Annotated in this window: 221 protein-coding genes, 5 tRNA genes, 1 other RNA gene and 1 riboswitch (2 of these 228 running past the window's edge); of the genes, 132 read left to right on the top strand and 95 right to left on the bottom strand. The window is 62.1% G+C overall.

The genetic code is table 11. The features are described from left to right. The 7 genes from AC3WOY_RS06120 to AC3WOY_RS06090 all read left to right on the top strand — a co-directional run. Window positions 1-335: the 3' portion of a carbamoyltransferase family protein gene (locus AC3WOY_RS06120; protein ID WP_492421785.1), read on the top strand. Its footprint begins 1,384 nt before the window's first position; only the last 335 of its 1,719 coding nucleotides appear in the window; the start codon falls outside the window, past its left edge; it ends in the stop codon at window positions 333-335. Continuing rightward, complete coding sequence (locus AC3WOY_RS06115; RefSeq protein WP_492421783.1) at window positions 332-1,435, top strand: glycosyltransferase family 9 protein; 1,104 nt, start codon at window positions 332-334, stop codon at window positions 1,433-1,435. Before AC3WOY_RS06120 ends, AC3WOY_RS06115 begins: the two co-directional genes overlap by 4 nt. Next, a complete protein-coding gene (locus AC3WOY_RS06110; RefSeq protein ID WP_492421781.1) occupies window positions 1,432-2,418 on the top strand; it encodes a UDP-glucuronic acid decarboxylase family protein in 987 nt (328 codons plus the stop codon). Before AC3WOY_RS06115 ends, AC3WOY_RS06110 begins: the two co-directional genes overlap by 4 nt. 119 nt (window positions 2,419-2,537) lie before the next feature. Beyond that, window positions 2,538-2,687 carry a hypothetical protein gene (locus AC3WOY_RS06105; protein ID WP_492421779.1) on the top strand — a complete coding sequence of 50 codons (150 nt, stop codon included), beginning with the start codon at window positions 2,538-2,540 and terminating at the stop codon, window positions 2,685-2,687. Window positions 2,688-2,724: 37 nt separating this feature from the next. Beyond that, on the top strand, window positions 2,725-4,278 hold the full coding sequence (locus AC3WOY_RS06100) for an FAD-dependent oxidoreductase (protein ID WP_492421777.1): 1,554 nt from the start codon (window positions 2,725-2,727) through the stop codon (window positions 4,276-4,278). Between the two features lie 114 nt (window positions 4,279-4,392). Beyond that, window positions 4,393-5,046: a dienelactone hydrolase family protein gene (locus tag AC3WOY_RS06095; RefSeq protein WP_492421775.1), complete on the top strand. Its 654-nt coding sequence runs from the start codon at window positions 4,393-4,395 to the stop codon at window positions 5,044-5,046. Between the two features lie 178 nt (window positions 5,047-5,224). Then, window positions 5,225-5,548: a BON domain-containing protein gene (locus tag AC3WOY_RS06090; protein WP_492421773.1), complete on the top strand. Its 324-nt coding sequence runs from the start codon at window positions 5,225-5,227 to the stop codon at window positions 5,546-5,548. 58 nt (window positions 5,549-5,606) lie between these two features. On the opposite strand, the gene AC3WOY_RS06085 is transcribed toward AC3WOY_RS06090, so the two are convergent. The 7 genes from AC3WOY_RS06085 to AC3WOY_RS06055 all read right to left on the bottom strand — a co-directional run bounded on the left by AC3WOY_RS06085 (window position 5,607) and on the right by AC3WOY_RS06055 (window position 10,958). Continuing rightward, entirely contained in the window at window positions 5,607-5,984 is a 378-nt protein-coding gene (locus AC3WOY_RS06085; RefSeq protein ID WP_492421771.1) for an oxidoreductase, read from the bottom strand. A gap of 125 nt (window positions 5,985-6,109) precedes the next feature. Beyond that, window positions 6,110-6,418: a 2Fe-2S iron-sulfur cluster-binding protein gene (locus AC3WOY_RS06080; RefSeq protein ID WP_492421769.1), complete on the bottom strand. Its 309-nt coding sequence runs from the start codon at window positions 6,416-6,418 to the stop codon at window positions 6,110-6,112. 13 nt (window positions 6,419-6,431) lie between these two features. Further along, window positions 6,432-6,734: a YciI-like protein gene (locus AC3WOY_RS06075; RefSeq protein ID WP_492421767.1), complete on the bottom strand. Its 303-nt coding sequence runs from the start codon at window positions 6,732-6,734 to the stop codon at window positions 6,432-6,434. A 40-nt stretch (window positions 6,735-6,774) separates the two neighbouring features. After that, on the bottom strand, window positions 6,775-7,527 hold the full coding sequence (locus AC3WOY_RS06070) for an N-formylglutamate amidohydrolase (RefSeq protein WP_492421765.1): 753 nt from the start codon (window positions 7,525-7,527) through the stop codon (window positions 6,775-6,777). A gap of 7 nt (window positions 7,528-7,534) precedes the next feature. Beyond that, window positions 7,535-8,764 (bottom strand): carboxylate-amine ligase, encoded by a 1,230-nt coding sequence (locus tag AC3WOY_RS06065; RefSeq protein WP_492421763.1) that lies wholly within the window; start codon window positions 8,762-8,764, stop codon window positions 7,535-7,537. Then, complete coding sequence (locus AC3WOY_RS06060) at window positions 8,761-10,227, bottom strand: RimK family ATP-grasp domain-containing protein (RefSeq protein ID WP_492421761.1); 1,467 nt, start codon at window positions 10,225-10,227, stop codon at window positions 8,761-8,763. The genes AC3WOY_RS06065 and AC3WOY_RS06060 overlap by 4 nt, the downstream gene beginning before the upstream one ends. Further along, window positions 10,224-10,958, bottom strand: coding sequence for a C39 family peptidase (locus AC3WOY_RS06055; protein ID WP_492421759.1), 735 nt, complete (start codon window positions 10,956-10,958; stop codon window positions 10,224-10,226). The genes AC3WOY_RS06060 and AC3WOY_RS06055 overlap by 4 nt, the downstream gene beginning before the upstream one ends. Before the next feature lie 298 nt (window positions 10,959-11,256). Here AC3WOY_RS06055 and AC3WOY_RS06050 point away from each other — a divergent pair, with 298 nt between their 5' ends. Together AC3WOY_RS06050 and AC3WOY_RS06045 are read left to right on the top strand one after the other, a co-directional pair. Continuing rightward, window positions 11,257-11,892, top strand: coding sequence for a hypothetical protein (locus AC3WOY_RS06050; protein ID WP_492421757.1), 636 nt, complete (start codon window positions 11,257-11,259; stop codon window positions 11,890-11,892). 2 nt (window positions 11,893-11,894) lie between these two features. After that, window positions 11,895-13,076, top strand: coding sequence for an AI-2E family transporter (locus AC3WOY_RS06045; protein WP_492421755.1), 1,182 nt, complete (start codon window positions 11,895-11,897; stop codon window positions 13,074-13,076). A gap of 172 nt (window positions 13,077-13,248) precedes the next feature. Here the strand turns inward: AC3WOY_RS06045 and AC3WOY_RS06040 are convergent, their stop codons facing one another. The 4 genes from AC3WOY_RS06040 to AC3WOY_RS06025 all read right to left on the bottom strand — a co-directional run bounded on the left by AC3WOY_RS06040 (window position 13,249) and on the right by AC3WOY_RS06025 (window position 14,739). Next, on the bottom strand, window positions 13,249-13,356 hold the full coding sequence (locus tag AC3WOY_RS06040) for an entericidin A/B family lipoprotein (protein ID WP_492429207.1): 108 nt from the start codon (window positions 13,354-13,356) through the stop codon (window positions 13,249-13,251). A gap of 122 nt (window positions 13,357-13,478) precedes the next feature. Further along, on the bottom strand, window positions 13,479-13,901 hold the full coding sequence (locus tag AC3WOY_RS06035) for a hypothetical protein (RefSeq protein WP_492421753.1): 423 nt from the start codon (window positions 13,899-13,901) through the stop codon (window positions 13,479-13,481). Next, window positions 13,898-14,266: a phage holin family protein gene (locus AC3WOY_RS06030; RefSeq protein ID WP_492421751.1), complete on the bottom strand. Its 369-nt coding sequence runs from the start codon at window positions 14,264-14,266 to the stop codon at window positions 13,898-13,900. Before AC3WOY_RS06030 ends, AC3WOY_RS06035 begins: the two co-directional genes overlap by 4 nt. A 50-nt stretch (window positions 14,267-14,316) precedes the next feature. Beyond that, a complete protein-coding gene (locus AC3WOY_RS06025) occupies window positions 14,317-14,739 on the bottom strand; it encodes an ElaB/YgaM/YqjD family protein (RefSeq protein WP_492421749.1) in 423 nt (140 codons plus the stop codon). Between the two features lie 449 nt (window positions 14,740-15,188). Here AC3WOY_RS06025 and AC3WOY_RS06020 point away from each other — a divergent pair, with 449 nt between their 5' ends. From AC3WOY_RS06020 to AC3WOY_RS06010, 3 genes are all read left to right on the top strand, one after another. Continuing rightward, window positions 15,189-16,385, top strand: a complete 1,197-nt coding sequence (locus AC3WOY_RS06020) for a PilT/PilU family type 4a pilus ATPase (RefSeq protein ID WP_492421747.1) — start codon at window positions 15,189-15,191, stop codon at window positions 16,383-16,385. Window positions 16,386-16,561: 176 nt separating this feature from the next. Continuing rightward, complete coding sequence (locus AC3WOY_RS06015; RefSeq protein ID WP_492421745.1) at window positions 16,562-16,735, top strand: hypothetical protein; 174 nt, start codon at window positions 16,562-16,564, stop codon at window positions 16,733-16,735. Window positions 16,736-16,858: 123 nt separating this feature from the next. Then, entirely contained in the window at window positions 16,859-17,089 is a 231-nt protein-coding gene (locus AC3WOY_RS06010; RefSeq protein ID WP_492421743.1) for a hypothetical protein, read from the top strand. A 58-nt stretch (window positions 17,090-17,147) separates the two neighbouring features. Here the strand turns inward: AC3WOY_RS06010 and AC3WOY_RS06005 are convergent, their stop codons facing one another. Next, entirely contained in the window at window positions 17,148-17,951 is an 804-nt protein-coding gene (locus tag AC3WOY_RS06005) for a FadR/GntR family transcriptional regulator (protein WP_492421741.1), read from the bottom strand. Between the two features lie 221 nt (window positions 17,952-18,172). Here AC3WOY_RS06005 and AC3WOY_RS06000 point away from each other — a divergent pair, with 221 nt between their 5' ends. From AC3WOY_RS06000 to AC3WOY_RS05955, 10 genes are all read left to right on the top strand, one after another. Further along, on the top strand, window positions 18,173-19,498 hold the full coding sequence (locus AC3WOY_RS06000) for an MFS transporter (RefSeq protein ID WP_492421739.1): 1,326 nt from the start codon (window positions 18,173-18,175) through the stop codon (window positions 19,496-19,498). A gap of 45 nt (window positions 19,499-19,543) precedes the next feature. Continuing rightward, window positions 19,544-20,446: an L-threonate dehydrogenase gene (gene ltnD, locus AC3WOY_RS05995; protein WP_492421737.1), complete on the top strand. Its 903-nt coding sequence runs from the start codon at window positions 19,544-19,546 to the stop codon at window positions 20,444-20,446. A 12-nt stretch (window positions 20,447-20,458) separates the two neighbouring features. Next, window positions 20,459-21,733 (top strand): 3-oxo-tetronate kinase, encoded by a 1,275-nt coding sequence (otnK, locus tag AC3WOY_RS05990; RefSeq protein WP_492421735.1) that lies wholly within the window; start codon window positions 20,459-20,461, stop codon window positions 21,731-21,733. 5 nt (window positions 21,734-21,738) lie between these two features. Further along, window positions 21,739-22,392, top strand: a complete 654-nt coding sequence (gene otnC, locus AC3WOY_RS05985; RefSeq protein WP_492429205.1) for a 3-oxo-tetronate 4-phosphate decarboxylase — start codon at window positions 21,739-21,741, stop codon at window positions 22,390-22,392. A 14-nt stretch (window positions 22,393-22,406) separates the two neighbouring features. Then, a complete protein-coding gene (otnI, locus tag AC3WOY_RS05980; protein WP_492421733.1) occupies window positions 22,407-23,183 on the top strand; it encodes a 2-oxo-tetronate isomerase in 777 nt (258 codons plus the stop codon). Between the two features lie 13 nt (window positions 23,184-23,196). Then, a complete protein-coding gene (denD, locus tag AC3WOY_RS05975; protein ID WP_492421731.1) occupies window positions 23,197-24,180 on the top strand; it encodes a D-erythronate dehydrogenase in 984 nt (327 codons plus the stop codon). A gap of 1 nt (window position 24,181) precedes the next feature. After that, window positions 24,182-25,810 carry an NADP-dependent glyceraldehyde-3-phosphate dehydrogenase gene (locus AC3WOY_RS05970; RefSeq protein WP_492421729.1) on the top strand — a complete coding sequence of 543 codons (1,629 nt, stop codon included), beginning with the start codon at window positions 24,182-24,184 and terminating at the stop codon, window positions 25,808-25,810. Window positions 25,811-25,945: 135 nt separating this feature from the next. Beyond that, entirely contained in the window at window positions 25,946-26,926 is a 981-nt protein-coding gene (locus AC3WOY_RS05965; protein ID WP_492421727.1) for a TRAP transporter substrate-binding protein, read from the top strand. 68 nt (window positions 26,927-26,994) lie between these two features. After that, the gene (locus AC3WOY_RS05960) at window positions 26,995-27,507 is read left to right on the top strand and encodes a TRAP transporter small permease (protein WP_492421725.1); all 513 of its coding nucleotides are present in this window, start codon (window positions 26,995-26,997) and stop codon (window positions 27,505-27,507) included. Window positions 27,508-27,528: 21 nt separating this feature from the next. Then, window positions 27,529-28,815 carry a TRAP transporter large permease gene (locus AC3WOY_RS05955; protein ID WP_492429203.1) on the top strand — a complete coding sequence of 429 codons (1,287 nt, stop codon included), beginning with the start codon at window positions 27,529-27,531 and terminating at the stop codon, window positions 28,813-28,815. An 85-nt stretch (window positions 28,816-28,900) separates the two neighbouring features. On the opposite strand, the gene eno is transcribed toward AC3WOY_RS05955, so the two are convergent. Genes eno through ppc form a run of 4 tightly spaced genes read right to left on the bottom strand, consistent with a single transcriptional unit; the run spans window position 28,901 to window position 35,509 of the window. After that, window positions 28,901-30,184 (bottom strand): phosphopyruvate hydratase, encoded by a 1,284-nt coding sequence (gene eno / locus AC3WOY_RS05950; protein ID WP_492421723.1) that lies wholly within the window; start codon window positions 30,182-30,184, stop codon window positions 28,901-28,903. Between the two features lie 57 nt (window positions 30,185-30,241). Next, entirely contained in the window at window positions 30,242-31,687 is a 1,446-nt protein-coding gene (gene pyk, locus AC3WOY_RS05945) for a pyruvate kinase (protein ID WP_492421721.1), read from the bottom strand. 23 nt (window positions 31,688-31,710) lie between these two features. Next, the gene (gene gap, locus AC3WOY_RS05940) at window positions 31,711-32,721 is read right to left on the bottom strand and encodes a type I glyceraldehyde-3-phosphate dehydrogenase (protein WP_492421719.1); all 1,011 of its coding nucleotides are present in this window, start codon (window positions 32,719-32,721) and stop codon (window positions 31,711-31,713) included. Between the two features lie 46 nt (window positions 32,722-32,767). Then, entirely contained in the window at window positions 32,768-35,509 is a 2,742-nt protein-coding gene (gene ppc, locus AC3WOY_RS05935) for a phosphoenolpyruvate carboxylase (protein ID WP_492421717.1), read from the bottom strand. 228 nt (window positions 35,510-35,737) lie between these two features. Here ppc and AC3WOY_RS05930 point away from each other — a divergent pair, with 228 nt between their 5' ends. The 6 genes from AC3WOY_RS05930 to AC3WOY_RS05905 all read left to right on the top strand — a co-directional run bounded on the left by AC3WOY_RS05930 (window position 35,738) and on the right by AC3WOY_RS05905 (window position 41,535). Beyond that, window positions 35,738-36,214 (top strand): DM13 domain-containing protein, encoded by a 477-nt coding sequence (locus AC3WOY_RS05930; RefSeq protein ID WP_492421715.1) that lies wholly within the window; start codon window positions 35,738-35,740, stop codon window positions 36,212-36,214. Between the two features lie 99 nt (window positions 36,215-36,313). Beyond that, entirely contained in the window at window positions 36,314-36,709 is a 396-nt protein-coding gene (locus tag AC3WOY_RS05925; protein WP_492421713.1) for a response regulator transcription factor, read from the top strand. Next, window positions 36,706-37,440 (top strand): YaiO family outer membrane beta-barrel protein, encoded by a 735-nt coding sequence (locus AC3WOY_RS05920; protein WP_492421711.1) that lies wholly within the window; start codon window positions 36,706-36,708, stop codon window positions 37,438-37,440. Before AC3WOY_RS05925 ends, AC3WOY_RS05920 begins: the two co-directional genes overlap by 4 nt. Continuing rightward, window positions 37,418-38,470, top strand: coding sequence for a HEAT repeat domain-containing protein (locus AC3WOY_RS05915; RefSeq protein ID WP_492421709.1), 1,053 nt, complete (start codon window positions 37,418-37,420; stop codon window positions 38,468-38,470). The genes AC3WOY_RS05920 and AC3WOY_RS05915 overlap by 23 nt, the downstream gene beginning before the upstream one ends. After that, entirely contained in the window at window positions 38,467-39,879 is a 1,413-nt protein-coding gene (locus AC3WOY_RS05910) for a glycosyltransferase family 2 protein (RefSeq protein ID WP_492421707.1), read from the top strand. Before AC3WOY_RS05915 ends, AC3WOY_RS05910 begins: the two co-directional genes overlap by 4 nt. Window positions 39,880-39,882: 3 nt before the next feature. Beyond that, complete coding sequence (locus AC3WOY_RS05905; RefSeq protein WP_492421705.1) at window positions 39,883-41,535, top strand: hypothetical protein; 1,653 nt, start codon at window positions 39,883-39,885, stop codon at window positions 41,533-41,535. Window position 41,536: 1 nt separating this feature from the next. Here the strand turns inward: AC3WOY_RS05905 and AC3WOY_RS05900 are convergent, their stop codons facing one another. Continuing rightward, a complete protein-coding gene (locus AC3WOY_RS05900) occupies window positions 41,537-43,810 on the bottom strand; it encodes a sensor histidine kinase (protein ID WP_492421703.1) in 2,274 nt (757 codons plus the stop codon). Window positions 43,811-44,083: 273 nt separating this feature from the next. On the opposite strand from AC3WOY_RS05900, the gene AC3WOY_RS05895 reads away from it, so the two are divergent. Beyond that, window positions 44,084-44,539 carry a chemotaxis protein CheW gene (locus tag AC3WOY_RS05895; RefSeq protein WP_492421701.1) on the top strand — a complete coding sequence of 152 codons (456 nt, stop codon included), beginning with the start codon at window positions 44,084-44,086 and terminating at the stop codon, window positions 44,537-44,539. Between the two features lie 36 nt (window positions 44,540-44,575). Further along, window positions 44,576-47,437: an EAL domain-containing protein gene (locus tag AC3WOY_RS05890; RefSeq protein ID WP_492421699.1), complete on the top strand. Its 2,862-nt coding sequence runs from the start codon at window positions 44,576-44,578 to the stop codon at window positions 47,435-47,437. Window positions 47,438-47,457: 20 nt separating this feature from the next. Here AC3WOY_RS05890 and AC3WOY_RS05885 read toward each other — a convergent pair whose 3' ends face one another. The 4 genes from AC3WOY_RS05885 to AC3WOY_RS05870 form a co-directional block, all read right to left on the bottom strand. Next, window positions 47,458-47,919 carry a hypothetical protein gene (locus AC3WOY_RS05885; protein ID WP_492421697.1) on the bottom strand — a complete coding sequence of 154 codons (462 nt, stop codon included), beginning with the start codon at window positions 47,917-47,919 and terminating at the stop codon, window positions 47,458-47,460. Between the two features lies 1 nt (window position 47,920). Next, on the bottom strand, window positions 47,921-48,823 hold the full coding sequence (locus tag AC3WOY_RS05880) for a DUF6160 family protein (RefSeq protein ID WP_492421695.1): 903 nt from the start codon (window positions 48,821-48,823) through the stop codon (window positions 47,921-47,923). 1 nt (window position 48,824) lies between these two features. After that, on the bottom strand, window positions 48,825-49,601 hold the full coding sequence (locus tag AC3WOY_RS05875) for a hypothetical protein (RefSeq protein WP_492421693.1): 777 nt from the start codon (window positions 49,599-49,601) through the stop codon (window positions 48,825-48,827). 94 nt (window positions 49,602-49,695) lie between these two features. After that, window positions 49,696-50,199, bottom strand: coding sequence for a DUF6160 family protein (locus AC3WOY_RS05870; RefSeq protein ID WP_492421691.1), 504 nt, complete (start codon window positions 50,197-50,199; stop codon window positions 49,696-49,698). 564 nt (window positions 50,200-50,763) lie between these two features. On the opposite strand from AC3WOY_RS05870, the gene AC3WOY_RS05865 reads away from it, so the two are divergent. From AC3WOY_RS05865 to AC3WOY_RS05835, 7 genes are all read left to right on the top strand, one after another. Further along, on the top strand, window positions 50,764-53,565 hold the full coding sequence (locus AC3WOY_RS05865) for a winged helix-turn-helix domain-containing protein (RefSeq protein ID WP_492421689.1): 2,802 nt from the start codon (window positions 50,764-50,766) through the stop codon (window positions 53,563-53,565). 372 nt (window positions 53,566-53,937) lie between these two features. Further along, entirely contained in the window at window positions 53,938-54,702 is a 765-nt protein-coding gene (locus tag AC3WOY_RS05860; protein ID WP_492421687.1) for a C39 family peptidase, read from the top strand. Between the two features lie 47 nt (window positions 54,703-54,749). After that, window positions 54,750-55,745 (top strand): transporter, encoded by a 996-nt coding sequence (locus AC3WOY_RS05855; protein WP_492421685.1) that lies wholly within the window; start codon window positions 54,750-54,752, stop codon window positions 55,743-55,745. A 15-nt stretch (window positions 55,746-55,760) separates the two neighbouring features. Next, a complete protein-coding gene (locus tag AC3WOY_RS05850) occupies window positions 55,761-57,413 on the top strand; it encodes an OmpP1/FadL family transporter (protein ID WP_492421683.1) in 1,653 nt (550 codons plus the stop codon). Window positions 57,414-57,440: 27 nt separating this feature from the next. Beyond that, the gene (locus AC3WOY_RS05845; protein ID WP_492421681.1) at window positions 57,441-57,986 is read left to right on the top strand and encodes a DUF2059 domain-containing protein; all 546 of its coding nucleotides are present in this window, start codon (window positions 57,441-57,443) and stop codon (window positions 57,984-57,986) included. A 92-nt stretch (window positions 57,987-58,078) separates the two neighbouring features. Beyond that, window positions 58,079-59,230, top strand: coding sequence for an AraC family transcriptional regulator (locus AC3WOY_RS05840; RefSeq protein ID WP_492421679.1), 1,152 nt, complete (start codon window positions 58,079-58,081; stop codon window positions 59,228-59,230). 184 nt (window positions 59,231-59,414) lie between these two features. Continuing rightward, window positions 59,415-59,810 (top strand): hypothetical protein, encoded by a 396-nt coding sequence (locus AC3WOY_RS05835; RefSeq protein ID WP_492421677.1) that lies wholly within the window; start codon window positions 59,415-59,417, stop codon window positions 59,808-59,810. 6 nt (window positions 59,811-59,816) lie between these two features. On the opposite strand, the gene AC3WOY_RS05830 is transcribed toward AC3WOY_RS05835, so the two are convergent. The 4 genes from AC3WOY_RS05830 to AC3WOY_RS05815 all read right to left on the bottom strand — a co-directional run bounded on the left by AC3WOY_RS05830 (window position 59,817) and on the right by AC3WOY_RS05815 (window position 61,783). Beyond that, on the bottom strand, window positions 59,817-60,098 hold the full coding sequence (locus AC3WOY_RS05830) for a hypothetical protein (RefSeq protein WP_492421675.1): 282 nt from the start codon (window positions 60,096-60,098) through the stop codon (window positions 59,817-59,819). Between the two features lie 129 nt (window positions 60,099-60,227). Continuing rightward, window positions 60,228-60,932, bottom strand: coding sequence for a YceI family protein (locus tag AC3WOY_RS05825; protein WP_492421673.1), 705 nt, complete (start codon window positions 60,930-60,932; stop codon window positions 60,228-60,230). An 11-nt stretch (window positions 60,933-60,943) separates the two neighbouring features. Beyond that, window positions 60,944-61,513: a GTP cyclohydrolase I FolE gene (gene folE, locus AC3WOY_RS05820; protein ID WP_492421671.1), complete on the bottom strand. Its 570-nt coding sequence runs from the start codon at window positions 61,511-61,513 to the stop codon at window positions 60,944-60,946. A 48-nt stretch (window positions 61,514-61,561) separates the two neighbouring features. Beyond that, the gene (locus AC3WOY_RS05815) at window positions 61,562-61,783 is read right to left on the bottom strand and encodes a hypothetical protein (RefSeq protein ID WP_492421669.1); all 222 of its coding nucleotides are present in this window, start codon (window positions 61,781-61,783) and stop codon (window positions 61,562-61,564) included. A 165-nt stretch (window positions 61,784-61,948) separates the two neighbouring features. On the opposite strand from AC3WOY_RS05815, the gene AC3WOY_RS05810 reads away from it, so the two are divergent. Beyond that, window positions 61,949-64,171 carry a molybdopterin oxidoreductase family protein gene (locus AC3WOY_RS05810; protein ID WP_492421667.1) on the top strand — a complete coding sequence of 741 codons (2,223 nt, stop codon included), beginning with the start codon at window positions 61,949-61,951 and terminating at the stop codon, window positions 64,169-64,171. Window positions 64,172-64,252: 81 nt separating this feature from the next. Here AC3WOY_RS05810 and AC3WOY_RS05805 read toward each other — a convergent pair whose 3' ends face one another. After that, complete coding sequence (locus AC3WOY_RS05805; RefSeq protein ID WP_492421665.1) at window positions 64,253-64,546, bottom strand: hypothetical protein; 294 nt, start codon at window positions 64,544-64,546, stop codon at window positions 64,253-64,255. Between the two features lie 229 nt (window positions 64,547-64,775). On the opposite strand from AC3WOY_RS05805, the gene AC3WOY_RS05800 reads away from it, so the two are divergent. From AC3WOY_RS05800 to AC3WOY_RS05775, 6 genes are all read left to right on the top strand, one after another. Beyond that, entirely contained in the window at window positions 64,776-65,135 is a 360-nt protein-coding gene (locus tag AC3WOY_RS05800; RefSeq protein WP_492421663.1) for a hypothetical protein, read from the top strand. Window positions 65,136-65,231: 96 nt separating this feature from the next. Continuing rightward, window positions 65,232-66,377: an alpha-hydroxy acid oxidase gene (locus tag AC3WOY_RS05795; RefSeq protein ID WP_492421661.1), complete on the top strand. Its 1,146-nt coding sequence runs from the start codon at window positions 65,232-65,234 to the stop codon at window positions 66,375-66,377. Window positions 66,378-66,596: 219 nt separating this feature from the next. Then, the gene (locus AC3WOY_RS05790; RefSeq protein ID WP_492421659.1) at window positions 66,597-68,111 is read left to right on the top strand and encodes an SEL1-like repeat protein; all 1,515 of its coding nucleotides are present in this window, start codon (window positions 66,597-66,599) and stop codon (window positions 68,109-68,111) included. A gap of 413 nt (window positions 68,112-68,524) precedes the next feature. After that, window positions 68,525-69,385, top strand: a complete 861-nt coding sequence (locus AC3WOY_RS05785) for a hypothetical protein (protein ID WP_492421657.1) — start codon at window positions 68,525-68,527, stop codon at window positions 69,383-69,385. 10 nt (window positions 69,386-69,395) lie between these two features. Continuing rightward, window positions 69,396-70,157 (top strand): type IV pili methyl-accepting chemotaxis transducer N-terminal domain-containing protein, encoded by a 762-nt coding sequence (locus AC3WOY_RS05780; protein ID WP_492421655.1) that lies wholly within the window; start codon window positions 69,396-69,398, stop codon window positions 70,155-70,157. Window positions 70,158-70,177: 20 nt separating this feature from the next. Then, entirely contained in the window at window positions 70,178-71,623 is a 1,446-nt protein-coding gene (locus AC3WOY_RS05775) for a multicopper oxidase family protein (protein ID WP_492421653.1), read from the top strand. Between the two features lie 55 nt (window positions 71,624-71,678). Here AC3WOY_RS05775 and AC3WOY_RS05770 read toward each other — a convergent pair. Both AC3WOY_RS05770 and murI read right to left on the bottom strand, forming a co-directional pair. Next, a tRNA-His gene (locus AC3WOY_RS05770) sits at window positions 71,679-71,754 on the bottom strand. Window positions 71,755-71,835: 81 nt separating this feature from the next. Further along, on the bottom strand, window positions 71,836-72,651 hold the full coding sequence (murI, locus tag AC3WOY_RS05765; RefSeq protein ID WP_492421651.1) for a glutamate racemase: 816 nt from the start codon (window positions 72,649-72,651) through the stop codon (window positions 71,836-71,838). Between the two features lie 146 nt (window positions 72,652-72,797). Between murI and AC3WOY_RS05760 the strand changes: the two genes are divergently transcribed. After that, window positions 72,798-73,355 carry an NADPH-dependent FMN reductase gene (locus tag AC3WOY_RS05760; protein WP_492421649.1) on the top strand — a complete coding sequence of 186 codons (558 nt, stop codon included), beginning with the start codon at window positions 72,798-72,800 and terminating at the stop codon, window positions 73,353-73,355. 104 nt (window positions 73,356-73,459) lie between these two features. Here the strand turns inward: AC3WOY_RS05760 and AC3WOY_RS05755 are convergent, their stop codons facing one another. The 3 genes from AC3WOY_RS05755 to AC3WOY_RS05745 all read right to left on the bottom strand — a co-directional run bounded on the left by AC3WOY_RS05755 (window position 73,460) and on the right by AC3WOY_RS05745 (window position 77,191). Further along, complete coding sequence (locus AC3WOY_RS05755; RefSeq protein WP_492421647.1) at window positions 73,460-74,884, bottom strand: IS1182 family transposase; 1,425 nt, start codon at window positions 74,882-74,884, stop codon at window positions 73,460-73,462. Window positions 74,885-75,016: 132 nt separating this feature from the next. Then, window positions 75,017-76,555 (bottom strand): fumarate hydratase, encoded by a 1,539-nt coding sequence (locus AC3WOY_RS05750; protein WP_492421645.1) that lies wholly within the window; start codon window positions 76,553-76,555, stop codon window positions 75,017-75,019. Between the two features lie 18 nt (window positions 76,556-76,573). Next, the gene (locus AC3WOY_RS05745) at window positions 76,574-77,191 is read right to left on the bottom strand and encodes a YqhA family protein (RefSeq protein ID WP_492421643.1); all 618 of its coding nucleotides are present in this window, start codon (window positions 77,189-77,191) and stop codon (window positions 76,574-76,576) included. Window positions 77,192-77,452: 261 nt separating this feature from the next. Here AC3WOY_RS05745 and acs point away from each other — a divergent pair, with 261 nt between their 5' ends. The 3 genes from acs (at window position 77,453) to AC3WOY_RS05730 (ending at window position 80,188) form a co-directional block, all read left to right on the top strand. Beyond that, window positions 77,453-79,435, top strand: a complete 1,983-nt coding sequence (acs, locus tag AC3WOY_RS05740) for an acetate--CoA ligase (protein WP_492421641.1) — start codon at window positions 77,453-77,455, stop codon at window positions 79,433-79,435. Between the two features lie 154 nt (window positions 79,436-79,589). Further along, window positions 79,590-79,680, top strand: a tRNA-Ser gene (locus AC3WOY_RS05735). A gap of 151 nt (window positions 79,681-79,831) precedes the next feature. Further along, complete coding sequence (locus AC3WOY_RS05730; RefSeq protein ID WP_492421639.1) at window positions 79,832-80,188, top strand: CzcE family metal-binding protein; 357 nt, start codon at window positions 79,832-79,834, stop codon at window positions 80,186-80,188. Between the two features lie 18 nt (window positions 80,189-80,206). Here AC3WOY_RS05730 and AC3WOY_RS05725 read toward each other — a convergent pair whose 3' ends face one another. Continuing rightward, a complete protein-coding gene (locus AC3WOY_RS05725) occupies window positions 80,207-80,407 on the bottom strand; it encodes a hypothetical protein (RefSeq protein ID WP_492421637.1) in 201 nt (66 codons plus the stop codon). Between the two features lie 106 nt (window positions 80,408-80,513). Between AC3WOY_RS05725 and AC3WOY_RS05720 the strand changes: the two genes are divergently transcribed. Further along, complete coding sequence (locus AC3WOY_RS05720; RefSeq protein WP_492421635.1) at window positions 80,514-80,936, top strand: hypothetical protein; 423 nt, start codon at window positions 80,514-80,516, stop codon at window positions 80,934-80,936. Window positions 80,937-81,001: 65 nt separating this feature from the next. After that, the gene (locus AC3WOY_RS05715; protein WP_492421633.1) at window positions 81,002-82,690 is read left to right on the top strand and encodes a methyl-accepting chemotaxis protein; all 1,689 of its coding nucleotides are present in this window, start codon (window positions 81,002-81,004) and stop codon (window positions 82,688-82,690) included. 245 nt (window positions 82,691-82,935) lie between these two features. On the opposite strand, the gene AC3WOY_RS05710 is transcribed toward AC3WOY_RS05715, so the two are convergent. Beyond that, window positions 82,936-83,367, bottom strand: coding sequence for a hypothetical protein (locus AC3WOY_RS05710; protein WP_492421631.1), 432 nt, complete (start codon window positions 83,365-83,367; stop codon window positions 82,936-82,938). Then, window positions 83,348-83,950: a nucleotidyltransferase domain-containing protein gene (locus tag AC3WOY_RS05705; protein WP_492421629.1), complete on the bottom strand. Its 603-nt coding sequence runs from the start codon at window positions 83,948-83,950 to the stop codon at window positions 83,348-83,350. Before AC3WOY_RS05705 ends, AC3WOY_RS05710 begins: the two co-directional genes overlap by 20 nt. A gap of 191 nt (window positions 83,951-84,141) precedes the next feature. On the opposite strand from AC3WOY_RS05705, the gene AC3WOY_RS05700 reads away from it, so the two are divergent. Beyond that, the gene (locus AC3WOY_RS05700) at window positions 84,142-84,615 is read left to right on the top strand and encodes a site-specific integrase (RefSeq protein WP_492421627.1); all 474 of its coding nucleotides are present in this window, start codon (window positions 84,142-84,144) and stop codon (window positions 84,613-84,615) included. Window positions 84,616-84,652: 37 nt separating this feature from the next. Here AC3WOY_RS05700 and AC3WOY_RS05695 read toward each other — a convergent pair. The 3 genes from AC3WOY_RS05695 to AC3WOY_RS05685 all read right to left on the bottom strand — a co-directional run bounded on the left by AC3WOY_RS05695 (window position 84,653) and on the right by AC3WOY_RS05685 (window position 85,972). Beyond that, window positions 84,653-84,728, bottom strand: a tRNA-Asn gene (locus AC3WOY_RS05695). Between the two features lie 156 nt (window positions 84,729-84,884). Further along, the gene (locus AC3WOY_RS05690) at window positions 84,885-85,496 is read right to left on the bottom strand and encodes a hypothetical protein (protein ID WP_492421625.1); all 612 of its coding nucleotides are present in this window, start codon (window positions 85,494-85,496) and stop codon (window positions 84,885-84,887) included. A gap of 44 nt (window positions 85,497-85,540) precedes the next feature. After that, window positions 85,541-85,972 (bottom strand): cupin domain-containing protein, encoded by a 432-nt coding sequence (locus AC3WOY_RS05685; protein WP_492421623.1) that lies wholly within the window; start codon window positions 85,970-85,972, stop codon window positions 85,541-85,543. 242 nt (window positions 85,973-86,214) lie between these two features. On the opposite strand from AC3WOY_RS05685, the gene AC3WOY_RS05680 reads away from it, so the two are divergent. From AC3WOY_RS05680 to AC3WOY_RS05660, 5 genes are all read left to right on the top strand, one after another. Continuing rightward, complete coding sequence (locus tag AC3WOY_RS05680; protein ID WP_492421621.1) at window positions 86,215-86,541, top strand: hypothetical protein; 327 nt, start codon at window positions 86,215-86,217, stop codon at window positions 86,539-86,541. Between the two features lie 80 nt (window positions 86,542-86,621). Then, the gene (locus tag AC3WOY_RS05675) at window positions 86,622-87,038 is read left to right on the top strand and encodes a SpoIIAA family protein (protein ID WP_492421619.1); all 417 of its coding nucleotides are present in this window, start codon (window positions 86,622-86,624) and stop codon (window positions 87,036-87,038) included. Between the two features lie 62 nt (window positions 87,039-87,100). Next, entirely contained in the window at window positions 87,101-87,310 is a 210-nt protein-coding gene (locus AC3WOY_RS05670) for a hypothetical protein (RefSeq protein ID WP_492421617.1), read from the top strand. Between the two features lie 214 nt (window positions 87,311-87,524). Continuing rightward, window positions 87,525-87,695, top strand: coding sequence for a hypothetical protein (locus tag AC3WOY_RS05665; protein WP_492421615.1), 171 nt, complete (start codon window positions 87,525-87,527; stop codon window positions 87,693-87,695). Between the two features lie 131 nt (window positions 87,696-87,826). Next, window positions 87,827-87,967, top strand: a complete 141-nt coding sequence (locus AC3WOY_RS05660; protein ID WP_492421613.1) for a hypothetical protein — start codon at window positions 87,827-87,829, stop codon at window positions 87,965-87,967. 69 nt (window positions 87,968-88,036) lie between these two features. Here the strand turns inward: AC3WOY_RS05660 and AC3WOY_RS05655 are convergent, their stop codons facing one another. After that, a complete protein-coding gene (locus tag AC3WOY_RS05655; protein ID WP_492421611.1) occupies window positions 88,037-88,549 on the bottom strand; it encodes a surface-adhesin E family protein in 513 nt (170 codons plus the stop codon). Between the two features lie 258 nt (window positions 88,550-88,807). Beyond that, entirely contained in the window at window positions 88,808-89,077 is a 270-nt protein-coding gene (locus AC3WOY_RS05650) for a hypothetical protein (RefSeq protein ID WP_492421609.1), read from the bottom strand. Window positions 89,078-89,549: 472 nt separating this feature from the next. Between AC3WOY_RS05650 and AC3WOY_RS05645 the strand changes: the two genes are divergently transcribed. Next, a complete protein-coding gene (locus AC3WOY_RS05645; RefSeq protein ID WP_492421607.1) occupies window positions 89,550-91,175 on the top strand; it encodes a HupA family protein in 1,626 nt (541 codons plus the stop codon). 57 nt (window positions 91,176-91,232) lie between these two features. Here AC3WOY_RS05645 and AC3WOY_RS05640 read toward each other — a convergent pair whose 3' ends face one another. From AC3WOY_RS05640 to AC3WOY_RS05625, 4 genes are all read right to left on the bottom strand, one after another. After that, entirely contained in the window at window positions 91,233-91,610 is a 378-nt protein-coding gene (locus tag AC3WOY_RS05640) for a hypothetical protein (RefSeq protein WP_492421605.1), read from the bottom strand. Window positions 91,611-91,919: 309 nt separating this feature from the next. Then, window positions 91,920-92,351, bottom strand: a complete 432-nt coding sequence (locus tag AC3WOY_RS05635) for a J domain-containing protein (RefSeq protein ID WP_492421603.1) — start codon at window positions 92,349-92,351, stop codon at window positions 91,920-91,922. A 149-nt stretch (window positions 92,352-92,500) separates the two neighbouring features. Then, window positions 92,501-92,860 (bottom strand): hypothetical protein, encoded by a 360-nt coding sequence (locus AC3WOY_RS05630; RefSeq protein WP_492421601.1) that lies wholly within the window; start codon window positions 92,858-92,860, stop codon window positions 92,501-92,503. Window positions 92,861-93,062: 202 nt separating this feature from the next. Continuing rightward, the gene (locus AC3WOY_RS05625) at window positions 93,063-93,293 is read right to left on the bottom strand and encodes a hypothetical protein (RefSeq protein ID WP_492421599.1); all 231 of its coding nucleotides are present in this window, start codon (window positions 93,291-93,293) and stop codon (window positions 93,063-93,065) included. A gap of 162 nt (window positions 93,294-93,455) precedes the next feature. Here AC3WOY_RS05625 and AC3WOY_RS05620 point away from each other — a divergent pair, with 162 nt between their 5' ends. After that, window positions 93,456-93,644, top strand: coding sequence for a hypothetical protein (locus AC3WOY_RS05620; RefSeq protein ID WP_492421597.1), 189 nt, complete (start codon window positions 93,456-93,458; stop codon window positions 93,642-93,644). Here the strand turns inward: AC3WOY_RS05620 and AC3WOY_RS05615 are convergent. Then, entirely contained in the window at window positions 93,641-93,973 is a 333-nt protein-coding gene (locus AC3WOY_RS05615; RefSeq protein ID WP_492421595.1) for a hypothetical protein, read from the bottom strand. The genes AC3WOY_RS05620 and AC3WOY_RS05615 overlap by 4 nt on opposite strands. Window positions 93,974-94,267: 294 nt before the next feature. Between AC3WOY_RS05615 and AC3WOY_RS05610 the strand changes: the two genes are divergently transcribed. After that, window positions 94,268-94,546, top strand: a complete 279-nt coding sequence (locus AC3WOY_RS05610; RefSeq protein ID WP_492421593.1) for a hypothetical protein — start codon at window positions 94,268-94,270, stop codon at window positions 94,544-94,546. Here AC3WOY_RS05610 and AC3WOY_RS05605 read toward each other — a convergent pair. The 5 genes from AC3WOY_RS05605 to AC3WOY_RS05585 all read right to left on the bottom strand — a co-directional run bounded on the left by AC3WOY_RS05605 (window position 94,543) and on the right by AC3WOY_RS05585 (window position 97,105). Beyond that, complete coding sequence (locus AC3WOY_RS05605) at window positions 94,543-94,665, bottom strand: hypothetical protein (protein WP_492421591.1); 123 nt, start codon at window positions 94,663-94,665, stop codon at window positions 94,543-94,545. The genes AC3WOY_RS05610 and AC3WOY_RS05605 overlap by 4 nt on opposite strands. A gap of 103 nt (window positions 94,666-94,768) precedes the next feature. Further along, entirely contained in the window at window positions 94,769-95,869 is a 1,101-nt protein-coding gene (locus AC3WOY_RS05600) for a mechanosensitive ion channel family protein (RefSeq protein WP_492421589.1), read from the bottom strand. Between the two features lie 75 nt (window positions 95,870-95,944). Next, window positions 95,945-96,103 carry a hypothetical protein gene (locus tag AC3WOY_RS05595; protein WP_492421587.1) on the bottom strand — a complete coding sequence of 53 codons (159 nt, stop codon included), beginning with the start codon at window positions 96,101-96,103 and terminating at the stop codon, window positions 95,945-95,947. Window positions 96,104-96,315: 212 nt separating this feature from the next. After that, a complete protein-coding gene (locus AC3WOY_RS05590; RefSeq protein WP_492429201.1) occupies window positions 96,316-96,642 on the bottom strand; it encodes a hypothetical protein in 327 nt (108 codons plus the stop codon). A 208-nt stretch (window positions 96,643-96,850) separates the two neighbouring features. Further along, window positions 96,851-97,105 carry a hypothetical protein gene (locus tag AC3WOY_RS05585; RefSeq protein ID WP_420476277.1) on the bottom strand — a complete coding sequence of 85 codons (255 nt, stop codon included), beginning with the start codon at window positions 97,103-97,105 and terminating at the stop codon, window positions 96,851-96,853. A gap of 232 nt (window positions 97,106-97,337) precedes the next feature. Here AC3WOY_RS05585 and AC3WOY_RS05580 point away from each other — a divergent pair, with 232 nt between their 5' ends. Then, complete coding sequence (locus AC3WOY_RS05580) at window positions 97,338-97,628, top strand: hypothetical protein (protein WP_492421585.1); 291 nt, start codon at window positions 97,338-97,340, stop codon at window positions 97,626-97,628. A 117-nt stretch (window positions 97,629-97,745) separates the two neighbouring features. Here the strand turns inward: AC3WOY_RS05580 and AC3WOY_RS05575 are convergent, their stop codons facing one another. After that, window positions 97,746-98,156, bottom strand: coding sequence for a hypothetical protein (locus AC3WOY_RS05575; RefSeq protein ID WP_492421583.1), 411 nt, complete (start codon window positions 98,154-98,156; stop codon window positions 97,746-97,748). A gap of 493 nt (window positions 98,157-98,649) precedes the next feature. Between AC3WOY_RS05575 and AC3WOY_RS05570 the strand changes: the two genes are divergently transcribed. The 6 genes from AC3WOY_RS05570 to AC3WOY_RS05545 all read left to right on the top strand — a co-directional run bounded on the left by AC3WOY_RS05570 (window position 98,650) and on the right by AC3WOY_RS05545 (window position 104,844). Continuing rightward, window positions 98,650-98,856, top strand: a complete 207-nt coding sequence (locus AC3WOY_RS05570) for a hypothetical protein (protein ID WP_492421581.1) — start codon at window positions 98,650-98,652, stop codon at window positions 98,854-98,856. 164 nt (window positions 98,857-99,020) lie between these two features. Further along, on the top strand, window positions 99,021-99,248 hold the full coding sequence (locus AC3WOY_RS05565) for a hypothetical protein (protein ID WP_492421579.1): 228 nt from the start codon (window positions 99,021-99,023) through the stop codon (window positions 99,246-99,248). A 104-nt stretch (window positions 99,249-99,352) separates the two neighbouring features. Next, window positions 99,353-99,856 carry a glycine zipper 2TM domain-containing protein gene (locus tag AC3WOY_RS05560; RefSeq protein ID WP_492421577.1) on the top strand — a complete coding sequence of 168 codons (504 nt, stop codon included), beginning with the start codon at window positions 99,353-99,355 and terminating at the stop codon, window positions 99,854-99,856. Window positions 99,857-99,873: 17 nt separating this feature from the next. Next, window positions 99,874-100,494, top strand: a complete 621-nt coding sequence (locus AC3WOY_RS05555) for a DUF2799 domain-containing protein (RefSeq protein WP_492421575.1) — start codon at window positions 99,874-99,876, stop codon at window positions 100,492-100,494. A 303-nt stretch (window positions 100,495-100,797) separates the two neighbouring features. Then, window positions 100,798-102,966 carry a family 1 glycosylhydrolase gene (locus tag AC3WOY_RS05550; RefSeq protein ID WP_492421573.1) on the top strand — a complete coding sequence of 723 codons (2,169 nt, stop codon included), beginning with the start codon at window positions 100,798-100,800 and terminating at the stop codon, window positions 102,964-102,966. A gap of 90 nt (window positions 102,967-103,056) precedes the next feature. After that, a complete protein-coding gene (locus AC3WOY_RS05545) occupies window positions 103,057-104,844 on the top strand; it encodes a glycoside hydrolase family 2 protein (RefSeq protein WP_492421571.1) in 1,788 nt (595 codons plus the stop codon). A 3-nt stretch (window positions 104,845-104,847) separates the two neighbouring features. Here the strand turns inward: AC3WOY_RS05545 and AC3WOY_RS05540 are convergent, their stop codons facing one another. Continuing rightward, window positions 104,848-105,546 (bottom strand): UPF0149 family protein, encoded by a 699-nt coding sequence (locus AC3WOY_RS05540; RefSeq protein WP_492421569.1) that lies wholly within the window; start codon window positions 105,544-105,546, stop codon window positions 104,848-104,850. A 115-nt stretch (window positions 105,547-105,661) separates the two neighbouring features. On the opposite strand from AC3WOY_RS05540, the gene AC3WOY_RS05535 reads away from it, so the two are divergent. The 8 genes from AC3WOY_RS05535 to AC3WOY_RS05500 all read left to right on the top strand — a co-directional run bounded on the left by AC3WOY_RS05535 (window position 105,662) and on the right by AC3WOY_RS05500 (window position 114,376). After that, window positions 105,662-106,654, top strand: coding sequence for a serine/threonine protein kinase (locus tag AC3WOY_RS05535; RefSeq protein WP_492421567.1), 993 nt, complete (start codon window positions 105,662-105,664; stop codon window positions 106,652-106,654). 174 nt (window positions 106,655-106,828) lie between these two features. After that, on the top strand, window positions 106,829-107,266 hold the full coding sequence (locus AC3WOY_RS05530; RefSeq protein ID WP_492421565.1) for a type IV pilin protein: 438 nt from the start codon (window positions 106,829-106,831) through the stop codon (window positions 107,264-107,266). After that, window positions 107,260-107,844: a GspH/FimT family pseudopilin gene (locus AC3WOY_RS05525; protein ID WP_492421563.1), complete on the top strand. Its 585-nt coding sequence runs from the start codon at window positions 107,260-107,262 to the stop codon at window positions 107,842-107,844. Before AC3WOY_RS05530 ends, AC3WOY_RS05525 begins: the two co-directional genes overlap by 7 nt. 10 nt (window positions 107,845-107,854) lie before the next feature. Beyond that, window positions 107,855-108,223 (top strand): type IV pilus modification protein PilV, encoded by a 369-nt coding sequence (pilV, locus tag AC3WOY_RS05520; RefSeq protein WP_492421561.1) that lies wholly within the window; start codon window positions 107,855-107,857, stop codon window positions 108,221-108,223. Between the two features lie 17 nt (window positions 108,224-108,240). Next, window positions 108,241-109,344, top strand: coding sequence for a PilW family protein (locus AC3WOY_RS05515; protein ID WP_492421559.1), 1,104 nt, complete (start codon window positions 108,241-108,243; stop codon window positions 109,342-109,344). Next, a complete protein-coding gene (locus AC3WOY_RS05510) occupies window positions 109,341-110,012 on the top strand; it encodes a pilus assembly PilX family protein (protein WP_492421557.1) in 672 nt (223 codons plus the stop codon). Before AC3WOY_RS05515 ends, AC3WOY_RS05510 begins: the two co-directional genes overlap by 4 nt. Before the next feature lie 72 nt (window positions 110,013-110,084). Beyond that, window positions 110,085-113,735 carry a pilus assembly protein gene (locus AC3WOY_RS05505; RefSeq protein WP_492421555.1) on the top strand — a complete coding sequence of 1,217 codons (3,651 nt, stop codon included), beginning with the start codon at window positions 110,085-110,087 and terminating at the stop codon, window positions 113,733-113,735. 32 nt (window positions 113,736-113,767) lie between these two features. Further along, a complete protein-coding gene (locus AC3WOY_RS05500; protein ID WP_492421553.1) occupies window positions 113,768-114,376 on the top strand; it encodes a hypothetical protein in 609 nt (202 codons plus the stop codon). A gap of 41 nt (window positions 114,377-114,417) precedes the next feature. On the opposite strand, the gene AC3WOY_RS05495 is transcribed toward AC3WOY_RS05500, so the two are convergent. Together AC3WOY_RS05495 and AC3WOY_RS05490 are read right to left on the bottom strand one after the other, a co-directional pair. Next, a complete protein-coding gene (locus tag AC3WOY_RS05495) occupies window positions 114,418-114,756 on the bottom strand; it encodes a hypothetical protein (RefSeq protein ID WP_492421551.1) in 339 nt (112 codons plus the stop codon). A gap of 46 nt (window positions 114,757-114,802) precedes the next feature. Continuing rightward, a complete protein-coding gene (locus AC3WOY_RS05490) occupies window positions 114,803-115,249 on the bottom strand; it encodes an Lrp/AsnC family transcriptional regulator (RefSeq protein WP_492421549.1) in 447 nt (148 codons plus the stop codon). A 135-nt stretch (window positions 115,250-115,384) separates the two neighbouring features. Between AC3WOY_RS05490 and AC3WOY_RS05485 the strand changes: the two genes are divergently transcribed. From AC3WOY_RS05485 to AC3WOY_RS05410, 16 genes are all read left to right on the top strand, one after another. Then, window positions 115,385-116,476 carry a saccharopine dehydrogenase family protein gene (locus AC3WOY_RS05485; RefSeq protein ID WP_492421547.1) on the top strand — a complete coding sequence of 364 codons (1,092 nt, stop codon included), beginning with the start codon at window positions 115,385-115,387 and terminating at the stop codon, window positions 116,474-116,476. After that, window positions 116,466-117,998 carry an L-piperidine-6-carboxylate dehydrogenase gene (gene amaB, locus AC3WOY_RS05480; RefSeq protein WP_492421545.1) on the top strand — a complete coding sequence of 511 codons (1,533 nt, stop codon included), beginning with the start codon at window positions 116,466-116,468 and terminating at the stop codon, window positions 117,996-117,998. Before AC3WOY_RS05485 ends, amaB begins: the two co-directional genes overlap by 11 nt. Before the next feature lie 104 nt (window positions 117,999-118,102). Further along, window positions 118,103-119,122: a DUF1338 domain-containing protein gene (locus AC3WOY_RS05475; RefSeq protein ID WP_492421543.1), complete on the top strand. Its 1,020-nt coding sequence runs from the start codon at window positions 118,103-118,105 to the stop codon at window positions 119,120-119,122. 51 nt (window positions 119,123-119,173) lie between these two features. Next, on the top strand, window positions 119,174-120,046 hold the full coding sequence (locus AC3WOY_RS05470; protein WP_492421541.1) for a DMT family transporter: 873 nt from the start codon (window positions 119,174-119,176) through the stop codon (window positions 120,044-120,046). A 104-nt stretch (window positions 120,047-120,150) separates the two neighbouring features. Beyond that, window positions 120,151-121,125 carry a GlxA family transcriptional regulator gene (locus AC3WOY_RS05465; protein WP_492421539.1) on the top strand — a complete coding sequence of 325 codons (975 nt, stop codon included), beginning with the start codon at window positions 120,151-120,153 and terminating at the stop codon, window positions 121,123-121,125. A gap of 138 nt (window positions 121,126-121,263) precedes the next feature. Beyond that, a complete protein-coding gene (gene astC / locus AC3WOY_RS05460) occupies window positions 121,264-122,496 on the top strand; it encodes an acetylornithine/succinylornithine family transaminase (protein ID WP_492421537.1) in 1,233 nt (410 codons plus the stop codon). Window positions 122,497-122,520: 24 nt separating this feature from the next. Continuing rightward, window positions 122,521-123,546, top strand: a complete 1,026-nt coding sequence (locus tag AC3WOY_RS05455) for an arginine N-succinyltransferase (protein WP_492421535.1) — start codon at window positions 122,521-122,523, stop codon at window positions 123,544-123,546. A gap of 8 nt (window positions 123,547-123,554) precedes the next feature. Further along, on the top strand, window positions 123,555-124,592 hold the full coding sequence (gene astA, locus AC3WOY_RS05450) for an arginine N-succinyltransferase (RefSeq protein ID WP_492421533.1): 1,038 nt from the start codon (window positions 123,555-123,557) through the stop codon (window positions 124,590-124,592). Beyond that, on the top strand, window positions 124,585-126,048 hold the full coding sequence (astD, locus tag AC3WOY_RS05445; RefSeq protein ID WP_492421531.1) for a succinylglutamate-semialdehyde dehydrogenase: 1,464 nt from the start codon (window positions 124,585-124,587) through the stop codon (window positions 126,046-126,048). Before astA ends, astD begins: the two co-directional genes overlap by 8 nt. A gap of 19 nt (window positions 126,049-126,067) precedes the next feature. Beyond that, a complete protein-coding gene (gene astB / locus AC3WOY_RS05440; protein WP_492429199.1) occupies window positions 126,068-127,411 on the top strand; it encodes an N-succinylarginine dihydrolase in 1,344 nt (447 codons plus the stop codon). Between the two features lie 377 nt (window positions 127,412-127,788). Beyond that, complete coding sequence (locus AC3WOY_RS05435; protein WP_492421529.1) at window positions 127,789-128,556, top strand: ABC transporter substrate-binding protein; 768 nt, start codon at window positions 127,789-127,791, stop codon at window positions 128,554-128,556. Window positions 128,557-128,694: 138 nt separating this feature from the next. Continuing rightward, window positions 128,695-129,375 (top strand): amino acid ABC transporter permease, encoded by a 681-nt coding sequence (locus AC3WOY_RS05430; RefSeq protein WP_492429197.1) that lies wholly within the window; start codon window positions 128,695-128,697, stop codon window positions 129,373-129,375. 20 nt (window positions 129,376-129,395) lie between these two features. Continuing rightward, window positions 129,396-130,187 carry an amino acid ABC transporter ATP-binding protein gene (locus AC3WOY_RS05425; RefSeq protein ID WP_492421527.1) on the top strand — a complete coding sequence of 264 codons (792 nt, stop codon included), beginning with the start codon at window positions 129,396-129,398 and terminating at the stop codon, window positions 130,185-130,187. A 28-nt stretch (window positions 130,188-130,215) separates the two neighbouring features. Further along, the gene (locus AC3WOY_RS05420; RefSeq protein WP_492421525.1) at window positions 130,216-131,625 is read left to right on the top strand and encodes a DcaP family trimeric outer membrane transporter; all 1,410 of its coding nucleotides are present in this window, start codon (window positions 130,216-130,218) and stop codon (window positions 131,623-131,625) included. 345 nt (window positions 131,626-131,970) lie between these two features. Continuing rightward, a complete protein-coding gene (locus tag AC3WOY_RS05415; protein WP_492421523.1) occupies window positions 131,971-136,716 on the top strand; it encodes an NAD-glutamate dehydrogenase domain-containing protein in 4,746 nt (1,581 codons plus the stop codon). Window positions 136,717-136,727: 11 nt separating this feature from the next. Further along, window positions 136,728-137,714: a succinylglutamate desuccinylase gene (locus AC3WOY_RS05410; protein WP_492421521.1), complete on the top strand. Its 987-nt coding sequence runs from the start codon at window positions 136,728-136,730 to the stop codon at window positions 137,712-137,714. Here AC3WOY_RS05410 and AC3WOY_RS05405 read toward each other — a convergent pair. Both AC3WOY_RS05405 and AC3WOY_RS05400 read right to left on the bottom strand, forming a co-directional pair. Then, a complete protein-coding gene (locus tag AC3WOY_RS05405) occupies window positions 137,711-138,100 on the bottom strand; it encodes a response regulator transcription factor (protein WP_492421519.1) in 390 nt (129 codons plus the stop codon). The two genes, AC3WOY_RS05410 and AC3WOY_RS05405, sit on opposite strands and share 4 nt — an antisense overlap. Window positions 138,101-138,109: 9 nt before the next feature. Beyond that, the gene (locus AC3WOY_RS05400) at window positions 138,110-140,035 is read right to left on the bottom strand and encodes a response regulator (protein WP_492421517.1); all 1,926 of its coding nucleotides are present in this window, start codon (window positions 140,033-140,035) and stop codon (window positions 138,110-138,112) included. A 327-nt stretch (window positions 140,036-140,362) separates the two neighbouring features. Between AC3WOY_RS05400 and AC3WOY_RS05395 the strand changes: the two genes are divergently transcribed. From AC3WOY_RS05395 to AC3WOY_RS05360, 8 genes are all read left to right on the top strand, one after another. Continuing rightward, window positions 140,363-144,307: a coiled-coil domain-containing protein gene (locus AC3WOY_RS05395; protein ID WP_492421515.1), complete on the top strand. Its 3,945-nt coding sequence runs from the start codon at window positions 140,363-140,365 to the stop codon at window positions 144,305-144,307. A gap of 227 nt (window positions 144,308-144,534) precedes the next feature. Next, the gene (locus AC3WOY_RS05390; RefSeq protein ID WP_492421513.1) at window positions 144,535-145,668 is read left to right on the top strand and encodes a tetratricopeptide repeat protein; all 1,134 of its coding nucleotides are present in this window, start codon (window positions 144,535-144,537) and stop codon (window positions 145,666-145,668) included. Further along, window positions 145,668-146,942 (top strand): L,D-transpeptidase family protein, encoded by a 1,275-nt coding sequence (locus tag AC3WOY_RS05385; RefSeq protein WP_492421511.1) that lies wholly within the window; start codon window positions 145,668-145,670, stop codon window positions 146,940-146,942. Before AC3WOY_RS05390 ends, AC3WOY_RS05385 begins: the two co-directional genes overlap by 1 nt. 522 nt (window positions 146,943-147,464) lie before the next feature. After that, complete coding sequence (locus AC3WOY_RS05380) at window positions 147,465-148,460, top strand: hypothetical protein (RefSeq protein WP_492421509.1); 996 nt, start codon at window positions 147,465-147,467, stop codon at window positions 148,458-148,460. Between the two features lie 284 nt (window positions 148,461-148,744). Beyond that, window positions 148,745-148,999, top strand: a complete 255-nt coding sequence (locus AC3WOY_RS05375) for an AbrB/MazE/SpoVT family DNA-binding domain-containing protein (RefSeq protein ID WP_420476316.1) — start codon at window positions 148,745-148,747, stop codon at window positions 148,997-148,999. After that, window positions 148,993-149,313: a type II toxin-antitoxin system PemK/MazF family toxin gene (locus AC3WOY_RS05370; protein ID WP_492421506.1), complete on the top strand. Its 321-nt coding sequence runs from the start codon at window positions 148,993-148,995 to the stop codon at window positions 149,311-149,313. The genes AC3WOY_RS05375 and AC3WOY_RS05370 overlap by 7 nt, the downstream gene beginning before the upstream one ends. A gap of 17 nt (window positions 149,314-149,330) precedes the next feature. Continuing rightward, a complete protein-coding gene (gene flhD, locus AC3WOY_RS05365) occupies window positions 149,331-149,645 on the top strand; it encodes a flagellar transcriptional regulator FlhD (RefSeq protein WP_492421504.1) in 315 nt (104 codons plus the stop codon). Window positions 149,646-149,753: 108 nt separating this feature from the next. Next, the gene (locus tag AC3WOY_RS05360; protein WP_492421502.1) at window positions 149,754-150,770 is read left to right on the top strand and encodes a hypothetical protein; all 1,017 of its coding nucleotides are present in this window, start codon (window positions 149,754-149,756) and stop codon (window positions 150,768-150,770) included. Window positions 150,771-150,773: 3 nt separating this feature from the next. Here AC3WOY_RS05360 and hypE read toward each other — a convergent pair whose 3' ends face one another. Genes hypE through AC3WOY_RS05305 form a run of 11 tightly spaced genes read right to left on the bottom strand, consistent with a single transcriptional unit; the run spans window position 150,774 to window position 161,759 of the window. After that, window positions 150,774-151,823, bottom strand: coding sequence for a hydrogenase expression/formation protein HypE (hypE, locus tag AC3WOY_RS05355; protein ID WP_492421500.1), 1,050 nt, complete (start codon window positions 151,821-151,823; stop codon window positions 150,774-150,776). Further along, on the bottom strand, window positions 151,820-152,953 hold the full coding sequence (gene hypD, locus AC3WOY_RS05350; RefSeq protein ID WP_492421498.1) for a hydrogenase formation protein HypD: 1,134 nt from the start codon (window positions 152,951-152,953) through the stop codon (window positions 151,820-151,822). The genes hypE and hypD overlap by 4 nt, the downstream gene beginning before the upstream one ends. Then, window positions 152,950-153,183, bottom strand: a complete 234-nt coding sequence (locus AC3WOY_RS05345) for a HypC/HybG/HupF family hydrogenase formation chaperone (RefSeq protein ID WP_492421496.1) — start codon at window positions 153,181-153,183, stop codon at window positions 152,950-152,952. The genes hypD and AC3WOY_RS05345 overlap by 4 nt, the downstream gene beginning before the upstream one ends. Window positions 153,184-153,194: 11 nt before the next feature. Next, window positions 153,195-155,522: a carbamoyltransferase HypF gene (gene hypF / locus AC3WOY_RS05340; protein WP_492421494.1), complete on the bottom strand. Its 2,328-nt coding sequence runs from the start codon at window positions 155,520-155,522 to the stop codon at window positions 153,195-153,197. 5 nt (window positions 155,523-155,527) lie between these two features. Next, window positions 155,528-156,397, bottom strand: coding sequence for a hydrogenase nickel incorporation protein HypB (gene hypB, locus AC3WOY_RS05335; protein WP_492421492.1), 870 nt, complete (start codon window positions 156,395-156,397; stop codon window positions 155,528-155,530). Between the two features lie 14 nt (window positions 156,398-156,411). Further along, the gene (gene hypA, locus AC3WOY_RS05330; protein ID WP_492421490.1) at window positions 156,412-156,753 is read right to left on the bottom strand and encodes a hydrogenase maturation nickel metallochaperone HypA; all 342 of its coding nucleotides are present in this window, start codon (window positions 156,751-156,753) and stop codon (window positions 156,412-156,414) included. Beyond that, window positions 156,746-157,225: a hydrogenase maturation protease gene (locus AC3WOY_RS05325; RefSeq protein ID WP_492421488.1), complete on the bottom strand. Its 480-nt coding sequence runs from the start codon at window positions 157,223-157,225 to the stop codon at window positions 156,746-156,748. The genes hypA and AC3WOY_RS05325 overlap by 8 nt, the downstream gene beginning before the upstream one ends. A gap of 1 nt (window position 157,226) precedes the next feature. Continuing rightward, the gene (locus tag AC3WOY_RS05320) at window positions 157,227-158,687 is read right to left on the bottom strand and encodes a Ni/Fe hydrogenase subunit alpha (RefSeq protein ID WP_492421486.1); all 1,461 of its coding nucleotides are present in this window, start codon (window positions 158,685-158,687) and stop codon (window positions 157,227-157,229) included. 10 nt (window positions 158,688-158,697) lie between these two features. After that, window positions 158,698-159,249 (bottom strand): NADH-quinone oxidoreductase subunit B family protein, encoded by a 552-nt coding sequence (locus AC3WOY_RS05315; RefSeq protein ID WP_492421484.1) that lies wholly within the window; start codon window positions 159,247-159,249, stop codon window positions 158,698-158,700. A 1-nt stretch (window position 159,250) separates the two neighbouring features. After that, on the bottom strand, window positions 159,251-159,964 hold the full coding sequence (locus AC3WOY_RS05310; RefSeq protein WP_492421482.1) for a 2Fe-2S iron-sulfur cluster-binding protein: 714 nt from the start codon (window positions 159,962-159,964) through the stop codon (window positions 159,251-159,253). Further along, the gene (locus tag AC3WOY_RS05305; RefSeq protein WP_492421480.1) at window positions 159,957-161,759 is read right to left on the bottom strand and encodes an NAD(P)H-dependent oxidoreductase subunit E; all 1,803 of its coding nucleotides are present in this window, start codon (window positions 161,757-161,759) and stop codon (window positions 159,957-159,959) included. The genes AC3WOY_RS05310 and AC3WOY_RS05305 overlap by 8 nt, the downstream gene beginning before the upstream one ends. A 306-nt stretch (window positions 161,760-162,065) precedes the next feature. On the opposite strand from AC3WOY_RS05305, the gene AC3WOY_RS05300 reads away from it, so the two are divergent. Next, window positions 162,066-162,650 (top strand): HupE/UreJ family protein, encoded by a 585-nt coding sequence (locus AC3WOY_RS05300; RefSeq protein WP_492421478.1) that lies wholly within the window; start codon window positions 162,066-162,068, stop codon window positions 162,648-162,650. Window positions 162,651-162,750: 100 nt separating this feature from the next. Here AC3WOY_RS05300 and AC3WOY_RS05295 read toward each other — a convergent pair. The 9 genes from AC3WOY_RS05295 to AC3WOY_RS05255 form a co-directional block, all read right to left on the bottom strand. Then, a tRNA-Lys gene (locus AC3WOY_RS05295) sits at window positions 162,751-162,826 on the bottom strand. Between the two features lie 112 nt (window positions 162,827-162,938). Then, entirely contained in the window at window positions 162,939-163,688 is a 750-nt protein-coding gene (gene ybgF / locus AC3WOY_RS05290; RefSeq protein ID WP_492421476.1) for a tol-pal system protein YbgF, read from the bottom strand. 113 nt (window positions 163,689-163,801) lie between these two features. Continuing rightward, on the bottom strand, window positions 163,802-164,326 hold the full coding sequence (gene pal / locus AC3WOY_RS05285; RefSeq protein WP_492421474.1) for a peptidoglycan-associated lipoprotein Pal: 525 nt from the start codon (window positions 164,324-164,326) through the stop codon (window positions 163,802-163,804). A 37-nt stretch (window positions 164,327-164,363) separates the two neighbouring features. After that, window positions 164,364-165,635 (bottom strand): Tol-Pal system beta propeller repeat protein TolB, encoded by a 1,272-nt coding sequence (tolB, locus tag AC3WOY_RS05280; RefSeq protein ID WP_492421472.1) that lies wholly within the window; start codon window positions 165,633-165,635, stop codon window positions 164,364-164,366. A gap of 6 nt (window positions 165,636-165,641) precedes the next feature. Next, window positions 165,642-166,508: a cell envelope integrity protein TolA gene (gene tolA, locus AC3WOY_RS05275; protein ID WP_492421470.1), complete on the bottom strand. Its 867-nt coding sequence runs from the start codon at window positions 166,506-166,508 to the stop codon at window positions 165,642-165,644. Further along, window positions 166,505-166,942 (bottom strand): ExbD/TolR family protein, encoded by a 438-nt coding sequence (locus AC3WOY_RS05270; RefSeq protein WP_492421468.1) that lies wholly within the window; start codon window positions 166,940-166,942, stop codon window positions 166,505-166,507. Before AC3WOY_RS05270 ends, tolA begins: the two co-directional genes overlap by 4 nt. Next, entirely contained in the window at window positions 166,942-167,643 is a 702-nt protein-coding gene (tolQ, locus tag AC3WOY_RS05265; protein WP_492421466.1) for a protein TolQ, read from the bottom strand. Before tolQ ends, AC3WOY_RS05270 begins: the two co-directional genes overlap by 1 nt. Before the next feature lie 79 nt (window positions 167,644-167,722). After that, window positions 167,723-168,142: a tol-pal system-associated acyl-CoA thioesterase gene (ybgC, locus tag AC3WOY_RS05260; RefSeq protein WP_492421464.1), complete on the bottom strand. Its 420-nt coding sequence runs from the start codon at window positions 168,140-168,142 to the stop codon at window positions 167,723-167,725. A 46-nt stretch (window positions 168,143-168,188) separates the two neighbouring features. After that, entirely contained in the window at window positions 168,189-168,935 is a 747-nt protein-coding gene (locus AC3WOY_RS05255; protein WP_492421462.1) for an SDR family NAD(P)-dependent oxidoreductase, read from the bottom strand. Window positions 168,936-169,085: 150 nt separating this feature from the next. Beyond that, window positions 169,086-169,190, top strand: a riboswitch (ZMP/ZTP riboswitch). An 89-nt stretch (window positions 169,191-169,279) separates the two neighbouring features. On the opposite strand from AC3WOY_RS05255, the gene glyA reads away from it, so the two are divergent. The 13 genes from glyA (at window position 169,280) to AC3WOY_RS05190 (ending at window position 179,697) form a co-directional block, all read left to right on the top strand. Then, the gene (glyA, locus tag AC3WOY_RS05250) at window positions 169,280-170,524 is read left to right on the top strand and encodes a serine hydroxymethyltransferase (RefSeq protein ID WP_492421460.1); all 1,245 of its coding nucleotides are present in this window, start codon (window positions 169,280-169,282) and stop codon (window positions 170,522-170,524) included. Window positions 170,525-170,665: 141 nt separating this feature from the next. Continuing rightward, complete coding sequence (gene nrdR / locus AC3WOY_RS05245) at window positions 170,666-171,136, top strand: transcriptional regulator NrdR (protein WP_492421458.1); 471 nt, start codon at window positions 170,666-170,668, stop codon at window positions 171,134-171,136. Window positions 171,137-171,209: 73 nt separating this feature from the next. Next, complete coding sequence (gene pilV / locus AC3WOY_RS05240; protein WP_492421456.1) at window positions 171,210-171,779, top strand: type IV pilus modification protein PilV; 570 nt, start codon at window positions 171,210-171,212, stop codon at window positions 171,777-171,779. Window positions 171,780-171,794: 15 nt separating this feature from the next. After that, window positions 171,795-172,736 carry a PilW family protein gene (locus AC3WOY_RS05235; RefSeq protein WP_492421454.1) on the top strand — a complete coding sequence of 314 codons (942 nt, stop codon included), beginning with the start codon at window positions 171,795-171,797 and terminating at the stop codon, window positions 172,734-172,736. 2 nt (window positions 172,737-172,738) lie between these two features. Then, window positions 172,739-173,392 carry a pilus assembly PilX family protein gene (locus AC3WOY_RS05230; protein WP_492421452.1) on the top strand — a complete coding sequence of 218 codons (654 nt, stop codon included), beginning with the start codon at window positions 172,739-172,741 and terminating at the stop codon, window positions 173,390-173,392. After that, window positions 173,370-173,831 carry a type IV pilin protein gene (locus AC3WOY_RS05225; RefSeq protein WP_492421450.1) on the top strand — a complete coding sequence of 154 codons (462 nt, stop codon included), beginning with the start codon at window positions 173,370-173,372 and terminating at the stop codon, window positions 173,829-173,831. Before AC3WOY_RS05230 ends, AC3WOY_RS05225 begins: the two co-directional genes overlap by 23 nt. 6 nt (window positions 173,832-173,837) lie before the next feature. After that, the gene (locus tag AC3WOY_RS05220) at window positions 173,838-174,389 is read left to right on the top strand and encodes a GspH/FimT family pseudopilin (RefSeq protein WP_492421448.1); all 552 of its coding nucleotides are present in this window, start codon (window positions 173,838-173,840) and stop codon (window positions 174,387-174,389) included. A 72-nt stretch (window positions 174,390-174,461) separates the two neighbouring features. Beyond that, a complete protein-coding gene (gene ribD / locus AC3WOY_RS05215; RefSeq protein ID WP_492429195.1) occupies window positions 174,462-175,526 on the top strand; it encodes a bifunctional diaminohydroxyphosphoribosylaminopyrimidine deaminase/5-amino-6-(5-phosphoribosylamino)uracil reductase RibD in 1,065 nt (354 codons plus the stop codon). A gap of 12 nt (window positions 175,527-175,538) precedes the next feature. Then, the gene (locus AC3WOY_RS05210) at window positions 175,539-176,153 is read left to right on the top strand and encodes a riboflavin synthase (RefSeq protein WP_492421446.1); all 615 of its coding nucleotides are present in this window, start codon (window positions 175,539-175,541) and stop codon (window positions 176,151-176,153) included. 92 nt (window positions 176,154-176,245) lie between these two features. Beyond that, on the top strand, window positions 176,246-177,358 hold the full coding sequence (gene ribBA / locus AC3WOY_RS05205; RefSeq protein ID WP_492421444.1) for a bifunctional 3,4-dihydroxy-2-butanone-4-phosphate synthase/GTP cyclohydrolase II: 1,113 nt from the start codon (window positions 176,246-176,248) through the stop codon (window positions 177,356-177,358). A 133-nt stretch (window positions 177,359-177,491) separates the two neighbouring features. Next, entirely contained in the window at window positions 177,492-177,977 is a 486-nt protein-coding gene (ribH, locus tag AC3WOY_RS05200; RefSeq protein ID WP_088709994.1) for a 6,7-dimethyl-8-ribityllumazine synthase, read from the top strand. A 3-nt stretch (window positions 177,978-177,980) separates the two neighbouring features. After that, a complete protein-coding gene (gene nusB / locus AC3WOY_RS05195; RefSeq protein WP_492421442.1) occupies window positions 177,981-178,463 on the top strand; it encodes a transcription antitermination factor NusB in 483 nt (160 codons plus the stop codon). 64 nt (window positions 178,464-178,527) lie between these two features. After that, window positions 178,528-179,697 (top strand): pyridoxal phosphate-dependent aminotransferase, encoded by a 1,170-nt coding sequence (locus AC3WOY_RS05190; protein ID WP_492421440.1) that lies wholly within the window; start codon window positions 178,528-178,530, stop codon window positions 179,695-179,697. A 61-nt stretch (window positions 179,698-179,758) separates the two neighbouring features. Here AC3WOY_RS05190 and AC3WOY_RS05185 read toward each other — a convergent pair whose 3' ends face one another. Further along, window positions 179,759-180,703, bottom strand: a complete 945-nt coding sequence (locus AC3WOY_RS05185; protein ID WP_492421438.1) for a transglycosylase SLT domain-containing protein — start codon at window positions 180,701-180,703, stop codon at window positions 179,759-179,761. Between the two features lie 473 nt (window positions 180,704-181,176). Here AC3WOY_RS05185 and ubiD point away from each other — a divergent pair, with 473 nt between their 5' ends. The 7 genes from ubiD to AC3WOY_RS05150 all read left to right on the top strand — a co-directional run bounded on the left by ubiD (window position 181,177) and on the right by AC3WOY_RS05150 (window position 187,940). Further along, entirely contained in the window at window positions 181,177-182,661 is a 1,485-nt protein-coding gene (gene ubiD / locus AC3WOY_RS05180) for a 4-hydroxy-3-polyprenylbenzoate decarboxylase (protein ID WP_492421436.1), read from the top strand. Between the two features lie 60 nt (window positions 182,662-182,721). Further along, window positions 182,722-182,820: signal recognition particle sRNA small type (gene ffs / locus AC3WOY_RS05175), an RNA gene on the top strand. 144 nt (window positions 182,821-182,964) lie between these two features. Next, window positions 182,965-184,914 carry a DNA polymerase III subunit gamma/tau gene (locus tag AC3WOY_RS05170; protein ID WP_492421434.1) on the top strand — a complete coding sequence of 650 codons (1,950 nt, stop codon included), beginning with the start codon at window positions 182,965-182,967 and terminating at the stop codon, window positions 184,912-184,914. A 15-nt stretch (window positions 184,915-184,929) separates the two neighbouring features. Beyond that, the gene (locus AC3WOY_RS05165; RefSeq protein ID WP_420476371.1) at window positions 184,930-185,256 is read left to right on the top strand and encodes a YbaB/EbfC family nucleoid-associated protein; all 327 of its coding nucleotides are present in this window, start codon (window positions 184,930-184,932) and stop codon (window positions 185,254-185,256) included. Window positions 185,257-185,258: 2 nt separating this feature from the next. Next, complete coding sequence (gene recR, locus AC3WOY_RS05160) at window positions 185,259-185,855, top strand: recombination mediator RecR (RefSeq protein ID WP_492421432.1); 597 nt, start codon at window positions 185,259-185,261, stop codon at window positions 185,853-185,855. Window positions 185,856-185,870: 15 nt separating this feature from the next. After that, on the top strand, window positions 185,871-187,115 hold the full coding sequence (locus AC3WOY_RS05155; RefSeq protein WP_492421430.1) for a CaiB/BaiF CoA transferase family protein: 1,245 nt from the start codon (window positions 185,871-185,873) through the stop codon (window positions 187,113-187,115). 201 nt (window positions 187,116-187,316) lie between these two features. Then, window positions 187,317-187,940 carry a HupE/UreJ family protein gene (locus AC3WOY_RS05150; protein ID WP_492421428.1) on the top strand — a complete coding sequence of 208 codons (624 nt, stop codon included), beginning with the start codon at window positions 187,317-187,319 and terminating at the stop codon, window positions 187,938-187,940. A 3-nt stretch (window positions 187,941-187,943) separates the two neighbouring features. Here AC3WOY_RS05150 and pdxR read toward each other — a convergent pair whose 3' ends face one another. After that, a complete protein-coding gene (gene pdxR / locus AC3WOY_RS05145) occupies window positions 187,944-189,413 on the bottom strand; it encodes a MocR-like pyridoxine biosynthesis transcription factor PdxR (protein WP_492421426.1) in 1,470 nt (489 codons plus the stop codon). Between the two features lie 109 nt (window positions 189,414-189,522). Between pdxR and AC3WOY_RS05140 the strand changes: the two genes are divergently transcribed. Beyond that, the gene (locus tag AC3WOY_RS05140) at window positions 189,523-189,987 is read left to right on the top strand and encodes an OsmC family protein (RefSeq protein WP_492421424.1); all 465 of its coding nucleotides are present in this window, start codon (window positions 189,523-189,525) and stop codon (window positions 189,985-189,987) included. 9 nt (window positions 189,988-189,996) lie between these two features. Beyond that, a complete protein-coding gene (locus AC3WOY_RS05135) occupies window positions 189,997-190,626 on the top strand; it encodes an FMN-binding negative transcriptional regulator (RefSeq protein ID WP_492421422.1) in 630 nt (209 codons plus the stop codon). 41 nt (window positions 190,627-190,667) lie between these two features. Here the strand turns inward: AC3WOY_RS05135 and tal are convergent, their stop codons facing one another. From tal to pgi, 4 genes are all read right to left on the bottom strand, one after another. Then, window positions 190,668-191,603, bottom strand: coding sequence for a transaldolase (gene tal / locus AC3WOY_RS05130; protein ID WP_492421420.1), 936 nt, complete (start codon window positions 191,601-191,603; stop codon window positions 190,668-190,670). Between the two features lie 68 nt (window positions 191,604-191,671). Next, window positions 191,672-192,541, bottom strand: coding sequence for an SIS domain-containing protein (locus tag AC3WOY_RS05125; RefSeq protein WP_492421418.1), 870 nt, complete (start codon window positions 192,539-192,541; stop codon window positions 191,672-191,674). 24 nt (window positions 192,542-192,565) lie between these two features. Then, window positions 192,566-194,047 (bottom strand): glucose-6-phosphate dehydrogenase, encoded by a 1,482-nt coding sequence (gene zwf / locus AC3WOY_RS05120; protein ID WP_492421416.1) that lies wholly within the window; start codon window positions 194,045-194,047, stop codon window positions 192,566-192,568. 116 nt (window positions 194,048-194,163) lie between these two features. Beyond that, window positions 194,164-195,813, bottom strand: coding sequence for a glucose-6-phosphate isomerase (gene pgi / locus AC3WOY_RS05115; RefSeq protein WP_492421414.1), 1,650 nt, complete (start codon window positions 195,811-195,813; stop codon window positions 194,164-194,166). Between the two features lie 264 nt (window positions 195,814-196,077). Here pgi and edd point away from each other — a divergent pair, with 264 nt between their 5' ends. Continuing rightward, window positions 196,078-197,991, top strand: a complete 1,914-nt coding sequence (gene edd, locus AC3WOY_RS05110) for a phosphogluconate dehydratase (RefSeq protein ID WP_492421412.1) — start codon at window positions 196,078-196,080, stop codon at window positions 197,989-197,991. A gap of 14 nt (window positions 197,992-198,005) precedes the next feature. Then, the gene (locus AC3WOY_RS05105; protein ID WP_492421410.1) at window positions 198,006-198,632 is read left to right on the top strand and encodes a bifunctional 4-hydroxy-2-oxoglutarate aldolase/2-dehydro-3-deoxy-phosphogluconate aldolase; all 627 of its coding nucleotides are present in this window, start codon (window positions 198,006-198,008) and stop codon (window positions 198,630-198,632) included. Window positions 198,633-198,634: 2 nt separating this feature from the next. On the opposite strand, the gene AC3WOY_RS05100 is transcribed toward AC3WOY_RS05105, so the two are convergent. The 3 genes from AC3WOY_RS05100 to AC3WOY_RS05090 are packed head-to-tail and all read right to left on the bottom strand — an operon-like array spanning window position 198,635 to window position 200,576. After that, window positions 198,635-199,597 (bottom strand): sensor domain-containing diguanylate cyclase, encoded by a 963-nt coding sequence (locus AC3WOY_RS05100; protein WP_492421408.1) that lies wholly within the window; start codon window positions 199,595-199,597, stop codon window positions 198,635-198,637. A 2-nt stretch (window positions 199,598-199,599) separates the two neighbouring features. After that, the gene (locus AC3WOY_RS05095) at window positions 199,600-200,214 is read right to left on the bottom strand and encodes a chemotaxis protein CheX (protein ID WP_492421406.1); all 615 of its coding nucleotides are present in this window, start codon (window positions 200,212-200,214) and stop codon (window positions 199,600-199,602) included. Next, window positions 200,214-200,576: a response regulator transcription factor gene (locus AC3WOY_RS05090; protein WP_492421404.1), complete on the bottom strand. Its 363-nt coding sequence runs from the start codon at window positions 200,574-200,576 to the stop codon at window positions 200,214-200,216. The genes AC3WOY_RS05095 and AC3WOY_RS05090 overlap by 1 nt, the downstream gene beginning before the upstream one ends. 155 nt (window positions 200,577-200,731) lie before the next feature. Here AC3WOY_RS05090 and rpiA point away from each other — a divergent pair, with 155 nt between their 5' ends. Next, window positions 200,732-201,403, top strand: a complete 672-nt coding sequence (rpiA, locus tag AC3WOY_RS05085; RefSeq protein ID WP_492421402.1) for a ribose-5-phosphate isomerase RpiA — start codon at window positions 200,732-200,734, stop codon at window positions 201,401-201,403. Window positions 201,404-201,469: 66 nt separating this feature from the next. Here rpiA and AC3WOY_RS05080 read toward each other — a convergent pair whose 3' ends face one another. Together AC3WOY_RS05080 and argA are read right to left on the bottom strand one after the other, a co-directional pair. Further along, a complete protein-coding gene (locus AC3WOY_RS05080) occupies window positions 201,470-201,742 on the bottom strand; it encodes an oxidative damage protection protein (RefSeq protein ID WP_088706982.1) in 273 nt (90 codons plus the stop codon). 214 nt (window positions 201,743-201,956) lie between these two features. Continuing rightward, complete coding sequence (argA, locus tag AC3WOY_RS05075; RefSeq protein WP_492421400.1) at window positions 201,957-203,267, bottom strand: amino-acid N-acetyltransferase; 1,311 nt, start codon at window positions 203,265-203,267, stop codon at window positions 201,957-201,959. Between argA and hrpA the strand changes: the two genes are divergently transcribed. The 7 genes from hrpA to AC3WOY_RS05040 all read left to right on the top strand — a co-directional run bounded on the left by hrpA (window position 203,266) and on the right by AC3WOY_RS05040 (window position 212,246). Then, complete coding sequence (hrpA, locus tag AC3WOY_RS05070; RefSeq protein ID WP_492421398.1) at window positions 203,266-207,156, top strand: ATP-dependent RNA helicase HrpA; 3,891 nt, start codon at window positions 203,266-203,268, stop codon at window positions 207,154-207,156. The genes argA and hrpA overlap by 2 nt on opposite strands. Window positions 207,157-207,201: 45 nt before the next feature. Further along, window positions 207,202-208,182: an XdhC family protein gene (locus AC3WOY_RS05065; protein ID WP_492421396.1), complete on the top strand. Its 981-nt coding sequence runs from the start codon at window positions 207,202-207,204 to the stop codon at window positions 208,180-208,182. 156 nt (window positions 208,183-208,338) lie between these two features. Further along, window positions 208,339-209,664, top strand: coding sequence for an NAD(P)/FAD-dependent oxidoreductase (locus AC3WOY_RS05060; protein WP_492421394.1), 1,326 nt, complete (start codon window positions 208,339-208,341; stop codon window positions 209,662-209,664). A 173-nt stretch (window positions 209,665-209,837) separates the two neighbouring features. Beyond that, window positions 209,838-210,404 (top strand): dCTP deaminase, encoded by a 567-nt coding sequence (gene dcd / locus AC3WOY_RS05055; protein ID WP_420476391.1) that lies wholly within the window; start codon window positions 209,838-209,840, stop codon window positions 210,402-210,404. Window positions 210,405-210,511: 107 nt separating this feature from the next. Further along, complete coding sequence (locus tag AC3WOY_RS05050; protein WP_492421392.1) at window positions 210,512-211,432, top strand: glutaminase; 921 nt, start codon at window positions 210,512-210,514, stop codon at window positions 211,430-211,432. 347 nt (window positions 211,433-211,779) lie between these two features. Further along, window positions 211,780-212,085, top strand: coding sequence for a hypothetical protein (locus AC3WOY_RS05045; protein WP_492421390.1), 306 nt, complete (start codon window positions 211,780-211,782; stop codon window positions 212,083-212,085). 76 nt (window positions 212,086-212,161) lie between these two features. After that, window positions 212,162-212,246, top strand: a tRNA-Leu gene (locus AC3WOY_RS05040). A 119-nt stretch (window positions 212,247-212,365) separates the two neighbouring features. Here AC3WOY_RS05040 and AC3WOY_RS05035 read toward each other — a convergent pair. From AC3WOY_RS05035 to AC3WOY_RS04995, 9 genes are all read right to left on the bottom strand, one after another. After that, window positions 212,366-214,615: an Orn/Lys/Arg family decarboxylase gene (locus tag AC3WOY_RS05035; protein WP_492421388.1), complete on the bottom strand. Its 2,250-nt coding sequence runs from the start codon at window positions 214,613-214,615 to the stop codon at window positions 212,366-212,368. A gap of 190 nt (window positions 214,616-214,805) precedes the next feature. After that, window positions 214,806-215,981 carry an SRPBCC family protein gene (locus tag AC3WOY_RS05030; protein ID WP_492421386.1) on the bottom strand — a complete coding sequence of 392 codons (1,176 nt, stop codon included), beginning with the start codon at window positions 215,979-215,981 and terminating at the stop codon, window positions 214,806-214,808. Between the two features lie 125 nt (window positions 215,982-216,106). After that, a complete protein-coding gene (locus AC3WOY_RS05025) occupies window positions 216,107-216,676 on the bottom strand; it encodes a DUF4337 domain-containing protein (RefSeq protein WP_492421384.1) in 570 nt (189 codons plus the stop codon). After that, complete coding sequence (locus AC3WOY_RS05020) at window positions 216,677-217,165, bottom strand: dihydrofolate reductase (protein WP_492421382.1); 489 nt, start codon at window positions 217,163-217,165, stop codon at window positions 216,677-216,679. Then, window positions 217,165-217,959 carry a thymidylate synthase gene (locus AC3WOY_RS05015; protein WP_492421380.1) on the bottom strand — a complete coding sequence of 265 codons (795 nt, stop codon included), beginning with the start codon at window positions 217,957-217,959 and terminating at the stop codon, window positions 217,165-217,167. Before AC3WOY_RS05015 ends, AC3WOY_RS05020 begins: the two co-directional genes overlap by 1 nt. Window positions 217,960-218,020: 61 nt before the next feature. Further along, window positions 218,021-219,799 carry an ABC transporter transmembrane domain-containing protein gene (locus AC3WOY_RS05010; protein ID WP_492421378.1) on the bottom strand — a complete coding sequence of 593 codons (1,779 nt, stop codon included), beginning with the start codon at window positions 219,797-219,799 and terminating at the stop codon, window positions 218,021-218,023. Continuing rightward, the gene (locus AC3WOY_RS05005) at window positions 219,796-220,869 is read right to left on the bottom strand and encodes a lipocalin-like domain-containing protein (protein ID WP_492421376.1); all 1,074 of its coding nucleotides are present in this window, start codon (window positions 220,867-220,869) and stop codon (window positions 219,796-219,798) included. The genes AC3WOY_RS05010 and AC3WOY_RS05005 overlap by 4 nt, the downstream gene beginning before the upstream one ends. Next, window positions 220,869-223,412, bottom strand: coding sequence for an FtsX-like permease family protein (locus AC3WOY_RS05000; protein WP_492421374.1), 2,544 nt, complete (start codon window positions 223,410-223,412; stop codon window positions 220,869-220,871). Before AC3WOY_RS05000 ends, AC3WOY_RS05005 begins: the two co-directional genes overlap by 1 nt. Beyond that, window positions 223,409-224,056, bottom strand: coding sequence for an ABC transporter ATP-binding protein (locus AC3WOY_RS04995; protein WP_492421372.1), 648 nt, complete (start codon window positions 224,054-224,056; stop codon window positions 223,409-223,411). Before AC3WOY_RS04995 ends, AC3WOY_RS05000 begins: the two co-directional genes overlap by 4 nt. A gap of 207 nt (window positions 224,057-224,263) precedes the next feature. Here AC3WOY_RS04995 and egtD point away from each other — a divergent pair, with 207 nt between their 5' ends. After that, window positions 224,264-224,518 carry the 5' portion of an L-histidine N(alpha)-methyltransferase gene (gene egtD / locus AC3WOY_RS04990; protein ID WP_492421370.1) on the top strand. The gene runs 732 nt beyond the window's last position, so 255 of the gene's 987 nt are visible here — the first part of the coding sequence; the start codon lies at window positions 224,264-224,266; the stop codon falls past the right edge of the window.

The raw sequence follows: 224,518 nt of genomic DNA, 5'->3' as shown, positions 1-224,518 counted from the left end.
AGGAAGAGGCGGCCAACTGGTTTGTCGACGGCGCCGTTTCACCGTTCATGGTCTTTGTCTACGACGTCCGGCCGGACAAGGCGGACCGCATTCCGGCCGTGCGCCATGTGGACGGAACGGCGCGCATCCAGACCATCAACCGCGGCCAGAACGCCGCCTACTACGACCTGCTCAAGGCATTCGCCGAACGCAGCGGGGTGCCGGTGCTCATCAACACCTCCTTCAATACGCGGGGCGAACCCGTTGTCTGTTCGCCCCGCGACGCGGTCGAATCCTTCTGCTCCACGCCGCTCGATGTCCTGGCGATCGGTCCCTTCATTGTGGAGAAGCCATGATGCGCGAGCCTCTGGCCGACAGCCTCTTCGGCGGCGTGCAGCCGCCGCGCAAGATCGCCGTGTTCCGCGCACTGCAACTGGGCGACATGCTGTGCGCCGTGCCGGCCCTGCGCGCATTGCGCGCGGCGGCGCCGCAGTCGCACATCACGCTCATCGGCCTGCCGTGGGCGGCAACCTTCGTCAAGCGATTCGGCAAGTACCTGGACGACCTGCTCGTCTTTCCAGGATTCCCCGCTTTTCCCGAGCAGCCTGCCCACCTGAACGCCGTGCCGCACTTCCTCTCGGAGGCGCAGCGCCAGCGATTCGACCTGGCGATCCAGATGCACGGCAGCGGCCCGCTGAGCAATCCGCTGACGGTGCTGTTTGCCGCCGAACGCTGCGCGGGCTTCCATGTGCCGGGCCAGTATTGCCCCGATCCGCGCAGCTTCCTGCCATGGGAAGAGCGCGAGCATGAGGTGCTGCGCAACCTGCGCCTGCTGGAGCACCTCGGTGTGCGGCGGCAGGGCGAGTACCTTGAATTCCCGCTGGCCGATGCCGACTATCGCGCGCTCCAGCGCAGCCAGATCAACCTGCCGGCTCCAGGCACTTACGTGTGCATCCATCCCGGCGCGCGCCTGCCGTCGCGGCGCTGGCTGCCGCAGCGCTTTGCCGAGGTGGCCGACCGCCTTGCAGCCGGCGGGATGAAGATCGTCCTGACCGGCGCCCAGGACGAAGCCGAGGTGGTGCGCGCGGTGCGCGGCGCCATGCGCATGCCGGCGCTGGACCTCTGCGGCAAGACCGACCTCGGCGCGCTGGGCGCGCTGCTGGCGCAGGCACGCCTCGTGGTCACCAATGACACCGGCATTTCGCACATGGCCGCCGCCGTGGCGACGCCGAGCGTCGTGGTGTCATGCGGCAGCGATCCAGCACGCTGGGCGCCGCTCGATATGGAACGCCATTCCGTGATCAGCGCCGACGTCCCCTGCCGCCCCTGCATGCACCACACCTGTCCGACCGCGCATGAATGCGCGGATGACGTGGGTGCTGACGTGGTGGCCGTGATGGCGGTGCGGGTGATCCGGAACTGGGAGCACAGGATCGCCGTGCGGGAGGAGAAATGAAGGAATCCGGCAGGCGGATACTGGTCACCGGCGGCGCCGGCTTCCTGGGTTCCCACCTCTGCGAGCGACTCCTTGCGCAGGGACAGGAGGTGCTGTGCCTGGACAACTTCTTTACAGGCAGCAAACGGAATGTCGCACACCTCCTGTCCGACCCGCGCTTCGAACTGATCCGGCACGACATCACGCTGCCGTTGCAGGTGGAGGCGGACGAGATCTACAACCTCGCCTGTCCCGCATCGCCCGTCCACTACCAGCATGATCCGATGCAGACCACGCGGACCAGCGTGCTCGGCGCGCTCAATGTCCTTGCGCTGGCCAGGCGGCTCAATGCAAAGGTATTGCAGGCGTCGACCAGCGAAGTTTACGGCGACCCGCAGGTGCATCCGCAAGCGGAGCACTATTGGGGACACGTCAACCCCATCGGCGTGCGCGCCTGTTACGACGAAGGGAAGCGTTGCGCGGAAACCCTGTTCATGGATTGCCGCCGGCAATACGGCACGGACATCAAGATCGCGCGCATCTTCAATACCTATGGACCGCGCATGCACCCGGAAGACGGCAGGGTGGTGTCGAACTTCATCATGCAGGCGCTGGCCGGCCAGCCGCTGACGGTGTATGGCGACGGTACGCAGACGCGCTCGTTCTGCTATGTGGACGACATGATCGACGCGCTTGTTCGCTTGATGGACAGTCCGCGCGAATTCCGCGGTCCGGTCAACCTCGGCAATCCGGGGGAATACACGATGCTGGAACTCGCCGATCGCGTCATCGCCATGTGCGGATCGACATCGGACATCGCTTTCCGGCCCTTGCCAGACGACGATCCCGTGCGCCGCCGTCCCGATATCTCGCTTGCGCGCTCCGCCCTCGGATGGGAACCCAGAATTGGGCTGGACGAGGGATTGCAGCGCACCATCGACTGCTTCCGCCGTTGCCTTGACGACGATCAGCCGGTGCGGGAACGCAGTTTGCATGGGCGGTAGATGAACAACAGAGGATGCAGTCGCCACGCTTGACCGACAGAGGTGCGATCATGAATCGATGCCGCGGGAAGTTCCAGAGGATGCCGTCTTTGCTTCGGTGCCTGTCCTTTGCCGGAGCCGTGCTTGCACTTGCAGGCTGCGGCGAGGGGCCGGGCAATCCGCGTCCCCCGTATTCGCCGCCACGCCCGGTGACCGAAGCCGGGAAGGTTTCCCCCGCTCACCTCGTGCTGCCCGCGTTGCCGGTGCGGCCCGCGCCCGGCATGATGTGACCTTGCCGCCCTGTTGCCCGTCTGCACAACAAGGAGAATGATGGACACAAGCGACACAAACGCGGGCCGGGCGTCGGTCTGGACCGCGACGGCAGAGGCTGTCAGCTTTCCCCGGCTGTCGCGCGACATCGAGGTTGACGTCGCCATCATCGGCGGAGGAATCACCGGCATTTCCACTGCCGCCTTGCTTGCCGCCGAAGGGCTGCGCGTGGCCGTGCTCGAGGCGGGCAGGATCGGCATGGGCGCGACGGGCCATTCCACCGGCAACCTGTACGGCATGGTCGGCGAACCGCTGCACAAGCTGGCGGCGAAGTGGGGCGACGACCAGGTCTGGAGGATGGTCGCCTCGCGCATGGCCGCGATTGACCTGGTTGAAAAAAATACCCGCGCCTTCGGCATCCAATGTAATTTCTCGCGCCAGCCATGGGTGCTGTACAGCGTCGATTCCTCGGCGGCAAGCAATGCCGTGATTGACCGGGAGTACCAGTGCATGCGGGACGCCGGGCTGGAAGCGCGTGTTACCACCGATATCCCCTTGCCGGTTGAAATCCATCGTGCGCTGGTGGTGTCGGGACAGGCGCAGTTCCATCCCTTGCGCTACGTGCGCCAGCTGGCGGAATCCATCCGGTCCGGCCGCTGCATGATTTTCGAGGAAACGCCGGTGTCCGGTATCGACGAGGAAGCCGGCGTCGTTACCGCTGGCGCGTACTCGGTCAAGGCCGGGCGTATCGTGATGGCCACGCATACGCCCAAGGGATTCAATGCGATCCAGACCGAACTGGGGCCGTACCGCGAGTACGCCGTTGCCGCGCCGTTGCGCACCCACCGGATGGCGGGGGGAATCTTCTGGAGCGTCGGCGCCGAAGCGACATCGACACGCCTGTTCGAGATGGATGGCAAAGCCTGGGTGATGATGATCGGCTGCAAGCACAAGACGGGCCAGAAGAACGATCCCGAAGCGGCTTTCGCGAAGCTCGATGCCTTGCTGCAGTCGCGCTTCGACGCGGACCCGACGGAATTCCGCTGGTCGGCCCAGCAATACCGCGCGGCGGACCATCTTCCGTATATCGGACCGAGCATCGGTGCGGAGCGCCTGCTGCTTGCCACCGGGTTTGCCGGGGACGGACTCACCTTCGGCACGCTGGCGGCGATGATCATTGCCGACCATATCGCCGGCCGGCCGAATCCCTACGCCGACCTGTACACGCCGCGCCGGTTCACGCCACTCAAGTCCGCCGGCTCCTTCCTGAAGGAAAACCTCAACGTCGCCGGCTACTACGTGAAGGATTACATCAAGGGCGGTGAAGTGACGCAGTTGTCGGAGGTGCCGCGCGGGGAAGGGCGCATTGTCGATCTCGACGGCGACAAGCTGGCGGTGTATCGCGACGACGCCTACCAGTTGCATATCGTGTCGCCGGTATGCACCCATCTCAAGTGCATCGTCCACTGGAACCAGGCCGAGCGCAGCTGGGATTGTCCGTGCCACGGCAGCCGCTTCTCCACCGACGGTGCGGTGCTGGAAGGTCCGGCCCTCACGCCGCTGGAAAAACGGATGATGCCGCCGGCAACCAACGACACATGGCTGTCTTAGAGCGGTTTGCGGATCCCTTGAACTGCACCGCAGACCGCTCTAATGGCATGGACCTTGCGTCACTGCGGCGAAAGGATGACAGGCACATGCATGACACCCTTTTGGAGACGGACAATGGTTTTATCGACTCGCGTCGAGCAGGTATCGGTACCGAATGAAAATGGCGCCATCGATGGCGTGTTGTGGCTTCCGGATGATCCCGTCGGGGTCATCCTGCTCGCGGACGGCAGGAGCGGGTACCGCGTGAAGCCGCCCATCGATTATGTCGGCACGGTGCTGCGCAACGCGCGCCTGGGCACCTTCTGGCTCGACCTGACGCCGCAAGGCGAGGCCGAACCTGCCGGCGCCGATCCCGGCACACTTGCGCGGCAGCTCGAGTCGGCATGCGACTGGCTGAAGGAGCACCATGCGGTGCGGGACCTTCCGGTCGGATTGTTTGGCGCCGGCATCGGCGTTGCCGCCGTGTTGCAGCTGGCGGCACAGCTTGGCTCCAGGGTGTTTGCCGTCGTGCTGCGCGGCGGGCGGGCGGATCTTGCTTCGCAGGGTAACCTTCCCCGGGTCAACGCGCCGACGCTGCTGATTGCCGGCAGCCTCGACGAGCGCGTGGTCGGCATCAACAGGGTCATCTATGCGGCGTTGCGCTGCAAGAAGCGCCTTGAAATCATTCCCGGCGCCACCCATTCCTTCGAGGAGCCGGGCAGCCTCGAAGTCGTCGCCCGCCTGACGCGCGCCTGGTACCTGCAGAACGTGCGGGTAAGGCATGTGTGAAGCACGTAATTTCTTCTGGCAGCAGAAGGAATTACACGGGCTGACGGCGCGAATCGCGGCTTGGTGCATATCAAGTAAAATGCTTTTTTGTCATCGTTGCCGAAACCGCGCAAGATGGCGGAAGTCAAACCGGCTGCAACTCTCCACGACCCGCACACCCATCTCGAAGGGGACTGCCATGAACAAGAAATTCGCACTGCCTGTGATGTTTTTCGCCGCTGTCCTTGCCGCCGGATGCGGCAGCATGGGCGGCAGCAAGGATGCCTCGGACAAGTCCGCCGGCCAGGTCGTCGACGATGCGGTAATCACATCGAAGGTGAAGGCGGCACTGCTCGCCGATCCCGATATCGCCGGCCTGAAGATCAACGTCGATACCGCCAAGGGCAAGGTCACCCTGAAAGGGGAAGTGAAGTCGCTCGCGCTGTGGCGCAAGGCCGAATCTCTGGCGCGTGGCGTGGAAGGGGTGCAGGCGGTCAACAACCAGCTGGTGATCACGGGCTGATGCCGCAGGGATACCGGGGCCGCGCATGCCGATGCATGCGCGGCGCCCCGCTGATATCTCAGGCGTAATCCACCTGGTTGTGCTTGGTCGTGACCAGCTTGTTCTGGGACAGCGACATCATCAGCACGGCAATCATTTCATGCATGATGATGGTGTGGCCGTTTGCGGTAGCCTGCAGGTACTCGCGCAGCTTTTCGCGCACAGCCTGCACGCCGGTCACATCGATGATGATGTCGACCTTGAGGCCGAGCATCGCGATGTCCATGAAATCGTTGGTGGTCTTGATCCCGCGCGCGCGCGCCACGGCCATGCCCGGCATGTCGTCCTTCAGGTCGGCCACGCCGACGACTTCGACGAACGATGCGTCCAGCAGCTGCTTGATGAGCGGCGTGCCGGTTTCGCCTGCGCCGATGATGCCTACACGGATTTTCTGCATTCTCAACTCCCATTTCCTCAAGTCTGAACATGTCCGCCGCGGTGTCGCGCGGCAGGGCTGGTGCCAGTCTCTGCCTCCGGCCTGCAAATGCCAATGATCCAGGTCAAAGATTGCTTTCCTGCGGGTTATTCCTTTGGCAGCAGGCGGCGGGCCGCAGGCACGATCATGTCGACATCCGATTCCGGGTAGGCGACGCAGGGGAGGATGTAGCCTTCGGCCTTTTCCTCGCGGGTGAGGCCTGGCCATTCGATGCGGTAGCCGACCTGTCCGCTGGCGAGCCGGCACATGCATGTGCGGCAGGTGCCGTTGCGGCAGGAGGCGGCAAGTTCGATGCCGGCCCGTCGCGCGGCGGTAAGCAGGGGCTCCGAGGCCGGGGCGTCGAATGTGAGGCCGGAAGGCTGGATACGGGCGGAAAACCGGGACGGGCTTGTCACTCTGGAAACGCTTTCAGGCCGGATGAACGGGGGACGCAGCCCCTTCGCCGACAACCGTATTCCACGGCCGCACGCGCCATTTCGCCACCAGCCCGCCGGTGACATAGGGATCGGCCCTGGCGAATGCCTCGACCACATCCGCCGAATCGGCCTGGAAGAACAGGACCGCGCTGTCCACGGGATCGGCCGTTACGCCGCCGAGGATCAATTCGCCACGCCGGTGCGATTCCCACGCCAGCTTCAGGTGGTCGTTGCGGAATTGTTCGCGCCGCGCCATGTAGTCGGGCACATAGTCGTAGAAAAGCAGGAAGTGCATTGTTCTCTTCTGAACGCCGGAAAGAGCCAATGATAGCTGCTCAGGCGAAAACCTGCGGACTGGCGGGTGTAGCGGGAGCAGCCTTTTCCCTTGGCGCAGCGTCGTGGAATGCTTCGATCACTGCACGCCGCACGTTGCGCCAATGCTCGCCGCGCCCGCGCACATGCTTCTGGTTGATCTCCAGTTCGATGCCGAGGTAGGCATCGGGCGGAAAGCGCCGCCGCAGGTAGACGGTGAAACCGTCGGCGGTACCCAGGTAGGGATAGTTCAGCCGGGTTTTCAGCATCGAGGCATACACCTTCAATGCGGTCTGCCAGCGCCGGCACAACCCCGTTTCCGCCGGGCGGGAGGGATCGTACAGCAAGCCGAGGTCGGCGCTGCGCACCTTGCCGGCAAGTTCGGGCGTGAAGCTGTGGCAGGACACATGCACCACCCGCATGCCCGCCGCGATGGCCTGCTCGATCTGCGTCTCGACTTTCATGCGGTAGGGGATGTAATAGCGTTTGAAGATTTCCTCGCGGATGTCTTGCGGCGCGCGGCGCGTCGCCTCCGAGTAGAGCTTGGGGTGGCTGGGCGAACGGTTCAGGTCGATCAGCAGTCGGCTGACGGTCGACACCATTAGCGGCGCGGAAAGCGCAGCGGCGAACTCGCGCGCAACGCGCAATGCCCCCACGTCATAGGCGCGATGGGTCCGCAGCAGCGGCGCGTGGCCGAGGAAAAAGTCGTGGTAGCGCGAGGGCACGCGGTTGCCGCCGTGCTCGCAGGTGATCAGGTAAAAATCCTTGGCCGGCAACTTGTCCTCACGGCAGGAACAGTTGTCCGGCACGCAGGCAGTCGCATAGTGCCCGGTAGACCGACAGCAGTTGCGGACGTGACGGCTGGCTGCCGGCGGCATGCAGCAGACGCCGCGCCAGCGGGCCATGTTCAAGGATGGCCTGCAGCGGTTCCGCCCAGTACTGCCGGTGCCGCGGATCGTCCTCCAGCATGCGTTCCACCAGATGCCGCCACAGCGCGGAGGCGGTGCAGCGGTTGCCGGGGAAATCGAGCAGGCGCAGGTAGGTTGCATTGTCGATGTTCGCCTCGTCGGCATCGTGGATGCATTCCTGCAGGATAGCCGCCAGTGCGGCTGTGTTCATTTCCTGCTGCCCAACCAGATTGTCCGCGTGGTACAGCCGGCGCACGAGATTCACGACCGCCGCCGCGATCGCCAGGTCGGCACGCGGGCACTCCTGCGTGTCCAGCACGCGTATTTCGATCGCATTGCGGTCGAAGCGCGCAATCGCGCCGCGCGAATTCAGCCATTCGTGCCGCAGTACCTTCTCCGGGTCGTGGGGCGCGATGGCGCGGTACATTGGCGCAAGAATCCGTTCCTCGTAGGCGGCGCGGCTGGTGATGGTTTCCGGCACGACCATGCCGGTGATCGAGGGAAATCCGCTGGCATTGTTGCAGTAGGTCCGCATGCGGTAGTCCATCCAGCCGGCAGGCCGTCCTTCCACGAACGGCGAACTGGCGGCGAGTGCAGGCAGGATCGGCAGCACCAGGCGGATCGCCGCATGCAGGCGTGCGAACTCGTCGTCATCGCCGAAGGGCAGGTTGATGTGCATGCTCTGCAGGTTGGCCCAGCCGTGGCTGCGGCTGTCGAAGATGCGGTCGTAGGTGCGGTAGATCGCTTCGTTGCCATGCGGCCAGAGGCGGGTTTCGGTGCGCGGTTCCATCCACGGATGCATCCCGCCCGGCATGAGACGGGCGCCGAAGGATTGCAGCCGGCGGTCGATCTCGCGTACTTCTGCCTCGAAGGCGTCGGTCAGCAGGCCAAGCGAGGCGGTGGGCCGGACATTCTTGATCTCGATTACATGCAGGACGAGTTCGTTGGACCAGCCCATCCTGCCGCGCGCAGTGTCGCTGCCGCCCTCCAGCAGACGATCCGCCACTGGCATTACCGACAGGTGCTCGCTGTCGACGATCATGTATTCCAGTTCGATGCCGCAGCCCATGAAGGCGTGCAGCAGCGGGGGCTCATCCTCGCTCATATCGATGTGTTTCCTTTCCTGGCTTCGATGCGCTTGCGGAAGACGCCCATGACTTCGCGGTAGAGCGCATCGGACAGCACGTCGTCTTCGTTGCCGGCATCCACATTCGGGTTGTCGTTGATCTCGATCACGTAGTACTGGCAACCGACCTGTTTCAGGTCGACGCCGTAGAAGCCGTCGCCGATCAGGTTGGCCGCCTGCACGGCAATCTTCACCACCTCGTCCGGCACCTCGCCGACCGACAGCGCCTCGGTGCGGCCTTCGGACATGCGCTGGTGCTCATGCTTGATGATCTGCCAGTGCCCGGGAGCCATGAAGTACTTGCAGACGAAGAGCGGGCGCTGGTCGAGCACGCCGATGCGCCAGTCGAACTCGGTCGGCAGGTATTCCTGGGCCAGCACGAGTTCCGATTCCTGCAGCAGCTCGTTGACCTTGTCCAGCAGCGCTTCCTCCGATTCGATCCTGACCACGCCCTGCGAGAAGGCGCCGTCGGGCTGTTTCAAAATGCAGGGCAGGCCGAGCGTGGCGACGATCTGGTCGACATTTCCCTTGTGCACCACCATGGTTTTCGGCGTGGGGATGTGGTGGCGGTTCAGCAGTTCGTTCAGGTAGATCTTGTTCGTGCAGCGCAGGATCGATTCCGGATCGTCGATGACGACCATGCCGGCCTCCGCCGCTTGGCGCGACAGCTCATAGGTGTAGTGGTCGACATTGGTGGTGTCGCGGATGAAGAGGGCGTCGAATTCGGCAATGCGGCGCGTGTCTTTCGGCGTGATCAGTTCCGCGGTCATGCCGAGCAGCTCGGCTGCTTCGCGGAACTTCTGGATGGCATCGGGGTTGGAGGGGGATTCGTTTCTTTGCGGGTCGTGGAGGATGGCGAGCGAGGGTTTTCGGGAGGCGGGCGTGCTCGTTCGTATCTTCTGTTCCTGCAGGTAATCCATCGCCGCGCGGGCGGCGAAATCCTGGTGGTGCGCCGGAATGTCGCGGATGCTGCCGGGGTAAATGCTGCACAGGTGCCAGCTTCCGTTTGCCTGCTCGAAACGCGCATGCAGCACCGGCGTGCGCAGGAGCTTGAACAGCTGCTCGCTCAAATGCGGATGCCCGGCTTCCGCATCCCGGCCGAAATACATGTTCAGGTCGACGAAATCCTCCGCCGTCCGAGCAAAGGAGCAATCGATCAGGTTGCCGAGCTTGCCGGTAATGTCCTGCACCACGCTGCCGGCATACAAATCCTTCATCGCCTGCACGTCGGGCACAGGCAGGTGGCCGCGCGCCTCGGCCAGCAGGGAAACGTAATAACCCTGGCTTTGGTAACGGTAGGTCCTGCAGAGGTTGAAGACTTTGGTGGATCCGATATCCCCGTAGGCGGGGTCCATGAGGTAAGTCTGGGCGGGTATGACGGTGACACCGGGTATGTCGCTGGGCCAATCTTGCTGTTGACTGACGACGAAAAGGATATTCATGGTACTTCCTGTCGCGGCGGACACCGCGGGTGGATGATGAGCAGGTTGGCGTCATGGGTCACGATGCCCAGCAGCACCGCATTGACAACCCGGTCTACGCTCAGCCAGTACTCCTGGGTGCCGGCATAAGGATTCTGTTGATAGGGATCGACGACCAGCACCTTGCGGCGCTCGCGGTCGTATCCGGCAATGATGACGAAATGCCCGGACGGCAGTCCGCGTACGTCGTCGGGTTCGTCGTCCGGTCCGTGTTCGCGGGCCACCCGGTAGAGGTAGGTCGAACTTAGTCCGGTGATGATGGGCAGTTTCCGGCGCAGGATGGCGCGGATCAGGTAGCGCGACAGGTCCAGCAGGCGCAGCCGTCCGCCGAGGCCGAGAAAATCGAGGTAGCCCGTGGTCGCGTGCTGCAGGCGGTAATCCATCTTCGTCTCACGCTGCTTCTGCAGACGGTCAGCGATGTCTATGCCCGGCTCGGTGAACCAGGTCGGGTCGAACACATTGAGGTTGTAGGTATAGATCGTCGCGCTGTAACCGCGGCGCAAGGCATCGCAGGCGAGGAACACGGCGAAGGTGCCGCCATGCTCGAGCCGGCCGGTGCGCTGGATCACCCCGGTGAGCGACTCGTCTTCTCCCCAGTAGCGGTAGACGGCATGCAGGCAGGTCGGACCGCAGGTGGTTTCGTCCGGCTGCGGAAGAATCTTGACGGGCAACTGCAGGATGTCTTGGCTCACGGGAAAGTGTTCCGGTCCTTGCTGAGATCAAACACGCGCTGCGCTTCTTCAGCGGCAGCAACAAGCGCTTAGCATTTTCGGTGCCAGACGATGATGATGGTGTGGCCTGCTTGAAGACTTCATGGCCGTGTAAAAGTTTCCAATGCATGCAGCTATTTCCGGCCGATTCCCGCTTTCCCTTCCGCAATCCGCGACTGCTGCGCGTTTCTGTTACGGGCATGAATGCTGCATCGGTGAATGAATGTCCGGAACGCGAGTCTTGCGCTCCCCCGTGAATTCGTCCAAGGAGGTTCCAGCCATGAAAAAAATATCGAGTCTTTTGATTGCGCTCGGCATGCTTTCCACGCCTGTGCTCGCTCAGGTGCATACAGCGCCGCAGCCGATGCCGGGAGCAGAATCTGCCGGCGCATCCGGCGACAGTTCCTCTGGCGCTTCCGGCTCCGGACCGATGCGTTCGGAAGCAGGCGCTGACCTGCAGCCGCCTCCATCTCCCATTGCACGGCTGAAGCCTGTCACCCAGGATGACGTCACCTATCTCTGCGGCGGCGTGGGCGAGGAAGAGTCCAGTTACATGAAACAGCAAGCGACGGGCTACGACCTGATGCTGACCTTTGCCACGCGCAGCGGCGCCTATCTTGCGGATGTGGATGTCGATATCCGCGACGCGAGCGGCAATACGGTACTGCAGCTGGCCTGCGATTCGCCCATCCTGCTGGTGGACCTGCCGCAGGGCGGCACCTACAAGGTACGTGCGGAGGCAGCGGGCTATACGCTGAACAAGTCGGTCAGGGTGGCCGGAGGCCGCAAGCAGTCACCGAAAGTCGCCAGCTCCATCCTTTCCTGGCCGCAGCAAGTAGCAGAGGGCGGCGGGTCGCCCACTTCCACCGGCAGCGGCTCCAGCGGCGACCGTGCCGCAGGCAGCGGTGCACGCTGACCATGGCGTCCAGCGTCGATCCACGCGCCGGCGTACTCGCTTCCACCCTGGGACATCCCGCCGGAAAGGCGCCGGAAGCGTCCCGGGGCGACCGCCGTATCATCCCCGACCGCCGCGCCGGCTACCGCCTGCAGGCGGAGTCACAGGACTTCACCGATTCGCAGTTCGTCCGCCGCACCGCCCTGGTCGTCAGCCTCGTCATCTTCACCGGGCTGATGCTGACCGCGATCTGGTACGCGAGCGATGTGTTCCTGGTCCTGTTCGCCGGCATCCTCATCGCCGTGCTGCTGCGCGCGCCGACCAACTGGCTGGTGGAGCGCGCGAAGTTCAAGGAGAGCCTGGCGCTCACCCTGTCTATCGCGGCCCTGGCCCTGTTCATCTTCGTGCTGTTCTATGTGTTCGCCGTGCCCATGGCGGAACAGGTCGGGCAGCTCCTGGACGAACTCCCGCGATCCATGGCCCGCATGCGGCAGTGGATGCGCCAGCATGAATGGGCCAAGCCCTTGCAGCCCTTGATCGCCGAGCTGTCCCGCATGCGCTTCGACTTCCAGATGCTGGGCCGGGCCCAGGGGCTCATCAGCTCCACCTTTTCCGCTGTCGGCGGGGCGGCTGTCGCCCTGTTCATCGGCATCTACCTCGCGGCCCAGCCGCGCCTGTACCAGCGCGGCATGATGCACCTGCTGCCGCGCAAGGGGCGGCCGCGCGCCTATGAGGTCATGGATGAAATCGGCGCCGTCCTGCGCTGGTGGCTGGTGGGGCGCCTGGTGACGATGACCCTGGTCGGCATCGCTGCCGGCATCGGACTCTGGTGGCTGGGCGTGCCGCTCGCTTTCACGCTCGGCGTCCTGACCGGCGTGCTGGAATTCATCCCCTACATCGGCCCGATCCTGGCGGCGGCCGCGCCCCTGCTCATTTCCTTCAATATCGACACGCAGCTCGCCTTTTACGTGCTGTTGCTGTACATCGGCATCCAGACCGCGGAGAACTACCTGCTCACGCCGCTGGTGGAGCAGCGTGCGGTGGCCCTTCCGCCGGCGCTGGTCATCTTCGGCACGCTGCTGCTTGCGGCGCTTGCCGGACCATTGGGCGTGGTCCTCGCATCTCCGCTGATCGCCGCCGGCATGGTGGCCGTCAAGCTGCTGTACGTGGAGGATGTGGTGGAGCAGCCGAAGCCGAAGGTATAGGCAGATCCGGAAAAGGACGGGCGAGACGCTGCCCGTCCTGCGAAATAGGGGAACAGGGGGCAAGGGCCAGGACGCAAAAACAGCCCCCTTGCGCGCAACGTGCGCCGAATGTGGAAACGGCACAAGCCCCGGAAGGGGCTCGAAGAGAGACAGCAGAAAGAGAGAACGCCTGTTACTTGTTCTTTTCTGCCGCGCCCTGCACCTTTTCACCGCCGCGTTCGACATCCTTGCCGAAACCCTTCATCGTGTTGCAAGCGGACAGGCTGAAGGCGAACATCATTATGCTCAGTATGGAAATGATTTTTTTCATGATTTTTTCCTTTCAGGTTGACAAATAAAACCAGGTGTTCCCGAAAATACCGTGCCGGTAACGACATGCCGGCGCGCTCCGGTGCTTAGTTGCTATTCATTCGTGCGGCCTTGCACGTACGCTCCTGCCATGGTTAAGACCTTGCCAAGCAGATCGACGTTCGTCTGATTGTTTGCCGTCAAAGTCCCGATCGCGGTGGCGCTCGTGGCAACCGTCTTGATAATCCTGCGGGGACCGATTGCCACCAGTGCCGCCACCCCTACCGCACACAGGACCGGATGGTCCATGAGGACGCGCATCAGGGTGCTGCGGGGAAAACGCGTCGGGACAGGGCGATGTGTCGGATAAACGTGTTGCACGTGCCCCGAAGGCGGCAATGCCCGGGCAGCGGCCGGATCGGCAGGGATCTGGTCGAGATCGGGGCCGCCGTTGAGTGCGCGCCGATAGCTTTCTCTACGCATTTGCATTCGCTCCAGGATGGCCTTCCGTTCTTCTTCAAGTGATGGACCGCTCATAGGGCTTCCTTGATGACGTCGATATCGCGCTGGAACTCCGTACGCAATGTCGTGGCGAGCGACGGCGAACGGAAATGCTTCAGGCACATGTTCAGGCTGACGCCCGCAATCGCGCCATACAGGAAGACCACGAACCACGCCGCCAGCGCCCGGTATTCCGACGTCCAGAAGCTGACGATGATCGCGATGCCGAGGAATATCGTGGCCAGCAATGCAAACAGGCCGGCCACGGCGAATCCCGCGATGCGAAGCGCAAGGTTGTGCTCGCGGATCTTCATCTCGACACGCAGCAGGTCCATGTAATCGCCGACGCGCTCCAGCGTGATCAGGTAGAGCTGCCTGGACTTGTGTAGGGCTGAAAACATGAGGGTCTTCCTTATGCGAAATTCCGGGACATCGCGACTCGCTCAACTGTCTAGCGGCGCTTGAACAGCAGGCCTAACAGCAGGCCGGTGCCCACGGCGACGGCGACGGATTGCATCGGCTTGTCCTTCACGTAGCCGGTGGTGGTTTCCATGCCGCGGTTGAACTGGCGCGAGGCTTCGCTGGCAATGCCCTTGGCGGCATAGCGCACCGAACTGAATTTCGCCATCAGTTGCGCATGGGCCTGCGACAGTTCGTCGTCGGACATGCTGGCGGAACGGTTGACCAGCGCATCCAGGTCGTTCTTCAGGCCGGAAAGTTCGCTGCGCAGCGTGGCCGCCGAGCGCTGCGCGGTGCCCTTCATCTCATTCATCGTGCCCCGGGTTGCTTGCGCAGCGGCGGACATGGTGTCGCTGCCATTGCCCGGCTTGACGGTTGTGGTTGAGGTGGGGGTCGAAGTATTGGTTGTATCCATGAATCGCTCCTTGACTGGATTAGACGGAATCCGCGCCTGATGCCGCGCGGATGGAACAGTTAAAGAAGGACACGCCTCTGCCGCATATGGCAGGGTGCGCAGTTGCGTTCATGAAAAAACGCGGCGCGTTGCATCGAACCTCCTTTTCTATGGCTGCTTCAGCGTTCAGCAAACGCTATGCCATGCGATGTCGGCCTGATAACAGGCAAGGACAGGGCGGAGCGGGAGGGAGAAGGGAGAGGGGAAGGGCGGAATCGGCAACGCAGCGTGCGGCAGGTAAAAAAAACGCACAACATTTTGTACACGCCGGATGTAATTATTGCAACCTCGTGGTTTTCCGCGACAAACATCTTGCCCGTTCTGACTGCGCGGAAACATAATGGCTGCTACTGTGCGCAGGGCAGGGAGGCTTTGCGCGACCACACCCGACCAGTACAAGAAAGGCAGCCATGTCCTCTACCTTCGGTCTTGAAGAAGCCCGTGCATACATGCATCAACTGCTCAAGGTCATGCACCAGCAGGGCGGTTCCGACCTCTTCATCTCCGCCGACTTCCCGCCCAGCATGAAGCACCAGGGCGCGATGAAGCCGCTCAGCCAGCAGAAGCTCACGGGCGAAGTCACGAAGAAGCTTGCGAATTCGCTGATGAACGAGAAGCAGCTCGCCGAATTCGAAAAGGACTTCGAATGCAATTTCGCCATCTCGATTCCGCAGGTCTGCCGCTTCCGCGTGAACGTCTTCGTGCAGCAGCAACAGGTGGGCATGGTGATCCGTACCATTGCGGCGGAGATCCCCAGCTTTGAAAAGCTGCAGCTGCCAGAGATTCTCAAGGACGTGATCATGACCAAGCGCGGCCTCGTGCTGGTCGTCGGCGGCACCGGCTCGGGCAAGTCGACCACGCTCGCGGCGATGATCGACCACCGCAACGCCAGCTCATCCGGCCACATCATCACCGTCGAGGATCCGGTCGAGTACGTCCACAAGAACAAGTCCTGCCTGATCACGCACCGCGAAGTCGGCGTCGACACCCACACCTGGCACCATGCGCTGAAGAACACGTTGCGCCAGGCTCCCGACGTGATCCTGATCGGCGAAATCCGCGACACCGAGACCATGGAGCACGCGATCGCCTTCGCCGAAACCGGCCACCTCTGCCTCGGCACGCTGCACGCCAACAATGCCAACCAGACCATCGACCGCATCATCAACTTCTTCCCCGAAGAGCGGCGCAACCAGCTGCTGGGCGACCTGTCCTCCAACCTGCGCGCAATCATCTCGCAGCGCCTGGTGAGGACAGAGGACGGCAAGGGCCGCAAGGCGGCGATCGAAATCCTGCTCAACACGCCCACCATCGCGGAACAGATCCTCAAGGGCCAGTTCCACGCCATCAAGGAAACGATGGCGAAATCGAAGGAACTCGGCATGCGCACCTTCGACCAGGCGCTGTTCGATCTGTACAACGACGGCTTCATCAGCTACGACGAAGCGATCCGCAACGCCGATTCGGCCAACGAGCTGCGCCTGCAGATCAAGCTGCGCGCGAGCCGCGGCAAGGACGGCGGTGGTGGGGCGGATGCGGGATTCAACCTGGCAATCACCGAGGAGCCGGAAGAGGAAGAAGAGGGCGACGAGAAGGCGAAGAAGTAGTCACGTTCTTTAGCAGGTTGTTGAAAAACGTAGCGAGCGGGTCGAGATTGGTGCGGAGAAGCGCAAGCGTACGAGTAGTACGCGAAGATTGCTGCCTCATTGCGCAAGTCAGATCCACGTAAGCAACCCGGACTAACCTGTATTCATCCAACGACAGGATGAACGCGGGAGGAGCCATGAACCATCGGTTCGGCACGCACGGCAACGCAGCCAGCAAGTCAGCAAAGCAGGGCAGGGTACACCCGCTGCCCGCGCCCCACGCAATCGCGCGCCCCATCGAATGCAGCTCGTTCCCGTCCATCCTCAAGCGCCTGGCGAGAATGTCCTTCCTCCGATTCTTCACACTGTGAGCAGCAACCCATCATGGGAACGTATCAAGCACCAACCAAGGAACAAGTCCGGGAATACCTGAAACGCCGTTTCGGCAGTAACGGACCTGTACCGTCGATCAGTGAAATCCGGAGTGAACTGGGATGGGGGCAGCGCCCGGTCCCGGCGAGCGATCCGGGCTGTCATGGGCACACGGCGTCCGAGAAGGAAGACAACGCGGCGTAATCAATCTGGAGAACCGGTTTGCCGCACAGGTCGAGACCGCCGTCTTCGATCCCTGGAGTACGCTGATGGACCATCGGCCGCTGGGGAATGTGATGAGGGCGCGCAAGGTCGTGTACTACGCCAGCGGAAAGACGCGTGGCGCCTTGTAAGCCCGGCCAAGCCGGGAGATAGCCGCGGGGCAGGGCACCGCGACTCGGTTGTATCGCACTAAGCCTTCTCCCCATCCCCCACCAGCCGCCGCGCCAGCTCCCCGCCGGTCCCGCGCCAGAACTCCCTGTCTGCCAGCCGCACGCGATGCGCCGCTTGCTCCATGTGCTCCTTCGCCGCCGCGCGCGCCAATTCCGGATCGCTCGCCGCGATCGCATTCGCGATCTTTTCATGTTCGGCCTGCACCTGCCGCGCAAAGTCTTCCCGCCGCGCTTCATTCGCACGCGTGACCTTCACCGCCGAGCGGATCGGCTGTGAAAACATTTCCACGAAACGCACCCAGTAGGGGTTGCCGGTTGCCACAGCGATGCACTGGTGGAATTTGGCATCCTCTTCCACACCGTCCTCACCGGCAGTAACGGCTTCCTCGATGCGGCGCAGCGCATATTCGATATCGGCGAGCTGTCCGGGGCTGCGGCGCACGGCGGCCAGGGCGGCAATCTCGGCTTCGATGCCGCGGCGGACTTCGATCACGTTGAGCAGGGACTGGATCGATTGTTCGGTCATGCGGTCGGCGCGCAGCGTGTGTGCAGCGTCCATATTGCGCACGAATGCGCCGCTTCCCTTGCGGGTCTCCAGCAAGCCGTCTGCCTTGAGCAGGGCGATCGCCTCGCGGATCACCGTGCGGCTGACGCCGAAATGCTGCGCCATCGCCTGCTCGGAGGGCAGCCGCGAACCCGGCGCCAGGTCTTCGAGGCGGATCTTGTTCAGCAGTTGTTCCGCCACGCGCGAACCGAGCGTGCCGGTCGGGAAGCTCGCGTCGGCCACAGCGGCACGCGGGACGAAAGGATTGGTCTGGTCCATGGATTTTTCCTATAGGCAAGCAAGTCCGTCGCGCCTGGAAATAGTGCAAAAAGTTGTCTACTCACTATACAGCATACGGACAATTAAAACAGCTTGACATACAGGATAGTCGTTTCTATCATACAGCCATACAGCTTTCATACAACTTCCACCCGGTTAATAAAACAGCAAAAAGCGCCGGGCGGATGAGAAGAGCGGAATTCCAAACTTAGGAGACATGCATGACTTCCCCCATCTCACCGGTGGCCGGATCCGCCGGGTTCGTCACAAACGTACCCGCCGAGGAATCCGCCGTGTACCGAAAAGTGACGTGGCGCCTGATTCCGTTCCTGATGCTGTGCTACGTGGTCGCATATCTCGACCGCGTCAACGTCGGCTTCGCCAAGCTGCAGATGCTCAACGACCTGAAGTTCAGCGAAACCGTGTACGGCCTCGGCGCCGGGGTGTTCTTCATCGGTTATTTCCTGTTCGAGGTGCCGAGCAACGTGATCCTGCATCGCGTCGGCGCGCGCGTCTGGATCGCTCGCATCATGATTACCTGGGCGATCATCTCCGGCGCCTTCATGTTTGTCACCACGCCGGCCGCGTTCTATGTGATGCGCTTCCTGCTCGGCGTGGCCGAGGCCGGCTTTTTCCCCGGCATCATCCTGTATCTCACCTACTGGTATCCGGCGGAGCGCCGCGCGCGCATCGTTGCCACCTTCATGGCCGCGATCCCCTTGTCCGGCGTGTTCGGCGGCCCGCTGTCCGGCTGGATCATGGAATCCTTTGCCGGCGTCAACGGCTGGGCCGGCTGGCAATGGATGTTCCTGATCGAAGCGGTTCCCGCCGTGGTGATGGGCATCGCCGTGCTGCTGTACCTCGACAACGGCATCCGTTCCGCGAAGTGGCTGAGCGACGATGAAAAGCGCATCCTCGAAGCGCGCATTGCACAGGATTCCAGGGGCAAGGTCGAGCACCCGTCGCTGCGTGCCGTGTTCGCCGACCGCCGCATCTGGCTGATGTCCCTGATCTACTTCTGCTGCGTCATGGGCCAGTACGGATTGACGTTCTGGATGCCGACGCTGGTAAAGTCCGCCGGCATCACGGGCGTGTTCAACATCGGGCTGTTCACCGCCATTCCCTACACCTGTGCCGTGATTGCCATGCTGCTGTTCGGCCGCAGCGCTGACCGCATGGGCGAGCGCCGCTGGCACCTGGCCGTGCCGATGCTGCTGGGTGCGGCTGGCCTGGTCGGCAGTGCGCTTGCCGGAGGCAACACGACCGTCGCCGTCGCCTTCCTGGCCCTGGCTGCCGCCGGCGTCATTTCGTCCGCGCCGATGTTCTGGAGCTTGCCGACGGCCTTCCTCGGCGGCACGGCGGCAGCGGCCGGCATCGCCGCGATCAATTCCGTCGGCAATCTCGCTGGCTTTGCCAGCCCGTACCTGATCGGATGGCTGAAAGACATGACGCAAAGCACCAACGCCGGCATGTATCTGCTCGCCTGTGTGCTGGTGGCCGGCTGTTTCGCCGTGCTGTCCGTGCCTGCGCGGCTGGTCAACCGCTGATAGCGATTGCCGGCATCTCTTCCCCAATACAAGGAGCAAGTCAACATGAACAAGCAAGTCCGTCGAGTCGGTGTTATCGGCCTGGGCGCGATGGGAATGGGCATCGCCCAGTCCCTGTTGCGCGAAGGTTTCGAAGTGCATGCCTGCGATGTGCGCCCGGAAGCGGTCGGTCAATTGGTCGAGGCCGGGGCAAAGGCTGCCGCGTCCCCCGCAGCGATGGCCGAGGCCGTCGACGCGCTGCTGATCGTCGTCGTCAATGCGCAGCAGACCGAGCAGGTGCTGTTCGGCGAGAACGGCGCCGCCGCGCATCTCGCGCCGGGTTCCATCGTCATCGCCTGCGCCACCGTTTCGCCCGAATTTGCCGAAGCGCTCGGCGCACGCCTGCAGCAGATGGGGCTGCAGTTCATCGACGCGCCGATCTCCGGGGGCGCGGCCAAGGCCGCCGCAGGGCAGATGTCGGTGATGGCATCCGGCGCACCCGAAACCTTCGAGTGCTGCGAAGAGCTCTTCAATGCCATCGCCAGCCGCCTGTACCGCCTCGGCGACAAGCCGGGCCAGGGATCGAAGGTGAAGATGATCAATCAGTTGCTGGCCGGTGTACACATCGCCGCCGCCGCCGAAGCGGTCGCGCTTGGACTGCGCGCCGGATGCGAGCCGAATGCGCTGTATGAGGTGATCAGCAACAGCGCCGGCAGCTCCTGGATGTTCCAGAATCGCGTGCCGCACATCCTGACCGGCGACTATCGTCCGCTGTCGGCGGTGAACATCTTCGTGAAGGACCTGGGCATCGTGCTCGACTATGCGAAGAAGAGCGTGTTCCCGTTGCCGTTGTCGGCCGCGGCGCACCAGATGTTCATGCAGGCGTCCGCGGCCGGACACGGCGGCGAGGACGATTCCGCCGTGGTGAAGATTTTCCCCGGCATTGAATTGCCGGCCGCGCAGGCCTGACAGGGGACGACCATGCCAGCACTTTTGGGTTGCATCGCCGACGACTTCACCGGTGGCACCGACCTGGCCGGCATGCTGGTGAAAGCCGGCATGCGCACTGTCCAGCTGATCGGCGTGCCGGACGGTCCGCTGCCGGAAGGCGTCGACGCGGTGGTCGTGGCGCTGAAATCACGCACCAGTCCGGTCGACGACGCCGTCGCCGAGTCCCTGGCCGCGCTGAAATGGCTGCAGCAAGCCGGCTGCCGTCAGTTCTATTTCAAGTACTGTTCCACCTTCGATTCCACCCCGCGCGGCAACATCGGCCCGGTGGCGGAAGCGCTGATGAAGGCGCTGGGCACCTCGTTCACTATCGCCTGCCCGGCATTCCCCGCCAATGCGCGCACCATCTACAAGGGCTGCCTCTTCGTCGGCGACGTGCCGCTGAACGAGTCCGGCATGCGCAACCATCCGCTGACGCCGATGACCGATGCCAACCTGGTGCGCGTGCTGCAGCAGCAGGTGCAGGGCAAGGTCGGCCTGGTCGAGTACGCCACTGTCAGCCAGGGCGCTGACGCTGTCGGCCGGCGCTTTACCGCCTTGCGCGAGCAGGGCGTGGGCATGGCGATTGTCGATGCACTGTCGAACGCGGACCTTGAAGCCATCGGTACTGCATGCGCGAACATGCCGCTCATCACCGGCGGTTCGGGCATTGCCCTGGGGCTCCCGCAAAATTTCCGCCGGATCGGCCTGCTGTCGCAGTCCGTCGTTGCGGACGCGCTGCCCGGAACCGGCGGCCATCGCGCGGTTATTTCCGGAAGCTGCTCGGTGGCGACCAACAGGCAGGTGGCACTGATGCGAGAGCGCGCGCCGGCGTTCAACATTGACCCCATGCGCCTTGCATGCGGTGAAGACCTCGCGAGCGCCGCCCTCGACTGGGCCCGGTCGCGCGTCGGCAAGGAACCCATCCTTGTGTACGCCACCGCAACGCCGGAGACGGTCAGGCAGGCGCAAGCCAAACTCGGTGCGGTGCATGCCGGCGAGCTGGTCGAGAACGCGCTCGCCAGGGTCGCACGCGGCCTCGTCGATCTTGGCGTCGGCCAGTTGATCGTTGCCGGCGGCGAGACTTCCGGCGCGGTGGTGAAGGCGCTCGGCGTCACCGGCCTGCGCATCGGACCCGAAATCGACCCCGGTGTGCCCTGGACCACCTCGCTGAACAAGGTTTCAGGCGATCGCCCCATTGCACTCGCCCTCAAGTCCGGCAACTTCGGCAGCGACGATTTCTTCTTCAAGGCATGGGGCAAGCTGTGAGCGCGATGATCCAGACCGGCCGCGACGAGTCACGCCTGCGCGAGGAAATCGCCGATTTCGGACGTTCCCTGTTCGAGCGCGGGCTGACGGCGGGCAGCAGCGGCAACATCAGCGTGCGCCTCGACGACGGCTGGCTGCTGACGCCGACCAATGCCTGCCTCGGCCGTCTCGACCCTGCGCGGCTGGTCAAGCTCGACTGGGCCGGCAATCACATCGGCGGCGACGCGCCGTCGAAAGAAGCCTTCCTGCATCGCGCGATGTACGAAGAGCGCGCCGGCGCCGGCGCCATCGTGCACTTGCATTCGACGCATTCCGCCGCCGTCTCGTGCATGTGCGGCCTCAACCATGCGGATTGCATCCCGCCGCTGACCGCCTACTTCGTGATGAAAATCGGGCGCCTGCCGCTGATTCCGTATCACCGCCCGGGCGATCCCTGCCTCGGCGATGCGATTCGCGGACTGGCGCGCAAACATTGCGCCGTCCTGCTCGCCAACCACGGACCGGTGGTGTCCGGCACCAGCCTCGAAGCGGCCGTCTATGCGACCGAGGAGCTGGAAGAAACCGCCAAGCTGTTCCTGATGCTGCGCAACACACCCACCAGCCCGCTCACCGCAGGGCAGATCGAAGAACTCAAGTCGGCCTTCAAGCTCGACATTTGACTCGAAAGAAAGCCATGCCGAAATTTGCCGCCAACCTGACCATGATGTTCAACGAAGTCGCCTTTCACCAGCGGTTTGCCGCTGCGGCCAAGGCTGGTTTCGAGGCTGTCGAATTCCTCTTCCCGTATGACCACGCGCCGCAGGAAATTGCGCAGTGGCTCAAGGAACACAAGCTGACCAACGCCTTGTTCAACATGCCGCCGGGCGACTGGGCGGCGGGCGAGCGCGGCCTGGCATCGTTGCCGGGCCGCGAGCAGGAATTCCGTGACGGCGTGGCCCGTGCGCTCGAGTACGCGCAGGCATTGGGGACCACGCGCCTGCATGCCATGGCCGGCCTGCTGCCTGCGGGTGCCGATCGCAACCGTCATCGCGAAACCTTCATCGAGAACCTGCGCCATGCGGCGCGTGAAGTCGCTAAGCACGGCATCACGCTGCTGATCGAGCCGATCAATACCCGTGACATCCCCGGCTACTTCCTCAATTCCCAGGCTGAGGGGCACCGGATTCGCGAGTCCGTGGGCGAACCCAACCTCAAGGTGCAGATGGACTTCTATCACGCGCAGATCGTCGAGGGCGACCTGGCGAAAACCTTCCGCAAGTACTTCGACGGTATCGGACACATCCAGATCGCCAGCGTCCCGGACCGCAACGAGCCGGACGACGGCGAAGTGAACTACCGCTACCTGTTCCGCCTGCTCGACGAGATGGGCTACGACGGCTGGGTCGGTTGCGAATACCGTCCGCGCGGACGCACCGAGGATGGCCTCGGATGGATGAAGGCATTGAACTGAAAAGGACAGAGACATGAAAGTAGTGATTACCGGCGGCGCAGGCTTTCTCGGCCAGCGCCTGGCAAACAGGCTGCTGAAGGATGGGCGCGTTACCGGCGCCGACGGACGTGACAGCGCGATCGATGAAATCACGCTGGTCGATGTGGTGCCGGCGAACGACTTCGGCGACCCGCGCGTACGCATCGTGGCGGGCGATATTTCGGAGGCGCAGCTGCTGCGCGAGGTGATCCGCCCCGACACCGGCTCGATCTTCCATCTCGCCGCCGTGGTCAGCGGCCAGGCGGAAGCAGACTTCGACCTCGGCATGCGCATCAACCTGGATGCGTCGCGTGCCTTGCTCGATACCTGCCGCGTCAACGGCAACCGGCCCAAGGTGGTGTTCACGAGCTCGGTCGCCGTCTATGGCGGAAAGCTCCCCGATGTCGTGCAGGACGACACCGCGCTCAACCCCCGCTCGTCCTACGGCATGCAGAAAGCCATCGGCGAGCTGCTGGTGAACGATTACAGCCGCCGCGGCTTCATCGACGGCCGCGTGCTGCGCCTGCCGACGATCAGCGTGCGTCCGGGCAAGCCGAACAAGGCGGCGTCCTCGTTCGCGAGCGGAATCATTCGCGAACCGCTGAATGGTGAAGAGGCGATCTGCCCGGTGCCGCCGCATACCCGCCTGTGGCTGCTGTCGCCGCGCAAGGCCATCGACAACCTCGTCAAGGGGCACGATATGGCCGCACCGGCGCTCGGGGACAGCCGCATCGTCAACCTGCCAGGCATTTCGGTCAGCGTCGCCGACATGGTTGCCGCGCTGGAGCGTGTCGCCGGAAAAGACGTAGTCGAACGCATTCGCTGGGAGCGCGATCCGGCGGTCGAACGCATCGTCGGCAGCTGGCCCGGTGCATGGGACATTGCACGTGCCAGCGCGCTCGGGCTGTCCGCGGATACCGATTTCGACAGCATCGTGCGCGCCTACATGGAAGACGACTTCGTCCCTGAAGGGAAATGACATGAAGACCGCCACCGACCTGCTCCACCTGTTCCCCGGTGCCGATGCCATTCCGGCGGAACACCGTCTTGCGGAGCCCTTGCACCAGCGCGTCTATCTGGTCGGCGGAGAACTGCTTCCGTGGGAGGGCGATGTCCAGGCGGTGCTCTCGCCTGTTTGCACCCGCACCGCGGACGGCGTGCCCGAGCAGGTGGTCATCGGTTCCTATCCGCTGCATGACGGCGCCGCCAGCGATGCGGCACTGGAAGCGGCGGTCGCCGCCTACGACAACGGACGCGGCGAGTGGCCCACCATGTCGGTCGCCCGGCGCATCGCGTGCATCGAAGATTTCACCCGCAAGATGATCGCGCAGCGCGACCGGATCGTTCGCCTGATCATGTGGGAAATCGGCAAGAGCCTGGCCGATTCCGAAAAGGAGTTCGACCGCACGGTCGAGTACATCAAGGCCACGGTCGTCGCGTTGAAGGAGCTGGACAACGGCAACTCGCGCTTCACCGTCGTCGAGGGAACGATCGGACAGGTGCGTCGCACGCCGCTTGGCGTCGTACTGTGCATGGGCCCCTACAACTACCCGCTCAACGAAACATTCGCGACGATGATCCCGGCGCTCATCATGGGCAATACGATGGTGTTCAAGCCGCCGAAGTTCGGCGCGCTGTTGTTCCATCCGCTGTTGGAGGCATTCCGCACCGCCTTGCCGAAGGGCGTGATCAATACCGTGTACGGTCCCGGCGCCGCCATCGTCCCGCGCATGCTCGGTTCCGGCAAGATCAATGTGCTCACCCTGATCGGTTCGAGCAAGGTCGCCAACCACCTGAAGAAGGAACACCCGAAGGCGAACCGCCTGCGCGCGATCCTCGGCCTGGATGCAAAGAATGCCGCCATCGTGCTGCCGGATGCCGACATCGAGCTGGCCGTCAGGGAGTGCGTGCTGGGCGCCCTGTCCTTCAACGGCCAGCGCTGCACCGCGCTCAAGATGCTGATCGTGCATCGCTCCATTATCGAGCCTTTCCTGCTGCGCCTTGCCGAAGAGGTCGGAAAACTCAAGGTCGGCATGCCCTGGGAAAAGGGCGTGCAGATCACGCCGCTGCCGGAGGTGGCCAAGACCGCCTACCTGAAGGAATGCATCCGCGATGCGCAAGAGCAGGGCGCGCGTGTCGTCAACGAAGGTGGCGGCACGGTGAGCGGCACCTTGTTCTACCCGGCCGTGGTCTATCCGGTGCGCGAAGGCATGAAGCTGTACCGCGAGGAGCAGTTCGGGCCGGTTGTGCCCGTCATGCCCTTCGACGACGTGGAAACGGCACTCGATTATGTCGCCACCTCCGAGCACGGCCAGCAGGTCAGCATCTTCGGCCGCGATCCCGACCGCATCGGCGCACTGGTCGACCCGCTGGTCAACCAGGTGTGCCGCGTGAACATCAATTGCCAGTGCCAGCGCGGCCCCGATGTCTTTCCGTTCGCGGGGCGCAAGGATTCGGCGGAAGGCACGCTGTCGGTGACCGATGCGCTGCGCGCGTTCTCGATCCGCTCGATGGTGGCGACCAGGCAGACCGAGGACAGCAAGCAGTTACTGGATGCGATCGTGCTTGGAAACAAGTCCAACTTCATCAATACCCGTTTCATTCTGTAGAGAGCAACAGCAAGAGCAAAAGAAATTCCAGCGTCACGCAGGAACATCGACTGGATCGAAAGACATGGTCGAGACAAACCGCCTGCCCAGGCAGGCAAATTCAAAAACTTCCAATTCGGTAGTGAGGAGAACATCATGAAACTATTCAAACTGGCTGCAACCGTTTGCAGCGCCTTCGCACTTCTTGGCCTGTCGGCCGGCGCATCGGCGCAGGCGACATTGAAGCTCGGCTATGTGCTGAGCAAGGATTCGCACTATGCCGCCGGGGCAGCGGCCTTCGCCGATGAAGTCGCGAAGCGTACCAACGGACGCGTGAAGATCCAGCAATTTCCCTCCGGCGCACTGGGCGGCGAGCGCGAGATGGTCGAGGCGGTGCAACTGGGCACGCTCGACTTTGTCGTGACGTCGACGGGGCCGGTCGGCAACTTCGTGCCGGAAACGCTGATCACCGACCTGCCGTTCCTGTTCCGCGACTATGACCACGCACGCAAGGTGCTGGACGGCCCGATCGGCCAGGAACTGCTCGCCAAGTTCCCCGCCAAGGGATTGGTTGCGCTGGCGTGGGGCGAGAACGGTTTTCGCCATCTGACCAACAGCAAGCGCGCGATCAATGTTCCCGACGACATGAAGGGACTGAAGATCCGCACCATGGAAAACCCGATCCATATGGCGGCGTTCAAGACGCTCGGCGCGCAACCGACGCCGATGGCTTTCCCGGAACTGTTCGGCGCCCTGCAGCAAGGCACGGTGGACGGCCAGGAAAACCCGATCCCCGTCATCGTGTCGTCCAAGTTCAGCCAGGTACAGAAGCACCTCTCGCTGACGGCACACGTCTATTCGCCGGCGCTGATCATCACATCGCCGATCGTCCTCGACAAGCTGTCTGCCGCTGACAAGAAAGCCGTGCAGGAAGCCGCCGTCGTCGGCGCCCAGGCCATGCGCAAGCGCGTCAACGAAATTGAAACCAAAGGCATGGAAGAGCTCAAGGGACAGGGTGTGGCCATCGTCAACGGCGTCGACAAATCCTCCTTCCAGAAGGCACTGAGTGTCGCCTACACAGACTATGCGCGCCGCTTTGGTGTGGACGCGATCGATCGTATCAGGAGCGTGAAGTAATTTGTCTTCGGTTTGCCGGCCGGTGTGCCATGCATGCCGGCCGGCGCCGAAACAACCGGAGATGAATCATGAACAAGTTTGAGCAGATGTTCGTCGCGCTCAACCGGTGGGTACTGATTGTCCTGCTGGGAGCGATGTCCGTCATCGTGTTTTCCAACGTCGTCGTGCGCTACCTGACCAACGCATCCATTCCCTGGTCGGAAGAGGTATCGCGCCACATGATGATCTGGCTGACCTTCCTCGGCAGCGGCCTGGTGCTGCGCTGCGGCGGGCATATTGCCATCGACAATCTTCAGGATGCGCTTCCGGCAACGACGGCACGCCTGGTGCGCGGTGTCGTGCTGGCCCTGATCGTCGCCTTCCTCGGATTGCTGGCCTATTACGGATGGATCTATGTCGGCCGCACCATGCTGCAGACCACGGCCGCAACCGAAATCCCGTTCGGCTACGTCTACGCGGCCATGCCGATCGGCTGCGTGTTCATGCTGATCCATCTTGCGTTGATTGCCAAACCGTGGCTGGTGCACCGGGAGTTTGCGGCGGATGACGATTTCGATGCCGCCGCAAGCGCGTCGCTGTAAGGAAGGAACCGAAACATGACCATGAGCATCATTCTCATCCTTTCCGCCTGCGCGCTCCTCGCCATTGGCATGCCGGTTGCATTCGCGCTCGGGCTGTCCGCCTGCGCCGCCGTACTCGCGGTCGGGCAGTTTCCCATGATCGTGATCCTGAAGGAAACCTTCACCGGTATCGACAGCTTCCCGCTGATGGCAGTGCCGTTCTTCATACTGGCGGCGGAACTGATGAGCGGCGGCTCGCTAACGGCGGTGCTGCTCCGCTTTGCCGGGCAGTTCGTCGGCCACAAGCGGGGCGGGCTGGGTTACACCAACATCGTATCGCTGACCTTCTTCTCCGGCATCTCCGGCTCGGCGCTGGCCGACGCGGCGGGGCCGGGCTCCATGCTGATCAAGATGATGGACCAGGCAGGCTACGGGCGTGCTTACGCGGGTGCGCTGACCGCCTCCACCGCCATCGTCGGCCCAATCATCCCGCCATCGATCATCATGATCATTTATGCGCTGGCGGATGAGAGCGTTTCGGTCGGCGCGCTGTTCATGGCGGGCATCGTGCCGGGCATCCTGATCGCCATTGCGATGTCGGTCGTCAATTTCCATATTTCAAAGAAGCGGAATTACCGTGCAGTGGGCAGCTTTCCCCGGATGCGCATCATTCTTGCCAATACATGGAATGCACTGCCGGCATTGCTGCTGCCGTTGCTGATCCTAGGCGGCATGCGTGCCGGATGGTTTACTCCGACCGAAGCATCGGTGGTGGCGGTGTTCTACGCATTCGTCTGCGGCAAGTGGATCTATCGCACGCTGGAATGGGAAGCCGTGCCGCACATCCTGGTGCGCTCGGCGCTGCTCACCTCCTCGGTGCTGATCATCATCGGCTTCTCGGCAGCATTCGCCTGGGTGCTGACCATTGAACGCGTACCGCATGAGATGGCCGAACTGATCACCCAATGGAACCTGTCTCCCTGGCTGTTGCTCATCGCGATCAATATCTTCCTGCTGGTCTTCGGCATCTTCATCGAACCGCTGCCGGGCGTGATGGTGCTGGTGCCGATCCTGGCGCCGGTGGCGACCGCGGCGGGGATCGATCCGGTGCATTTCGCGATGGTCGTGATCTTCAACCTGACGCTGGGGATGATCACGCCTCCTGTGGGTGGCCTGCTGTTTGTGACATCGAATGTCGCCAAGATTCCGCTGGCCGACCTCACGCGCGAACTGAAGCCTTTCCTGCTTGCCCACGGCGTGGTGCTGATCCTGCTGACTTTCGTACCGGCGCTGTCAACCTGGCTGCCTCACGTCCTGGGATTTAAATGAACCCACTCTCCTGTCTTGCCGTGTTCGGCAAGAATCGGTAAAAAAAATCCCGGCACATGCCGGGATTTTTTTTGATTATCCTGCCTTACCTGATGCTGTAGAACGCGCCACGGCCCGGGTAGCTGGCAACATCGCCCAGGTCTTCCTCGATGCGCAGCAGCTGGTTGTACTTCGCCATGCGGTCCGAACGGGACATGGAACCGGTCTTGATCTGCAGCGCATTGGTGCCGACCGCGATATCGGCAATCGTCGAATCCTCGGTCTCGCCCGAACGGTGCGAAATCACGGCGGTGTAACCCGCGCGCTTGGCCATCTCGATCGCCGCAAACGTCTCTGTCAGCGTGCCGATCTGGTTGATCTTGATGAGGATGGAGTTGGCGATGTTCTTCTGGATGCCTTCACGCAGGATCTTGGTGTTGGTCACGAACAGGTCGTCGCCCACCAGCTGTGCCTTCTTGCCCAGCGCATTGGTCAGCGTCGCCCAGCCTTCCCAGTCGTTCTCGGCCATGCCGTCCTCGATGGAAATGATCGGGTACTTGTCGCACCAGGTCGCCAGCAGGTTGGTGAAATCGGCCGACGACAGCGACAGGCCTTCGCCCGACAGCTGGTACTTGCCGTCCTTGTAGAACTCGGAAGCGGCGCAGTCCAGGCCCAGCGCGATCTGCGTGCCCGGCTCGTAGCCGGCCTGCTCGATGGCTTGCAGGATCAGCTTGATCGCTTCTTCATGGTTGGCCACGGACGGAGCGAAGCCGCCTTCGTCGCCGACCGCGGTGGTCAGGCCCTTGTCATGCAGGATCTTCTTGAGGGTGTGGAACACTTCGGCGCCGTAGCGGATCGCTTCGCGGAAGGACGGAGCGCCCACCGGGATGATCATGAATTCCTGCAGGTCGAGGTTGTTGTCGGCGTGCGCGCCGCCGTTGATGACGTTCATCATCGGCACCGGCATCTGCATCGCGCCGGAGCCGCCGAAGTAGCGGTACAGCGGCAGGCCGGATTCCTCGGCGGCAGCCTTGGCGACCGCCATGGACACGGCCAGGGTGGCGTTGGCGCCGAGGCGCGACTTGTTCTCGGTGCCGTCCAGGTCGATCAGGATGCGATCGATCTGCGCCTGGTCATTGGCGTCCAGATCGACGATGGCCTCGGCGATCTCGGTGTTGATGTTCTGGCATGCGTTCAGCACGCCTTTTCCCATGTAGCGGCCCTTGTCGCCGTCGCGCAGCTCGATGGCTTCGCGCGAGCCGGTGGAGGCGCCGGACGGCACGGCGGCACGGCCCATGGCGCCGGATTCCAGCAGCACGTCGCATTCGACGGTGGGGTTGCCGCGGGAATCGATTACTTCGCGGGCGATGATGTCTATGATGGAGGTCATTGTTTGCTCCTGTTTTCTTGGATAGTGTAGAAAGAATCGATAGGGTGGATTGCAGAATTAAAGGGTCGCCCTGTCTTTCCCGATCTGCACGATCTTCATCGAATTCGTCCCGCCAACCTGTCCCATCGGCTCGCCCCAGGTCAGCACGATCAAATCGCCTTTCTTCACCACGCCCTTGTCCACGAGCAGGTTCTCGGCATCGCGCAACACGGCCTCGCGATCACCCGTTTGCGCCAGCTCGAAGGACGTGACGTTGCGGTACAGCGAAGCCTTGCGGCGCGTTTCGACCTTGGGAGTCAATGCATGGATCGGGATGTCGATGTTGTGCCGGCTCATCCAGAGCGCGGTCGAGCCGGAGTCGGTCAGGGCGACGATCGCTTTCACCCGCAGGTGATAGGCCGTGAAGAGTGCGCCATAAGCAATGGACTGGTCGATGCGGGTGAAGTGCACGTTGAGGAAGTCGGTGTCCAGCTTGACCACGTCCGCCTTTTCCGCTTCCACGCAGATCGCCGCCATCGCTTCGACCGTCTCGACCGGGTACTTGCCTGAGGCGGTTTCCGCCGATGTCATCACCGCATCGGTGCCGTCCAGTACCGCGTTGGCGACGTCGCTCACCTCGGCGCGCGTCGGCACGGCGTTGACGATCATCGATTCCATCATCTGCGTGGCAGTGATCGCCAGTTTGTTCGACGCGCGGGCCATCTTGATCATGCGCTTCTGCAGCGCCGGCACGGCGGGATTGCCGACTTCCACCGCCAGGTCGCCGCGGGCCACCATGATGCCGTCCGAGGCGTCGAGGATCTCCTGCAGCAGCGGGATCGCCTCGGCGCGCTCCACCTTGGCGATCATCAGCGGCTTGCGGCCGTAAGGCTCGCCGGCAATATTGGCGAGCTGGCGCGCCATGATCATGTCGGAGGCGTTCTTCGGGAAGGACACCGCAACGTAGTCGGCGCCAAGGCCAACCGCGGTCTTGATGTCTTCCATGTCCTTGGCCGTCAGTGCCGGCGCGGACAGGCCGCCGCCCTGGCGGTTGATGCCCTTGTTGTTGGACAGGTCGCCGCCGATCTTGACCGTGGTATGGATCTCGTTGCCGCGCACCGTGTCCACCTTCAGCACGATCAGGCCGTCGTTCAGCAGCAGCACGTCGCCCGCCTTCAGGTCGCGCGGCAGGTCCTTGTAGTCGAGGCCGACGCGTTCGTCGTTGCCGAGTTCGCAATCCGCATCGAGGATGAATTTCGCGCCGGCCTCGAGGAAGACCTTGCCATGTTCGAATTTGCCGACCCGGATTTTCGGGCCCTGCAGATCGGCCATGATCGCCACCTCGGTGCCGCAGATGGCCGCCGCTTCCCGCACGAGATGGGCGCGGTCGATATGGTCCTGCGCCTTCCCGTGCGAGAAATTCAGGCGCACCACGTTCACGCCGGCACGCACCATGCGTGTCAGGGTGTCGAGGTCGCTGGAAGCGGGGCCGATGGTGGAAACGATCTTGGTGGAGCGCGGCATGGATGTCTCTTTCTGTGGTGGGTTTATTTCGCGTTCATGAGGGCGACGGTGGTATCGAGCATGCGGCTGGAGAAGCCCCATTCGTTGTCGTACCAGGAGGACACTTTCACCAGGCGGCCGGAGACCTTGGTCAGCGTCGCATCGAAGTTGCTCGATGCCGGGTTGTGGTTGAAGTCCACGGAAACCAGCGGATCGGTGTTGCAGGTCAGGATGCCCTTCAGCGCGCCGTTGGCCGCATCCTTCATGATCTGGTTCACTTCATCGACCGTGGTATCGCGCGCGGCGACGAAGGACAGGTCGACGATGGACACGTTGATGGTCGGGACGCGGATCGCGTAGCCGTCCAGCTTGCCGTTCAGTTCCGGCAGCACCAGGCCGACTGCTGCTGCAGCGCCGGTCTTGGTCGGGATCATGGACTGGGTGGCGGAACGGGCGCGGCGCAGGTCTTCATGCATCACGTCGGTCAGCACCTGGTCGTTGGTGTAGGAATGCACGGTGGTCATCAGGCCGTTCACGACGCCGATTTTTTCATGCAGGGGTTTGACCAGCGGGGCCAGGCAGTTGGTGGTGCAGGAAGCATTGGAGATGACGGTGTCGGACGCCTTCAGCACGTTCTGGTTCACGCCGAATACGATGGTCGCGTCCACGTCCTTGCCGCCCGGTGCGGAGATGATGACCTTCTTGGCGCCGCCCTTCAGGTGCGCGGAAGCCTTTTCCTTGGTGGTGAAGAAGCCGGTGCACTCCAGCACGACGTCGACGTTCAGCTCGCCCCAGGGAATCTGGGCCGGATCGCGCTGCGCGAAGACCTTGATCTTGTCGCCGTTGACGATCATGAATTCGCCGTCGACTTCAACGGTACCCGGGAACTTGCCGTGGGCGGTGTCGTAGCGGGTCAGGTGGGCGTTCGATTGGGCATTGCCCAGGTCGTTGATGGCAACGATCTGGATGTCGTTCTTCTTGCCGCCTTCGTAGTGGGCACGAAGGATGTTGCGGCCGATGCGGCCATAGCCGTTGATGGCAACGCGGATAGTCATGTCTGCTCTCTCTGATGAATGTGAATGGGAAAATTATTCTTGTTGTTCATCCGCTGTTGCGCAGTCCGGCGGCGATCCCGTTGATCGAGAGATGGATGCCCAGCCGGATGCGTTCTTCCTGCTGCCCCTCGCGGAAATGACGCAGCAGTTCGACCTGTACATGGTTGAGCGGGTCGAGATAGGGGAAACGGTTGCGTATCGACCGCTTGAGCAGCGGATTGTTTTCCTGCAGTTCCTTCTGGCCGGTGATGGCCATCAATGCATCGATGGTGGCCTGGTGCTCGGCCTTGATGCGCGGGAAGATGGCGTCGCGCAATGAAGCGTCTTCCACCAGCGTGGCATAGCGGCTGGCAATTGCGATGTCGCTCTTGGCCAGCACCATGTCCATGTTGGAGAGCAGGGTGCTGAAGAACGGCCATTCCTTGTGCATGCGCTGCAGCAAGGCAAGGCCATCAGGATTCTTTTCAAGCCAGGCGTTCACCGCCGAGCCGAAGCCGAACCAGCCCGGCAGCATCAGCCGGCATTGCGCCCAGCTGAACACCCAGGGAATCGCGCGCAGATCCTCGATGGCGCGCGTCTTCTTGCGCGAGGCAGGACGGCTGCCGATGTTCAGGCCGGCGATTTCGGAAATGACGGTGGATTCCCAGAAATAGGTTTCGAAGCCTTCCGTTTCATAGACCAGGTTGCGGTAGGCGCGGAAGGCTTCCGCCGACAGGCTCTCCATTGCAACGAGGAAGGCGGGATCCGGCGCGGGTTCGCGCTGGGCGAGGAAGCTGGCTTCCACTGTGGCTGCCGCCAGCACTTCGAGGTTGCGGCGGCCCACTTCCGGATTGGCATACTTCGCGGTAATCACTTCGCCCTGCTCGGTCAGGCGCAACTGTCCCTGCACCGCGCCGGCCGGTTGCGCAAGGATGGCTTCGTAGCTCGGACCGCCGCCGCGTCCCACCGAGCCTCCACGGCCGTGGAACAGGCGCAGGCGGATGCCGTGCCTGCGGTACACCTCGATCAGATCGATTTCCGCTTTGTACAGTTCCCATCCGGATGTCAGGAAGCCGCCGTCCTTGTTGCTGTCGGAATAGCCGAGCATCACTTCCTGGGTATCGTCGCGCGACTGCAGCAGGCGCTTGTAGGCGGGCAAGGCGAGCAGGCGGTCCATGATCGCTGCGCTGTTGCGCAGGTCGGCGATGGTTTCGAAGAGCGGCACGATGTTGACGTCCATGCAGCCTTCGAGCGGGCGCAGCATGCCTGCTTCCTTCAGCAGCAGCGCGACTTCGAGGATGTCCGACACGCTGTTTGCCTTGGAAATGATGCAGTTCTGGATGGCGTCGGTGCCGTATCGCTGCTGCGCCTTGCGTGCGGCGGTGAAGATCGCCAGCTCGGACCGCGTCTCGTCGGAATACGTGAGGTGGGCCGACGCCAGCGGGCGCGGCGAGCCGATTTCCTGCAGCAGCAACCTGGTGCGCGATTCTTCGTCAAGCGCAAGGTAGTCGGTGCCGGGGCAGGCGGTCTGCAGGAGTTCGGCGACGACGCGTTCATGCACGTCGGAATTCTGGCGCAGGTCGATTGGCGCGAGGCTGAAGCCGAAGACGCTCACGGCGCGTCGCAAGCTGCGCAGCCTCCCGCGCGTCAGCGGGGCCGAGCCGTTCGCCGCGAGCGAGCGGTGGATGGCATTCAGGTCGTGCAACAGTTCTTCGGCACTGCGATACGGTTTCACCTGCGGATCGGAGCGGCCAGGAGCGCCGGTCATTACGCGCAGGCTCGCGCCAAGCCGGGCGTGGATGCCGGAGATCGCGCGGCGGTAAGGTTCGTCCGCGCGGTGCGGGGAATCGTCATGGGACGCCTCGGCAAGCGCCAGCAGTTCCTGCGAACAAGAGACGAGCCGGCTGGCAAGCGACAGCTGCGATTCGAGGGTGTGCAGTTCTGCAAGATAGTAGGACAGCGCGCGCTGGCATTGCATGCGCAACGCCTCCTCGAGCACCTCGGCGGTGACAAAGGGATTGCCGTCGCGGTCCCCGCCGATCCAGCTGCCGATCTTCATGAAGCCGGGGAGTTCCACGGATTCGCCGCTGCGCGCCGCGAGCAGGTCTTCCAGCCCGGCATACAGGTGCGGCAGTTCGCGCAGCATCGTGTAGTCGTAATAGGAGAGGCCGTTCTCCACTTCGTCCAGCACCGACAGCTTGGAACTGCGCAACATGCGCGTCTGCCACAAGGTCAGGATCGCGCGGCGCAGCGCTTCGTCGTTCTCCCCCGCTTCTTCTGCGGTCAATTGCATGCGCGTGCGCTCGTCGAGCAGGCGGGAAATCACCATCTGGCAGTTCAGCACGCTTTTGCGCTGGACTTCGGTCGGGTGTGCGGTGAGCACCGGGCTGACCACGGCATGGCGGAAGAATTCCGCGAGGTCCGATGCCGACACGCCGGCGTCGAACACGCTGTCGATGGCATGCGCAAGGCTTCCCTTGCGCGGCGGGGAACCGGCGATCAGATGGGCGCGGGTGCGGCGGATGTGGTGCTGGTCCTCGGCAATGTTGGCCAGCAGGGAAAAATAGCTGAAGGCGCGAATGACCTGGGTGGTGCGTTCCGGCGACAGGGAAGAGAGGGTTGCTTCCAGTTCCTTGCGCGCTACCGTGTCCTGGTTGCGGCGGAAGCGGATGGAGCACTGGCGAATGTTTTCGATCAGGTCGAATACTTCACCGCCGTGCTGGGCGCGGATGGTGTCGCCAAGGATGCGGCCCAGCTGGCGGATATCTTCCTGGAGAAAAACGTCCTTGTCTTGATCGGAAAGTTGCATGGCGTTCGTCGAATGGGGGAGGGCGGCAGGATTGGAGTAAAAATGTAGTAAAATTACATATAATCGCCATTAGATCATGCGATAACTACAATTTCAAGTGGGGGAAAGTAGCTAATTTACATATCGATGCCGATATACCTGACGCTGACCTTGGACTAATATGGTGGCAAAACGTGCGCCGCCCGCGTTGCCGGTTTCGTTCGCGGACAGCTTTCAGGAATCCCCGACATGAACAACAAAAAACGCCTCCTGCTCGTTGCCACCCATGCCGCAGCGGCATTTGCCGGCTTTGCCGGAGGCATCTATGTCCTGCCCATCCTGACCGCGCCACCGGCGCCGGGCGCTGCGGAGGTCGGAGCAGCCGCCGACGGCGCGGAATACAAAGGGCAGTTCCGCCGCGACCTCAAGGACAGCGATGCCTTGCACTGGGGTGAGGGGACGGTGTTCGTCGGGCGAAACAGGATCTCGCTGCAGGGACGCATCGCGCCCGGGCCCGACTACAAGCTGTATCTCTCGCCCGAGTTCATCGAGACGGAGGAAGATTTCCTGCGCCTGAAACCGAAGATGGTGCGCGTGGGGGATGTGAAGACCTTCGACAACTTCATTGTCCAGGTGCCCGCCCAAGTCGATCCGGGTACGTACAACACGGTTATCGTGTGGTGCGAATCGTTCAGCCAGTTCATCACGGCCGCAAAATACCGGTGAGGCGAGTAAATTGACGTGCAGCACGGCAGCCATGCTGACCGAACTTCTGTAAGATGTGCGTTCCAGCATTCCAGCATTCCAGCATTCATGCCTTCAACCATGAGCGCCCTACCGCCAAAACCACCTATTCTTGTCGTCGAAGACGACGACCACATTTCCCAGATCCTCAAGTTCATGCTCGAACGCCAGGGCTGGCGCACGCTGGTTGCCACGGACGGCATGACTGCGCGCAAGCTGGTGGAGGATGGGCAGGAAAGACCCGCGCTGATCCTCCTCGATGTGATGCTGCCCTACATCGACGGATTCGAATTGGTGCGGATCATGCGCGCGACGGCCGGATGGGAAACCATTCCCATTGTCATGCTCACCGCGAAGAACATGGAACGCGACATCGTGCGCGCACTGGATGCGGGCGCTAACGATTACATCGTCAAGCCGTTCCAGCCGAATGAACTGCTTGCACGGGTGCGGCGTTTCCTGAAGGACAAGGCATGAGGGCAGGATTTGCCGCCATCCTGATGGCTGCTGCCGCTGCGGCGAACGCCCAGTCGACCATCGGCCTGACACTGGGGGCCGAGCATATCGGCAACAACACGCCCGACTGGCGCGAGGCAAGTGTCCAGCTGCAGCATCAGTACGCGGCACGGCACAGCGCGGGCGTGGCCTTCGCCCGCACCGAGCGCTTCGGCCTGCAGGACCGGCAATTTTCGGTGAACCATGCGCGTCCGTTCAGCGAGAAACTGGTGGCGAGCTTCGATGCCAATGCCAGTTCCACCCATCGCGTGCTGGCGCGGCATGGCGCCGGGGCGGCGCTGCAGTTCGAATTCGCGCCCGCCTGGCTGGTGCATGCAGGCGCAAGGACGACGAAGTACGATGCCGAGCGGGTCAACCAGGGCCTGCTGATGCTGGAACATTATTTCTCCTCGTTCAGCGCTTCGATCGGATGGCGCCCGGCGCGGGCATTCGACAGCACCGCGCACAGCGGCGAGCTGCGCGGCGCTTATTACTACGGGGACCGGAATTCCGTGGGTGTGATCCTCGCCGGCGGCAAGGAAGCCGCCAGCATTGCCGGCGCGGTCACGCTGACCAGCCTGCGGTCGGCCGCCGTCGTCGGACGGCATTGGCTGAATCGCGATTGGGCGGTGAACTATAGTGCCGGCCACACTCGCCAGGGTGATTTTTACAGCCGCAACGGAATCAGCCTTGGTCTTCAGTTCGCTTTCTGATCCTTTCCTGCTGGCCGCCTTCTGGACAGGCATGGGCGCGCTTGCCCTGACCCTGCTGCTGGGCGCGCAGATCGTTTACCTGCGCATGGCGTTGCGGCGCCGGGAACGGCTCGAGAAGTCCGTCATTGCCAAATGGCGCCCGCTGCTGATGGCAGCACTCGCCGATGTGCCGCCCGACACGCTTCCGTCACTGCCGCACAGGGAGCGCCTCCCATTCCTCAGGCTGTGGCTGCACTTGCACCTGTCGGTACGCGGCGAGGCCAGCGAGGCGCTGAACGAGGTGGGGTACAGGCTCGGCTGCGACGGCATCGCACGAGAACTGCTGAGGGACGGCAACCGGGCCGAGCGCCTGCTCGGCGTGCTGGTGACCGGGCACTTGCGTGACAGGTCGGCCTGGGAGGACATCATGCAGCTGGCTGCCGAGCCGGATGGCGCCACGTCCTTGCAGGCGCTCTGGGCGCTGGTGCAGGCCGATGCGGACAAGGCGATGCGGGAAATGATGCCGGTGCTGCTGCGGCGGGAAGACTGGGCGCTGTCGCAGGTTGCGAACATCCTGCAGGATGCGCAGGACACTTGCACCCGCTACCTGTCCGACACCCTCATGCAACTGGAACCCGAGTACCTGGTGCGTGCGCTCCACCTCGCCGAAGCCTTGCGCGTGACCATCCCCGCCGCCCAGTTGGCGACGCTGCTCCATGGCGACGACACGGAGCTGGTGATCGCCGCCTTGCGGCTGGCACAGGCTCCCGTCCTGCTCGACGACGTGCGCCAGCGCCTTGCGCATCCCGAATGGCGCGTGCGCGTGCATGCATCCAAGGCGCTCGGCCGTATCGGCGACCGCTCCGACATCGCACGGCTGCAGGGCATGCTTGGCGATCCCCAGTGGTGGGTGCGTTACCGCGCCGCGCAGGCGCTGGTCGGCCTGCCTTTCATGCAGGCGGGCGAGGTCGAGACACTGGTTTCCGCTTCGGGCGACCGCTTTGCCGCCGACATGCTCAGGCATGTGCTGTCAGAAAGGGAGGCGGGATGAACCTGCACCAGGCTATCGTCGATTTCACCACATGGTTCATTCTGGTGTATTTCATCCTGCTGAACGGCGGTTACCTCGTACTCAACCTGCTGTCGATCGCCAGCCTGCGCCGCAGGGAGCAGGAACGCATCCTGGACGACCTGCCGCAGGCGTACTCCGGACTGGAGCCGCCCATCAGCCTGCTCGTTCCCGCGTACAACGAAGAGGCGACCATCGCCGCCTCGGTGCGCTCCATGCTGCAGCTGGCCTATTCCGAACTGGAGATCATCGTCATCAACGACGGCTCGAAGGACGGCACGCTTGAGGTGCTCAAGGAAGAGTTCGACCTGCAGCCCTTTCCCGAGGCATATCGCATCCAGCTGGAAACGAAACCGGTCAATGGAATTTTCCGTTCGACCCGCTATCCAAACCTGCGCGTGATCGACAAGGTGAACGGCGGCAAGGCCGACTCGCTCAATGCCGGCATCAATGCCTCGCGCTATCCGCTGTTCTGCGGCGTCGATGCCGATTCGATCCTGCAGCGCGACAGCCTGCAGCGCGTGGTCAAGCCCTTCCTCAATGATGCGACGGTCGTGGCCACCGGCGGCACGGTGCGCGTGGCCAACGGCTGCGAGGTGAGCGGCGGCTTCCTCACGCGGGTAGGCTTGCCTGGCAATATCTGGGCGCTGTTCCAGGTAGTCGAATACTTGCGCGCCTTCCTCTTCGGCCGGCTGGGTTGGTCGACGGTGAACGGCATGCTGATCATCTCCGGCGCCTTCGGCCTGTTCCGCAAGGAAGTCGTGATCGAGGCGGGCGGCTACCGCCCGAAGACCATCGGCGAGGACATGGAACTCGTCGTCCGCATGCACCGCCTGCTGCGCGCACGTCGACAGCCGTACCGCATCGAATTCGTGCCCGATCCGGTCTGCTGGACCGAAGCGCCGGAAGACCGCAAGACTCTGCGCAACCAGCGCATCCGCTGGCAGCGCGGCCTGTCGGAAAGCCTGTCGGCCAACTGGGGGCTCATGTTCAGCCGCAACGGCGGCACGCCCGGCTGGGCAGCCTTTCCGTTCATGCTGTTGTTCGAGTGGCTGGGACCGCTGGTGGAACTGGGGGGATACATCTTCATGGCATTCGCGTTCGCCTTCGGATGGATTTCGTTGCAGGCATTCGCCGTCTTCCTGTTTGTCGCCATCGGCCTCGGCATCCTGCTGTCCGCCTCCGGCCTGTTGCTGGAGGAAATGTCTTTCCACATCTACCCGGAGCCGCGCCACCTCGGGATGCTGGCCCTGATCGTCCTGCTGGAAAATTTCGGCTACCGCCAGATCAACAGCTGGTGGCGCCTCGTCGGACTGTATCGCTGGGCGACGGAGGGAGAAGCCAGCTGGGGTGCAATGACGCGCAAGGGAAACTGGCAGCGCAAGGTGTAGTCCATGCGCGCCGCACTCTTCGGATTCTGGTTCATGGTGACGGGCGTACAGGCGGCATCCCTCCAGCTTTGTCCCGAAGCGCAGGACACGCGCGGAACCGGTGCGGAGCTTGTGCGCCCGGACGGCTCGCGCATGCGCCTTGTCGTCAGCGCGGCGAAGCAACCAGGCTGTGATGCCATCGAGCTGCCGGTCGCGGCCGACACTGTCGCGGCAGTGCATCCGGTCGCCACGGCAGAATCCCTGGGAGAACGCATCCTGCTGCAGGGGCCTGAACGGGACGGGCGCTTCGTGATCGGCAGCGTCAGCCCGGCTGGCGGACAACCTGCACCCGAACGCCCGCAGCCGATGCCCATGCAGGAGAACCTGTTGCCCGCCATGAAGGTGCGCGTGTTCGGCGTGGAAGAGCGGGTGCAGGCACGCATCGAGGACGGCCGCCTGCGCCTGATCTGCCGCGCGGGCTCGCGGCCGGCCGGCGTGCTCCTGTCAGGCAGGTGGTATCTCCCGATGGCACGGGCAACGCTGCGGCTGCAGGGCAATGCCAGCGGCCGTTTCGACCTGTCCGTGGCGGATGCTGCGCAGGCGGGGAAAGAAAGCGCCCTCAGTCTCGGGACTGCCGAACCGGGCAGGGAAACATTCGAATTCACACTGCCGCGCGCCGGGTTCGACCGTGCCCGCTGGCATTCCTTTTCGATTGCCTGCCCGCGGCATGCCGCCGAACTCGACCTGGCCGACCTCAGCCTTGTCCCGCAGTCCTTGTCACCGGCGGCGCGCTCCGCATGGTTGTGGGATGTCCGGCAGTGGACGGAGCAACCCGGCGATGTCGTGGCGCGTGCGCAGGAACGGGGAGTGCGGGCATTCTTCGTTTCCGTGCCGGTATCCGGCGATGCAGTCATTGAGCCGCAACGGCTTTCCGCCTTCGTGCGTCTTGCAAGGACCGCCGGGATCGCGGTCTGGAGCGTCGATGGCGATCCCCGCATGGTTCTGCCGGGGGAGCACGCAAAGACCGTGATGCGGGCACGCGCCTATGCGGCGTACAACGCCGGCGTCGGCGCGGATGCGCGCCTCGCAGGCATGCAGTTCGACATCGAGCATTACCTGCTGCCGGGATACGAGCTCTCCGCGCGGGCGCTGGACAGGCACTACCTTTCCCTCGCCCGCGCCCTGCGTGGCGCTGCGCAAGGAATGCCGCTCGAGTTTGTCGTGCCGTTCTGGTGGGTCGAGAAAGCGGAACTGATGAAAGGACTCGCGGTAGCGGCAAGCGGACTGACCGTCATGAATTACCGCACAGATCCCGAACAGATCCGCCGCTTTGCGGTGCCTTTCCTCGATTGGGGCACGGCCCATCGCAAGACCGTGCGCATCGCGCTCGAAGCCGGGCCGGTGGAGGCGGAGCAGCAGCGCCGTTACGTGCGTGCGTCTGAAGGGGAGCTGTGGCTGGTCAATGTGGAACAGACGCCGGTATTTGTACTGCTGAAGGAGCCGCGCGGCAATCCGCATGGGCCGGCCTTCCGGCTGGAGTCGGCGGTGGTATTCGATGGCTCCGCAACCTCATTCCACCGCGACCCGGCGCGGCTCGTCGCGCTGCTGCCGGCGCTCGAATCCTATTTCTCTGCCTGGCCTTCGTTTGGAGGCGTCGCATTGCACGAGCTGAAGTAGGTCAGGCCGCCGGCAATTCCACCGTAAACGTCGCCCCCTGTCCCGGTTCGGAGATAAAGCCGATGCCGCCGCCGTGCTCCTCCACGATGCTCTTGCAGATGCTCAATCCAAGTCCGGTGCCGCCTTTCTGCCGCGAGTCGGTGGAGTCCGCCTGCGCGAACTTCTGGAAGATGCGATCCCTGAACTCAGCTGGAATCCCGGGGCCACGGTCGATGACCGACAGCCGTACCTTCTCCTGAACGGTTTCCACCCGCAGCGTCACCGTCGCGCCGGATGGCGAAAACTTGATCGCGTTGGACAGCAGGTTGACCAGGACCTGGATCATGCGGTCGTGGTCCGCGTTCACCAGCACCTCGCCCGCATCGCATTCCACCTCGATGCCGACGCCCATCTGGCCGGCGCTGCCGCGCACCGCATCGACCGCTTCCTCGACGAGCGGACCCAGCGCATGCGGCCGCATGTCGAACTCCATGTTGCCGGATTCGATCTTCTCGATATCCAGCACGTCGTTCACCAGCCGCACCAGGCGCTCGCAGCTCACATGCGCGATGTCGATCAGCTCGCGCGTATCGGGCGGAAGTTCGCCTGCAAATCCGTCCGCCAGCATGGCAAGCGAGGCGCGGATCGACGTCATCGGCGTGCGCAGCTCATGCGAGACGGTGGAGATGAACTCGTTCTTCATGCGCTCCACTTTCTTGCGTTCCGAAATGTCGTGCAGGAAGGCGCTGAAGAAATACGTGTCGCCGCTGCCGGCCAGGCCGATGGTCACTTCGACCTGGATTTCCTCGCCCTTGCGGTTGACGACGACGCGCTCCAGCCGGCGGTCGAGCAGTCCGATCACCCCGGTTTCATTGAACGCGAGCATTGCATTCGCAACGCTTTCCCGGAATCGCTCCGGGACCACCAGCTCGACCAGCGGGCGGCCGATGGCTTCGGCAGGCTGCCAGCCGAACATGCGAACGGCAGCCGCGTTCCAGTCCGTAATGCGGCCGTTCAGGTCGACGGCGATGAACGCATCCTGCGCACTGTCGATAATGGTCTGGATGCGCCGTTCATTGGCTTTGACCTGTGCGAGCGCCTGTTCGAGTTCGCGCGTGCGCTGCTCGACGCGCCGTTCGAGCGTCAGGTTCAACTCCTTCAGGTCGCTCTCCTTCTGCAGGAGGTTGGACAGCAAGGCATTGAGGGAACCGGTCAGCGTCCGCACTTCCGCATACGCTGCATGGGAAACGGGGATTTCCATCGACTCGCGGCGCTGGACGCGTTGCGCCGCTTCGGCCAGTTCCTGCATGGGCAGGCTGATGCGCCGGGCGGCAATCAGTCCAAGCAGGGAGAACAGCAGCGCCAGCCCCATGCCGCTTCCCAGCACGGTGCGCTGGATGCGGCGTACGGGCTCGTAGGCATCCTCCACGTTCTGCCGCACGAGTACCGTCCATCCCAGGCCAGGATAGGAACTGTAGCCCTTTCCCTTGCTGTATCCGACCAGGTACTTGCGGCCGTCGTGCCATTCTTCCACCACGAAGCCGTTGCCGCCATTGCGCGCAGCGAGGACGCTTTGCCGGTCCAGCTTTTTTCCCTGCAATCCGGACGGACCCAACAGGACGGTGCCATCCGTATTCACGATCATGGCCTCCACCTTGCGGCGGGCCGCGATCGGCTCCATGACCGATTGCTCGACTTCGCGTGCCCACTGCCACGAAAGATGCACGCCGAGCACACCCTGGATCTTGCCGTTCTTGTCCGCGTAGGGGAAGGCGACGTCGACAAAACGCTTCGGCTCGTTCGACGGATTCGGCAGCAGCTTCGCCAGCAGCACGGCCTCATGCACATCGCCGACGTTGACGCCGTTGAGCGCGTTGCGGAACCACGGACGCTGGGAAACGTCCGCACCTTCCAGCATCTTGCGTGTGGCAACCATGACCTTGCCGTTCGGATCGACCAGGCCGATCCAGGCGTAATAGTGGTACGTCTCCTGCCGTGCGTCGAGCACCATGCGCTTGTCTTCGGCACTGTTGTCCGGCGATGTCAGGTCCTGCCGCTGCGCCATCAACTGTACTTCGCGATAGCGTTCGTACATGCCGCGGTCCAGCTTGTCGGATGTTTGCAGGGCGAGTTCCGCCAGGCTGCCGCCGATGTTCGACTTGACCTGGGTGGTCGCCGTCAGGCCGATCACTTCGACGAGGATCACGGTGAGCAGGATCGACAGCGCCGAAAAGGCGACGGCGAGGTAGCCGCCGATACCGCGGCTGGGGAAATAGGCCTTGATATTCATTTGCATGGACATGTTGCAACGGAACGGTCTTCGAGTGCCGTCCACGGGTTGCACGAGGGTAGCATACCTCGCCACACGACAGCGGCAGATAATTGCCTTCCAGTCAACAAAACAGGCGCGTGGCGCAGGACGCTGTTCCCGCAAGCAGGAACGCCGATCTTCCCGTTCTCGGGAATGGCGTGCGGCACTATCGTGCGATCCCGCATCAAACCGGCAATTTTCTGTATGGCACGTAAGTTGCTGTCCTACGGAAAGCAACTTTGACATGGGTCAATTCTGATGAAGAAGACAACGACCGACAAGCGTCCCCCGCCGGACGAAGTGCTCGCCTTCATGCTGGGCAGCGACGAGTATGGGATCGACATGCAGCGCGTGCAGGAGATTCGCGGCTTCACTGCGTTCGCCCAGGAAGCGCATGAGCTTGATCTCGAAGGCGGCGTCGCCAACCTGCGTGGCATCAGGGTGCCCATCGTCGACATGCGCAAGCACTTCTCGCTTGGCGATGCGGTATTCGACGAATCGACCAGTGTCATCGTGCTCAACATAGATGGCCGCACCATGGGGGTCGTGGTGGACGGGATATCGGACGTTCATCGCATCGACCCGGGACGCGTCACGCCGGCGCCGCGCGCCAGGGGCGGGTTGAAGAGTCACTACCTGATCGGGCTCGGCACGTTCGGCCCGCATTCGGTGATGCTGCTTGCCATCGACGAAGTCCTCGCCGCCGCGGCGTAACGACGGCAAACAGATCAACGCAACCGGAAGCCATCCATGCTGACACGCACATCAAGCGAAGTACGAAAGGCAGTGGATGAGGCCACGGAAAGCGCACGCCGGCGCTTCGAGAAACTTGTCAACAGCATCGACGGCATCGTCTGGGAGGCCGACCCGCACACCTTCCGCTTTACCTTCGTGAGCGAACAGGCAGGCCGTATCCTCGGCTACGCACAGGAAGAATGGCTGGCCGACGGATTCTGGGAGTCGCATCTGCATCCCGACGACCGCGCGCTGGCTATCGAGCACTGCGTGTCCTGGACGACCCATGCCGCCAACCGCTGCTTCGAATACCGCATGCTCGCCAGCGACGGGCGCGTGGTCTGGCTCAAGGACCTGATCAGCGTCGAGATGCATGACGGTCGTCCTGTGAGCCTGCAGGGCATCATGGTCGACATCAGCGAACGCAAGCGACTGGGCAATGCACTGCAGACGGTCATGGACAACATCCCCTGCGGCATCTCGCTGATCGATGCCGACCTGAATATCGTGCTCGCCAACTCCCTCGCGCGCTCGATCCTCGACGTCCCGCCGGCGCTGTTCGAGGGCGAAAGCACGCCGCTGGAAAAGATATTCCGCTTCAATGCGCAGCGTGGCGAATACGGCCCGGGCGATCCTGAGGAACAGGTGCGCGAACGCCTGAGCCTGGTCAGGCGCGGCGAGCCACACGTCCTGCAGCGCACGCGTCCCGACGGCACCGTGGTCGAGATCCGGGGCCAGCCGCTGCCGGGCGGCGGATTCGTGACGGTGTACATTGACGTCACCAGCGAGAAGTCGGCAAGGACGGCGCTGGCGCGGGAATCCGCTTCGATCAGGGCCGTCCTCGAGCATCTGCCGCAAGGCATCAGCGTGTTCGACGAAACGCTGAGACTGCGCCACTGGAATGCCGGCATGGTCGATGTTCTCGGCCTGCCGAAAGAGATCGTGCACGACGGCGCGTTCTTCGATGACCTGGTCCGCGTTCCCGCACAGCGCGGCGAATACGGCGAGGGCGATCCGGAAACCCATGTTGCCCGTTTCCACGAACTGGCGATGCAGTTCCAGCCGCACCAGTTCGAACGCACGCGGCCCAACGGCAAGACGCATCTCGTCTCGGGGAAGCCGATGCTGGTCAACGGCGAACTGACCGGCTTCATCACCACCTATACCGACATCAGCGAACGCAAGCGCGCCGAAGACGAATTGCGCCTGTCGGCCAAGGTCTTCGAAAACAGTACGCAGGGCATCTCGATCACCGATCCCTCGGGCCGCATCCTCAAGGTCAACCAGGCGTTCTGCAGCATTACCGGCTACACCGAGTCGGAAGTCGTCGGCAAGACGCACGCCATCCTCCGTTCCGGACGGCAGGACCCGCAGTTCTACCGGACGATGTGGAAGACGATCGCCGAAGAAGGCTCCTGGAGCGGCGAGATGTGGAACAGGCGCAAATGCGGGGAACTGTACGTCGAACAGCTGACGATAACTCGCGTGCCCGATAGTGCCGGTGTGACAGCGAACTTCATCGGCATCTTCAGCGACGTCTCGCAGGCCAAGGCCGCACAGAACGAGATCGAACGCCTGTCGATGTACGACGTCATGACAGGACTGCCCAACCGCGCCTTCCTGTACGACCGTCTCGACCATGCCCTGAAGATGGCCGAACGTGACGGCAACCATGTCGCCCTGCTGGCCATCGACCTGGATCGCCTCGCGCACATCAACGAGGTGCTCGGGCATCACATCGGCGACCGGCTGCTCGTGGCGGTCGCGGAACGGTTGAATGGCGTCATGCGCGGCGCCGATACCGTGACGCGTCACATCGGCGACGAGTTCGTGATCATCATGGAAGAACTGTCCAACCCGCAGGATGCAGCCGTCCTGGCGGAGCGCGTGCTGGGCGAACTGTCGCGCCCCTTCGTCGTGGAAGGGCATGAGATCAATATCAGCGCCTGCATCGGCATCGGTATCTATCCGGAAGACGGCGCAACGACCCGGGTGCTCATCAAGCATACCGACGTCGCCTTGCACCATGCCAAGGAAACCGGCGAAAGCAATTTCCAATTCTTCTGCGAGGAAATGAACCAGTCGTCCGTCGAACGGCTGCAGATCGAAAGCAGCCTGCGCCTGGCATTGCGGCGGAACGAGTTCCATCTCGTGTACCAGCCGCAGGTTGACCTGGCGACGGGAAACATCACCGGCATGGAAGTCCTGGTGCGCTGGCTGCACCCGCAAATGGGGATGATCTCGCCGGCACGCTTCATTCCTGTGGCGGAAGAGACCGGCCACATCATCGAAATCGGCCTGTGGGTGCTGCGCGAAGCGTGCCGGCAGACGAAGTGCTGGCATGAGCAGGGTTTTGCGGGCCTGCAGGTGGCCGTCAACGTGTCGGCGCGCCAGTTCCGGCAGGACGACTTTGCCAATCAGGTACGCCAGGTGCTGGAAGAAACAGGACTGGCGCCGGACTGCCTCGAACTGGAACTGACGGAGAGCATGATCATGCAGCGGCCGGAGCGCGTGGTCGCGGTGATGGGTGAACTGCGCGCGCTCGGCGTAAAGTTCTCCATCGACGACTTCGGCACCGGCTATTCCAGCCTTTCGCAGCTGAAGCGATTCCCGATCGACAAGCTGAAGATCGACCAGTCCTTCACCCGCGATATCGGGACCGATGCCAACGGCACCGCGATTACCTGCGCCGTCATTGCGCTGGGCAACAGCCTGCGCCTGCGTGTCGTGGCGGAGGGTGTCGAGACCTGCGACCAGCAGCGATTCCTGATCGAAAATGGCTGCCATAGCATGCAGGGCTACCTGTTCAGCCGTCCGGTCGCCGCCAGCGAGTTCCACGGATTGCTGCTGTTGCAGCGTCTGCACGCTGCGGTCTGATTCTTTTTACGCGCCAGGCATCAGTGCGCCCACATCCGTAGCTGTCCCTGCATGTTGATCGTTCCATTGACAGACAGACGGCCCAGGCTTTCGGTCACAGGTGCGGCAGGATCGGTCTGCACGCTTAGCGATTCGAAGCCGAAATCGGTGTACTTGACGTGCGCGGGAAGACCGATGGCAAGGTAATCCGTCCCATCCGGTTTCTTCTCTACGTCGAGCGAGAGCCCGAAGACGTCGAGAGCACCGCGCAGGTTGCGCACCACAATGTGGGTGGTGCAGCCGTCGACATTGAATCCCATCGAGATCCTGCTGTCGACCGAGGGATTGGCCAGCGTCGGATCGTTGAGCGACAGGTGCATGGCAAAGTTGACGCCATCGGCGCCGCTCACATCCGACAGTGCAGCATCGTCCAGCGGCTGCTGTGCGAGCGCATGTCCGGAGATGACCAGCAATGACAGGATGAGGGAAAGTAATCTGCGCATGTCAGGGCTTGAATCTGATGTCGAGGTACTGGATCTGCATCGAGCCGATCCGGCTCGAACCGAGGTCCACGTTGCCGGTGGCGTCGCTGCGGAAGGACAGGTTGTCGACCTGCAGTCCGCCGAGCGCAGCGCCGTTCGCATCCGGCCAGTCGATGCCGATCCGCATGCGTGAATTGCCGGCATCATCGGTGACGGCATTGAAGATGCCCGGCTGCGACGTGACGTCGGCAATGCGCCAAGGCGCATTGAGGAAATTGCCGTTGCTGTCGACCGCCCCGATGCGCAGGCCGCGGAAATGCATCTGCTCCGTCACGCTGGCCGGTTCTGCTTGCGAAATGTCGTCGCGTCCGCGCGGGCGCAGCAGCATGTTGCCGACGTCGACACGCAGGCCGAGTCCGAAAGCGATGCCATCGTTGACGCGCGGCGTCGTCCACTGGAGGCCGCCGCCGTAAAAGGCGACGTCCTTGAGCACCATGCTGCCGCCGTCGAAGGCGATGCCGTCGGCATTCACACCCCAGTCATAGGCTGCCTGCCACTTTTTCGCGCCGTTGGCATTCTCCGGAAAGGCGAGGGTAATGATGTCCGCCATGCCGGGCGCGCCCTTGATGATGTCGAGCCGGTATGGATCGCCAAACGGATTGGCAGGGTCGTCGGAGCGGGTTGCGTAGAAGCTGCCTATGTAGGCACTCGCCGTGGACGGCGCGGGTGCGTGATAAGTGAGGCGGGCGTCGCCGGACATCGAGAAACCAGACAGGTCGAAGCTCACGCCATCCCGCCCTTGCACTGACGACAGCACATCGTCGGACAGCGGCTGCAATCCCTGCGCACCGGCAGGCACGGCGACGCACGCCATCGCGAATGCGCAGCAGGCAAGGCCAGAGAAGAACGACGTTTGTTTCAACATGTCAGCGCACCGGCGGCAGGTTGGGCGGTGGCATACCGGTGGTAGTCAATGCAGTCAGACGATCTCGCCAGTTGAGCCATACGCCGGCCTGCGCGAGGTCGGGCGCTTGCGCCATGCCTGCGGGCGCCTGGAACTGGACCGCGGACTTGAGCGCGGAAATCCAGAAATCGCGGCTCGCGCCGTTTGCGTCGCCGGCGCGCACGCCGCCCATCTGCGCAAAATTGAGGCAGGGTGCGGTGCACGAACCGTCCCAGCGTTTTCCGCCGCCGGCATCGGTGCGGGAGTCGAGCGTACCGGCGGCGCCGCCATCGACCAGCATCGATCCGCTCAGCGTGGACAGCGTCATGCCGATGTCGCCGGCAATGCTTTCAAAGCCGAAGCGCATGCCGACCACTTCGCGGGTCGCCGCATTGCCGGCGTTGCGATAGACGAATTCGAAATAGGGATTGGTAATCTGCACCAGGCGCTGCGCCTCGGTGCCGTCGCTGCGACCGAACTGGAGCGCCGGAATATCGAGGTCGGCGCCGCTGCCGTTGCGCGGTGCATAGTTGTATTCGCCAAGGCGGATATTACGGAAGTTGGCGTTCAGCGTCACGTCCGCGCCCAGCGCGATGCGCGTGAAATCGTAACCGCCGTAGCTGCTGTTGTTCAGCACCAGGAAGCCCTGCCCATGGTGGGTGGACAGTTCCTGCTCGGACAGCGCGCGCAACTGCGCATGCGCCGTTCCGGCATGCAAGGTGACTGCAGCGCCCAGCGCCGCAAGGCAGACACGGATCATGCTTGTTCTCGAACGAAGGAACAGGAGAGAAAACCCCCGGCGTGCGCCGGGGGTTGCCAGCCAAGCTAGGAAGGGGTTCCAGTAACTGCCTGGATTAGTGAGCCCACATCCAGACTTGCGTGCCGCGCAGGTCGATGTCGGTCATGGCGATCGAACCGAAGGACGGACCGGTCACGCCGGCAGCATGGCCACCCATGCGGATGGAACCGACGGTCACGTCAACCAGTGCCGCGGTCGGGACGGTGATGCCTGCCGGGACAGCCATCTGTACGACGTCGCCGCCGTTATAGAAGCTGGTCGGGAAGGTCACGCCGGAAGCGGTCAGGATGCCTTCGAAGGAAGCCTGGTTGATGATGTCCAGGGTGCCGGCGATCAGGCCGCGAACGCCGATGTTGTTGAAGCTGATCGAACCGCCTGCAGCGTCCGTATCGGTGTAGGTGAACGAACCGATGTTGATGTTCAGGCTGGCAGCGATGGACACACCGTCCTGGCCGGCGACCTGGCTCAGGCCTTCGTCAGCGATCGGGGTCATTGCAGAAGCAGCCATGGACAGGCCGGACAGAACAGCGGCGATTGCGGTCTTCTTGAACAGTTTCATATATAGTCTCCAAATAGATAACGTGGTGTAAAAAAGAGTTTTTCTTCCCCTGCCGCGAACGCCGGTTCCATGTTTCTTGTGGAAACACCGAGTACTGTTCGGTGTGCGCTTTGCCCGCACGCCGGACGCTGGAACCGTGTCGTACAGCTCTTAATATTTCAGCAATACTAAGAGCCTTCATATTAGGTCAGCCCCTGTTGACAACGGGGACCGCCGCTGTGACTGGACGAGCCAAATCGTTGGCCTCGAAAGCCATCACCAGGGAATGCATTTCCGGGTCGAAAGAATGTGCGGTGTGCACAGCGCCTTCATGCAACTACGCGAATGCGATGGTGTGGCGATGTCGTTGGCTGGAAAATTTTTTTCGAAAGCCAGTTTGATGCCGCTCGACGGAGCAGCATGCTGCTCCGCACAACCACTGTTCGACCGATCTTTTTAGAGTGTGCACTCTATTGTTCCAATGACAATCTTATGTAACCTCTTGATTCCCTTGAGGCACATGCACAGGGCTTCAATGCGGGCGTGCTGCATTTCCTGATGCTTTCACTTTTGCGGGTAACTTGATTGGCTGCTATTCCTTATCAGGTGCTGGAACGTCCGGCGGTCCTGCGTTCCCATCCAACCAAATTCCGGCCGCCGGCGACGGGCGACGCCTGCCTGGCGCGGGAGCGGGTGATGGAGCGCATCCGCCAGGCAGCCGGGGCGAAGCTGGTGCTCGTACAGGCGCCGGCGGGCTTCGGCATCACGACCTTGCTGAGGCGCATCCACGATGAGTGCCGGCAGGATGGCGGTGCCGCTGCCTGGCTGACGCTGGATGCCGGCGACAACGACCTCGAGCGCTTCATGTCATGCCTCGCGCAAGCGTTTGCACAGATGAACCGCGGATTCACGACGGTGCGCGGTCTCTTCGATTCGCGCCTGCGGCAGGACGGGGCCTTCGAGCTGGCCGACGCGCTGGCATCGACGCCATTGCCGTTCACCCTGATCTTCGACGAATTCGAACACCTCCAGAATCCCGCCGTTCTTGCCATCGTCCAGCAGCTGATCGACATGCTCGGACCGCAGCAACGGCTGGTGATCGGTTCTCGCGTGCAGACCGCGCTGTCCGTCGGCCGCTTGCGCGCGCGCCAGCATCTGCTGGAGATCGACGCGGCGCAATTGCGCTTCAGCCTGGAGGAGACAGCGATCTTCCTGCGTGACAAGCGAGGGCTGCGGCTGGACGATCACGAGGTAGAGAAGCTGCATGACATTACCGACGGCTGGGCCGCCGCCCTCTGGCTGGCCTCGCTTGCGCTGGAAGGCAGCGAGGACCCGCGCAGGATCATCCAGACCTTCTCGGGTTCGCACACTTCGATTGCCTCCTACCTTGCGGAGGATGTGCTGTCGAAGAAGCCGCGGCACCTGCAGGATTTCATCCTGCAGACCAGTGTGCTGCAGAAATTCTGCGCCGACAGCTGCAATGCAGTGACGGGACGCGAAGATGGCAGGGCGCTGCTGCAGGAAATCGAGCGTTCCAACATGTTCATGACGCCGCTCGACGAGCAGCACACCTGGTTCAGCTACCATCCGTTGTTCGCCGATTTCCTCCGCGCCCATCTCGAGCGCGAGTACCCCGGTCTCGCGGCCGTGCTGCACCGGCGCGCTGCCGCCTGGTATATCGGCCAGAACCGGCCGACGCATGCGATCGACCATGCCATCGCATCGGGAGACACCGGATATGTGCTGGAACTCCTCGACCGCCATGCGCAACCGCTGTTCCTGCAAGGACGCGTACGGTTGCTGGCACGCTGGTTCGACGCACTCGACCGGCGCGACCTCGTCGCCTATCCGCACCTGATTTCCGTCTATTGCTGGTCGCTGCTGCATATCAACAGGAGCGAGGAGGCGCTGAACCTGCTGGAAACGGTGACGGCCGACGACGGAAGCTCGCCCGTCTCCCATTCGACGTACCACGTGCTGCGCACATTCAGCCTGATGATGCTGGACCGCGCCGAAGAAACGGCGCCGATGTGGGACGACCCCGGCATCCTCGGCAGCGCCGCGCGGGAACCGCTGCTGCGCAGCATGCTCATGATCGGCTGCGCCTATTATTACGCGACCACCAGCCGTTACCGCGAGGCACGCGTGCTGCTCGACCAGGCGACGCAGGAACATCCTGCGGTGGGGCCCTTGTTCAGCATTGCTGTCGCCGGCTATGTGCGCGGCATGCTGGACCTGGTCCAGGGCAACCTGCGCGCAGCCTGTGCCCGCCTGCTGGCACTGATCGGCGACGAATCGCAGCGGCAGTTGCGGTGCAGCGCATCGCGCATGGGCGTGCTTCTTGGACTCGCCGCCGAGGACTTGCCGCCGCGCGACGGTGCGGACAGCGGGTTCGCCAGCCTGTACCTCGCCGAAGTGCTGTACGAGATGGATTCGCTGGTGGAGGCCAAACGCCTGCTCAAGCTCTTTCTGCCTTTGGTCAAGGATGCGGGAATCCCGGACCAGCTGATTGCCAGCCATGTCATCTATGCCCGCATCCTCCGGCTGGAAGGCAATGCCAACGATGCGCTGCAGGTCCTGCTGGAGCTGGAGCAGTCCGGCATGCAGCGACGCCTGCCGCGCGTGGTGGATGCCGCGCGGCTGGAGCTGGCTCGCGCCGCCATCCTGCAAGGCGACATCGAGGAAGCCCGATCGACGTTCGCGCTGGTGGGAGGGGCGCCGTCGTGGCAGCGCCGCGACATGCAGATGATCGCCACCGACATTGAAAGCCCGGCGCTGTGCGCTGCCCGCATCCAGATCCATACGGGGCAGGCCGCGGCGGTGCTTCCGCTGCTGAAGGAACACTTGCAGGAGGCCTATGCGCGCGGACGCATGCGGTATGCGCTGCGCGTGAAGGTGTTGTATGCACTGGCCCTGTCACTTGCCGGCCAGCGCAACCCCGCATTGCGCACCCTGCGCGAAACCATGCAGGATGCGATGGAAGAGGGTTTCGTGCGGGTCTTCAAGGACGAGGGTTCTGCCTTGCTTGCACTGGTGAAGGAGATGCTGGACGGCATGCAGGAGTCATCCGGACAGGACAACAATGCATTACGCAGTTTCGCTGAGCGCGTCCTGCATCGCGCCCGCATGCAAACGGTACGACCATCGGGGAGCAGCGCGCCGATCCCCGATTGCGCGGTGAATCCCGGAGGCAGCGAGCTGACGGAGCGCGAACTGGATGTCCTGCTGCTGCTTGCAAAAGGGTACGGCAACCAGGCGATCGCAGAAAAACTGTTCGTCTCCATCACCACCATCAAGACGCACCTGCGCAATATTAATATCAAGCTTGGCGCGCACAACCGGACGGAAGCGATCTCCATCGCACGCCGGCTGGGCGTCATTGCCTGACATTTCCCGGCTGCGGCGGATGTCTGCCGCAGCATCTTTCTCCGGCTTTCCCACCAATGCGCTGCAGCATGCAGCGGACCCGCCTTGTTGCTCGCCCGCAGGCAATTCGTTGAATCATGCGCGAGCAGAAATGCATCTCGGCAACATGAAAGTTCTTGTCTCAAGAGCGACAAACTTGATGCTGCGCAATCAAGAATCGTCCAATCGGACGACCTCTCCTCCACCTGTTCGCTCGTACATTTAAAGCCACTCGGCAAGCTGTCAAAAAAATAAGTTTTCAGATGCAGCGCCGGCGGGTTTTCGGCCGATCGCGAGGGACATCGCGACGCCAGCATCATCCATTCGAGGAGAAGACATGAAGGGGATCAACATATGTTCGTGATCTTGCTTGGCGCGGTCGCGTTCGGCATTGCCCAGGCAGGTGCCGCGGAACGGTTCGAGGTGAAGGACCGTCCGGAGGGACAGTTCGAACTGCCGCAGTCCATCGTCGGCGGTGCGCCGATCACCGAGCCGGTGAAGATCGAGCCGCACTCCCAGCTCAAGTTCCAGAACATCGTCAAGCAGGCCTACGACTACAGCTGCGGCTCGGCCGCACTGGTCACGCTGCTGGTCAACCACCTCGGCCTCGACGTCAACGAGCAGCAGGCGATGGAAGGCATGCTCGAACGCGGCGAGAAGGAAAAGATCATCGAACGCCGCGGTTTCTCCCTGCTCGACATGAAACGCTATGTCGCATCGCTCGGCATCGAAAGCGGCGGCTTCCGCGCCGAGGTCAAGGACCTCATGACGCTCGAGCATCCGGCCATCGTGCCGATCGATTACGCAGGCTTCAAGCATTTCGTGGTGTTCCGCGGAATCCGCGACGGGCTGGTGTACCTCGCCGATCCGTCCGCCGGAAACATCGTCCTCGAAGTCGACGAATTTGCGTCGCTCTGGGACCGCAACACCCTGTTCGTCCTTTACCCCCAGAAGAACCGGCCGGCGCTTGGAAAACTTGCGCTGTCCGACCGGGAACTCGGCGTATTCGACATGGATCGCGTCCGGGACCAGGCAAGCCTTCAACCGCTGGGCAATGCGTACCTGATGGAACGCGCGCTCAACTCAGGTGCCGGTGGCGTGTACCTGCGCAGGAACTGACCGCCGTTCCGCAACGCCGTCAATACAACTAAACAAAGGGAGTCGTCATGAGAATTCGTCCATTGCTGGGTTTCATTGCTGCTGCGCTGATGCTGCCTGCGTATGCGCAGCAAGGCGGGGCCGACAGCGCCGCCGCGCGCGATGCATTGAAAAAGCAGGAAGGGGATACCGACCAGTCCACACTGCTCAAGCAGACGCTCACCGCCGTCGACAAGCAGTATTCGCTGATCAAGCGCGGCAAGATCGCCGCCAACTATGAATTGAACTATTCCTATGTCGGCCAGGAGCGCATCAACGCCGACATCAGCTCCGGCCAGCTCACGCTGTTCGAGATCAACAACGACAGCGCCCACCAGATCACCAACACTATTTCGGTGGACTACGGCGTGCGCGACAACCTGACCGCCAGCGTGAGCCTGCCGCTGGTGAGCAAGTATTCCGAGAACCCCTCCTTCGACGGCTTCTCGCACTCGCTGGGCGACATCGGCGTCGGCGCACGTTTCCAGCCGTTCGAGGCCAAGCGCGGCCGTCCGAACCTCACCCTCACCAGCAACCTGCGCCTGCCCACGGGCAAGAGCCCGTTCAAGGTCGATGCGAACCAGGACCTCGCCACCGGATCTGGCGTGCCTTCGCTGAGTGCGGGCGTGAACGTCAACCACATCGTCGATCCGGTTGCACTGTTCGGTTCGCTTAACTTCACCTACAGCGGCGCGGCCAAGGACCTTGCGCAGATCCGCGGTTCGCGCGTATTGACCCGCGTCGAGCCCGGACCGAGCATCGGCTTCGGTCTTGGCTTCGCCTATGCGCTGTCGTACGGCATCTCGACGTCGATCTCGATCCAGGAATCGATCTCGCGCGGCACCAAGCTTTACTTCCGCGACGGCACCAGCGCCAAGACCAAGACGCAGACTTCGGGCATGCTGAACCTGGGCATCGGCTACCGTGTATCGCCGAAGACCACGCTCAACATCACCGCCGGCATCGGCCTGACGAACGACTCGCCCGACTTCACCCTTGGCATCAGCATGCCGCTGTCGTTCTGATAGGGCGGACACGCGATGATGACCTGTCCGAGCAAACACAGGCGATACCGGACGCGGCTGCTGCAGAACCGGACGAAGTTGCTTCCGCTGGCCGGCCTGCTGCTGTCGAGCGCGCTGCCGCCGGCCCATGCGGCGCTGACGGATAACCTGCTGACCAGCCCCACCGCCATGTCGCTCGGCAATGCGGTGACGGCCGACCCGCCGGGGACCGATTCGATCCATTTCAATCCTGCAGGATTGACGCGGATCACGGGCGAGGTGCACTCCCACTCGTTCGGTGCGGTATCGTTGCGCGCACCGGCGTCGTTCCGGCAGGGAGCCGACTTCAGCATCGGCGGCTTCCGCGACGATCCGCTCAACGGCACCTCGACCGGGGAGATGAACCAGCGGGTCTACATCCCGGGTATCGGCCTTCCCGGCTGGCGCTTGCCGGGCGTGGTCCTTCCCGGGCTGGGGATTGCCTACAACAAGGAAGGATCGCCGTTCACCTTCGCCATCGGCAATTACATCAGCCAGGCAATGAGCTCGGATCGCACCAAGGATCCGGACGATCCCGGCCGCTTCTCCGGCAAGGTGATGCACCTGCAACGCCTTGTCTTTGCGGCGCCCGCCGTCGGCTACAAGGTGTCGGACACGCTCAGCATCGGCGCTTCCGTCCCGCTGGCGCACCAGGCCTTCATCCTCAACACCGACATGCGCATGCCGAACGAACTGCTGGGCATCGTCGGCAAGGTGCAGGAGGGCTGGTGTCCGGAGAACGGCGGCAACATCGTCGATACCTTTACCTTCGGCCTGTGTGGCGGCGGCGAGGAGGGGCGCATCAATCCGTTCAAGAAGGCGGCCAGCATCGACCTGAACATGACGGCGCACGTCGATCCGACGATCAACATCGGGCTGCTGTGGGAACCGCTGGACTGGTTCGGCCTCGGCGTGGTGTACCAGGGGGGATCGAAGACCAAGGTGTCCGGCCAGTACACCTTCCGCGCCGAGCCGATGCTGCGCCGCTTCGTGGAAGGCATGCACTCGAGCCTGCTGGGCCCGATCGCGGCCGGCGTCCTCGGCTTGCCGCAGACCATCCCGGAGGAGCAGAAAGGCAACGTCAGCGCGACGATTCCTTTCCCGCACCGCCTGCAGCTCGGTTTCAAGTTCAAGCCCACGCCGCGCCTGCAGTTCAACGTCGACGCCAACTACGCCAACTGGAAGAGCTGGGATGCGCTGACCCTGGAGTTCGACCAGAGCATCAAGCTGCTCGAAATGGCGCGCCTGTTCGGCGTGCCGGACTCGACCCGGCTCGCACTGCCGCGCGGCTACAAGAACACGCTGCACTTCGGCTACGGCATGCAGGCGAAAGTGAGCGAAAAGCTGACGCTGCGCCTCGGTTATGAACCGCGCAAGAGTTCGATCCCGAAAGACAAGATTGACCTGGTGGCGCCGCTGCCGGACACCAAGCTCTACAGCATCGGCGCCAACTACAAGGTCAACAAGGAGATGGATATCAGCGTCGCCGCAAGCTACATGACCGGCGATTACCACGTGCCGGCAAACGGCAGCTGCAACATGAACTGCGACAAGTTCTTCAACATCGTCTACAACCCGTACGCCGGGCTGGACGTGACGGGCGGGATACGGGTCCGCTATTTCGGCGTCACCATCACCAAACGCTTCTAGAACACTCTTACTGACAGGAGACACACCATGATCAAATCCGCGATTGCCATCACCCTCATCGTTGCCGCCAGTGCCGCAAACGCCGCCGGGGCGCACAAGCCGATTCCTCCGGCGAAGCAGGAACTGGTGCAGCGCGTGCTGCAGCTCTGGCAGGTCGACATCCTGGCGCAGTCGATGCTGCAGGAACCGGTCACCGACGCGGTGGGCCAGGCGCGCGCCGTGATCCAGGGACGCGTGCCGACCGAGCGCCGCGATGCGACGATGCGCGAAGTCGCGACGGAAGCGAAGAAGTTCCTCGACGAGAACGGCCCGGTCGTGCGCGCCAGCGCGCAGAAACTGATCCCAAGTACGGTGGTGCCGATGCTGGCCGAAAAATTCACCGAAGACGAACTGCGCCAGATCATTGCCATCCTCGAGTCGCCGGTCAAGAAGCGTTTTGAGGAACTGGTGCCGGAAATGCAAAAGGCGCTCGGCGAAAAAGTCGCCGCCGAATCGCGCCCGGTCATCGATCCCAAGCTGGACGACTTCCGCCAGCGCATCAGCGCGCGCTTGCGCACCGCCATCACGCCCTGAGGCATGGGCGATGCACCAAGCAGGGGAAGCGGCCCCGGCGTCGCGCGCAGCCGGGCCGGCAGAGTGAACGAGACAAGAACAAGGGGAGCAACATGACATATTCGTCGGCGATCGATCTGGTACGGGGTATCAAGGCACGCCTGGCAGCGCGTGGTCTCGATGTGGACGCATTCTTTCGGCAGGCGGGGCTCGAGGAGTCGGAGTGCATGGCGGACGACGCGCTCACGCTCTCGGACAAGCTGAGCCATCTGTGGGAAATGGCGACGCAGGCCTGCGGCGACCCGCTGCTCGGCGTGAAGGCGGCGCTGCCGCAGCCGCTGGACCGCTCCGGCCTGATGGGGCACATCATGCGCGCGTCGCCGGATGTGAAGACGGCCATCGAAAACCTGGTGCGGTACACGCCGCTGGTGTCGCCCACGGTGCACAGCACGATCGAGCAGGGCGGCGGCAGCACGCGCGTCAGCCTGCATCTTCCGGGCGGACAGCGTCGCGTGCCGCAGCAGCATTACGACTTCGTGTGGTGCCTGGTGCTGCGCACCTTGCGTGCGGCGGCGGGGCGCGACGATCTGAAGCCGGTGCAGGTCAGCTACGCCTTCCCGCAGCCGGCGGATGTGCTGCCCTATGTGGATGCCTTCGGCTGCGCGGTGCAATTCGGCATGCAGACCAACACCATGCAGTTCGACGACGCCGACCTGTCCGTGCCGATCAGCACCGAAAACCCGATGGCGGCCGACTGGGCGCTGCGCATGCTGGCGGACCTGGCACAGGCGCAGCGCAACTGGACGCTGCGCATGCTGGCCAAGCTGGAGAAGGCGCCGCAGGCGGACAACACGTTCAGCACGCGTGTGCAGGGCCTGCTCGCCGGCATGCTGGCGCATGGCGAGCCCCTGCGGGAGGAAGTGGCGAAGCGGCTGATGATGAGCGAGCGCACATTGCAGCGCAGGCTGGCGGAGGAGGGCACCAATTTCACGCAGCTGGTGGACGACACGCGGCGTGAGATGGCCTATCAATACCTCCGGAAGGGCGACCTGTCGCTCAAGAAGCTCAGCTTCCAGCTCGGCTTCTCCGATCCCAGCGCGTTCTGCCGTGCATGCCGGCGCTGGTTCGGGCGTTCGCCGAAGGAAGTGCAGCAGCGGTCCGCCGCTCCGGAGTTCGTCTTGCCGCACGCAGGATCGCTCGCGCCGGTGATGCCATTCCGGCGGACGGACAGCTTCGAGCCGTTCGCTCAATTCAAACCGAACTGATTTACCCCAGGCGTTGTGGCTATTTGCGCCTCCGCAGCACCAAGCTTGCGGAGGTGTTTTTTTTCATTGAAAGATTGTTATCTGCGAGGGCGTTACCCTTGCTTACAGATATTTTTTCAATGCCGTACTAAGGTGGAGGATGTAATGCGACTCGTCGCTTCACCGGAAGCCCCGGCGTACGGCCATGAAACCAGCCATCCTGTTGTTCTCCCTTCTCGCGACGTCCGCCATTGCAGCCTCTCCCGCAGTGGTCATCTTCGACGAGCGCGTGGCGCTTGCGAAGGCTGCGGAAGAAGACGAACGTTTCCATCCCTATCCGGCGCAGATGATGCGCGAGGCGGGCAGTCATTTCGCGCGCACGATGCGCAAATGCCGGCCGCTATCGAAGCAGGATTCGAAACCGTTTGTCCTGGTTGCTGAAATTGATCCGGAAGGCGTCGCTCGGGACGTCGTGGTGCGCCCCGCCCATGCGGCGGCGCGCTGTTTCGCGGCCGGGTTTTCGTCCTTCCGCTATCTGCCGCCTCCTGACTATCCCGACAGGGGAAGCTTTCCCGTCATGGTGCGCATCGGCAGGCAGTAGCGCCTGTCAGAGCGTCAGGTACCAGGCGGCCAGCGCGAGGAAAACGGAGGTCGGCGCGCACATGCCGATGAGGCACATCTTGCGGCGGAAGGAATCGCGCAGTTCCGCGTTCACGCGGGCGGTGCGTTCGGGGAAGACGGTGAAGATGCGTGTTTCGATGCGAGGCAGGATGTCGCGATGGACGAGCACGTCACCGTACTCTTCCTGCGGTGCGGTGCTTGCATCGGCCGGACTTGCATTGCGGAGCACTGCTCCGTGGGCGGTCCTGAAATCCGCAGTGAGGGTCATGCCTGAACTCCGTTCCTGAATAGCAACGGAGCGGAGTATAGGACTTCAGCGGCGCGATGAAATCAAATGCCGGCAACGGCGTTGGATTTCCTTGACTCGAATCAGAATAGTCCCTGCAGGAAACAGAATTCAGGGGTGTGCGGCGACGATCCGGTAGCGCAGCGCCAGCTTGTCCTGCACTTGCAAGGCTCCGCCAAGCACGGCGAATGGCGAGATGCCGAAATCGCTTTGTGCAATCGTCATCTCGCCGCTGACCGTCATTCGCCCAGGTGCATCCTCGATGCGCGCGGGCGAGGTGAATTCATGGGTGCGTCCATGCAGCGTGATCGCCACGCGCAATGTGTCAGCGCTGTTCCGGCCGATGCGGACCAGCGCGAAAGGAAAGCGCCCCGCCTCCAGTACCTTGTCCAGCATGTTGCGGCGCGTGCCCTCCACCGCCTCCGCAGATGGCGGCTTGCCCATGCCGGATTCTTCACGCAGGGCGGCTTCGTCCACCGTCAATTGCAGGAGGGGGATGAAGAGGTCGGCACGGGCAGCGGAGGGCAGCACGTAGCCTTGCACGTTCCTCGCGGCGACGACGTGGTCATGTCCGAGACCGACGAGCGGTCCGCCGCGGCGGACTTCGACGGCGACATGGGACTGCCCGGGATCGACCTGCAATACCGCTTGCCCGCGGGCCTGGGCGTCTCGGTAAAAGTCGAGCGGGAATTCCGCAGGCGCCTGCAGGACCGCAGGCGCGACAGGAGCGGGAGCGCGCGCCACGCATGCCGCCAGCATTGCGCAGGGAAGGATCGCGAGGATCCGCCTTGATGCAGCTGGCCGCGTGGAATGCATGGCGCGAAGGGTCAGTCCTTCTCGCGTGCCAGCGAAAGGAACTCGGTGCGCAGGCCGAGGTTGGTGCGCATTTCGCCCAGCAGGGCCGAGGTAACGGTTTCTTCGCCGGGCGTGCGGATGCCGCGGCTTTCCATGCACATGTGGCGGCAGCGGATGACCACGCCCACGGACAGCGGCTGCAGATGTTCCATCAGCGAATCCGCGATCTGCACGGTGAGGCGTTCCTGGACCTGCAGCCGCTTCGAGAAGCAGTCCACCAGGCGGGTCAGTTTCGACAGCCCCACGATCCGGCCGTTCGGCGTATAGCCGACCGTTGCCGAACCGAAGAAGGGCGCGAGGTGGTGTTCGCAGTGGCTGTACACGGGGATGCCGCGCACCACGATCAGTTCGTTGTACTTTTCCGCGCCATCCTCGAAGACCTTCAGGATGTCGGCCGGGTTCTGTTCATAGCCGGACGTCCAGTGTTTCCACGCCTTGTCCACGCGCGCCGGCGTGTCGTGCAATCCCTGGCGGCCCGGGTCTTCGCCCAGGTGACGAAGCAGGCGCCGCCAGTCTTCCGTTGAAAAATCATTGTCGTTCATGTTGCTTTCCTCCTGATGGTGCACCTCCGGGCTCTGCGGCCCGGGCGATTAATGGTGATGGTGGTGCGACCAGTTCACGCCGCCGGATGCGAGATAGGACTCGACGGCGTCTTTCTGGCCGATGGCGTGCAGCTTGACCTCGCCGCAGGAGCAGATGCCCTGGTACGGCTGGATGTGCGAACAGGCAGACACCTTTTGCAGGTAGACGGTGACCGGTTTCGCGCATTTTGCGCACTTGAAGGTCAGCGTGCGGGCTGGTTTGTTGGCCATTGTTTCCTCGTCAATTTTCTGATGCGACATTATCCCCTGAAACGAGGCCTGGTGCCGCCTCGCCCTTACTCAATGCAAGGGCAATGACCTGCAAGGTAATCGCACATCGCGCATAATGGGTTAATGCTGTTCATTGAAGAAATGGCAATCACCAGGAGACAAGCAATGCCCACCGAAACCGCCGAAAAAACCGTCCATCGCATCTGCCCCCTGTGCGAAGCCTGCTGCGGCCTCGAACTCAAGGTCAGCGGCAACAAGGTCATCAGCATCCGCGGCCATGACGAGGACGTCTTCAGCCGCGGCTACATCTGCCCGAAGGGTGTGTCGCTGAAAGACCTGCACGAAGACCCGGACCGCCTGCGCAAGCCGCTGGTCAAGCGCAACGGGCAATTTGTGGAAACGAGCTGGGAAGAGGCATTCGCCGAGATCGAGCGCCGCCTTCCGCCCATCCTGGCCCAATACGGCCCGGACGCACTGGGCGCGCTGGCCGGCAACCCCTCCGTGCACAAGATCGGCCTGATCATGTATTTCGCCCGGCTGGCGCGCGCCCTGGGAACGCGCAATATCTTTTCGGCATCGACGCTGGACCAGATGCCCAAGCAATTGTCAGTGGGCCTCATGTTCGGGCACTGGCTGTCCTTCCCGGTGCCGGATATCGAGCGCAGCGACTTCCTGCTGATCATCGGCGCCAATCCGATGGTGTCCAACGGCAGCCTGTGGACCGTACCGGACTACCGCGGCAAGGCCAAGGCCATGCGGGCGCGCGGCGGCCGTATCGTCGTCGTCGATCCCCGTCGTACCGAGACGGCGGAAGCGGCCGATGCGCACCACTTCATCCGTCCGGGCAGCGATGTCTATTTCCTGCTCGGCATGGTGCATACCTTGTTCGATGAGAAGCTCGTGCGTCTCGGGCGCCTGGCCGAGCATGTGACCGGGGTGGAAGAGGTGGGACAGGCGGTGAAGGATTTTTCACCGGAGAAGATGGCCGCGCGCTGCGGCATCGACGCCGGCACCATCCGTGCGCTGGCGCGCGACCTGGCAAGGGCAGGGCACGCTGCCGTGTATGGTCGCATGGGCACCACGGTGCAGGAATACGGCACCTTGTGCAGCTGGCTGATCGACGTGCTCAACGTCCTCACCGGCCATCTCGACCGGGAGGGCGGCGCAATGTTTGCCAAGGCGCCTGCCTTTGCCGCCAACACGGCCGGCAAGCCGGGTATCGGCAAGGGCGTCGGCACCGGCCGTAGAAAGAGCCGCGTCTCCGGAGCACCGGAAGTGATGGGCGAATTCCCGATGGTCTGCCTGGCGGAGGAAATCGACACGCCTGGCGAAGGACAGGTGCGCGCACTGCTGACCGTCGCAGGCAACCCGGTCCTCTCTGCGCCGAACGGCAGCCGGCTCTCGGCCGCACTGGACAAGCTCGATTTCATGGTCAGCGTCGACATTTACCTCAATGAGACCACGCGCCATGCCGACGTGATCCTGCCCGGATTGTCGCCGCTGGAAGACATCCACTACGACACGGCCTTCCCGCAGTTCGCCTACCGCAACTATGCACGCTTCAGCGATCCGGTCCTGCCGCGTCCGGAAGGGCAGCCGCCGGAGTGGCAGATCCTGCTGCGATTGGCGGCCATCATCCAGGGCAAGGGCGCCGGGGTGAACGTGGAGAAAATCGACGACGAACTGTTTGCCGAAGACGCGCGGCGCGCAGTCGGCGAACATGCGGATGCCGTCATCGCCGCGCTCGGCCATCTCAAGGGACCGGAGCGCCAGGTCGACTTCGCACTGAGGATGGGCCCATACGGCGACATGTTCGGACGCAAGCCGGACGGCATCAACCTTGCCAAAGTCAAGGCGGCATCGGGCGGCATCGACCTCGGTCCATTGCAGCCGCGCATTCCTGAGGTTCTGCGCACGCCTTCGGGGAAGATCGAGCTCGCGCCTGCCATGCTGCTCGCCGACCTGCAGCGTCCGACGGCAGAACTGGCGCAGCCGGTTCCCGACCTTGTCGTCATCGGCCGCCGCCATGTCCGCTCGGGCAACAGCTGGATGCACAACCTGCCGACGCTGGCCAAGGGACCGTTCCGCTGTACGGCGCTCGTCAATCCTTCCGATGCGAAGCGATTCGGATTGCAGGACGGCGGCAAGGCACGCATCAGCGGCAAGGGCGGGGTCATCGAAGCGCTGGTGGAAGTGAGCGAGGAAATGATGCCGGGCGTCGTCAGCCTGCCGCACGGCTGGGGGCACGACATGCCGGGAACGCGCATGTCGCTCGCAGCCGAACGTCCGGGCGCAAACCTGAACGCAGTGCTCGACGAAAGCATGCGCGATCCCCTGTCCGGCAACGCTGTCCTGAACGGCATCCCGGTCGAGATGCGGCCCGCCTGAATGCCGGCGATCGAACAGGCTGCATGACGCCGATGAAAAAAGAGGCAGGGCGAACCTGCCTCCTTGCGTGCTGATCGCGGATTACTTCTTCGCAGCGTCTGCCTTTTCCTGGGCCGCTTCCTTCTTGGCCTCGGCGACTTTCTTGTCAGCCTTCTTCGTTTCCTTGGCGGCCTTCTTTTCCGCCTTGGCATCTGCCTTCGCGGTTTCTTCCTTTGCTTCGGCGGTGGCCTTCGTCGCCTTCTCTTCCGCCTTTGCATCGGCCTTGGCGGCCTTGGCTTCAGCCTTCGGCGTGGCGGCGGCAGGAGCAGGTGCGGTTTGCGCGAAAGCGGATGTTGCGAACAGGCCGGCGATCAGGGTTGCAATCAGAGTCTTCATTGATTTCCTCATTACTCGTTGTGATTGAAATGGATACTGCAAGGATGAAAACGCAGCTTGCGGAGTTGCAGTTGACGATGAAGTTGTAAGCGTTTGTTATCGAGGTTGAAACAAATCATCTTCGAGCGGACGGGTGCGATTGAGAAATGTCAATCATCGGAACGGTTTCTGAGCGCGCTGCGGTTGCGGCACTGCAAAATCACGCAACAGTTTCCAAGCGAGGAGAGACATGCGAAAAAATACTGCCATCGTTTACCGTGCGGGTTACACGCCCAACCATCTGCTCGACTCACTGATGGTGAGGCTGCGCGTCAAGAGCGACGCCGCGCTTGCCCGCGCACTCTGCATTCCTGCATCCACCATCAGCAAGGTGAGGAACCGCCAGATGGCGGTCAATTCGACACTACTGCTGGCGGCGCACGAAGCCACCGAAATGAGCATCCGTGAATTGCGCAACCTGCTTGGCGACACCGAGACGAGGTATTGGCTCGGTGACCTCGACCTCGGTCGCACTCGTGAACGCATTCCAGCATTCACGGAACGTCCTCGCGTCCCGCACGCGCTGACGCCAATGCAGGCACACGCTTGATCCACGTGAATTAATTTCAATCACCCACCTTCGCAGCGTTTCCCCTCTTCAATTACACTAGGCCCTGCCTGTAATCAATGAGGAGGAAACGCTCGCATGCCTATCATCACCAACATTGAAGACCTGCGCGTCCTGGCACAGAAGCGCGTGCCGCGCATGTTCTACGATTACGCGGATTCCGGTTCCTGGACCGAGTCGACCTACCGTGCCAACAGCACTGACTTCGAACGGATCAAGTTCCGCCAGCGCGTCGCGGTGAACATGGACAACCGCACCCTGAAGACCACGATGGCGGGCCAGGAAGTCTTCATGCCGGTTGCGATTGCACCCACCGGCCTCACGGGTATGCAGCATGCCGACGGCGAAATCCTCGCCGCGAAGGCTGCGGAAAAATTCGGCATCCCGTTCACGCTCTCCACGATGAGCATCTGCTCCATCGAGGACATCGCGGCCCATACCAGCGCGCCATTCTGGTTCCAGCTCTACGTGATGCGCGACCGCGATTTCATTCGTCGCCTTATTGACCGCGCCAAGGCAGCGAAGTGTTCGGCGCTGGTGCTCACGCTCGATCTGCAGGTGCTGGGCCAGCGTCACAAGGACATCAAGAACGGACTCTCGGCGCCGCCGAAGCTCACCATCGCCAACATCCTCAACATGATGACCAAGCCGCGCTGGTGCCTCGGCATGCTCGGCACTTCGCGGCGCACCTTCGGCAACATCGTCGGCCACGCGAGCAGCGTGTCGGACATGTCGTCGCTGTCGTCGTGGACCGCGCAGCAGTTCGACCCGACCCTGTCGTGGGACGACGTCGAATGGATCAAGAAGCACTGGGGAGGCAAGCTGATCATCAAGGGCATCCTCGATGTCGAGGATGCGAAGCTGGCTGCGCAGAGCGGGGCCGATGCGCTCATCGTGTCCAACCACGGCGGCCGTCAGCTCGACGGCGCGCCGTCGTCGATTGCCGCGCTGCCGGCGATCGTCGATGCGGTCGGCGACAAGATCGAAGTGCACATCGACGGCGGCATCCGTTCCGGCCAGGACGTGATCAAGTCGCTCGCCCTCGGCGCGAAGGGCGCATACATCGGCCGTGCCTTCCTCTACGGCCTCGGCGCGATGGGCGAGGCCGGCGTGACGAAGTGCCTGGAGATCATCCACAAGGAGCTGGACCTCACGATGGCATTCTGCGGCGTCACGGATGTGAAGAAGGTCGACAAGAACATCCTGCTGCCCGGCACCTACTGATCCTGAACGCAGTGCCGCGTCAGGCACTGCAAATTGTTTGCGATTTATCAGAAGTTTCAACGCTCGCCAAGCCCTTGGCGCACCCGTACGGTGCACAAGTTCCTTTCTGTCTCCCAAGGGCAATCGTTTGGCTTCGTGGATCACTCCACGGCGCTGTTTCCCCCGTTCATGTCAATTTAATATCGTTTCACGATTCGTTGACATTAACCGTGGAAGATCATGCGCCAACACACCATCCCCCTTCTTTCCGTCCTCCTGGTTTCCTTCTCGGCACATGCCGGTTACATCGAAGGACTCGCCGCCTACAACAAGAACGACCACGCGTCGGCGCTGACCGAGTGGCGTCCGCTTGCAGACCAGGGCGACGCGCGTGCGCAGTATCACGTCGGCTGGATGTACGAACGCGGCGAAGGCGTGAAGCAGGACCATGCGCAGGCGGTCGCGTGGTACCGCAAGGCCGCCGAGCAGGGATTCCCGCTCGCGCAGATCAACCTCGGCAACATGTACACGCTGGGCCATGGCGTGCCGCAGAACCACAAGCAGGCGGTGCTGTGGTACCGCAAGGCGGCGGACCAGGGGTACACCAGCGCGCCGGTCAACGCGGGCGTGCGCTTCGAGAACGGCGACGTCGCCGAGTCCGAACACGACCTGCCGAGGTACCGCAAGCCGGTCGAATCGGATCGCGTCGTGGTGCAGTTCAACCTCGCCAGCATCCTCTACAACAACGGCCAGGGCGTGTCGCAGGATTATGACCAGGCGGTTGCCTGGTACCGCCGCGCTGCGGAGCAAGGCCATGCGCTGGCGCAGATCAACCTCGGCAACATGTACAACAATGGCCAAGGCGTGCAGCAGAACCACAGGATGGCGATGTACTGGTATCGCCGCGCGGCGGAGCAGGGCAACACCTTCGCGCTGAACAACATGGGCAACATGTACCGCAAGGGCCTCGGCGTGAAGCAGGATTACGCACAGGCGCTGCACTGGTACCGCAAGGCGGCCGAACTCGGCGATGGCGGCGCGCAGGTCAACCTCGGTCTCATGTACTACACCGGCGAGGGCGTGCGCCAGGATTTCAGCGAAGCCTTCCAGTGGTACAGCCGGGCCGCGCAGCAGGGCGATGCCGGCGCACAGTACAACCTCGGCCTGATGTTTTTCCATGGCGAGGGCGTCGCACAGGATTATCTCGAGGCGTCCGAGTGGTACCGCAAGGCGGCGGAGCAGGGCCACGCGCTGGCGCAGCACAACCTCGGCAACATGTACATGAAGGGCCTCGGCGTCGAGCAGGACTTCACGATGGCCGTGCAATGGCACCGCAAGTCCGGCTTCCAGGGCGATGCGCATGCGCAGAACAAGCTGGGCGACCTGCTGTTCGCCAACGGCCACGGCGCACCGCAGGATTACGAGGAAGCGGCGCAGTGGTACCTGAAGGCCGCGGAACAGGGATACGCACCCGCCCAGTTCAACCTCGCGAACATGTACCGGCGCGGCATCGGCGTGAAGCAGGATTTTGCGCAGGCGGCACAGTGGTACCGCAAGGCGGCGGAGCAGGGCGACGTCAACTCGCAGTACCTGCTGGGCATCATCTACGCCAACGGCGAAGGCGTGAAACAGGACATGACACAGGCCATCGACTGGTATCGCCGCGCCGCCGAGCAGGGGCACGCGGGCGCGCAGTACAACCTCGGCATCATGTATGCGAAAGGACGTGGCACGATCAGCATGTTGAGTCGATAGATGGATCGTGGGGCGCCGCCGCGCCCCGCGCATGCCTTGATTTTGCGCAAAGGAAAAATTTCCTTTCAGATCATGGACATGCGGAAGCTTATACCCGGTTATCCACAGAATTGACCACAGCAATTGTGGGCAAGTCGCACGCGGAAAACCGGAACAATGTCGAGCGTCATCCTTCGTCTGTCGGCGCGTGTCGGGTGCGCGCCGCAGACGCTTTTTCTCCTCTTCCCAGTGCTTCATTACCTTCGCCGGAATCTCTTGATTCCGGACAGCGTTTTTGCCGTTTTTAGCCCTTTCGCGTCTCTTCCCTTCAGTTAAGATATTGCTTGGCCGAAAGCGGATTTCACCTGTGTCCGCACCTCCTTCGCGCCGATCGTGCGTCAACCTCCACTCTCATCGACGCAGGGGAACAACCAATGAAACACCGAGTCATTGCGGGACTGGTCCTGGCAGCGGCCGTGCACGGCGCAGCGGCACAGACGGCGCCCGATGCCGAACAGCAGCGCCGCCTCGCGGAACAAAAGCTCAAGCTCGTCGAAATGCTGCTCAACTCACCGAAGGCGCAGGCCAGCGGCGCAAGCGGCGACAGCGAAACCGTCGCTCTCGTCGAGCGTGGCAAGACGTTGCTCGCGCAGGCACGCGAAGCGCTCGCCGCGCAGCGACACGCGGATGCCGCAAAAGCCCTCGATGAAGCGCTGCAAAGCGTTTCCAAAGCCAACAACCGCAATGCCGGTGGCCTGTCCGACAGCGTGCAGAAGCAGCGCCTGCAGGAAATGACCGAGCAGGTCGCGACCTATCGCTCGTCGCTCGCCGCACTCGTGAAGGAAAAGGCCGCGCCTTCGGCCAAGCAGACGCTGGACCGCGTCGATGCGCTCACCGAAGAAAGCCGCAAGCTCGCCGCCGCCGGCCATCTAGGTGAGGCGAACAAGAAGATGGCGGAAGCCTACAAGCTCGAAGTCGAAGAGGTCTCGCGCCTGCGTGCCGGACAGGAAGTGGTGCTGTCGCTGAAGTTCGACACGCCTGCCGACGAATACGCCTACGAGCAGAAACGCTACCAGTCGAACGAAATCCTGGTCGGCATGATGATCGGCGAAGGCCGCGCGGAAGGCGATCGCCGCCGTCTCGTCGACGGCTTCCTGAAGGAGGCCGCGACGCTCAAGGAAGACGCGGTATCGCTCGCCGGCGCCAACCGCCACAAGGAAGCCGTCGCCGTCATGGAAAAGGCCACCGTCCAGCTCAATCGCGCGCTGCAGTCCATGGGCGTGCCGGTGTTCTAGGAGAATCACGATGAAATCATTTACTCGCCTTTGGCTGGCGCTCGCGCTTGCGCTCGCGGTGCAGGGCGCCCATGCCGTCGATGCCGCCGCGGTCAATCTCGCCGGCGAGCAGCGCATGCTCTCGCAACGAATCGTCAAGGCATGGTGCCAGTTCAGCCTGAACGTACAAAAAGACGTGTCGCGCGCACAGCTCGCGGAGTCGGTGCGCCGCTTTGACGGCAACCTTGCCATGCTGGAGAAATCGGCGGACTCGCCAGAGGTGACGACCGCACTTGCAGGACTGCGTGCCGCATGGACGCCGCTTCGTGCGGCGCTGCAGGGCGAGGCACGTGTACCTGATGCCGCACAGCTCGACGCCCGTGCCGAAGACGTGCTCATGGCCGCCGAACGCCTCACGCGCGTCATGCAGGACAAGACCTCCGCGCCTGTCAGCCGCTGGACCAACCTCGCCAGCCGCCAGCGCATGCTGTCGCAGCGCCTGGTCAAGATCTACATGCTGCGCCAGATGGGGGTGGAAAGTCCCGCCCTGCGCGAGGAGAGCGAGCATGTCCAGAACGAATTCGCCGGCGCGCTGGCCGCTATGCGGGTGAACGCGTCCACGCCGGCCCTGAAGGCTGAACTCGACAAGCTGGCGCTGCAGTGGGAATGGCTGCAAGCCGTGCTCGCCACGGAAGGCGCCGAATCCTTCCGCCTCATCATGGCCGAGGGCGGCGAAGCCGTGCTGCAGCTTGCCGACCAGGTCACGCGGATCTACGAACAGTCCGCACGCTAAACCGATTACCAGGAGATTCCATGTCCATCGACCGTCGCCGCTTCCTGCTGGCCGCTTCCGCGCTCGGCGCATCTTCGGCGCTTCCCGGTACGCTCCTGGCAGCGCCTGCCCGCAACGAAAAGCGGGTGGACCTGACCGCATCCGCCTTCGCCGCCGCGCTCGACCCGACGAATCCGACGCGCACCGGCGTGTGGGGCTTCAATGAACAATTACCCGGCCCCGTGCTGCGTTTCCGCCGTGGCGACAAGGTGCACTTTGCCTTCACCAACGACCTGCAGCAGGACAGCGCCGTGCACTGGCATGGCATCCGCGTGCCGAATGCGATGGACGGCGTCCCCCACGTCACCCAGGATCCGGTCGCGCCGGGAGGCGAGTTCGACTACCGCTTCGAGCTCCGCGATTCCGGCACCTTCTGGTACCACCCGCATCAATCCAGCTTCGAGCAGGTGCCGCGCGGATTGTACGGCGCGCTGATCGTCGAGGAAGACAAACCTCCTGTCGTCGACCGCGACGAGGTGTGGGTGCTCTCGGACATCAAGCTCGATGAACAGCGCCAGCAGGTGGAGGATTTCGGACGTATTCTCGACATCGCCAACGATGGACGCCTCGGCAACCAGGTGCTGGTCAACGGGCAGATCGCAGGGGCGGGCAGGAAGATCGCGGTGCGTGCCGGCGAACGCCTGCGCCTGCGTCTCGTCAATACCGCTTCCGCACGCTTTTTCCGTCTTGCATTCGAAGGGCATCAGGCCCGCGTCATCGCCTACGACGGCCAGGGTACAAGTCCGCATGCCGTGCCGGCGGAGGGGCTGCCACTCGGTCCCGGCATGCGCGCCGACCTGATCATCGACTGCATGGGCAAGCCGGGCCAGAAATTCACCATTCGCGACCTCGGGCGTCCGCCCGTCGCACCGGCATACGACATCGGCACGCTGGCCTATAGCGACGAGCGCCCGGTGCGCAACAAGCCGCTATCCTCGCCGGTCGCGTTGGCGCCAAACCGCATCGCCGAGCCCAACCTGCGCAAGGCCTCGCAGCACGTGATCCTGTTCCAGGGCGGCATGCGCGGCCAGCCGGTGATCGGCATGGTGGACGGCAAGCCTTCGCGCATCCAGGAAATCATGGCCAGGCAGGGCCTGGCGTGGACCATGAACTACAACGCACAGCACGAGCATGCGCTGATGCACGAACCCTTCCTGCACCTGAAGAAGGGCGAAAGCGTGATCCTGCGCATGATCAACGACACCGGCTTCGACCATCCGATGCACCTGCACGGGCATTTCTTCCGCGTGCTGTCGGTCAACGGCAAGGCGAATCCGCGCCGCGAATGGCGCGATACGGTCATCATGGGGCCGCGCCAGACCGTTGACGTGGCCTTCGTCGCCGACAATCCGGGCGAGTGGATGTACCACTGCCATATCCTCGACCACGCGGCCGGGGGGATGATGGGGACGATTGCGGTGGAGTAGGGCGTGCCGGAAAGCAAAAAGCCCAGTCCGAGGACTGGGCTTTTTGCTTGAATCTTGGGGTGGCCGATGGGACTCGAACCCACGACGACAGGAATCACAATCCTGGACTCTACCAACTGAGCTACGGCCACCACTGAAGTCTTTGCCGGACTGCATGTCAGGCAAGCCCGTCATTATACAAACTTCGGGGCAAAGTGGCAAATACTGCTTTTTCAGCCCGTCGCGCCGAGCGCGGAGACCGGCGGCGCGAGCTGGAGCAGGCGTGAAAACGCCGTCTTCAGGGCGGTTTCGCTGCCGGTCGTGAACGCGGCGATCTTGCCCGGACCTTCCTGCCGCAGGAGCCCCCGTTCGGTAAGCAACCGGACCAGCTGCCGCGCTATCGGCTCTCCCGTGTCCACGATGGCGACCGGCCTGGAGGTGAGATGGCCGACAATGTCTTCGATCAGCGGCAGCACGAACGGATAATGCGTGCACCCGAGCACGAGCGTATCCGCGCCTTGCTCGATCAGGGGCTCGATGTAGCGGCGCAGGAGCAGGGCGGTGTCCGCCGATTGCAGTTCACCTTTCTCCACCTGATCGGCCAGCCCGATACAGGCTTGCGGGATGAACTGCACATGGGTCGCTGCGCTGATCTGCTCGCGCAGGAGCCTGAATTTCTCGCTGGTCAGGGTCCCCTTGGTGGCCAGCACGCCCACGGTGCCGGTCTTCGACAATGCCGCCGCCGGCTTGAGTCCAGGCTCGACGCCAACCAGCGGGATGTCCGGGTAGTGCGCACGCAGCGCCTTGATCGCGGCTGCCGTCGCCGTATTGCAGGCCACCACCAGGGCTTTTGCCTCGTACTGCATCAGGAATTCCGCAATCGCGAGCGAACGTTCGACGATCTCGTCTTCCGTCCGCCCGCCATAGGGGGCGTAGCCGGAATCGGCAAAGTACAGCAACTGCTCGTTGGGCAGGCTGGCGTGGATGTACTTCAGCACCGACAGACCGCCGATGCCCGAGTCGAAGATGCCGATGGGCTTGTCTGACATGGGAGTGGGAATTGCGAAGACGAACAATTTTACACCGGGCAACCCACGTGCATTGCTGCTGTTGAACCGGTATTCGCCACCGCACTCCTAGGATCAAGGCCACTTGGCCTTTTGTCATTGTCGATGGACAACCTAGGAGAATAAATATGATCAGACTGGCTATCATTGTCGGCAGCACCCGCCCCGGACGGAAGGCCGAAGACGTGGCGCGATGGGTGTACGAAATCGCCAGGCAGCGCAACGATGCCCAGGTGGAACTGGTGGATGTCCAGGATTTCAACCTGCCCCTGCTCGACGAGCCGGTGCCGCCGGCGATGGGGCAGTACCGCAATGAGCACACGAAGGTCTGGGCGGCGAAGATCGCTTCCTTCGACGCGTTTGTGTTCGTGACGCCGGAGTACAACCACGGCACCTCGGGCGCGCTGAAGAACGCGATCGACTACCTGTACGCGGAATGGAATAACAAGGCCGCTGGCTTCGTCGGGTATGGCAGTGCTGGCGGTGCCCGCGCGGTCGAGCACCTGCGGCTGGTGATGGGCGAACTGCAGGTGGCGGACGTGCGGGGGCAGGTGATGTTGTCGCTGTTCACGGATTTCGAGAACTTCGCCACGTTCAAGCCGGCGCAGCATCATGAAAAATCGGTGACGGCGATGCTGGATCAGGTGATCAGTTGGGGGGCAGCGTTGCGGAATGTGAGGAAATAAAAAAACGGGCCGCATCGACAGGCTGTGTAAAAAGTCTGACGTTGGCACTCAACAAATTGCCCCGCTTTGGCGGGGCAATTTGTTTTTTGAAGTAGAAATCGGGCTCAGGCCCGCAGTGTCTTCGTGAGTGTTTGACTTCCGATCATGTGCACCACGCGCTTGAGGTTATAAGCCATTACAGCCAGGCTCAATTCGGCGCGAGCTCCCTTTAACCCGCGCAGTAACAACCGGGCATTGCGCAGAATTTGCTGCTTGATGGTCCCAAATGGGTGTTCGACGGTCTGGCGTCGCAGGGCCATCATGTGCGGCGCCGCTGCCACGCGTACCGCATTGGCCTGTACAGCCTCTTCGTGCCAGTGACGGCTGACCAGGCGCCGGCTGCTGACGGTGCATTTCCCCTTGTGCGGACAATTGGCGCAGTCATCCGGGGAGGCCGCATAGATCACCGACTTGTCCTGGCGGCACACCTGTTTGCGCCTGAGGATCTTGTTGGCCGGGCAAGTAAAACAGTCCCTACTGGCGTCGTAGCGAAACATCGCCTTGTCGTACAGCGTGCCATCACCTTGATTGTTCGGCGTGTGGGATGGCGCCACATAGCCGGTCATCCCCATGTCCTGCAGCGCCTGCAAATGCTCGCCATTGGCGTAACCAGCGTCGGCGACTACTTCAGGCTGGGTCTGGAGCACCTGGGCGACGCCTTGCGCCATCGGCATCAGTTGCCCCACATCCGACGTGTCATTGCACACTTCATGATGCACGATCAGATGGCTGTCGGTGTCGACTGCTGTTTGCAGGTTGTAGCCCGGTGCCCCATGCAGCGATTTCATCGCGCGCGCCTGCGGCTCCGTCAGCACGCTCGATGTGGCCTTGCCTTTGGCTAGCCGGGCCACTTCTGCGCCCACTTCATCCTGACGCTCGCGTAAGCGCTTGAGCGCCCGCCTGAACGCGCCGGCGCCGGGGCTGCCTTGCTCCTCTTGCCGGTCTGCGGCTTCCAGCTGCTCCAGATAGTGCGCTACTTCGCTCGCCAGTCGCTGCTGTTGGCGCTCCAGATCGGCCGCCTTGCCAACCGCCTTGCGCGAGGCGACGGCTTGAACCTTGCTGCCGTCAATGGCCACCACTGTGCCGCCCACCAGCCCGGCGCGCCTCACAAACTGCACAAACGCAGCGCAGCTTGCCACCAACGCCTCGCTGTTGTGTCGCCGGAAATCGGCAATCGTCTTGTGGTCCGGCACCAGTCGTCCCAGCAGCCACATGCATTCGACATTGCGCCGGCATTCCCGCTCGAGCGCGCGCGATGACCGGATGCCATTCAGATAGCCGCACAGATACAGCTTGAGCAAATCGCCCGGGTCATACGGCGGCCGCCCCAGTATGCCCGCATGGGCTTTGCCAAAACCCAGTGTTCGCAGATCGAGCGCGTTCACCCAGGCGTCAATGACCCGAGCCATCGCGTCCTCCTCGATCAGCTCGTCCAACTTCACTGGAAACAACACTGCCTGATCCCGGCTCTCTCCGCCACGATGTCCCATGCCTGACTCCCAAAAACAAAATCCCCGTCCAATTCACATTGGACGGGGATTGATTGCTTTGGTTTACCGGCTACAAGGACTTTTTACACAGCCTGATCGAGCGGCCCGTAGTGCATTGCTTGCTGCGCAGCCTTACTTCACCGCGACCGGAATCCCGCCGAGGTTGCCCGAAGCAATCCGCTCCGCCCATTCCTTCGGCCCGGTGTTATGCACCGAAATACCGTTGGAATCGACCGCTACCGTCACAGGCATGTCCTTCACGTCAAACTCGTAGATCGCTTCCATGCCGAGGTCTTCGAAGCCCAGCACCTTGGCCGACTTGATCGCCTTGGACACGAGGTAGGCCGAACCGCCGACCGCCATCAGGTAAGCCGACTTGTGCTTCTTGATCGACTCGATCGCCACCGGGCCGCGCTCGGCCTTGCCGATCATGGAGATCAGGCCGGTCTTCTCGAGCATCATGTCGGTGAACTTGTCCATGCGGGTCGCGGTGGTCGGTCCTGCCGGACCGACGACTTCGTCACGCACCGGATCGACCGGGCCGACGTAGTAGATCACGCGGTTGGTGAAGTCCACCGGCAGCTTCTCGCCCTTTGCCAGCATGTCCTGGATACGCTTGTGCGCGGCGTCGCGGCCGGTCAGCATCTTGCCGTTCAGGAGCAGGGTCTGGCCCGGCTTCCAGGAAGCGACTTCTTCCTTGGTCAGCGTGTTCAGGTCGACGCGCTTGGACTTCTCGGTATCGGGCGCCCAGCTCACGTCCGGCCATTCGGACAGTGACGGCGGCTCGATATAGGCCGGGCCGGAACCGTCGAGCACGAAGTGCGCATGGCGGGTTGCCGCGCAGTTCGGGATCATCGCGACCGGCTTGGAGGCAGCGTGCGTCGGGTACATCTTGATCTTGACGTCGAGCACGGTGGTCAGGCCGCCGAGGCCCTGTGCGCCGATGCCGAGCGCGTTGATCTTCTCGCACAGTTCAAGACGCAGTTCTTCGGTCTTGTTCTGCGGGCCGCGCTTCTTCAGCTCGTACATGTCGATGTCTTCCATCAACGATTCCTTCGCCATCAGCATCGCCTTCTCGGCGGTGCCGCCGATGCCGATGCCGAGCATGCCCGGCGGACACCAGCCGGCGCCCATCAGCGGCACGGTCTTGAGCACCCAGTCGACCAGCGAGTCGGACGGGTTGAGCATGACGAACTTGGTCTTGTTCTCGGAGCCGCCGCCCTTGGCCGCGACCTGGACGTCGACGGTGTTGCCCGGCACCAGTTCCATGTGCACGACGGCCGGCGTGTTGTCCTTGGTGTTCTTGCGGTCGAACTGCGGATCGGCTACGACGGATGCGCGCAGCACGTTGTCCGGATGCAGGTAGCCGCGGCGCACGCCTTCATTGACCGCGTCCACGATCGAACCCTTGAAGCCCTCGAAGCGCACGTCCATGCCGATCTTCAGGAACACGTTGACGATGCCGGTGTCCTGGCAGATCGGACGCTTGCCCTCGGCGCACATGCGCGAGTTGGTCAGGATCTGCGCGATCGCGTCCTTCGCCGCCGGGTTTTGCTCGACTGCGTAGGCGCGGGCGAGGTGCTGGATGTAATCCACCGGATGGTAGTAGCTGATGTACTGCAGCGCGGCGGCGACCGATTCGATGAGGTCTTCTTGCTTGATGATGGTCATGATGATGTCAACAGAGGGTCAATGGGATTGCTTGGAGTGGGAATCGGGGCCGCTCATCAGGCGGTCGCAGTAGGCGATGGCCATCGCCGACAGCAGGAACGTGATGTGAATACCGGTCTGCGCGATCAGCGTCTTGGCGTCGTACGCGGCGGCATTGATGAAGGTCTTCAGCAGGTGGATCGACGAGATGCCGATGATCGCGGTGGCGAGTTTCACCTTCAGCACGGAAGCATTTACATGCGACAGCCATTCCGGCTGGTCGGGGTGGTGCTCGAGGTGCATGCGCGAGACGAAGGTCTCATAGCCGCCGACGATGACCATGATCAGCAGGTTGGATATCATCACCACGTCGATTAGGCCGAGCACGACCAGCATGATGATGGTTTCGGTCAGCTTGGTCGGACGGGTGGCGCCTTCGATGGCGACCGCGCTGATGATGTGTTCCAGCGCAGCCTTGTTGCCCATTGCCGCACCCACCAGGTCGACCAGTTCGACCCAGAAATGGTAGACGTACACGCCTTGTGCCAGGATCAGGCCGATGTACAGCGGAAGCTGCAACCAGCGACTCATGAAGATCAGGTTGGGCAGGGGGCGGATCGGTCGTTCGGCGGTGGTGATCTTGTCGTTTGAACTCATGTCTTGTGGGAAAAACAGGCAGGAATGAAACCCCAGCATTTTACACGGGCTGGCGTTTTCGCTCCGGCGTTTCTTGTGGCACCGCAGCATGCTTCCGGCGTGCAGTTGTCAATGCCAGAGTGATAATTTTTCCGGAATTGAAACGGCTCCTCCGCCATGCCCGGGAAGGCCCGGATGAGCATGTTCAATCGTCATGTAAGGCTTCAGTAAGAGTAAAAGCTTAACTTCGCTTCAATTCATCATGAGCGCGGGAGACACAATATGTCCGACATCGAAACCCTGAAGCAGGAAAATCGCATCTTCAACCCGCCGGCAGACTTCGTCAAAAACGCGAACATCTCCGGTATGGAAACCTACAAGGCGATGTGCGCCGCAGCAGAGCGCGATTACGAGGGTTTCTGGGCGCAGCTTGCACGCGAGAACATCGCATGGCAAAAGCCCTTCACCAAGACCCTGAACGAGTCTGAGGCTCCGTTCTATCGCTGGTTCGAAGACGGGCAGCTCAATGTTTCCTACAACTGCCTGGACCGCAACCTGCAGAACGGTAACGCCGGCAAGACCGCGATCATCTTTGAAGCGGACGGCGGTCAGGTGACCAAGGTCACCTACAAGGAACTGCACGACAAGGTTTGCCAGTTCGCCAACGGCCTGAAAGCCCTCGGCATCAAGAAGGGCGACCGCGTCGTCGTCTACATGCCGATGTCGGTGGAAGGCGTTGCCGCCATGCAGGCCTGTGCCCGTATCGGTGCGACCCACTCCGTGGTGTTCGGCGGCTTCTCCGCCAAGTCCCTGCAGGAACGCATCATCGATGCCGGCGCTGTCGCCGTCATCACCGCCGACGAGCAGGTCCGCGGCGGCAAGCACCTGCCGCTGAAGTCCATCGTCGACGAAGCGCTCGCCATGGGCGGTTGCGACACGATCAAGAACGTCGTCGTCTACAAGCGCACCGGCGCCAACATCAACTTCGTCGCCGGCCGCGACAAGTGGCTCGACGAAGTGCTCGCCGGCCAGGCCGCAACTTGCGAACCGGAATGGGTCGATGCCGAACACCCGCTGTTCGTGCTCTACACCTCCGGCTCCACCGGCAAGCCCAAGGGCGTGCAGCATGCTTCCGGCGGCTACCTGCTGTGGGCGATGCTGACGATGAAGTGGACCTTCGACATCAAGCCGTCCGACGTTTTCTGGTGTACCGCCGACATCGGCTGGGTCACCGGCCACACCTACATCGCCTACGGCCCGCTGGCTGTCGGCGCGACGCAGATCGTGTTCGAAGGCGTCCCGACCTATCCGAACGCCGGCCGTTTCTGGGACATGATCCAGAAGCACAAGGCAACCATCTTCTACACCGCACCGACCGCGATCCGCTCGCTGATCAAGGCATCCGACGCCGATGCCGACGTGCATCCGAAGAAGTACGACCTGTCCAGCCTGCGCCTGCTCGGTTCCGTCGGCGAGCCGATCAATCCGGAAGCCTGGATGTGGTACTACAAGAACGTCGGCAACGAAAAGTGCCCGATCGCCGATACCTTCTGGCAGACCGAGACCGGCGGCCACATGATCAGCCCGCTGCCGGGCGTCACGCCGATGGTTCCGGGTTCCTGCACGCTGCCGCTGCCGGGCATCATGGCCGCCGTCGTGGACGAAACCGGCAATGACATGCCGAACGGGCAGGGCGGCATCCTGGTCGTCAAGCGTCCGTGGCCGTCGATGATCCGCACCATCTGGGGCGATCCGGAGCGCTTCAAGAAGAGCTACTTCCCGGAAGAACTGGGCGGCAAGCTCTACCTGGCAGGCGACGGCGCGGTACGTAACGAAAAGACCGGCAACTTCACCATCACCGGCCGTATCGACGACGTGCTGAACGTCTCGGGCCACCGCATGGGCACGATGGAAATCGAATCCGCGCTGGTCGCCAACCCGCTGGTGGCCGAAGCCGCCGTGGTCGGCAAGCCGGACGAAACCACCGGCGAAGCAATCTGCGCCTTCGTGGTGCTCAAGCGCGCACGTCCGACCGGCGATGAAGCCAAGGCAATTGCGAAAGAACTGCGTGACTGGGTGGCCAAGGAAATCGGCCCGATCGCCAAGCCGAAGGAAATCCGCTTCGGCGACAACCTGCCGAAGACACGTTCCGGCAAGATCATGCGTCGCCTGCTGCGCGTGCTCGCCAAGGGCGACCAGATCACCCAGGACGTATCCACACTCGAAAATCCGGCAATCCTGGAGCAACTGAAACAGGCGCAATAAGCAGAGCCGACAACGCGAGGAGACTGAAAGGACCGGTGCGGCCACAAGCCGCGCCGGTTTTTTTATGGCTTTTCCGGCATGAAACAGAAAATGTGCAACAAACGGGAAAGTCTTTGCTATAATCTTGGGCTTCGCGCTTGCGAACCCGAATCCAGGAGAGGTGGATGAGTGGTTTAAGTCGCACGCCTGGAAAGCGTGTATAGGTTCATAGCCTATCGGGGGTTCGAATCCCCCCCTCTCCGCCAAGCAGTAAAGAAAACCCGCATCGAGCTGTCAGCTGATGCGGGTTTTTTGTTTTCCGGCACTACTGAGTTTATTCCTGCGACAGCACTTCCGATCAGCGAACGGCGCGGCGGTGTCGGTGTCCAAATACTTAAAAACCTGTGCAGGTCACTCATGAATTGGCATCGAGTTCCCTTCTGCGCCGTTGTTGTCCTGTCCGCATGCGCGCACTTCAACGCTGCGCCGCCGGTCAAATTGCTTGGCGATCCAGCCCCGGACGCCGCGGCAACCCAGAGCATCGAAATCCGGCCCGACACAAAATGGGTCAACGTCACCGGCGGCGATATCGTGAAGTTCGTTGTCGGCGGCCAATCCTTCGCCTGGGCATTCAATGTCGGCACTGGCGTCAGCCATTTCGATCTCAGCCGGGTTGCGCCGCCCGGCGTGCTCGGCCGCCCAGTATTCGTCTATCTTGCACCGGACCCGCGATACATTGGCGGAGGGGATGGTGATCGCGGGCTTGGACAATAATCGTATTGGCCGGCCGGCTTAATGGCCCGCGACACAGTCGTCCAGGAATTGCTCCCTGTACGCCCTGCAGATCGCCCGCACTTCCGCGATCTCGGTTTCAAGGATATCCCGGCTGCGTGCCGAAGTGCCCGGTTGGGCGTATTCGGCGCGCTTTACCTTGATCCGCTCTTCGAGGTATTCCAGGAACCTGTCGGTTCGCGCTGCGTCTGTCCGAAGCATAGGGCATCCTCCACAAGTAATCGCTAAGTCTTGTCGCACCTCGGCATCATCCGCCTGAAGCTGTCAGGCGAGACCGTTCCGTTCCCTGCTTGAGCTCCGCCACCGCTTGCACGAGCTGCCGGGCCTGCGTGCGCAGGCTTTCGGCTGCGGCGGCGCTTTCTTCGACCAGTGCCGCGTTCTGCTGCATGTCGCGGCTTTGTTCTGCGCTGGCTTCACTGATTTCGCCGACGATGGAAAACTCTTGCCTATTTGCAATATAAGCGGATATGGACGCTTTTCGCCTGCCATATCCATGGGATTTTTTGCGGATAACGGCGGCCTGCGAATAGGCGGCTGCATTTCCAGCTGCAATTGGCTGCACATCGGCACAAGGCTTCCTGTTCGGGATGCCTATCGCGGCGGAGGCCTTTTCCCGGCTGCTGTGAGCATCGGGAAAAGGCGGCGCATTGCCAAAATTTTAATGCGCGGCCGCCACGCAAATCTCATCTTTCATCACATCCGGCTTGAATCGGGCAAGCGCTTCCTATAATCAAAAACATAGACAAACACGCCGGCGGGCAAGACCCGGCGGCACTTATCCGGGAGGAGAACGCCATGTTCCATCGACTTCAATCCATGAGCATCGCCAGGAAACTCGGCGTGCTGACAGTGAGCGCCGTGCTCGGCATCATCGTTCTTGCTGCACTATTCCTGTATTCCGAGCGCAGCCTGATCCTCGACGAGCGCAAGGCGAGCGTCCGCCAGTCGGTCGAAACCGCGTACGGGCTCCTCGCGCACTACGAACAGTTGGCGGCCAAGGGCGTGCTGGGCCAGGACGAGGCGAAGAAGCAGGCGATGAATGCGGTCAAGTCGCTGCGCTACGGCGGCAACGAATATTTCTGGATCAACGACATGCACCCGAAGATGGTGATGCATCCGATCAAGCCCGAGCTGGACGGCAAGGACCTGTCGGAAAACAAGGACCCAACCGGCAAACGGCTGTTTGTCGAGTTCGTGGATACGGTCAAGGCGGGTAGTGCGGGCTTCGTGTTCTACCTGTGGCCGATGCCCGGCAAGGAAGAGCCGGTGCAGAAAGTCTCGTATGTGAAAGGGTTCGCCCCATGGGGCTGGGTGATCGGGTCCGGTGTGTATGTGGACACCGTGGACGCAGCCGTCATCGAGCGCGTGCAGAAATTCTCGGTCGGCACGGTGGTCCTGGCGACATTGCTGGCCGCGATCTGCCTGCTGATTTCGCGCGGCCTGTTGCGACAGTTGGGCGGCGAACCGGAATATGCGGTGGAAGTTACGCGCCGTATCGAGCAGGGCGACCTGACGGTCGATATCACCCTCAAGGAAGGTGACCACAATAGCCTGCTGCATGCGATCAAGGGCATGCGTGACAGCATCGCCTCCATCGTCGCCCAGGTCCGTACCGGCACCGACACCATTGCCAACGCATCGAGCGAGATTGCTGCCGGCAACCATGACCTGTCCGCACGCACCGACCAGCAGGCCAGCTCTCTGGAAGAAACGGCCTCGTCGATGGAAGAATTGACCTCGACGGTGAAACAGAACGCGGACAACGCGGCGCAGGCCAACGGTATGGCGCGTTCGGCGGCGGAGATCGCGCTGAAGGGCGGCATGGTGGTATCGCAGGTCGTCGACACCATGTCCTCGATCAACGAGTCGTCGAAGAAGATCGTGGACATCATTGCCGTGATCGACGGTATCGCATTCCAGACCAACATCCTTGCATTGAATGCGGCTGTCGAAGCAGCACGGGCAGGCGAGCAGGGCCGCGGCTTCGCCGTGGTGGCGGCCGAAGTGCGCAACCTCGCGCAGCGTTCGGCCACCGCAGCCAAGGAAATCAAGGGTCTCATCGGCGACTCGGTGGAGAAGGTCAATGCCGGCACGCGCTATGTGAACGACGCCGGCGACACGATGCAGGAGATCGTCGATAGCGTGAAGCGCGTCACCGACATCATGGGCGAGATCACCTCGGCCAGCCGCGAGCAGAGCGCCGGCATCGAGCAGGTGGGCCTGGCGATCAACCAGATGGACGAGGCGACCCAGCAGAACGCGGCGCTGGTGGAGCAGGCCGCCGCCGCCGCCGCTTCGCTGCAGGACCAGGCGCATTCATTGAAAGAGATCGTGCGCCTGTTCAGGATCGACGTGTCGGACGATATGGCTGCGGCAGGACAGGAGTCGGCGTTGCCGGGACTTGCCGCACCTGCCGGCCGCACCGGCCTTGCACCGGCCTCGTCCGGCCGGGTGGTCAGCTTGGGAAGCTGGAGAGCGGCATGAGTGCCTGACGCAGGCGATGCGCAAAAGAAAAAGGGCTGCAGCGATGCAGCCCTTTTTGAATTTTGGCTCCCCGACCTGGACTCGGACCAGGGACCTGCGGATTAACAGTCGTAAATATTTTTTAAATTTCTTTAATAATCAGTTGCTTACAACGCTTGCCACGTTTTGTTTTCGATGCCGCCCAAGGGCGTCAAAGGGTGATTCCTCTACGTCACGTCACAATGACGGCACAGTGCATTTTTTGATTATACGGCTGGCTTGATCGGCGCGAGCGCTTCGACCTTCTTCAGCAATAAATCAGCGGCAGCAATCAGTTCGGCGAGCAATTGATCATCGACTTCAAGATGTCCTTCATACTCGGCAAGGTTTCGCCGTTGATGGCATTGCGCCAGTACACGCCAGATTTCAGGCTTCACTTCCAGCGTGTGTTGCAGGCATTGGAAAACGATATAGCGATTATCCGAGCGGTAGCCATGCCACCGCAGTGCGGCCAACGCCAACGCATGGGATGCGTTGTAAGCCAGATCGAATCGGCTTTCGATGGCAAGGCCAGCATTGCGAGCATCGGTCAGCCGCGCCTTTGCGGAACGCAGCAAACCGTTGAATTCGCCCTGGCTTGGTGGCTCGGCTTTCAGACTGCCGGTCTTGACCAGATTGTCAAGGTTGGGGGAGGTCATCCGCAGAGCCTATCAGAAAAATCTTGGGTTGTTTCAGCACACGTGACACGAAAGCATTATCGTCGGCCAGCTTGCGCTGCAATTCCTGCATTGAATAAATCGAGGGATTCACGGGGCGTCCAAGTTGGGCTTCGCTCGGGCTTAGTGAGCCGTACACATCAGCATATGCCAGCTCTTTACCGATGATCAGCACGTCAATATCGCTGTGTATGGTATCGCTGCCTTTGGCGATGGAACCGTAAATGAATGCCACCTGAATCCTATCGGCGAGAGGCAATAAAGCCAGGCGCAGGATATCGGCCAAGCCCACTGTTTTGAGCATGATGACGCGCAGTTCATCGAAGATCGGCGCATCACGATTGGCCTGATAGTGCTTTTGATTTCCGATTTTTGTGACGGACACCAGTCCTGAAGCGGACAGTTTTTCCAGCTCGCGTTGTACGACGCCGATTCCTGAATCGACGAAGCGAACGATTTCATTCGTGTAAAAACTGCGGTCTACGTTGACGAACAGAAGTCCGAGTACACGTTGTTGTACTTTGGAGAAAAGTGCGTCAGCTAGTCCAATAGAATTAATACCCATAAAAGGTATGATAATTCCCTTTTAGGGTATTATCAAGCGTTCTATTGTTTTAGCATTGTCAATTAGAAATAGATGACTGGTATGAAATTTTGCTCTTAATTAGTTATTTAGACGGAGAGCAGACATTTAATTTCGCAGGTGTTTGACTCAACTCGGTCAATAGCGATCCAGCGTATTACAATGACGCAAAGTTGAACGTCATCAAACTCACGTGGGAGCAAGTGGATTTGCCGCGTAGCACGGCGTGGATTCCGGGCGACAAGGCGAAGGGCAAGGAAGATATCCACGTGTCGCTCAGTCAGTTGTCGGTCGAGTTGTTGCAACGCCAGTTAGGCAAGCACAAGGATTACGTGTTTACCTATGCCGGGAAACCGATCCACCAGGTCAATAACAAGGCTTGGTGTAGCGCGTTAAAACGGGCGGGAATCGAGAATTTCCGCTGGCACGATCTTGCGGCATACTGGGCAAGCTGGCTGGTCCAAAATGGCACGCCGATGTACGACTTGCAGGAAATGGGCGGTTGGAAATCGGTGGAAATGGTGCGGCGGTATGCGCATCTGGCTCCGGCGCACATGGCAAAACATGCCGAGGTGGTGGGCAATCTGCTTAATGTGGCAAATGAGGTGGCCAATGAGGTCACAAATACGACACAGGACCAGAAATGAAAAAGGCTTACGATTTCTCGTAAGCCTTTGAATTCTTTGGCTCCCCGACCTGGACTCGAACCAGGGACCTGCGGATTAACAGTCCGTCGCTCTACCGGCTGAGCTATCGGGGAAGAGAGGCGAGATTGTAGTAGCGCACCGCCAAAAAGTCTAGTGCCCTCGCACAATGAATGCGGGCTCCTTGGTTTCGGCACCAATCCCGCTTTCAGTGTAGACCGGCACCGCCGAAAAGCGAGCCGCGATTGGCCCGCACGGAGTTCCATTTCCTGTCAGCCATAGGGGACGTGGCTGCTTTCCACGATGATTTCCACCGGGCTCAGGTAGCCTTCCACCGGATTGACGGCGCGGCGGCGCACGCCGGTCTGGTGCTGGCTGACCAGTTCCGGCGCGATGCGCTCAAGCAGGTCGGATGGCATCGATTCCGCGCATGCGGCCACCACCAGTGCCGTCTCCGGCGCAATCCGGCTTTTTGTCGCAGCTTCTTCTGCTGCCGCAGCGAAGCGTTCTCGTGCGATCTCCATCAGGGCGGCGCGCATGCGGGCCGATGAAGGATTCATGTCCGCAGCCTCGCAAAGACTTGCATGGTCGATGACAGAGATCGGGGCGACACCCGTGCCGGGCCGGGCGAGCCGGAAAGGATCGAAGCCGGCTTTGAGAAGGAAGCCAAGGAAACGCTCGTGGAATGCGCTGTGCTCGACACCGTCCAGCGCGAGCGCATGGAAGGATGGTCCTGCACCTTCGTTGTATGCCTGTGCGCCATCCTGCGCCAGGGCTTCCAACCGTGCCCAGTCGAAATGTGCGGGATCCTTTTCCCAGGCTTCCTGCTGGTCAGTGAATTCGCCGATGAGGCGATTGATGTCGTGCGTGGTGGTTCGGCCCATGCGCAGCCTCCAAACCGGGTTTGTCGCCGGATCGCGGGAATCGTTCACGCCGCTGGCGAATCGCCGGGGCGGGCTCCCTGCAAGTCGTACGGCACGACGCGCTCCTGTTCGTTCGCGTCATCGCGGGCGACAACGGCGCGCGCCGGTTCTGTTTCGCTCAGGTTGATGGCTTCGTGCGGGACGCCTGGCGGAATGAACAGGAAATCGCCGGCGACGGACACCACGGATTGTTCCAATGCCTTGCCGTACCGCGTCTCCACCCGGCCCTCGAGTACGTATATCGCGGTTTCGTATCCCTCATGCACGTGTGGAGCGGCACGCGCCCCGGGTGGAATCACCACGAGATGCATCGACAGCCCGCGTGCTCCTGCGGTTTCTTCGGATACGCCGATGAAATAGGGTAGGCGCTGACGTGTCAGGATTTCCTTGTCCGGCCTTACGGCAGTGACGCGCTGCTCTGTTGTCTGTTCGCGCATGAAGATTCCTTGGGTAGAGTAAAACCGGTCGCTGCACCAGTATAAGTCTGTATCGAAGGTGAGGATTTTTCTGACCGTGAAAGCGGCGGGCGGTGCAGCGGTCTTAACTTGCGTCAACGAATCCGTAATCGGTCATTCTTGCCACTCGGAAATCCCATATCCATGTCTTGAGACCAACATTGGCTGTCCATACAATTAGTCGCGTAGTTGTATCTTCAACAGTTGGCGGCAAGGAGCGGGAATTGAAAAAAGGAGCAGGCCTCTTCAGGGCTGGCGTGAGTTGCGTGGTGATGGCGCTGGTCGCCGGATGCGCGTCGAGCAAAACGGAAAACGGAACGGTAAAGCGCGCCGGCGGCGAGCGTCAACTGAATCTCGTATGGGCAGGCAAACCGTACAAGGACCTGCTCGAAACCTATGGCGAGCCGAGCAGCGTCATGGAATACCCGAACTCGCGCAACACCACTGTCGTGGTCTATCGCGACCATGCAAAGCTTCCCGCAAGCTGCGCGCATGCCTTCACCATCAATCACGCGGGCGTTCCCACCGTAGTCAATTACTTCTGCCGCTGAGGCAAGGGGCGGGCGCGCCGCTCGTCTGCCAAGGTGTACTGCATGTGCTACTATCGACCGGCCCGTTTACCCGGGCCTTCATGCATATTCAGGACGCCATGCTCGAGCTGTACAGCGACTCTTCCATCGATATTTTCCTCGACTCAGACACTCGGATCCTTCATGCCTGCTGGAAGGGTTACCAGAGCATGAATACCGGCACGCATGGATGCGAGCATCTCCTGGACATGATGGTCAGGCACGAGGCGTTCCGCATCCTTAACGACAATACCGAGGTGCGCGGCTTGTGGATGGGCGCGGCGGAATGGGCGGCGAAGGAGTGGTTTCCTCGCATGAAGGAACTGGGCATGCAGCGTTTTGCCTGGGTCTACAGCCCGGCGAAGTTTTCTCAGATATCGGCCGACACCGCCATGGCCCTGATCGACCCCGATGCACTCGGCGTGAAGGTATTCCACGAGAAGGCGGAAGCACTCGCCTGGCTGGTCCAGCCTGCCTGACACCGTCGAACCGCCCCTTCCGGACACACTCTAACTTCATCGAACGAGTTTCCGGAGGCATCATGAAATCCCGACTTCTTGCGCTGCTGGCGCTGGCTTGCCTTGCCGGCTGCGCGTCCGCGCCCAACGGGCACGACGCTACGGCAGCAAACGATCCCAACAGCGTGCACAACGACCCGACCTACCCGGGCGCGGGTGTCCGCATCGGCATCGGCGCCGGCTCATGGGGCGGGCGCAGTGGCGGCGGCGTCGGCATTGGACTGGGCTGGTGACGGATCATGCGGCAGTTTGTGGTCTCCGTGGCCGTTGCGGCGTGCGTTAGCGCTGCATGATTACCGCGCATGGCAGCAGTCGATTGCAGTCCTGTCAATCTTCACTGTCAACATGGCCACGAAACGAGCCGGAATCGTCCTTTTTCGCCGCTTGGGTTGAACCGCGGAAACGATTTGAGGTCTAGGACGGTCTCCGCAGTGAAGAAGGTAGACCATGCCCCCACGCCCCGCCCAAGAGCGCCTTGCCATTCTTGTACTGATCGTTGTCTCGGTTGTCGCCGCATGCGACCGCAGGCAAGACGATGGAGCCAAGGCGAAAACTGCGACGCCTCGACCGGGAGGTACGTTGCCCCCGGTGGTGCCGGCACTTGGCATCCGTGGCTGACAGGATGGAATGAGCGCAGCTGTTGTTTTTGCGGCTGCGCAATTGCGATTGTGCTTGGTGTCACATTCCTGTAAGGACCTGCTTCCTATAATTTCTGTAACTGGAAGTTTCCAGTGATCGGAGGAGGCGACATGGGAAGGTCATTGCACAACAGGATACGTTTGAAGGGAAGCCGTCTTGCGCTTCTGAATACCGACAGGCTGCGCTCGGTGGCGGTGAAAGCATCGGCATCGATCGGACTGCTCATCCTCGCAGTCAAGTCGTTCAAGTAAGGTTCTCGTTGCCCGCTACGGTGAAGTGAACGGTGTGCCGCTTCCACATGCAAGGTGGAAGCGGATCGGCTATTCCTTCGCCGGCGGTGCAACCGTCTTCGCTTTCTGCGGCGCCTTCACTGGTTTTGGCGCGCATACCACCTTCAGCAGCAGTTCCTCGATCGAGTCGGGGACGACATCGGCGAGTTCTCCCTTCTTCCGCGCCGTGCCTACCACCATGCCGAATCCGAACCGCTCCGAGTAATAGGCGATATCCGTCGTACCCGTGCGTCCTCCCTTGCAATCGACGAGCATCCGGTCACGGGTGGACAGATAGGGCTTCTCCTTGTCGATGTATCCCGGCGCAGGCAACTCATGGTGGGTCCACACCGACAGCATTCCGTTGTCGGCCTTCCTGACTTCCTGGTGGATGAATACAGCCGACTCATGGGTCTTCCCGAGGCCGCGCCAGTTCGGCGCCATTTCCCGCTGGCCCCGCTCGTAGAGGGAATCGAGGGGCTTGTCTCCGTTTGCCTGGGCGAAGGATGGCGATGCAGTCATCGTCATCGCTGCGGCGATGCATGTCGCCAGGAACCTGTTCATTGCGCTCACTCCCCGATGTTATTGTTTTCCGTCAACCCTGGAATAGTAGCGGCTTCACGGAGACATTTCTATTGCTTTACGGAGAAGGTGCGATGCAAGTGCGCGGAGAGCGCGATGCGGATTGCCGCTGGAGAGAGGAGCGGGAATACCGGCGGCGCGCAAATTATTCCATTGCGCTTCCGGGATGTTGTAGTATTCGATATCCCCAAGCCCTACAAGGGTCTTTCACAAGCCGGCCACGAGCCGGTTTTTTATCGGCTATTCGAAACGCTTCATCGAAGGGTTTCTCCCGAGCCAGGGGCGTGACGGCAGGCAGAGTTCGCCCGACTCCGCGGCATCATCCGCATCGAGGTACATGCTTGCCCAGATGTTGATGCACCGCGAAATGTCTTCCCGGCTCAACTTGCCCTGCGGCGGTTCTCGCTTGGCGGACGCACCGCGCTGACGGACTACCACATTGAGGTTGAACGCATCTTTGCTGGCGGGCGGCACACGCTTGGTCAATGGCCGCGAATGTGATTTATCCATGATCGCCTCACAGGTCACTGCATCGCACAATTTTCAGTATAAATCTCGATCTCCGGCTCGTATCGCGCGACGTCCTGTTTTAGAGTTTTTCTTCTGTCCGTGTCGATAATTCGACACACACTTTCCAGTAGTCACGTTCATTTCTCTTCGCTCGCGAAATCGTCTTAGCCATGCCAATGCAGGTCGTTCCGTGCGGCACTTCATGCGCACTGTTTCGAGCCTTGGTAACAGTGTGTTGCAGGCGATGCGCAAATGCACTCGCCTTAATAGTTCTCAAAAAGCGATTTTCCGAAGCAATAGATGATGAGCTTCAGCCGGGAAAGCAACAAATATTGCGCCGCCTCTCCGGCATGCATATCAGTGTATTGGAATGGTGGCGCACCGATCAGGTTCCAGCCGGCAGAGAGAAATCAACACGGATCCTCGATCTCATCCGGGGAAACGTCAATGCGACAAACATGAAAGGTTCGGGATGGAAAAGCTCATCGATAAAGATAAAAAAGAGGCGGTGCAGAAGCTCTCGGGAAGGCACCGCGATAACGCCAGCGCCGGGGAGCGTGACATGGAGCGGCAAGGCTTCAATATCAAGCCGCTTTGCGCCGCGCTCATCGCCGCCGCAGTCCTGACGGCATGCGGGGGAGGCGGCGGCGGTTCGTCGCCTGCGGTTCAGCCGGATACCTCGAGCGGCGGCACGCCGTCCACTGGCACGCCGTCTACCGGTACCCCATCGACCGGCACACCGTCGACTGGAACACCGTCGACTGGAACACCGTCGACTGGAACAACGCCAACTGCACCCGGTGCCGTAGCCGGCGCGACAACCATGAGTTGCGCCGATGGTGCGGGATTCCAGTGTAGCGGCGGCGGCATCATCCGGACGGACAACGGCATTGGTTTGTCGAGCTCCGGCGTACAAGTGTATGGCAAGTCAACCAGCGACCTTGCTGCAAACAACACGATGAAGACGAGTGCATCGGGCTTCGCGCTCGAGGACGGCAACGGCGTGGCCGAAGTGCGCGTCGCCAAGAATGCGGCTGGAAACCTGACGACGGCGGCCCTGCTGTTGAGCAACCTCGGCCTCTCGTGGGATGGCCGCACCGAGCGTCCGCCAATCATCGAAACTTTCCGCACGGTGATGAGTCGCACGCAACTGAATTCAGCCGGCGCACTCGCTTTCGGCACATTACCCGATCCATCCGACCTGACTTTCTACGACTTCGCCACGCGCGGAACCAGCGGCACGCAGGCGAACTATGCCAACAACGCTTATTTCCCGCGTACGGGCAATCCATCGCGTTGCCCGGCGGATGTCACGCCATGCCCGACCGTCGAATCGACGGGGCTGCAGAACCAGGCTGGCGATTGGCGCACCGGTGGAACGATCCCCGACTGGGCAAGCGTAGCCAGGTTGCATGAGGATGGCGACATCCATGCTGGCAATGGTATTCCCGGCCCGGGCGGCACGGTGACGATCCTTTCCGGTGGTACCGGTGTGGGTGTGCCGTTCCCGGGTTCGAAGGGGTATCGCAACTTCTCGAACTGGGGCCTGCAGTATGCCAACCTGGGCACTTGGGTATCGCAGGACACTGTCCTGATCGAAGAGTGGGCCAATGTCGGCAACGAGCACAACAAGAACCGCCGCGGCATCGTTGCCTTCGGCGATGTCACGGTGCCGACGGCTGTCCCCACAACCGGTACGGCAACCTATTCCGGCATTGCGTATGGCTGGTATGGCAGCGGCACATTGACGGAGCCGCCGGTGTTCCGCGGCACGGCAACCGTGACCGTGAACTTCGCCACGCGCGAGGCCGTTATCACCGTGCAGAACACGTCAACATTTGACGCGGCAGGAACACCGGTCCCGGCAACGTTCACCACAACGACCGCGCTTGGCGCCGCCAGCGCCAATGTCGCCAACTACCTGACAGGAACGGTAACCAACGGCACACTGAGCGGTGGTGTCGGCGGCCGGTTGTTCGGTCCGGTTGTCGCGACGGGGTCCAGCGGTGCCGGCCCTGCCGAAATCGCCGGTGCCTTCCGCATGTCCGCAGCCAGCGGCGCAGCAATCATCGGCGGCTTCATCGGCCGCAAGCAGTAGCACCTTGCCCGGAGTTGCCACGGCCGATCAGCGGCCGTGGCATACCGATGCCCGGGTCTATTTCTTCACACAGCTGAGGAATACGTAGCTGCTCGTCAGCAGCGCAATCACGATGCAGGAAAACGCAAAACCGATGCCGGCACTCACGCAAAACAGCGTGGCATAGAGATGGTTCGCGCTTTCGACTGCGGTGGCGGCCATGAGGCCGGATAGCAGGCGCATGATCTGGAACATGCAGATTGCAATGCCAATCCATTTCCAGAGATAAAAGGGAAGGATGTCGCGTTGCGAACGGTTATGCCGGTAGTTCGCCATGCGTTGTTCGAGCGTCCCTTTCCCGGCGTCGCGGAAGCGCCAGAATGGAATCGCCAGGCGCCAGATGTATTGCAGCTTGAAGGCCATTTTTTGCCATAGTGACCGATCGTTGCATTCCATTCGTCGGTACCTCCTCCTGCTTAGTCACGCCGAGATGACACGCGTTCACTATTGTAGCCGTGAAACCAGAGGGGAGGAGCATGCCCTTCAGCGGGCATTGTCGATATCCTCGAGCTGCAGAAGGACGTTGATGCACGCACCGGCTACGAGTCCGGCCGTGATGAGTCCTGCGAGCGAGATCACTGCATACAGCATGGAAGTCTCCTGGATGTGGTGTTGTTTTTCCTGATTACAGCATCCGTGGGAGGGCAGGGAATTGCGTCTCGTCATCTGCATGGCATGCAGCCGATGCGCGCGCTCAAATGACTATCAGGTCTTCCGGAAGAGCTTGCGCGAGTACCGGTCCAGCATCATGCGCAGCTTGTGGGCAGCACGCTGGAGCGACATTTCATAACGCAGGTAATAGTAGGCAAAGGAATGCCGGCGATGAGAGCGCCGCGAAGAATGGCTGCGGATCGGGCCGTGCGTGACGTTGCATTCCCTGAATTCGGGTTCGCCGATGTTGCGTGCCGATGCTTCATTGCGGAATATCCAGTCATCATGCTCGCGGCGCTTTGCCGGATCGGACAGCACGGCATAGGCTGTGTTGATGATCTGGATGATGCGGATAGCCTCGGCACTATTTCCGTGACGGTCAGGATGATATTTCTGCGACAGTGTCTTGTAGGCGGCGCGGATCACTTCAGGTGGAGCATCGCGGGCGACCTTCAGGTTGTCGTAATGCGTGTGGATCCGTGCCATGGCGGCAGCTCGAAAAGAAGTTTTCTTATTGATGGATTCGGCGCGCGGCGCAACGTTCACGCAGCAGAGCCTTGTGCCATGGTAGACGCTTGGGAATGCATCTCATTGCACTTTATCAAGAGGGAACGCTGTTGCCTGGATGCGCTGGTTCAGCGGCAAAAATAATCCGTGACCGTTACCTCGTCATCCGAGCCGGGACGGATGACGGTAAAGGCATCGATGCAATTGGATACTTTGTCCGTGGCGCCATAGACGATGACATCGGTTCGGATGGGGCGGTAGCCCGGCACAGTCATCACCATGCGCGGCGTGCCGAAAGCATCCAGAAGGGACTGATAAGGACGCCCGCGCCAGGCGGCGCGCAATGCGGATTCGCGTTTGACCCGCAAGCCGGATTCGCCCCATTGGCGCCCTTGTCCTTCGCTGGGCATCGTCATGCATCCGTGCAGGAAAGGCGCAAGGCCGAGAAGCAGCACATATCTTCTGCCCCCGTGTGGCCAATCTTTCATAAGCCCTTCCTTGAAATGAAAACGCATCCGAAGCCAAGGCCCGGATGTCCGTTAGCATGCAGGGCGATCGCATTGCAAGGATGACCGATGGGACTTGCATGCGCAGTTCGCCACAAGACCATTATGCTGGCATGGGTAAAAAATGACATTATCCCAAGTCAACGAAATCTTGTTCCGATGACAGCGGGACATATGGGCCAAGTCAGAGTTGACCGGACTGGATGATCGATGTGCCAGCGCGGCGAGCGACGTCAATCGCGTCTTCGTAACTGGCGCAGGGATGATCGCCAGCGCGCTGCTTTTCGAGGACGCAGCGGAAATCCTGCTGTTCGTCATCGAAGCGCAGGATGGTGATGAAAGGATCCCACTCCCCCTTGGGGAGTTCATGCGCGATGAGATGAAGCTGGTATTTGCCGATAGTCTCGATCTGCATTGCCTTTCCTTTTTCTTCATCCTATCAAGGGAGCTTGTGGGGCGCTTGACGGGGATCAGGCCGGTTGAAGTGCGAGGGAAAAGGGGCAGGCTTGCCGGTCCGGAACAAAGTGTCCGGGAAAAGGTCTAGGGAGTTCGGATCTTTTTTCGCGGAAACAAAAGCATGTCAACGCAACTACCTTCAGGCGAACTCGCCGCATTGCGCAAACTTGAGCAGGCTGTGCGGGCCTGCGGCCTTCCGACCATGATGGTGTCGGGCCAGATGCAACTCGACATGCTTGCAGAGGCGCTGCGGGAGGTATTGCAAGCGCGCAGCGATGCGCAGGAAGCCGGAACGGAAGTTGCGGTTTAATCCCCGCTGTTCCACCAAGCGCCCATGAGGCCGCTGAGATAGGTTGCTCCGCCAATGGTAAGGGCAACGGTGGCAGCGATCGGCGACTCTGCGAAGGCTGCAAAGACTCCGGCAACAAATACGACTGCGCCGAGCAACTGTACCAGCTTGTATTCCAGGTCGGCGTTGCCGGCCTCTTCATGCAAACTGTTCTGGTGCATATGGGCAGTGACCGGATAACCGCATTCAGAACAGGCCTCTGCTTGCGCAGGCAGGCGTGACTGACATTCGGAACAGTGAACCGTCGGGGTGTTCTTTTTTCTCCGCATGATGTTGAAATCGGCGTGCATTGAGTCGGTTTTCAAATGTGCATTTAATCACCGCCCACTCTTGGCGTCCTAGCCATATATATGGGAGAGCAGCCGCTTTTTCGCTCTTTTTGCCCGATTTTGGCGCGGCATGTATTTTGCTCCAGGCAACATTGCATATTCCCGAGAGTCAGGTGCCTGCCGGGATTCGTAAAGCGGATGCAACAGCGGTGAGGCAGCGGGAAATCAAAGGGAATGCCTGCGGTTCATTGTCGCGTCATAAAGCGCGTTCACACTGTGCATGAGTCAACGTGCATCATTCATGAGAGGTTCAACATGAACACACTGGTTACCGAGGAAATGCTTGATGCGGCCTTGAAAAAGGCCGTGGAAGCCGGGCTTCTTCCTCGCAATGCATGCCGGGAAGACAGGCAGGAATATCAGGAACTGGTGCGCTATGTGGTCCAGGCTGCGCTCGAGGTTGCCCCATCATCGGCCAGGATGAACCGGCAAGGTGCGCAGCCGGCGAGAAACGCAATCCGCGAGCGTCTCGCCGAGGTGCGCGACATGACGCACTGGCTGCATGGATATGCAGGGAACCAGGGGGCGCGTTAGAGGTACCTGGCGTAATACAGCGCCGGATACGACATGGCGCGCCAGTACTCCATCGCCGCATTGACGAGGTATGCGTTGAATGTCACTGCTGCGTTCAGGCTGTCCTTGTAGTTTTGCATTGCAATCTCCTCCCTCATTGAGTGAGAAATGTAACAGGCAGTTACTCCGTACGGCTTGAGCGTTGTCAAGCAGAATGCGGATGATTGCGGGGAAGGCGGTGCCTCACTGCCGCTCGGGCAAACTGGAATGCACGTCAGCGCGCATGCGCGGCAGGTGCCCGGGAAACTCCTTCTGGATGAAATCGACCAGGCCTTCACGGATACGGCAGCGCAGATCCCATGCCCGCCCGGCATCGCCTGCACTGACCAGCACGCGGACATGCATTGCGCGCTCGTTCGTATCGACCACTTGCGTCAGGCAGAGCCGGCCGTCCCATTCCGGCGCATCGCGGCAGATGCGTTCCGCCTCCGCGCGCAACGGCGGGACGGGCATGCTGTAATCCACCCAGATGCTGACCGTCCCGAGAATCTCCGAGCTCATCCTGGTCCAGTTCTGGAACGGATTCTCGATGAACCATTGCAGGGGCACCACCATGCGACGCTGATCCCATATCCGCACTACGACATAGGTGCCGGTGATTTCCTCGACATGCCCCCATTCGTTCTGGACGATGACAACGTCCTGCAGCCGTATCGGTTGTGTCAGGGCGATCTGCATGCCCGCCAGGAGGTTGCCAAGCACCGGTTTTGCCGCGAAGCCAACGACCAGGCCGGCGACGCCCGCAGAGGCCAGCAGGCTGGTGCCAACCTGGCGCAAGCCGGGCAAGGTCATCAGCGCCGATCCGCCTCCGACCAGAACGATAAGCACGATCATGCTGCGTGCCAGGACTTTGGTCTGCGTCTGGATGCGCCGCGCCTGAAGGTTGTCCGGTGCGTCTGCAGGATTCATCTCCACGATCGTCATCGCCACCGCCTTCACGCATCGCACACCGAGCCAGGTCAATGCGGTGATCAGGATCAGCGTATTCGCATGCCGCGCGAGGTCGAGGCCCGGCAGGGATTGTGGTGCATTGCGCAGGATGACCTGCGACGAGAGAAAGAAGACCACGACGCCGCCGGCGCGGTGTCCATAGTCCACCAGCTTCCTGGAAAACGGCAGTGCCGCCGTTACGCGCGCGAGGAAGCTGGTGCCCACGCGATGGAAGAGCATCACGGCAAACAGCGCCACCAGCAACTGCACGATGATGCCAGCCCAGGGAATGCGATGCAGGAGGAAAGCCCATGGCATGACCGCATAGGACAAGGTCTCGAGCCAGTCGGGCATGCGCTCTGTCATGCGATGGGGAGATGCAGGGATTTCGGAAAGGCGGAGGGCAGGCCATCGCGCCCTCGCCGTGGCTTATGCGCGCACGCCTTCGGCAGGTGTGCGCCGGACAGGTTTTGCAACGGGGTTGTGGTCGGGAACCGGATCATCGCCGGGAGAGGGGAGTTTTTCCGGCACAGGGTCGTCAGCTGGTACAGGTTCCGGCGGGACCTGGTGCTCATCGTGTATTGACATCTCTCGCTCCAGTTGATGGTGTGATCGTACGCCGTGCGCGATCTGCCTTCTTGAGCAATGTCATGCATGCGCAGGCACGCAGCCCGGGCATCACGGTATCAGGAGCAAGGGCGCAACGACGGACGGAACCGCAGCTGCGCCGGTCTGCAGGATCGACATTGCCGTCTGCATGGACGCGGACGGCAATGAATGCAGGTTGTCTGTGCAGCTGTTCAGGCGGCTGTATTGACCGCGTTGGATGCGCCGGCCTTGGGCTTGAACTGCTTGTCGCTGATGCGGAACTTGGTGCGACGATCGCCCATCAGGTGACGCAGGTCGCGAATGCTCAGTTGCGATACTTCGTGCATGCGGATCAGAAGCGACGCGCCAACCGGAAGGCGGCGATGGCGAATCTTGCTGATCAGCGGCGGAGCGACCTCAAGCGCACGCGAGAGAGCAGCATCGTTTTTCAGATTCAGCTTTTCAATCAGCGACTCCAGCAGGTTGTTGGGGTCGTATTGATACAGCTCTTGGGCGTTTGACTCTTTAGTTTCGTTCATCTGGCTTTTCCCCGTTTCTGGTTCAATCTGGATCTTATTCTGACCAATCGTGCGGATGCATTTTTGATAATTGTCAGAGATGCTTATTTCTCTGCCGTCAGCCGTGATAGTGTGCGCTTGCGTTTGATCCAATTGGGCTGATGTACGCGACGCATATCAAACAAATACTCTGCACGCAGGTCATGTACGCGTGACACGCGATGCGATGTCACACGAAATAGGCTGCGCCAAGCACCAGCGGCGATCCGCTCACGCCGGCGACGACGAGACGCCTTGCGACGCTGTGGATCTGGTCTTCGAATGCGCGATACGTCTCCATGAAGTCCATCTGGCCGCCTTTCATGCGGCGCAAATGCGCAAGCGCGTTTTTGGATACCAGGCACTCGCGGTCGGCGAAGCCGACTTCAACAGTGAAGGTCACGCCTTCCTCTGCAACGCGCGGTTCTGCTGCGGTTCTGATCATGCGGTGTCTCCGATGTTGGAATGAAGGGAAAGAATTGTGCTTGTGTTCTCGATGGTAATGAGTCAACCCTGCAAGGTGTTGAGAGTTGTCAATTTCGAGAGAGGTCACCATCATGAGTGGTGCCTGTACAGGTTCGCTTCCATCCATGCTTTGCTTCTTCACGCCGGAGGTGCGCAGTTGCACCGGAACCAATACAATGTGCGCATGCGCAGCAACCAAGGAGACTACCGCGATGTATCTGGACCATCCGAAAATCAGTGCTACCAACAGCGGGACAGAGCCTGACCGCATCGAGCGGCTGAACCGTGTTTACGGCTATGCAGTTGCCTTATCCGACGTTGCGGGAGACAAGGAATTCCTCGGCAAGCTTTCGCACCTGCACGACCACAAGGGAACGTTGATCGTGGTCTGGTTTGAAGAACCGAATGAGGCCCAGAAGAACTTCTTTATCTCGGCGTGGAAAAGCAAGGTGGGAGATGAAAGCGCCAATGTCGAGCACGAGATCAAGGCGCCGGGCAACTGAGCTGCCGCGAAACCGGTGCGGGTTGCATGAGGTGCAACTCGCATTGGCTGAATGAGGCCCGCCAGCGGTTTGCGCAGGCGGGCTTTTTTTTGTCTGGGGCCGAGGTGCAACCGCAGCTTATTTGGTGGCGGGCACCAGTGTAATGACGTTGTTGCTCGAGATCTGGTCCTGGATCTGTTCGATTTCTGCCAGCAGGTTCATCAGCGCGCGCAGCCAGGGATAGCGGCTGTAGCGGATCGTCCGGTTGCTGACCTCAAGGTCGTTGATGAACTGGACCGTCATGATGTGCGGGTGGCGCGTGCTGCAGACGCCGCCATGCAGCTGGGCGCGTTTGCCGAGATAGGCCATGGCACAGGCGCGCTTGTATTCGGCCACGCTCCCGTAACGCTCGAGGACGCCCTTGTCGTCCTTGCAGCGCGTAATGCACTGGAGATAAGTCTTCCAGTCTCCCTCGCGTATTTCAATGGCCGCCGACCTGACGGCGCTGACGCTCGAAACCGAATTTTCTGAATCTGGAACTGCTGACACACTACCTCCCGGGCGTCGCGATGTTGTGGGTATTGCTTGATGGCCTTCTTTGACGCAGTGCGGAGGAGAAAAGTTCACCGTGGAAACAGGGCGAAAACAGGCTGGCCCGCATTCGGCGGCGCATGCATGGAGGGTAAGCATTCACGTGCCGGGAAACTCCTGAATTGAGCATCAAACACCTGTCTGATCGCAAGCTCGTTCGATGCATGGAGTGGTCAAATACAAGAGGCGCGAATGCTTCTCGCGCCGGTGTTCCTTCCAAGGTTGAGAGATTCGCCCGCCGCCGCAAGGCCGGCGGGCTTTTTTCTTTTGGCTGCAGAGAACAATGCAGCCAGTCAAATTTTTTGCCATACTTTTCAACTCATCCGGGCTTCGGACTATACTTCTCGCATTGCAGCCCTAGTGGTGCAGTCGAGCAGGCACTCCCGGCCGGCCCGTCCGGCATCTGAGCAGTGTCAGGTGCACTCCAGTACTTTTTGATGGCGGCTGAATCATGAATGATGCAGACCAGATTGACGATCGTACTGAGCCTGCACGGCAAACCAAAGCCGCGCAGCCTGTCAGCTTCGCCGACCTGAAGCCCAAGGGTGCATGCTGGTATTGCAACCAGCCGCTGGACAATGTGCGCCGGTTTTGCAGCAAGACCTGCGCCGACGATTACCGTATCGAAGAAGAAGCGTTCAACAATCCCTCCAGGTAAGGAACGAGATCGGAACAGGTCGCTCAAGAAGCTTGAGCCATGACAATGGATCCGGCTCTCTGATCGCGGTTACCGCAGGATGACGGTCAAAATCTGAAGATATCTTTGCGGGGAAGCTGTCCAATCGCATACCGCCCGGATCGGGCGGGGCCAGGAGCAGGAAAATGACCCCCGACGAAATAGTAACCGACATCAATGCAATGAACCGCGAAGCACTTTACGGGCGCGCGGACTATCACAATCTGACACATGAGGAAGTGCTGGCGTTGATGGACGCCGCTGCCATGCAGGGCTTCCGCATGGGCAGCAATCTCGCCCTGTCGATGGTAAAAGGGGCGCTCCTCGTGCAGCTCACACGCGCCGCCGGCGCGCCGCGCGACACCGAGGTGTAGCTTCCCGATTCCGGTGTTGCCGGGATACATATCGTTACAAACTTCCTGTATCGCCTTTTCCCGCTTCCTGCGTTAACCCTATGGTTGATATCGGGAGGCTAATCATGAACAAGACGCGAGCGGGGTTGCTGGTTTCCCTCGTATGTGTCGGCACACTGTCCACTGCCTTTGCAGCGGATTATGAGGATTTCGCGCGCGTCGTGAGCGTGACGCCGCAGGTTGAACAGGTCAATTATCCGCAGCAGGAATGCCGTACCGAGTATGTCCCTGTGCAGCGCCAGCAACAGCGTGGCATGGGCGGCTCGATCATTGGCGGATTGGCCGGCGGTATCATCGGCAACCAGGTGGGCGGTGGCAGCGGACGCACGGCTGCGACGGCGGCCGGGGCCATTGCCGGCGCCATTGTCGGCGACCGCCTGGAAAACAACGAAGGCACTGCCATGACCGAGCACCAGCCGGTGCGCCAATGCCGTACCGTGGACAACTGGCAAAGCCGCACCAACGGCTATGCCGTGACCTATGAATACCATGGGCGCATGTATACGACGGTGATGCCCTACGATCCAGGCGAACGCATGCGCGTGCGCGTATCGGTCATGCCTCGCTGATCTTCTCACGCAAGGAAATGCGTCGCTTCCTGTTGCTGCTGCCGGCTGTGCTGATGGCCGGCTGCGCCACCCTCTCGCCAGAACAGTGCAGGCATGCCGACTGGCGGCAGATCGGATTTGCCGATGGCGCGGGCGGCGCCTCCGCTGCACGCATCAATGACCATGCAAAGGCTTGCGCCGAAATCGGCGTGAAACCCGATCTCGACGGCTACCTGCGCGGCCGGGAGCAAGGACTGGTCAGCTATTGTCGTGCAGAAAACGGATTCTCGATCGGGCGGGGAGGAAGCGTCGCCAATGCCGCCGATTGCCCGGAAAGCATGAAGTTCGCGTTCATGGATCAGTACCGTCGAGGCCAGCAGATTCACTTCCTGGAAAGCGACCTTGCGCAACGCCGTTCCCGCATTGTCGAGAACAATAACCGGATGCGCCGGGATAATGAACGCATTGCGCGAATTCGCGAGGAATTGCGCAAGAAAGACCTGCCGGACGAGCAACGCAAGGCGCTTCTCGAAGACTTCGAGCGCCTGGTTGAACGCAAGAATGCCGCAGGACGCGAAAATGCCTTTCTCATCCCTGAAGTGGACCGCCTTCAATTCCACCTGCAAATGAAGCTGCGCGAGGCCGGGTACTGGCAGTAGCCTTGTTTCATGACGCGGGTCAGGGACGGATGCTTGTCAAGGGAACAATTGCCTCTCCGTGGGGTCTGCACGGTACGTTCAACCGACAAGCCAATCCCAAGAATCAACGATACGAACAGGTTGAAGCAGTCCTTGTTCATCCCGCATTGACCGGATCTGGCAGGCGCACGCGGCGTTCCTGATTGCGCAAGGGATTCCTGCAGGCAGTCCGCAGGGCGCGTGGCGGCTTCATTCCGATTCCCTTTCGATATCCCTTCGCGCATGAATCCTTCCCGCTCCCTATCTTCGCCACACATACCGGTCATGCCTCCCCTTGAGCTATGGGGCGGGATCGAATGCACCGTCGCCCGCATCGGCGACCGCTTCCGCGACCAGAGCGAGGAAACCGGGCACAAGGACAGGGACGGGGACATCGATGCGATTGCCGCCCTCGGCATCCGGACGTTGCGCTATCCCATCCTGTGGGAAACCGTGTCGCCGGCGGGACCGGACCAGGCGGACTGGCAGTGGCACGACATGCGCCTGCACCGTCTGCGGGACTTGGGTATCTCGCCCATCGCCGGCCTGGTGCACCACGGAAGCGGGCCGGCATACACAAACCTGCTCGACCCGGATTTCCCCGCCATGCTCGCCCGCCATGCGGAACGCGTCGCGTGCCGCTACCCGTGGATCTCGATGTACACCCCCGTCAATGAGCCGTTGACCACGGCACGTTTCAGCGGCCTCTACGGGCACTGGTATCCGCATGGACGCGATGTGCCGACGATGCTGCGTGCCCTCTACAACGAATGCCTCGGTGTCGCATTGTCGATGCAGGCTATCCGCCGCATCGTGCCCGGCGCAAAACTGGTCCAGACAGAGGACCTGGGCAAGACGTTTTCGCTTCCCGACCTGCAGGAGCAGGCCGACTACGAGAACGAACGGCGCTGGTTGTGTTTCGACCTGCTGTGCGGACGCATCGATCCGGCGCATGCGTGGTACGAGGAATTCCTGAAGGCGGGCTTTACCGCACGCGACATAGCCGTCTTTGTCGAGACGCCGTGCGTCCCGGATGTGATCGGCATCAACCACTACGTCACCAGCGAGCGCTTCCTCGACCGGCGCAAGCGCGACTATCCGCCTGCCTTCCAGGTGGAGGGCGTGCCGTATGTGGATGTTCATGCCACGCGTGCTTACCATGCCGACGGATTGACGGGGCCGGCTGCTCGCCTGCGCGAGGTGTGGGAGCGTTACCGCCTGCCGATTGCCGTCACCGAGGCACATCTCGGCGGTTCGCGCGACGATCAACTGCGTTGGCTGCAGCAGATGTGGCAGGCCGCGCATACCCTGCGAAACGAAGGCGTCGATCTCCGTGCCGTCACCGTATGGTCGCTGTTCGGTTGTGTCGACTGGAATTCGCTTCTCACGCAGGACAATGGGTTCTATGAAAGCGGCGTCTTCGATGCGCGCGGAAAGACGGTCCGGTCGACGGCGCTCGCGGATGCCGTTGCGTCCCTGGCTGCGACAGGGAACTTCGACCATCCGGTGCTGGACGGGGCCGGATGGTGGCAGCGCAAGGACCGGTTCTTCTCCACGCCATCCAAGGTGACATCCGTACCCGAAATCATGAAATCGACCCAACGCAAACTGATCATCACCGGTGGCACAGGCACGCTGGGACGCGCGCTGTCCCGCGTCTGTGGACAGCGCAGCCTCGCCCACGAACTCTTGAGCCGTGCCGACATGGATATTGCCGACGAGGCGTCGGTGGAAAGGGCGCTCGGCAGAAGGCGCCCTTGGGCAGTGATCAACGCGGCCGGCTATGTAAGGGTGGCAGACGCGGCGCGCGAATCGGAACGCTGTTTCCGCGAAAATGCAGCCGGCGCAGAAGTGCTCGCCAAGGCATGCGCGAAGCTTGGCATTCCCTACGTGACGTTTTCGTCCGACCTGGTCTTCGACGGCAGCCTTGGACGCGCTTATGTGGAAAGCGACCGCGTGTCCCCGCTGTGCGTCTACGGTTCCAGCAAGGCGGAGGCGGAGCGGCGCGTGATGCAGGTCTTCCCCGATGCCCTGGTGGTCCGCACGAGTGCTTTCTTCGGGCCGTGGGACCGGTACAACTTCGTGCACATGGTCTTGCGCGAGCTCGCCGCCGGCCGGACCATCGAAGCGCATGGAGACGTCCATGTATCGCCAACCTACGTGCCCGACCTTGCACACGCGGCGCTCGACCTGCTGATCGATCGCGCGAATGGTATCTGGCATTTGACGAACCAGGGCGTGACCTCTTGGTACGAGTTTGCCGAGCGGGTGGCGCGCGAGGCGGGAATGGACAGCTCCGCCATCGTCAGGACGCATGACGGCGGGCGCGGCATGACGGCACTGACCAGCGAGCGCGGATTGATCCTGCCGAGCTTTACGAGCGCGGTGGAACGTTACGTGCGGGAAAACACGATTGCGTGGAACGATGAGGTGTCCGGGCGTGCGGCGGCGTAACTGGCCGGACTGCAAATCTCCTGACTGGGGCGGGAACAGCATTGCGTTGAAATACTCCAACCCGGATATTGTCCGCACAGAGGAGCCGGCATGGCTGAGAACGCATACCCGCGCCCGCAACTGGTACGCGAGCACTGGCAGTCCCTGAATGGCCAGTGGAAATTCACCTTCGATGACGAGAAGAAATACCGGCGGCCGAGCGACCCGATCCAGTGGGCGCATGAGATCACGGTTCCGTATCCACCCGAATCGAAGGCGAGCGGGATCGGGGACCGCGGCTTCCACCGGGCCTGCTGGTACCAGCGCGAGTTCGATATCGCAGCCGAAGGGCAGCGGGTGCTGATCCATTTCGGCGCCGTCGACTACCGGGCGCGGGTGTGGGTCAACGGACACCGCGTGGCCGACCATGAAGGCGGGCACAGCTCGTTCTCCGCCGACGTCACCGACTACCTCAAGGACAGCACCCGGCACACGGTGACGGTCTATGTGGAAGACGACCCGCACGACCTGGCCAAGCCGCGCGGCAAGCAGGACTGGCAACTGGAGCCGCATTCCATCTGGTATCCGCGTACCACCGGCATCTGGCAGCAGGTATGGCTAGAGCGCGTGCCGCGTACCTATCTCCAGAAGCTGCGCTGGACGCCGCACTTCGAAGGTTTCGAGATCGGCTGCGATACGTACGTGGCCGGCGACGACACGGAAGAGGACCTGTACGTCGAAGTGAAGATCCGGCACGGCAGCAAGATGCTGGCCGACGACTACTACAAGGTCATCGGCGGCGAGGCCAGCCGCAAGATCGCGCTCTCCGATCCGGGTATCGACGATTCGCGCAACGAATTGCTGTGGAGCCCCGAGCATCCGCGCCTGCTCGACGTGGATATTACGCTTCGGCACAAGGACAAGGTGCTCGACAAGGTGAAGTCGTACACGGCCTTGCGCTCGGTCGCCATCAACCGCGACCGCTTCATGCTCAACGGCCGTCCCTACCACCTTAAGCTGGTACTCGACCAGGGCTACTGGCCGGACACCATGCTCGCCGCACCGGACGACGATGCCCTGCGCAAGGATGTCGAACTGGCCAAGGCCATGGGATTCAACGGCGTGCGCAAGCACCAGAAGGTCGAGGACCCGCGTTACCTGTACTGGGCCGACCGGCTGGGGCTCCTTGTCTGGGAAGAGATGCCGTCCACCTACCGCTTCACGCCGCAGTCGATCAACCGGTTGGTGCGCGAGTGGAGCGAAGTCATTGAACGCGATTACAGCCACCCCTGCATCATCGTATGGGTGCCGTTCAATGAATCCTGGGGCGTGCCGAACCTGACTTCGACGCAGGCGCACCGCAACGCGGTCGAAGCCTTGTACCACCTCACACGCACCTTCGATTCGACGCGGCCCGTGATTGGCAATGACGGGTGGGAAGCATCGGCCACCGACCTGCTGGGCATCCACGATTACGATGGAGACCCTGAACGTCTCGCCGCGCGTTATTCGGTCAATCCGCAGGAACTGTTCGACCGTCGGCGACCCGGCGGACGCATCCTGACCCTCGATGGCTACCCGCATCGCGGCCAGCCTATCATCCTGACGGAGTTCGGCGGCATCACCTATGCCAAGACCCCGGAGGCCGGTGTGAAGGATGTATGGGGATATTCGATGGCCGGTAGTGACCAGGACTTCCACCAGGTTTACCGCCGGCTGCTGGAAGTGGTAAGCGAGACGCCGCTGTTCAGCGGCTTTTGCTATACGCAGTTCGCGGATACCTTCCAGGAGGCGAATGGACTGCTGACGGCGGACCGCACGCCGAAGCTGCCGATCGAGCAGATCTACGCCGCCACGCGCAACATCAAGCCGAACGCGAAGGCGCAGTACGGCGTGTGACGCTTATGCCGGTTCCTGCTGCGCGCCGCAGCATTTCTTGAACTTCTTCCCGCTGCCGCAGGGGCAGGGATCATTGCGGCCTGTTTTCGGCGTTTCGTTCTTTACCTGCTGCACCGCCGACTTGCGGTGCGGCTGCCAGAACTTGTGGATATGGGGAATCGCCGCCTCCATTTCCACCGCCAGCTTGTGGCGCTTTACGGGATCGTCGACCAGCGCCATTTCCTCTTCTTCGATTTCCTCGGCGCCGAGCAGATAGACCGGCTTCACCATGTCGGCGAGGTTCGATTCCCAGATCGGCTCCCAGGCGTCCGCGCGCAGGTTCATCCCTTCCCAGAAGCCCCACGCCCAGGCGTCGCCGTCGAGCAGGGTGCGGCCGTCGACCTCGTGCTCGCAGAACAGCGGCTCGAATTCTTTCGGCGCGACCTCGAAGGTGATCGCGATCTCGTTCATGAAGCGCGCGATCAGCATGGCGGTGCGCTCGGCTTCCTTCGGTGTCTTGAACTTCGGGCCATCCTTGCCCGCCGATCCCCATACCTTGGGCAGCCACTCGGCCATCAGCACTTCCTCGGGGCCGATCGCCAGCGCGGTCAGGTAGCCGTGCAGCGAGTCCATCGTCATGCCGTCGTCGGCGCAGCGGTCGGAGAGCAGGAACTGGTCGAGTTCGTTGAATTCCTTGTCGGAGAGAGGTTCGTCGAGGTGCATGGGATGACAGGTGGAAAATGGTGTCCGGTGGCTCACTTGCGTGACGGACAGGGAATGAGGACCAAAGACCGCATCATACACTGTCGCCGCCCGGTCTCGACGGTACAATCCGGGCATGAACCGAATCTTTTCCCATGCGTTCTCCGGACTAAGCCCGGAGGTTGTCCTCGATGCCATTGAAAGCATCGGTATGCGGTCCGATGGCCGGCTGCTTGCATTGAACAGTTACGAGAACCGTGTCTACCGCATCGGGATGGAGGAGGGGCCGCCGCTCGTGGCGAAGTTTTATCGGCCGCAGCGTTGGAGCGACGAGGCGATCCTGGAGGAGCATGCCTTTGTCGCGGAGCTTGCGGAACAGGAAATCCCGGTGGTGCCGCCTTTGAAACCGGTTGATGGAAGGACATTGCACGCGCACGAGGGCTTCCGTTTTGCCTTGTTTCCGATGCAAGGCGGCCGTGCCCCGGAACTCGACGATCGAGGAACTTTGGAGTGGCTGGGACGCTTCATCGGCCGTATTCACGCCGTCGGCGCTACGGCGCCTTTCCGGGCGAGGCCGGAGATTTCGCTGCCCACCTTCGGCACGGATTCCGTGGAGTACCTGCTTGCGCACGATTTCATCCCGGAGGACTTGCGCGAGGCTTACCGCAGCGTCAGCGCCCAGGCGCTCGAGGGCGTGCGCCATTGCTACGAGCGTGCCGGCGACGTACGCATGCTGCGCTTGCACGGGGACTGCCATGTCGGCAATGTCCTGTGGACGGACAAGGGGCCGCACTTCGTCGACTTTGACGACAGCCGGATGGGGCCGGCCATACAAGACCTGTGGATGCTGTTGTCCGGAGAGCGCGGGGAGATGGTCCGCCAGTTGTCCGACCTGCTGGCCGGCTACGAAGATTTTTCTGAATTTGACGAGCGCGAGCTGCATCTCGTCGAAGCACTGCGTACCTTGCGCCTGGTGCACTATTCAGCCTGGCTGGCTCGCCGCTGGGACGATCCGGCGTTTCAGTCCGCATTCCCCTGGTTCAACACGCAACGCTACTGGCAGGACCGTATCCTGGAACTGCGCGAACAGGTGGCCCTCATGGACGAACAGCCCCTTTGGGGCGCTTAGGCGAAGGCAAGCAGTTCCCCGCTTTTGCCTCTGCTCGCACACGCATGCGAGCCTTTTCTGTGTCAATTTGACAACCATTTGTCTCAAGAAATATACCGCTTGTCAGAAAGGCAATGCAAAATATTTCTTTTTTGATAATCTTGCTTGTCAAAATAACCACAGGAAAGAATGTCCATGTCACGTGCTGCCAGCTCCGGATTCACGCTGATCGAACTCATGGTCGCGGTGGCCATCGTCGCCATTCTTGCGGCCGTCGCCATGCCTGCTTATCGCGACCATGTGATGCGCGGACGAATTTCCCAGGCGACGAGCAACCTGGCCGGCATGCGGGTAAAGCTCGAGCAGTTTTACCAGGACAACCGGACCTACGAAGGCGCTTGCGCAGCGGGGGCACTGGCAGAGCCGCCGCCCGCCGATGACTTCACATACAGCTGCGAAGAACTGTCAGCGACGACATATACCGCCAAGGCGACAGGTGTCGCCGGCGGGCAGATGGCAGACTTTGCTTACACCATCGACCAGGCAAACGCCATGAAAACGACTTCCCTTCCAGGTGGATGGGGCGTTGTGCCCGCGACCTGCTGGATCATCAAGAAAGGCGGGACATGCTGATGCGACACGCGCGCGGCGTCAGCCTTGTCGAGCTGATGATCGGCCTGGCGATTTCCGGGATGCTGCTCGCGGCGGGGGCACCTGCATTCATACGATGGATACAGAACGCACAGAACCGCGCCGCAGCCGAATCCATCCTCAATGGGCTGCAGTTGGCCCGTGCTGAAGCCGTCACTCGCAATACGCTTGTCCGTTTCCAGTTGACCGACGGCAGCGGTATGGTCGACTGGAATGTCGGCTGCGTTGCAGTTACTCCAGAATGTCCGGTATCCATACAGCGTCGCAGCACAGGTGAGGGCGCCAGGAATGCACGAGTTGGCGTGAGCACTGCGGACATCCCCAATCCGGTTCCGCCCGGTTATTTTTCGACCCCTATCGAGGCAGGTACGGGACTTGTCGCAGACGCGAGTTTCGATGGAATGGGGCGCCCCCTGGTTGCCGGCGTCACACGAATCGATATCACCAATGCAGCGTCTTCCGAAGCGCGCCGGTACGTCGTGACAATCGGCTCCGGCGGGCAAATACGCATGTGCGACCCGGCACTCGCCTTTTCCACCAACCCGCAAGGATGCAGTTAAGGACGGTTCCATGAAAAGCATGATCCCAGCCGACAGGCAACACGGTATTGCCTTGGTCGAGGCGCTGATCGCCATCCTGATTTTTTCCCTCGGCATCCTCGCGATTGTCGGGTTGCAGGCAGCTACCATCAAACGTACAACCGATGCCAAGTACCGTGTAGATGCGAGCTTCCTCGCCAACCAGGTTCTCGGCGAGATGTGGGCGAAGAGAAAGAGCATCGCTTCATTCACCGTGAAAGACGAAGCAATCCCGACGCTGCCCGGAGGGAAGCGGACCGTTACCGTGGACGGCGACAGGGTAACAGTCACGATCACCTGGCAACTGCCGGGACAGCCGACGCCACACCGCCACGTCGTCACTGCACTGATCAACGGGTAACTGAAATGGAAAAAGCCATGACGCAGCGTCGCGCGGGATTCAGCCTGGTGGAAATCATGGTTGGACTAGGGATCGGCATGATTTCAATGATCGTCATCATGCAGGTCTTTTCCGTCTTCGAAGGCGGCAAGCGAACCGCTACCGGAGCTGCGGATGCCCAGGGAAACGGCGCGATTGCCCTGTACATGATCGAACGCGACGCGAGGATGGCAGGATGGGGACTCGATGCCTCCCTGTATGCAAGCTGCAATACCACCTATACCTACTGCGACGGCAGCGCCAGTTGCGGAGGCGTCGCAGGGCCGCTCGGTGACATGACCTTTGCCTCCGTCCGCATTGTCGACGGCGGCGGCAATCCCGATACGATCAGCGCGCAGTTTTATGCGAATCCCGCGCTCTCTTCGTTCAGGCTTCCCGCCAACACCACGCTGCGGGGGACGATGCCCCAGCCTTCCTCGGAACTCAACGTCAACAGCGTATCGGGCTGCAAGGACGGCGACATGGTCCTGGTACAGCAGGCCGGCAACTGCACGCTGATGCAGATCACCCACATACAGGACACCGCACTCAAGATCCAGCACAATCCCGGCGCGAGCGGCCCGCTCAACCCACCTGCAAGCTACCAGAACGACAACGGCTGGCCCGCATACCGCGAAGGTGCCAGGCTGTCGTGTTTCAAGCATCCCGAGACCAGCGCCTTCTACAAGCGGGTTTATACCGTCAATACCGTTTCACGGCAGTTGGAGGTCACCGATGACACCGTCACCAACGGACAGGTCGCCACCGACATCATCGACCTCCAGGCCCAGTACGGTGTCGCGCCTGCCGGAAGCCAGGAGGTCAACGAGTGGGTCGATGCAACAGGGGTGGTTTGGGCCAACCCAGGCGCGGCGAATGCGACGAGGATCAAGGCCATTCGCATCGCGGTCGTTGCACGCAGTACCCAATATGAAAAGCCCGAATCCGGTACATGCAGGGCAACGACTGCCGATACGGTGAAGGCCTGGCCGAGCTGGGCCAGCTTCGATACGTCGCGCTATCCGGCCGACTGGCAATGCTATCGCTACAAGGTATTCGAGACAGTTGTGCCGCTGCGCAACGCGATATGGGGAAATGCATGATGAGCACCGGAATCGGCTTTGGTGCGAGCGCGCCTTCGAACCTGGCTATTGCAATGCGACCCGGGCGGCAGCGCGGCGTAGTCCTGATCATTGCGCTGATCGTCCTGGTCGCAATGACTCTGGCCAGCGTAGCGATGGTGCGGTCGATCGATACGTCGACCATCGTCGCCGGCAACCTCGCATTCCGGCAGAGCGGTGTCGCCGGCGGCGACGCAGGCGTGGAAGCGGCGATTACCTGGCTGGACAAGAATTCAACACTCCTTACTGAAGACAGCCCTCCGAACGGCTATTACGCGACAAGCCAGCATTGCCTGGACCTGACCGGCGCCGGGCGCTTGCCGATCGAATGCACGCCTCCCCATGCCGTACTCGACTGGAACAGTCCAGGCAACGTGAAGACGGTGGGCGAGGATAGCGCGGGCAACAGGATCTCCTACGTCATTCACCGCATGTGCGATAGCACGGGTGCTGTCGACGGTGCGACTTGCGCGACAGACCAGAGCAGCCTGAACGAAGGCCGGAGCAAGGGCAGCGCGACGGAACAGAAAATCTACGGCCACATCAAGATGGCCGCCATCAACCGCGTGTATTACCGCATCACCGTGCGGGTTGCCGGGCCGAGAAACGCCACCAGCATGGTCCAGGCTGTCATATCGCTGCCTGTATAGGTTGCATGTCCGGACAAGATGCCATCCCGCGATTCCGGACGATCCTGCGCGGGCTTCAATAGGGGAATCAATATGAACCGTCGGCTTAACCTGCCCAAATCGCTGCACCTTGCATGGGTGTCGGCGCTCCTGCTGTCCCTTCCGGGCGTGGCGTCTTCCGCCGTCACTGACCTGGCGAACGTTCCACTGAACGATGCGACGACAACACACATCCTCCCCAACATCATGCTGGACCTGGACGATTCCGGCAGCATGGCGTGGGATTACATGCCGGATTATGTCCGGCTGCTGTCGAAGGATGATTCCTTCACACAGATGTGCCGCGGCGCCGACAAACCGATCGTCTGCGAACCTGGCGATCCGCCGTATTTCGCCAATGGCTTCAACTCCATGTATTACAACCCGGCCGTGCGATATCGCTGGCCGGTGAATCACGACGGAACGTTGAAAAGCGACCCGCTGGGAAGAACCGCCTACGGATCATCCTGGACCACGGTGTCCAGCGATGGATACGGCGTCCAGCAAGTCGACAAGTCCAGCACCCTTCCGCCGGGAACGGCCTCGTGCAAATCCTGGGCGTCGTCGGGGGCATCCTGCCCGACCTATGCTGCCGACGCGACAGTCAATCTGACCAGCGAGCACCCGGAACGTGTCTGGTGCAAGAGTTCATTGGACGATCCTTACAGCGCCAACTGCAAGCCGGGGATAGAAGGCACTGCCTACGCCTATCCCAACGCAACGTACAACAATCTTAAAGTCCGCTATGGTGCGCCGTATTACTACAAGGTCAGCGTGGAATGGTGCAAGCTCGACAATGCAAGCGGACCCGAAAAATACTTCGGCAAGGCAGGCCATTGCCAGCCGCGGCCGGACAGCACCTACAAGTACGTCCGTTACTACAACTGGTCACGCGTGGACATCAAGCCGGGATCGGTTTTTCCCAAGGCTGCCGACCGTCGGGACTGCGAAGCGGCCGAAACGTGCACGTACGCGGAGGAGATGGCGAACTTTGCCGCATGGTTTGCGTGGTACCGGACCCGGACGCAGATGATGAAGTCATCCATCGGGCTGACGTTCGACGACGTGCGAGGCACCCCGCTGAAGGGAGCGGCTCTCCTCTCCGATCCAGACGATGCGAACTTCCTGCATGCCCGCGTCGGTCTCACGACTATCAACAGCTACAGCAGTTCAAAGGTGAAGCTGGACATCGCGAACTTCGATGCGGCCCAGAAAAAGGCGTTCTATTCGACGCTCTACGGCATCGTGCCGAAAGGCGGCACACCGTTGCGCGAATCCCTGAATGCAGTCGGGAAAATGTATCAGGGAAAAAGTTCTGTTTATGCCGACCCGCTGCAGTACTCCTGCCAGCGAAACTACACCATCCTGGCATCCGACGGCTACTGGAAGGATGCCGGCTTCTCCGGTCTCGGCGATGTCGACGGCGTCGCGGGCGTGAGCAGGCCTTCCTACGATGCGCTCCATGCGCCCAACACGCTCGCAGATATTGCCTACCACTACTATCACACCGACCTGCGCCCGGACTCATGCACAGTGTGCACGAACAATGTCCGCCGGTCGGGAACGGACTCTGCGGTCGACGATATCGCGCGGCATCAGCACATGACGACGTTCACGATCGGCATGGGCGTGGATGGCGTGCTGGCCTATCAGGATGAATACAAGACCAGCACCTCCGGAGATTATTTCAATATCAAGCAGGGTACCAAGGCCTGGCCGGCACCATCGGCGGGCAACCCCGAGACGGTGGACGATTTGTGGCACGCAGCCGTCAATGGGCGTGGCACCTATTTCAGCGCGCGAAATCCGACCGCGCTGGAAGCAGGGCTGAAAAAGGCGCTGACGAGCATTGCGGGTTCCATCGGCGCCGGTGCTGCGGCTGCGACCAGCAACCTGCAACCTGTATCGGGAGATGCCTTCATTTATGTCGCCGGCTATCGTACGGAGATCTGGGATGGCGAAGTCAGCGCGCACACGATCAGCCTGGCAGACGGAAGCATTTCACCCATGCCGGTCTGGCAGGCAGCATCGCTGCTGAAGGAAAAGATCATCGCCAGCGACAAGGATGAGCGCACGATCTACACCGCGAACGGCACGACGCGCATCATGTTCACTGCCGATACGGGGGGGCTGGCAAAGGAACAGTTGACGTACTTCGACAATACCAGGCTGACGCAGTATGCAAGCTGGAGCGAGAAGCAGCTTGCCGAAGCCACAGCCGCGCGGCTGGTGAATTACCTCAGAGGACATCATCGTTACGAGGACCAGGCCGGCAATGCCGACGCCGAGCGCCTGTACCGCGACCGGGACAAGATCCTCGGCGATATCGTCCATGCGCAACCGGTCTATGTGAAAGCGCCGCCATTCGATTTCTTTACGGATGAAGCCTACCTGGATTTCAAGAAGGCCAACGAGGGGCGGCAGGGCATCGTCTACGTGGCGGCCAACGACGGCATGCTGCATGCGTTCGATGCGGCGACCGGCAAGGAGCAATGGGCCTACATTCCCCCCATGGTTCTGCCGGAACTCTGGCGCCTCGCCGATGCGAATTATTCCAGCAACCACCGCTATTTCCTCGACGGGACGCTTGTTGTGACGGATGCGAAGATCGGTGGCGCGTGGCGAACAGTTCTCATCGGCGCACTCGGGAAAGGCGGCAGGGGATACTACGCACTCGACGTCACGAACCCGTTGAACCCGACGCCGCTGTGGAACTTCACGGCGGAGAATGATCCCAACGTCGGCTACACCTACGGCATTCCTCTCGTTACCAGGCTAAAGGACGACAAGTGGGTTGCCGTACTCACTTCCGGCTACAACAATGTTCCCGAAGCGGGCAAGTATTCAGGCGCCGATGGCAAAGGGTATGTATTCATCCGTGATCTGGCCAACGGTGCAGAAGTCCGGACCATTCCCACGTCGGCCGGTTCGATTGACAACCCCAGCGGCCTCTCCAGGCTGAATATCAAGACCATCGATCAGTTCGCCAGCGACAACAAGGCGGATGTCGCCTATGGAGGCGATTTGCTGGGCAATCTGTGGCGATTCGACCTGGATGCCGGCACCGCATCCAAGGTGGTCGATTTCGGCCCCGGCAAGCCGATCATGACCGCGCCGGATATCGGCGAGATCGAAGGGCATCGCGTCGTCTACTTCGGCACCGGACGCTATCTCGGCACAGGCGACCTCACCGATACCAGTGTCCAGTCCGTCTATGGTATCAAGGACGACGGAAAGACCACGGTGACGAACACATCCAATCTTGTGGCGCAGACGATATCCGGTGGCAGTGAGACGCGCGGCGTGTCGAGCAATACCGTGGACTGGTCGTCGAAGGCGGGCTGGTATGCTGATCTTCCGGGCAGCGGAGAACGGGTGACGGTCGACCCGCAGCTTTTCTTTGGAACGCTTCTTGTTGCCACGACCGTGCCGACCGCGACCGAGTGCGAGCCAGGCGGTACCGGTTGGCTGTACCAGTTCGACTTCATGTCGGGCGGAAGCCCGTCCAGTACCGGCATTGTCGCAACCAGCACCTCGTCGCCGATCGTCGGCGTCACCGTATCCGTGGTCAATGGAAAGCCGATGGCGACCGCGGTCGAAGGCAATGGCAGCGTGACGTCCATCCCCGTGCAGTTGCCGAAGGGGGCGGGAGGCAGCGGCGTCAGTGCCGTCAAACGCGTGCTATGGCGCGAACTGGCCGACTGAGCGGCCGGTTCCCCCGGCCGGGTCTGTGTGCCATGCTGATATCGCTGGCGGTGCACGCGGGCGCGCTCATTCTTGCAGGAACGGGTGGGAAAGGGTATGCATCGGGTGAGCAAGCAAGGCAACCGGTCATGTCGGCATATCTTGCCGCGACGTCCGCATTGCAGCCATCGTCTTCTGCATCCGCAGTCCCTGTCGAGGTACAGGAAGCCGGGAAATTGCCGCCGGAGACCGGGCCGGCGAGCGGCAGCGCCTCACCCGAGGATGGTGCAGTGCTGGCGCTCACGACACCGACGGGACCCTATTATTTTCGTTCGAGTGAACTGACGCGGCGGCCCATCCTGCTGGGGGACGCCATTTCAAGGCTTGTCGTGGAACTGCCTGGCTTCCCGCCCGTGCCGGTCATCCTGCGCCTGTTGATCAGCGAGGAGGGCGTTGTCGACAGGGTAGTGGTGGAAGACTCCTTCCTGCCCGAGAGCGTCGAATCGCAGATTGTCGACGCGTTCGCCAATGTCCGGTTCTTGCCGGGCAAGATCGAGGATGCGGCAGTCAGAAGTCAGTTGAAGATTGAGGTCCGGCTGGAAAATGCGGCAGATATCGCCGCCCTGCCGGACGTGAAGGGCCGTATGCAGCGGGTCGAATAGGATCGGCGTATTGCCCGCATGCCGTACCGCGCCAGCCTCCGTCAAACCTTCTGTGCCGCGGCTGCCAGTTTGTCCAGATGCTCGAGCACTTTTTCGGCAGACTCGCCGCTGTTCGAAATCAGCACCGCGCGCTCGATTGCGTCGTCGCGGCTGGATTTTGAATAGAAGTTCAGCAGGTAATCCGCATTCTCCGTTCCCGGCACGCCAAGGCCGCCATCCTTCGACAGCTTGCGCACATACCACACCGCATAGCCGTTCGACTCTTCGCAGCAATACACTTCGGCCGAATGATAGGGGCCGAGCGGATGTTCGTCCGGATCGGTGTGCCAGATCACCTTTCGCCACAAGTGATTCTTTTTGGTCTCTGCAATCGTATGCATTCAATACTCCTTGCTATTCCGTTGAGTCTAGCCAATCCGGCATTCGCTAGATTGGACTGCGGTCAATTCTCTTCGTCAGGATGATCGACGTCGACGTCTGCCGGACGCCGTCGGTCGCGCCGATCTGGTCCAGCATGCGGTCGAGTTCGCCGGTCGACTGGCAGCGCAGCGTCAGCATGTAATCCACCGGGCCGCTGACGGCACAGAGCGTTTCCACCTGCGGCATTTTTTCCAGCACCTTGACCAGCGCCGACGCCTTGCGCGGGTCGACGGCGATGCCGACGTAGGCGCGTACTGCCGGCTGGTAGAGCTCCTGGTTCAGGCGCACGCCGTAACCGGCGATGATGCCGCGCTTCTCGAGGTTGCCGATGCGGGCGATCGCCGTCGTGCGTGCAATGTCCACCCGCTTGGCGATGGTGGCGACCGGCATGCGCGCGTCGTCCATCAGCAAGGCGAGGATCTGGTTGTCGACTTCATCCAGCGCGGGCTTCATTTCGTGCGATATGTCCTGTTGTTTCGACGATTTGTAGCGTAATCATACACTGTGACGACGCTTTGCTCTCTATTTTCTGACACCGGACGGACTTAGACTTTTTGCATCGTTACACCACAACAAGAGAGCAAGAAAATGAAGACCAAACTGATCCTCCTCGGCGCCGGCAAGATCGGCGACGCCATCCTGAACCTGCTGTCCCATACCGGCGACTTCAAGATCACGGTTGCCGACCGCGACGCGCACCGCCTGGCCCATGTAGCGTCCATGCAGTTCCCGGATGTGGCGACGGTGCATGCGGATATCTCCGACGAGAAGACGGTCGTCGATCTCATCGATGGCCACGACGTCACGCTGTCCGCCTGCCCGTACTTCCTCACGCCGGTCATTGCCGGGGCGGCAAAGAAAGCGGGATCGCATTACTTCGACCTGACCGAAGACGTGGAAAGTACCCGCGTCGTCAAGCAGCTCGCGGAAGATGCGGGCACGGCCTTTGTTCCGCAATGCGGGCTGGCGCCCGGTTTCATTTCCATTGTCGCGAACGACCTGGCAGGACGTTTCGACAAGCTGCGCGACGTCCACATGCGCGTCGGGGCCTTGCCGACCTTCCCGAGCAATGCTCTCAAGTACAACCTGACCTGGAGTACCGACGGCCTGATCAACGAATACTGCAATCCCTGCGAAGCCATTGTCGACGGGCAGTTGCGCGAAGTGTCGCCGCTGGAGGAAGTGGAGCATTTCTCGCTCGACGGCGTCGACTATGAGGCTTTCAATACGTCCGGCGGCCTCGGCACGCTGTGCGAAAGCCTTGCCGGCAAGGTGCAGAACCTGAACTACAAGACCGTGCGCTATCCAGGCCACAGGGATATCATCAAGATGCTGGTGCGCGACCTGCAGCTCGGCCTGCTCGACCGCCGTCCGATCCTGAAGGAAGTGCTGGAATCCTCGATTCCCATCACCAAGCAGGACGTGGTGCTCGTATTTTCCAGCGTGTGCGGCATGCGGGAAGGGCGGCTGGAGCAGGAGACCTACGCGAAGAAGATTTACAGCCAGCACGTCAATGGCCACTTGCTGTCGGCCATCCAGGTGACGACCGCGGCAGGCATCTGCACGATGGTGGATCTGGTGATGCAGGGCAAGTTGCCGAAAAAGGGATTGATCAGGCAGGAACAGGCGAGGCTGGATGAATTCCTGTCCAACCGCTTCGGCCGCTTCTATGCCGCTTGAAAAAAGGAAAACAAGGATGGAGACCGTACAGAACCTGTTGGCCGCGATGGGCGTCGACCTGTCGCACTACCACGGCAACGATATTCACAGCAGGACGCCGATCACCGGCGACACCCTGGCCGGCCTGCGCGCGGACACGCCGCATGCGGTATCGGAAAAGATCGGCCGCGCCGATGCGGCGTTCCGTCAGTGGCGCACGGTTCCTGCGCCGCGCCGGGGCGAGCTGATCCGCCTGTTCGGGGAAGAATTGCGGACACACAAGGATGCGCTGGGCCGGCTGGTGACCCTGGAGGCCGGCAAGATCCTGCAGGAAGGTCTCGGCGAAGTGCAGGAAATGATCGATATCTGCGATTTTGCGGTCGGCCTGTCGCGCCAGCTGTATGGCCTGACCATCGCGTCGGAACGCCCGGGTCATCGCATGATGGAAACCTGGCATCCGCTTGGCGTGGTCGGTGTCATCTCCGCGTTCAACTTCCCGGTCGCGGTGTGGTCGTGGAATGCGGCGCTGGCTTTCGTCTGTGGGAACAGCGTTGTCTGGAAGCCGTCGGAGAAAACGCCGCTGACCGCGATTGCCGTGCAGTCCCTGTTCGAGAAGGCGGTGGCGCGCTTCGGCAACGATGCGCCGGCCGGCCTGTCGGAACTGATCATCGGCGGCCATGAGCGCGGCCAGATCCTGGTCGACGATCCACGCGTGCCGCTGGTCAGCGCAACGGGCAGCACCCGCATGGGCCGTGCCGTCGCACAAGCCTGCGCGCAACGCCTCGCGCGCACCATCCTCGAACTGGGCGGGAACAATGCGATGATCGTCGCGCCCAGCGCCGACCTCGAACTGGCAACGCGCGCCATCGTATTTTCCGCAGTGGGAACGGCGGGACAGCGTTGCACCACGCTGCGCCGCTTGTTCGTGCACGACAGCGTACATGACGCGCTGCTGGCACGGCTGAAGAAAGTGTATTCCTCGCTGCCGGTCGGCAATCCGCTGGAGAAGGGAACGCTCGTCGGTCCGCTGGTCGACGGCGGCGCGTTCGACGCGATGCAGAATGCGCTGGCGAAGGCGCGCGCGGAGGGGGGCAAGGTCTCCGGCGGCGAGCGGGTCCACCCGGAGGGCGGAGGCAACGGATTCTACGTGCATCCCGCACTGGTCGAGATGCCGGCGCAGACGGCAATCATGCACCACGAGACCTTTGCGCCCATTCTGTATGTTGTCCGCTACCAGACGCTGGAACAGGCCATTGCGTGGAACAATGCGGTGCCGCAGGGCCTGTCGTCCAGCATCTTCACCACGGACATTCGCGAGGCCGAGCTGTTCATGTCCGCCGGCGGCAGCGACTGCGGCATTGCCAACGTGAACATCGGCCCAAGCGGCGCCGAGATTGGCGGCGCATTCGGCGGCGAGAAAGAGACCGGTGGCGGTCGCGAATCGGGCTCCGATGCATGGAAGGCTTACATGCGCCGGGCAACCAATACGGTCAACTACAGCCACGCGCTGCCGCTCGCCCAGGGCATCAGCTTCGATCTCTGACACCGCCCGGGCGGCAATCCTGCAGTAACCATCCCTGCACGCGCCTGCAATACAGGCGCGGCGAGGGCGCTTGCCGCCCTCACCATCATCGAAAGGATCCATCCATGGCATCACACAACAGCAATCTCACCAATCTCGTCGAACAAGCCATCGGCGCGGACAACGCGGCGCGCGTCATGCAGTTGATGGCGATTCCTTCCGGATTCAGCGTCTGGGAGTGCGGCTGGGTGTCGCGCAAGGAGCTGGCGCAGGCGCTGAACATGGTTCTGTTCTTCGATCTGCTCGCACGCGTCCCTAGTGGACGGCTGTACACGGAGGAGGTGGCCGCGCATGGCGGAAAGGTCTTCCACGATCACGGCGCGCTGCGCACCGTGCGCTGGATGCAGCATGGCGCGCTGCCTCCGGGAGAGGCGGCATTTACCCGCATCCTGGAACCGCTTGGTTATCGCCTGAACGGCGTATTTCCCCTGGACCGGATCGGAATGACCGGCCGCTCCTACTCGCATGCGGACAATCCGGAAGAGATTGCGCAGTTCTTCGTCAGCGAGCTGCATCCGGAACGGTTTTCTCCGAGCTTCCGGATGGCGGTCACGCGTGTCCTTTCAACGTCGAAAGATCCGCTCTTGCCGGCGGCGCACTTCCAGTTGCATGAACTGTCACGTGATGGCCGGCTGCCGTTCTCGGAAGCAGTCGAACTGTTGCCGCAGCTGGCGGCGTGCTTCGGCCGGCAGCACGACATCCCGGCGCTGGACGACTACGAGACGCTACTTGCCGAATCGGACGAAATGGCATGGATCGCCACCGAGGGCAATGCATTCAACCATGTGACCGACCGCGTGGACGACCTGGAACGCCTGACGCGCGAACAGGCGGCACTGGGCCGCCCGATGAAGAAGGCCGTCGAGGTGTCGCAGAGCGGACGCATCCGCCAGACGGCGTTCAAGGCCGATCCCGTCATACGGCAATTCCGCGACGGACGCGACGGCATCGTGCAACGCGCAGTGCCGGGCAGCTTCTACGAATTCATCAGCCGCGACCGCATCGACGCAGGCGCTGCGCTCGACCTCGGTTTCGACGCCGGCAATGCGCAGGCGATCTTCAGGATGACGGCCGCAGCAAGATGAGCGTTTTGCGCCGATAATAGGCGCCCTTCAAATCAGTTGGGCCATGAAACGATGCCGAAGCATATCCAGGGCGTGATCGCATTATTGATCGTGACTGTCGTCTGGGGAACGACCTTCCCGGCAATGAAAGACCTGTCCGCGCATTTCTCCGCGGTCTGGATCGCCTTCCTGCGCTTTGCGGCTGCGGGCGTGCTGCTTGCGCCCTTTTTGTTGCGCGGCAAGAGAGAGGACTACGTCGCGGGAACCATCCTGGGTTTGCTGCTGTTCGCGGCGTTCATGTTCCAGGTCGAAGCCCTGGGCCGCATGAGCGCCAGCCGCAATGCCTTCATCACCGGACTGAATGTACTGATCGTGCCGCTGCTCGGCGTGATGGCCGGACGCATGCCGGAAAACCGCATCATCATCGCGGTGGCGCTGTCCATGGCCGGGCTGTTTGCGATGTGCTGGGATGGCGGCGCATGGAGCGAGGGCGATACACTCGCCCTGGCAGGCGCGCTCTGCTTCGGCGTGTACGTCAAGCTGATGGAGGTGCTGACGCGCCGCGCGAGCAACATGATGGCGCTGACCGCCGTGCAGATCATTGTTGTCGCCCTGTGCGCGGCGGGGTGGATCGGCGTGACCGAGCAGCAGGCAATCGATTGGCAAAGCGTTGAGGACAGGGTAAGGAACAACCTCGCCAATCTGCTGTATCTCGGCGTGTTTGCCACGGCGGCCATCATCTCGCTGCAGACCTGGGGGCAACGCCATGCGAGCGCGAACGAGGCGGCCATCGTGTATGCGTTCGAGCCTGCGTGCGCGGCAATTGCCGCCTATTTCTGGCTGTCGGAAACCATGACGGCAAGGAGCATGGCAGGCGGCGTGCTGCTGATCCTGGGGATGATCGTCAGCCAGTGGCGGCCGGCGGCGCGAACGGCACACGGCTGAATTGCCAAAAAGCGACGGACTCTTTTGAATTTCCGGCAAGGGGCTTGGTGCCGCTTCGATGTTGGATGACAATGCGAGTGATGTAAATCAATCCACCTTCCTTCATGCCATTTTCCAGCCTGGCCCGCCTTGGACAAGAAGCGCCGTTGCGCATTCTCCTGATCGATGCAGGGAAGAGCTTGTCGATTGCCGCCGCGGGTGTCGTGCAGCCCTGGCGCACGGCGGCGCGATTGCTGGGGCCGGGACGCTTGCAGGTCGAGGTCTTGCCCTTGCAGGCCATTCTCGATGGAACAGCCCCCCAAGGGCAATGCCGGCACATTGTGCTGGTCATCGGGGATGAAGACTACGCGCCGCTCGCTCCCGCACAGTTGCGCATGCTGACGGAATACTGCCGGCAATCGAAAGTCTGGGGAGCGGTCGGATCGGCCGTGCTGTGGCTTGTGCGCGGCGGTGCGATGGATGGATTGCGCACCGCGCTGCCGTGGCCGCTGTATGCGGAAACCGATGAGGCTGCGGACCGGGCAATCCTGACGCCCAACCTCTTTGAGCTCGATGGCGAACGGCTGTCCTGTTGCGGCGGCATGGCAAGCATCGATTTCACCCTGACGCTGATCGAGGCGCTGTACGGCTCGGATCTGCAGGCGCAGATCAAGGAAGCCTTGTGCATCGATCGTGTGCGCCCGCACTCGGATCGTCAGCGCGTCGCCTTGCAGGCCCGCTTCGGCGCCTTGCAGCCCAAGCTGTCCGAAGCGGTGGCGCTGATGGAAGCGAACATCGAAGAGCCGCTCGCCACCGACGACATCGCCAACCTCGTCGGCATCTCGCGCCGGCAGCTCGAACGGCAATTCAAGCAATACCTCGGCAGCGTACCGTCGCGCTACTACCTCGAGCTGCGCCTGCAGCGCGCGCGCCAGTTGCTGCTGGAGTCCAACCACTCCATCGTCCAGGTCGGACTCATGTGCGGCTTTTCGTCGGGGTCGCATTTCTCCACTGCCTACGGGGCGCTGTTCGGCATTACGCCGCGTGAAGAGCGTCAGCGCAAGCTGCGGCCGGCGCAGGGAACATCGTCGGCGATTTGATGCTGTTTTGATAACTTCACCTCGCGATTTTCTGAAATTCCGCGTCGCAGTTTGAAAAGAGTTTTAACGCCGCGCTTCCTATAATTCCAACATCCCCGATAGATGGAGTTTGGAATGAATTCGATTCAGCGAGCTGATATGACGGCAATTTCCCAGGTGGAACCGGTCACCCGCCAGACCTTCGATGAAGTGATGGTGCCCACTTACGCACCAAGTTCCATGGTGCCGGTGCGCGCGCAGGGGTTGAACCTGTGGGACCAGGCCGGCAAGCAGTACCTCGATTTCACTGCCGGCATCGGCGTCACCAGCCTCGGCCATGCCCATCCTGCAATTGTCCAGGCACTGCGCACGCAAGCGGAAACGTTGTGGCATGTCGGCAATGGTTACACCAACGAGCCGGTGCTGAAACTGGCCCGGGAAATGACATCCGCCACCTTCGCGGATCGCGCCTTCTTCTGCAATTCGGGCGCCGAGGCGAACGAGGCCGCATTCAAGCTGGCGCGCAAGTATGCGCACGGCAAGTTCGGCGCGCACAAGTCGCGTATCGTTTCCTGCGTCAACTCCTTCCATGGACGCACGCTGTTCACCGTATCGGTCGGCGGCCAGCCGAAATACACGGAAGGCTTCGAGCCGCTGCCGCCGGAACTCCAGCACATCCCCTTCAACGACATCGATGCCGCCTGCCTCGCGGTCACCGATGATGTGTGCGCGGTGGTGGTCGAGCCGGTGCAGGGCGAAGGCGGCGTGCTGCCGGCCGATGTCGAGTACCTGAAAGCCTTGCGTACGCTCTGCAATGCGAAGGGAGCGTTGCTGATCTTCGACGAAGTGCAATGCGGCATGGGACGCACCGGCAAGCTGTTCGCTTACATGGGCTACGGCGTGACGCCGGACATCCTTACTTCGGCCAAGGCACTGGGCAACGGCTATCCGGTCGGCGCGATGCTGACGACGGATGCGATTGCCAGCGCCTTCACCGTCGGCGCGCATGGCACGACCTATGGCGGCAATCCCCTCGCGGCGGCCGTGGCGCTGGAAGTGCTGCGCACGATCAATACGCCTGCCTTCCTCGCCCGCGTGACCGAAGCGTCGCAAATCCTGGTCGGCAAGCTGGAAGGCATCGTGCGCGATTATCCGCAAGTGTTCGCTTCGGTGCGCGGCAGCGGCCTGATGCTGGGCATGGTGTTGGCCGATGCCTGGCGCGGCAAGGCCAAGGACATCACGAAGGCGGCCGAAGCGCAGGGCCTGATGCTGCTGATCGCCGGTCCCGACGTCGTACGCCTGCTGCCCGCGCTGGTAGTGTCGAATGCGCAGATCGATGAAGCCGTGACGCGGTTGCGCAGCGCCCTCGATACGGTGCTGGCGGCACAATAGTCAACAACAGGATTGGAGCAAGCTATGTACCTCGTCCGGCCTGTAGAGGCATCGGATATCCCGGCCCTGGAATCGCTGGCGACCGTCGTGACGCCGGGCGTGCACACCTTGCCGCGGACGCGCGCGACCATCGAGCGGGCGGTGGAGCGATCCATCGCCTCGTTCAAGGCGCAGCCCGATGTGCCGACGGAGGAGTCCTATTTCTTCGTCCTGGAGGCGACGGCGGACAAGTCGATCGCGGGCACGGCGGCGATTTCCGCCACTGCCGGGTCCAGCGGCACGTTCTTCGCGTTCCGCAACGATGTCCTGAACCAGGTTTCGCGCGACCTCAACATCAGCCACAACGTGCATGCGCTGTCGCTGTGCTCCGACCTCACCAGTTGCTCGCAATTGTCCAGCTTCTACCTGCGGGACCGTAGTGGCGCCGGGAATGAGGCAGCATTGCTGTCGCGCGCGCGCCTGCTGTTCGCGGCCATTGCGCCGCAACGCTTCAGCGAAAAATTTTTCGCATCCATGTCGGGCATCACCGACGGCAACGGCCGCTCTCCCTTCTGGGAGGCGCTGGGCCGCAAGTTCTTCCAGATGGACTTCCTCGAAGCAGAGCGCATGATCGAAGGCGCGCGCAACCGTACGCTGATCGTCGAACTGATGCCGCACTATCCGGTCTATGTGCCGCTGTTGCCGGGCGAGGCGCAAGCGGCGATGGGACAGGTGCATGCCGAGGGCGAGCTCCCGTTCCAGATCCTGACCGACGAAGGTTTCGAACCGGACGAGTACATCGATATCTTCGACGGCGGACCTATCCTTCAGGCGCACAAGAATGCGCTGCGCTCGTTCTCCCGCTCGACGGTTCGTACTGTCGCCGCCAGCGCAAATGATGATGCTCCGGCCGACACCTTCCTGATCGCTGCCGCCCGCGAAGACAGGTTTCGCGCCATCGTGACGGATTGCATCGTCTCCGATCTGTCGGACGTCGCCGTACTCGACGCGACCGCCATGCGCCATCTGGATGTGACGGCGGGCGATTCCATCGTATGTGTGAAATTGTGAGGCCGCCGATGCTAGTCGTACGCGCAATCAGGGAACAGGATCTCGACGGGCTGGTGTCCCTGGCCGAGAAGGTGGGGTCCGGCATGACCACACTCAAGCCGGACCGCAAGGCGCTGGGGCAACGGGTGGAAATCGCCTGCGCCTCCTTTGCCGAACAGATCGCGCCGCCGCAGCGCGACTATGTGTTCGTGATGGAAGATACCGCCGCCCACAAGGTGGTCGGCGTCTGCGCCATCAAGAGCGCGGTTGGCCTGGACGAACCGTTCTACAACTACCGCATCGGTACGCTGGTGCACTCCAGCAAGGAACTCAAGGTCTTTTCGCGCATGGACACGCTTTACCTGTCCAATGACCTGACCGGTTGCGCCGAGCTGTGCTCGCTGTTCCTGCATCCGGACTACCGCCACGGCACCAACGGCAAGCTGCTGTCGAAGAGCCGCTTCATGTTCATCGCGCAGTTCCCGCACCTGTTCTCCGAGAAGCTGATCGCGGAAATGCGCGGCTACCAGCGCGCCGACGGTCGCTCGCCGTTCTGGGACAGCCTGGGCCGGCATTTCTTCAAGATGGAATTCGACCGCGCGGACGACCTCACGGCCCTCGGCAAAAAATCCTTCATCGCCGAACTGATGCCGCGCCATCCGCTCTACGTCTCCTACCTGCCGCAGGAAGCGCAGGAAGTGATCGGCCGCGTCCACGTCGATACCGCGCCGGCGCGCCGCCTGCTGGAACAGGAAGGCATGTATTACGAAGGTTACGTCGATATCTTCGACGCCGGCCCCGTCCTGCAGGCGCGCGTGAGCGAGCTGCGCGCGCTGCGCGAGAGCGACCTCGCGATTGTCGATACCGGACTGACGCTGGAACGCGACGAACCGCCGGCACTGGTGGCGACGACGCGCATGCAGGATTTCCGCGTCGTCACCGCGCCGACCCATGCCCATCGCAGCCGCATTGCGCTGTCGGCGGAACAACAGGAATTACTGGCCTGCCGCACCGGCGATGCCGTGCGCGCCATGCCACTCAACCCGAAAAAGACACATCATGCATAGCCATTACCTGAATGGCCAGTGGATTGCGGGCGATGGCCCGCAACTGGCCGCTTTCGATCCTTCCACCGGAGAGCAGACCTGGAGCGGACGCGCTGCGACCGCAGCGGAAGTCGACGCCGCCTGCAAGGCCGCGCGCGCGGCATTCGAAGCCTGGGCGACCAAGCCGTTCGAGGTCCGTGCCGGCATCTGCAACCGTTTCCGCGACCTGCTCAAGGAGCACAGCGAAGAGCTGGCGACGCTGATCTCGATCGAGGTCGGCAAGCCGCTGTGGGAAGCGCGCACGGAAGTCACGACGATGGCGAACAAGGTTGACATCTCCGTGCAGTCCTACCATGCGCGGACCGGCGAGTCCCTGACCAAGGTGGCCGACGGCGACGCCGTCCTGCGTCATCGTCCGCACGGTGTCTTCGCCGTCTTCGGTCCGTACAACTTTCCGGGACACCTGCCTAACGGCCACATCGTGCCGGCGCTGCTCGCGGGCAATACGATCGTGTTCAAGCCCAGCGAATATGCGCCGCAGACCGCGATCAGGACGATCGAACTGTGGGTGAAGGCAGGGCTGCCGGAGGGCGTGATCAACCTCGTCACCGGTGCCCGCGATACAGGGGCGGCACTGGCTGCCAACCCGGAAATCGACGGCATTCTCTTCACCGGCAGCTACAACACCGGTGCCATCCTGCACCGGCAGTTCGCGGGGCAACCGGGCAAGATGCTCGCGCTGGAGATGGGCGGCAACAATGCGCTCGTCGCCTGGGATGCAGGCAATGTCGATGTGGCGGTACACCATACGATCTTCTCCGCCTTCGTGAGTGCGGGGCAGCGTTGCACCTGCGCGCGCCGGCTCATCGTCGAAGATTCGGAAAAGGGCAGGGCCTTCATCGACCGGCTGGTGGACGTGGCGTCGAAAATCGCTGTCGGCAGGTATGACCAGTCTCCGGCTCCCTTCATGGGGCCGGTCGTTTCGGCCCAGGTGGCGCAGAAGCTGGCGCAGGCGCACGACGATCTCGTGGCGCGCGGCGGCAAGAGTCTGCTGGCGATGCGGCAGCTCAAGGAAGGAACCGGTTTCGTCTCGCCGGGCATCGTGGACGTTACCGGCGTGAACGGCATTCCTGACGAAGAATGGTTCGGCCCCTTGCTGCAGGTGATCCGTGTCGGCAGTTTCGAGGAGGCGGTGCGCGTTGCCAACGCGACCGAGTACGGACTGGCCGCAGGCTTGCTCAGCGACGACCAGAGCCTGTGGCAGAAATTCCTGCTCCGCGCGCGCGCCGGCATCGTCAACTGGAACCGCCCGACGACGGGCGCCGCCAGCACCGCGCCGTTCGGCGGCATCGGCAAGTCGGGCAACCATCGCCCGAGCGCCTACTATGCCGCCGACTATTGCGCCTATCCGGTTGCATCCATCGAAAACAGCATGCTGGAAATGCCGAAGCAGCTTTCGCCGGGCCTCGTCTTCTGAAGGGAATAAAAGCACCATGATCACCGCACGGGAATTCAACTTCGACGGCCTGGTCGGCCCGTCGCACAACTATGCCGGCCTGTCCTTCGGCAATGTGGCTTCGTTCAACAACGTCAACAGCGTCGCCAACCCGAAGGAGGCGGCGCTGCAGGGGCTGGCGAAGATGCGGGCACTGGCCTCGCGCGGTTTCGCGCAGGCGCTCCTGCCGCCGCAGGACCGGCCCAATTTCCGCCTGCTGCGCAGCATCGGCTTTACCGGCAGTGATGCCGACGTCATCGCGCGCGCCTACAAGGAAGCGCCGGCAATCCTGTCCTGCGCCTATTCAGCATCGCCCATGTGGACGGCGAATGCGGCCACGGTCAGCCCCTCGGCCGACACGGCGGATGGCCGCACCCACCTCACGGTGGCCAACCTCAACAACAAGCTGCACCGCTCCTACGAGCACACGCAGACAGCGCGTGCACTGCGTGCGCTGTTCAGCGACGAGCGGCATTTCGCGGTACACGACGCGTTGCCGCCGACACCGGCTTTCGGCGACGAGGGCGCCGCCAACCATACCCGCCTGTGCGCCTCGCACGGCGCGCCGGGCGTCGAAATGTTCGTCTACGGCCGGGTCGAATTCGATCCGGAAGCAGCAGCGCCGAAGCGATTCCCCGCACGCCAGACGCTGGAAGCCAGCCAGGCGGTCGCCCGCCTGCACGGCCTCGACGCGCAACGTGCCGTATTCATCCAGCAGGATCCGGACACCATCGACCAGGGCGTGTTCCACAATGACGTGATCGCGGTGGGCAACGGCAACGTCCTGTTCTACCACGAGCAGGCATTCGTCAATGAATCGGCCTCGCTCGATATGCTGCGGCAGGCCATGGCGGCTGTGCGCGCCGAGCTGCGCCCGGTACGCGTCCCGGCGAAGGAGGTGTCGGTGTCCGACGCCGTCAACAGCTACCTGTTCAACAGCCAGCTGCTGACCAAGGCGAATGGAAAGATGGCGCTGGTCGTTCCGCAGGAATGCCAGGAAAACCCGGCCGTGGACAGCTACCTGCAAGGCCTGGTCGCAAGCGGCGGACCGATCGACGAACTGATCAGCTTCGACTTGCGCCAGAGCATGCGCAACGGCGGCGGGCCGGCATGCCTGCGCTTGCGTGTGGCGCTGACCGAGGTCGAAGCAGCAGCCATGCACCAGGGCGTGGTGATGAGCGATGCGCTGTACCAGGAACTCACCGCCTGGGTAGGCAAGCACTACCGCGACCGCCTCGCGCCCGCCGACCTGGCCGACCCGGCATTGGCGGTCGAAGTGCAGACGGCGCTGGATGAATTGACAACGATTCTCGGCCTTCCCGGCCTGTACGCGTTCCAGAAGTAGCCAATTTCGATGCGCCGGGCATCTGCCCGGCGTTGCCGCCCGTTTCGATCGAAAATCCCCCGTAAACCCGCACCAGTACTTGCTTTCGCTGTTTTTTTCACAGCGGAATGTCCGCGCCTTTACGTAAAAATAGGTCGTTTGACCGAATTTTCTTTTTTTTCCTCCCCTTACTTCCGATCTTTCTTCAAGCCAACGCGCGGTAAGATCGCGCGCCTTTTAGATATCGGACAGTCACCGCTTCCGATGTCGCATTTTTTCAAGAACCCGTCGCGATGCTGGTTTGACCATGTTGCCTTAACTGGTCCAATAGCCACTCGACGGAAACTCGTCTTGAAAAGAAAAAGCAAATAACCCAATCAACCGGAGGAACACATCCTATGAAGAGCATCAAGCACCTGCTGGTCGTGGTCGCGGGTCTGGTCGTCGGCATGACGGCGCAGGCCCGAACGTTCGAAGAAATCAAGGCGAGCGGCAAGATCATCGTCGCCACCGAAGGCGCCTACCCCCCGTTCAACTTCTTCCAGGGCTCGAAGCTGACCGGCTTCGAAGTCGAACTGGCCGAAGCCATGGTCAAGAAGATGGGCCTGGCCATCGAGTGGAAGGCACTGTCCTTCGACGCGCTGCTGGCCGGCCTGCGCCAGGACCGCTGGGACATGGTGATCGCTTCCTTCGGCATCACCGAAGAGCGCGCCAAGGCCGTGACCTTCACCAACCCGCATTACTGCAGTGGCGGCGTGATCGTGTCGCGCGACGGCTCCATCCGCACGCCGGACATGCTGGCAGGGAAGACGGTCGCCGTGCAGACCGGTTCCACCTACATGGAAAACGTCAAGAAGCTGCCCAGTGTGAAGGAAGTGAAGAACTTCCCGCAGGACACCGACGCCCGCGCCGCCCTGATGAACGGCCGTGTCGACGCCTGGGTCAGCGACCGCTTCGTGGTCAAGAACGCGATCGAAAACAATCCGAACGCACCGCTGAAGACCGGCGGCTACCTGTTCGTCGAGAAGGTCGCCACCGCAGTGAAGAAGGGCAACACCTCGCTTGCCGCCGCCGTTGACAAGGCGCTGGCGGAAGTCATGACGGACGGCACCTACAAGACGCTCTCCGAAAAGTACATGAAAGAAGATATCCGCTGCCAGCAGTAATACAGCGCATCGATATCGAGTGAGGAGAAAGCGGTGAGATCAGCAATCAGTTTGTTACCGGCGGAGTGGTCGCGCGAGAAGCGCAGCGCAGTGTCCATCGCCATTTCCGTGGCGGGCCTGTTCGCCTTCCTGTGGCTGATGGCCATCCCCCTGAGCTGGATGCCGGAACCGATCGGCTCCAATGCGGAACAGTTCGCGGAAGGGGCCAAGACCACGATCATGCTGACGGTGGTGTCGGGCGTCATGGGCATCGTTTTCGGCATGCTGGCCGCGCTGGCCAAACTGTCCAAGGTCATCCCGCTGCGCCTGGCTGCTGACTTCTACGTCTGGGTCATTCGCGGTACGCCGCTGCTGGTGCAGGTGCTGTTCGTGTTCCTGGCGCTGCCCGCGCTGGTGCCGGGCCTGCAGCTGTCGGACTTCAATTCGGCGGTCGTCGCGCTGGCGTTCAACGTCGGTGCCTACAACGCCGAGGCGATCCGCGCCGGCATCCTGGCCGTGCACAAGGGACAGACCGAGGCTGCACGCTCGCTCGGGCTGACGCCCTTCATGACCTTCCGCGATGTGATCTTCCCGCAGGCGTTCCGCATTTCGCTGCCGCCGCTGGTGAACAACATCGTGTCGCTGCTCAAGGATTCGAGCCTGGCGTATGTGATCGGCGTGGTCGAGTTGTCGAACATCGGCAACCGCATCCAGTCGGCCACGTTCCAGCCGATCCCGGTATTCATTACGACCGCAACCATCTACCTGCTCCTGACCACCGTGCTGACACAGATTTCCGGTGCGATCGAGCGGCAGCTGGATGTGGAACGACACCATTGAGCGGGGAAGAGGGGATGAACATGGCAGAAGTACCGGCAGGCGCAACGATCTCGCCGCAGCCTGAAACGAAGGAACCGCTGATCATCGCGGAAAACATCAACAAGCACTTTGGTCAGTTCCACGTGATCAGGGATGTGTCGACGAAGTTCTACCAGGGCGAAGTGACCGTCATCATCGGCGCGTCCGGCTCTGGGAAGTCGACCTTCCTGCGCATGCTGAACCGGCTGGAGACGCACGATTCCGGCCGTATCGTGATCGACGGCATCGTCCTCGACGATGACCTGAAACACATCGATGCGGTACGGGCCGAAGTGGGGATGGTGTTCCAGAGTTTCAACCTCTTCCCGCACCTGACGGTGATGGACAACGTCACGCTGGCGCCCCGCCGCCTGCGCGGCATGTCCCGCGCCCAGGCGGAAGAGGCGGCCAAGGCGCTCCTCGCGAAAGTGGGCATGGCGGCCCACGCGCACAAGTATCCGCACCAGCTTTCCGGCGGCCAGCAGCAGCGGGTGGCGATCGCGCGTTCGCTCGCGATGCAGCCCAAGGTGATGCTGTTCGACGAGCCGACCTCGGCGCTCGATCCGGAAATGATCAAGGAAGTGCTCGACGTGATGAAGGACCTCGCGCGCGGCGGCATGACCATGATCGTGGTGACGCATGAAATGGGTTTTGCGCGCGAAGTGGCGGACCGCGTGATCTTCTTCGAGAAGGGGCAGATCCTCGAGGAAGCGCCGCCTGCCGAATTTTTCAGCAACGCCCGCAACGAGCGCATCCGCTCGTTCCTGGGCCAGATTGCCTATACAGCACGATAAACAAACAATCCAATTGGGAGAAACAAGAATGCAATTCAAACTGACGACGTTGACCGCTTCCATCGCACTGATGTTCGCCGCCGCCATGCCGGCACAGGCGCAGACCGCGAAGGAGTTCGAAGAACTGCGCGCCGAAATGCGCAAGCTGCGCGCCGAACTCGAAGCCCTCAAGGGCCAGAAGCCGGAAGCCTCGAACGCGGCGCTGGCCGATCGTGTGGAACAGGTGGAACTGCGCTCCAAGGACGCCGTTGTCCTCGGTGACATCCCCAATTCCTTCCGCCTGCCGAACTCCGATACGTCGGTCCGTGTGTACGGCTTTGCCGAGCTGAACGCGGTGCACGAATTCAAGGGTGACAACAGCGACCAGGACTACTCCACCTTCCTGCCGTACGCGCCGCTGAAGGGCACGGCCCAAGGCAACCGCAAGGGACGCACCTACCTGACCGGCCGCACCTCGCGCTTCGGTATCGAAGCCGCGACGCCGTCGCCCTACGGCCCGATCTCGATGAAGATCGAAGGCGACTTCAACAACGATCCGCGCACCGGCAATTCCGCCGTCTACGGCACCGCGGGCAACATCTTCACCCAGCAGGCGACCAACAGCTACAACTTCCGCCTGCGCCATGCCTATGGCCAGTTCGGTGGCCTGCTGGCCGGCCAGACCTGGTCGACCTTCATGGACCTCGACAGCCTGCCGGAAACCGTGGACTTCAACGGCCCGATCGCCGCCACCTTCATCCGCCAGCCGCAGATCCGCTACACCTATCCGATGGCCGGCGTGGGCAACTTCACGGTGGCGCTGGAAAACTCGGTCAGCTACGTGCTGGACAATACCGCGACCGTGACGCCGGCCGGCTTCTCCCGCGTGCCTGACCTGGTCGGCCGCTTCGACAAGGGCTTCGACTGGGGCACCCTCAGCCTGCGCGCGCTCAGCCACGAGCACCGCATCGACGACGGCGCCGGCGTGAACCTGTCGCGCCGCGGCTGGGGCCTGGCCGCGAGCGGCATGGTCAAGACGGTCGGCAACGACTTCCTGACGTGGACCGTCACCGGCGGTAACGGCATCGGCCGCTACCTCAACTATGTCGAAGGCGCGTTCCACGATGCCGCCAACAACCGCATCTTGATGGAAAAGGCGGCCGGCGTTGTGCTCGGTTACCAGCACAAGCCGTCGGACACGCTGCGCTACAACTTCGCGCTCGGCTACCAGAAGAACTTCAAGAACGAGTACACCGACTTCGCCGTCGCTAACGGCCTCGACAGCGGTCGCTTCGGCATCAACCGCAAGCTGTGGCAGGCTCACCTCGGCTTCATCTGGAATCCGGTCAAGGGCGTGGACCTCGGCACCGAGTACATCTTCGGTCGCCGTACCACCCTGGCTGGCGAGGACGGCGACATGAGCCGCATCAACCTGTCGGCGAAGTACAACTTCAACTGATCGACCCGACCTGTCGCTGCATGGAAAGCCCCGGAAACGGGGCTTTCTTTTTTCCGATTCATCCGCATCAATTCCGCGTCGCGAAATCACCGGCAGGCACGGCATTTCGCGACTATATTGGAGAAAGAATTTCCCTCGTCCAATCGATGCACTGCAGCATCGTGAATAAGCTTCTGCAAACGCGGGAATTAAAGAATTTCACACGGCAAATCCATCGCTACTATTCGACGTACTGGTCCCCACAAGGGAAGCATGTGTGCCGTGCCGATGTAAATCGGTGTCGCGCAGCTGCAAGACAGCATGCCTGAGACGGCGCACACTAACACCATATTCTTGGAGAAGCGCATGACCCAGCAACCACAAGACCTCCGCACCCGCACCCTCGAACGTGTCCTCGCCGGCGTGAACAGCCCGGCCCCCGCCACCGAATCCCTGATCCGCGCCTGGCTCAATTCCCTGGAAGAAGAAGATCTTACCGGCATCACCTTCGATTGCCTGGCGTCCTCGCTGTGGGAGGGATTCTCCCGGCTGGCGAAGTGGACGCCGCAGGAAGGCTGCCGGATCGAATCGCTCGCCTATGCGGACGATCGCGGCGGCAGGGCGACGGCGTTGCTGATCCTGAATCCGGACATGCCTTTCCTCGTGGATTCGATGGTCATGGCGATGCGCCGCATGCGCATGCCGTCGCGCGCGGTGCTCAACGCGGTCCTCTCTGTCGAGCGCGCGCCGGAGGGCACCATCGTCAGCGCCGGCAAGGTCGGCAATGGCAAAGGTGCTCCCGAATCCTACGTCCTGTGCCTGATGGCCGAGGAAATCGGCGGACAGGACCTGGACGCCTTGCTGTCGAACATCCGCATGGCGGCAGGCGATGCCGCCACCGTGCGCCAGGACGCCGCGACACTGAAAGCGAAAATGTCCGAGGTCGGCTCGGCCGCCGCGGCGAAGGATGCCACGGGGCAGGAGGTCGCCGCTTTCCTCGACTGGGCAAGGATCGAGGGCTTTGAAGTCTTCGGCTATGCCCGATACCACATCGTGGCCGGCCAGCGCGAACTCGTGCGCGAACCGGGCAGCGCGCTCGGCGTGCTGAAGGACAAGAGTCATCCGGTGTACGGCAACTGCCTGGCCGGCATTCCCGGCGACTTCGACACGCTTGCCGCGCGCAAGGAAACGCTGTCGGTGGTGAAGGCCGACGTGCAGTCCACGCTGCACCGCGATCAGCAGCTCGATTTCGTCGGCGTGCGCGACAGCGACAGCCAGGGCACGATCCTCGGCGAGCACTGCTTTGTCGGATTGTTCTCCCGTGCAGCGACCGCAAGCACGCTGCCGCAGCAGCCGTTCGCGCGCGTGCGCATCAAGCAGGTGCTCACCCTGGCCGGTGTGCGCTCCGAAGGTTTCCGCGCCGAGAAATTCCTGGAAATCCTGGAATCCCTGCCGCGCCCCGAAGTGATGGAGGCCGAACCCTCATGGCTGGCCGCCGTATGCGGTGCCGTGGTGGCGCTGTACAAGCAGCCGCGCGTCAAGGTGTTCGCGCGCCGCGACGTCTATGGCCGCCACCTGAACGTGCTGGTCTACATGCCGCGCGAGCGTTACGGCGCCCATTCACAGGAAGTGCTGGCCCAGACGCTGCGCAGCATTTCCGGTGCCCGCGATGTGCGCGTGCAGGCCCTGCTGGCGGATGGTCCGCTGGCGCGCGTGTACATGATCGCCAACGGCGCGAACATGGGACTCGACCTGGAGTCCGATGTCCAGCAGCCCTTGCTCGGCGTGCTGGAAGGTTGGCACAACACCTTCGACAGCCTGGTCGACGCGACCGAGGATGCCGGCATGCGCACTTCGCTGCGCAAGCTGCGCGCCAGCTTGCCGACGGATTACATCAACGGCGCATCGCCGCAGGTCGGCTACCGCGACCTCTGCACCTTGCTCGGCAATCCGCAGCCGTCGCGCGTGAAGGTGCGCATCGAGATCGGCGCCGGCGATGCGGTGACCATCCGCCTGCACTCCGTCAACACCGTGCCGCCGCTGTCGTCCATCCTGCCGGCGCTGCAGAATGCGGGCGTGTCCATCCTGCGCGAGCGCACACATGCGATTCCCTCGCTCGACGGCTCGCGCTACTTTGTCTCGAGCCTGTCGGTGGATGCGCAAAGTGCGGTCAGGCTGGCGAAACCGCATGTGGCCCAGGCCGCGCAGGAACTGTTCGAATCCCTGTTCAACGACGAGGCGGAAGACGGCCGCATGAACGCGCTGGTGGTGGAAGCCGGCCTGCGCATGCGCGAGGTACAGCTGATCCGCGCCTATACGAGTTACTGGCGCCAGGCCGGGTGCCGCTTCAGCTTGCGCTACATGGCGGAGCGTCTCAAGACGCAGCCTGCCCATGTGCGCACCCTGGTCGAGGGATTCCTTGCACGCTTTGATCCTTCGCTCTCCGCCGAGCAGCGCGCATTCGGCACGACGACATTGTCGACCTTCAAGCAGCGTCTGACGGACGTGAACCACGCGGATACGGAAAACATCCTGCGCGCCATCGCCGACCTGATGCTGGCCACGCTGCGCACGTCCTACTTCCAGAACGGCCAGGCGGGAGACACGATCATCTTCAAGTTCGACAGCAGCCAGCTCGCGCTCTTGCCGCAACCGCGCCCGTACCGCGAGATCTTCGTCTTCGCGCGACGCTTCGAAGGCGTGCACCTGCGCGGTGGCCCGGTGGCGCGCGGCGGACTGCGTTGGTCCGACCGCATGGAAGACTATCGCACCGAAGTGCTCGGCCTGGTCAAGGCGCAGATGGTCAAGAATGCCGTGATCGTGCCGGCAGGCGCGAAGGGCGGTTTCGTGTGCAAGATGATGCCCAAGGATGCCACGCGCGAAGTTACTGCGGTGGAAGGCGAGGCCGTGTACCGCCTGTTCATCGCCGGCCTGCTGGACGTCACGGACAACCGGGTGCGCGGCGGCGTGGTGCAGCCGCCGGATACGGTGTGCTACGACGATCCCGATCCTTACCTGGTTGTTGCGGCCGACAAGGGCACAGCGACCTTCTCAGACATTGCCAACGGCATCGCGGTCAAGCGCGGTTTCTGGCTGGGCGACGCGTTTGCGTCCGGCGGCTCCAACGGCTACGACCACAAGAAACTGGGCATCACCGCCAAGGGCGCGTGGGAAGCGGTCAAGCGGCATTTCTATGAAATGGGCCATGACCTCAATACCTCGCCGATTACCGCGGTCGGCATCGGCGATATGTCCGGCGACGTGTTCGGCAACGGCGTGCTGCTGTCGCGCCAGCTCAAGCTGGTGGCGGCATTCGACCACCGCCACGTCTTCATCGACCCCAATCCGGACGTGGAGAAGTCTTTCCAGGAACGCCAGCGCATGTTCGCGCTGCCGCGCTCTTCCTGGGACGATTACGACAAGGCCCTGATCTCGGAAGGCGGTGGCGTCTGGCCGCGCACCGCGCGCAGCATCGAACTGTCGCCGCAGGCACGCGCCGCGCTTGGGATAGAAACGACCAGCATGGCGCCGGAGGAATTGCTGCACGCCATCCTCATGGCGCCGGTGGACCTTTTCTACAACGGCGGTATCGGCACCTACATCAAGGCCTCGACCGAATCCCACGAGCAGGTCAAGGACCGCGCGAACGACGCCATCCGGGTGGACGGCAAGGAACTGCGCTGCAAGGTAGTGGCGGAGGGCGGCAACCTTGGCGCGACGCAGGCAGGCCGCATCGAGTTCGCGATGAAGGGCGGGCACATCTTTACCGATGCGATCGACAATTCGGCCGGCGTCGATTGCTCCGACCATGAAGTCAACGTCAAGATCTGGCTCGATACCGAAGTCAATGCCGGCAAGCTGGATGCGGAAGAACGCAACCGCCTGCTGAACGACATCACGCCGGACATCGTGCGCCTGGTGCTGCGGGACAACACGCTGCAGACGCACCTGCTGGTGCGAGAGGCGCAGGCCCAGTCCGAGCATGCTGCACTCGACAGCTACGCCTCCCTGATAGCAAAGCTCGAAGCGGAAGGCGTGATTTCACGCAAGCTGGAGCAACTGCCGATGGCTGCTGAACTGGTGACGCGCAAGAACGAGGGCCGCGGGCTGACCACGCCGGAGCTGGCGGTGGTCGTCGCGCATGTGAAGAACCGCTACAAGCAGTTGCTGTCCGAGCTGAACCTGACCCAGTTCAGCTGGGCGCGCACCATGCTCACACCGTATTTCCCGCATGCACTCGTCTCGACGCGCGATCCGCTCGAGCATCCGTTGGCGAATGCCATTCTCGCCACTGTGCTTGCCAACGAAGCGGTCAATCGCTGCGGTCCGGTCATGCTTGCCGAGCTTGCAGAAGCGCGCGGCGTGAAGGAGACGGACGTCATCTGCGCCTGGACGCAGGCATGGGCAGCGTTGAGCCTCGCACCCGTCTTCAGCACCCTCGATGCCCACGCGCTGCAGGTGCCGCGCGAGGTGTCGCTCGCGGTCGACCAGCGCACCCGCGCGTTGCAGAAGGTCGTGATCCAGGGCGTGCTGTCGGTGCCGGAACAGCAGTTGCGTGAATCGAGTGCGCTTGCGGAACTGACCATGCTCTTCAGCAAGCCGGAAGCCGTGCAGGAACTGGCGCCCGCCGTGCCTTCTTCCTTGCCGCTGCAAGGCATGCCTGCAGCCTTCGTGCAGTCTTGCGAGACGGTGGAAGCGATCGAAGGCATTGCCGACTTCCTGTTCGCCGGCCTGTCGGTGCCGCGCCCGGAGGGCATGAGCCTGACGCAGTTCCTCCAGCTCGGCATGGCGTTGCGGCGCCAGGCCGGTATCGACGGGCTGGAGCGGGTGCTGATGCATGCACCGGCCAGCGCGACGCAGGAGCCCTTGCGCGACCACGCATTGCAGGCGCTTCGTCGCGCCCAGCAGCGCCTGTTGATGCGGGTGCTGCAACAGGCGCCTCTCGGAGCCAGGCCTGCGGACGATCCGGCATCGGTGGTCGCCGCCCTCATCGACAAGCTCAAGGTGGGCGCACGGATGGCAAGTGCCGGCGGCCAGCAGAATCTCGAGTTGGCGGTGCTGGATGTCTGGGCATTGTCCGAGGCGGCATCCTCGGCATCGGACGCGGCGTGATGCAGGCGGCGATGGAAAACGGCATCCACGACAGCGTGCGCCTGCTGGCGGATGGCGACTTCACGCATGCCGCCGACAATTTCGCCAACGCCGGCTTCAAGGTGCGCCTGCCGGCGCGGGGAATCATGCAGGTGGTGTCGTCGAGCCATATGCTGCGCCGGCCGCGTCTTCTGCTATCGGTCGGTATCCATGGCGACGAAACAGCGCCGATCGAAATGCTGGCGCAACTGCTTGCCGTGCTGGAACGCGAGCCGCATGCGCTGGCGGTGGACCTCATGGTCGCAGTCGGCAACATGGCGGCCATCGAGGAAGGGAAGCGTTTCATCGACGCCGATCTCAACCGCATGTTCCGCAGCGACCGCGGTGACCTGGAATCCGCAGCGGAGGCGTCGCGCGCCGATGTCCTCATGCGCGCAACCGCTCAGTTCTTCGCCGGGCCGGATGCCGACAAGTGGCATCTCGACCTGCACACCGCCATCCGGCCTTCCGTATACCCGACCTTTGCGGTCGTGCCCGCCGTCATCGCCGGAACACGCAGGGATGCCTTGCTCGGCCTGCTCGGACGCGCCGGGATCGAGGCTGCCATCCTCAATACGAAGCCGGCCGGCACGTACAGCGCCTATTCGGCTGCCGGTTTTGGCGCGGCAAGTGCGACCGTGGAACTCGGCCAGGTCGGCATCCTCGGCAGCAATGACCTCGGCGTTGCCGCCGCCATGGCTGGCACGCTTGACCGCTTCATGCGGACGGGACGGCTGGAGCAGGAAGAGTCGCGGCCGAGGGTGTTCCGCGTGGCGCAGGAGCTGGTCAAGCATTCCGATGCCTTCCGCATGGCATTCGGCAAGGAGACGCAGAACTTCACCGCCCTGCCGCCGGGCAGCGTGATCGCCGAGGATGGCGACATGGTGTACCGCGTCGGCGGCGAGACGGAGTATGTGGTATTCCCGAATCCCGACGTGCGCGCCGGGTTGCGGGCGGGGCTGATGGTCGTGGAAGATTAACAGCGTTTCTGCTTCATGCAGTGGGCGATGGCCTCGACGACCTTCACGGCGTTGAAGGGTTTCACGACAAAGCCGCTGATGCCGATCTGCAGGGCCTTTTGCACGTTGTCCAGCGTCGGCAGATTGGTCACCATGATCATGCCCACGCCGGGCGCCGCTTGCTTGATCCGTTCTGCGGCCGAGTGGCCGTCCATTTTCGGCATGTCGATATCGAGGAAGGCGATGTCCGGCTTGTGCACGCCGCACAGTTCGACCGCCTTTTCGCCGTCATGCGCTTCCGCCACGACCTGGTGTCCGTGCTCGCGCAGCAGCAGGCGCAGGACATGGCGGGTGGTCCTGTCGTCGTCGGCAATCAGGATGTTGAGTTCTTTTTGGAAGACCGGCATCTCGTTCCCTCAGGGCGTGAGCAAGGATTGCAGCTTGCCGCAGACGCGGCGGTATTCGTTTTCGATCGCGGCCATCTTCTGGTCGAAGCCTTCAAGCGAACCGGCCTTGGCGGCAGTCTCCACCGTTTTGCTCAGGGCCGACAGACCGGTCGCGCCGATGGATGCGCAACTGCCGCCGAAGGCATGGGCGACTTTCGCGACCTTCGCGCAGTCGCCGGCGGCGGCAGCTTCGCGCATCGCAGCCAGCCTCGGCGTACCGTCGTTCTGGTAAAGCGATGCCAGTTCGGCAAAATCGGCGCCGAACATTTCTTTCACCTCATCGAGCTCGTCCTCGCAGAACGCGTCGGCATCCACGGCGGACGCCGACGGGCGCGGCAGCCAGCGGGCGAGAACGTCGCCAAGCATTTGCGGGCGGATGGGCTTCGACAGGAAATCGTCCATGCCGGCCGCGAGGCAGCGCTCCTGTTCGCCCTGGCCGGTGCATGCAGTGAGGGCGATGATGGGAGTCTTCCGCTCCGGGCCTTCTGCAGCCCGGATGCGCTGCGTGGCCTCGAATCCGTCGAGCACCGGCATTTCGCAATCCATCAGGATCAGGTCGAAGCGTTTCCAGGTGTGCATCTCGATTGCCTGCATGCCGTCTGCGGCAACGGCGGCTTTGCAACCGAGCTTTTCCAGCATGCGGGTGGCAACCTGCTGGTTGACGGAATTGTCGTCGGCGACGAGGACGGTGCAGCCGGAATATGACGGGGCGGTCGCTCCATCGCGCTGCGTGTCCGCGGACCCGGACGAGGCGGCTGGCTCGCCATTGCCCGCAATGCACAGCCATGCCAGCGTCGCTTCCATGTCGGCAGGACTTGCCGACGTGCTCAAACGGGCGGAAAAGCCGTCGTCTGGCTGGAGCAGGCGTTCGTTCGCATGGTCCAGCAGGACAACGAACGCATTGCGATGGGCCGGATTGGTCCTGATCGCGCTGCCCAGCACGTTTGCGTCCATGCCTTGCAGGTGGGGTTCAAGCAGGACCAGCCGGTACGGCACGCCATTGCGGGCGGCCGCGTCGATGGCCGCGAGGCCTTCGAAGGCGGATTCAAAGAAATCGCACTGCATGCCGAGACGTGCCAGCGCTGCCGTCGCGGCATCCAGCTGCCCCGGATGCTCCGCGAGGATAAGTGCCCGCGTGCCGGCCATGGCGTCAGTTGCAAGGGGCAGGTCGATGGAAATGCGTAATGCGGTGGCTGGCGGGTTTGCCCGGTCGATGGTGATCGTTCCCTTCATCATGTGCACAAGCCGGATACAGACCGCCATGCCGAGCAAGTCCCGCGATCCCACATCCCCCGGCGCAGGATCGGTGCCGCCCATCGCCGATGCAAGGTTTGCGCTGTCTTCCGACGATTGCGGAATCCGCGCTTCCAGCACGATCCTGCACATTCCCCCCGGCAGGTAGCTTGCCCTGCATGCGAGCGACATGACCTCGCCGCCAGCACACTGGAGTGCGACGTCGCCCAGCGCCGAGAATGCCTCGCGCAGGCGCGCCGCATCGCCGTGCAGGCGCAGCGACGGCGGATAGGCAATCGACACATCCAGGCCCCTGCTGCGGCCGCTCGCCGGTTTGCCGGCCAGTGCCGCATGGGCTTCCTGCAGCAGGTCGAAGGGGGCCTGGTTGAAACGGAAGCTGTTGGTTTCGATCAGTGACATGTCGACAATCCGTTCCAGCGACTCCAGCAGGGTGTCGACGTTGTGCTGCGCGGTCCTTGCATATTCCTGTTGCGACGGCGTCAGGCCGGTATCGAGCAACAGTTCGAGCATTCCCCGCACACCGTTCATCGATGTGCGGATGTCGTGGTTCATCTCCGCCAGCAGCGAACCCATGGCCAGCGTGGTGTTTTTTTCATGTCCGCCGGCAGCCGGTGCCGCGGCGATCTCATCGTGTATGTGCATGGCTCTCCCAAAAACATTCAATGCTGTCGCTGCCGATGACAATCATATACGTCCGGCCGCCGGAAAGTGTCGCGCATTTGATGCAGGCAAGCGGGAAAATGTCGGCAGGCGTACTGATATTGAAACGCCAATTCTCCCTGCATCACCACCCCATAAACATGGGAAATCGCGCAATTCGCCCCTCATTTCGCGGAAATGGCTCGCAATTCCCCTTCTTTTCAGGGGGCTGTTTTGCCCGGCCGGTCCTGATAATGCACGTTAAGAAATTCCGGCCCAGCGCGCATACATAACAACCGCCGGAATCGCTCATCCAGCGGGAGCAGAGATATGGACACCAAACAGGCGATGCACAACAACCCCGGACTACAAGGAACAGCCCTTGAGGACGAGGACATGGGCGATGTGGGAACGCAGGCAGGTTCGCCGCAGTCTCGCATCGGGGGCGTCGACCTGAAAGCCATCCGCGAGGCAATCGCCCGCGTCGAAGCCGAGGCCAAGGCAACGGTCGCCGCGGAAAACCGCGCCCACGCCGAAGCACGAGCCCGCTCGCTGGCCGAAGACCGCGCACGGCTGGATGCCGCTGCCGCCGCCGAGGCCTACCAGAGCGCACGCGCCGCAGAAGAGGCCATCGAAGCCAGCCGCGCCCGCTTCGAAGCAGAACGCCAGGCACGCGAAGCTGCTGAAGCGCGCGCAGCCGCCGTCAAGAAGGAAATCACCGAACTCCGTGCCCGCGCCGAAGCCGAGGCCGAAGCCAAGCGGCTTGCCGAAGAGCGCGCCCGCGCCGAGTCAGAAGCACGCCAGCGCGCCGCAGAACAGATCGCCGCGGAAACGCAACTCGCCGCCCGCGCCGCCGCCGCCGTGGAAGAGCTGGCCCAGGAAACCGAGCTGGCCCGCTGGCAGGCTGCGCAGCGCGTGGCCGCCGCGGAAGCCGCCAAGCAGGAAGCAGAAGCACGCGCCCGCGCCGATGCCCGCATTGCCGAACTGGCCCGCGAGCAGGAGCGCCGCGAAAAGGAAGCACGCGTGTCGGCAGAAATGCTGGCCAGGGCACGCAGCGAAGCCCTCGAGATCGCACGCGAACGTGAGCGCGCCGAAGAGATGGCCTTGCAGGCCGCGCTGAGCCGCGCACCGGCCGAAGTCCGCGCTCGCGAAGAGGCGCGCGCCCGCGCCATCACCGAGCAGGAACAGGAAGCGATCGCCCAGGCGCGCATCGACATGGAGCGCAAGACTGCGCAGGCACTTACGGTACGCCTGAATGCCGAATCCGAGATGCGTGAAGCCGCTGCACGCCGCCAGCATGCCGAATCCGTTGCAGCCGCAGCAGCAGAGGCCCGCCGCGAAGCAGAAGAGAGCATCCGCCTCGCCACCGAAGCCCGCATCCGCATTGAGCGCGAACTGCAGGAAAAGGCCCTGTCCCGCATCGAGGCTGAACACAAGGCCGATGTGCAGGCGCGCGCACGTGTCGCCGCGGAAGAGCGTGCCATCCAGGAAGCCCGTGAGCGCGCCGTAGCCGAACAGAAGATCGTTGAAGCAGTCAGGGCGCGCGAAGAAGAAGAGCAGCGCGCACGCAAGATCGTCGAGAAGCGCGTCGAAATCGAACGCGCCGCGGCAAGGATGGCTGCCGACCAGGTCGCCGCCGAGCAGGCCGCATTTGCACGTGCCGCCGAGCACGCGGAGCTCCAGCGCCAGAACGCAGAGATTGCCTCGGTGAAGGCACGCGAGGCAATGGAGGCGGCCCGCGCCGAACGCAAGCGCGCCGACGCCGAACAGAAAGCGATTGTCGCATTGCAGGAAAAAGTGCTTGCCGAGGAAGCCGCCGTTGCGGAAGCGAATGCGCGCGCAGACGCGGAAAAGCTGCACGCGAGCCTGCTGCGCGATCAGGAGCAGGCAGAGCATGCCGCCCGCGTTGCCAAGGAACAGGAATGCGAAGCGGCAAAGCTCGCACTGGCCAAGGCCATCGAGCGCGGCGATGCGCAGCGCGAAGCCGCGCAGGCTGCCTTGCTGAAGGCGCGTGAAGCGGTGGAACTGGCGCGCGTCGAGCGCCAGCGTGCCAAGGATGAGCAGGAGGCGCTGCAAACCCTGCAGCAAAAGGTCCGGATCGAGCGCCAGCGTGCGGAAGCCGCCCAGAAGGCACTCCGGGCCGCGCAGCAAAAGCTGGCTGCCGAACAGGCCGCCCATGCTGAAGCCGAAGCGCGCCTGCACGCCGAACAGGAACAAACCGCAGCCCTGCGCGAACGCGAGGAAGCAGACCGCGCCCTGCGAGCAGCACGTCTGGCCGAAGCCACCGCCGAGAAGCACACGGCGGAACAGACGCGCGCAGCCGCCGAACTGCAGCGCAAGGCCGCGCAGGCTGCGCTGCTGAAGGCGCGTGAAGCGACTGAACTGGCCCGTGTCCAGCGCGAACGCGCCGAAGCCGAACAGCACGCACTGCAGGCGGAGCAGGATCGCCGCCAGGCGGAAGAGGCCGCGCGCAGCGAAGCCGAGGCACGCGCCCGTGGCGAGGAAGGCCACACCGAACTGCTGCGCGCCCGCCAGCAGGCAGAACTGGAAGCGCGCAGCGCCATTGAAGCCAAATGCGCCGCTGAAAAGCTCGAACTCGAACAGGCCGCGCAGCGCGCCGACCTCGAGCGCCAGGCCGCCGAGGCCGCCGAAGCGAGGGCGCACGAAGCGGTGGAACTGGCCCGCGCAGAGCAGCAGCGTGCCGAAGCGGAACAGAAGGCGCTGGAAGCCGTGCGACAGCATCTTGCCGCCGAGCAGGCACTGATGACGGAAGCAGAAACCCGTGCCCGCGTCGAGCGCGAGCATGCCGAGACGATCGCTGCCCGCGAACAGGCCGAGCATCTCGTCCGCAAGGCGGTCGAAGCGCAGCTGATGGCCGAAAAGCAGCAAATGCAAAAGGTCGCCGAGCGCGCCGAATCGGAGCGTCGCGCCGCCCAACTGTCATTGAAGAAAGTCCGCGAAGCCATCGAGCTGGCCAAGGTCGAGCAGGCACGCGTCGTCGCCGAGCAGCAAGCCCTCGTCGCCATCCAGAACAAGCTGGAAGCAGAGAAAAAGCTGCGCATCGAAGCGGATGCCCGCACCAAGGCCGAGGAAGAGCAAGCCGCGCACATGATGGCCCGAGAGCAGGCCGAGCGCACGGTGCGCGAAGCCATCCAGGCGCAGGCCGAAGCCGAAAAGCAACTGGTGGAAAAAGCGGTCGAGCAGGCAGAGTTCCAGCGCAAGACGGCCGAAGTCGCCATCGCCAGGGCACGCGAGGCTATCGAACTGGCAACCGCCGAACGCCAGCGCGCCAATGCAGAACAGAAAGCCTACGCCGCACTGCAGGAAAAGATGCGCGCCGAGCGTGAACGCACTGCCGCCGCCGAAAAGGCGATGGTGGCAACCGAACTCAGGCTGGCAGCCGAAAAGAGTGCTTGCGAGGATGAAAAGGCTCGCGAGCGGATCGAAACCGAACTGGTATCCATCACCCGCGCCCGCGAGGGAGCTGCCCGCACGGCACGTCTTGCCATCGAGGCAAGGGCAGCCGCCGAAAAGCAATTCCTCGAAAAGGCCGCCGAGCAGGCGCAATCGCAGCGTATTGCGGCCGAGGCGGCCGAAGCCAAGGCGCGCGAAGCCATCGAACTTGCTCGTCTGGAAAGCGCCCGCGCCAAGGCCGAGCAAGAGGCGCTGGCATCGATCAGGGAGCAGGTCCGCGCGGAAGAACTTGCGCACGCCGAGGCGGAAAAGCGCGCCGCGCTGGAACGCGAAGCCGCCGAACTGGCCACCCGCCGCATGGCCGCCGAAACCGAAGCGCGCGCCGCCGAGGAAATGCGTGCCGACGCAGAGCGCCGCGCCCTGGAAGCCGCCCGCCGTCAGAAGGAATACGCCACATCGAGCACCGAACAGGCCGACGCGCTGCGCGAGCAATGCGAGCGCGAGCAGGAAGAAGCGCAGGCGCTCGCCACGGACCTGCTGGAGCGGATGAAGGGCAAGAGCGAAGCGGTCGGCCAGTGGCGCGTCCGCGCGGAAGCAGTGCTTGCCGAGTCGCCGGTTCCCGCCTCCAAATCCAGGACGGTGCGCCGTCCGCTGGTCGCGATGCTGGGCGGCGCCGCCTTCGTTGCGGGCGTTGCCGTCGCCGCGACCTTTACCATGCAGGGAAGCCAGTCCGTCCAGGCACAGGTTTCGCCGTCACCGGCGATGGTTTCGGCCGGAGCCATTGTCCCGGCCAAGTTGCAAATGTCGTATCAGCTCGGTACTGCCCCAATGTCTGCGCAGTCCGGCGGCGACGGCGAATGATGTTCCTTTGATATGCCCTGTGAGCCATGTCAACTCCATGGTTCGCAGGCGGTTTTCCCTCTTGTTCCCCGGTTGTCCCATTGGTACGCAAGGTGTTCCAAAATGGCGTATTTAAGCCAGTGAGGTTAGAATGCACTGGTTTCAAAATGCCGCCCGCCGCGCTTTCCGCCCCCGCCGGATGCCGGGTTGCATGAGGGCAGTTGCCGCACCATACACAACAATCACCCATGACTTTCTCGACGCGCCGCATGATCAATCTTCGTTTGCGCCCTGTACTGAACAACACCATTGCCATCTCCGGTCTTGTCGCCGCACTGTTCACGGCTCCCGCATTTGCGGATGACTACGCCGATGTCACCAAGTTCATGCGCGGCGGCCAGTACACCGAGGCGCTGTCGCGCGCCGATGCGTTCCTCGCACGGAATCCGCGCGATGCGCAGATGCGGTTCCTGAAGGGCGTCATCCTGACCGAGCAGAACAAGTCGTCGGAAGCGATCGCCGTCTTCACCAAGCTGACCGAGGATTTCCCGGGCCTGCCCGAGCCGTACAACAATCTCGCCGTGCTGTACGCAGCCGCTGGCCAATATGAAAAGGCGCGCCTCGCACTCGACTCGGCCATCCGCACCAATCCGAGCTATGCGACCGCCTACGAGAACCTGGGCGACGTGCATGCGAAGCTGGCCAGCCAGGCCTATGACAAGGCGCTGCAGCTCGATTCCGGCAATTCCGCCGCCAAGTCCAAGCTGACCCTGGTGCGTTCTCTCGTGGGCAACATGGGCGGTGCCAATGCCAGCGCCAAGGCGCCTGCGGCAACGCCAGCGCCGACCGTGGTGGCGAAGGCGCCTGAGCCGGCCCCGGTACCCGCCGCCAAGCCCGCGCCTGCGCCCGTGGCTCCCCCGGCGGCGGCACCGGCACCGGCTCCCGTGGCCAAAACCCCGGCTCCTGCGGCAGTGCCGCCGGTTGCGAAGGCAGAACCGAAGCCCGAGCACAAGGCTGAACCGAAACAGGCCCGCGACGATGACGACCGCGACGACGTGCTCAAGGCCGTCAACGGCTGGGCGCGTGCGTGGAGCGCACAGGACGTGAAGTCCTATCTCAACTACTACGGCAACGAATTCCAGACCCCGAACGGTGTCGCACGCAAGGCGTGGGAAGACGACCGCCGCGCGCGTATCGCCGGCAAGGGCAGCATCAGCGTCAAGGTCGAGGCGCCGCAGGTCTCTATCAACGGCAATACGGCGACGGTGAAATTCCGCCAGGTCTATATTTCCGATCGCCTGACCGCAAACACCCGCAAGACGCTCGTGCTGACCAGGCAGGGCGGCAAGTGGCAGATCAAGCAGGAGACGACGGGTAGCTGATGTTCCGCTTCCAATTGACAAACGGTGGCCCGGGAGCGCGTCCTTCAAAGGCATTGCTCCTGACGATGACATGGCTGATGGCCGCCAGCGTGAGTGCCTCGCCCGCGATGGCGGTGTCGAAGAAGTCTGCGCGCGCGCAAGCGCAGCCGCAGGCATCCGCGCCGGCGCCCGAGAGTGAGGATCCCGAGGTCCTGCTGATCGAGGTGTACAAGGCCCTCGGTACGAACAACCTGCGCAAGGCGCTGGCACGCGCGGACAAGCTGGTGGATGCGTATCCCACCTTCCGCCTGGGGCACCTGATCCGCGGTGACCTGCTGCTGATGCAGACCCAGCCGGTCAAGACGCTCGGTGCCGTCGACGGTCCCGAAGACAAGCTCAAGAACCTGCGCGAAGAAGCGATGGTGCGTCTGAAGTCACTGCGCGAGCGCCCCGACCCCGACCTGATTCCGCGCCTCGTGCTGAAGCTGCGCGAGGACCAGAAACATGTGCTGGTCGTGGATGCACGCCGTTCGCGGCTCTATGTGTATGCCAACCGTGGCGGCCAGCTCAAGTTCGTTACCGACTATTACGTCAGCCAAGGCAAGTTCGGCGTCAACAAGCTCAAAGAAGGCGACCAGCGCACGCCGGTCGGTGTGTACTACATCACCAGCCATCTTCCGGGCGCGAAGCTGCCTGACTTCTATGGATCCGGTGCGCTGCCGATCAACTACCCCAACGAGTGGGACAAGATCAACGGACGCAGCGGCTCCGGCATCTGGCTGCACGGCACGCCGTCCGACAGTTTCAGCCGTCCGCCGCTGTCTTCCGACGGCTGCGTGGTGCTCACCAATCCCGATCTGCACAAGCTCACCAGTTCGGTCGAGATCGGCAAGACCCCGGTGGTCATCGCCGAGAGCGTCGACTTCGTCAACAAGACGAAATGGGACAACGACCGCAATCTGGCCACACGTCTGGTGGATGGCTGGAAACGGGATGTCGAGACGCTCAACACGGCGCGTATCGGCGAGAATTATTCACGCAAGTTCAAGTCCGAACGCGGTGAAAGCCTCGAGTCCTGGCTGGGCAAGCACCAGCAGTCCATGAGCGGCGTACGCGGCCTGTCGGTGACCCTGCGCGACATGACGCACTTCTTCTATCCGGGCCGCGAGGACATGATCGTCAGCACCTTCACGCAGGAGTCCCAGTTCGGCAAGAACAAGACATCCATCCGCAAGCGCCAGTACTGGGCCAAGGAAGGTTCGCACTGGAAGATTGTGTACGAACTGAACCTGTAACGCTACCGCATACCATCCTTCAAACGGCTGCCTCGTGGCAGCCGTTTTTCCTTGCGCAAACGCATTGCGCAGACAGCCGGAAACATTGCATTGACGCAGCGCGCCTGCCTGCATGATTCGGATCAATCACCGTTCGAATTCATCGATACGGCTATGTGAAAGCGCAGAGGTCGCGCCTATCCTGTTGAACTTGGATTGACTGCCGAAGGTCATTCGTTTGCGCGGGCAACTGGATGGCTTGCGCAGGACGACATGCAATGCCCGAATTGCGGGACGGGCAATCCGGATTCTGTCCGGGTTTGCGTCTCATGTCACACGACGCTGCCGGCCATGCGTGCCTATGCACGCCGGCAAAAGGGCTACGTGTACGCACGGCATGAAGGGTCCGGGGACCGCACGTATCTGCACACGACGCTTTCCTGTGCAGAAAGATTCAGGAGGACGCGCTACTTGACCGGCTCACCATCTGCAAAGACTACATCAAGCGGTACGCCAACCCAGCAAGGAGCCGCCGGGGAAGAGGTGTCTACACAATGGCGCACGCGCACCGACCGCGCTCCCGCCGATGCGCCAACCGGCCAGCGCATCGAGCCGAGCATCGACGACCACGCTTTCCCGCCGGGGCCGAGCAACGCCTATGAGCGGCTGCACGGGCTGGGGCCGGAATTCGGCGAGAGCGGATACCAGCGGCCGGCGCGCTCTCGATTGTGGCGCATCACGATGATGGCGGGGGTGTTTGTCGTCGGCGCCGGTGTCGGTCTGGCGGCGGCATGGTGGCTGCACAAGCCGTCACCGGGAGCGCCGGTGTCCGCGGTTCCTGCTTCCACGGTGCGCAACGTGCCTGCAGCCCCCTCCGTCGATGGCAAGCGTTCCGCCGCGATCCGCGGCATCAGTCCCAGCGAGCTTCCCTACGATGGCGCGCCGCCGCCGGCAGCCGTGCAGTCCGATCCGGAACCGGTCGCATCCAGGGCGCCTGCATTGCCGGAGATGAGCTCGGGGGCGTCGGTCGCCGGCTCGAAGGGCGAGCGGAATGCTGGAGCGGGGGAAGTCGAGCACGACGCGCTGGTGACAATACCGGCAACACCATCGACCACCGGACAGAAATCCCGGCAGGCGCAAGAGGATGACGCGCCGAAAACGGCCAGGGCGGAGAAGCAGGGAGGTGCCAGCGTGGCCAACGCTGCGCCCAAGCGCAAGAGCGTCACGAGAACCGACCGCGAGATCGAACGCATTCGCCGCCAGGTCGACGAGGAACTAAAAAAAAAGACTGAGCACGGCCGTGGTCCGGGTGACACGCGCCCCGGCAGCGGACAGGGCGCGCGCAACGATCAGGTGAGCCGCCGGGGCGCCTCGGCCTCAGGTACCGTGGCGCGCATTTCAGCAACCCGCACCTCCCTGGCGCAGTGCGACCGGAAGACAAACTTCATTCGCCGTGAATTTTGCCGCTGGCAAATCTGCAACGGCTCATGGGGCAAAAACGGCTGCCCTTCCTATCAGCAGCAAGCCTCCACATATTGATTCCCCCTCCCGCGCCAGCTGACGCGGGACGCCAAGGATAGTCGGTCAATCCCTGCATTTCCCTCCTGCCTTCCCATTTTCTTTTAGTAACTCCATCCGTTGTACTTATTTCCATATTTAAAGTTATATCTCAAGAATATTTACAGTAATTTCTAAACTTCGGACTTATAACGTTAATACCTTGTTGTAACAAGTCATGAAAAGTTCCAACATTGTTTAAATAAAAATATTCCCATTGGTAATTATGTAGTACTATGTTCGAACATTCTGTTAAAGGAATTTCCATGAAGACTGCCATCCGCAAGATGGGTAACTCGCAGGGGGTGCTGATCCCCAAGCCGTTCCTGTTACAGACCGGTCTTGATATTGGCGAGGTAGAAATCGAGGTCGAAAACGAGTCGATCGTGATTCGCAAGCCGAAGCGGAAGTCCCGTGAGGGGTGGGCGCAGGCTTGCCAGCGCCTGGCGGAAAAGGCGGCAGCGCAGGCGATCGCTTGGCCGCTTATCGGCAACGACGTGGAAGCAGATTTTTCATGGTGATGCGCGCAGATGTTTGGCTGGTCGACTTTGAAAAGCCGGTCGGCAGCGTGACGCAACAGCGATGGCCGTGCGTCGTGGTCTCGCCCGAGGAAATGGACGAGTACCTGAGCACGCTCATCCTTGCCCCCATGAGCACGCGCGAGCTTCCGGCGCCGTTCCGGATTCCGGTGCGCTTCGTGGGCAAGGAAGGACTGATCCTGCTGGATCAGATTTGTACGATGGAGAAGTCGCGGTTGATAAGAAAGCTCGGATCCATCGATGAAGTGACGATGGCCAAGGCTCTTGATGTTCTACAGGAAGTTTTCGCTTACTAAGATAAGGACCGACTCACATGGCTAACGATTATTTGGCAGAAATTCGCGACGTCAATCTCAGCTACCTGATGATCGCGCAGCAAATGATTCGCCACGATCGCGCGGAGGCGATTTTCCGCCTCGGCATCAGCGGCGAGATTGCCGACCTGCTGGCGGGCATGAGCAATGCCCAGGTGCTGAAGCTGGCGAGCTGCAACGTCATGCTCTCGCGCTTCCGCTTTACCGATACCGAGATCCTCTCGACCCTGCTGCGCGACAAGGCAGGCAATGCGACCGCGCCGGTCCATGCTTCGATCATCATGTCGTCGCAGGCGCCGGAAACGATCCTGTAAGGGCGACCGGCAAGGCCATGTCGATCCTGCCCCTTCGTGCCGCCGGTTGCGTCGCGTTGCGCCTTGCCGCAGCGGCATGCGCCTGCACGTTGACGGGAGAGCGTTGACATGCACGCCCTCGAATTGCGGGACAACGCCCTGCAGTGGGAAACCGAGCGGCAGAACCGGCTCCTGCAAAGCTCCGCCGAGCAAAAGAAGAAGCAGGCGCGGCTCGAGGCCGTCCAGCGGCAGCAGGCACCGGCGACAGGAGCCGAAGGGGCTGCCGCCGTGCAGCTGAATGAGTGGATTGACAAGGTCAATGCCATCCCGGAGATCCGCTCGGCACTGATTCCGCTGGATGAAGCGGACAGCTGGAGCAAGCCGTTTTCCCTCGCCAAGGCCGATATGGAGCCTTGGCTTTCGTATTTCAAAGGATATCGCCAGTCGCGCCTGTTCATGAGCCAGGCCGCGTCCGATTCCGCCAATCCAGACGCCGCGACCATCGACTACCCGGTGCGCGCGCTCCTTGAACTCAAGAACGCCGACACGCGCATCATCACGGAACCGCCTGTCCAGATCAATGGTCAGGTCGAGTACTTCGATACCGATAGCACACTGAACGCCGGCTACGATGCAAGCCAGTTCAGGGCGTTATTGCGCGCCGCCGTCCTCACCCATGACAAGCAGTTGAAGCTGGCCGAGGAGAAGGGGCGCGCAATGGGCGATGCCTTGTACGACGCATTGATGGGCGAGGGGCATTCCAATCTCATCGGGGCGTGGGAAAAGGTGTTCCATCGCAAGCCCAACATCGATGAATTGCACCAGATGCTGACCTCCGGACGTGTCCGCGTGGCAGCGGAAAGAAAGGCGGCCGCCGTCGCGGCAAGGAAGGTCGCTCCGGAGATTCCCCCCGCGGCACCGGTGCTGCGTCCAGCCCCCGGGCGCAGGCCTGCCATTCCGCCGGTGGAAGTTCAACGCGCGCCGCAGCCGGCACCGGTCGTGCAGGTTGATGCGGACGACGATGATGACGCCGTCGTTACGCTTTTCGCGAAGGAAAAGAGCGGACTCCCGCGCAAGCTCCTGTGGTCGATCGCACATGCCGCTGCCGGCTTCGCCGCGGTCGCTGCCTACATCTACCTGTTCTGATGATCAGCAGATGCGGGGCAATTGCTCCCCGCTGAGCCAGTCCACATTCCGCCGTCCACCGAACGCAGTCCGCATCTGCACGAAGCAATTCGTATCTTCACGCACTTCGCCGACAATGGCGGCTTCCCTGCCGAGAGGGTGCGATCGCATCGCTTCCAGCAGGCGTGGCGCGTCTCCGGCGCTGCAGATGGCAACCAGCTTGCCTTCGTTGGCCACATAGAGCGGATCGAGGCCGAGCATCTCGCATGCCGCCCGCACCTCCTGGAGCACCGGCAGCGCGCGTTCATCGATATCGATGCCGACGTGCGACTGGCGTGCGAATTCATTCAAGGTTGTCGCCAGGCCTCCGCGCGTCGGGTCGCGCAGGCAGTGGATGTCCGGCACGGCGGCCACCATGTTCGCGACGAGGTGATGCAGGCTCGTGGTGTCGGAGGCAATCGACGTCGAAAAACTCAGGCCCTCGCGCTGCGACATGATGGCAATGCCATGATCGCCCAGGGTACCGCTGACGAGGACCTTGTCGCCGGGACGCGCGCGGTCGCCGGAAATATTTACGCCAGGCGGCACGATGCCGACGCCGGTCGTCGTGATGAAGACGCCGTCGCCCTTGCCTTGTTCCACCACCTTGGTATCGCCGGTGACGATCGGCACTCCGGCTTCGCGCGCGGCGGCTGCCATCGACTCCACGATCCTGCGCAGGTCCGCCAGCGGAAATCCCTCCTCGAGGATGAACCCGGCCGCCAGGTACAAGGGCGTCGCGCCCGCCATCGCCACGTCGTTGATCGTGCCGTGCACCGACAGGCAGCCGATATCACCGCCGGCGAAGAACAGCGGCGACACGACGTGGCTGTCGGTCGCCATCACCATGCGTCCTGCAGGCACTGCGAAGGCCGCCTGGTCGTTCATTTGCCGAAGCTGTTCGTTGTCGAAGGCCGGTAGAAAGAGCTCGTCGATCAGCTGCGCCATCGCGCGGCCGCCGCTGCCATGGCTCATTTCCACTCGGCCTTGCTTGAAATCGAGGCGACGGGTGTATTTGGGTTTGATGCTGCTCATGTACTTGCTTCCACAATGGGGATGGTGAATCGGCCGTAGGTGTAATAGGCGGCGCAAGCGCCTTCGGAAGACACCATGCAGGCGCCGACCGGGTTTTCCGGCGTGCAGACGGTGCCGAAGATCTTGCAGTCCTTCGGTTCTTTCCTGCCGCGCAGGATCGTCCCGCATTCGCATGCCTTGGCATCGGCCACCGCGCGCTTCTCGATCGTGAACCGCGCCTCCGCATCGAACTGGCGATAGCGGTCGCGCAATTGCAGCGCCGACCAGGGCACTTCGCCGAGGCCGCGCCATTCGAAGCTCGGCCGCAGTTCGAACATGTCTTCCACCATGGCCTGTGCCTTGCGGTTGCCCTCGGAGGTAACGGTGCGCGTGTATTCGTTCTCGACTTCGGCGCGGCCTTCGTTGAGCTGGCGGATCAGCATGCGCACCGATTGCAGAACATCCAGCGGCTCGAAGCCGGCAATCACCAGCGGCTTGCGGTAACGCGCCGTAAACGCCTCATACGGCTTGCTGCCGATGATGGTCGAGACGTGGGCGGGACCGACGACGCCGTGGACGAGCGAAGCATCTTCATCTTCCGCAGTGAGAATGGCATCCAGCGCCGCCGGAGTCAGGACATGGTTGCAGAACACGCTGAAGTTGCGCAGGCCGAGCGTCTCCGCCTTCTTGACCGCGACCGCCGTTGTCGGTGTGGTGGTCTCGAAGCCGATCCCGAAGAACACGACTTCCTTGTCCGGATTCTGCTGGGCTACGGTAACCGCGTCGAGGCTGGAGTACACCATGCGGATGTCCGCGCCGCGTGCCTTCGCCTTCAACAGGCTCATCTGGCCGGAAGCCGGCACGCGCAGGGTGTCGCCGAAACTGCACAGGATGACATGGGGCTGCGACGCGATCTCGATGGCATTGTCGATGCGTCCGATGGGCAGCACGCAGACAGGGCAGCCGGGGCCGTGGATCATGCGCACGTTGCGCGGGAGCAGATCGGGCAGGCCGTAGCGCGCAATCGCGTGCGTGTGGCCGCCGCAGAATTCCATCAGGTTGTATTGCCGCTCAGTATCCACTTCGCGGCGGATGGCGGCCCCGATGGCCTGCGCCAGTTCGCCGTCGCGGAATTCATCGATGTATTTCATGTTCCGGCCTCCGGCAGCATGCCGGCTTCCGCCATCACGCGCAGGGTTTCTTCCGCTTCCTCGGGATCGAGGCGTTGCAGCGCGCAGCCGACGTGCAGCACGACGTAATCGCCGACAGCGATGTCATCCACGAGCGCCAGCGAGATTTCCTTGCGCACGCCGCCGACATCGACCAGCGCCATCTGTTCCGGCCGCAGTTCCACGACCTTGACGGGTATTGCGAGGCACATGCCTTGCTCCTTTATAAATCCAGTTGCTGAAGCGCGACCCACGCCTGGCCGAGGCTCAGGCCGCCATCGCCGGGCGGTGCGGCCGACGCTTCGAATACGCGCAAACCCTGCGCTTCCAGCCGGGCACGCAGGGCACTGCTCAACAGCGCATTGATGAAACATCCTCCGCCCAGTACGACTTCCTGCACGCCGCACCTGGACGCGGCCTGTACTGTCCATTCGGACAGTCCTGCGGCGAGGGTGGCATGGAAGAGGGCGGCAGCACGGCCCTTGTCCTCCATGCCGGAAATCGCGGCCAGCAGCGGCATCATGTCCAGTACACCGTCCTCGATGACATAGCCTTGCTGCAGCGGAGCGGCCTCGCCGAATCCGGCCGCAAGGCCTTCGAGCATGGATGCGGCCTGACCCTCGAAACTCGTGACCCTGCTTACCCCAAGCAGGCCGGCAGCCGCATCGAACAGGCGGCCCGCGCTGCTGGTTTTCGGCGAGTTCAGGTTTTTCTCAAGCATGGTCGCGATTGCAGAGGAAGCGGGGCCAAAGCGCGCTGCGATGGCGTTGCATCGGCCAAGCGCAAACAATGCCGACGCCGCCATGCGCCAAGGCTCACGCGCCGCGCGGTCGCCTCCGGGAAGCGGAAGGGGGCGCAGATGGCCGAGCCGTTTGAACGTCCCGCCCTCCGCGAGCAGGAGCTCGCCCCCCCATGCTTCACCATCACTGCCCAGGCCGAAACCGTCGAGTGCAAGACCGAGCGTCTTTCCGCGCAGGCCGTGTTCGGCCATCACTGCGGCAACATGCGCATGGTGGTGCTGAACTTCCATCAAGGGAAGGCCGCGTTCTTTCGCGAAAGCATGCGCGAACCGCGTGCTGTAAAAGTCGGGATGCAGGTCGCAGGCAATCCAGCGGGGTTCAAGCTGCAGGATGTCCAGCAAGTGGGACACGGTCGTGCCGAAGGCCGCACACGCCATGCGCGTCTCGAGATCGCCGATATGTTCGGACAGGAAGGCTTCTCCGCGCCGCGCCACGCAAACCGTATTGTTGAGGTAGGCGCCGACAGCGATGCCCGCCGGAGCATTGATCGTCAGGGGGACCGGCGAGGGAACATAGCCACGCGAGCGGCGCACGAACTGCGGCCTCCCGGTCGACGTGGTGCGCACCACGCTATCGTCGCACCGGATCAGGATCTCGCGGTCGTGCAGCAGGAAGGCTTCGGCAATGCCTGACAGGCGCTCCAGCGCTTCGGCATTGTCCGTCACGAGCGGTTCGCCATGCGGATTGGCGCTGGTCATCACCAGCACGGCCGGCTGCGGCGATTCCAGCCATTGCATGCCTTCGGGGCGGCCTGCCGCTTCATGAAACAGCAGGTAATGCAGTGGCGCATACGGCAGCATGACGCCGAGCGACGAGAGTTGAGGGGCGACGCCCGGCAGCATCTTGTCGCAGGCCGCGTGTTTGGGAAGCAGCACGATAGGGCGCTGCGCGGAGGACAGCAGGGCTGCGCCGGCTTCGGATACATCGGCGCAGGCGGCGATGGAGGCGAGGTTGGCAAACATCACTGCGAACGGTTTTTCCTCGCGCGCCTTGCGCTCGCGCAGCCGGCGCACGGCATCCCCATTGCGTGCATCGCAAGCCAGATGGAAGCCGCCGATCCCCTTGATGGCGACAATCTCTCCGCGTGCCAGCCGTGCGAAGGCGGCTGCAGCCGCATCTTTTTCCTCTAGCGTGGCCCCGGTCGCATCGGCAAGCCAGAGACGCGGGCCGCATGAGGGGCAGGCGTTCGTCTGCGCGTGGAAGCGGCGATTGCCGGCATGCTCGCGTTCCTGCCGGCATTGCGGGCACTCCGCAAAGGCAGCCATGCTGGTATTCGCGCGGTCGTAGGGAAGGCGTGCGCTGATGGTGTAGCGAGGGCCGCACTGCACGCAATGCGTGAAGGGATGGCGGTAGCGGCGGCTGGACGGAGCGAAGATCTCCGAAAGACAGTCATCGCAAACAGTGCTGTCCGGCGAGATGGAGGTGGATGTGATGTCGTTCGTACTGCCGAGGATGGCAAAGCCTGTCGCGTTCGTATCGATTGCGCGCGTATCGCGTTCGATCCGCTCGATGCGAGCGGCACGCGGAAGCTCGTGCATGAGACGATGAACAAAACGTTCCACCTCCGCGTTCGGCCCCTGCGCTTCAATCTCGACACCGATCCCGATGTTGCGCACCCACCCGGACAGCGACATGCCCGTTGCCAGCGTGAAGACGAAGGGGCGGAAGCCAACTCCCTGCACCTGCCCGAATACGCGCAGCCCGGAGCGAATCAGGGTGCCGGACAGGGAGAAATCGGTCGAGGCATTCATGGCGGTCAGGCGCGCGCAGAGGCGGCATCAATCCATTCGTACCAGGCCGGCATGCCTTGCCCGGACATGGCCGACACCTGCAATACCTGTATCTGCGGATTGACCCGGCGTGCATTGGCGATGCACTGCGCGACATCGAAGCGCAGGTAGGGCAGCAGGTCCACCTTGTTCAGCAGCATCAGGCTGGCGGCGCGGAACATGTCCGGATACTTGAGCGGCTTGTCTTCGCCTTCGGTGACGGACAGCACGACCACCTTGTGCGCTTCGCCGAGGTCGAATCCCGCGGGGCAAACAAGATTGCCGACGTTCTCGATCATGACGATGCTGCCGTCCTGCGGCGCAAGGCGGGCAAGGGCGGCTCGCACCATGGAGGCGTCGAGGTGGCAGCCCTTGCCGGTGTTGATCTGGATCGCCTGCGCGCCGGTGGAGCGGATACGGTCGGCATCGTTGGTCGTTTGCTGGTCGCCCTCGATCACGGCAATCCGGTGCCGGCCGCGCAACGCGAGAATGGTTTCCGTCAGGAGCGTCGTCTTTCCCGAACCGGGACTGGACAGGAGGTTGAGCGCGAGGATGCGCCGCTCCGCAAGCTGCCGGCGATTCTCCGCTGCATACTGGTCGTTCTTGGAGAGGATGTCCTGTTCGATCTGCACCATGCGGCCTTGCGACAGGCCGGGCGCATGTGCATGAGCCGGCCCGAGGCCGAAGTGCAAGTCGCGTTCCTCTTTCACGCCTTGTGCAGGCGCCGCGGATTTGCGGAAATGGTATCCGAGGGAGGCAGGATGCAATGCGCCGAACGGCTTGAGCCGTGTCAGATCGCCGCTATCCTCGCCTTCAATCCGCAACTCACCCGTTGCGCAGCCGCAAGTCGTACACACAGTCTTTCTCCTGCCTAAACAACATCCAGTTCCTTGACGCGCAGACCCGTTCCGCCCTCGACCTGCACGGCGACGCTGCCGCATCGCGGGCAACTATCAAGCAGATTGCTGACCGGATGCACACTCCCGCAATCCCGGCAGGTGCCGGCGCCTGGCACCTCGATCATTTCCAGGCGTGCGCCTTCTGCCAGCGTATCGCGCGTCACGGCATCGAAGCAGAAACGCATCGCGTCCTGTTCCACCCCGGCCATGCTCCCGATTTCAATCCATACAGCACGCACCTTCGTGAACTGCTGCGCGACGGCGGCCTCCTCGATGATCTGGATCACGCTTTCGGCGAGCGACAGTTCATGCATGGCAGCCGGCAGTGCAATCGGCGGAAAGCCATTCTTCTATCTTCGATACGGCCGCGGCGAGGTTTTTCTCCGCCTGCGGCGACAAGGGCACGCCCAGGTCGAAATCGTATCCCCTGACCCCGAGAAGGAAGGAGCGCGGCGCATCTTCTCCATGGAAGCTGCGGTAGACCGCAAGCAAGGCCGCCGGCGAGAGCGCGTGCGAGGAAATCGATGCGTCCTGCTTCGCCTCCAGCGGCCCGAAGGAAAACGGCTCCGCGCCGCTGACCGATGCATCGATGAAGACGATGCGTTCGCGCCCGGCCAGGTCCGTCACGAACTCGATCTGGAGCTGGAAATCCGTCACCGTCTCGACCTCGCCCCATTCGGGATGCGCGGCGGCGATCCTGTCGATCGCCTCGATGGCAGCCGGCCCCAGCGCATCGTCGCCGCGGCTGGGGTTGCCGTATCCGATGATGAGGGTAGGTGCGGTCATGTCAGTCCCGGGTGAGGCTGTGTATCAGCTTGCCTTCCGCGTCCACCAGCTCGGCAGTCAGGGGCATCTTCCCCAGCGCGTGCGTGGCGCAGGACAGGCAGGGATCGAAGGCGCGAATGGCGACTTCCACATGGTTCAGCAAGCCTTCGGTGATCTCGTTGCCATCAAGGTACTGGCGGGCAACGGTACGGATTGCTTCGTTCATCGCCTGGTTGTTGTGGGTCGTCGATACGATCAGGTTGCACATCGTCACCAGATCGTTGTCATCGACCTCATAGTGATGGATCAGCGTGCCGCGCGGCGCTTCGATCACACCCACGCCCTGATGCGCGCGCTGGCCCTTGGCAACCAGGTCCGTGCCGAGCAAATCCGGGTCGTCCAGAAGGTCGCGGATGACTTCGGCCGAATGCAGCAACTCGATCATGCGCGCCCAGTGGTAACCGAGCGGCGCATGCATCGGCCCTTCCGAGTAGGCGACGAATTCCTTGCGTTCCTGCTCGGCCAGCGGCGTCGGGATGAAATCGCAGTTCTGGATGCGCGACAGCGGACCGACGCGGTACCAGCCGTCCTCCGGTCCGATGGATTTCAGGTACGGGAACTTCATGTAGCTCCACGGCTTGACCTCTTCCTGGATCAGCGACTCGTACTGCTGGTAGTCGACGCCGTCGAACAGGATCGCACCCTTGTCGTCGCGCACGCGCAGTGTGCCGTCATACAGGTCGAGCGCGCCATTGTCGCCGACGAGCGACAGCATGCCGGCGCGGAAGCCGCCGAAGCTGTCGTACAGCGCCGGGTTCTGGCGATGCAAATCCTTCACCATCTGCACCGATGCAACGCCCCAGTTCACGATCTCGCCGATATCCTTGCGGAGCAGGTCGCGTTCTTCGACGCTGAGCGACTTGTTCATCCCGCCCGGTATCGAGCCGGTGCCATGCACGCGCTTGCCCGAGGTGATGCGGATGACTTCCTGACCGTACTTGCGCAGCAGCACACCGCGTTTGGCTGCATCCGGATACTGGCGGGCGACGCCGACGATATTGCGCAATGCGACTTCGCTGTCGAAGCCGAACAGCAGGTCCGGCGAGCACAGGTGGTACAGGTGCAGGGCATGCGACTGCAGCATCTGGCCGTAGTGCATCAGCCGGCGCAGCTTCTCGGCGGTCGGCGTGATCTGCTTCGCGCCGACGATCAGGTCGAGCGCCTTCGATGCCGCCAGGTTGTGGCTGACCGGGCAGATACCGCACAGGCGCTGCACCATCACCGGCACTTCCCAGTAGGGACGGCCTTCGATGAATTTTTCAAAGCCGCGGAATTCGACGATGTGCAGGCGCACCTGCTGCACCTGGTTCTTGTCGTCGAGCAGGATGGTGACCTTGCCGTGTCCTTCCACGCGGGACACGGGTTCGATGGCGACGCGGCGCAGGTTTTCCGGTTGGGCCGCTGTTTCGAGGCTGGAAATCATAGGGGTGTTCTCAATCGAAATGGATCAGCGGGTAATCGAGGTTGGGCTCGCGTCCGGCCAGCAGGTCGGTCAGCACCTTCCAGATCGTATCGCCGGACGGCGGGCAGCCGGGGATGGAGTAATCCACATGCACGACTTCATGCAGTGGATACACCTTGTCGAGCAGCAGCGGCAGTTCCGGATCGTTGGGAATGCCGGAGTTGCTCATGCCGCGGCGGTCGACATATACCTTGTTCATCACGTCTTCGAGCGGAAGCGCATTGCGTTGTGCCGGCAGTCCACCGTTGATCGCGCAGGCGCCGATGGCAATGAGGGTCTTGCAGTTGGCCCGGAACTCGCGCAGCACGTGCACGTTCTCCGCATTGCAGAGTCCGCCTTCGATGATGCCGATGTCGCACGGCCCGCAATGCTTGATGTCGGTCAGCGGCGAACGGTCGAAGTCGACCAGGTCGATCAGCTGCAGCAGGCGTTCGTCGATATCCAGGAAGGACATGTGGCAGCCGAAGCAGCCGGCCAGCGAAGTGGTCGCGACGCGAACCTTGGATGAGGCGGAGGCTGTCACGTCACTTTTCCTTTCGTTCAATGGCGGTGAACATGCTGATCGGCTTTTCATCGTAGGTCCGTTCGCCGATCGGCACGGCGAAACCCTTGCGCTTGGGCAGGATGGCGCCGACCGGGCAGACTTTCGCGGCCTTGTCGTCAGCAGAGAAATTCGTGTCGCCCAGCTTGCCTGAAGCGGAGTTGACGATCAAGCGGGTATGGATGCCGCGTCCGGTCAAGCCAAACACGTTCTTGCCATCCACATCCCGGCTCGCGCGTACACACAGTGAACACAGGATGCAGCGGTTGGTATCGAGCAGGAAATCGGGATGCGACGCATCGACCGGGCGGTTCGGGAAGAACTGCGGGTAGTGCGGCGTCATCATCTTCATGTCGTAGGCCGTGGCCTGCAGCTGGCAGTTGCCGCTCTTCTCGCAGGACGGGCAGAAGTGGTTGCCTTCGACGAACAGCATCTGGATCAGCGACAGACGCTCTTCGTGCAGCACCGCCGTGTCGCTTTCCACGACGAGGCCATCCTGTGCAAGCGTGGTGCAGGATGCGATGAAGCGTTCACCGACCTTGACCGTGCATACCTTGCAGGAGCCATGCGGCTTCAGGTCGGGGTGATAGCACAGGTAGGGCAGGTAATGGCCGGCGTCCATTGCCGCCTGGATGATGGTCTGTCCAGGCGTGAACGGGATGGTCTTCCCGTCAAGGGTAAATGTATGTTCACTCATGTTCTTCACCGAGATGGGCTGCGGCGTCGTCGCGCTGCGTCAGGCGGCGTGCCGTCGCGAGGGAGCCGTCGAGGTCGAATGCGGGCACGAAGTTCTTGTGCAGCAGGCGGCGTTCATAGGCCGGCCTGAACTTGACAATGGTTTCCAGTACCGGATTGCATGCCGAGTGGCCGAGGCCGCAGTGGCTGAGCTTGAAGAGGTGCTTGTTCAGTTCCTTGATTTCCGTGAAATCGGCGGGCGAGCCCTTGCCTGCTTCCAGCTTGTCCATCATGTTGACGAGCAGCGAGGTGCCGACCCGGCAGGGCGTGCAGAAGCCGCAGCTTTCATGCGCAAAGAAGTGCGTGAAGTTGCGCGCCACCTCGAACATGTCGCGGCTGTTGTTGAACACCATGAAGGAACCGGCGGTCGGAATATCTTCGAAGGCGATCGCGCGCCCGAACTCGTCGGGCGCAATGCAGACACCGGCGGCGCCGCTGATCTGCACGGCCTGCACGTTGTGTGCGCCGCAGTCGGCAAGAACCTGCGCAACGGTGACGCCGAACGGGTATTCGTAGATGCCCGGCCGGTCGCAGTCGCCGGAAATGCTCAGGAGCTTGGTTCCGGTCGATTTCGGCGTGCCCAGTTTCGCGTACCACTCTCCGCCCTTGCGCGCGATCATGCAAGTCTTGAGCAGCGTTTCGACGTTGTTCACGACGGTCGGCTGGTTGAGATAGCCGCTGGTGACGGGGAAGGGCGGGCGGTTGCGGGGCGTGCCGCGCTTGCCTTCGAGCGATTCGATGAGTGCCGATTCCTCGCCGCAGACATAGGCGCCCGCACCGAGGTGGATCTCGATATCGAAATCGAATCCCTGCTTGCCCTGGATGGATTTGCCGAGCAGGCCTTGCGTACGGCGGCGTGCGAGCACCGCATTCAGCGGCTCCAGCAGGTAGCGGTATTCGCCGCGCAGGTAGAGGAAGCCGCGGCGCGCATTGATGACGGACGCGCAGATGGTCATGCCTTCAAACACCTGGTCGGCGCATGAGGTGAGCAGCACCCGGTCCTTGAACGTGCCAGGCTCGCCTTCGTCCGCATTGCAGACGACATAGTGATCGGTCCCGGGGGCCTTGCGGCACAGTTCCCACTTCAGCCCGGTATGGAAGCCCGCGCCGCCGCGGCCGCGCAGGTTCGACGCCTTGATCTGTTCCAGCATGCCGTCGCTGCCAAGCGCCAGCGCAGCCGCGATCGCTTCGCCGGGCTTGAAGCCATCCTTCAGCAGGACGTCGGCACGGCGGATATTGTCCGTGACCTGGAAGAAGCCGGACGGCCAATGGTCGACGGGCACTTCCTTGCGGATCAGTTCGCAGATCTGGTCGATGCGCTCCGCCGTGAGGCGGGTAATGGCGCGCGTGTTGACCAGCATGGCAGGTCCCTGGTCGCACATGCCGGTGCACGAGGTGGTATCGATGCTGACCAGGCCATCCGGTGAAACCTCGCCGCGCTTGATGCCGAAATGGGCCGTCATGCGATCAAGCAGGGCCATGTTGTCGAGCATGCGGTCGGTGATGTTGTCGCTGAAGAGGACGCGATACTTGCCGACCGGTTCGGTATAGAGGAAGGAGTAAAACCCTGCGACGGCTTCGATCTTGGTGCGCGGCACCTTCAGTGCGGCTTCCAGGCTGTCGATGATGTCAGGCGAAATCCATCCGCGCTGCTCCTGCACTTCGCGCAGGATCTGCAGCATGTAGGTGGCGTCGGCGCCGTAGCGGTCGACGATGGCGCGGACACAGTGGTCGGCGTCTGTGCGCGGGGCGGTCATGTCTGTGCGGGTCCTTGGAAAAACGACAGGGCGGAAGAATCTTGTGTATGAGGCGGGATGTCAATCAAGCGGATCAAATAAAGCGAAAGGTCTTGTCCTGCGACAGGTTCTTGCCTGTCCGTCATTGCTCGGTACCCCTTTGGCATGTTGTCCATGCGCCTGAATTGTGCATGACGCAAGTCTCGTGCCGGTTCGCCAGGACGTCGGTACGAATTCTGCAAATTCCTTGATCTGCGCGCTATCGCGTGCACGACGTGGATGCCTAGAATGCGCGTCCGCTTAAACATGAAGTCACAGGGAGAACACATGACACTGCCGCTGAAAATGGCTGGCGTAGCCGTACCGGCGGCGCTTATGGCCGCTGTGCCGGCCTTCGCGCACAACGAGGGAATCCTTCACGCAACCGGATTTGCTGCCGGTTTCACGCATCCGCTTTCAGGCTTGGATCACTTGCTGGCAATGGTGGCGGTTGGCTGGTGGGCGACGCAGAACCAGCGCCGGGCGATGTGGATACTGCCGCTGGTGTTTTCGATGATGCTGATGACAGGCCTGATTTTGGGAATAAGCGGTATTCATATTCCCATTGTTGAGAGCGGCATTGCCGGTTCGGTCCTTGCGCTCGGACTGCTGATCGCCTTCACGGTGCGCTTGCCGGTTGGAACGGCTGCGACGCTGATCGGTGGATTCGCACTGCTGCACGGTCTCGCGCACGGCATCGAGATGCAGGCAGGTACGTCGGTCGGTATGTATGCGGCAGGCCTGATGTTCGCTACCCTGGCATTGCATGTGGCGGGTGTGCTGGCTGGAAGGGCAACGCTGTCGAATCGCGCCGCGCGTCTTGTCGGCGCTGCCGTTGCCGCGATAGGAGCCTGGCTGCTCGCCTTTGCCTGAGCAGACGCACAGCGTCAGAAAAAGCTGCTCGGTCGAGCGGCTTTTTGTTGGGCGCTACAAATGAAAACGGCTCCCATCGCTGGGAGCCGTTTTGTTTTTCTGGTAGGCCGTGCGGGACTCGAACCTGCGACCAACGGATTAAAAGTCCGCTGCTCTACCAACTGAGCTAACGACCCGAAAGAACGAAATTATATGGAAGTTTCATGCTACCTGTCAAATCACTCATGTTAATTTTTTTCAGGAGCAAGAATAATGCGTCCGGCGGGGAATTTGCCGCCGGGGCAAAACTTACTTCAATACAGCCAGACGCTCCTTCGCCGTCTGCGCTGCCGGCGCATCCGGATACTGGGCGATCAGGGTTTCCAGGGTTTTCTTTGCCGCGGCCTTGTCCTTGAGCTCCATGTAGCAGCTCGCGATATTGAGCAGCGCGTCTGGCGCCTTGGGATTGTCCGGATAGTTCTTCACCACCACCTGCTGCGCCGTGATCGCGTTCTTGTAGTCGCGCTGGGCGTAGTAAGTGTTGCCGAGCCAGTATTGCGCCGAAGGGGCAAGGCCGGATTCGGGGTAACGGCGTGTGAAGTCGTAGAAAGACGCGCCGGCATTGCGGTAATCGCCGGCCTTGAAGTAGGCGAGGGCGGCATCGTACGCCTTCTGTTCGCCCTGTTCCATCATGACTTCCTTGCCGTCGATCGTGACCTTCTGCGGCTCGAGCTTGCGCACGCGGTTGTCGAGATCGACGTAGAAATCCTTCTGGCGCTTCTGCGTGTTCGCCAGCTCATTGGTCAGGATCTCGATCTGGCCGCGCAGGCGGGCGATTTCCTGGCGCAATTGTTCATTCTGGTTGTTCAAGTCGAGGCTGTTGCTCTTGTCCGCCTTCGCGTTGATTTCCGACTGCATGTTGTTGAGCCGGGCGCGGATGTCGAGAATGGCCTTGCGCGCCTCCTCGTCCTCGAACAGCGCCGCCTGCGATTGCAGGGGCAGCAAAGAAAACGCGGCCACGAAGGCCGCTGCAAGTGATGATTTGATGGTCTTGTTCATGATCGCTCTTGAACGCCTCGTAACCGGTTGTGCCCTTGTCGGGATCCCCTTCCCGCAGAGCAGGGAAGGGGGCGGGGGATGAGTTTTGGAGACCGCCACCCATCACTGCAGTATTACTGATAAGCGATGTCGGCGCGGCGGTTTTCTGCCCATGCAGCTTCGTCGCTGCCTTGTGCCTTCGGCTTCTCTTCGCCGAACGACACGGCTTCCACTTGCGCGTCGGAGACGCCGAGCAGGTTCAGCGACTTGCGGACGGCTTCAGCGCGCTTCTGGCCCAGTGCCAGGTTGTACTCGCGGCCGCCGCGTTCGTCGGTGTTGCCCTGGATGATGACCTTGCGGCCCTTGTTTGCAACCAGGTACTTGGCGTGGGCTTCGACCACCGGCTTGAACTCGTCCTTGACGATGAAGCTGTCGTAATCGAAGTAGACGCTGCGCTTGGCCAGGATACCCTTCGGATCGTTCAGCGGGTCGGTGGAACCGGTGGTGATCGGAGCAATGGTACGTGCATCGGCGGTGCCGGTCGGGGTGGCGCTGCGCTCTTCTACCTTGACATTGTCATCCAGCTTGACCGAAGAGCCGCAGGCGGTGAGTGCAAAAACGCCCGCGAGCATGAGGGCAAGAGTGGTGGTGTTACGCATTAGTGGTTCTCCCAAGTAAAAATTTCCAAAACCCATATTATTTCATGAACGGGCCCCATGTGGGCTCCCGGATGTCGCCTGTCTGGGTTGTCAGGCGGTGTTTGACGCGGCCATCCACCGACACGACGGCCAGCGCGCCGCGACGGCCTGCTTCGGTGGCGTACATGACGTACTTGCCATTCGGCGAGAAGCTCGGCGACTCGTCCTTCGCCGTGTCGGAAATGCGCAGTTCCTGGCCGCTTTGCAGGTCGAGGATGTACAGCTGGAAACGCCCTTCGCGACGCGAGATGTAGGCCAGGCTCTTGCCGTCGGGGGAGACGCGCGGGCTGATGTTGTAGCTTCCCGAGAAGGTGATGCGCTGCGCATCGCCGCCATTGACGCTCATGCGGTAGATCTGCGGTCCGCCGCTGCGGTCGCTGGTGAAATAGACGAACTGGCCGTCGGCGGAAAACTGTGGTTCGGTCTCGATACCGTTGGTGTTGGTCAGCTGGCGCAGGCCGCTGCCGTCGGCATTGACGATATAGACTTGCGTAAAGCCGTTGCGCGACAGGGCCAGCGCCAACCTGCTGCCATCCGGCGACCACGAGGGCGCGGAATTGCTGCCGCGGTGGTTGGCGATGATGGTGCGCTGGCGGCTGGTCAGGTCCTGTACGTAGACCACCGGCTTCTTGGCTTCGAACGACACATAGGCGACCTTGGTGCCGTCCGGCGACCATGCGGGCGAGATGATCGGCTCGTTCGAGCGCAGGGCGACCTGCGTGCCTTCGCCGTCGGAATCGGCTACTTCAAGGCGGTATTCGTTGCCGGACTTGGTCACATAGGCGATCCGCGTCGCAAAAGCGCCGCGCACGCCAATCAGCTTTTCATAGATGTCGTCGGCGATCTTGTGTGCAGCCACGCGGAGCCGGTCCGGTCCTGCTACCTGGCCAAAACCGGACAGGTTCGCCGACTTCACTGTATCCAGCAGGCGATAGCGCACGTCGTAACGGCCATCCGCCAGGCGGTGCACGCTGCCGACCACCAGTGCATCCGCGCCCTGGGCCTTCCACTCGCCATAGTTGACCGGAGTGGTTTCCGACATCGTGTTGCCCGTGTCGAGGATCTTGAAATAGCCGCTGCGCGCAAGGTCGGCCTTGATGATCGCCGTGACCTGGTGCGGCGCCATGGTCTCGTCGGCAAAGCCGGCAATGGCGATCGGGATCTGGGTCGCGCCGACGCCGGAGGTTTCCACCCGCAGCTGCGCCTGCGCCAAGCCGGAGAGGCAGAAGGCGAAGACGGCGAACCCGCGCAAGAAAAGATTTTTCATCATGGTTGCTTACTGGTCTTTCGGTTTATGGATGCCAATAAAAGTAGCGGGGACAGAGCCGGACTTGTCCCGAGGATAGGGCTGCGAACGCTCGATCGCGCGGGACACTGCTTCGTCAAAGCCGGGTACACCCGAACCCTTCAGCTTGCGTATGCCCGCTACCGAGCCGTCCGGCAACAGACGAACCTCATATTCTACCGGCGGGTTGCCCGGCAGGCCTTCAGGCACGATGAACGCGATGTTCGAGCGGATCTTCGCCGCGATGCGTTGCACGTAATCGCCGTCGGCGCGGCCGCCTTGCGACTTCGGTGCTTCGCCCGTGCCGCCAGTGCCTACGGCGCCGGTCATGCGCTTCAGCTCATCCTCGCGCATTTTCGCCAGCAGCTTTTGATCGGCTTCTTCCTTGCGCTTCTTGTCTTCGGCTTCCTTCTTCGCCTTGTCCGCCTTTGCCTTTTCCTGGCGCTTGGCTTCCTCCAGCTTGGCCAGCTTTTCCTTTTCTTCCTCGAGGCGCTTCTTCTCCCGGGCTTCTTCTTCCAGGCGTTTCTTCTTTTCTTCTTCCTTGCGCTTCTTTTCCTTCTCCAGCGCGATGTCAGGCTTGACGACCGGCGGCTCCTCGACCTTAGGCTTCGGCGGCTCCTTGATCACCGGCTTGGGATCCGGTTCGGGTTCCTTCTCCTTCGGCGGCTCCGGCAACGGCGCCGCTTCGCGCGGTACCGGATCCCAGACCTCGGCTTCGATCGTCACCGGCGTCTCGTTCTGCCAGGCGACACCGATCCAGAGGAACAGGAATAGCGCGGCATGGACCAGCGCCGCAAAAGTGAGCGCACGTCCGCCGCCGGGTTCCTTCGGGACGATGTACGGGGTTGCTTCTGTCATTGCTTCGTCGCCAGCCCCACGCGGGTAATGCCGATTTTCTTGGCTTCCGAAATCACCTGGATCACTTCGTCGTACTTGATGTCCTTGTCCGCCGAAATCATCACCGGCAGTTCGGGATTGGCTGTGTGCATGGTCTTCAGTTTCTGTACGAGCGCGCTGCGGCCGCCGACCTTCTCGGGCTGGGCGCTGGCGCCCTTGCCGCCATTGAGGCCGATGGTCGCGGTGGTGTCAGGCTTCAGCGAAATCTGGATGTACTCGGTCGGCGGCAGCGCGGATTTCGCCGCCGTCGGCAGGTTGATGACGCCGGGATTGGTGAGCGGCGCCGCGACCATGAAAATCACGAGCAGCACCAGCATCACGTCGATGTATGGAACGACATTGATTTCCGACTTGAACTTGCGGCTGCGTCCGCCTCGCATGGAGCTGTTGGCCATCAGCGTACCTGTCGCTGGAGGATGTTCGAGAACTCTTCGATGAAGCTCTCGAAACGGATCGCCAGGCGATCGATGTCGTGCGAGTAGCGGTTGTAGGCGACGACCGCCGGGATCGCGGCGAACAGACCGATCGCAGTGGCGATCAGCGCTTCCGCGATGCCGGGCGCCACTGACGCCAGCGTTGCCTGCTGCACATTGGCCAAGCCACGGAATGCGTTCATGATGCCCCACACCGTGCCGAACAGGCCGACGTAAGGCGATACCGAACCGACCGAAGCGAGGAAGGCGAGGTGCGACTCCAGCGCATCCATTTCGCGCTGATAGGCCGCACGCATTGCACGGCGCGCGCCGTCGATCATGCTGCCCGGATCGACCGTTCCCTTGCCGGCGAACGTTGCCTTGCCCTTGATGAATTCGCCCATGCCCGATTCGAAGATGCGTTCCAGCGCGCCGCTCTTGCCGCCACTGCGGCGGCGGTTCGACGTTGCCTCTTCATACAGCGCGTTCAGGTTGCCGCCGGACCAGAAGGCGCGCTCGAAATCCTCGGTTTGCGTCTGGGCGCTGCGGATGGCGAACATCTTCCGGAAGATGTACGTCCAGCTCATGATCGACACGAGCAGCAGCAGGGCCATGACGAGCTGCACCAGCAGGGAGGCATTGCTGATCAGGGAAATGAAAGACAGGTCTTGAGTGACAGTCATGTGTATCTGTTAAATGTTTGCAAATGGGTCCCGCGGCACGACCTGCTGCATGGGCGCAGTCGTCGCGAGGCGGGGAAATTCATCCAGTATTCTTTATCCGGTCCAGTACTTCTTCCGGGATGGGGCTTGGCCGGAATGTGCGCGTATCCACGCAACCGACCTTGATGCGTCCGCTGGCGAGCAGCTGGCGATCCTCTCCCTCGATGCGCCAGGCTTCTTGTATGAATTGCACGGAGGCACGTCCGAGCCGTTCGACAACGACGGAGAGTTTCAGTTCATCATCTAATTTCGCGGGGGCATGATAATCGACCGCCGTGCTTTTGACCACGAACATTACATGATGTGACACTGTCAGGAGTTGCTGGCCGATGCCGGCTGCGCGAAGCCATTCGGTCCGCGCCCGCTCGAAGAATTTCAGGTAATTTGCATAAAAGACAACGCCGCCGGCGTCGGTGTCTTCGTAGTAGACCCGGATATTCCAGGTGAAATCGGAAGTCATCGTCGCCGGATCCGTTCTCCGCGACGTGTTACGCAGGATTCGTTCATCAGGTGTTTCGCTTGATATTGAAGGGAGAGAAGCCCTGGCAGGTGGGCATCATCTCGATGTAATTGATATTCACGTGCGGCGGCAGGGTCGCGATCCAGAACGCCGTCTCGGCGATGTCTTTCGCGGTCAGCGGCACCGTGCCCTCATAGACCTTGGCTGCAGCGGCGTCGTCCTTCAGGCGCACGTTCGAAAACTCCGTGCCTCCGCACAGGCCGGGCGCAATGTTGGTCGCGCGCACGCCGGTGCCGACGAGGTCGGCGCGCAGGTTCATCGTGAACTGGTCGACGAAGGCCTTGGTTGCGCCATACACGTTGCCGCCCGGGTAGGGATAGGTGCCTGCCACCGAGCCGATGTTGATGACGGTTCCGCGCCCGCGCGCCACCATGCCGGGCAGGATCGCGTGCGTCATGGTGACCAGGCCCTTGCAGTTGGTATCGATCATGGTTTCCCATTCATCGAGCGAAGCCTTGTGCGCCGGCTCGATGCCGAGCGCGAGGCCGGCATTGTTGACGAGAACGTCAACCTCCTTCCATTCCACGGGGAGTGCCGCAAGCGCGGCGTTGATCGATGCCTTGTCGCTCACGTCCATGGCAATCGGCAGGAGCGATGTGCCGAGTTCGGCGGCGAGGTCATCCAGGCGTTCCTTGCGGCGTCCGGTGGCAATCACCTTGTGGCCTGCCTGGGCAAATCTGCGGGCCATTTCGGCGCCAAAACCGGAGGTTGCACCTGTAATCAGGACGATCATGTTGTTTTCCTTTCGTGCGGGCGGACGGTTGCCAAAATTGTAGCCGAAAGGGCGCACCTTCATCCGGCGGCATGCTCTCCGGCAGCAAATTCAGGATGGGGCCGGCCATCCTTGCCGAAAAATGGTGGCTATCTTACAATCTAGCTCCATTTCGTCTCACGTAACTGGCGAGAAGCCGGAGCAGCACTCCGGCGAAAAGGTGGGAATCCACCGGGGAACGTGAGACATCCATAGCCGTTCGCCTGGGCAGCCCAAATGGAATGCACGACTGAGGCTGCCTGTCTTCTTCCCTTGGCCCTCATTCGATTCAGGCAAACCCGATTTGCAATCGATTGGAGTTTTTCATGTTCGCAAAAGACCACACCATTGCCAAAGTCGATCCCGAACTTTGGTCCGCCATCCAGCAGGAAAACAAGCGCCAGCAAGATCATATCGAGCTGATCGCTTCCGAAAACTACACCTCGCCAGCCGTGATGGAAGCGCAGGGTTCCCAGCTCACCAACAAGTATGCCGAAGGCTATCCGGGCAAGCGCTACTACGGCGGCTGCGAGTACGTCGACATCGCCGAGTCCCTGGCCATCAGCCGCCTGAAGGAACTCTACGGCGCGGAAGCCGCCAATGTGCAGCCGAACTCCGGTTCGCAAGCCAACCAGGGCGTGTTCTTCGCCATGCTCAAGCCGGGTGACACCATCATGGGCATGTCGCTCGCCGAAGGCGGCCACCTGACCCACGGCATGGCGCTCAACATGTCCGGCAAGTGGTTCAACGTCGTTTCCTACGGCCTGAACGAGAAGGAAGAGATCGACTACGACGCGATGGAACGCCTCGCGCACGAGAAGAAGCCGAAGCTGATCATCGCCGGCGCATCCGCCTACGCGCTGCGCATCGACTTCGAGCGCTTCGCCAAGGTCGCCAAGGACGTCGGCGCCTACTTCATGGTCGACATGGCCCACTATGCCGGCCTGATCGCCGCGGGCGTCTACCCGAACCCGGTACCGTATGCCGACTTCGTCACCTCGACCACGCACAAGTCCCTGCGCGGCCCGCGCGGCGGCGTGATCCTGATGAAGGCCGAACATGAGAAGGCGATCAACTCCGCGATCTTCCCCGGCATCCAGGGCGGTCCGCTGATGCACGTCATCGCCGGCAAGGCTGTCGCTTTCAAGGAAGCGCTGTCGCCGGAATTCAAGGCTTACCAGCAGCAAGTCGTGAAGAACGCCGACGCGCTGGCAAAGACCCTGATTTCCCGTGGCCTGCGCATCGTTTCCGGCCGTACCGAATCGCACGTGATGCTGGTCGACCTGCGCGCCAAGAAGATTACCGGCAAGGAGGCTGAAGCCATCCTCGGTTCCGCACACATGACCTGCAACAAGAACGCCATTCCGAACGATCCGGAAAAGCCGTTCGTCACCTCCGGCATCCGCCTCGGCAGTCCGGCGATGACGACTCGCGGCTTCAAGGAAGCGGAAGCGGTCAAGGTCGGCAACCTGATCGCCGACGTGCTCGACAATCCGCACGATGCCGCTACCATCGAGCGCGTGAAGGCGGAAGTGAAGAAGCTGACCGACGCCTTCCCGGTCTACGCGTAAAGCCTGCAAATAACGTTACACTGATCGCCATCCCATGAGCATGGGATGGCGGAATTTGCAAAAAGATAACAAAATTGCTTTATTGATAATGCCGTGCGTGCCTTGAACCGGGCGCACTCAAGATAGGGCTGCGGCAGCGCCATGAAATGTCCCTTCTGTCACCACGAAGACACCCAGGTCATCGACACACGCGTGTCCGAGGAAGGGGACACCATTCGCCGCCGTCGGCGCTGCGCGCATTGCGACAAGCGTTTCACCACCTATGAACGCATCGAATTGTCGATGCCCGTCATCGTCAAGAAAAACGGCAGCCGTGCCGATTTCGACCCCTCCAAGCTACGTGCCAGCCTCATGCTCGCGCTCCGCAAGCGCCCCGTATCCGCCGAAGCCGTCGACGCCGCCATCCATCGCATTGAAGAAAAACTGCTTTCGTCAGGCGCGAGGGAAGTGATATCTGGCCATATCGGCGAACTCGTCATGCGCGAGCTCAAGCGCCTCGACAAGATTGCATACATTCGCTTTGCCTCCGTCTACAAGAGCTTTGAAGATGTAGCGGAATTCCAGGACGCGATCGCCGAAGTCGGCCGCGAGCGCAAAACTCCAGTCAAGTAAGCCTGTTTTCCCGCGCCGGAGATTTTGCACGCCAAAAATGTTGCATAAATGACAATTAATGTGGGGTGACAGAATGAAAGTGACGTTGACGCGCCAGATCGGCTTTTCCATGACGGAAGTCCTGGTCTCCATACTTCTCCTGTCTTCAGGCGTCGTGGGCACGCTCGGCCTTCAACTAGCCTCCACACGGACCACGCAACAATCGTCCTACCAGACGATGGCCTTGCTGCTTGCTGGTGAAATTGCCGATACCGTCGGCGCCATGATGTCGGATGAACGGTATGCAGGTGTTGTCGAACCCCTGTTCGACATGGACTACACATCGATACCCGGAGCACCGCCGGCGTCCGGAAGTTCCTGTCATTTTTCCATGTGCGGGGCGAGCGATTTCGCGGCTTTCGAAATCAATGAATGGAAAGCGCATCTCGCGGCAAATTTTCCCACGGCACGCCTGCGTGTCTGCCGGGACGGCAATCCCTGGAATGAAGAAGCGCATGCATACAAGTGGGACTGCAGCACCGATTCCGCCGAAGCCCCATTCGTGGTCAAGGTAGGCTGGAAGCTGAAGAATCCCGGCGGAAGCTATTCGACCGATGGCAGCAGTTTTCCGCCAAGCGTGGTCATCCCGGTTTCCTCGATTTAACGGAGGGCGGACCGCATGCGGAAAGTCACTGCTCGTCCCGCCGGACATGCGCGCGAATGCGGCGTGACACTCGTCGAATTGATGGTCTCGATGGCCATCGGACTGTTTGTCGTCGCAGTCGCCACCGTCGTGCTGGTTTCCGCGAAGTCCGGCTACGTCGCGCAAACCGAGAGCGCCCAGATCCTTGATACAGGGCGCCACGCAATCGACATCCTGTCCCGCACCGTCCGCCAGGCGTCCTACTTCCACTGGGATGGCACCGATTTCAGTTCTCTCTTGGCGGACGACGGGCCGGCTGTCATTGGGATGGATGCCCGCAGCCTGAAGAGCCGCTCCGAGGACATTTCTTCACCGGTTGCCCGTTCGATCAATGGAAGCGATGTCCTTGCTGTCCGAATTGGCGGTTCCGGAGACGGGAGCAATGGCGACGGCTCGGTACTGAATTGCGCCGGCTTCGGTATTGGAACGGGTGACGCATCGGCAAGGCGTGAGCGCGGGTGGAGCATCTTCTATGTCGCCGAAGACGTCAGCGGCGAACCGGAGCTGTACTGCAAGTATCCCGGCGAAGAGGGCTGGGCGGCGCAGGCCATTGCCCGTGGGGTCGAATCATTCCAGGTGTTGTACGGGCTGGACACGGATGGCGACGGCTACCCGAACTCGGTGGTGAACGCGTCGGCGGTTGACGCGATGGCCAAGGATCCCGCGGACAAGTACGGCCCATGGAAGAAGGTGGTCGAGGTGAAGGTGGCGGTTCTCGTTCGCGGCGCCAATGCCGTCACGATGGAGCGGGCATCCAGGGATTATGACCTCTTCGGCGAGCCTTATTCTTCTGCCCATGCGGCGCGTGACAGGGGAGTGCGGATACAGGTTTCGGAATTGCCCAAGGCGGTCCGGAATCGCGCACGCAAGGTGTTCGCGACAACCGTCTGGCTGCGCAATCGACCGCCTGGAGGATGAGCATGCGGCGAATTTTTCCGCTCGGGCGCGAGGAGGGCGCCGCGCTGATTGTATGTCTGCTGATGATGGTGGTCATTCTCCTGTTCGGAACATCCGCCGCGCAGGTCGCCATTCAGGAGGAAAAGGCGTCGCGCCACGAACGTGACCGGTTCGTGGCCTTCGCCGCGTCCGAGGCGGCATTGAAGGATGCCGAGCTCGATATCGAAAAATCCCTGAGAGTCGCGCTCTACATGAAAGAAGCGGCGGATCGTGCTGGAGGCTATTGCGAAGCGGGCGCGGCCAATCCTTTGCTCGGACTGTGCCGACCGGCCGCGCCGGACATGTTCCCCGTCTGGCAGCAACTCCACCATGACCCGGAGATGATCTCGGTCCCGCTCGGTTATTTCACTGGGCGGAGCAGTGCGCTGGTCGACAGTGCGACTCCGCCGCGCTACCTGATCGAGGTCTTTCCCGATGCGCCCCCGCATCCGGAAAGTGCGGACAGCCTGGCCAGGACAACCTTTCGGATCACCGCAATCGGTTACGGAAGCAATGAGCATACGCAGGTTGTACTCCAGTCATATTTCCGGAAAGCGGCGGACGGAACGTGGCGCAGGATGGGCTGGCGTGAAATCTTGAACTGGGAGGAACTTCGTGAAGCACTCGAACGCGAATAACCGGTCGCGCGGATTTTCACTGATTCAGATACTTGTTGCGCTTGCCGTCGCCGGGATACTGGCCGCTATTGCGTTTCCCTCCTACAAGGAGGCATCGCGCAAGGCGAAGCGGGCAGAAGGGCGTGCGGCGCTCTTGCAATTGATGCTCCAGGAGGAGCGATTCTATTCGCAGCGCAACAGCTACATCGCTTTTTCCGCTGGTTCCTCGGGTGAAGACGAAAAGCAGTTCAAGTGGTATTCGGGAAACAGCCCGGAAAGCAGCGCCTATGAAATCAAGGCGGAAGCATGCCCGGGCGACAAGATACGGAACTGTGTCCGCCTCGTCGCCATGCCCGGTACCGCGAACGTCAACGCAAGCTTCGAGGATCCGGTGTGCGGCAATCTTGTCCTTGCAAGCACCGGAGAACAGGACGCCAGCACGCCGGAATGCTGGAGGTGAGACAGCATGAGACGAGGTTCGCCATTTCTGCTGTGCCGAAACCGAGGATTCACGCTGGTCGAACTGGCTGTCACCTTCGCTGTCGCGGCTATCCTCTTTACCGTTGGCGTTCCCGGATTTCTCGGCTTGATCCGCGACACGCGGATTACCGCCGCAACAAATGATTTTTTTGCGGCGATCAACCTTGCCCGAGCTGAAGCCGTACAGCGTGGCGTACGCGTAGACATGGTGCCTGCCGGCGAAGAGGGCGACTGGGCGCAGGGCTGGGTCGTCTTCATCGACAAGAACCGCGACCTGCGGCCGGGCAGTTCGGACATCATCATTTTCAGCCATGGCCCGGCTCCTGCCGGCATGCGGATCACGGCCAGGCTGACGGATTCGACAGTACAATACCTCGCATACAACGGGGCAGGGCGCACACGCACCCATGAAAATGGGTACCGGACCCAGTTCGGAACCTTTACTTTCGAGCTGGCAAGCAAGGTCAGGAAAATCAAGCTGAACTTCGTCGGGCGTCCCCGCATCTGCAATCCGGAAATCGATACGGACACCTGCTAGCCTGCTCCATGCGGGCTCGGGCCCCACGAAGAGAACAGGCAACCAGTGAGAATCGACAACGATATCCAGGGCATGGAGCTGGCGCTCCAATGGGCAGCAAGATCCATGTTCATCACGACGCCCAACCCCCGCGTCGGGTGTGTCATCGCCAAGGACGGTATGGTGATCGGGGCGGGAAACACCCAGCCGCCAGGACAGGCACACGCAGAGGTGCAGGCGATGAATGACGCGCGGAACCGTGGTCACGATCTTCGTGGCGCGACCGTCTATGTGACGCTGGAACCGTGCAGCCATTTCGGGCGTACGCCGCCCTGTGCGGATGCCTTGATCAAGGCCGGCGTGGCGAAAGTCGTCATGGCGGTCGGCGACCCCAATCCGCTCGTCGGCGGGCAGGGGCGTGCGAAGCTTGAGGCAGCCGGCATTGAAGTCGTATCGGGCGTGCTCGAGGACCAGGCGCGCGAAATCAACATCGGATTCATGTCCCGCATGCGCCAGGGCAAGCCCTGGGTGCGGATGAAGGCTGCCGCCAGCCTGGACGGCAGGACCGCCCTGCACAACGGACTGAGCCAGTGGATCACGTCGACACCCGCTCGCGATGACGGCCACTGGTGGCGCGCGCGTGCATGTGCGATCCTGACCGGCATTGGAACGGTGCAGGAAGACGATCCGCAACTGTCGGTCCGTGCCGTAGAAACACCTCGCCAACCCCGGCGGATAGTCGTCGATAGCCGCCTTCAGATCCGCACTGATGCCCGCGTCCTCGAAGGAGGAGGCACATGGATCGTCACAGCCGTTTCGGACGCGGAAAAGGAAGCGCGTCTCCGCGACAAGGGCGCCGAGGTCATCCAGCTGCCGAATGCCGCCGGCAAGGTGGACTTGCCCGCGCTGATCAAGGAGCTTGGCGCCCGCCAGATCAATGAATTGCACGTCGAGGCCGGTTTCAAGCTGAACGGTTCCCTGATCCGAGAAGGATGTGTCGACGAACTGTTGCTGTACTTTGCGCCTAGCATCCTTGGCGACGCGCGCGGACTGTTCGATCTCCCCGCGCTCGAATCGCTCGACAGCCAGACGCGCCTTGCATTCCACGAAATCAAGCAAATCGGCTCCGATTTGCGTATCCTTGCCCGTTTTACCTGATCGGATTTGCCCATGTTTACCGGAATCGTTGCCGCTGTCGGCAAAATCACATCCATCACTCCGCTTGGCAGTGAGCCGGACGCCGGCGTGCGCCTGACCATTGATGCAGGCGGCCTGCCGATGGACGATGTCGCCCTCGGCGATTCGATCGCACTGAACGGCGCATGCATGACGGTCGTCAGCAAGACGGAGACGGGGTTCACCGTGGACGTGTCCCGCGAGAGCCTGAATCGCACGGCCGGGCTGGACAGTGCGGGCGAGGTCAACCTGGAGAAGGCGCTGACACTGGCCGACCGTCTCGGCGGCCACCTTGTCTCCGGCCATGTCGACGGCTTGGGCATCGTGGGCAAGTTCGAGCCGGTCGGTGAATCGATGGAACTGGTTATCGCCGCGCCGAGGGAGCTGGCGAAATACCTCGCCTACAAGGGATCGATCGTGGTCAACGGCGTCTCCCTGACGGTCAATCAGATCGAGGATACGACGGATGCCTGCGAATTCTCGATCAACCTCATTCCGCATACCGTTGAAGTGACGACGCTCAAGCACCTGAAACCGGGCGTAAAGGTGAACCTCGAGATCGATCTGATCGCGCGTTATGTCGAGCGGATGCTGAGCGCCAAGGCCTGACCATTTGGCCGCGCCGCCTGCACAAGTTTCAAACTTGAAAGTGGGAAGGTCCCCAAATCCTTTAAAATAGCGAGCTACACAGGATTCAAGTCATGGCTATTTCAACAACTCAAGAAATCATTGCCGAACTGCGCGCGGGCCGCATGGTCATCCTCGTTGACGAGGAAGACCGGGAAAACGAGGGCGACCTCGTCCTTGCCGCCGAGTTCGTCACTCCGGAAGCAATCAACTTCATGGCCAAGTTCGGGCGCGGCCTGATCTGCCTGACCCTGACCGAAGAGCGTTGCAACCTCCTCAACCTGCCGATGATGACGACCCGGAACGGGACGTCCTACGGCACCAATTTCACGGTCTCGATCGAGGCGGCCGAGGGCGTCACGACCGGCATTTCCGCGGCGGACCGTGCCAAGACCGTCCAGGTTGCGGTGGCCAAGAATGCCAAGCCGGCCGACATCGTGCAGCCGGGCCACATTTTCCCGCTGAAGGCGCAGAAGGGCGGCGTCCTGATGCGCGCCGGACATACCGAAGCGGGCTGCGATTTTGCCGAGCTCGCCGGACTGACCCCGGCAGCCGTGATCTGCGAAATCATGAAGGATGACGGCACCATGGCACGCCTGCCGGACCTCATCGAGTTCGCGAAAGAGCATGGCCTGAAGATCGGCACCATCGCCGACCTGATTCATTACCGTAGCCAGAACGAAAGCATCGTCGAACGTCTTGCCGAGCGCACGATGCACACCGTGCATGGTCCGTTCAGGGCCATCGCCTACCGGGACAAGCCGAGCGGCGGGGCGCACCTTGCCCTGGTTCATGGCGATATCACCCCGGATGTCGAAACGCTGGTACGCGTGCATCAGCCGGTTTCCATCCTGGACCTGCTCGAAACACAGGCGACCACCCACTCCTGGAACATGGCTTCGGCGATGGCTGCGATCAAGGCTTCCGAGCGCGGCGTCATGGTCCTGCTCAACTGCGAGGAGTCGGCGGAACAGATGTTTGCGCAGTTCGATGCGCTCAGCAACCCCGAGCAGAAGCCGCAGCCGCGCGAATCGCGCATGGACCTGCGTACATACGGCATCGGCGCCCAGATCCTGAAAGACCTCCAGGTCGGCAAGATGAAGCTGCTCGCCAGCCCGCGCAAGATGCCGTCGATGACCGGTTTTGACCTTGAAGTGACCGGTTACCAGGCAAAACCGGAAAACTGACATCGTCTGCCGGCGCCCAAGCGCCGCAGGCCGATGACATGTCGAACAAGAAATGGCTGTGCACCGCCTTGCTGGACGAGGGCGGTGCATGGTCCCAATACCCATGAGCGCGATCGCGCATGAAGGAAATACCATGACCGTAGGAACTTACGAAACGAATTTGAGCGGCGAAGGCCTGCGTATCGGCATCGTGCAAGCCCGCTTCAATGAAGACGTTTGCCACGGCCTCCTGTCTTCCTGTCTCGCCGAGCTGAAGCGCCTTGGCGTTGCCGACGAGGATGTATTGCACGTCACCGTGCCGGGCGCCCTCGAAATTCCGCTGGCGCTGCAAAAAATGGCCGAGACCCAGCAATTCGATGCACTGATCGCGATTGGGGCGGTCATACGCGGCGAGACCTACCACTTCGAGTTGGTGTCCAACGAATCCGGCGCCGGCATCACCCGCGTGGGCCTCGACTTCGGCATTCCCATCGCCAATGCCGTCCTGACGACGGACACCGACGAGCAGGCCGAAGCACGCATGGCGGAGAAGGGCGCGGATGCTGCACGTGTCGCAGTGGAAATGACCAATCTTGCGATTGCACTGGAAGAACTCGCAGACGTGACAGAGGAAGAGTAAGCAATGACGCAAAAGACGACTGTCCACGCGAACCCGAACAAGAATCGCACGCCGCGCCATCGTGCGCGCGAATTCGCCCTGCAGGGGCTGTATCAATGGCTGCTGAACAACGAGGATGCCGGTGCGATCGACGCGCACATTCGCGAGGCGCACGGCTTCAACAAGGCCGATGCCGAGCATTTCGACACCCTCCTGCATGGAACGATCAAGCAGGCAGGCGCCCTGCGTGAAGGACTGGCGCCGCTGATCGATCGTCCGATCGGCCAGTTGTCGCCTGTCGAACATGCGGCCCTGCTGATCGGTGCATACGAACTGACCAATCACGTCGAGATTCCCTACAAGGTGGTGATCAACGAAGCGGTCGAGCTGACCAAGTCCTTTGGCGGCATCGACGGTCACAAGTATGTCAACGGCGTGCTCGACAAGTTTGCAGCGACGGCGCGTACCGTCGAGGTCGAAGACGCGAAGAAGCGCGGCCAGCACTGACCGTCCTGCCGCACCTCCCCTTGTCGCCGGCAACCGCCGGCGACTGCACGACACCATACCCGCGATGAATCCGATCCTCGCTTCCCGCCTTGCCAATATCGCCCCCTTCCATGTCATGGAGCTGGCGAAGATGGCAGCCGAACTGGAGCGGCAGGGCCGCTCCATCATCCACATGGGCATCGGCGAGCCCGACTTCACGGCGGCGCCTCCGGTCGTCGAGGCGGCGGCGCGCGCCATGGGTGACGGCAAGCTGCAGTACACCTCCGCTGTCGGCATCCCGGCGCTGCGCGAAGCGATTGCCGCGCATTACCAGCGCGTCTACGGATTGCAGATCCCGCCGTCGCGCATCATCATCACGGCCGGCGCCTCCGCCGCGCTGCTCCTTGCTTGTGCCGCCCTGGTTGACACCGACGCGGAAGTGCTCATGCCGGATCCCTCCTATCCCTGCAACCGGCATTTCGTGGCCGCGTTCAATGGAAAGGCGAAGATGATTCCGAGCGGCCCGGAGCAGCGATTCCAGCTGTCCGATGCCGTGGTCCGGGAGCACTGGACCGAAAAGACACGTGGGGTATTGCTCGCCTCTCCGTCCAACCCGACCGGTACGTCGATTCCGCATCACGAACTGGCAAAGATCGTAGGGACGGTGCGCGAGAAGGGTGGATTTACGATCGTCGACGAGATTTACCAGGGACTGACTTACGACGAAGAGCCGTTTTCCGCGTTGTCGCTCGGCGAAGACGTCATCGTCATCAACAGCTTCTCCAAGTATTTCAACATGACGGGCTGGCGCCTCGGCTGGCTGGTCGTGCCTGAATTCATGGTGCCGCAGGTGGAAAAGCTGGCGCAGAACCTGTTCATCTGCGCGTCCAGCATTGCGCAGCATGCGGGAGTCGCCTGCTTCTCGCCGGAGTCGATTGTCATCTACGAACAGCGCAAGGCGGAGTTCAAGCGGCGGCGGGACTACATCGTTCCTGCGCTCAGGGCGCTGGGCTTCAAGGTGCCGGTGACTCCTGACGGTGCTTTTTACGTATATGCGGACTGTTCAGTCCTGTCGGACGATGCCGACAAGCTGACGATTGACATGCTGAACCAGGCGGGGGTGGTACTCGTGCCAGGGCTCGATTTCGGGCCGTTCACGGCGCGGCAGTACATCCGTCTCTCTTATGCGACGTCGCTGGATAACCTGCGCGAGGCTGTTTTGCGTTTGGAGAAGTTCTTCGCAGAGCGCCGGTGAAATCTGGCAGCGGGAATGAAAAAAGGAGCCATTGGCTCCTTTTTTATTGGCTGAATCGCCGTTACAGTGCGGAAGCGAGGTCAGCCTGTGCCAGCGGTTGATTGGATGAACCCGAAGCGGCTTCCTCGACTTCTTCGGTCTTGCGCTCCTGCGGGCGTGCTTTCTGCACTGTCGAGCTTGCCGACGTCGAGTAGACCGGTACTTTCTTGCCCATCGAGACTTCCTTGAGTCGCTGGTATTCAGCCAGCACCTTGGCGCCGTAGCCGGCATCCGACTCTAATGCGCCTGCGCCGACGTACAGCTTCAGGCCTGCTTCGACGGAACCGCCGCGGTTCACATAGTCCTTCAGGATCAGCGAACCAACCTTGATGTTGGCGATCGGATTCAATGCTGCCTTCACACCGCCGAGTTCCTCGAACTTGTCGCGGTGTACCTTGGACATGACCTGCATCAGGCCTTGTGCGCCGACAGGGCTTTCCGCGAACGGATTGAAGCGGGATTCAATGGCCATCACCGACAGGATTAGCAGCGGATCGAGCTTGATTTCCTTGGCGGTCAGGTAGGCGGCAGACACCAGCATGTCGGTCGCATCCGTGGCGACGCGATAGCGCTTGGAGAGCCACGCGGTCACCCATTGCTGCTGACGGGCGCTGGCTGCCGCGTTCTTTTCGTCGGTACGCATGGCGGCTTCAGCCTTGTCAGCCACGTCTTGCTTGGCAATGGACGGTGCAGGCATGTCCAGCAGGCCGGCGGACGGGGGCAGTTCAGCTTCTTCGGTTTCTGCCTGTGCGAACGGCGACAATGCCTTCAGGTGGTCAGTGACCTCGGGCTTGACGAACATGATGCCCAGCGCTGCGATAGCGAGAATGCCGAGCACCATCAGCATGTGGTGCGCGGTGGTGATGAAGCCGCTGACCGTGTCGCGGGCGACGACTGCCCATGCGGCCGACTGGCTGGCTTTCCTGCGGGTGAAATCGGATGTCACCCTGATGAAACGATTAATCATTTGAACCTCCCTGAAACCTCGCGGCAAGCGAAGAGCCCACTACAGAGCCTTGTAGACGCTTGTGTTTGCCGTGAATCAGTTACATCGTCTGTCATCGCGCGCGGCGCAATCGGCAGACGTCGGAATTGCTTGCTCAGGACTGGCGGCGCAGAAGGGGCCGGAACAGCGGCAGGCAACTTTTTTCGGGGATAAGGCAGACGCCTTTTGAAAACACTCCTTAAAATGTCATGTGGGACCCCGATCCCGTGAGTGATGAGGATTCTCGATGCGCAGCCCTACATCCCCCGGCCCGCTTCCTCATCAAGTTGGGCGAATTTTAGGGGGCTGTTTATATCGAGTCAATACTATAGAATTAAGTCTTTATTACTTTTAAATCTTGAAATCTCGCTGCGGCGCAACATTAAGCCAATAAAATCAACGACTTGGGCTTGAATTTTAAAAACAGAAGGTGCCCTCATACTTTGTCAAAAATCATGAAATATTCCGATTTGCGGGATTTTATTTCCCAACTGCAACAGTTGGGTGAATTAAAGCGGGTCGATGTGCCTGTTTCGCCGAACCTGGAGATGACCGAGATCTGCGACCGCACCCTGCGGGCGGGCGGTCCGGCACTGATTTTCGAGAAGCCGAGCGGGCATTCCATCCCGGTGCTGGGCAATCTGTTCGGGACGACACGCCGCGTGGCGCTCGGCATGGGGGCGGACGATATCGGGGAGCTGCGCAAGATCGGTCACGTGCTGTCTACGCTGAAGGAGCCGGAACCGCCGAAGGGCCTCAAGGATGTGCTCGGACTGGGTTCCATGGTGAAGTCGCTATGGGATATGGCGCCGCGCGAGCACCGTTCCGCGCCATGCCAGGACGTGGTGTGGGAGGGCAATGACGTGGACCTCGCAAAGTTGCCGATCCAGCATTGCTGGCCCGGTGATGTGGCGCCGCTCATTACCTGGGGGCTCGTAGTAACCAAGGGGCCGAACAAGAAGCGGCAGAACCTGGGCATCTATCGCCAGCAGGTCGTCGGTCGCAACAAGGTCATCATGCGTTGGCTTGCACATCGGGGCGGGGCGCTCGACTTCCGCGAGCACGGCATCGTCAACAAGGGCAAGCCGTATCCGATTGCCGTCGCGCTCGGCGCCGACCCGGCCACCATCCTTGGAGCAGTGACGCCGGTGCCGGATACGCTTTCCGAATACCAGTTTGCCGGCCTGCTGCGCGGCAGTCGTACCGATCTGGTGAAGGCAATCGGTAGCGAACTGCGCGTGCCCGCATCGGCGGAGATTGTTCTTGAAGGGCATATCTATCCCGACGCGTCTCATCCGAGCGGTTATGAGCATGCGCTGGAAGGTCCGTATGGCGATCACACCGGTTACTACAACGAGCAGGAGTGGTTCCCGGTCTTCACCATCGACCGGATCACCATGCGGCGCGATCCGATCTACCACTCTACGTATACCGGCAAGCCGCCCGATGAACCGGCGGTGCTCGGACTGGCGTTGAACGAAGTGTTCATTCCGCTGCTGCAAAAGCAGTTCCCCGAAATCACCGACTTCTATCTTCCGCCCGAAGGCTGCAGCTATCGCATGGCAGTGGTGCAGATGAAGAAGTCCTATCCCGGACATGCGAAGCGGGTGATGTTCGGCGTCTGGAGCTTTCTGCGCCAGTTCATGTATACCAAGTTCATTATTGTGGTGGACGACGACGTGAACGTGCGCGACTGGAAAGAAGTCATCTGGGCGATCACGACGCGGGTCGATCCTTTCCGCGACACCACGCTGGTCGACAATACGCCGATCGATTACCTCGATTTCGCATCGCCGGTCAGCGGCCTGGGCAGCAAGATGGGGATCGATGCGACCAACAAATGGCCGGGGGAAACCAGCCGGGAGTGGGGGCGCACGATTGAAATGACGCCCGAGGTGAAGGCGAAAGTCGACAGCATCTGGCAGCAGCTCGGACTTTGATTCCAGTCAACCCGAGAAATTCAGGGGCGCACCGACGCTATTGCTGTTAGAATGGCGATCGGCGGGCCCCTGCGCATTGCGGCGTGGTCAACCTGGTCAGGTCGGGAACGAAGCAGCCACAGCCATTCCCCGCAAGTGCCGTAGACAAGGCTCGCCTCTTCTTCCTTTATTTCCCTGCTTTTCATTGCGGTGTTCCGCGTCTTGCGCGACGGATACGGCCGTCGTCGTCATTCGCGCAATCCGCGGCTATAACTTGCATCAGGTCAGGTAAAATGCGACCTACACTTATCAGCCAGCGCAGCCATGTCTTATCAAGTCCTCGCCCGCAAGTATCGCCCCAAGAGCTTTGAAACGCTCGTCGGGCAGGAGCACGTCGTGCGGGCGCTCACGCATGCGCTGGATCAGCAACGCCTGCATCACGCCTATCTGTTTACCGGGACGCGCGGCGTCGGCAAGACGACCTTGTCGCGCATCCTCGCCAAGTCGCTCAACTGCGAAACAGGAATCACCGCCAAGCCATGCGGCGTGTGCGAAGCCTGCACCGCCATCGATGCCGGCCGCTTTGTCGACTATATCGAAATGGATGCGGCCTCGAACCGCGGCGTCGATGAAATGGCGCAGTTGCTGGAGCAGGCGATCTACGCCCCGTCGAATGCGCGCTTCAAGGTCTACATGATCGATGAAGTCCACATGCTCACGAACCATGCGTTCAACTCCATGCTGAAGACGCTGGAGGAGCCGCCGGAGCATGTGAAGTTCATCCTCGCGACCACCGATCCGCAGAAGATCCCGGTAACTGTTCTATCGCGCTGCCTGCAGTTCAACCTCAAGCAGATGCCGCCCGGCCACATTGTTGGCCATCTCGAAAACATCCTCGGCCAGGAAAACATCGCTTACGATCCTCCGGCCCTGCGCCTGCTTGCGCAAGGCGCGCACGGTTCGATGCGTGATGCGCTGTCGCTGACGGACCAGGCAATCGCTTATGCGGCAGGGAAGGTGACGCTCGAGTCGGTGCAAGGCATGCTGGGCGCGCTCGACCAGTCCTATCTCATCCGCGTGCTTGACGCGCTGGCTGCCAAGGATGGGGCAGCGCTGCTGGCGGTTGCCGACGAGATGGCGACGCGCAGCCTGTCGTACAGCGCAGCCTTGCAGGACCTTGGAACCTTGCTGCACCGGATCGCGCTCGCGCAGACCGTTCCCGCGGCACTCCCCGACGATGTTGCGGAACGCGAAGACATCATCCGTCTGGCTGGCTTGTTCGATGCGGAAGAGGTGCAACTGTTCTACCAGATCGCCGTTCATGGGCGAAACGAGCTTGGTCTTGCGCCGGATGAGTACGCGGGCTTTTCCATGACGTTGTTGCGCATGCTCGCATTCCGACCCGGTGTCGGCGCCGCCGAAGCGAAGCCGGTTGCACGCGCGCCGGTTCAGGCAGCGGCTCCCGCTCCGGCGCCCCGGCCTGCCGCAGCGCCGCAGGCAGCACCTGTCGCTTCCGCGCCTGCGCGCCCGGCCGGCGCGATGAGTCCGGCTCGTGCCGCACTGGAAGCAGCGCGCAATGCCGGCAAGCCGCAGGCAGCCGCTTCGGTTGCGCCGGTTGCCGCAAGGCCGCCCGCACCACCGCCTGCGCAGGCCCCCGCTCCTTCTTCTGCATCCGTGCCGCCCTGGGAAGACAATCCGCCACCGCCTGCGCCGGAATGGGCGGATTTCGACTCTGCTCCGGCAGCGGCTCAAAAAAAAACTGAACTGAAACCGGCGGCCGACGCATTCGGCGACACGGCTGTCATGGAAGAAGAGGCGCCGCCTGCTCCACCGGCGGAACCTCCAGCTCCGCGTGCCAAGGCGCTGCCTCCAATACCCATTCCCTCGCTGAACTGGGACGGCGACTGGCCCGCGCTGGCCGCCTCCCTGCAGCTGCGCGGCGTTGTCCAGCAGCTCGCGCAGCAGAGCGAGCTGCTGCAATGCGAGGACAACGGTGGAGGCGTGTCCATCCACTTGCGCATACCGCTCGACACGTTGCGCTCCGCTGGCTCCGTTGAAAAACTGGCGGCGGCACTGACGGAGCATTTCGGTAAATCCGCGCGCGTCACAACAGAAATCGGTGCCGTCGAGCAGACGGCCAACGCCCAGGCGCAAGCCGACCGCGAGGCAAAACTGCGCCAGGCGGAAGAAAACCTCCAGCGCGATCCTTTCGTGCAGGCGATGATGCGCGAATTCGGCGCAACCATCGTGCCGGGATCGATCAAACCCATTTAAACAAGGAGTACGACCATGATGAAGGGCCAACTCGCAGGGCTGATGAAGCAAGCCCAGCAAATGCAGGACAACATGAAGAAGATGCAGGAGCAACTGGCAACGATCGAAGTCGAAGGCCAGTCCGGCGCCGGTATGGTGAAGGTCGTGATGACCTGCAAGAATGATGTCAAGCGTGTGTCGATCGATCCTTCCCTGCTGGGCGACGACAAGGATATGCTGGAAGACCTCGTGGCCGCGGCGTTCAACGATGCAGTGCGCAAGGCAGAAGCCACCTCCCAGGAAAAGATGGCCGGCATGACCGCCGGGCTTCCGCTGCCGCCCGGCTTCAAGATGCCGTTCTGATAGTGAAATCTCCCTCCAGCCTCGAATTCCTCACTGAAGCATTGCGCCGTCTGCCGGGCGTCGGCCCGAAGTCGGCGCAGCGCATGGCGTATCACCTGATGCAGCATGATCGCGACGGCGCGGCCATGCTCGGGCGCGCCTTGTCGCAGGCGGTGGAGCGCATCCACCACTGCGCCAGGTGCAATACCTTCACCGAGAACGAGGTCTGTGAAACCTGCCTGAATAAAGAGCGCGATGCGAGCCTCCTCTGCGTGGTGGAAACGCCGGCAGACCAAATGATGATCGAGCAGACCCTGACCTACAAAGGGCTGTACTTTGTACTGATGGGACGCCTGTCGCCGCTGGACGGCATCGGGCCAAAAGACATCCATCTCGAGAAGCTGATCGCACGCGCGACCGACGGTGCCGTGGCCGAAGTTGTGCTGGCGACGAACTTCACCAATGAGGGCGAGGCGACCGCCCATTACATCAGCGAGACGCTCAAGGCGCGCGGCCTGAAGGTCAGCCGCCTGGCCCGCGGCGTTCCCGTGGGCGGCGAGCTTGAATATGTGGATGCGGGCACCATCGCCCGCGCCATGCTGGACCGCCGATCCACCTAGATTCCACCCGACGCCATGACAGAACAAAAGCCATCCGGGCCGCTCGCCGGCATCAAGGTCCTCGAACTCGGCACGCTGATTGCCGGACCCTTCTGCTCGCGCATGCTGGCGGAGTTCGGCGCTGAAGTGATCAAGGTCGAGGCACCGGACGGCGGCGACCCGATCCGGCAATGGCGCGTGCTGAAGGATGGAACGTCGCTCTGGTGGTATGTGCAGTCGCGCAACAAGAAAAGCGTGACCCTGAACATGAAGGATCCGCGCGGGCAGGAGATTGCAAGGCGGCTCGCGCTCGAGGCGGACATCATCATCGAGAACTATCGTCCCGGCGTGCTGGAGAAGTGGGGCGTCGGTTACGAGGACCTGAAGAAGGTCAATCCGGCCACGATCATGGTGCGGCTGTCGGGCTACGGCCAGAGCGGCCCGATGAAGGACCTGCCGGGCTTTGGAGCGATCGGTGAATCTATGGGCGGTATGCGTTACGTATCCGGCCATCCCGACCGTCCGCCTGTACGCATCGGCGTGTCGATCGGTGATTCCGTCGCGGCCCTGCATGGCGTGATCGGTGCGATGATGGCCTTGCGTCACCGCGACGTGACTGGTGGCCGCTGGAATGGCAAGACCGGTGACGGATGCGTGGCGGGGCAGGGGCAGATGGTCGATGTCGCCTTGTACGAAGCCGTATTCAACATGATGGAGTCGCTGGTTCCGGAGTATGACTTTGCCGGCGTCGTCCGCGCGCGCACGGGCGGCGCGTTGCCCGGCATCGTTCCGTCGAATACCTACACCACGAAGGATGGCGAGAACATCGTGATCGCCGGGAACGGCGACGCGATCTTCAAGCGCCTGATGATGGCCATCGAGCGGCAGGACATGGCCGACGATCCGCAGCTTGCGCGCAATGACGGACGCGTGCCCCGCACGGAAGAAATCGACGGGGCGATCCAGGCCTGGTGCAATACGAAGACCATCGACGAGGCACTGGAGATCCTGAAGGCGGCGGACGTCCCGGTCGGCAAGATCTATTCGGTGCGGGACATGATGACCGACCCGCAATTCCTCGCGCGCGGCATGTTCGAGCAGCATGCATTCGCGGACGGCACGCCGATCAAGCTGCCGGCCATCACGCCGAAGCTGTCGGCGACCCCCGGCGAGACGAAATGGCTGGGGCCGGCACTCGGCGAGCACAATGCCGAGATCCTGCGCAGCCTGGGATATGATGACTCGCAGATCGCACTGCTCAGGGAAAACAACGTCATTTAAGAGGCCACGACATGTTCAACAAAAACTTCTGGAAGCAGTTCGCGATCGCGCTGGCACTGTTCCTTGCAGGGTACTTCACCTTCAACAGCAATCTCTTCTCCTGATCCTGGACTTGTCCGGGCGCAGCTTTTGCTAACTCCTTCATTCGGCAGCGAAGCGTGCCGTGATGGTGCGGCGTTGCTCCAATTGGGGGCAAATCCAATGACAAAGCATTCTATGGAGGAAGAAATGGGCCAGATCCCGGGCAGGAAAATCGTTCAACTCTCGGCCGCGCTGACGGCACTCGTTTCCATGCCGGCCTTTGCGCATCCCGGTCTGCATCACATTGCGGGCTTCGCTTCCGGCTTTGCGCATCCCCTGGCCGGATGGGACCATTTGCTGGCCATGCTCGCCGTCGGCCTCTGGGCATCGCAGCAGCGCCGTGCCATGGCAATTGCCTTGCCCGTGGCGTTTCCCCTTGTGATGGTGCTCGGGGCACTGATGGCTGCGGGCGGTGATGCGCTTCCCTCTGCTGAAGCGGGGATCGCGGCCAGTGTCCTTGTGTTGGGCCTGCTCGTCGCATTCGCCGTGAAAATGCCGGCATGGGGTGGGTTGCCGGTCGTTGCACTGTTTGCTGCAGCACATGGATACGCGCACGGCCTGGAAGTGCCGGCAGGAAGCGCGCTTGCAACGTATGGCGCCGGATTCATCGTGGCGACTGTCATGCTGCACCTCGCAGGCCTGTTTGCCGGCCGACTCATCCATGCGCGCTCCGCAAGCACTGCCGTTCGTGTCGTCGGCGCCGGCATGGCAGCCGGTGGCGCTTACCTCCTGGCAGCCATCTGATCCTTATTCATCGAGGACATCGCGTAGCGCCGGTGCGGCCTGCCTGATGTCCTTGACCGGGATTGGTGCGAATCCCAGCACGAGCCCAGTCAGGCGCGGTGCAGCGGCACTGTCATCCAGGTAAAACTGGGACAGCGCCCTCAGCTCGATTCCTTTCTCCCTCGCCCTCCGGGCAATTTCCTGGTCGTTGCGACGGGATACGAATGTCGTCGAAAGCTGCAAGCCGGCGTCTGCCGGGCCTGCTTTCAGATGCCCTCCCAGATGCGAATCGATGGCTTCCAGCAGGGCGATCCGCCGTTCCCCGTAAGCTTCCCGCGTACGCTTGATGTGGCGTCCGAAGTGCCCTTCCGTAATGAAGTCCGTCAGCACGATCTGGGGGACGATCGCGGCGTGGCGGTCGAGGATGGCACGGGCCTGGACGAAGGCGTCGACCAGGGCGGACGGCAATACCATGTAGCCCAGCCGCAGTCCGGGAAAGAGCACTTTGGAGAGCGTTCCGACATAAATCACGCTCCCTGCCTTGTCGAGGCTTTGCAATGAGGCCAGCGGCGGGCCGGTGTAACGGTATTCGCTGTCGTAGTCGTCCTCCACGATCCATGCCCTGCTGTCCTTGGCCCATGCCAGCAGTTCCAGCCGGCGGGTCAGGCTCATCGTCGTGCCGAGGGGCAATTGGTGCGAAGGGGTGACGTAAGCCAGCTTCGCGTCCGGATAGACTGTCTTTCCGAACGATACCGCGATGCCTTCGCCGTCAACGGGTACCGGGCACGCTTGCGCTTCGGCTGCGCGAAGCGAGGCGCTGATGCCGCGGTAGCCGGGGTCTTCGACCCATGCCGCGTCGCCGGGAGCAAGGAGCAGGGTGGCGATCAGGAACAGGGCCTGCTGCGAGCCGGACGTGATGAGGATCTGGTCCGGATGGCAGTGGACGCCCCGAGAAGCGCCGAGATAGCCGGCCAGGGCTTCGCGCAAGGGTTTATACCCGATCGGGTCGCCATAGCCGAGTTCGTGCGGCGGCCGGCGCCAGCGCCTTGCCTCCAGACGCGCCCAGACATCGAACGGGAAGAGGTCGAGTCCGGGCATGCCGATGCGGAATGCCTTGGGTGCGCCTTCATGGGTATTCAGTGCTACTTGCGGGCCGACGAAGCGTTCTCCGCGCGCAGATAGTGGACGCAGGGGGCGCGAGTCCGTGCGCCTGGTTGCAGTCCGGGCAAGCGGCAGGGTCTGGCTGACGAATGTGCCTTTGCCGACCGTGCCGGAGAGATAGCCTTCCGCCATCAGGTGCTCATAGGCGTTCAGGACCGTCTGTCGCGAAACGCCGAGTTGCCGCGCGAGGTCGCGCGTGGGCGGGAGTTGTGCACCCGGAGCAATCCGGCCTGCCAGCACCGATTGCTTGATGCCTTCATACAACTGACGGAACATGGGCATGGAAGAGGCCGGCGAAAGCTGGATGGTGGCGAGTGACTCGGCGAGGTGCATTTGTCGATACTCCAATTGGTATTCGAAAAATATCATTTATTGGCACTTCAAGAAAGCCAATGTTGCCGTTAAGCTGAGCTTTTGCCGATGCAAAGGGAAGGGATCTGCCATGCATAGCTACGATGCAACTATTACCTGGCAGCGAGGAGGCCAGGCGTTTACCGATAACCGCTACAGCCGCGCGCACCGCTGGACTTTCGACGGCGGGGCCGATGTGCCGGCGTCCTCCTCGCCACACGTCGTTCCTGTTCCCATGTCCGATGCCGCCGGCGTCGATCCCGAAGAAGCCCTGGTGGCTGCCACGTCCAGCTGCCATATGCTGTTCTTCCTCAGCTTCGCCGCGAAGCGCGGGTTCGTCGTGGATAGTTACGTCGACCGGGCCTCCGGGATCATGGAAAAGAATGCGGAAGGAAGGATCGCGATGACGCGCATCACGCTGCGTCCCGATATCGTATTTGCCGGCGAACGACGTCCGACGCGGGAAGAGATCGATCGCATGCACCACGATTCGCACGAGCAGTGTTTCATCGCGAATTCGCTGAAATCGGAAATCGTTCTTGAACCGGTGAACTGAAGGCTGCACATGTACATTCCCTCGCATTTCAACGAAAACCGTGTCGATGTCCTGCACGGCCTCGTGCGTCAACATCCGCTCGGCACGCTCGTCACCATGGGCGCATCGGGGCTCAATGCCAACCATATCCCGTTCGAGGTTGATGCCGGCGGCGGCGAGCATGGCGTCCTCCGTGCGCACATCGCCCGGGCCAATCCGCTCTGGAAGGACTATTCTGCCGACGTGGAGGCACTCGTGGTCTTCCAGGGCGTGCAAGGCTATATCAGCCCTTCGTGGTACGCAACGAAGGAAGTGGACGGGCGCGCGGTACCGACCTGGAATTACATGGTCGTGCACGCCTACGGCCCGCTGAAGATCATCGACGATGCGACATGGATCCGCGCACAGCTTGAACGGTTGAGCGGACAGCATGAGGCGGGACGGGCGCGCCCGTGGACGCTTGACGATGCGCCTGCGGACTACATCGAGAAAATGCTGCGGGCGATTGTCGGCATTGAAATACCGATATCGCGGTTGATGGGCAAATGGAAGGTGAGCCAGAACCAGCCCGAGGTGAATCGCGCCGGGGTGGTGCAAGGATTGCGCGAACAGGGCGGTGACGCCGCGTGTGCCATGGCGGATGCCGTAGCGGGAAGGTGAGGCATGGAGTGCCGCTTAAGTGGCGGCACTCCTTCAGGCGGTCAGCGCAGCGCTTCCACCATCTTTTCCAGCTTCACTGCGTCCGCGCAGAACAGGCGGATGCCTTCCGAGAGTTTCTCGGTGCCCATTGCGTCGTCGTTCAGCATCAGGCGGAAGGTCTTCTCGTCGAGCGTCAGCTTCTTCAGGTCCGACGCATTCGCTTCCTCGACGCTGAGCTTGCGCGCGACCGGCGCTTCGGTCTCGGCCAGCTTCTGGAGCAGTTCGGGGCTGATCGTCAGCAGGTCGCAGCCGGCCAGTTCGACGATCTGCGAGGTGTTGCGGAAACTTGCACCCATCACCTCGGTCTTGTAGCCGAACTTGCGGTAGTAGTTGTAGATCCGCTTCACCGACTGCACGCCCGGATCGTCCGCGCCGGTGTATTCCTGGCCGGTGGACTTTTTGTACCAGTCATAGATGCGGCCGACAAAGGGCGAGATGAGCTGCACGCTGGCGTCGGCGCAGGCAATCGCTTGCGGCAGCGCGAACAGCAGGGTCATGTTGCAGCGGATGCCTTCCTTTTCCAGCACCTGCGCGGCCTGGATGCCTTCCCAGGTTGAGGCGATCTTGATCAGGACGCGCTCGCGCGAAATGCCGGCGGCCTCGTACAGCGCGATCAGGGCGCGGCCCTTGTCGATGGTGCCCTGGGTGTCGAAGGAGAGACGCGCGTCGGTTTCGGTCGAGACGCGGCCGGGAATCAGTTTCAGGATTTCGAGGCCGAAGGCAATGATCAGGCGGTCGATCACGTCGCCGGTCGGCAGGCGCATGTTGTCGCGCACGGCCTTTTCCAGCAGCGGCTTGTATTCATCCTTTTGCACGGCCTTCAGGATCAGCGACGGATTGGTCGTCGCATCGTGCGGCGCGAAGGCTTTCATCGCCTGGAAATCGCCGGTGTCGGCGACGATGGTGGTGTACTGCTTGAGTTGTTCGAGCTGGTTCATGACGGGAGGGGCAGCGGCAAAAAAGGCCAATGATACCCCCATCGCCGGGCAGGCTGTTAGATCTGGATCTAGAGCTTGGGCGGATGCCGCAGGAATGAATCGAATTGCATGTCCAGCTTCTGCAAGGCCTTTTGCGCGTTTTGCATCTTCTTGCGGAATTCCGGTCCGCGCTTGAGCGCCAGTCCCACGGCGAGGATGTCGATCACCACGAGATGCGCGAGCCGCGCCGAGATCGGTGTGTACGGGTCGATGTTGAAACTGAGGTCGATCGGCACCAGCACGGTTGCCTCTTCGGCAAGCGGTGTGCCGCTCGGCGTGAGCGCGATGACATCGGCGCCGACCTTGCGCGCGAGCTGTACGCTGTGGAGGAGTGCGGTGCTGTTGCCGCGCTGGGAAATGGCAACGACCGCATCGCCCTTGGTCAGCAGTGCTGCCGAAATGGCATGGATGTGCGGATCGGCGTAGGCGACGGTGTGCACGCCGGAGCGGAAGAACTTGTGCTGCGCGTCGGCTGCCACGATGCCCGACGTGCCCTGGCCCCAGAATTCGATCTTGCTGGAACGCGCCAGCACATCCAGCGCCTTCTCGATTGCCGCCGGCTGCAGGTTGTTGCGCAGGTCGAGCAGCGTGTTGATGGAGCGGCTGCAGATCTTGCTGACGAGGTCGGCGGCAAGGTCGTCCTGCAGGGGGGACTCGTCGGCCTGCGGCAGGGCCAGCGCCAGCGTCTGCGCCAGCTTGAGCTTGAACTCGTGCCAGCCGTCGTAGCCCAGCGCGCGGCAGAAGCGCACCACCGTCGGCTCCGACACCTGCGCATTCTTCGCCAGCGCGGTGATGTTGCCGGAGACAGCCAGGTCGGGATTCTTCAGGACGGCCATGGCCACCTTCTTTTCCGACTTGGACAGGGCGTCAAGCTGGGTCTTGATCGAGTCGAGGAGCATAGAGATGAATTGGTCAGGGCCGGATCATTCTTCCGGCAGCGCTTCTTCCCGCCATTGTAATCCGTCGCGGCCGATCAACGCGCTTGCGGCAGCCGGCCCCCAGGTGCCGGAGGTGTAGGGCATCGGCTCGTCGCCTTCCTGTTCCCAGAAGTCGAGGATGGGCTCGACCCATTCCCACGCCGCTTCCAGTTCGTCGCTGCGCATGAACAGGGTGAGCTGGCCGCGCAGCACGTCGAGCAGCAGGCGCTCGTAGGCATCCATGCGCGGCATCTTGAAGGTTTCGCGGAAGTCCAGTTCCAGTTCGACCGGCCGCAGGCGCATGCCGTCGCCGGGCGTTTTCGCCATCAGGTTCATCTGCAGGCCTTCGTCCGGCTGCAGGCGGATGATCAGGCTGTTGGCCTGGAAGCTGCGGTTGGGCTGGGCGAAGATCGAATGCGGGATGGTCTTGAAACGCACCACGATTTCGGCGAGCTGGTCGGCCATGCGCTTGCCGGTGCGCAGGTAGAACGGGACGCCTGCCCAGCGCCAGGTATCGATTTCCGCCTTCAGGGCGACGTAGGTTTCGGTGCGCGAATTCGGGTTTGCATCCGGCTCCTTGCGATAGCCGGGAACGGGCTTGCCCTCGACATGTCCCGAGCGGTACTGACCGCGCACGACGTTCTGTGCAATGGTGTTGGGCGTGAACCGCTTCAGCGAGCGCAGCACCTTGAGCTTCTCATCGCGTACCGCGTCCGGGGTGGCGGAAACCGGCGGTTCCATCGCCACAATGCACAGGAGCTGCAGCAGATGGTTCTGCAGCATGTCGCGCAGGGCACCGGCGGTTTCGTAATAGTCCATGCGATTGCCGACCCCGAGTTCTTCAGCGATCGTGATCTGCACGTCGGAAATCCACTCGCGCCGCCACAGCGGTTCGAACAGCACATTGCCGAAGCGAAGCGCGAGCAGGTTCTGCACCGTTTCCTTGCCGAGGTAGTGGTCGATACGGAAGATCTGCGACTCGGAGAAGACCCGGCCGACTTCCTCGTTGATCTGCTTGGCGCTGGCAAGATCGCGTCCCAGCGGCTTCTCGAGCACGACACGCGATTCCGGTGTCGCCAGCCCGCTTTGCGAGAGGTTGTGACAGATCTTTGCGAACAGGCTTGGCGGCGTCGCCAGGTAGAACACGCGCGTGATCGGACTCCCGGCGGCCGGTTCGCGCATCGCTTTCACGAGCAGCGGATAGGTCGAGGCATCGGTCGCATCGAGCGCGACGTAGTCGATGCGCTTGCAGAACGCATCCCAGACAGCCGGATCGGGCGAGCCGGAAGCGGTGTGAGGCCGTGCGCTGCGGTTCACTTCTTCCAGGAAGGTTTCACGCGTCCATTCATGGCGTCCGACGCAGATGATGCGGGCAGAGGCGGGGATGTCCTTTGCACGTTCGCGGTTATACAGAGCCGGCAACAGTTTGCGCATTGCAAGGTCGCCGCCGCCGCCGAACAGGACCAGGTCAAAATCGGATAGAGCCATGATATTCAGATGGTTGCTTCAAAAAAACTGCTGCAAGCGCACGATCGATCCTTCCGGCTGGACGTGCGGACAAACTTCGATGGCAAAGCAGGGGCGCGGTTCGTCTTCGCGGAAAATTACTCCGACAAAGCGATCTTCGCCCGTGCAATCAAGCCGTTGGTCGAGCCATCGTGTGCGTCGGGATGCGCCGCACCCGTCAGCTCCGATTCGATATTCTTGGCAAGCACCTTGCCGAGTTCCACGCCCCACTGGTCGAAACTGTTGATGCCCCAGATCGCCCCTTGCACGAACACCTTGTGCTCGTACAAGGCAACGAGCGCCCCAAGGGTTGACGGCGCGAGCCTGTCCATCAGTATGGTATTGCTTGGGCGGTTGCCGGGGAAGACTCTATGCGGGAGCAGTGCTTCGATTTTTTCATCGGGAAGCTGCTGGGCGCGCATTTCGACGCGCACTTCTTCCGCGGTCTTGCCGCGCATGAAGGCTTCCGACTGGGCAAAGCAATTGGCGAGGAGGACCATGTGATGTCCGTCGAGCGCGTGCGCGGGCTTCAGCGCGGCAATGAAATCGACCGGCGTCACGTCCGTACCCTGGTGCAAGAGCTGGAAATAGGCATGCTGGCCGTTGGTGCCGACGTCGCCCCACACGACAGGGCAAGTGGCGGCCGGGACCGGAGCGCCGTCAGAGGTGACCCGCTTGCCGTTGCTCTCCATCTCGAGCTGTTGCAGGTAGGCGGGGAACTGGCTCAGGTCCTGATGGTAAGGGGCAATGGAGATCGAACTGCTGCCGAAGAAGTTGCGGTACCAGATGCCGATGAGGGCGAGGATGGCCGGCATGTTTTTCTCCAGCGGAGCGGTCTGGAAATGCTGGTCCATGGCATGGGCGCCCGACAGGAATTCGGAAAATCCTTCAAACCCGATCGCAAGCGCCAGGGGGAGTCCGATAGCCGACCACACCGAGTAGCGTCCGCCGACCCAGTCCCAGAACGGGAACATGTTTTCGGGATCGATGCCGAACGACCGCACGGCTTCCGTATTGGTCGATACCGCGACGAAGTGGCGGGGCAGGCCGGCTTCCGCATGCGCACGCAGGAACCATGCGCGCGCCGACTGCGCGTTCATCATGGTTTCGCGCGTGGTAAAGGTTTTCGAGGCGATAATGAACAGGGTGCTTTCGGGGCGGACTTTGCCCAGCACTGCGTCGAGGTCGTGTCCGTCCACGTTGGAGACGAAATGCAGCGACAGCCGCGGATGGACGAAGGGACGCAGTGCGCGGCAGGTCATCTCCGGGCCGAGGTCGGAACCGCCGATGCCGATATTGACGATGTCGGTAATCGGTTGCCCGGTGCATCCGGTCCATTGACCGGAGCGGACGCGGTCGCTGAACGCCTTGATGTGGTTGAGCACCGCATGAACCTCCGGCACAACGTCCTGTCCATCCACGACAAGCGTGGCGCTGCGCGGCAGACGCAGTGCGGTGTGCAGCACGGCGCGGTTCTCGGTTGCATTGATCTTTTCGCCGGAAAACATTGCAGAACGTTTCGGTTCCAGTCCGCGTTCGCGCGCCAGCTGGAACAGCAGGTCCATCGTCTTGTCGTCGAGCCGGTTTTTCGAGTAGTCGAGCAGGAGGCCGGCGGTTTCAATCGAGAAGCGGTTGAAGCGGTCGGGTTGTTGCGAGAACAAGCTGCGCATCTGCCAGTCTTTTGCTTCGGCAAAATGCTGTGACAGGGCCTGAAAGGCTGGTGCGTCGGTCAGGTTGGGCTGGGACATGGCAATTAACTGTTCCGGTGGAAAGGCAATTTGTATAGGACGTCAACGTGTTCAACTATACAACATATTAAGGTAAATTCACTACAAATTTTTCCCGGTACGCGCCTTTCTTGCGAAATCTCAGCGTGAGGATGGATTGGCTCCTGTAGAAGCGGGTTCGATATGGTGCGTGGGTTTATGTCCAAGGCGGATTTCTGATCGGTGTAATGCCCGGCATGGGAAAACTTGTAGTAAAATTACGTAAAGATAGTCAAGGATCGCATCATGTCTCTTCACTCCATACTGGCTTCCACCACCGACAGGATCGTCAGGCGTAGCCGTCCGTATCGCAGCGCCTACCTCGCCCGCCTTGAAGCTGCGCGGCTGAAGGGGGTGCAGCGGGGCGCGCTTGCCTGCACGAATCTGGCGCATGGCTTTGCCGCCTTTCCGGTCAATGACAAGCTCAGGCTGAAGCAGCAATCGGCACCCTCGGTGGCCATTGTTTCCGCATACAACGACATGCTGTCGGCCCACCAGCCCTTCGAACGCTTTCCGCATATCATCAAGGAAGCCGTGCGCGCTGCGGGCGGTGTAGCCCAATTCGCCGGCGGCGTGCCTGCCATGTGCGACGGCGTCACGCAGGGGCAGCCGGGCATGGAGCTATCCCTGTTTTCGCGGGACGCAATCGCCATGGCGACGGCGATCGCGCTCTCCCACAACATGTTCGACGCGGCGGTCTACCTCGGGGTGTGCGACAAGATCGTCCCCGGTTTGCTGATAGGCGCGCTGCACTTCGGCCATCTTCCTGCCGTGTTCATCCCTGCCGGGCCGATGACCAGCGGTATATCGAATTCGGAAAAGGCTAAGACGCGCCAACTGTACGCACAAGGCAAGGTCGGTCGCGACGAACTGCTGGAATCCGAGGCGCAGTCTTATCACGGCGCAGGCACCTGTACCTTCTACGGCACCGCCAACAGCAACCAGATGCTCATGGAGGTCATGGGCCTGCACATGCCGGCCTCCGCGTTCGTCACGCCGAACACGCTCCTGCGTGACGCGTTGACCGCAGCCGGTGCACGTCGCGCCGTCGAGATCAGCGCGCAGGGCAAGGAATACATTCCCGTCGGCCACGTCGTCGACGAAAAATCCATCGTCAATGCCATCGTCGCCTTGCTGGCGACTGGCGGTTCGACCAACCATACGCTGCACCTGGTTGCCATGGCGAAGGCTGCGGGCATCGTGGTCGACTGGAACGATTTCGATGCGCTGTCCGCGGTGGTGCCGCTGCTGGCGCGGATCTATCCGAACGGCGAGGCAGACGTGAACCATTTCCATGCGGCTGGCGGCACTGGATTCGTCATCCGCGAGTTGCTCGATGCAGGACTGCTGCATGAAGACGTGATGACGGTGATGGGCAAGGGGCTGCGTGCGCATTGTGCCGAGCCCTTCCTGCAGGGCGCAGAGGTGGTTTGGCGGCCTGCAGCATCGGCAAGCGGCGACCTCAATGTGCTGAGGCCGGCCGTGGAACCGTTCTCCCGCGACGGCGGACTTCGGCTTTTGTCGGGCAACCTCGGGCGCGCCGTCATCAAGGTGTCCGCGGTCAAGCAGCAGCACCGGGTCGTCGAGGCGCCTGCCATCGTGTTCAATTCTCAGGAAGATTTCATGCTCGCCTTCAAGGCGGGCAAGCTGGACCGCGACTTCGTTGCCGTCGTGCGTTACCAGGGGCCGCGCGCCAACGGCATGCCGGAACTGCACGCGCTGACGCCGGCCTTGTCCAGTCTGCAGGACGCCGGGCGCCGTGTGGCACTGGTCACGGACGGGCGCATGTCCGGGGCATCGGGCAAGGTGCCGGCGGCGATCCACGTCTCGCCGGAAGTGCTGGCTGGTGGGGCGCTCGGACGGGTGCGCGACGGCGACATGATCCGAGTGGATGCCGACACTGGCCAACTGCAGGCCCTGGTGGTGGAAGCGGAATGGAATGCCCGCGGGATGGAACCGGCAGACTTGTCAGCCAACCAGGTTGGCATGGGACGTGAACTGTTCGCGATGTTCCGCGGTTCGGTGAGCGCGGCGGAAGAGGGCGGCGCGACATTCGGCCTGCCCCCGCCGCTCCACTTGCCGCAGGAGCAGGACAACCCGCTTGCCGTTCCTGAGGAACAATCCTTCTCCGACGAGGATTCGCTCGTCACCCGCCGATAAGAAGAAAGACCATCATGACACTACTCGAGATCATGCGCGCCTCCCCGGTCATTCCGGTGATTGCGGTCGACAGCATCGACCAGGCGGTTCCACTCGCCAGGGCGCTGGTTGCCGGCGGCATTCGTGTGCTGGAGGTCACGTTGCGGACGGAGCACGGCATCCCGGCGATCAGGGCAATGGTGGAGCAGGTGCCGGATGCAATCGTTGGCGTGGGGACGCTGACGCAGCCGGAGGAATTCGCCGCCGCGCGCGATGCAGGAGCCGTCTTTGGCGTGTCCCCCGGACTGACGCCTGCACTCGTCGAGGCAGCCAAGCGTTCCGGCCTGCCTCTGCTACCCGGCGTCATGACGCCATCCGAAGTCATGTCCGCGCGAGAAGCGGGATTTCGCCAGTTGAAGCTGTTCCCAGCGGTGCCTGCGGGCGGGATCGGGATGCTCAATGCGATTGCCGGGCCGCTGCCCGATGTCACGTTCTGTCCGACGGGAGGCATTTCGCAGGAAACTGCGCCGCAATTCCTGGCGTGCAAGAACGTGGCGTGTGTGGGCGGGTCGTGGCTGACGCCGAAGAATGCAATGCAATCGGGGGACTGGCAGCAGATTACCGAGCTGGCCCGCGCGGCCAGTGCGTTGCGGACGGCTTAAGCCTACTCTGCTTTTTTCCTCGTATCGGCGTACATCACCACGCAATTGCGTCCCGACCGCTTCGCCTGGTATAGCGCACGGTCTGCCGCGTGGATGAGGCTGCCGGTCTTGGCCAGGTGTTCAGGGATGGTTGTGCTGACGCCCAGGCTGACGGTGACGAATTTCGCCACCCCCGAGTAGGCGTGCTCGATGTTGAGCCCTTCGATTTCCGCGCGCATTGCCTCGGCAATCTGCATCGCGCCGTCTTCGTTGGTTTCCGGCAGCACGACGGTGAACTCTTCTCCGCCATAGCGCGCCACCAGGTCGCACGCGCGATGGAGCGTGCCGCTCAACGCCGCAGCGATCTGCACCAGGCATTGGTCCCCGTGCTGATGGCCGTAGTTGTCGTTGTAGTCCTTGAAGTAATCGACGTCGATCATGATCAGGGACAGCGGCGTTGCGTTGCGCTTGGCGCGGCGGAATTCATCGTCGAGATGCAGGTCGAAGCGCCGCCGGTTGGCGATCCCCGTCAGGCCATCCACGAGGGTTTGCGATTCGAGTTCGGTCGCCAGTTCGCGCAGCTTTCTCTCCCTCGCCACGGCCATGCTCACATCGGTGATCTGCACCACGCAGTGGCGCGGCAGCCCGGCGATTTCCAGCGGCATGACATGCACGGCTTGCTGCATGCGCACCGAGTTCGCCGCATCCGCCGGATTGGCGTAGAGGGGGAAGGGCGCCTTGTTCAAGGTCTGTGAAAGCAGCGAAGCAAAATTGTTCTCGAGCGCCGCGAGAATCGCGATGTGGGTGCGGCCGTTGACCATGTCGGGAAACACTTCGCAGAAGGTCTTTCCCTGGATTGCCGCAGGCGACAGCAGCGAGTGTTGCTCCATCCACTGGTTCCACATGACGATTCGCTGTTCGGCATCGATCACGATGATGCCGGCCCTGACGGTCTTCAGTACACCCTGTAGCAAGCTGAGTTGCATGCCTATCCCATCAGCTTTGCGAGGTAATCGTCGATGTAATGCTGCAGGTCGTGCAGCGCGGGCATGTCGAGCAGGAAGGCGACGTAGCCGTAGATATGGTGCCGCTCGATGTTGAAGTCGATCTTCAGCGTCAGCACGACGCCGTCCCACTCCTTGCCGGAGGTGCCGAGGATGTCGTCGCCGGTGCCGGCGAGGTAAGTGGGGAGCGAGCCCCGCAGTTCCTTGCCGGCCGCATTGGCAAAGGAGCCCATGCAGGAGTTGAGGATGATGTTGCCGATCTCGCTCATCGCCTCCTGTTCCATTTCGCTGAGTTCTTCCAGCGAAAAGCTCTGGCCGACCATCAGCCGGACGATTTCCAGGCTTTTCTCTTCCGGGAACATCAGGAAGGCTTCGGTATTGAAGGCGCCCTCGAAGTGCTGCGCCACCGCCGAGATGCGGCGTCCTTCATCGCTGCCCAGCGTCTTTGCGACCTCAGCGCGGCTCTGGAAGCTGATCATGGGCACCGACATGGTGACCTCTTCATCCACGATGCGGCTCATCGCCGCGGCCGCCCGGCCGACACCGAGGTTGAAGATCTCAACCAGAGCGTCATGCTGAAGTTCGGTAAGCTGGAACATTACTGGTTTTCGAAGACGGCGATGATGCGGTCGATGCAGGCTTCGGTGATCGGCTTCTCTGCAAACGCGATGCCGAGCGCGCTCGCCTTTTCACGCGTGGCGTCCTGCACGTTCGCGGTCAACAGCGTGATGTGTGCCGACGGACATTTGGCCTGGATCTTGTCGACTGCCGCGAGGCCGCCCATGCCGGGCATGTTCAGGTCGAGGAGGACGAGGTCGGGAGTGACATTCTGCAGCTTGTCGATGGCTTCTTCGCCGCTGGCTGCTTCAGCAATGGTCCAATCGGGATGACGGTTGAGGATGAACTGCTTCGAGAGCAGGCGGGATACCTTGCTGTCGTCTACAACGAGAACGGTTGTCATTTTCGCATCGCTCTATTGATGTTGAAGCAAAAAAATGCTTTGTGGTAAGTCTAACATCCGATTGCTTCAGCACGCTTGCACTTGCCGACAAAAAATCCGGTTTTTGCGACAGGCTGCGCTTAAAATAGCGGCTTCCTTTTCCATTGCAATGCACCATGACCCAAGACGAAATGAAACAGGCGGTTGCCCGTGCCGCCATCGAGTATGTGCCCAGCGGCGAGATCATCGGCGTTGGCACCGGTTCCACCGCCAATTTCTTTATCGATGAGCTCGGCAAGATCAAGGACCGCATCAAGGGCGCCGTGGCTTCGTCCGAGGCAACGGCTGCGCGTCTGAAGTCGCACGGCATCCCGGTGTTCGATCTGAACGAGGTGGAATCGATGTCCGTCTATATCGACGGCGCCGACGAGATCGATCCCAAGGGCGCGATGATCAAGGGCGGCGGCGCGGCGCTGACGCGCGAAAAGATCGTTGCTTCCGTCGCGGCCAGGTTCGTGTGCATCGCCGATGGTTCCAAGCTGGTCGACATGCTGGGCGCGTTCCCGCTGCCGGTGGAAGTCATTCCGATGGCGCAGGCGGCTGTTGCGCGCAAGCTCAAGACCTTTGGCGGTGAACCGCGTCTGCGCATGAAGGATGGCCAGCCGCTGCTGACCGACAATGGCTGCATGATTCTGGACGTGGTGGGCCTGAAGATTGCCGACCCCGCAGGACTCGAGGCGCAGATCAACAATATCCCGGGTGTCGTGACGGTCGGCCTCTTCGCGCAGCGCGGTGCCGATGTTGCTCTGCTGGGTACGGCGGAAGGTGTGAAAAAGTTGACCTTCTGAAAGGGACGATAAAGCAAAAAAGCCCGCTGACCAGCGGGCTTTTTTGTATGTGTTGCGTGCGGGAGATTATTCCGACGGCGGCACGTAACCGGTTGCCACGTCCGCGCCAGAGCCAAAGAAATGGTTTTCCATCTGCGTCGCGAGATACTTGCGCGCGCGGGCATCTGCCAGGTTCAGGCGGTTTTCGTTCACCAGCATGGTCTGGTGCTTCAGCCAGCCAGCCCATGCCTCCTTGGACACGTTCTCGAAAATGCGCTTGCCGAGGTCTCCCGGATACGGCGGGAAATCCAGTCCTTCGGCTTCCTTGTTCAGCTTGATGCAGTGGACCATGCGGGCCATGTTCTACTCCTTGTTTATCGGAATGGCGCTGCCATATTGGAGGCAGCCGGGGTTTAAGGCATCACGAAGAAATAACTTGCACGATTTTGCTGGCCGTAGCAGGCACATTGCGGCGTTGCCCGCCACTTGCAGTGCTCGCACTGCGGCGTGTCGGGCGCCTTGCACAGCATCCCGCTACGACCGCCAAATCGCACAACTTATTCCTTCGGGACGCCTAAAGTTGCTTGATAAGTACTTGCGACTTGCGTTGCCAGTTGTACATGTGCTGCCGGTCCTTCGGCAGGTCGTCGACATTGGCATGCACGAAGCCGCGCTTGAGGAACCAGTGCGCGGTGCGTGTCGTCAGCACGAACAGTTGGTTGAAGCCGGCCGCGCGTGCGCGGTTTTCCATGTGCTTGAGGATGCGCTCGCCGTCGCCCTGGCTTTGCACTTCCGGATTCACCGTCAGGCAAGCCATTTCGGCCATTTTTTCCTTCGGGAACGGATACAGCGCCGCGCAGCCGAAGATCACGCCGTCGTGCTCGATCACCGAGAAATACTCGATTTCGCGCTCGATCAGCTCGCGGCCGCGCTTGACGAGAGTGCCGTCGGCTTCCAGCGGTTCGATCAGCTTGAGGATGCCGCCGACGTCCTCAATGGTGGCCTCGCGCAGGGTTTCCAGATTTTCGGTGCTGACCATGGTCCCGACGCCGTCGTGGGTGAAGATTTCCAGCATGGCCGAGCCGTCCAGTTCGAACGGCACGATGTGCGCACGCGGCACGCCGGCGCGGGAAGCCTTCACGCAAGCCTGCAAATAGAAGGCCGAATCCGGCGGCAGCACGCTGCTCTTGAGCAGGGCGTCGGCCTGGGCCGCAGTCAGCTCGCGCACGTCCCGGCCTTCAAGGTCGGTCATCATCGGGGTTTCGGTGATGAAGATCAGCTTGTCGGCGCGCAGCGCGGTGGCGGCGGCGACGGCGACGTCTTCCATGGCAAGGTTGAACGCCTCGCCCGTCGGGGAGAAGCCCAGCGGCGAGAGCAGGACCAGCCCGCCGGCACTCAGGATCGGGTGGATGGTCTCATAGGCAATCTTGCGTGCGATGCCGGTGAACTCGAGGTCGACGCCGTCGATCACGCCGATCGGACGCGCAGTGACGAAATTGCCGGAAATGATACGGATGGCCGAATGGGCCATCGGCGTGTTCGGCAAACCCTGGCTGAACGCCGCTTCAATATCGAGGCGCAATTCGCCGGCGGCCTCCTTCACGCACTCCATGGCGGCCGCGTCGGTGATGCGCAGGCCGTTGTGGTAGCGGGCGGTCAGGTTGCGCAGCGCCAGCTGCTCCTCGACCTGGGGGCGCGAGCCGTGGACGATGACCACCTTGATGCCCATGGCGTGCAACAAGGACAAGTCCTGGGCCAGCACCGGCAGGGCGCCCGACATCACCAGCTCGCCCGGGAAGGCGACCACGAAGGTTTTTCCCCGGAACGCGTGGATGTAGGGCGCTACCGAGCGCAGCCACTGAACGAATTGAATAGGGTTTTCCATGACGCGCATTATAATTCGCCCCGATATGTCTGCACTCGAACACGTCCAAAAAAGTCCTGCAAAGCCGCGCCGGCCCGAGGGGAAGTCCGTCGAACCGGTCGTCCGCAACCCCTTGCCGACGATTACCTTCCCCGAAGAGCTGCCCGTATCGGGCCGGCGGAAGGAAATCGCGGAGGCGCTTCGCGCACACCAGGTCGTCATCGTCAGCGGCGAAACCGGCTCGGGCAAGACGACCCAGCTGCCCAAGATCTGCCTCGAACTCGGCCGCGGCCAGAAGGGACTGATCGGCCATACCCAGCCACGGCGGATTGCCGCCTCGTCCACCGCCAAGCGTATCGCGCAGGAGCTGGGCACGCCGCTGGGCGAGCATGTGGGTTTCAAGGTGCGCTTCACGGATACCCTGTCCAAGGGCGCGTCGGTCAAGCTGATGACCGACGGCATCCTGCTCGCCGAGACCCAGACCGACCCGCTGCTGCGCCAGTACGACACGATCATCATCGACGAGGCGCATGAGCGCAGCCTGAACATCGACTTCCTGCTCGGCTACCTGAAGCAGTTGTTGCCCAGGCGGCCCGACCTGAAAGTGATCATCACCTCGGCCACCATCGACGCCGACCGCTTTGCGCGGCATTTCAGCAAGGGCGACAAGCCCGCGCCGGTAATCGAGGTATCGGGGCGCCTGTATCCTGTCGAAGTGCGCTATCGCCCGGTCGAGCCCGCTGACAAGACCGAAGGGAAACCGTCCGCGCAAAAGGAGCAGCGCGACCTGATGGATGCGGTGGTCGATGCGGTGGACGAGCTTGCCCGCATCGGTTCCGGCGACGTGCTGGTCTTCCTGCCCGGCGAGCGCGAGATCCGCGACGCCGCGGAAGCCTTGCGCAAGCACCATCCGCCGCACGTCGAGATCCTGCCGCTGTTTGCCCGCCTGTCGGTGCAGGAGCAGGAGCGCGTGTTCCGGACATCCAATGCGCGCCGCATCGTGCTTGCCACGAACGTGGCGGAGACCTCGCTCACCGTGCCGGGCATCCGTTACGTGGTCGATACCGGCCTCGCGCGCGTCAAGCGTTACAGCTACCGCAACAAGGTCGAGCAATTGCAGATCGAACCCGTCGCGCAATCCGCGGCGAACCAGCGCGCCGGCCGATGCGGCCGCGTCGCCGCAGGTGTCTGCATCCGCCTGTACGACGAACAGGATTTCCAGCTGCGGCCGAAATTCGCCGATCCGGAAATCCTGCGTTCCTCGCTGGCCGCGGTCATCCTGCGCATGAAATCGCTGCGCCTGACCGATGTCGAAACCTTTCCGTTCATCGAACCGCCGATGGGACGCGCGATCGCCGACGGCTACCAGCTGCTGCAGGAACTTGGCGCAGTCGACGATTCGAACCAGCTTACACAACTCGGCCGCCAGCTCGCCAAACTGCCGCTCGACCCGCGCGTCGGGCGCATGATCCTTGCCGCGCGCGACAACGCCGCACTGACCGAAGTGCTGATCATCGCCGCCGCATTGTCCGTGCAGGACCCGCGTGACCGGCCGATGGATGCGCAGGATGCGGCCGACAACGCGCACAAGAAGTTTGCGGACGAGAAGTCCGAATTCCTCAGCTACCTGAAGATCTGGAAGTGGTTCGAGGACGCCATCGAGCACAAGAAATCGAACAGGCAGCTGATGGACAACTGCCGCGCGAATTTTCTTTCGCAGCTGCGCCTGCGTGAATGGCGCGATGTGCATTCCCAGTTGCTGACGCTCGTGCGCGAGCAGGGATGGCGGTTGAACGAGACGCCTGCGACCTACGAGCAGCTGCATACTGCGCTGCTGACCGGCCTGCTCGGCAACGTGGGTTTCAAGGCGGACGACGAGCAGGTTTATCTCGGCGCGCGCAGCATCAAGTTCTACATCTGGCCCGGTTCGCATCTTGCCAAGAAGGCCGGGCGCTGGATCATGGGCGCCGAGCTGGTCGATACGACCCGCCTCTACGCGCGCTGCATCGCGCAGATCCAGCCCGAATGGCTCGAACGCGTCGGTGGGCACCTGCTGAAGAAATCCTGGGGCGACCCGCGCTGGGAAAAGCGCACGGCGCAGGTATCGGCCTACGAGCGCGCCACGCTGTACGGCCTGGTCGTCTACAGCCAGCGCCGGATCGACTTCGGAAAGATCAACCCGAAGGAGGCGCGCGAAATCTTCATCCGCGGCGCGCTGGTGGCAGGCGAATTCGACACGCGCGCACCGTTCCTCGCCCATAACCAGAAGCTGGTGCGCGAGATCGAAAACCTCGAACACAAGTCCCGCCGCCTCGACGTGCTGGTGGACGAGGAGCTGATTGCCGCCTTCTACGACAAGCTGATCCCGCAGGACATCCATACAGGTATCACCTTCGAGAAATGGCTGAAGGAGGCGACGGCGCAGAATCCCAAGCTGCTGCACCTCAACCGCGACGACTTGATGCGGCATGAGGCCGCCGGTGTGACGACGGACCTGTTTCCCAAGACGATGAACGTGGCGGGTGTCGCGATGACGCTCACCTATCATTTCGAACCGGGCAGTCCGCGCGATGGCGTGACGATGACGATTCCGCTGTACGCCCTGAACCAGGTGTCGGCCGAGCGCTGCGAATGGCTTGTTCCCGGCATGCTGAAGGAGAAGGTGCATCTGCTGCTGAAGTCCCTCCCGCAAAAACTGCGCCGCCATTGCGTCCCTCTCCCTGACTATTCGGCGGGATTCTGCGAGCGCGCGGACTTCGGCAAGGGCAACCTGATTGACGCCGTGATCGCCGACGTGCGCGAACAGACGAGCGTGACGGTCAAGACAACCGACTTCAAGCTGGAGACCTTGCCGGCTCACCACTTCATGAACTTCAAGGTGGTGGACGAGCACGGCCGGCAGCTCGAGATGGGCCGCAACCTGTCGGCGCTGCAGGCGGAATTCGGCGGACAGGCGAGGGAACAGTTCCAGAAGCTGGCGGAGAAAACAACGATTGCACCCGTGGAGCAGGGAAGCAAGGCGAGTCCTGCGGCAGCCGCGCCGGCCGCTGCCATCTCCGAGTACCAAAACTTGACGACCTGGTCTTTCGGAGAACTGCCTGAACTGCTCGAAATTCAGCAAGGCAAGCAGACGCTGATCGGCTTCCCTGCGCTCGTCGACAGGCAGACGCATTGCGACCTCGAAGTCTTCGACGATCCCGCGGAAGCAGCGCGCGTGCATCATCTTGGCTTGCGCCGCCTGTTCTCGCTGCAGCTGAAAGAACAGCTGAAGTACCTTGAGAAGAACATCCCGAACCTGCAGCAGATGGGCATGCAGTTCATGTCGCTGGGCACGCAGGAAGAACTGCGCGACCAGATCATCCAGGCCGGCCTCGACCGTGCCTGTATGCAGGACCCGTTGCCGAAGAACGCGGAAGAATTCAACCAGCGCAAGGATGAAGGCAAGAGCCGCCTCGGCCTGCTGGTCAATGAGATCGCGCGCCTTGCCGCGCAGGTGCTCGCCGAGTACTACACGCTGCCGAAAAAGCTGCAGGGAGCCAAGGCGCATGCGCAGAGCGCGGCGGACATGCAGTCGCAGCTCCAGGCGCTGGTGGGAAAACGATTCATCGCCGACAACGACTACACGCAACTGGCGCACTTCCCGCGCTATCTGAAAGCGATCAACGTGCGCCTGGAAAAGCTGCGCGCCGACCCGGCGCGCGACACGCGCTTGATGGCCGAATGGTCGCAGGTCGCCGCGCCCTGGCAGCGCGCATTGAAGGACCGGCAGAAGAGCGTCGATCCGAAGATGGTGGAGTTCCGCTGGTTGCTGGAAGAGCTGCGCGTGTCCCTGTTCGCGCAGGAACTGCGCACCCCGATGCCTGTTTCGGTGAAGCGCCTGCAGAAGGTGTGGGAGTCCATGCAACGCTGATCCGTTATGATGCAAGCTCTCAATTCGCGGAACTTGCATACTGGAATGGATAGCACCGATCTCGAGGTCCTGAAAGCCTGTGATGAATGGCTCGCGCAGGGACGCCGATGCGAACTTGTCACTGTCATCCGGACCTGGGGCGCCAGCCCGCGTCCGGCAGGCGCCATGCTGGCCATATGCGAGGACGGCAGGGTGGTCGGATCGGTGTCCGGCGGCTGCGTCGAGGATGACCTGATCGAACGTGTGCGCAAGGAGGGTATGAAGCGCGCCCACCCTGAACTCGTCACCTACGGAATCACGGCGGAGGAAGCGCACCGCTTCGGGCTTCCGTGCGGCGGCACGCTCCAGCTGGTCATCGAACCGCTGTCCTCCCTGAGCCGGATTCCCGAGCTTCTGCAGCGTGTGGGCCAACAAGAGCTGGTATCCCGAGTCCTTCACCTGTCCTCCGGGGAAGTCGCGCTGCTGCACGGCCATCCCGACCAGCAGGTCGAGGTCGTCGATGGAAAGCTGGCAACGCTGTACGGCCCGCGCTGGCGCCTTCTCGTAATTGGCGCAGGCCAGCTGTCGGGGTTTCTTGCGCAGATCGCCACAGGGATGGACTACCAGGTCATCGTCTGCGATCCGCGCGAGGAATACCGGACTGCATGGCACGTGCCCGCTGTCGACGTAGTGCACGCCATGCCCGATGATTTCATACTTGAGCAGAAACCTGACAGCCGCTGCGCCGTCGTGGCACTGACCCATGATCCCAAGCTCGATGACCTGGCGCTGATGGAAGCATTGCGGTCCGAAGCGTTTTACGTCGGGGCGATCGGTTCGCGCGTCAATAATGCAAAGCGGCGCGAGCGATTGAAGCAGTTCGACCTGACGGAAGAGCAGGTCGAGCGCCTGCATGGACCGATCGGCCTTCATATCGGCAGCCGTGTTCCTTCGGAAATCGCCATTTCCATCCTCGCCGAAATGACCGCGGTGAAGAATGGAATTCCACGGGAAGACAAGATCCAGCGCAAGGCGGATATTTCCTGATTGCAGGTTTCCCGGCTTTATGCCATTTCGTTGACATTATTCAATTGATAACGTTTTGCCGCCGGTATAGTGGTTTTCGTCAATCCTCATCCAACAGGGGAAGGGAATGCAAAGACCACTTGCTGCAATGTCCAGCCTGCACTCCGGAGCGGTCGCATGAGGCATGTCATCATCGGCAACGGACCGGCCGGCATCATCGCAGCGGAAACGATCCGCAAGAATGCACCTGCTGACGAAATCATCGTCATCGGCGACGAGGCGGAAGTGCCGTATTCGCGCATGTCCATTCCTCATCTTCTCGCCGCCAATATCAATGAGGCGGGCATGCATTTGCGGCGCGAAAAGGACTGGTTCGCGCACCAGCAGGTCACGCCGGTATATGGGAGGGCGGTGCATGTCAGCGGCCGTACGCGCACCGTCAAGATGGAAGACGGCACGGCCATCGAATTCGACAAGCTCCTGATCGCCAGCGGCGCATCGCCGCGCGTGCCGGTCATTCCCGGCATCGACTTTCCCGGCGTGCACGCATGCTGGACACTGGACGATGCGCGCCGCATCCAGAGGCTGGCGCAACCGGGCGCCCGCGTTGTCCTCATCGGCGCGGGCTTCATCGGGTCTATCGTGATGGAGGCGCTCCTCGCACGGGGCGTGTCGCTGACCGTCGTCGAACGACGTGACCGCATGTTGCCCGGCATGATGGGCAAGAAGGCGGGCGACATGGTGCAGCGGTGGTGCGAAAAGAAGGGCGTGCGGATATTTACCTCCACACGCGTTGTTTCGATAGGCAGCAGCGACCTGCTCCACGCGGGATCGACTCGCCTCGTACGGCTTTCGAATCGCGAGCAGCTGGTTGCCGACCTGGTTGTGTATTCCGTCGGCACCATGCCCAACGTGTCCTTCCTGAAGGGCAGTGGCATACGTTGTCTGCAGGGCGTGGTGGTGGATGCGTCGATGCAGACCAATGTGCCAGGCATCTATGCAGCCGGCGACTGCGCAGAGACCTTCGACAGCGTCGCGGGACGCTCCATCATCTCCGGGGTGCAGCCTAACGCGGCGGACCAGGCCTATTGCGCGGCATTGAACATGACCGGCAAGCACGCCTTCCAGCGCGGCGTGCGGCAGATCGATGTGGTCGATACGATGGGCCTGATCTCCTCATCCTTCGGCAACTGGCAGGGCGTACGCGGCGGACAGTGGGTCGAGGTCGCGGATGAGCGCAATTTCAAGTACCTGCGGCTGGAATTCTTCAAGGATGTGCTCATCGGCTGCAATGCGGTCGGCGTCACCGAGCATGCGACCATCCTGCGCAGCCTGATCCAGAACCATGTCCATCTCGGCGAATGGAAGGATCGCCTGCTGCAGGAGCCGACGCGGCTGAAGGAGGCGTATGTGGCCTGCGTCGAGCAGCAATATGTCGACGAGGCGTCCTGGTTCCACCAGCCCATGGAACGGCAGCCGGAAGTGTTCCGCCAGGCTGTCTAGCCGATTTAATAACGGTTTGGGTTGCTGAAACTGATCCAGGTCAATTCAGGCCCGGCCACCCCCAAGTTTGGTGGCTGCCGGGGTGTTTTCGCGTAAAATCGCGGGGATTCGTCGTTTGCAGGCGCACTGCCGCCTCTGCGATCACCCTGCAATCCTACTCTCCCGCGAAAACAATGAGCATCAAATCCGACAAGTGGATCCGCCGCATGGCCGAGGAACACGGCATGATCGAACCATACGAGCCAGGCCAGGTGCGCCACGTCGATGGCCAGAAGATCGTCAGTTACGGCACCTCGTCCTACGGCTACGATATCCGCTGCGCCGACGAATTCAAGATTTTCACGAACATCAACAGCACCATCGTCGATCCGAAGAATTTCGACGAGAAGTCGTTCGTCGATTTCAAGGGCGATGTCTGCATCATCCCGCCGAATTCCTTCGCGCTGGCACGCACCGTCGAGTACTTCCGCATTCCGCGCAGTGTGCTGACCATCTGCCTCGGCAAGTCGACCTACGCGCGCTGCGGCATCATCGTCAACGTCACCCCCTTCGAGCCCGAGTGGGAAGGCTACGTGACGCTGGAGTTTTCCAACACCACGCCGCTGCCGGCGAAGATCTATGCCGGCGAGGGCTGCGCACAGGTGCTGTTCTTCGAGAGCGACGAAATGTGCGAGACCTCCTACAAGGACCGCGGCGGCAAGTACCAGGGCCAGCGCGGCGTGACGCTGCCGAAAACCTGATCTCCTCCTGACGGGAATTCTTCCAAATATTCTTTGGAGGAAGGTGCCATAGAATGAGACGCACGCCGCCTGCATGAGCAGGCGGCCAATCTCGCAAGGTGGCACCGATGTCCCTCGACTACCAGCACGTCCTCGATACCATCCAGGCCGAAGTCCAGCCCCTTCTCGGGCAGGGCAAGGTCGCCGGTTATATTCCAGAGTTGTCCAAGGTCTCGCCGGAACGCTTCGGCATGGCGGTGTATTGCCTCGACGGCCGCGCCTACATGACCGGCGACGCGCTGATGAAGTTTTCGCTGCAGAGCGTGACCAAGCTGTTTGCACTGGCGCTCGCGTTTTCGCGCGAGGGCGACGACATCTGGAAACGCGTCGGGCGCGAACCTTCCGGCAATCCGTTCAATTCGCTGGTGCAGCTCGAGGTTGAACGCGGCAAGCCCCGCAATCCTTTCATCAATGCGGGCGCGCTCGTCATCACCGACATCCTCGCATCGCGCTTCGTGCAGCCCGACATCGCCGTCCTGCAGTTTGCACGCCAGATCGCGGACGAGCAGGGCATCGACTTCGACCAGACCGTCGCCGAGTCCGAGCGCAAGACCGCGAACCGCAACAGTGCCATTGCCTACTTCATGAAGGACTTCGGCAACCTGCGCAATCCGGTGGAGTCCGTGATCGACAGCTACTGCCGCCAGTGTTCCATCACGATGACCTGCGCCGAACTGGCGAAGGCCGGCAGCTTCCTCGCCAACCACGGCACCATTCCCTGGAGCGGTGCGAGGATTCTCGGCCTCAGTCCCGCCAAGCGGCTCAATGCGCTGATGCTCACCTGCGGTACCTACGATGCAGCGGGGGATTTCGCCTTCCGGGTCGGATTGCCGGCTAAGAGCGGTGTGGGCGGCGGCATCCTTGCGTTGTTGCCGGGTGAGGCTTCGGTCGCGGTGTGGTCGCCCGGCCTGGATCCGACCGGGAACTCCCTCGCCGGAACCTACGCGCTGGAACGCTTCACAACGCTGACCGCGCGCTCGATTTTCTAGGGCAAAAAAAACCCTCCCCGTGCAAGGGGAGGGGCAGGTAAGGGGTAGGGTGTTCGCTATACAGCCGAGGTACTTCAACCATCCTGCCCCCAACCCAAACTCCCCTTTTCAAGGGAGGCGGCCCACCTCTGGAGGTTCAAGTCCTGCAGTCGCCACAAGACGACGTGATGATGTTGTTGCATCGATGATGCGCGCAAAAGCGGGTGCCGTCTGTTTCTGAAGTGCGATTGATGTTGCCAAATGTAAATCCAGTCAACGCGCACTGCGCGAAAGAGTTGTCAGGACGGGCAATGACTCATGGCGCAACGCGGGATAGTATGTGCGCATTGCAGATGGAGAACATTCTCATGAGTAACGCAGACATCCTGGCGACCGTCTTCGTCGTATTGATCGGCGCAATCGGGATATATGCGCTGGGCTATTTCGGCGGACGCCAGTACGGCTACCGCCAGGGCCTCGCCAAAGGCGAAAAGCTGAGCGGGCAGGTGCAGCACCTGAAAGGCGTGACGGACGGATACGTGATGGCGCTTCAGCACACGCCGGCACAGCGCAATGAGTACATGAATAATGTGCTGCTGAAGATCGGCGCCATCACGCCTGCCGAAATCGAAGTGCGCCGCCAGCGTCGCTTTCGTGCGCAAGTCGGGGGATGAGGTTCGCTTTGCGGAATATTCGTTGTACGGATGACATTCCTGTCCGATATCCGCTATAATTGCGGCCTTTCGGAATGCCCAGATGGCGGAATTGGTAGACGCGCAACGTTGAGGTCGTTGTGTCTTAGGATGTGGAGGTTCGAGTCCTCTTCTGGGCACCAAAATTCAAAAGGCTCGCTTCGGCTGGCCTTTTTCTTTTTCGAGCCTTGCAGGGGCTTGACAGCAAAAAAGCCACCGGCGAACCGGTGGCTTTCCCTGCAGGCGCGAAGCGTCCTTCGCGTTACTTCACGCAGTCCACATAGTAGCCGCGCTTGCCATCCACATCCTGCGTCACGAGGCCGTGCACATCGGTCTCGAAACCCGGGAAGCGCTCATTGAAGTCGCGCGCAAACTTCAGGTAGTCGACGATGGTCTTGTTGAAGCGCTCGCCCGGGATCAGCAGCGGAATGCCCGGCGGGTAGGGCGTCAGCAGGATCGCGGTGACGCGGCCTTCCAGTTCCTCGATCGACACGCGTTCGATTTCGCGATGTGCCATCTTCGCGAAGGCATCGGACGGCTTCATCGCCGGCTGCATGTCGGACAGGTACATCTCCATCGTCAGGCGCGCCACGTCGTAGGTCTTGTACATGTCGTGGATGCTGTGGCAGAGCTCGCGCAGGCCGACGCGCTCGTAACGCGGGTTGGCAGCGGCGAACTCCGGCAGGATGCGCCAGATCGGCTGGTTCTTGTCGTAGTCGTCCTTGAACTGCTGCAGCGCGGTCAGCAGCGTGTTCCAGCGGCCCTTGGTGATGCCGATGGTGAACATGATGAAGAACGAGTACAGGCCGCACTTCTCGACGATGACGCCGTGCTCGGCCAGATACTTGGTCACGATCGAGGCCGGGATGCCGGTCTCGCCGAACTTGCCGTCTAGCGCCAGGCCCGGGGTGACGATGGTCGCCTTGATCGGGTCGAGCATGTTGAAGCCGGGCGCCAGCTTGCCGAAGCCGTGCCAGTCGTCTTCCGCGCGGATCATCCAGTCCTCGCGCGAGCCCATGCCTTCGTCCGAGAAGTTGTCCGGCCCCCAGACCTGGAACCACCAGTCCTGGCCCCATTCCTGGTCGACCTTGCGCATCGCGCGGCGGAAGTCCAGCGCTTCGAGGATGCTTTCCTCGACCAGCGCGGTGCCGCCCGGCGGTTCCATCATCGCGGCGGCGATGTCGCAGGAAGCGATGATCGCGTACTGCGGCGAGGTCGATGTGTGCATCAGGTAGGCTTCGTTGAACATGTCCTGGTCGAGCTTCACCGTCTGCGAATCGCGCACCAGGATCTGCGATGCCTGCGACAGGCCGGCCAGCAGCTTGTGCGTCGACTGCGTGGAGAAGATCAGCGATTCCTTGGCGCGCGGACGATCCTTGCCGATCGCGTGCATGTTCTTGTAGAAGTCATGGAAGGTGGCATGCGGCAGCCAGGCTTCGTCGAAGTGCAGCGTGTCGATCTTCCCGTCGAGCATTTCCTTGATGGTCTCGACGTTGTACAGCACGCCGTCGTAAGTCGACTGCGTGATGGTCAGGATGCGCGGCTTCTTGTTCACAGCTTCGCGCGCGAACGGGTTGGCCTCGATCTTCTTCATGATGTTTTCGATCTTGAACTCTTCGAGCGGGATCGGACCGATGATGCCGAGGTGGTTACGCGTCGGCATCAGGAACACCGGAATTGCGCCGGTCATGATGATCGAGTGCAGGATGGACTTGTGGCAGTTGCGATCGACGACGACGATGTCGCCGGGGCCGACCGTGGAGTGCCAGACCATCTTGTTCGAGGTCGAGGTGCCGTTGGTGACGAAGTAGCAGTGGTCCGCATTGAAGATGCGCGCCGCATTGCGTTCGGACGCGGCCACCGGGCCGGTGTGGTCGAGCAGCTGGCCGAGCTCTTCCACGGCGTTGCAGACGTCGGCGCGCAGCATGTTCTCGCCGAAGAACTGGTGGAACATCTGGCCGATCGGTGATTTCAGGAATGCCACGCCGCCGGAGTGGCCGGGGCAGTGCCAGGAGTAGGAACCGTCCTTCGCGTAATGCACCAGCGCACGGAAGAAGGGCGGCGCCAGGCTGTCGAGGTAGGACTTCGCTTCGCGGATGATGTGGCGCGCGACAAATTCCGGGGTGTCCTCGAACATGTGGATGAAGCCGTGCAGCTCGCGCAGGATGTCGTTCGGGATGTGGCGCGAGGTGCGGGTTTCGCCGTACAGGTAGATCGGGATGTCGGCGTTCTTGTAGCGGATCTCTTCCACGAAGGCGCGCAGCGACTTCAGGGCGACGTCGGTTTCCTCGGACGTGCCGCCGCCGAATTCTTCATCGTCGATCGACAGGATGAAGGCGGATGCGCGCGATTGCTGCTGCGCGAACTGCGACAGGTCGCCGTAGCTGGTCACACCCAGGACTTCCATGCCCTCATCCTCCATCGCTTGGGCCAGGGCGCGGATGCCGAGGCCGGAGGTGTTTTCGGAGCGGAAGTCTTCGTCGATGATGACGATGGGGAAGCGGAATTTCATGTGGTCTCCAGAGAGGACGAAATGCTAGGGAGACGCCTGGGCGGAAAGCTTGCGCGCCGAAAAAAAGAAAAACCGAATTTTCGCAGATATGGCGGGGGTGTGCGCGAATTGACCGCGATTTTGCAAAGATAATGAAAAGTTGTTGTTTTGATATGGGGCGCCATGCTCCCTGCCACGGCGCGATTAGCGGTCAGCTCGGATAAATCGCCTGTTCGGCGGCATTATCCACGCCCCTTGCCGGCGCGCTGCCCTCGATGTATGTCTTCATGCGCATCAGGTCTTCTTCCAGCTGGTGCCTAGGATTGCCGTTGAACAGGGTGGCGACCGCATCACCCAACGCCCCGGCAGGCGGCCTGTAGGTCATGTGCACCGATACGCGCGTGCCGCCGTTCGCCGGTTCGAAGCGTACGCGTCCGGTGTGCCCGACTTCGGCGTCCTGCGTCGTGCGCCAGGCAAGCGTGCGCGGACGTTCGCTCTCCGTCACCTTGGCATCCCATTCGATCTGCGCCCCGGCCGGCCCGCTGACGACCCAGTGCGAGCGCCCGTCGCCGATGTCGCGCACCTCGCGCACGTTGGACATGAATTGCGGGAAGTTTTCGTAGTTCGACCAGGCATCGAAGACGGTTTCCGGCGAGGCTTCGATGTAGATGGTCTTGTGCAGTTCGACGGTTTGCGATCCGTGCCTGGCCGATGCCTGACGTCCCTTCACCATGCCTCGTGCGAGCAAGCCGATTCCGAGAGCGGCAGCGGCAAGTCCCAGCGCGGAACGCTGGCGCATGCCGTAGGCGCCAAGTGCACCGCCGCCGACCGTTGCCACCGCGCGCCATGCAGGCGGCCAGTTCGCCTCGAGGATGGAGGTATGGAGCAGGCGCGGGCGTCCTTCGCCCTGCAGCGAGGGTATGCCTTCCGCGCGGTCATGCACCTGCAGTGCGTCGTCGATGCTCTTCACGCCGGACACTGTGCGGACCGCTTCCAGCAGTTGCACTTTTTCATGCGTGAATACCGGACCGCTCAGGATGATGCAGCCATCCTGGGCATGCACCTTGATGGCGTGAGGATGAGATACGGCGCGGCCCACCATCGAGCGCACCCGCTCGGTCAACAGCTGGTCGTCGGTTGTCTTTGCGCGTCGCGAGAACAGGCGGCCGGTCTTTGCGCGCATGCCTTGCATGCGGTTGGCAAGGTCGCGCGATGCGGTACCAATCGCGCCCTGGGAACGGTGCGCCGTATGCACCACCTTGTCACGGATGAGCGCGCGCCGGCGCCTGCCCCTGTCGGGGTCGGACAGATACATGGCCGCCGCACCGATTGCGGCGCCAGCCAGCCATTTTCCCCATGCTTGCGATGTTGCCGACTCCTGGTCCATGACGATCTCCTTTTGTTCGTTGACGGAAATGTGCAGCCGGTCAATGCCGGTCAACCGGCCGCAGGCGGATAAATGAGACAGGCGGAGAGGGGAGGAGTTGCCCGGCGAATGCCGGGCGAGAGGAATTACAGGTGCAGCCAGGCAAGGACGCCGAGGCCGAGGCCCGCAGCGGCAACGCCGTAGGAGGCGTATTCAAGCCACTTCTTGCGCGTAAGCAGGGTGATGGCGGCCAGTGAGATCGCGATTTGCTCCGCGGTCATCGCCTGCGCCCAACGGTGGTGCTGGTGCATTTGCTCATCGGACTGCTTGTCCCAATTGACTGCCGAGACTTCCAGCTCTTCGGCTTTGGCCTTGATCTCGGCCTTTTCCGACTTGTAACGCTCGACCTCGGACTTGTACTTCTCGGTGTCGGTACCGGGCAGGCTCAGGGCCAGTTCGGCCAGGTTCTGCTTGTTGGACTTGGCCTGGTAGTAGTTCCACTGGTTGGATGCCTCGGTCTTCTTGATCGCGGCGTTGTTCTTGTACAGCGCGGCATTGTTTTGCGTGGCGCCGGCCTGGTAGCCGAAGATGGCGCCGACCGTGGCAAGGATCGCTGTGGTCACCGCAATCTTGTTGGAAAAACCGTCGCCGCCATGCGCGGCGTGTTCCACCTCATGATCATGGGGACCATGAACATGAAAACCGTGTCCTGCCATTTACTCTCCTGTTCGTACGTAAGTGACGTATGCGTAGTCGAATCCGTTGGATTCGGAGCGGTGGGTTTCGCGCGCGGTTTCTTTCCATTGTCCCGGATCGATTTCAGGAAAGAATGCGTCGCACTCGAAGGTTTTGCCGATCTCGGTCACCACCATGCGGTTCGTGATGGGAAGCGCCTCGGCGAAGATCTGGCCGCCGCCAATGATGCAGGATGGCGTTTCGCCGACGAGCGCAAGCGCCGCTTCAAGCGAATGCACCGTGTCCACGCCGTCACGCTTCCATTCCGGATTGCGCGTGATGACGATGTTGCGGCGGTTGGGCAGCGGGCGGCCGATGGAGTCGAAGGTCTTGCGCCCCATGATGATGGGCCTGCCTGTCGTCGTGCGCTTGAAATGCGCAAGGTCCTCCGGCAGATGCCAGGGCATTTTATTGTCGATACCGATGCCGTGTTTTTCGTCGAGGGCAACGACGATGGTGAGATCCGCCATCAGACCGCCACCGGTGCCTTGATGTGCGGATGGCTCTCGTAGCCCTCGATCGCGAAGTCTTCGAACTTGTAGTCGAAGATGGAATCCGGCTTGCGCTTGATGACCAGCTTCGGCAGCGGGAAGGTGCTGCGCGAGAGCTGCTCCTGCACCTGTTCCATGTGGTTGGAATACAGGTGGCAATCGCCGCCGGTCCAGATGAAATCGCCCACATCGAGGCCGGCCTGCTGGGCCATCATGTGCGTGAGCAGCGCGTAGGACGCGATGTTGAACGGCACGCCGAGGAAGATGTCCGCGCTGCGCTGGTAGAGCTGGCAAGACAGCTTGCCGTCGGCCACGTAGAACTGGAAGAAGGCGTGGCAGGGCGGCAGCTTCATCTGCGGGATGTCGGCGACGTTCCAGGCCGAGACGATCATGCGGCGTGAATCCGGATTGTTGCGGATCTGGTCCATCACCTGCGCGATCTGGTCGATGTGCTTGCCGTCCGGCGTCGGCCAGGAGCGCCACTGGTAGCCGTAGATCGGGCCGAGGTTGCCTTCCGGGTCGGCCCATTCGTCCCAGATCGAGACGCCGTTGTCTTTCAGGTACTTGATGTTGGTCGAACCGGCCAGGAACCAGATCAGTTCATGGATGATGGATTTCACATGGACCTTCTTGGTCGTCAGCAGCGGAAATCCTTCCTGCAGGTTGAAACGCATCTGGTAGCCGAAGACCGAGCGCGTGCCGGTGCCGGTGCGGTCGGTTTTTTCGGTGCCATGTTCGTACACATGGCGCATGAAGTTGAGGTATTCGCGCATGGTTCTGCTTGTTCGGTGGAACCGGGTATTTTAATGGAATTCGACAGCCCGCCTGTCCGAATTATTGTTGACCGAATTGCAACGCGGCGAGGCTAGCATACAGGCCGCCTTGCGCGACCAGCATTGCATGTGTGCCGCTTTCCACGATGCGACCATGTTCCAGCACGATGATCCTGTCTGCGCGCTGTACCGTCGCCAGGCGATGGGCGATGACCAGTGTTGTCCGGCCGACCATGGCGGCTTCCAGCGCTGCTTGCACGAGGCGCTCCGATTCGGCGTCCAGCGCGCTTGTCGCTTCGTCAAGCAGCAGCAGGGGCGGATTCTTCAGCAGCGCGCGAGCAATCGCAATGCGCTGCCGCTGTCCGCCGGACAGGCGGACGCCGCGTTCGCCGAGGAAGGCGCGGTAGCCGTCGGGCAGGCGCTCGATGAATTCATGGGCCGCAGCCAGGCGGGCGGCCTGCACCACTTCCTCGTCGCTGGCATCGGTGCGGCCGTAGCGGATGTTCTCCATCGCGTCGGCGGAAAAGATCACGGTGTCCTGCGGGACGATGCCGATGGCGCCGCGCAATGCATGCAGGTCCAGCCGCCGGATGTCCACGCCGTCGAGCAGGATCTGCCCCTGCTGCGGATCGTAGAAGCGCAGCAGCAGCTGGAACAGCGTCGTCTTGCCCGCGCCTGACGGACCGACGACGGCCACGGTTTCGCCGGGACGAATGTCGATCGATACGCCGGACAGCGATGCGTTCTGCGGACGCGAGGGATAGTGGAACGTCACTTCGCGCAGCGCAAGGGATGCGCCGTTCGCGGTGCGGGCCGGCAAGGAAATCGTCGTGGCCGGCGGCTGTATCGGCGAACGCACGACGAGCAGTTCGAGCAATCGCTCCGCCGCGCCGGCCGCGCGTTGCGCCTCGCCCATCACTTCCGACAGCGCGCCGGTTGCGCCTGCGACGATCGACGCGTACAGGATGAACTGGCCGAGTTCGCCGCGCGTCATCGTGCCTTGGATCACCGCATGTGCGCCGAGCCACAGCACGAACACGATCGCGCCGAACACGAGCAGGATTGCCAGCGCGGTCAGCATCGAGCGCGCGCGGATGCGCTGCATGGCGGTATGGAATGCGCGTTCCACCGACTCGCCGAAGCGCCGCGACTCATTCGTCTCCTGTGTGAAGGCCTGCACCGTCGGCATGGCGTTGAGGATTTCGCCGGCGAGCGCCGATGCGTCCGCCACACGGTCCTGCGAGTCGCGCGACAGCTTCCGGACGCGGCGGCCGAAGAGGATGATCGGAACAACCACAGCCGCCAGCATCACGACGATGATCGAGGACAGCTTGATGCTGGTGACGAACAGCATCACCAGTCCGCCGACGAAGAGCAGGGTATTGCGCAGGGCAAGCGAGATGCTTGTGCCCACCAGGGTCTGGATCAGCGTGGTGTCGGTCGTGAGGCGCGACAGCACTTCGCCGGTCTGCGTGGTTTCGAAGAATTGCGGGCTCTGCATGACCACATGGCCGTACACCGCGCTGCGCAAGTCGGCGGTAACGCGTTCGCCCAGCCAGGACACCATGTAGAAGCGTGCCGCGGTGGCCAGCGCAAGTATGCTGGCAACGCCGAAAAGCGCGAGGAAGTACACATCGATATGCGCGCTGTCCTGCATCCCGTCGCTGCCGAAACCGGCATCGATCATGCGACCGAATGCATAGGGAATGGCAAGCGTGGCACCGGCGGCGATGAGCAGGGCCACGCCGGCCAGCATGAACTGCTTCCGGTACGGCGCCAGGAAGGGCAGGAGGCCCTTGAGCGTGGCGATACTGCCTTTTTGTTCTCTTGAAGGATTCATAGTTTCAGCGGTTTTACGTAGCCGGTCAGTTCGAGGTAGCCGCGCCCGATACGTTGTTCGTCGCGCCGGATGGTGACGGCCCCCTCCCAATATACCGAACCTGTGGACTGTCGCGAATCGAGCTCCTGGTCGTCCTGCAGCGGTTCCAGCTCCCAGGTCATTGCGCCGGTGCGCACCTTGACGGCGACCGGGTAGGTCGCGCCGGTGCGCGGCGAGCGCCAGGTGCGTGTGGGAGTGAATTCCACCTGGTCCGGCCCGAAATGCGATATCCGCCCTGACTTGTCCCGCAGCGCCGCGTGGGACCACAAGGTGTCGCCATTCTTCAGGCGGATGCGGAAGACCATCAAGGCCGCGCCGTCGTCCATGTTGGCGCCGATCCAGTCCCATCCTGCGGCTTCTGGATCGAGCACCGTGGTCGACCATTCATGGTCCAGCCACGCGGTGCCGTTGACGCGGACCGTGTTGCCCGATCGCGTCACGGCACCTTCTACCTTCAGTTGCGGTTCGCTGTAGTAGTAGCTGGCCTGTTCCTGCTTCGGCCCCTTGCGGGAGAATCCGTTCTCGCCCTGCAGCATCGGCGGTTGCGTCGGCGTGAGCACCAGGTCGAGCGTGAAATCTCGGCCGGGAAGGCTGGCGCGATAGCGGCCGTCCGCTTCACGCATGAAGCGCCATGCATCGAGCTTGACGTCGGTATTGCCCGTTCGCGCATAGGCGCGGCCGAATCCTTCACGCGCGCTTTTCTGTTCATGCAGCAGTTTCCCCACGGCGGGATCGGACAGGGCGGCATGGGCGATGATCAGTTGCCGGGGGGCGAAGCGGCTGGGATTGTCGGCGTCGTGATCGGTCGCGGATCGGAAGAACGTGATCTGGAAACCCAGGGGCTTGCCATCCGGCGTCTCGACCCACCCGGTCACGTACCACCATTCGGTCCGGTAATCGGGATGCGCACCGAAGTCCTGCGGCAGCGACACGGATTTGCCGGGCACGACAGCGGAGAGTTGCGGTGGCGCTGCGAAAGCCGGCAATCCGAACGTGAATACGGCCAGCAAGCAGAGGATACGAAGGAGCATCACCAATCCTCCCTGACTGCGCGCACCGCATCGCCGGATACGGCATACCGGCCTGAAGCCAGTGCGGTCAGCGCGGCGGAGACAAGCAGCACCGCGGCGACCGACACCAGCATGCCCCACGGCATGTGCAGTTGCATGGTCCAGTGGAAGGACTGCGGATTCACGACGAACACGAGGATGAGGCTGATCGCACTGCCGAGCAGGAAACCGACAACGATCCCTAGCAGGGTGAGCAGGCTGCCTTCCGCCGCCAGCATGGCCAGGATCTGGCGGCGCATGAGGCCGATGTGGCGCAGCATGCCGAATTCCTTGGCGCGTGCCAGCGTCTGCGCGGAAAACGTCGCCGCCACGCCGAACAGGCCGATGACAATCGCCACCGCCTCCAGCAGGTAGGTGACAGCAAAGCTGCGGTCGAAGATGCGCAGGCTGATGGCGCGGATTTCCGCCGGTTCGGAAAACTCCAGCGCGTCGCCGAACGGCAGCCGCCGCAGGCCATCGATCACTTGTGCGGTGCTTGTTCCTTCCCGCAGCCAGAGCGCCGCGTCGTTGACCTCCCTGTCGCCCGTCAGCTGCCTGTAATCGGACAGACGCATCTGGATGGCCCCTGACTGGCGCGCATAGTCGCGCCAGATGCCGGCGACATAGACATCGTGTAGTTGTCCCGCCAGCGGGAGGCGCTGGCGCTCGCCGGGGCGGAATCCGTAGAGGTCGATCATCGCCTCCGATACCCAGACCGGCACGGCATCCGCGGGAATCTTAGACACGGGTACCGATTCACCGACCAGCGGCAAGGTGCGCGCGGGGTCCGCGGCATCGACCGGCCGCGCAAGCAAGGCGACGGAGGGGCGCGCCGGGTTAAGCACCAGTTGCGTCACGCGCAGGAAGTTGGCCCGGACTATCCCGGGCGCCTTCGCGATCGCCTCCTGCTCGGGGGCGGAGAACGCGCCGGTATTGCCGCCTGACGCCGAGCGCACATACAAGTCCGCCGACAGCACCTGCGACAGCCAGTCGTCCACGGACACGCGGAAGCTCGCGACCATGATCGCCATCGCCACCATGAGGGCGAAGCTCGACAGCACGCCGCCGAGGGCAATCGATGCCTGGTTGGGCGCATTGGCGAGGCGGCCGAGCGCAAGCGCCGCAACGGCGCTCGAACCAGGCCGGATGACCGTGCGCGACAGGAAGGAAAACGCCATTGCCGCTACCCGCGGCATCAGTCCGATTCCGCCGATCAGCAGCAGCGCAATCGACAGGTAGCCGAACACCGGCAATTCGAATACCGGCGGCAACTGCGACATCGCGCCGCCGGCAGCAAGGCAGACGAGCGCAGGCCAGGGCGTGGCAAGCCGCGACAGCGCGACGTCTTCGCTGCCGGACTTGAGGGCTTGCGCGGGACGTGCCCGTGCCGCTTCCCATGCCGGGCTCGCACAACCGAGCAGGCCCGCCGCCGTTCCAAGCAGGAAAAATGTGACTGCTGCGGGAAGCGAGAATTGCACGGTGGGCTGCACGCCGGGAAAGTAGCCCCCGCCCAGGTCTCCGCCGAACAGGCGCAGGGCGGTACCGGCAATCGCGTAGCCGCCGGCAAGACCTGCGAGGGATCCGGTCACGCCCAGCACCGCGCCCTCGGCAAGGATATGCGTCAGCACTTCCCGGCGCGTCATGCCGGCGACGCGGAGCAGGGCGAGCTGGCTGCGCCGTCGCAGTACGGACAATGCCTGTGTCGAAAACACCAGGAATGCGCCGGTGAACAGTGCCACCAGCGCCAGCATGTTGAGATTGACACGGTAGGCGCGCGACATGTTCGCGGTGCGCGCTTCCTGGTCTTCTGTCTCGGTGATGAGCAGGCCCGCGGGGAGCTCTTTTTCTAGCGCGGACTTGAAAGCGTTGCGGCTGATGCCCGATTCCAGTTTCAGTTCGATGTGCGACAAGCGGCCAAGCCGGTTGAAGCGCCATTGCGCCGCGCCGATGTCCATGACGGCAAGCCGCTGTCCGGCCCGGGCACGCATCAGCCCTCCGGCCACCCGCAAGCGCACGGAGCGTGTACCGGCCTGCAATTGCAGGGTATCGCCTTGTTTGGCCTGCAGCCATTCCATTGCGGCGGGCGAAAGGAAGATGGCATCGTCGGCGAGCGTGTCGAAGGCGCGGTCGTCCGCCGGGATGCCGATGAGATCCGGGGCAATGACGCCTGCCTGGAACACGTCGATGCCCAGCACCTTCAAGGATCCTTGCCGTCCGGGCACTGCTGCCTCCACTTCGAGGACCGGACTGGCAACAGCGATTTCCTTGCGCTGCGCAAGCCGTTCATAGACGGCCTCGTCAAAGGTCGGCTGCATGCCGCGCAGTTGCAGGTCGGCTTGCCCGGACAGGCTTTTGACCGCGGCGGAGAATTCGTTATAGGCCGCGGCATTGATCAGGTGAATGGCAAACCCGAGCGCGACGCCAAGTGCAATGGCCGCAGCCGCGACGAGCGCGCGAACCGGATGCGCTCGCCATTCGCCGAAGGTCAGCCAGCGCCGCAGCAGCGCGGTTGAGCCCGTGTTCATGCGGGCTGCAACCCGTCACGGGTCAACACCAGGACCCGGTCGGCGGTCGCTGCAGCGGCCGGCGAATGCGTGACGATGATGCCGGATGCGCCGTTGTCCTTGATTTCCTTGCGCAGCAGCAGCAATACCTCGTGCGCGGTATCCGGGTCGAGGTTGCCGGTCGGTTCATCTGCCAGCAGCAGTTTCGGCCGGTGCACCAGTGCCCGCGCGATAGCCACGCGCTGCATTTCGCCGCCCGAAAGTTGCCGCGGATAGTCATTGCCGCGATCGCGCAGGCCGACTGCTTCTAGCATCTCGGATGCGCGGTCGAGGCTGGATCTGTTCAGCATCAACGGCAGGGCGACATTCTGCATGACCGTGAGGTGCGGCAGGACATGGAAGGCCTGGAACACGAAGCCGAACTTCTCGCGCCGCAGCCGCGTCGCCGCATCGTCATCCAGCGCAGTCATCGCGACGTCATCGATCAGGATCTCTCCGGAGTCCGGTGTGTCCAGGCCGGCGATCAGGTTCAGCAGGGTCGATTTGCCCACGCCGGATTCGCCCATGACGGCCACGTATTCGCCCGCTTCCAGCGTGTAATCGAGGCCCGCGAGCACCTGCCTTCCACTTGCATACGATTTGGTGACGTCCCGCAGTTTGAGCATTCTGGTATGTGGATGGCGGGTGAGAAGGATTGTTACTCCGGGAGCAACGCGCGGGGCTGCGGTAAGGAATGTCATTCGGTTTCGACATAAGCAAATACGAAACCATGCTTGTGTCGCCTCAATGCCACCGGGAGCCCGACAAATATGATAACGAAAAACCTTGCCCTTCATTGCACACCGCCTAATCTGGCATTTAAGCAAACTTGCTTGAGCGAACCCATGGCGTCCATTCCCCATTCCGACCAGCCTCACTTCATACAGTTGTATCGTTTGGATCCGGAGGCCACACGGTTGGAGCTGGACAGGGGACTGCAGGCACCGGTGGCAACGATTGCGGCCAAGTACCTGTACGATGCATTGGGATCGAAACTGTTCGAAGCGATTTGCGAACTGCCGGAGTATTACCCGACGCGCACCGAGGGCGGCATTTTCAGCCGCCACCTTTCCGATATTGCCCGCTCG

This window comes from Noviherbaspirillum sp. FW303-A3, assembly GCF_058788695.1.
Note: the sequence above shows the minus strand (reverse complement) of the source record. Positions and strands in the feature narration are given on the sequence as shown.

Excerpts from the sequence above, each read along its gene's own strand:
- AC3WOY_RS05300 (WP_492421478.1), top strand. The coding sequence starts at position 162,066 with ATGACACTGCCGCTGAAAATGGCTGGCGTAGCCGTACCGGCGGCGCTT.
- AC3WOY_RS05540 (WP_492421569.1), bottom strand. The coding sequence starts at position 105,546 with ATGCACCTCGACGAACCTCTCTCCGACAAGGAATTCAACGAACTCGAC.
- AC3WOY_RS05105 (WP_492421410.1), top strand. The coding sequence starts at position 198,006 with ATGACACTACTCGAGATCATGCGCGCCTCCCCGGTCATTCCGGTGATT.
- AC3WOY_RS05095 (WP_492421406.1), bottom strand. The coding sequence starts at position 200,214 with ATGTTCCAGCTTACCGAACTTCAGCATGACGCTCTGGTTGAGATCTTC.
- AC3WOY_RS05815 (WP_492421669.1), bottom strand. The coding sequence starts at position 61,783 with ATGGCCAACAAACCAGCCCGCACGCTGACCTTCAAGTGCGCAAAATGC.
- AC3WOY_RS05790 (WP_492421659.1), top strand. The coding sequence starts at position 66,597 with ATGCGCCAACACACCATCCCCCTTCTTTCCGTCCTCCTGGTTTCCTTC.
- AC3WOY_RS05580 (WP_492421585.1), top strand. The coding sequence starts at position 97,338 with ATGTATCTGGACCATCCGAAAATCAGTGCTACCAACAGCGGGACAGAG.
- AC3WOY_RS05030 (WP_492421386.1), bottom strand. The coding sequence starts at position 215,981 with ATGGACCAGGAGTCGGCAACATCGCAAGCATGGGGAAAATGGCTGGCT.
- AC3WOY_RS05850 (WP_492421683.1), top strand. The coding sequence starts at position 55,761 with ATGATGACCTGTCCGAGCAAACACAGGCGATACCGGACGCGGCTGCTG.
- pdxR (WP_492421426.1), bottom strand. The coding sequence starts at position 189,413 with ATGCACCTCGCCGAGTCACTCGCCACCATCCAGCTTTCGCCGGCCTCT.
- AC3WOY_RS05570 (WP_492421581.1), top strand. The coding sequence starts at position 98,650 with ATGAATGATGCAGACCAGATTGACGATCGTACTGAGCCTGCACGGCAA.
- AC3WOY_RS05670 (WP_492421617.1), top strand. The coding sequence starts at position 87,101 with ATGAAATCCCGACTTCTTGCGCTGCTGGCGCTGGCTTGCCTTGCCGGC.
- nrdR (WP_492421458.1), top strand. The coding sequence starts at position 170,666 with ATGAAATGTCCCTTCTGTCACCACGAAGACACCCAGGTCATCGACACA.
- AC3WOY_RS06060 (WP_492421761.1), bottom strand. The coding sequence starts at position 10,227 with ATGAATATCCTTTTCGTCGTCAGTCAACAGCAAGATTGGCCCAGCGAC.
- AC3WOY_RS05485 (WP_492421547.1), top strand. The coding sequence starts at position 115,385 with ATGAAGACCAAACTGATCCTCCTCGGCGCCGGCAAGATCGGCGACGCC.
- AC3WOY_RS05875 (WP_492421693.1), bottom strand. The coding sequence starts at position 49,601 with ATGATCCGTGTCTGCCTTGCGGCGCTGGGCGCTGCAGTCACCTTGCAT.
- AC3WOY_RS05615 (WP_492421595.1), bottom strand. The coding sequence starts at position 93,973 with ATGCACGCCGATTTCAACATCATGCGGAGAAAAAAGAACACCCCGACG.
- AC3WOY_RS05525 (WP_492421563.1), top strand. The coding sequence starts at position 107,260 with ATGCTGATGCGACACGCGCGCGGCGTCAGCCTTGTCGAGCTGATGATC.
- hypE (WP_492421500.1), bottom strand. The coding sequence starts at position 151,823 with ATGAGCAGCATCAAACCCAAATACACCCGTCGCCTCGATTTCAAGCAA.
- AC3WOY_RS05745 (WP_492421643.1), bottom strand. The coding sequence starts at position 77,191 with ATGAGTTCAAACGACAAGATCACCACCGCCGAACGACCGATCCGCCCC.
- AC3WOY_RS05925 (WP_492421713.1), top strand. The coding sequence starts at position 36,314 with ATGAGCGCCCTACCGCCAAAACCACCTATTCTTGTCGTCGAAGACGAC.
- AC3WOY_RS05415 (WP_492421523.1), top strand. The coding sequence starts at position 131,971 with ATGACCCAGCAACCACAAGACCTCCGCACCCGCACCCTCGAACGTGTC.
- astA (WP_492421533.1), top strand. The coding sequence starts at position 123,555 with ATGCTAGTCGTACGCGCAATCAGGGAACAGGATCTCGACGGGCTGGTG.
- AC3WOY_RS05425 (WP_492421527.1), top strand. The coding sequence starts at position 129,396 with ATGGCAGAAGTACCGGCAGGCGCAACGATCTCGCCGCAGCCTGAAACG.
- AC3WOY_RS05795 (WP_492421661.1), top strand. The coding sequence starts at position 65,232 with ATGCCTATCATCACCAACATTGAAGACCTGCGCGTCCTGGCACAGAAG.
- pgi (WP_492421414.1), bottom strand. The coding sequence starts at position 195,813 with ATGTCCCAGCCCAACCTGACCGACGCACCAGCCTTTCAGGCCCTGTCA.
- AC3WOY_RS05845 (WP_492421681.1), top strand. The coding sequence starts at position 57,441 with ATGATCAAATCCGCGATTGCCATCACCCTCATCGTTGCCGCCAGTGCC.
- AC3WOY_RS05010 (WP_492421378.1), bottom strand. The coding sequence starts at position 219,799 with ATGAATCCTTCAAGAGAACAAAAAGGCAGTATCGCCACGCTCAAGGGC.
- AC3WOY_RS05910 (WP_492421707.1), top strand. The coding sequence starts at position 38,467 with ATGAACCTGCACCAGGCTATCGTCGATTTCACCACATGGTTCATTCTG.
- ribD (WP_492429195.1), top strand. The coding sequence starts at position 174,462 with ATGGAGCTGGCGCTCCAATGGGCAGCAAGATCCATGTTCATCACGACG.
- zwf (WP_492421416.1), bottom strand. The coding sequence starts at position 194,047 with ATGGCTCTATCCGATTTTGACCTGGTCCTGTTCGGCGGCGGCGGCGAC.
- AC3WOY_RS05630 (WP_492421601.1), bottom strand. The coding sequence starts at position 92,860 with ATGAAAGATTGGCCACACGGGGGCAGAAGATATGTGCTGCTTCTCGGC.
- AC3WOY_RS05800 (WP_492421663.1), top strand. The coding sequence starts at position 64,776 with ATGCGAAAAAATACTGCCATCGTTTACCGTGCGGGTTACACGCCCAAC.
- AC3WOY_RS06065 (WP_492421763.1), bottom strand. The coding sequence starts at position 8,764 with ATGAGCGAGGATGAGCCCCCGCTGCTGCACGCCTTCATGGGCTGCGGC.
- AC3WOY_RS05535 (WP_492421567.1), top strand. The coding sequence starts at position 105,662 with ATGAACCGAATCTTTTCCCATGCGTTCTCCGGACTAAGCCCGGAGGTT.
- AC3WOY_RS06015 (WP_492421745.1), top strand. The coding sequence starts at position 16,562 with ATGAACCATCGGTTCGGCACGCACGGCAACGCAGCCAGCAAGTCAGCA.
- AC3WOY_RS05015 (WP_492421380.1), bottom strand. The coding sequence starts at position 217,959 with ATGCGCGAATACCTCAACTTCATGCGCCATGTGTACGAACATGGCACC.
- AC3WOY_RS05210 (WP_492421446.1), top strand. The coding sequence starts at position 175,539 with ATGTTTACCGGAATCGTTGCCGCTGTCGGCAAAATCACATCCATCACT.
- AC3WOY_RS05640 (WP_492421605.1), bottom strand. The coding sequence starts at position 91,610 with ATGGAATGCAACGATCGGTCACTATGGCAAAAAATGGCCTTCAAGCTG.
- AC3WOY_RS05965 (WP_492421727.1), top strand. The coding sequence starts at position 25,946 with ATGAAACTATTCAAACTGGCTGCAACCGTTTGCAGCGCCTTCGCACTT.
- AC3WOY_RS05170 (WP_492421434.1), top strand. The coding sequence starts at position 182,965 with ATGTCTTATCAAGTCCTCGCCCGCAAGTATCGCCCCAAGAGCTTTGAA.
- AC3WOY_RS05270 (WP_492421468.1), bottom strand. The coding sequence starts at position 166,942 with ATGGCCAACAGCTCCATGCGAGGCGGACGCAGCCGCAAGTTCAAGTCG.
- AC3WOY_RS05345 (WP_492421496.1), bottom strand. The coding sequence starts at position 153,183 with ATGTGCCTCGCAATACCCGTCAAGGTCGTGGAACTGCGGCCGGAACAG.
- AC3WOY_RS05955 (WP_492429203.1), top strand. The coding sequence starts at position 27,529 with ATGAGCATCATTCTCATCCTTTCCGCCTGCGCGCTCCTCGCCATTGGC.
- AC3WOY_RS05585 (WP_420476277.1), bottom strand. The coding sequence starts at position 97,105 with ATGATCAGAACCGCAGCAGAACCGCGCGTTGCAGAGGAAGGCGTGACC.
- AC3WOY_RS05495 (WP_492421551.1), bottom strand. The coding sequence starts at position 114,756 with ATGCATACGATTGCAGAGACCAAAAAGAATCACTTGTGGCGAAAGGTG.
- AC3WOY_RS05620 (WP_492421597.1), top strand. The coding sequence starts at position 93,456 with ATGTCAACGCAACTACCTTCAGGCGAACTCGCCGCATTGCGCAAACTT.
- AC3WOY_RS05500 (WP_492421553.1), top strand. The coding sequence starts at position 113,768 with ATGCTGATATCGCTGGCGGTGCACGCGGGCGCGCTCATTCTTGCAGGA.
- AC3WOY_RS05550 (WP_492421573.1), top strand. The coding sequence starts at position 100,798 with ATGCCTCCCCTTGAGCTATGGGGCGGGATCGAATGCACCGTCGCCCGC.
- AC3WOY_RS05590 (WP_492429201.1), bottom strand. The coding sequence starts at position 96,642 with ATGAACGAAACTAAAGAGTCAAACGCCCAAGAGCTGTATCAATACGAC.
- eno (WP_492421723.1), bottom strand. The coding sequence starts at position 30,184 with ATGACCTCCATCATAGACATCATCGCCCGCGAAGTAATCGATTCCCGC.
- AC3WOY_RS05405 (WP_492421519.1), bottom strand. The coding sequence starts at position 138,100 with ATGCCGGTCTTCCAAAAAGAACTCAACATCCTGATTGCCGACGACGAC.
- AC3WOY_RS05655 (WP_492421611.1), bottom strand. The coding sequence starts at position 88,549 with ATGAACAGGTTCCTGGCGACATGCATCGCCGCAGCGATGACGATGACT.
- AC3WOY_RS05855 (WP_492421685.1), top strand. The coding sequence starts at position 54,750 with ATGAGAATTCGTCCATTGCTGGGTTTCATTGCTGCTGCGCTGATGCTG.
- AC3WOY_RS05320 (WP_492421486.1), bottom strand. The coding sequence starts at position 158,687 with ATGATTTCCAGCCTCGAAACAGCGGCCCAACCGGAAAACCTGCGCCGC.
- AC3WOY_RS05840 (WP_492421679.1), top strand. The coding sequence starts at position 58,079 with ATGACATATTCGTCGGCGATCGATCTGGTACGGGGTATCAAGGCACGC.
- AC3WOY_RS05885 (WP_492421697.1), bottom strand. The coding sequence starts at position 47,919 with ATGCGCAGATTACTTTCCCTCATCCTGTCATTGCTGGTCATCTCCGGA.
- AC3WOY_RS06085 (WP_492421771.1), bottom strand. The coding sequence starts at position 5,984 with ATGCAGAAAATCCGTGTAGGCATCATCGGCGCAGGCGAAACCGGCACG.
- AC3WOY_RS05890 (WP_492421699.1), top strand. The coding sequence starts at position 44,576 with ATGCTGACACGCACATCAAGCGAAGTACGAAAGGCAGTGGATGAGGCC.
- AC3WOY_RS05785 (WP_492421657.1), top strand. The coding sequence starts at position 68,525 with ATGAAACACCGAGTCATTGCGGGACTGGTCCTGGCAGCGGCCGTGCAC.
- AC3WOY_RS06050 (WP_492421757.1), top strand. The coding sequence starts at position 11,257 with ATGAAAAAAATATCGAGTCTTTTGATTGCGCTCGGCATGCTTTCCACG.
- AC3WOY_RS05600 (WP_492421589.1), bottom strand. The coding sequence starts at position 95,869 with ATGCCCGACTGGCTCGAGACCTTGTCCTATGCGGTCATGCCATGGGCT.
- AC3WOY_RS05730 (WP_492421639.1), top strand. The coding sequence starts at position 79,832 with ATGAATTGGCATCGAGTTCCCTTCTGCGCCGTTGTTGTCCTGTCCGCA.
- AC3WOY_RS05020 (WP_492421382.1), bottom strand. The coding sequence starts at position 217,165 with ATGGCGGATCTCACCATCGTCGTTGCCCTCGACGAAAAACACGGCATC.
- AC3WOY_RS05545 (WP_492421571.1), top strand. The coding sequence starts at position 103,057 with ATGGCTGAGAACGCATACCCGCGCCCGCAACTGGTACGCGAGCACTGG.
- tolQ (WP_492421466.1), bottom strand. The coding sequence starts at position 167,643 with ATGACTGTCACTCAAGACCTGTCTTTCATTTCCCTGATCAGCAATGCC.
- AC3WOY_RS05325 (WP_492421488.1), bottom strand. The coding sequence starts at position 157,225 with ATGACCGCACCTACCCTCATCATCGGATACGGCAACCCCAGCCGCGGC.
- AC3WOY_RS05135 (WP_492421422.1), top strand. The coding sequence starts at position 189,997 with ATGTACATTCCCTCGCATTTCAACGAAAACCGTGTCGATGTCCTGCAC.
- AC3WOY_RS05780 (WP_492421655.1), top strand. The coding sequence starts at position 69,396 with ATGAAATCATTTACTCGCCTTTGGCTGGCGCTCGCGCTTGCGCTCGCG.
- AC3WOY_RS05390 (WP_492421513.1), top strand. The coding sequence starts at position 144,535 with ATGACTTTCTCGACGCGCCGCATGATCAATCTTCGTTTGCGCCCTGTA.
- AC3WOY_RS05370 (WP_492421506.1), top strand. The coding sequence starts at position 148,993 with ATGGTGATGCGCGCAGATGTTTGGCTGGTCGACTTTGAAAAGCCGGTC.
- hypF (WP_492421494.1), bottom strand. The coding sequence starts at position 155,522 with ATGAATGCCTCGACCGATTTCTCCCTGTCCGGCACCCTGATTCGCTCC.
- AC3WOY_RS05830 (WP_492421675.1), bottom strand. The coding sequence starts at position 60,098 with ATGACCCTCACTGCGGATTTCAGGACCGCCCACGGAGCAGTGCTCCGC.
- AC3WOY_RS05675 (WP_492421619.1), top strand. The coding sequence starts at position 86,622 with ATGCATATTCAGGACGCCATGCTCGAGCTGTACAGCGACTCTTCCATC.
- AC3WOY_RS05000 (WP_492421374.1), bottom strand. The coding sequence starts at position 223,412 with ATGAACACGGGCTCAACCGCGCTGCTGCGGCGCTGGCTGACCTTCGGC.
- AC3WOY_RS05400 (WP_492421517.1), bottom strand. The coding sequence starts at position 140,035 with ATGCACATACACGATGAGATCGCCGCGGCACCGGCTGCCGGCGGACAT.
- AC3WOY_RS05435 (WP_492421529.1), top strand. The coding sequence starts at position 127,789 with ATGAAGAGCATCAAGCACCTGCTGGTCGTGGTCGCGGGTCTGGTCGTC.
- AC3WOY_RS05470 (WP_492421541.1), top strand. The coding sequence starts at position 119,174 with ATGCCGAAGCATATCCAGGGCGTGATCGCATTATTGATCGTGACTGTC.
- AC3WOY_RS05705 (WP_492421629.1), bottom strand. The coding sequence starts at position 83,950 with ATGGGTATTAATTCTATTGGACTAGCTGACGCACTTTTCTCCAAAGTA.
- otnC (WP_492429205.1), top strand. The coding sequence starts at position 21,739 with ATGATCCAGACCGGCCGCGACGAGTCACGCCTGCGCGAGGAAATCGCC.
- pilV (WP_492421561.1), top strand. The coding sequence starts at position 107,855 with ATGAAAAGCATGATCCCAGCCGACAGGCAACACGGTATTGCCTTGGTC.
- ribBA (WP_492421444.1), top strand. The coding sequence starts at position 176,246 with ATGGCTATTTCAACAACTCAAGAAATCATTGCCGAACTGCGCGCGGGC.
- AC3WOY_RS05100 (WP_492421408.1), bottom strand. The coding sequence starts at position 199,597 with ATGCAACTCAGCTTGCTACAGGGTGTACTGAAGACCGTCAGGGCCGGC.
- AC3WOY_RS05870 (WP_492421691.1), bottom strand. The coding sequence starts at position 50,199 with ATGAAACTGTTCAAGAAGACCGCAATCGCCGCTGTTCTGTCCGGCCTG.
- AC3WOY_RS05690 (WP_492421625.1), bottom strand. The coding sequence starts at position 85,496 with ATGGGCCGAACCACCACGCACGACATCAATCGCCTCATCGGCGAATTC.
- hrpA (WP_492421398.1), top strand. The coding sequence starts at position 203,266 with ATGACGCGCATTATAATTCGCCCCGATATGTCTGCACTCGAACACGTC.
- AC3WOY_RS06030 (WP_492421751.1), bottom strand. The coding sequence starts at position 14,266 with ATGTTTTCAGCCCTACACAAGTCCAGGCAGCTCTACCTGATCACGCTG.
- AC3WOY_RS05755 (WP_492421647.1), bottom strand. The coding sequence starts at position 74,884 with ATGGGACATCGTGGCGGAGAGAGCCGGGATCAGGCAGTGTTGTTTCCA.
- acs (WP_492421641.1), top strand. The coding sequence starts at position 77,453 with ATGTCCGACATCGAAACCCTGAAGCAGGAAAATCGCATCTTCAACCCG.
- ppc (WP_492421717.1), bottom strand. The coding sequence starts at position 35,509 with ATGCAACTTTCCGATCAAGACAAGGACGTTTTTCTCCAGGAAGATATC.
- pal (WP_492421474.1), bottom strand. The coding sequence starts at position 164,326 with ATGCGTAACACCACCACTCTTGCCCTCATGCTCGCGGGCGTTTTTGCA.
- pilV (WP_492421456.1), top strand. The coding sequence starts at position 171,210 with ATGAAAGTGACGTTGACGCGCCAGATCGGCTTTTCCATGACGGAAGTC.
- AC3WOY_RS05080 (WP_088706982.1), bottom strand. The coding sequence starts at position 201,742 with ATGGCCCGCATGGTCCACTGCATCAAGCTGAACAAGGAAGCCGAAGGA.
- AC3WOY_RS05505 (WP_492421555.1), top strand. The coding sequence starts at position 110,085 with ATGAACCGTCGGCTTAACCTGCCCAAATCGCTGCACCTTGCATGGGTG.
- AC3WOY_RS05090 (WP_492421404.1), bottom strand. The coding sequence starts at position 200,576 with ATGACAACCGTTCTCGTTGTAGACGACAGCAAGGTATCCCGCCTGCTC.
- hypD (WP_492421498.1), bottom strand. The coding sequence starts at position 152,953 with ATGAAATACATCGATGAATTCCGCGACGGCGAACTGGCGCAGGCCATC.
- AC3WOY_RS05140 (WP_492421424.1), top strand. The coding sequence starts at position 189,523 with ATGCATAGCTACGATGCAACTATTACCTGGCAGCGAGGAGGCCAGGCG.
- AC3WOY_RS05530 (WP_492421565.1), top strand. The coding sequence starts at position 106,829 with ATGTCACGTGCTGCCAGCTCCGGATTCACGCTGATCGAACTCATGGTC.
- ybgF (WP_492421476.1), bottom strand. The coding sequence starts at position 163,688 with ATGAACAAGACCATCAAATCATCACTTGCAGCGGCCTTCGTGGCCGCG.
- tolA (WP_492421470.1), bottom strand. The coding sequence starts at position 166,508 with ATGACAGAAGCAACCCCGTACATCGTCCCGAAGGAACCCGGCGGCGGA.
- AC3WOY_RS05185 (WP_492421438.1), bottom strand. The coding sequence starts at position 180,703 with ATGATTAATCGTTTCATCAGGGTGACATCCGATTTCACCCGCAGGAAA.
- astD (WP_492421531.1), top strand. The coding sequence starts at position 124,585 with ATGCATAGCCATTACCTGAATGGCCAGTGGATTGCGGGCGATGGCCCG.
- AC3WOY_RS05645 (WP_492421607.1), top strand. The coding sequence starts at position 89,550 with ATGGAAAAGCTCATCGATAAAGATAAAAAAGAGGCGGTGCAGAAGCTC.
- amaB (WP_492421545.1), top strand. The coding sequence starts at position 116,466 with ATGCCGCTTGAAAAAAGGAAAACAAGGATGGAGACCGTACAGAACCTG.
- AC3WOY_RS05610 (WP_492421593.1), top strand. The coding sequence starts at position 94,268 with ATGAACACACTGGTTACCGAGGAAATGCTTGATGCGGCCTTGAAAAAG.
- AC3WOY_RS05595 (WP_492421587.1), bottom strand. The coding sequence starts at position 96,103 with ATGTCAATACACGATGAGCACCAGGTCCCGCCGGAACCTGTACCAGCT.
- edd (WP_492421412.1), top strand. The coding sequence starts at position 196,078 with ATGTCTCTTCACTCCATACTGGCTTCCACCACCGACAGGATCGTCAGG.
- AC3WOY_RS05905 (WP_492421705.1), top strand. The coding sequence starts at position 39,883 with ATGCGCGCCGCACTCTTCGGATTCTGGTTCATGGTGACGGGCGTACAG.
- AC3WOY_RS05775 (WP_492421653.1), top strand. The coding sequence starts at position 70,178 with ATGTCCATCGACCGTCGCCGCTTCCTGCTGGCCGCTTCCGCGCTCGGC.
- AC3WOY_RS05625 (WP_492421599.1), bottom strand. The coding sequence starts at position 93,293 with ATGCAGATCGAGACTATCGGCAAATACCAGCTTCATCTCATCGCGCAT.
- AC3WOY_RS05150 (WP_492421428.1), top strand. The coding sequence starts at position 187,317 with ATGACAAAGCATTCTATGGAGGAAGAAATGGGCCAGATCCCGGGCAGG.
- AC3WOY_RS05825 (WP_492421673.1), bottom strand. The coding sequence starts at position 60,932 with ATGCATTCCACGCGGCCAGCTGCATCAAGGCGGATCCTCGCGATCCTT.
- AC3WOY_RS05490 (WP_492421549.1), bottom strand. The coding sequence starts at position 115,249 with ATGAAGCCCGCGCTGGATGAAGTCGACAACCAGATCCTCGCCTTGCTG.
- AC3WOY_RS06020 (WP_492421747.1), top strand. The coding sequence starts at position 15,189 with ATGTCCTCTACCTTCGGTCTTGAAGAAGCCCGTGCATACATGCATCAA.
- AC3WOY_RS05805 (WP_492421665.1), bottom strand. The coding sequence starts at position 64,546 with ATGAAGACTCTGATTGCAACCCTGATCGCCGGCCTGTTCGCAACATCC.
- AC3WOY_RS05555 (WP_492421575.1), top strand. The coding sequence starts at position 99,874 with ATGCGTCGCTTCCTGTTGCTGCTGCCGGCTGTGCTGATGGCCGGCTGC.
- denD (WP_492421731.1), top strand. The coding sequence starts at position 23,197 with ATGAAAGTAGTGATTACCGGCGGCGCAGGCTTTCTCGGCCAGCGCCTG.
- AC3WOY_RS05920 (WP_492421711.1), top strand. The coding sequence starts at position 36,706 with ATGAGGGCAGGATTTGCCGCCATCCTGATGGCTGCTGCCGCTGCGGCG.
- AC3WOY_RS05165 (WP_420476371.1), top strand. The coding sequence starts at position 184,930 with ATGATGAAGGGCCAACTCGCAGGGCTGATGAAGCAAGCCCAGCAAATG.
- AC3WOY_RS05035 (WP_492421388.1), bottom strand. The coding sequence starts at position 214,615 with ATGAAATTCCGCTTCCCCATCGTCATCATCGACGAAGACTTCCGCTCC.
- AC3WOY_RS05510 (WP_492421557.1), top strand. The coding sequence starts at position 109,341 with ATGATGAGCACCGGAATCGGCTTTGGTGCGAGCGCGCCTTCGAACCTG.
- AC3WOY_RS05810 (WP_492421667.1), top strand. The coding sequence starts at position 61,949 with ATGCCCACCGAAACCGCCGAAAAAACCGTCCATCGCATCTGCCCCCTG.
- AC3WOY_RS05930 (WP_492421715.1), top strand. The coding sequence starts at position 35,738 with ATGAACAACAAAAAACGCCTCCTGCTCGTTGCCACCCATGCCGCAGCG.
- AC3WOY_RS05045 (WP_492421390.1), top strand. The coding sequence starts at position 211,780 with ATGAGTAACGCAGACATCCTGGCGACCGTCTTCGTCGTATTGATCGGC.
- AC3WOY_RS05430 (WP_492429197.1), top strand. The coding sequence starts at position 128,695 with ATGGCCATCCCCCTGAGCTGGATGCCGGAACCGATCGGCTCCAATGCG.
- hypA (WP_492421490.1), bottom strand. The coding sequence starts at position 156,753 with ATGCATGAACTGTCGCTCGCCGAAAGCGTGATCCAGATCATCGAGGAG.
- AC3WOY_RS05605 (WP_492421591.1), bottom strand. The coding sequence starts at position 94,665 with ATGCAAAACTACAAGGACAGCCTGAACGCAGCAGTGACATTCAACGCA.
- AC3WOY_RS05710 (WP_492421631.1), bottom strand. The coding sequence starts at position 83,367 with ATGACCTCCCCCAACCTTGACAATCTGGTCAAGACCGGCAGTCTGAAA.
- AC3WOY_RS05750 (WP_492421645.1), bottom strand. The coding sequence starts at position 76,555 with ATGACCATCATCAAGCAAGAAGACCTCATCGAATCGGTCGCCGCCGCG.
- tolB (WP_492421472.1), bottom strand. The coding sequence starts at position 165,635 with ATGATGAAAAATCTTTTCTTGCGCGGGTTCGCCGTCTTCGCCTTCTGC.
- AC3WOY_RS06035 (WP_492421753.1), bottom strand. The coding sequence starts at position 13,901 with ATGAGCGGTCCATCACTTGAAGAAGAACGGAAGGCCATCCTGGAGCGA.
- AC3WOY_RS05455 (WP_492421535.1), top strand. The coding sequence starts at position 122,521 with ATGTACCTCGTCCGGCCTGTAGAGGCATCGGATATCCCGGCCCTGGAA.
- astC (WP_492421537.1), top strand. The coding sequence starts at position 121,264 with ATGACGGCAATTTCCCAGGTGGAACCGGTCACCCGCCAGACCTTCGAT.
- AC3WOY_RS05475 (WP_492421543.1), top strand. The coding sequence starts at position 118,103 with ATGGCATCACACAACAGCAATCTCACCAATCTCGTCGAACAAGCCATC.
- AC3WOY_RS06100 (WP_492421777.1), top strand. The coding sequence starts at position 2,725 with ATGATGGACACAAGCGACACAAACGCGGGCCGGGCGTCGGTCTGGACC.
- AC3WOY_RS06115 (WP_492421783.1), top strand. The coding sequence starts at position 332 with ATGATGCGCGAGCCTCTGGCCGACAGCCTCTTCGGCGGCGTGCAGCCG.
- AC3WOY_RS06010 (WP_492421743.1), top strand. The coding sequence starts at position 16,859 with ATGGGGGCAGCGCCCGGTCCCGGCGAGCGATCCGGGCTGTCATGGGCA.
- AC3WOY_RS05835 (WP_492421677.1), top strand. The coding sequence starts at position 59,415 with ATGAAACCAGCCATCCTGTTGTTCTCCCTTCTCGCGACGTCCGCCATT.
- AC3WOY_RS05880 (WP_492421695.1), bottom strand. The coding sequence starts at position 48,823 with ATGTTGAAACAAACGTCGTTCTTCTCTGGCCTTGCCTGCTGCGCATTC.
- AC3WOY_RS05255 (WP_492421462.1), bottom strand. The coding sequence starts at position 168,935 with ATGATCGTCCTGATTACAGGTGCAACCTCCGGTTTTGGCGCCGAAATG.
- AC3WOY_RS05715 (WP_492421633.1), top strand. The coding sequence starts at position 81,002 with ATGTTCCATCGACTTCAATCCATGAGCATCGCCAGGAAACTCGGCGTG.
- AC3WOY_RS05005 (WP_492421376.1), bottom strand. The coding sequence starts at position 220,869 with ATGCTCCTTCGTATCCTCTGCTTGCTGGCCGTATTCACGTTCGGATTG.
- AC3WOY_RS06045 (WP_492421755.1), top strand. The coding sequence starts at position 11,895 with ATGGCGTCCAGCGTCGATCCACGCGCCGGCGTACTCGCTTCCACCCTG.
- ltnD (WP_492421737.1), top strand. The coding sequence starts at position 19,544 with ATGAACAAGCAAGTCCGTCGAGTCGGTGTTATCGGCCTGGGCGCGATG.
- AC3WOY_RS05760 (WP_492421649.1), top strand. The coding sequence starts at position 72,798 with ATGATCAGACTGGCTATCATTGTCGGCAGCACCCGCCCCGGACGGAAG.
- AC3WOY_RS06040 (WP_492429207.1), bottom strand. The coding sequence starts at position 13,356 with ATGATGTTCGCCTTCAGCCTGTCCGCTTGCAACACGATGAAGGGTTTC.
- AC3WOY_RS05725 (WP_492421637.1), bottom strand. The coding sequence starts at position 80,407 with ATGCTTCGGACAGACGCAGCGCGAACCGACAGGTTCCTGGAATACCTC.
- AC3WOY_RS05230 (WP_492421452.1), top strand. The coding sequence starts at position 172,739 with ATGCGGCGAATTTTTCCGCTCGGGCGCGAGGAGGGCGCCGCGCTGATT.
- AC3WOY_RS06075 (WP_492421767.1), bottom strand. The coding sequence starts at position 6,734 with ATGCACTTCCTGCTTTTCTACGACTATGTGCCCGACTACATGGCGCGG.
- AC3WOY_RS05635 (WP_492421603.1), bottom strand. The coding sequence starts at position 92,351 with ATGGCACGGATCCACACGCATTACGACAACCTGAAGGTCGCCCGCGAT.
- AC3WOY_RS05970 (WP_492421729.1), top strand. The coding sequence starts at position 24,182 with ATGAAGACCGCCACCGACCTGCTCCACCTGTTCCCCGGTGCCGATGCC.
- AC3WOY_RS04995 (WP_492421372.1), bottom strand. The coding sequence starts at position 224,056 with ATGCTCAAACTGCGGGACGTCACCAAATCGTATGCAAGTGGAAGGCAG.
- glyA (WP_492421460.1), top strand. The coding sequence starts at position 169,280 with ATGTTCGCAAAAGACCACACCATTGCCAAAGTCGATCCCGAACTTTGG.
- AC3WOY_RS06025 (WP_492421749.1), bottom strand. The coding sequence starts at position 14,739 with ATGGATACAACCAATACTTCGACCCCCACCTCAACCACAACCGTCAAG.
- AC3WOY_RS05060 (WP_492421394.1), top strand. The coding sequence starts at position 208,339 with ATGAGGCATGTCATCATCGGCAACGGACCGGCCGGCATCATCGCAGCG.
- rpiA (WP_492421402.1), top strand. The coding sequence starts at position 200,732 with ATGACCCAAGACGAAATGAAACAGGCGGTTGCCCGTGCCGCCATCGAG.
- nusB (WP_492421442.1), top strand. The coding sequence starts at position 177,981 with ATGACGCAAAAGACGACTGTCCACGCGAACCCGAACAAGAATCGCACG.
- AC3WOY_RS05375 (WP_420476316.1), top strand. The coding sequence starts at position 148,745 with ATGAAGACTGCCATCCGCAAGATGGGTAACTCGCAGGGGGTGCTGATC.
- argA (WP_492421400.1), bottom strand. The coding sequence starts at position 203,267 with ATGGAAAACCCTATTCAATTCGTTCAGTGGCTGCGCTCGGTAGCGCCC.
- AC3WOY_RS05515 (WP_492421559.1), top strand. The coding sequence starts at position 108,241 with ATGACGCAGCGTCGCGCGGGATTCAGCCTGGTGGAAATCATGGTTGGA.
- AC3WOY_RS05360 (WP_492421502.1), top strand. The coding sequence starts at position 149,754 with ATGCACGCCCTCGAATTGCGGGACAACGCCCTGCAGTGGGAAACCGAG.
- AC3WOY_RS05960 (WP_492421725.1), top strand. The coding sequence starts at position 26,995 with ATGAACAAGTTTGAGCAGATGTTCGTCGCGCTCAACCGGTGGGTACTG.
- AC3WOY_RS05385 (WP_492421511.1), top strand. The coding sequence starts at position 145,668 with ATGTTCCGCTTCCAATTGACAAACGGTGGCCCGGGAGCGCGTCCTTCA.
- AC3WOY_RS05665 (WP_492421615.1), top strand. The coding sequence starts at position 87,525 with ATGCCCCCACGCCCCGCCCAAGAGCGCCTTGCCATTCTTGTACTGATC.
- AC3WOY_RS06000 (WP_492421739.1), top strand. The coding sequence starts at position 18,173 with ATGACTTCCCCCATCTCACCGGTGGCCGGATCCGCCGGGTTCGTCACA.
- otnI (WP_492421733.1), top strand. The coding sequence starts at position 22,407 with ATGCCGAAATTTGCCGCCAACCTGACCATGATGTTCAACGAAGTCGCC.
- AC3WOY_RS05565 (WP_492421579.1), top strand. The coding sequence starts at position 99,021 with ATGACCCCCGACGAAATAGTAACCGACATCAATGCAATGAACCGCGAA.
- AC3WOY_RS05065 (WP_492421396.1), top strand. The coding sequence starts at position 207,202 with ATGGATAGCACCGATCTCGAGGTCCTGAAAGCCTGTGATGAATGGCTC.
- AC3WOY_RS06095 (WP_492421775.1), top strand. The coding sequence starts at position 4,393 with ATGGTTTTATCGACTCGCGTCGAGCAGGTATCGGTACCGAATGAAAAT.
- AC3WOY_RS05900 (WP_492421703.1), bottom strand. The coding sequence starts at position 43,810 with ATGCAAATGAATATCAAGGCCTATTTCCCCAGCCGCGGTATCGGCGGC.
- AC3WOY_RS06090 (WP_492421773.1), top strand. The coding sequence starts at position 5,225 with ATGAACAAGAAATTCGCACTGCCTGTGATGTTTTTCGCCGCTGTCCTT.
- AC3WOY_RS05660 (WP_492421613.1), top strand. The coding sequence starts at position 87,827 with ATGGGAAGGTCATTGCACAACAGGATACGTTTGAAGGGAAGCCGTCTT.
- AC3WOY_RS05025 (WP_492421384.1), bottom strand. The coding sequence starts at position 216,676 with ATGGCAGGACACGGTTTTCATGTTCATGGTCCCCATGATCATGAGGTG.
- dcd (WP_420476391.1), top strand. The coding sequence starts at position 209,838 with ATGAGCATCAAATCCGACAAGTGGATCCGCCGCATGGCCGAGGAACAC.
- AC3WOY_RS05305 (WP_492421480.1), bottom strand. The coding sequence starts at position 161,759 with ATGACCGCCCCGCGCACAGACGCCGACCACTGTGTCCGCGCCATCGTC.
- ubiD (WP_492421436.1), top strand. The coding sequence starts at position 181,177 with ATGAAATATTCCGATTTGCGGGATTTTATTTCCCAACTGCAACAGTTG.
- AC3WOY_RS05895 (WP_492421701.1), top strand. The coding sequence starts at position 44,084 with ATGAAGAAGACAACGACCGACAAGCGTCCCCCGCCGGACGAAGTGCTC.
- AC3WOY_RS05685 (WP_492421623.1), bottom strand. The coding sequence starts at position 85,972 with ATGCGCGAACAGACAACAGAGCAGCGCGTCACTGCCGTAAGGCCGGAC.
- AC3WOY_RS05050 (WP_492421392.1), top strand. The coding sequence starts at position 210,512 with ATGTCCCTCGACTACCAGCACGTCCTCGATACCATCCAGGCCGAAGTC.
- ybgC (WP_492421464.1), bottom strand. The coding sequence starts at position 168,142 with ATGACTTCCGATTTCACCTGGAATATCCGGGTCTACTACGAAGACACC.
- AC3WOY_RS05125 (WP_492421418.1), bottom strand. The coding sequence starts at position 192,541 with ATGCTCCTCGACTCGATCAAGACCCAGCTTGACGCCCTGTCCAAGTCG.
- otnK (WP_492421735.1), top strand. The coding sequence starts at position 20,459 with ATGCCAGCACTTTTGGGTTGCATCGCCGACGACTTCACCGGTGGCACC.
- murI (WP_492421651.1), bottom strand. The coding sequence starts at position 72,651 with ATGTCAGACAAGCCCATCGGCATCTTCGACTCGGGCATCGGCGGTCTG.
- tal (WP_492421420.1), bottom strand. The coding sequence starts at position 191,603 with ATGAACCAGCTCGAACAACTCAAGCAGTACACCACCATCGTCGCCGAC.
- AC3WOY_RS05220 (WP_492421448.1), top strand. The coding sequence starts at position 173,838 with ATGAGACGAGGTTCGCCATTTCTGCTGTGCCGAAACCGAGGATTCACG.
- ribH (WP_088709994.1), top strand. The coding sequence starts at position 177,492 with ATGACCGTAGGAACTTACGAAACGAATTTGAGCGGCGAAGGCCTGCGT.
- AC3WOY_RS05560 (WP_492421577.1), top strand. The coding sequence starts at position 99,353 with ATGAACAAGACGCGAGCGGGGTTGCTGGTTTCCCTCGTATGTGTCGGC.
- AC3WOY_RS05190 (WP_492421440.1), top strand. The coding sequence starts at position 178,528 with ATGAATCCGATCCTCGCTTCCCGCCTTGCCAATATCGCCCCCTTCCAT.
- AC3WOY_RS05650 (WP_492421609.1), bottom strand. The coding sequence starts at position 89,077 with ATGGATAAATCACATTCGCGGCCATTGACCAAGCGTGTGCCGCCCGCC.
- AC3WOY_RS06005 (WP_492421741.1), bottom strand. The coding sequence starts at position 17,951 with ATGGACCAGACCAATCCTTTCGTCCCGCGTGCCGCTGTGGCCGACGCG.
- pyk (WP_492421721.1), bottom strand. The coding sequence starts at position 31,687 with ATGCCGCGCTCCACCAAGATCGTTTCCACCATCGGCCCCGCTTCCAGC.
- AC3WOY_RS05860 (WP_492421687.1), top strand. The coding sequence starts at position 53,938 with ATGTTCGTGATCTTGCTTGGCGCGGTCGCGTTCGGCATTGCCCAGGCA.
- AC3WOY_RS05395 (WP_492421515.1), top strand. The coding sequence starts at position 140,363 with ATGGACACCAAACAGGCGATGCACAACAACCCCGGACTACAAGGAACA.
- AC3WOY_RS05410 (WP_492421521.1), top strand. The coding sequence starts at position 136,728 with ATGGAAAACGGCATCCACGACAGCGTGCGCCTGCTGGCGGATGGCGAC.
- gap (WP_492421719.1), bottom strand. The coding sequence starts at position 32,721 with ATGACTATCCGCGTTGCCATCAACGGCTATGGCCGCATCGGCCGCAAC.
- AC3WOY_RS05155 (WP_492421430.1), top strand. The coding sequence starts at position 185,871 with ATGACAGAACAAAAGCCATCCGGGCCGCTCGCCGGCATCAAGGTCCTC.
- AC3WOY_RS05465 (WP_492421539.1), top strand. The coding sequence starts at position 120,151 with ATGCCATTTTCCAGCCTGGCCCGCCTTGGACAAGAAGCGCCGTTGCGC.
- AC3WOY_RS06110 (WP_492421781.1), top strand. The coding sequence starts at position 1,432 with ATGAAGGAATCCGGCAGGCGGATACTGGTCACCGGCGGCGCCGGCTTC.
- flhD (WP_492421504.1), top strand. The coding sequence starts at position 149,331 with ATGGCTAACGATTATTTGGCAGAAATTCGCGACGTCAATCTCAGCTAC.
- AC3WOY_RS05235 (WP_492421454.1), top strand. The coding sequence starts at position 171,795 with ATGCGGAAAGTCACTGCTCGTCCCGCCGGACATGCGCGCGAATGCGGC.
- folE (WP_492421671.1), bottom strand. The coding sequence starts at position 61,513 with ATGAACGACAATGATTTTTCAACGGAAGACTGGCGGCGCCTGCTTCGT.
- AC3WOY_RS05420 (WP_492421525.1), top strand. The coding sequence starts at position 130,216 with ATGCAATTCAAACTGACGACGTTGACCGCTTCCATCGCACTGATGTTC.
- AC3WOY_RS05310 (WP_492421482.1), bottom strand. The coding sequence starts at position 159,964 with ATGAGTGAACATACATTTACCCTTGACGGGAAGACCATCCCGTTCACG.